Annotated in this window: 201 protein-coding genes, 7 tRNA genes and 1 pseudogene (2 of these 209 only partly in view); 115 read left to right on the forward strand and 94 right to left on the reverse strand. The window is 63.0% G+C overall.

What is annotated here, in order from left to right:
• The 3 genes in view from FVW59_RS00230 to FVW59_RS00240 are tightly spaced (each overlapping or abutting the next) and all read left to right on the forward strand, a layout consistent with a single transcriptional unit that may run on beyond the window.
• Positions 1-114 carry the 3' portion of a bile acid:sodium symporter family protein gene (locus tag FVW59_RS00230; protein WP_148062243.1) on the forward strand. It extends 819 nt beyond the left edge of the window, so the window shows 114 of its 933 coding nt (coding positions 820-933); its start codon lies beyond the left edge, outside the window; the stop codon is at positions 112-114.
• Positions 111-1,295, forward strand: a complete 1,185-nt coding sequence (locus tag FVW59_RS00235; RefSeq protein ID WP_246139585.1) for a PrnB family protein — start codon at positions 111-113, stop codon at positions 1,293-1,295. Before FVW59_RS00230 ends, FVW59_RS00235 begins: the two co-directional genes overlap by 4 nt.
• Complete coding sequence (locus FVW59_RS00240; protein ID WP_148062244.1) at positions 1,288-2,421, forward strand: aminotransferase class V-fold PLP-dependent enzyme; 1,134 nt, start codon at positions 1,288-1,290, stop codon at positions 2,419-2,421. Before FVW59_RS00235 ends, FVW59_RS00240 begins: the two co-directional genes overlap by 8 nt.
• A 17-nt stretch (positions 2,422-2,438) precedes the next feature.
• Here the strand turns inward: FVW59_RS00240 and FVW59_RS00245 are convergent, their stop codons facing one another.
• Complete coding sequence (locus FVW59_RS00245; RefSeq protein WP_187275689.1) at positions 2,439-3,053, reverse strand: TetR/AcrR family transcriptional regulator; 615 nt, start codon at positions 3,051-3,053, stop codon at positions 2,439-2,441.
• A 162-nt stretch (positions 3,054-3,215) separates the two neighbouring features.
• Between FVW59_RS00245 and FVW59_RS00250 the strand changes: the two genes are divergently transcribed.
• From FVW59_RS00250 to FVW59_RS00275, 6 genes are all read left to right on the forward strand, one after another.
• Positions 3,216-4,430 carry an amidohydrolase family protein gene (locus FVW59_RS00250; protein WP_148062246.1) on the forward strand — a complete coding sequence of 405 codons (1,215 nt, stop codon included), beginning with the start codon at positions 3,216-3,218 and terminating at the stop codon, positions 4,428-4,430.
• A 50-nt stretch (positions 4,431-4,480) separates the two neighbouring features.
• The gene (locus FVW59_RS00255) at positions 4,481-5,446 is read left to right on the forward strand and encodes a Rieske 2Fe-2S domain-containing protein (RefSeq protein WP_148062247.1); all 966 of its coding nucleotides are present in this window, start codon (positions 4,481-4,483) and stop codon (positions 5,444-5,446) included.
• Positions 5,446-6,327: an SDR family NAD(P)-dependent oxidoreductase gene (locus FVW59_RS00260; protein ID WP_148062248.1), complete on the forward strand. Its 882-nt coding sequence runs from the start codon at positions 5,446-5,448 to the stop codon at positions 6,325-6,327. The genes FVW59_RS00255 and FVW59_RS00260 overlap by 1 nt, the downstream gene beginning before the upstream one ends.
• Before the next feature lie 263 nt (positions 6,328-6,590).
• Positions 6,591-7,373 carry an acetoacetate decarboxylase family protein gene (locus FVW59_RS00265; protein WP_148062249.1) on the forward strand — a complete coding sequence of 261 codons (783 nt, stop codon included), beginning with the start codon at positions 6,591-6,593 and terminating at the stop codon, positions 7,371-7,373.
• Between the two features lie 144 nt (positions 7,374-7,517).
• Positions 7,518-8,693, forward strand: coding sequence for a GGDEF domain-containing protein (locus FVW59_RS00270; protein WP_148062250.1), 1,176 nt, complete (start codon positions 7,518-7,520; stop codon positions 8,691-8,693).
• A gap of 57 nt (positions 8,694-8,750) precedes the next feature.
• Positions 8,751-9,956 carry an iron-containing alcohol dehydrogenase gene (locus FVW59_RS00275; RefSeq protein WP_148062251.1) on the forward strand — a complete coding sequence of 402 codons (1,206 nt, stop codon included), beginning with the start codon at positions 8,751-8,753 and terminating at the stop codon, positions 9,954-9,956.
• 64 nt (positions 9,957-10,020) lie between these two features.
• Here FVW59_RS00275 and FVW59_RS00280 read toward each other — a convergent pair whose 3' ends face one another.
• The 5 genes from FVW59_RS00280 to FVW59_RS00300 all read right to left on the reverse strand — a co-directional run bounded on the left by FVW59_RS00280 (position 10,021) and on the right by FVW59_RS00300 (position 14,510).
• On the reverse strand, positions 10,021-11,244 hold the full coding sequence (locus FVW59_RS00280) for a TonB-dependent receptor (protein ID WP_148062252.1): 1,224 nt from the start codon (positions 11,242-11,244) through the stop codon (positions 10,021-10,023).
• Positions 11,241-12,077 carry a TonB-dependent receptor plug domain-containing protein gene (locus tag FVW59_RS00285; protein ID WP_148062253.1) on the reverse strand — a complete coding sequence of 279 codons (837 nt, stop codon included), beginning with the start codon at positions 12,075-12,077 and terminating at the stop codon, positions 11,241-11,243. The genes FVW59_RS00280 and FVW59_RS00285 overlap by 4 nt, the downstream gene beginning before the upstream one ends.
• 153 nt (positions 12,078-12,230) lie before the next feature.
• A complete protein-coding gene (locus FVW59_RS00290) occupies positions 12,231-13,868 on the reverse strand; it encodes a PepSY-associated TM helix domain-containing protein (RefSeq protein WP_148062254.1) in 1,638 nt (545 codons plus the stop codon).
• A gap of 73 nt (positions 13,869-13,941) precedes the next feature.
• On the reverse strand, positions 13,942-14,220 hold the full coding sequence (locus tag FVW59_RS00295; RefSeq protein ID WP_148062255.1) for a hypothetical protein: 279 nt from the start codon (positions 14,218-14,220) through the stop codon (positions 13,942-13,944).
• Positions 14,217-14,510, reverse strand: coding sequence for a hypothetical protein (locus FVW59_RS00300; protein WP_148062256.1), 294 nt, complete (start codon positions 14,508-14,510; stop codon positions 14,217-14,219). Before FVW59_RS00300 ends, FVW59_RS00295 begins: the two co-directional genes overlap by 4 nt.
• Positions 14,511-14,753: 243 nt before the next feature.
• Here FVW59_RS00300 and FVW59_RS00305 point away from each other — a divergent pair, with 243 nt between their 5' ends.
• The 6 genes from FVW59_RS00305 (at position 14,754) to FVW59_RS00330 (ending at position 21,028) form a co-directional block, all read left to right on the forward strand.
• Positions 14,754-16,835: a TonB-dependent receptor gene (locus FVW59_RS00305; RefSeq protein WP_148062257.1), complete on the forward strand. Its 2,082-nt coding sequence runs from the start codon at positions 14,754-14,756 to the stop codon at positions 16,833-16,835.
• A 187-nt stretch (positions 16,836-17,022) separates the two neighbouring features.
• Positions 17,023-17,175 carry a periplasmic nitrate reductase, NapE protein gene (gene napE, locus FVW59_RS00310; protein WP_148062258.1) on the forward strand — a complete coding sequence of 51 codons (153 nt, stop codon included), beginning with the start codon at positions 17,023-17,025 and terminating at the stop codon, positions 17,173-17,175.
• Position 17,176: 1 nt separating this feature from the next.
• A complete protein-coding gene (locus tag FVW59_RS00315; protein WP_187275690.1) occupies positions 17,177-17,479 on the forward strand; it encodes a chaperone NapD in 303 nt (100 codons plus the stop codon).
• Positions 17,472-19,970 carry a nitrate reductase catalytic subunit NapA gene (gene napA, locus FVW59_RS00320; RefSeq protein ID WP_148062260.1) on the forward strand — a complete coding sequence of 833 codons (2,499 nt, stop codon included), beginning with the start codon at positions 17,472-17,474 and terminating at the stop codon, positions 19,968-19,970. Before FVW59_RS00315 ends, napA begins: the two co-directional genes overlap by 8 nt.
• Positions 19,970-20,440: a nitrate reductase cytochrome c-type subunit gene (locus FVW59_RS00325; RefSeq protein WP_148062261.1), complete on the forward strand. Its 471-nt coding sequence runs from the start codon at positions 19,970-19,972 to the stop codon at positions 20,438-20,440. The genes napA and FVW59_RS00325 overlap by 1 nt, the downstream gene beginning before the upstream one ends.
• Before the next feature lie 9 nt (positions 20,441-20,449).
• Positions 20,450-21,028: a NapC/NirT family cytochrome c gene (locus FVW59_RS00330; protein ID WP_148062262.1), complete on the forward strand. Its 579-nt coding sequence runs from the start codon at positions 20,450-20,452 to the stop codon at positions 21,026-21,028.
• A 17-nt stretch (positions 21,029-21,045) separates the two neighbouring features.
• Here the strand turns inward: FVW59_RS00330 and edd are convergent, their stop codons facing one another.
• The 14 genes from edd to FVW59_RS00400 form a co-directional block, all read right to left on the reverse strand.
• Positions 21,046-22,854 carry a phosphogluconate dehydratase gene (gene edd / locus FVW59_RS00335; protein ID WP_148062263.1) on the reverse strand — a complete coding sequence of 603 codons (1,809 nt, stop codon included), beginning with the start codon at positions 22,852-22,854 and terminating at the stop codon, positions 21,046-21,048.
• Positions 22,851-23,561 (reverse strand): 6-phosphogluconolactonase, encoded by a 711-nt coding sequence (pgl, locus tag FVW59_RS00340; protein ID WP_222711385.1) that lies wholly within the window; start codon positions 23,559-23,561, stop codon positions 22,851-22,853. Before pgl ends, edd begins: the two co-directional genes overlap by 4 nt.
• Positions 23,554-25,008: a glucose-6-phosphate dehydrogenase gene (zwf, locus tag FVW59_RS00345; protein WP_148062264.1), complete on the reverse strand. Its 1,455-nt coding sequence runs from the start codon at positions 25,006-25,008 to the stop codon at positions 23,554-23,556. Before zwf ends, pgl begins: the two co-directional genes overlap by 8 nt.
• Positions 25,009-25,162: 154 nt before the next feature.
• Positions 25,163-27,259: a putative bifunctional diguanylate cyclase/phosphodiesterase gene (locus FVW59_RS00350; RefSeq protein ID WP_148062265.1), complete on the reverse strand. Its 2,097-nt coding sequence runs from the start codon at positions 27,257-27,259 to the stop codon at positions 25,163-25,165.
• 92 nt (positions 27,260-27,351) lie between these two features.
• Complete coding sequence (locus FVW59_RS00355; protein WP_148062266.1) at positions 27,352-27,897, reverse strand: YdeI/OmpD-associated family protein; 546 nt, start codon at positions 27,895-27,897, stop codon at positions 27,352-27,354.
• A gap of 36 nt (positions 27,898-27,933) precedes the next feature.
• Entirely contained in the window at positions 27,934-28,428 is a 495-nt protein-coding gene (locus FVW59_RS00360) for a thioesterase family protein (protein ID WP_187275691.1), read from the reverse strand.
• An 86-nt stretch (positions 28,429-28,514) separates the two neighbouring features.
• Positions 28,515-28,937 (reverse strand): GFA family protein, encoded by a 423-nt coding sequence (locus FVW59_RS00365; RefSeq protein ID WP_148062268.1) that lies wholly within the window; start codon positions 28,935-28,937, stop codon positions 28,515-28,517.
• 79 nt (positions 28,938-29,016) lie between these two features.
• Entirely contained in the window at positions 29,017-30,093 is a 1,077-nt protein-coding gene (locus FVW59_RS00370; protein ID WP_148062269.1) for an MBL fold metallo-hydrolase, read from the reverse strand.
• Positions 30,094-30,198: 105 nt separating this feature from the next.
• The gene (locus FVW59_RS00375) at positions 30,199-31,776 is read right to left on the reverse strand and encodes an AMP-binding protein (RefSeq protein WP_148062270.1); all 1,578 of its coding nucleotides are present in this window, start codon (positions 31,774-31,776) and stop codon (positions 30,199-30,201) included.
• 174 nt (positions 31,777-31,950) lie between these two features.
• Complete coding sequence (locus tag FVW59_RS00380) at positions 31,951-32,910, reverse strand: alpha/beta hydrolase (protein WP_148062271.1); 960 nt, start codon at positions 32,908-32,910, stop codon at positions 31,951-31,953.
• Between the two features lie 116 nt (positions 32,911-33,026).
• Positions 33,027-34,133, reverse strand: a complete 1,107-nt coding sequence (locus tag FVW59_RS00385; protein ID WP_187275692.1) for an ABC transporter permease — start codon at positions 34,131-34,133, stop codon at positions 33,027-33,029.
• Positions 34,130-35,047: an ABC transporter ATP-binding protein gene (locus tag FVW59_RS00390; RefSeq protein WP_148062273.1), complete on the reverse strand. Its 918-nt coding sequence runs from the start codon at positions 35,045-35,047 to the stop codon at positions 34,130-34,132. Before FVW59_RS00390 ends, FVW59_RS00385 begins: the two co-directional genes overlap by 4 nt.
• A complete protein-coding gene (locus FVW59_RS00395) occupies positions 35,044-36,036 on the reverse strand; it encodes an HlyD family secretion protein (protein WP_148062274.1) in 993 nt (330 codons plus the stop codon). Before FVW59_RS00395 ends, FVW59_RS00390 begins: the two co-directional genes overlap by 4 nt.
• Before the next feature lie 90 nt (positions 36,037-36,126).
• Positions 36,127-37,251, reverse strand: coding sequence for a citrate/2-methylcitrate synthase (locus FVW59_RS00400; RefSeq protein ID WP_148062275.1), 1,125 nt, complete (start codon positions 37,249-37,251; stop codon positions 36,127-36,129).
• A gap of 108 nt (positions 37,252-37,359) precedes the next feature.
• Between FVW59_RS00400 and FVW59_RS00405 the strand changes: the two genes are divergently transcribed.
• The gene (locus FVW59_RS00405) at positions 37,360-38,250 is read left to right on the forward strand and encodes a LysR family transcriptional regulator (protein WP_148062276.1); all 891 of its coding nucleotides are present in this window, start codon (positions 37,360-37,362) and stop codon (positions 38,248-38,250) included.
• 8 nt (positions 38,251-38,258) lie between these two features.
• Here the strand turns inward: FVW59_RS00405 and FVW59_RS00410 are convergent, their stop codons facing one another.
• Positions 38,259-38,702: a copper resistance protein NlpE gene (locus FVW59_RS00410; protein ID WP_148062277.1), complete on the reverse strand. Its 444-nt coding sequence runs from the start codon at positions 38,700-38,702 to the stop codon at positions 38,259-38,261.
• A gap of 56 nt (positions 38,703-38,758) precedes the next feature.
• Between FVW59_RS00410 and FVW59_RS00415 the strand changes: the two genes are divergently transcribed.
• From FVW59_RS00415 to FVW59_RS00510, 20 genes are all read left to right on the forward strand, one after another.
• Positions 38,759-39,145: an MmcQ/YjbR family DNA-binding protein gene (locus FVW59_RS00415; protein ID WP_246139586.1), complete on the forward strand. Its 387-nt coding sequence runs from the start codon at positions 38,759-38,761 to the stop codon at positions 39,143-39,145.
• 46 nt (positions 39,146-39,191) lie between these two features.
• Positions 39,192-39,803, forward strand: coding sequence for a DJ-1/PfpI family protein (locus tag FVW59_RS00420; RefSeq protein WP_148062278.1), 612 nt, complete (start codon positions 39,192-39,194; stop codon positions 39,801-39,803).
• A 23-nt stretch (positions 39,804-39,826) separates the two neighbouring features.
• On the forward strand, positions 39,827-41,434 hold the full coding sequence (locus tag FVW59_RS00425; RefSeq protein WP_148062279.1) for a glycerol-3-phosphate dehydrogenase/oxidase: 1,608 nt from the start codon (positions 39,827-39,829) through the stop codon (positions 41,432-41,434).
• Positions 41,435-41,629: 195 nt separating this feature from the next.
• A complete protein-coding gene (locus FVW59_RS00430; protein WP_222711387.1) occupies positions 41,630-42,181 on the forward strand; it encodes a sulfatase-like hydrolase/transferase in 552 nt (183 codons plus the stop codon).
• Between the two features lie 154 nt (positions 42,182-42,335).
• Positions 42,336-44,048, forward strand: a complete 1,713-nt coding sequence (locus FVW59_RS00435; protein WP_148062280.1) for a hypothetical protein — start codon at positions 42,336-42,338, stop codon at positions 44,046-44,048.
• A gap of 55 nt (positions 44,049-44,103) precedes the next feature.
• A complete protein-coding gene (locus tag FVW59_RS00440) occupies positions 44,104-45,081 on the forward strand; it encodes a glycosyltransferase family 2 protein (protein ID WP_246139587.1) in 978 nt (325 codons plus the stop codon).
• The gene (locus FVW59_RS00445) at positions 45,074-46,765 is read left to right on the forward strand and encodes a hypothetical protein (RefSeq protein ID WP_148062281.1); all 1,692 of its coding nucleotides are present in this window, start codon (positions 45,074-45,076) and stop codon (positions 46,763-46,765) included. The genes FVW59_RS00440 and FVW59_RS00445 overlap by 8 nt, the downstream gene beginning before the upstream one ends.
• Positions 46,766-46,798: 33 nt before the next feature.
• On the forward strand, positions 46,799-47,605 hold the full coding sequence (locus tag FVW59_RS00450; protein WP_148062282.1) for a formyl transferase: 807 nt from the start codon (positions 46,799-46,801) through the stop codon (positions 47,603-47,605).
• Entirely contained in the window at positions 47,605-49,272 is a 1,668-nt protein-coding gene (locus FVW59_RS00455; RefSeq protein ID WP_222711388.1) for an amidohydrolase, read from the forward strand. The genes FVW59_RS00450 and FVW59_RS00455 overlap by 1 nt, the downstream gene beginning before the upstream one ends.
• On the forward strand, positions 49,265-50,029 hold the full coding sequence (locus FVW59_RS00460) for a PP2C family protein-serine/threonine phosphatase (protein ID WP_187275693.1): 765 nt from the start codon (positions 49,265-49,267) through the stop codon (positions 50,027-50,029). Before FVW59_RS00455 ends, FVW59_RS00460 begins: the two co-directional genes overlap by 8 nt.
• An 87-nt stretch (positions 50,030-50,116) precedes the next feature.
• On the forward strand, positions 50,117-50,530 hold the full coding sequence (locus FVW59_RS00465) for an ATP-binding protein (RefSeq protein WP_148062284.1): 414 nt from the start codon (positions 50,117-50,119) through the stop codon (positions 50,528-50,530).
• Positions 50,523-50,822: an STAS domain-containing protein gene (locus tag FVW59_RS00470; protein WP_148062285.1), complete on the forward strand. Its 300-nt coding sequence runs from the start codon at positions 50,523-50,525 to the stop codon at positions 50,820-50,822. The genes FVW59_RS00465 and FVW59_RS00470 overlap by 8 nt, the downstream gene beginning before the upstream one ends.
• A 75-nt stretch (positions 50,823-50,897) precedes the next feature.
• On the forward strand, positions 50,898-51,452 hold the full coding sequence (locus FVW59_RS00475; protein WP_148062286.1) for an RNA polymerase sigma factor: 555 nt from the start codon (positions 50,898-50,900) through the stop codon (positions 51,450-51,452).
• Complete coding sequence (locus tag FVW59_RS00480) at positions 51,445-52,221, forward strand: DUF3379 domain-containing protein (protein WP_148062287.1); 777 nt, start codon at positions 51,445-51,447, stop codon at positions 52,219-52,221. The genes FVW59_RS00475 and FVW59_RS00480 overlap by 8 nt, the downstream gene beginning before the upstream one ends.
• A 96-nt stretch (positions 52,222-52,317) precedes the next feature.
• Complete coding sequence (locus FVW59_RS00485) at positions 52,318-53,346, forward strand: PrsW family glutamic-type intramembrane protease (protein WP_148062288.1); 1,029 nt, start codon at positions 52,318-52,320, stop codon at positions 53,344-53,346.
• Between the two features lie 40 nt (positions 53,347-53,386).
• Positions 53,387-53,463, forward strand: a tRNA-Val gene (locus FVW59_RS00490).
• Positions 53,464-54,024: 561 nt separating this feature from the next.
• On the forward strand, positions 54,025-57,486 hold the full coding sequence (locus tag FVW59_RS00495; protein ID WP_148062289.1) for an AAA family ATPase: 3,462 nt from the start codon (positions 54,025-54,027) through the stop codon (positions 57,484-57,486).
• A gap of 99 nt (positions 57,487-57,585) precedes the next feature.
• A complete protein-coding gene (locus FVW59_RS00500; protein WP_148062290.1) occupies positions 57,586-59,136 on the forward strand; it encodes a B12-binding domain-containing radical SAM protein in 1,551 nt (516 codons plus the stop codon).
• Positions 59,133-59,954: an acyl-CoA desaturase gene (locus tag FVW59_RS00505; RefSeq protein WP_148062291.1), complete on the forward strand. Its 822-nt coding sequence runs from the start codon at positions 59,133-59,135 to the stop codon at positions 59,952-59,954. Before FVW59_RS00500 ends, FVW59_RS00505 begins: the two co-directional genes overlap by 4 nt.
• Before the next feature lie 12 nt (positions 59,955-59,966).
• Positions 59,967-61,880, forward strand: coding sequence for a patatin-like phospholipase family protein (locus FVW59_RS00510; RefSeq protein ID WP_148062292.1), 1,914 nt, complete (start codon positions 59,967-59,969; stop codon positions 61,878-61,880).
• A gap of 7 nt (positions 61,881-61,887) precedes the next feature.
• On the opposite strand, the gene nhaA is transcribed toward FVW59_RS00510, so the two are convergent.
• The 4 genes from nhaA to FVW59_RS00530 all read right to left on the reverse strand — a co-directional run bounded on the left by nhaA (position 61,888) and on the right by FVW59_RS00530 (position 68,267).
• A complete protein-coding gene (gene nhaA / locus FVW59_RS00515) occupies positions 61,888-63,231 on the reverse strand; it encodes a Na+/H+ antiporter NhaA (protein WP_148062293.1) in 1,344 nt (447 codons plus the stop codon).
• Between the two features lie 115 nt (positions 63,232-63,346).
• Positions 63,347-64,966 (reverse strand): tRNA-dihydrouridine synthase, encoded by a 1,620-nt coding sequence (locus tag FVW59_RS00520; protein ID WP_148062294.1) that lies wholly within the window; start codon positions 64,964-64,966, stop codon positions 63,347-63,349.
• Positions 64,967-65,066: 100 nt separating this feature from the next.
• Entirely contained in the window at positions 65,067-66,671 is a 1,605-nt protein-coding gene (locus FVW59_RS00525) for an AMP-binding protein (protein WP_148062295.1), read from the reverse strand.
• Between the two features lie 120 nt (positions 66,672-66,791).
• Positions 66,792-68,267, reverse strand: coding sequence for a protein adenylyltransferase SelO (locus FVW59_RS00530; protein WP_148062296.1), 1,476 nt, complete (start codon positions 68,265-68,267; stop codon positions 66,792-66,794).
• Between FVW59_RS00530 and FVW59_RS00535 the strand changes: the two genes are divergently transcribed.
• From FVW59_RS00535 to FVW59_RS00560, 6 genes are all read left to right on the forward strand, one after another.
• On the forward strand, positions 68,266-68,445 hold the full coding sequence (locus FVW59_RS00535) for a hypothetical protein (RefSeq protein ID WP_148062297.1): 180 nt from the start codon (positions 68,266-68,268) through the stop codon (positions 68,443-68,445). The genes FVW59_RS00530 and FVW59_RS00535 overlap by 2 nt on opposite strands.
• A gap of 174 nt (positions 68,446-68,619) precedes the next feature.
• A complete protein-coding gene (locus FVW59_RS00540; protein ID WP_148062298.1) occupies positions 68,620-68,964 on the forward strand; it encodes a hypothetical protein in 345 nt (114 codons plus the stop codon).
• A gap of 105 nt (positions 68,965-69,069) precedes the next feature.
• On the forward strand, positions 69,070-70,395 hold the full coding sequence (locus tag FVW59_RS00545) for a TolC family protein (protein WP_148062299.1): 1,326 nt from the start codon (positions 69,070-69,072) through the stop codon (positions 70,393-70,395).
• The gene (locus tag FVW59_RS00550; RefSeq protein ID WP_425468386.1) at positions 70,392-71,768 is read left to right on the forward strand and encodes an efflux RND transporter periplasmic adaptor subunit; all 1,377 of its coding nucleotides are present in this window, start codon (positions 70,392-70,394) and stop codon (positions 71,766-71,768) included. Before FVW59_RS00545 ends, FVW59_RS00550 begins: the two co-directional genes overlap by 4 nt.
• Complete coding sequence (locus FVW59_RS00555; RefSeq protein ID WP_148062300.1) at positions 71,761-74,871, forward strand: efflux RND transporter permease subunit; 3,111 nt, start codon at positions 71,761-71,763, stop codon at positions 74,869-74,871. Before FVW59_RS00550 ends, FVW59_RS00555 begins: the two co-directional genes overlap by 8 nt.
• 53 nt (positions 74,872-74,924) lie before the next feature.
• Positions 74,925-75,446 (forward strand): DUF4269 domain-containing protein, encoded by a 522-nt coding sequence (locus FVW59_RS00560; RefSeq protein WP_187275694.1) that lies wholly within the window; start codon positions 74,925-74,927, stop codon positions 75,444-75,446.
• Between the two features lie 145 nt (positions 75,447-75,591).
• On the opposite strand, the gene FVW59_RS00565 is transcribed toward FVW59_RS00560, so the two are convergent.
• On the reverse strand, positions 75,592-77,625 hold the full coding sequence (locus FVW59_RS00565; RefSeq protein WP_148062302.1) for a DUF7933 domain-containing protein: 2,034 nt from the start codon (positions 77,623-77,625) through the stop codon (positions 75,592-75,594).
• 107 nt (positions 77,626-77,732) lie between these two features.
• On the reverse strand, positions 77,733-78,719 hold the full coding sequence (locus FVW59_RS00570; RefSeq protein ID WP_148062303.1) for a hypothetical protein: 987 nt from the start codon (positions 78,717-78,719) through the stop codon (positions 77,733-77,735).
• Positions 78,720-78,729: 10 nt separating this feature from the next.
• Here FVW59_RS00570 and FVW59_RS00575 point away from each other — a divergent pair.
• From FVW59_RS00575 to FVW59_RS00610, 9 genes and pseudogenes are all read left to right on the forward strand, one after another.
• Positions 78,730-79,511: pseudogene (locus FVW59_RS00575) on the forward strand (IS30 family transposase); the annotation flags it as partial.
• 68 nt (positions 79,512-79,579) lie between these two features.
• Positions 79,580-80,083 carry a GNAT family N-acetyltransferase gene (locus tag FVW59_RS00580; protein WP_148062304.1) on the forward strand — a complete coding sequence of 168 codons (504 nt, stop codon included), beginning with the start codon at positions 79,580-79,582 and terminating at the stop codon, positions 80,081-80,083.
• A gap of 145 nt (positions 80,084-80,228) precedes the next feature.
• Positions 80,229-80,390 carry a UBA domain-containing protein gene (locus FVW59_RS19535; RefSeq protein WP_187275695.1) on the forward strand — a complete coding sequence of 54 codons (162 nt, stop codon included), beginning with the start codon at positions 80,229-80,231 and terminating at the stop codon, positions 80,388-80,390.
• Positions 80,391-80,465: 75 nt separating this feature from the next.
• Positions 80,466-81,536, forward strand: coding sequence for an MBL fold metallo-hydrolase (locus tag FVW59_RS00585; RefSeq protein WP_148062305.1), 1,071 nt, complete (start codon positions 80,466-80,468; stop codon positions 81,534-81,536).
• A 111-nt stretch (positions 81,537-81,647) separates the two neighbouring features.
• Positions 81,648-81,986, forward strand: a complete 339-nt coding sequence (locus tag FVW59_RS00590) for a metalloregulator ArsR/SmtB family transcription factor (RefSeq protein ID WP_148062306.1) — start codon at positions 81,648-81,650, stop codon at positions 81,984-81,986.
• A gap of 10 nt (positions 81,987-81,996) precedes the next feature.
• The gene (locus tag FVW59_RS00595) at positions 81,997-82,467 is read left to right on the forward strand and encodes an arsenate reductase ArsC (protein WP_148062307.1); all 471 of its coding nucleotides are present in this window, start codon (positions 81,997-81,999) and stop codon (positions 82,465-82,467) included.
• Positions 82,467-83,186: an arsenical resistance protein ArsH gene (gene arsH, locus FVW59_RS00600; RefSeq protein ID WP_148062308.1), complete on the forward strand. Its 720-nt coding sequence runs from the start codon at positions 82,467-82,469 to the stop codon at positions 83,184-83,186. Before FVW59_RS00595 ends, arsH begins: the two co-directional genes overlap by 1 nt.
• 11 nt (positions 83,187-83,197) lie before the next feature.
• The gene (gene arsB / locus FVW59_RS00605; RefSeq protein ID WP_148062309.1) at positions 83,198-84,226 is read left to right on the forward strand and encodes an ACR3 family arsenite efflux transporter; all 1,029 of its coding nucleotides are present in this window, start codon (positions 83,198-83,200) and stop codon (positions 84,224-84,226) included.
• 64 nt (positions 84,227-84,290) lie between these two features.
• Positions 84,291-86,159 (forward strand): N-acyl-D-amino-acid deacylase family protein, encoded by a 1,869-nt coding sequence (locus FVW59_RS00610; RefSeq protein ID WP_148062310.1) that lies wholly within the window; start codon positions 84,291-84,293, stop codon positions 86,157-86,159.
• Between the two features lie 16 nt (positions 86,160-86,175).
• On the opposite strand, the gene FVW59_RS00615 is transcribed toward FVW59_RS00610, so the two are convergent.
• Positions 86,176-86,817 carry a TetR/AcrR family transcriptional regulator gene (locus FVW59_RS00615; protein ID WP_148062311.1) on the reverse strand — a complete coding sequence of 214 codons (642 nt, stop codon included), beginning with the start codon at positions 86,815-86,817 and terminating at the stop codon, positions 86,176-86,178.
• Positions 86,818-87,076: 259 nt separating this feature from the next.
• Between FVW59_RS00615 and FVW59_RS00620 the strand changes: the two genes are divergently transcribed.
• From FVW59_RS00620 to FVW59_RS00630, 3 genes are read left to right on the forward strand one after another with little or no spacing between them, the layout of a single operon-like run.
• On the forward strand, positions 87,077-88,186 hold the full coding sequence (locus tag FVW59_RS00620; RefSeq protein ID WP_246139588.1) for a sulfotransferase family protein: 1,110 nt from the start codon (positions 87,077-87,079) through the stop codon (positions 88,184-88,186).
• Positions 88,183-89,034: an SDR family NAD(P)-dependent oxidoreductase gene (locus FVW59_RS00625; RefSeq protein WP_148062313.1), complete on the forward strand. Its 852-nt coding sequence runs from the start codon at positions 88,183-88,185 to the stop codon at positions 89,032-89,034. Before FVW59_RS00620 ends, FVW59_RS00625 begins: the two co-directional genes overlap by 4 nt.
• Before the next feature lie 18 nt (positions 89,035-89,052).
• Positions 89,053-90,429: a hypothetical protein gene (locus FVW59_RS00630; RefSeq protein WP_148062314.1), complete on the forward strand. Its 1,377-nt coding sequence runs from the start codon at positions 89,053-89,055 to the stop codon at positions 90,427-90,429.
• A gap of 10 nt (positions 90,430-90,439) precedes the next feature.
• On the opposite strand, the gene FVW59_RS00635 is transcribed toward FVW59_RS00630, so the two are convergent.
• The 4 genes from FVW59_RS00635 to FVW59_RS00650 all read right to left on the reverse strand — a co-directional run bounded on the left by FVW59_RS00635 (position 90,440) and on the right by FVW59_RS00650 (position 95,582).
• Complete coding sequence (locus FVW59_RS00635) at positions 90,440-92,683, reverse strand: TonB-dependent receptor (RefSeq protein ID WP_148062315.1); 2,244 nt, start codon at positions 92,681-92,683, stop codon at positions 90,440-90,442.
• A 49-nt stretch (positions 92,684-92,732) separates the two neighbouring features.
• The gene (locus tag FVW59_RS00640) at positions 92,733-93,518 is read right to left on the reverse strand and encodes an alpha/beta fold hydrolase (RefSeq protein ID WP_148062316.1); all 786 of its coding nucleotides are present in this window, start codon (positions 93,516-93,518) and stop codon (positions 92,733-92,735) included.
• Between the two features lie 131 nt (positions 93,519-93,649).
• On the reverse strand, positions 93,650-94,282 hold the full coding sequence (locus tag FVW59_RS00645; protein ID WP_148062317.1) for a TetR family transcriptional regulator: 633 nt from the start codon (positions 94,280-94,282) through the stop codon (positions 93,650-93,652).
• Positions 94,283-94,430: 148 nt separating this feature from the next.
• Entirely contained in the window at positions 94,431-95,582 is a 1,152-nt protein-coding gene (locus FVW59_RS00650; protein ID WP_148062318.1) for a D-2-hydroxyacid dehydrogenase, read from the reverse strand.
• A 113-nt stretch (positions 95,583-95,695) separates the two neighbouring features.
• Here FVW59_RS00650 and FVW59_RS00655 point away from each other — a divergent pair, with 113 nt between their 5' ends.
• Complete coding sequence (locus FVW59_RS00655; RefSeq protein ID WP_148062319.1) at positions 95,696-97,336, forward strand: amidohydrolase family protein; 1,641 nt, start codon at positions 95,696-95,698, stop codon at positions 97,334-97,336.
• A 42-nt stretch (positions 97,337-97,378) separates the two neighbouring features.
• Here FVW59_RS00655 and FVW59_RS00660 read toward each other — a convergent pair whose 3' ends face one another.
• The 4 genes from FVW59_RS00660 to FVW59_RS00675 all read right to left on the reverse strand — a co-directional run bounded on the left by FVW59_RS00660 (position 97,379) and on the right by FVW59_RS00675 (position 104,045).
• Positions 97,379-98,227 (reverse strand): SDR family NAD(P)-dependent oxidoreductase, encoded by an 849-nt coding sequence (locus tag FVW59_RS00660; protein ID WP_148062320.1) that lies wholly within the window; start codon positions 98,225-98,227, stop codon positions 97,379-97,381.
• A gap of 11 nt (positions 98,228-98,238) precedes the next feature.
• Positions 98,239-100,734, reverse strand: a complete 2,496-nt coding sequence (locus tag FVW59_RS00665; RefSeq protein ID WP_148062321.1) for a TonB-dependent receptor — start codon at positions 100,732-100,734, stop codon at positions 98,239-98,241.
• A 124-nt stretch (positions 100,735-100,858) separates the two neighbouring features.
• Positions 100,859-102,058 carry a helix-turn-helix transcriptional regulator gene (locus FVW59_RS00670; RefSeq protein ID WP_148062322.1) on the reverse strand — a complete coding sequence of 400 codons (1,200 nt, stop codon included), beginning with the start codon at positions 102,056-102,058 and terminating at the stop codon, positions 100,859-100,861.
• 31 nt (positions 102,059-102,089) lie between these two features.
• The gene (locus FVW59_RS00675; protein ID WP_148062323.1) at positions 102,090-104,045 is read right to left on the reverse strand and encodes a flavin-containing monooxygenase; all 1,956 of its coding nucleotides are present in this window, start codon (positions 104,043-104,045) and stop codon (positions 102,090-102,092) included.
• Positions 104,046-104,234: 189 nt separating this feature from the next.
• On the opposite strand from FVW59_RS00675, the gene FVW59_RS00680 reads away from it, so the two are divergent.
• On the forward strand, positions 104,235-105,941 hold the full coding sequence (locus tag FVW59_RS00680; protein ID WP_148062324.1) for an acetolactate synthase large subunit: 1,707 nt from the start codon (positions 104,235-104,237) through the stop codon (positions 105,939-105,941).
• Positions 105,942-105,972: 31 nt separating this feature from the next.
• Here the strand turns inward: FVW59_RS00680 and FVW59_RS00685 are convergent, their stop codons facing one another.
• Together FVW59_RS00685 and FVW59_RS00690 are read right to left on the reverse strand one after the other, a co-directional pair.
• On the reverse strand, positions 105,973-107,457 hold the full coding sequence (locus FVW59_RS00685) for an autotransporter outer membrane beta-barrel domain-containing protein (RefSeq protein WP_187275696.1): 1,485 nt from the start codon (positions 107,455-107,457) through the stop codon (positions 105,973-105,975).
• A gap of 139 nt (positions 107,458-107,596) precedes the next feature.
• Positions 107,597-108,259 carry a Fe2+-dependent dioxygenase gene (locus FVW59_RS00690; protein WP_148062326.1) on the reverse strand — a complete coding sequence of 221 codons (663 nt, stop codon included), beginning with the start codon at positions 108,257-108,259 and terminating at the stop codon, positions 107,597-107,599.
• 120 nt (positions 108,260-108,379) lie between these two features.
• On the opposite strand from FVW59_RS00690, the gene FVW59_RS00695 reads away from it, so the two are divergent.
• Entirely contained in the window at positions 108,380-109,210 is an 831-nt protein-coding gene (locus tag FVW59_RS00695) for a hypothetical protein (protein ID WP_148062327.1), read from the forward strand.
• Positions 109,211-109,216: 6 nt separating this feature from the next.
• On the opposite strand, the gene FVW59_RS00700 is transcribed toward FVW59_RS00695, so the two are convergent.
• Positions 109,217-111,082: an AsmA family protein gene (locus tag FVW59_RS00700; protein ID WP_148062328.1), complete on the reverse strand. Its 1,866-nt coding sequence runs from the start codon at positions 111,080-111,082 to the stop codon at positions 109,217-109,219.
• Between the two features lie 157 nt (positions 111,083-111,239).
• On the opposite strand from FVW59_RS00700, the gene FVW59_RS00705 reads away from it, so the two are divergent.
• The 3 genes from FVW59_RS00705 (at position 111,240) to FVW59_RS00715 (ending at position 113,769) form a co-directional block, all read left to right on the forward strand.
• Positions 111,240-112,118, forward strand: coding sequence for a heme-dependent oxidative N-demethylase family protein (locus tag FVW59_RS00705; protein WP_148062329.1), 879 nt, complete (start codon positions 111,240-111,242; stop codon positions 112,116-112,118).
• Positions 112,111-112,884: a sulfite exporter TauE/SafE family protein gene (locus tag FVW59_RS00710; RefSeq protein WP_148062330.1), complete on the forward strand. Its 774-nt coding sequence runs from the start codon at positions 112,111-112,113 to the stop codon at positions 112,882-112,884. The genes FVW59_RS00705 and FVW59_RS00710 overlap by 8 nt, the downstream gene beginning before the upstream one ends.
• Before the next feature lie 105 nt (positions 112,885-112,989).
• Positions 112,990-113,769: a rhamnogalacturonan acetylesterase gene (locus FVW59_RS00715; protein ID WP_148062331.1), complete on the forward strand. Its 780-nt coding sequence runs from the start codon at positions 112,990-112,992 to the stop codon at positions 113,767-113,769.
• A gap of 7 nt (positions 113,770-113,776) precedes the next feature.
• On the opposite strand, the gene FVW59_RS00720 is transcribed toward FVW59_RS00715, so the two are convergent.
• Both FVW59_RS00720 and FVW59_RS00725 read right to left on the reverse strand, forming a co-directional pair.
• Entirely contained in the window at positions 113,777-115,813 is a 2,037-nt protein-coding gene (locus FVW59_RS00720) for a pectinesterase family protein (protein ID WP_148062332.1), read from the reverse strand.
• Positions 115,814-115,946: 133 nt separating this feature from the next.
• Positions 115,947-116,561 (reverse strand): TetR/AcrR family transcriptional regulator, encoded by a 615-nt coding sequence (locus FVW59_RS00725; protein WP_148062333.1) that lies wholly within the window; start codon positions 116,559-116,561, stop codon positions 115,947-115,949.
• Positions 116,562-116,793: 232 nt separating this feature from the next.
• Here FVW59_RS00725 and FVW59_RS00730 point away from each other — a divergent pair, with 232 nt between their 5' ends.
• The 3 genes from FVW59_RS00730 to FVW59_RS00740 all read left to right on the forward strand — a co-directional run bounded on the left by FVW59_RS00730 (position 116,794) and on the right by FVW59_RS00740 (position 121,416).
• Complete coding sequence (locus FVW59_RS00730) at positions 116,794-118,962, forward strand: TonB-dependent receptor (protein WP_148062334.1); 2,169 nt, start codon at positions 116,794-116,796, stop codon at positions 118,960-118,962.
• A 9-nt stretch (positions 118,963-118,971) separates the two neighbouring features.
• Positions 118,972-120,039 carry a metallophosphoesterase family protein gene (locus FVW59_RS00735; protein ID WP_148062335.1) on the forward strand — a complete coding sequence of 356 codons (1,068 nt, stop codon included), beginning with the start codon at positions 118,972-118,974 and terminating at the stop codon, positions 120,037-120,039.
• Between the two features lie 138 nt (positions 120,040-120,177).
• Positions 120,178-121,416 carry a TetR/AcrR family transcriptional regulator gene (locus FVW59_RS00740; protein ID WP_148062336.1) on the forward strand — a complete coding sequence of 413 codons (1,239 nt, stop codon included), beginning with the start codon at positions 120,178-120,180 and terminating at the stop codon, positions 121,414-121,416.
• A gap of 133 nt (positions 121,417-121,549) precedes the next feature.
• On the opposite strand, the gene FVW59_RS00745 is transcribed toward FVW59_RS00740, so the two are convergent.
• From FVW59_RS00745 to FVW59_RS00775, 7 genes are all read right to left on the reverse strand, one after another.
• Positions 121,550-124,492, reverse strand: coding sequence for a TonB-dependent receptor domain-containing protein (locus FVW59_RS00745; RefSeq protein WP_187275697.1), 2,943 nt, complete (start codon positions 124,490-124,492; stop codon positions 121,550-121,552).
• 145 nt (positions 124,493-124,637) lie between these two features.
• A complete protein-coding gene (locus FVW59_RS00750; RefSeq protein WP_222711389.1) occupies positions 124,638-125,897 on the reverse strand; it encodes an MFS transporter in 1,260 nt (419 codons plus the stop codon).
• Complete coding sequence (locus tag FVW59_RS00755) at positions 125,887-126,999, reverse strand: acyl-CoA dehydrogenase family protein (protein WP_148062338.1); 1,113 nt, start codon at positions 126,997-126,999, stop codon at positions 125,887-125,889. Before FVW59_RS00755 ends, FVW59_RS00750 begins: the two co-directional genes overlap by 11 nt.
• A gap of 4 nt (positions 127,000-127,003) precedes the next feature.
• On the reverse strand, positions 127,004-128,212 hold the full coding sequence (locus FVW59_RS00760) for an acyl-CoA dehydrogenase family protein (RefSeq protein ID WP_148062339.1): 1,209 nt from the start codon (positions 128,210-128,212) through the stop codon (positions 127,004-127,006).
• Positions 128,213-128,269: 57 nt separating this feature from the next.
• Entirely contained in the window at positions 128,270-129,733 is a 1,464-nt protein-coding gene (locus FVW59_RS00765) for an MFS transporter (RefSeq protein WP_148062340.1), read from the reverse strand.
• A 20-nt stretch (positions 129,734-129,753) separates the two neighbouring features.
• The gene (locus FVW59_RS00770; RefSeq protein WP_148062341.1) at positions 129,754-130,974 is read right to left on the reverse strand and encodes an acyl-CoA dehydrogenase family protein; all 1,221 of its coding nucleotides are present in this window, start codon (positions 130,972-130,974) and stop codon (positions 129,754-129,756) included.
• A gap of 13 nt (positions 130,975-130,987) precedes the next feature.
• A complete protein-coding gene (locus FVW59_RS00775) occupies positions 130,988-132,334 on the reverse strand; it encodes a 3-hydroxyacyl-CoA dehydrogenase (protein ID WP_148062342.1) in 1,347 nt (448 codons plus the stop codon).
• A gap of 180 nt (positions 132,335-132,514) precedes the next feature.
• Between FVW59_RS00775 and FVW59_RS00780 the strand changes: the two genes are divergently transcribed.
• Genes FVW59_RS00780 through FVW59_RS00795 form a run of 4 tightly spaced genes read left to right on the forward strand, consistent with a single transcriptional unit; the run spans position 132,515 to position 134,745 of the window.
• A complete protein-coding gene (locus FVW59_RS00780; protein WP_148062343.1) occupies positions 132,515-132,814 on the forward strand; it encodes a hypothetical protein in 300 nt (99 codons plus the stop codon).
• Positions 132,811-133,305: a hypothetical protein gene (locus FVW59_RS00785; RefSeq protein ID WP_148062344.1), complete on the forward strand. Its 495-nt coding sequence runs from the start codon at positions 132,811-132,813 to the stop codon at positions 133,303-133,305. Before FVW59_RS00780 ends, FVW59_RS00785 begins: the two co-directional genes overlap by 4 nt.
• Complete coding sequence (locus FVW59_RS00790) at positions 133,295-133,558, forward strand: hypothetical protein (RefSeq protein ID WP_148062345.1); 264 nt, start codon at positions 133,295-133,297, stop codon at positions 133,556-133,558. Before FVW59_RS00785 ends, FVW59_RS00790 begins: the two co-directional genes overlap by 11 nt.
• Entirely contained in the window at positions 133,555-134,745 is a 1,191-nt protein-coding gene (locus FVW59_RS00795) for an AI-2E family transporter (protein ID WP_246139589.1), read from the forward strand. The genes FVW59_RS00790 and FVW59_RS00795 overlap by 4 nt, the downstream gene beginning before the upstream one ends.
• Before the next feature lie 3 nt (positions 134,746-134,748).
• Here the strand turns inward: FVW59_RS00795 and FVW59_RS00800 are convergent, their stop codons facing one another.
• From FVW59_RS00800 to FVW59_RS00815, 4 genes are all read right to left on the reverse strand, one after another.
• Positions 134,749-136,290 (reverse strand): alpha/beta hydrolase, encoded by a 1,542-nt coding sequence (locus tag FVW59_RS00800; protein ID WP_148062346.1) that lies wholly within the window; start codon positions 136,288-136,290, stop codon positions 134,749-134,751.
• Positions 136,291-136,319: 29 nt separating this feature from the next.
• Positions 136,320-137,291 carry a 3-hydroxyacyl-CoA dehydrogenase NAD-binding domain-containing protein gene (locus FVW59_RS00805; RefSeq protein WP_148062347.1) on the reverse strand — a complete coding sequence of 324 codons (972 nt, stop codon included), beginning with the start codon at positions 137,289-137,291 and terminating at the stop codon, positions 136,320-136,322.
• Positions 137,292-137,304: 13 nt separating this feature from the next.
• Positions 137,305-138,186: a beta-keto acid cleavage family enzyme gene (locus tag FVW59_RS00810; protein WP_148062348.1), complete on the reverse strand. Its 882-nt coding sequence runs from the start codon at positions 138,184-138,186 to the stop codon at positions 137,305-137,307.
• A gap of 958 nt (positions 138,187-139,144) precedes the next feature.
• Complete coding sequence (locus FVW59_RS00815) at positions 139,145-140,113, reverse strand: GlxA family transcriptional regulator (RefSeq protein ID WP_148062349.1); 969 nt, start codon at positions 140,111-140,113, stop codon at positions 139,145-139,147.
• A 95-nt stretch (positions 140,114-140,208) separates the two neighbouring features.
• Between FVW59_RS00815 and FVW59_RS00820 the strand changes: the two genes are divergently transcribed.
• Positions 140,209-140,691: a thioesterase family protein gene (locus FVW59_RS00820; RefSeq protein WP_148062350.1), complete on the forward strand. Its 483-nt coding sequence runs from the start codon at positions 140,209-140,211 to the stop codon at positions 140,689-140,691.
• Here FVW59_RS00820 and FVW59_RS00825 read toward each other — a convergent pair.
• The 5 genes from FVW59_RS00825 to FVW59_RS00845 all read right to left on the reverse strand — a co-directional run bounded on the left by FVW59_RS00825 (position 140,688) and on the right by FVW59_RS00845 (position 147,673).
• A complete protein-coding gene (locus FVW59_RS00825; RefSeq protein WP_148062351.1) occupies positions 140,688-142,289 on the reverse strand; it encodes a BCCT family transporter in 1,602 nt (533 codons plus the stop codon). The genes FVW59_RS00820 and FVW59_RS00825 overlap by 4 nt on opposite strands.
• Before the next feature lie 4 nt (positions 142,290-142,293).
• Positions 142,294-144,426, reverse strand: coding sequence for a TonB-dependent receptor (locus FVW59_RS00830; protein ID WP_148062352.1), 2,133 nt, complete (start codon positions 144,424-144,426; stop codon positions 142,294-142,296).
• A gap of 259 nt (positions 144,427-144,685) precedes the next feature.
• Entirely contained in the window at positions 144,686-146,182 is a 1,497-nt protein-coding gene (locus FVW59_RS00835) for an MDR family MFS transporter (RefSeq protein WP_148062353.1), read from the reverse strand.
• On the reverse strand, positions 146,179-147,222 hold the full coding sequence (locus FVW59_RS00840) for an HlyD family secretion protein (protein WP_222711390.1): 1,044 nt from the start codon (positions 147,220-147,222) through the stop codon (positions 146,179-146,181). The genes FVW59_RS00835 and FVW59_RS00840 overlap by 4 nt, the downstream gene beginning before the upstream one ends.
• 10 nt (positions 147,223-147,232) lie before the next feature.
• The gene (locus tag FVW59_RS00845) at positions 147,233-147,673 is read right to left on the reverse strand and encodes a MarR family winged helix-turn-helix transcriptional regulator (RefSeq protein WP_148062355.1); all 441 of its coding nucleotides are present in this window, start codon (positions 147,671-147,673) and stop codon (positions 147,233-147,235) included.
• 615 nt (positions 147,674-148,288) lie between these two features.
• On the opposite strand from FVW59_RS00845, the gene FVW59_RS00850 reads away from it, so the two are divergent.
• Positions 148,289-149,320: a hypothetical protein gene (locus FVW59_RS00850; protein ID WP_148062356.1), complete on the forward strand. Its 1,032-nt coding sequence runs from the start codon at positions 148,289-148,291 to the stop codon at positions 149,318-149,320.
• Positions 149,321-149,467: 147 nt separating this feature from the next.
• Positions 149,468-150,205 (forward strand): hypothetical protein, encoded by a 738-nt coding sequence (locus FVW59_RS00855; protein ID WP_148062357.1) that lies wholly within the window; start codon positions 149,468-149,470, stop codon positions 150,203-150,205.
• Between the two features lie 709 nt (positions 150,206-150,914).
• Here the strand turns inward: FVW59_RS00855 and FVW59_RS00860 are convergent.
• The gene (locus FVW59_RS00860) at positions 150,915-151,682 is read right to left on the reverse strand and encodes a hypothetical protein (RefSeq protein WP_148062358.1); all 768 of its coding nucleotides are present in this window, start codon (positions 151,680-151,682) and stop codon (positions 150,915-150,917) included.
• A gap of 30 nt (positions 151,683-151,712) precedes the next feature.
• Complete coding sequence (locus FVW59_RS00865) at positions 151,713-151,991, reverse strand: Clp protease/crotonase-like domain-containing protein (protein ID WP_148062359.1); 279 nt, start codon at positions 151,989-151,991, stop codon at positions 151,713-151,715.
• A 79-nt stretch (positions 151,992-152,070) separates the two neighbouring features.
• Between FVW59_RS00865 and ppnN the strand changes: the two genes are divergently transcribed.
• Entirely contained in the window at positions 152,071-153,432 is a 1,362-nt protein-coding gene (gene ppnN / locus FVW59_RS00870) for a nucleotide 5'-monophosphate nucleosidase PpnN (protein ID WP_148062360.1), read from the forward strand.
• Between the two features lie 7 nt (positions 153,433-153,439).
• On the opposite strand, the gene norR is transcribed toward ppnN, so the two are convergent.
• Positions 153,440-154,978: a nitric oxide reductase transcriptional regulator NorR gene (norR, locus tag FVW59_RS00875; protein ID WP_148062361.1), complete on the reverse strand. Its 1,539-nt coding sequence runs from the start codon at positions 154,976-154,978 to the stop codon at positions 153,440-153,442.
• A gap of 167 nt (positions 154,979-155,145) precedes the next feature.
• On the opposite strand from norR, the gene hmpA reads away from it, so the two are divergent.
• A complete protein-coding gene (gene hmpA, locus FVW59_RS00880; RefSeq protein ID WP_148062362.1) occupies positions 155,146-156,324 on the forward strand; it encodes an NO-inducible flavohemoprotein in 1,179 nt (392 codons plus the stop codon).
• Between the two features lie 22 nt (positions 156,325-156,346).
• On the opposite strand, the gene FVW59_RS00885 is transcribed toward hmpA, so the two are convergent.
• From FVW59_RS00885 to nadN, 13 genes are all read right to left on the reverse strand, one after another.
• Positions 156,347-157,357 (reverse strand): HPP family protein, encoded by a 1,011-nt coding sequence (locus FVW59_RS00885; RefSeq protein ID WP_148062363.1) that lies wholly within the window; start codon positions 157,355-157,357, stop codon positions 156,347-156,349.
• Between the two features lie 113 nt (positions 157,358-157,470).
• Entirely contained in the window at positions 157,471-158,766 is a 1,296-nt protein-coding gene (locus FVW59_RS00890; protein ID WP_148062364.1) for an alkyl sulfatase dimerization domain-containing protein, read from the reverse strand.
• A gap of 22 nt (positions 158,767-158,788) precedes the next feature.
• On the reverse strand, positions 158,789-159,820 hold the full coding sequence (locus FVW59_RS00895; RefSeq protein WP_148062365.1) for a zinc-dependent alcohol dehydrogenase: 1,032 nt from the start codon (positions 159,818-159,820) through the stop codon (positions 158,789-158,791).
• Positions 159,821-159,964: 144 nt separating this feature from the next.
• On the reverse strand, positions 159,965-160,399 hold the full coding sequence (locus tag FVW59_RS00900; protein ID WP_148062366.1) for a SufE family protein: 435 nt from the start codon (positions 160,397-160,399) through the stop codon (positions 159,965-159,967).
• Positions 160,399-160,938: a putative Fe-S cluster assembly protein SufT gene (sufT, locus tag FVW59_RS00905; RefSeq protein WP_148062367.1), complete on the reverse strand. Its 540-nt coding sequence runs from the start codon at positions 160,936-160,938 to the stop codon at positions 160,399-160,401. Before sufT ends, FVW59_RS00900 begins: the two co-directional genes overlap by 1 nt.
• A 10-nt stretch (positions 160,939-160,948) precedes the next feature.
• Positions 160,949-161,305, reverse strand: coding sequence for a HesB/IscA family protein (locus FVW59_RS00910; protein ID WP_148062368.1), 357 nt, complete (start codon positions 161,303-161,305; stop codon positions 160,949-160,951).
• A 9-nt stretch (positions 161,306-161,314) separates the two neighbouring features.
• On the reverse strand, positions 161,315-162,562 hold the full coding sequence (locus tag FVW59_RS00915) for a cysteine desulfurase (protein ID WP_148062369.1): 1,248 nt from the start codon (positions 162,560-162,562) through the stop codon (positions 161,315-161,317).
• The gene (gene sufD / locus FVW59_RS00920; RefSeq protein ID WP_148062370.1) at positions 162,555-163,886 is read right to left on the reverse strand and encodes a Fe-S cluster assembly protein SufD; all 1,332 of its coding nucleotides are present in this window, start codon (positions 163,884-163,886) and stop codon (positions 162,555-162,557) included. Before sufD ends, FVW59_RS00915 begins: the two co-directional genes overlap by 8 nt.
• Positions 163,886-164,632, reverse strand: coding sequence for a Fe-S cluster assembly ATPase SufC (gene sufC / locus FVW59_RS00925; protein ID WP_148062969.1), 747 nt, complete (start codon positions 164,630-164,632; stop codon positions 163,886-163,888). Before sufC ends, sufD begins: the two co-directional genes overlap by 1 nt.
• 15 nt (positions 164,633-164,647) lie before the next feature.
• A complete protein-coding gene (gene sufB / locus FVW59_RS00930; RefSeq protein ID WP_148062371.1) occupies positions 164,648-166,087 on the reverse strand; it encodes a Fe-S cluster assembly protein SufB in 1,440 nt (479 codons plus the stop codon).
• Between the two features lie 42 nt (positions 166,088-166,129).
• The gene (locus tag FVW59_RS00935) at positions 166,130-166,621 is read right to left on the reverse strand and encodes an Rrf2 family transcriptional regulator (RefSeq protein ID WP_148062372.1); all 492 of its coding nucleotides are present in this window, start codon (positions 166,619-166,621) and stop codon (positions 166,130-166,132) included.
• A 113-nt stretch (positions 166,622-166,734) separates the two neighbouring features.
• Entirely contained in the window at positions 166,735-168,420 is a 1,686-nt protein-coding gene (locus FVW59_RS00940; protein WP_148062373.1) for a succinylglutamate desuccinylase/aspartoacylase family protein, read from the reverse strand.
• A gap of 173 nt (positions 168,421-168,593) precedes the next feature.
• A complete protein-coding gene (gene nadN, locus FVW59_RS00945; RefSeq protein ID WP_187275698.1) occupies positions 168,594-170,555 on the reverse strand; it encodes an NAD nucleotidase in 1,962 nt (653 codons plus the stop codon).
• 324 nt (positions 170,556-170,879) lie between these two features.
• Between nadN and FVW59_RS00950 the strand changes: the two genes are divergently transcribed.
• Complete coding sequence (locus tag FVW59_RS00950) at positions 170,880-173,672, forward strand: ExeM/NucH family extracellular endonuclease (protein ID WP_148062375.1); 2,793 nt, start codon at positions 170,880-170,882, stop codon at positions 173,670-173,672.
• Between the two features lie 57 nt (positions 173,673-173,729).
• On the opposite strand, the gene FVW59_RS00955 is transcribed toward FVW59_RS00950, so the two are convergent.
• On the reverse strand, positions 173,730-174,812 hold the full coding sequence (locus tag FVW59_RS00955; RefSeq protein ID WP_148062376.1) for an alpha/beta hydrolase: 1,083 nt from the start codon (positions 174,810-174,812) through the stop codon (positions 173,730-173,732).
• A 94-nt stretch (positions 174,813-174,906) separates the two neighbouring features.
• Complete coding sequence (gene acs / locus FVW59_RS00960; protein WP_148062377.1) at positions 174,907-176,838, reverse strand: acetate--CoA ligase; 1,932 nt, start codon at positions 176,836-176,838, stop codon at positions 174,907-174,909.
• A 175-nt stretch (positions 176,839-177,013) separates the two neighbouring features.
• Between acs and ribA the strand changes: the two genes are divergently transcribed.
• Positions 177,014-177,604: a GTP cyclohydrolase II gene (gene ribA, locus FVW59_RS00965; RefSeq protein WP_148062378.1), complete on the forward strand. Its 591-nt coding sequence runs from the start codon at positions 177,014-177,016 to the stop codon at positions 177,602-177,604.
• Here the strand turns inward: ribA and FVW59_RS00970 are convergent.
• Genes FVW59_RS00970 through xseB form a run of 3 tightly spaced genes read right to left on the reverse strand, consistent with a single transcriptional unit; the run spans position 177,601 to position 178,933 of the window.
• A complete protein-coding gene (locus FVW59_RS00970; protein WP_148062970.1) occupies positions 177,601-177,765 on the reverse strand; it encodes an addiction module protein in 165 nt (54 codons plus the stop codon). The two genes, ribA and FVW59_RS00970, sit on opposite strands and share 4 nt — an antisense overlap.
• 55 nt (positions 177,766-177,820) lie before the next feature.
• A complete protein-coding gene (locus tag FVW59_RS00975; protein WP_246139590.1) occupies positions 177,821-178,648 on the reverse strand; it encodes a polyprenyl synthetase family protein in 828 nt (275 codons plus the stop codon).
• Between the two features lie 57 nt (positions 178,649-178,705).
• On the reverse strand, positions 178,706-178,933 hold the full coding sequence (xseB, locus tag FVW59_RS00980) for an exodeoxyribonuclease VII small subunit (RefSeq protein WP_187275699.1): 228 nt from the start codon (positions 178,931-178,933) through the stop codon (positions 178,706-178,708).
• A 309-nt stretch (positions 178,934-179,242) separates the two neighbouring features.
• Between xseB and FVW59_RS00985 the strand changes: the two genes are divergently transcribed.
• The 8 genes from FVW59_RS00985 to FVW59_RS01020 all read left to right on the forward strand — a co-directional run bounded on the left by FVW59_RS00985 (position 179,243) and on the right by FVW59_RS01020 (position 187,916).
• Complete coding sequence (locus FVW59_RS00985; RefSeq protein ID WP_148062380.1) at positions 179,243-180,187, forward strand: Gfo/Idh/MocA family protein; 945 nt, start codon at positions 179,243-179,245, stop codon at positions 180,185-180,187.
• 14 nt (positions 180,188-180,201) lie between these two features.
• A complete protein-coding gene (locus tag FVW59_RS00990) occupies positions 180,202-180,786 on the forward strand; it encodes an acyltransferase (protein WP_148062381.1) in 585 nt (194 codons plus the stop codon).
• Positions 180,783-181,877: a DegT/DnrJ/EryC1/StrS family aminotransferase gene (locus FVW59_RS00995; protein WP_148062382.1), complete on the forward strand. Its 1,095-nt coding sequence runs from the start codon at positions 180,783-180,785 to the stop codon at positions 181,875-181,877. The genes FVW59_RS00990 and FVW59_RS00995 overlap by 4 nt, the downstream gene beginning before the upstream one ends.
• Positions 181,878-181,879: 2 nt before the next feature.
• Complete coding sequence (locus tag FVW59_RS01000) at positions 181,880-183,325, forward strand: lipopolysaccharide biosynthesis protein (RefSeq protein WP_148062383.1); 1,446 nt, start codon at positions 181,880-181,882, stop codon at positions 183,323-183,325.
• A 75-nt stretch (positions 183,326-183,400) separates the two neighbouring features.
• Positions 183,401-184,045 (forward strand): class I SAM-dependent methyltransferase, encoded by a 645-nt coding sequence (locus tag FVW59_RS01005; RefSeq protein ID WP_148062384.1) that lies wholly within the window; start codon positions 183,401-183,403, stop codon positions 184,043-184,045.
• A gap of 103 nt (positions 184,046-184,148) precedes the next feature.
• The gene (wecB, locus tag FVW59_RS01010; RefSeq protein WP_148062385.1) at positions 184,149-185,225 is read left to right on the forward strand and encodes a non-hydrolyzing UDP-N-acetylglucosamine 2-epimerase; all 1,077 of its coding nucleotides are present in this window, start codon (positions 184,149-184,151) and stop codon (positions 185,223-185,225) included.
• Positions 185,226-185,291: 66 nt separating this feature from the next.
• The gene (locus tag FVW59_RS01015; protein ID WP_148062386.1) at positions 185,292-186,452 is read left to right on the forward strand and encodes a glycosyltransferase family protein; all 1,161 of its coding nucleotides are present in this window, start codon (positions 185,292-185,294) and stop codon (positions 186,450-186,452) included.
• 192 nt (positions 186,453-186,644) lie between these two features.
• Positions 186,645-187,916, forward strand: coding sequence for a glycosyltransferase (locus tag FVW59_RS01020; RefSeq protein ID WP_148062387.1), 1,272 nt, complete (start codon positions 186,645-186,647; stop codon positions 187,914-187,916).
• 29 nt (positions 187,917-187,945) lie between these two features.
• Here FVW59_RS01020 and FVW59_RS01025 read toward each other — a convergent pair whose 3' ends face one another.
• From FVW59_RS01025 to FVW59_RS01045, 5 genes are all read right to left on the reverse strand, one after another.
• A complete protein-coding gene (locus tag FVW59_RS01025) occupies positions 187,946-189,019 on the reverse strand; it encodes a glycosyltransferase family 2 protein (RefSeq protein WP_148062388.1) in 1,074 nt (357 codons plus the stop codon).
• Positions 188,995-189,921, reverse strand: a complete 927-nt coding sequence (locus tag FVW59_RS01030) for an NAD-dependent epimerase/dehydratase family protein (RefSeq protein ID WP_148062389.1) — start codon at positions 189,919-189,921, stop codon at positions 188,995-188,997. Before FVW59_RS01030 ends, FVW59_RS01025 begins: the two co-directional genes overlap by 25 nt.
• Positions 189,914-191,029, reverse strand: coding sequence for a glycosyltransferase family 4 protein (locus tag FVW59_RS01035; RefSeq protein ID WP_148062390.1), 1,116 nt, complete (start codon positions 191,027-191,029; stop codon positions 189,914-189,916). Before FVW59_RS01035 ends, FVW59_RS01030 begins: the two co-directional genes overlap by 8 nt.
• A gap of 106 nt (positions 191,030-191,135) precedes the next feature.
• Positions 191,136-193,082: a 1-deoxy-D-xylulose-5-phosphate synthase gene (gene dxs / locus FVW59_RS01040; RefSeq protein WP_148062391.1), complete on the reverse strand. Its 1,947-nt coding sequence runs from the start codon at positions 193,080-193,082 to the stop codon at positions 191,136-191,138.
• A 77-nt stretch (positions 193,083-193,159) separates the two neighbouring features.
• Positions 193,160-193,888 carry an SGNH/GDSL hydrolase family protein gene (locus FVW59_RS01045; protein WP_148062392.1) on the reverse strand — a complete coding sequence of 243 codons (729 nt, stop codon included), beginning with the start codon at positions 193,886-193,888 and terminating at the stop codon, positions 193,160-193,162.
• A gap of 141 nt (positions 193,889-194,029) precedes the next feature.
• Between FVW59_RS01045 and FVW59_RS01050 the strand changes: the two genes are divergently transcribed.
• Positions 194,030-195,235, forward strand: coding sequence for a GGDEF domain-containing protein (locus FVW59_RS01050; RefSeq protein ID WP_148062393.1), 1,206 nt, complete (start codon positions 194,030-194,032; stop codon positions 195,233-195,235).
• A gap of 7 nt (positions 195,236-195,242) precedes the next feature.
• Here the strand turns inward: FVW59_RS01050 and FVW59_RS01055 are convergent, their stop codons facing one another.
• Together FVW59_RS01055 and yrfG are read right to left on the reverse strand one after the other, a co-directional pair.
• Positions 195,243-195,641, reverse strand: coding sequence for an RNA-binding S4 domain-containing protein (locus tag FVW59_RS01055; protein ID WP_148062394.1), 399 nt, complete (start codon positions 195,639-195,641; stop codon positions 195,243-195,245).
• Positions 195,638-196,306, reverse strand: a complete 669-nt coding sequence (gene yrfG / locus FVW59_RS01060; RefSeq protein ID WP_148062395.1) for a GMP/IMP nucleotidase — start codon at positions 196,304-196,306, stop codon at positions 195,638-195,640. Before yrfG ends, FVW59_RS01055 begins: the two co-directional genes overlap by 4 nt.
• A gap of 120 nt (positions 196,307-196,426) precedes the next feature.
• On the opposite strand from yrfG, the gene cysQ reads away from it, so the two are divergent.
• The 12 genes from cysQ (at position 196,427) to FVW59_RS01120 (ending at position 206,133) form a co-directional block, all read left to right on the forward strand.
• A complete protein-coding gene (gene cysQ, locus FVW59_RS01065; protein ID WP_148062396.1) occupies positions 196,427-197,272 on the forward strand; it encodes a 3'(2'),5'-bisphosphate nucleotidase CysQ in 846 nt (281 codons plus the stop codon).
• Positions 197,273-197,369: 97 nt separating this feature from the next.
• Positions 197,370-197,609, forward strand: a complete 240-nt coding sequence (locus FVW59_RS01070) for a YdcH family protein (RefSeq protein WP_148062397.1) — start codon at positions 197,370-197,372, stop codon at positions 197,607-197,609.
• Between the two features lie 73 nt (positions 197,610-197,682).
• Entirely contained in the window at positions 197,683-198,579 is an 897-nt protein-coding gene (locus tag FVW59_RS01075; protein WP_148062398.1) for an MBL fold metallo-hydrolase, read from the forward strand.
• 131 nt (positions 198,580-198,710) lie between these two features.
• Entirely contained in the window at positions 198,711-199,367 is a 657-nt protein-coding gene (locus FVW59_RS01080) for a thermostable hemolysin (RefSeq protein ID WP_281290162.1), read from the forward strand.
• Positions 199,364-200,848 (forward strand): AMP-binding protein, encoded by a 1,485-nt coding sequence (locus FVW59_RS01085; protein ID WP_187275701.1) that lies wholly within the window; start codon positions 199,364-199,366, stop codon positions 200,846-200,848. The genes FVW59_RS01080 and FVW59_RS01085 overlap by 4 nt, the downstream gene beginning before the upstream one ends.
• Entirely contained in the window at positions 200,845-201,516 is a 672-nt protein-coding gene (locus FVW59_RS01090) for an iron-containing redox enzyme family protein (protein ID WP_148062401.1), read from the forward strand. The genes FVW59_RS01085 and FVW59_RS01090 overlap by 4 nt, the downstream gene beginning before the upstream one ends.
• A gap of 9 nt (positions 201,517-201,525) precedes the next feature.
• Positions 201,526-202,344 (forward strand): SDR family oxidoreductase, encoded by an 819-nt coding sequence (locus tag FVW59_RS01095; RefSeq protein ID WP_148062402.1) that lies wholly within the window; start codon positions 201,526-201,528, stop codon positions 202,342-202,344.
• A complete protein-coding gene (locus FVW59_RS01100) occupies positions 202,344-203,003 on the forward strand; it encodes a response regulator (RefSeq protein WP_148062403.1) in 660 nt (219 codons plus the stop codon). The genes FVW59_RS01095 and FVW59_RS01100 overlap by 1 nt, the downstream gene beginning before the upstream one ends.
• Positions 203,000-204,316 carry an ATP-binding protein gene (locus FVW59_RS01105; RefSeq protein ID WP_148062404.1) on the forward strand — a complete coding sequence of 439 codons (1,317 nt, stop codon included), beginning with the start codon at positions 203,000-203,002 and terminating at the stop codon, positions 204,314-204,316. The genes FVW59_RS01100 and FVW59_RS01105 overlap by 4 nt, the downstream gene beginning before the upstream one ends.
• Positions 204,303-204,626: a cupredoxin domain-containing protein gene (locus tag FVW59_RS01110; RefSeq protein WP_148062405.1), complete on the forward strand. Its 324-nt coding sequence runs from the start codon at positions 204,303-204,305 to the stop codon at positions 204,624-204,626. The genes FVW59_RS01105 and FVW59_RS01110 overlap by 14 nt, the downstream gene beginning before the upstream one ends.
• Positions 204,627-204,631: 5 nt before the next feature.
• Positions 204,632-205,423, forward strand: coding sequence for an FTR1 family protein (locus FVW59_RS01115; protein ID WP_148062406.1), 792 nt, complete (start codon positions 204,632-204,634; stop codon positions 205,421-205,423).
• Entirely contained in the window at positions 205,420-206,133 is a 714-nt protein-coding gene (locus FVW59_RS01120) for a hypothetical protein (protein WP_148062407.1), read from the forward strand. Before FVW59_RS01115 ends, FVW59_RS01120 begins: the two co-directional genes overlap by 4 nt.
• Before the next feature lie 12 nt (positions 206,134-206,145).
• Here the strand turns inward: FVW59_RS01120 and FVW59_RS01125 are convergent, their stop codons facing one another.
• Both FVW59_RS01125 and FVW59_RS01130 read right to left on the reverse strand, forming a co-directional pair.
• A complete protein-coding gene (locus FVW59_RS01125; RefSeq protein WP_148062408.1) occupies positions 206,146-206,613 on the reverse strand; it encodes a methylated-DNA--[protein]-cysteine S-methyltransferase in 468 nt (155 codons plus the stop codon).
• Complete coding sequence (locus tag FVW59_RS01130) at positions 206,610-208,034, reverse strand: AlkA N-terminal domain-containing protein (protein ID WP_148062409.1); 1,425 nt, start codon at positions 208,032-208,034, stop codon at positions 206,610-206,612. The genes FVW59_RS01125 and FVW59_RS01130 overlap by 4 nt, the downstream gene beginning before the upstream one ends.
• A gap of 152 nt (positions 208,035-208,186) precedes the next feature.
• On the opposite strand from FVW59_RS01130, the gene FVW59_RS01135 reads away from it, so the two are divergent.
• Positions 208,187-209,452, forward strand: coding sequence for a sterol desaturase family protein (locus tag FVW59_RS01135; RefSeq protein ID WP_148062410.1), 1,266 nt, complete (start codon positions 208,187-208,189; stop codon positions 209,450-209,452).
• On the opposite strand, the gene FVW59_RS01140 is transcribed toward FVW59_RS01135, so the two are convergent.
• From FVW59_RS01140 to FVW59_RS01165, 6 genes are all read right to left on the reverse strand, one after another.
• Positions 209,392-209,931 (reverse strand): YaeQ family protein, encoded by a 540-nt coding sequence (locus FVW59_RS01140; protein ID WP_148062411.1) that lies wholly within the window; start codon positions 209,929-209,931, stop codon positions 209,392-209,394. The genes FVW59_RS01135 and FVW59_RS01140 overlap by 61 nt on opposite strands.
• Positions 209,932-210,031: 100 nt before the next feature.
• Positions 210,032-211,606 carry a cation:proton antiporter family protein gene (locus FVW59_RS01145; protein WP_148062412.1) on the reverse strand — a complete coding sequence of 525 codons (1,575 nt, stop codon included), beginning with the start codon at positions 211,604-211,606 and terminating at the stop codon, positions 210,032-210,034.
• 71 nt (positions 211,607-211,677) lie between these two features.
• Positions 211,678-212,013, reverse strand: a complete 336-nt coding sequence (locus FVW59_RS01150) for a hypothetical protein (RefSeq protein ID WP_148062413.1) — start codon at positions 212,011-212,013, stop codon at positions 211,678-211,680.
• 91 nt (positions 212,014-212,104) lie between these two features.
• A complete protein-coding gene (locus tag FVW59_RS01155) occupies positions 212,105-212,947 on the reverse strand; it encodes a sterol desaturase family protein (RefSeq protein ID WP_148062414.1) in 843 nt (280 codons plus the stop codon).
• A gap of 2 nt (positions 212,948-212,949) precedes the next feature.
• Positions 212,950-213,630: a TetR/AcrR family transcriptional regulator gene (locus FVW59_RS01160; RefSeq protein WP_148062415.1), complete on the reverse strand. Its 681-nt coding sequence runs from the start codon at positions 213,628-213,630 to the stop codon at positions 212,950-212,952.
• Between the two features lie 86 nt (positions 213,631-213,716).
• Positions 213,717-214,241: a nuclear transport factor 2 family protein gene (locus FVW59_RS01165; RefSeq protein WP_148062416.1), complete on the reverse strand. Its 525-nt coding sequence runs from the start codon at positions 214,239-214,241 to the stop codon at positions 213,717-213,719.
• Positions 214,242-214,384: 143 nt separating this feature from the next.
• Between FVW59_RS01165 and birA the strand changes: the two genes are divergently transcribed.
• From birA to FVW59_RS01180, 3 genes are all read left to right on the forward strand, one after another.
• Complete coding sequence (gene birA / locus FVW59_RS01170) at positions 214,385-215,362, forward strand: bifunctional biotin--[acetyl-CoA-carboxylase] ligase/biotin operon repressor BirA (RefSeq protein WP_148062417.1); 978 nt, start codon at positions 214,385-214,387, stop codon at positions 215,360-215,362.
• On the forward strand, positions 215,359-216,102 hold the full coding sequence (locus tag FVW59_RS01175) for a type III pantothenate kinase (protein ID WP_246139591.1): 744 nt from the start codon (positions 215,359-215,361) through the stop codon (positions 216,100-216,102). The genes birA and FVW59_RS01175 overlap by 4 nt, the downstream gene beginning before the upstream one ends.
• A gap of 53 nt (positions 216,103-216,155) precedes the next feature.
• A tRNA-Thr gene (locus tag FVW59_RS01180) sits at positions 216,156-216,231 on the forward strand.
• A gap of 33 nt (positions 216,232-216,264) precedes the next feature.
• On the opposite strand, the gene FVW59_RS01185 is transcribed toward FVW59_RS01180, so the two are convergent.
• Positions 216,265-217,053, reverse strand: a complete 789-nt coding sequence (locus FVW59_RS01185) for a Stf0 family sulfotransferase (protein ID WP_148062418.1) — start codon at positions 217,051-217,053, stop codon at positions 216,265-216,267.
• A gap of 191 nt (positions 217,054-217,244) precedes the next feature.
• Here FVW59_RS01185 and FVW59_RS01190 point away from each other — a divergent pair.
• The 16 genes from FVW59_RS01190 to rpoC form a co-directional block, all read left to right on the forward strand.
• Positions 217,245-217,320, forward strand: a tRNA-Thr gene (locus tag FVW59_RS01190).
• Between the two features lie 120 nt (positions 217,321-217,440).
• Positions 217,441-218,313, forward strand: a complete 873-nt coding sequence (locus tag FVW59_RS01195; RefSeq protein ID WP_246139592.1) for a phytanoyl-CoA dioxygenase family protein — start codon at positions 217,441-217,443, stop codon at positions 218,311-218,313.
• Positions 218,314-218,451: 138 nt separating this feature from the next.
• Complete coding sequence (locus FVW59_RS01200) at positions 218,452-219,246, forward strand: enoyl-CoA hydratase (RefSeq protein WP_148062419.1); 795 nt, start codon at positions 218,452-218,454, stop codon at positions 219,244-219,246.
• Positions 219,247-219,549: 303 nt separating this feature from the next.
• A tRNA-Tyr gene (locus tag FVW59_RS01205) sits at positions 219,550-219,633 on the forward strand.
• Positions 219,634-219,749: 116 nt separating this feature from the next.
• Positions 219,750-219,823 (forward strand) — tRNA-Gly (locus tag FVW59_RS01210).
• Between the two features lie 14 nt (positions 219,824-219,837).
• A tRNA-Thr gene (locus tag FVW59_RS01215) sits at positions 219,838-219,913 on the forward strand.
• A gap of 93 nt (positions 219,914-220,006) precedes the next feature.
• The gene (gene tuf, locus FVW59_RS01220; protein ID WP_148062420.1) at positions 220,007-221,230 is read left to right on the forward strand and encodes an elongation factor Tu; all 1,224 of its coding nucleotides are present in this window, start codon (positions 220,007-220,009) and stop codon (positions 221,228-221,230) included.
• Positions 221,231-221,356: 126 nt separating this feature from the next.
• Positions 221,357-221,432, forward strand: a tRNA-Trp gene (locus FVW59_RS01225).
• A gap of 52 nt (positions 221,433-221,484) precedes the next feature.
• Positions 221,485-221,847 (forward strand): preprotein translocase subunit SecE, encoded by a 363-nt coding sequence (gene secE, locus FVW59_RS01230; protein ID WP_148062421.1) that lies wholly within the window; start codon positions 221,485-221,487, stop codon positions 221,845-221,847.
• 21 nt (positions 221,848-221,868) lie between these two features.
• Positions 221,869-222,402 (forward strand): transcription termination/antitermination protein NusG, encoded by a 534-nt coding sequence (nusG, locus tag FVW59_RS01235; RefSeq protein WP_148062422.1) that lies wholly within the window; start codon positions 221,869-221,871, stop codon positions 222,400-222,402.
• 120 nt (positions 222,403-222,522) lie between these two features.
• The gene (rplK, locus tag FVW59_RS01240; protein ID WP_148062423.1) at positions 222,523-222,957 is read left to right on the forward strand and encodes a 50S ribosomal protein L11; all 435 of its coding nucleotides are present in this window, start codon (positions 222,523-222,525) and stop codon (positions 222,955-222,957) included.
• On the forward strand, positions 222,957-223,652 hold the full coding sequence (gene rplA / locus FVW59_RS01245; protein WP_148062424.1) for a 50S ribosomal protein L1: 696 nt from the start codon (positions 222,957-222,959) through the stop codon (positions 223,650-223,652). The genes rplK and rplA overlap by 1 nt, the downstream gene beginning before the upstream one ends.
• A gap of 377 nt (positions 223,653-224,029) precedes the next feature.
• The gene (gene rplJ, locus FVW59_RS01250) at positions 224,030-224,557 is read left to right on the forward strand and encodes a 50S ribosomal protein L10 (protein WP_148062425.1); all 528 of its coding nucleotides are present in this window, start codon (positions 224,030-224,032) and stop codon (positions 224,555-224,557) included.
• Positions 224,558-224,621: 64 nt separating this feature from the next.
• Positions 224,622-225,002, forward strand: a complete 381-nt coding sequence (gene rplL / locus FVW59_RS01255; RefSeq protein ID WP_148062426.1) for a 50S ribosomal protein L7/L12 — start codon at positions 224,622-224,624, stop codon at positions 225,000-225,002.
• Between the two features lie 237 nt (positions 225,003-225,239).
• Entirely contained in the window at positions 225,240-229,313 is a 4,074-nt protein-coding gene (rpoB, locus tag FVW59_RS01260) for a DNA-directed RNA polymerase subunit beta (RefSeq protein ID WP_148062427.1), read from the forward strand.
• Between the two features lie 185 nt (positions 229,314-229,498).
• Positions 229,499-230,686, forward strand: the 5' end (the start) of a protein-coding gene (gene rpoC, locus FVW59_RS01265; RefSeq protein ID WP_148062428.1) for a DNA-directed RNA polymerase subunit beta'. It continues 3,030 nt past the right edge of the window; only the first 1,188 of its 4,218 coding nucleotides appear in the window; the start codon lies at positions 229,499-229,501; its stop codon lies beyond the right edge, outside the window.

The raw sequence follows: 230,686 nt of genomic DNA on the forward strand, positions 1-230,686 counted from the left end.
CTGATCAATGCCGGCATCCTGGTGCGCCTGCTGAAACGGCGCCAGGCGCAGGCAGGTACTGAGGGCGATAGCGACAACACCCTGGCGTCGCCAAAGGAGGGCGCTGCACCGTGATTACACCCAATGCCGCCACCTTCGACCAGTGGATTCGCGGGCCCTTCCGCGACATCAACAGCGAGTTGGAGGCCCTGTATTTCGCCCAGCCCAATCGCGCCAACGTGGCTGGGGTGGGCGATGCCCTGAAGCAGGTGTTGCTGGCCGAGGGGCGTGAGCATATCGCCGCCCTGCTCGCCGAGGGCAATACCGACGAGGGCTTCGACGCCAACTTCGACCTGCTCGGCAATGTCGGCTTCTACATGGCCGCCTGCCGCCGCCACGAACTCACCGAACCCAGTCGCGAGACCCGTTCGCCGCTCACCGAGGCCTCGGCCCTGGCCATGCAGCTCGGTGCCTCCCTGGGCACGGTGCCGCGCTTTGCCTCCGCCCACCTGGAAACCCACAACCGCGCTGTAAACGGTGTGTTCAAGTCCTTTACCGATCTCGAGGACGAAATCACCTTTATCGCCTACAACACCCGCGGCGCCTTCGGCTATATCCGCGCCGCCGAGGCCCTGCTGCACCTGCTGCCGCTGGGGATTTCGCACCCGGTGGCGGCGGACCTGCTGCGCCAGGCGAAGGCCTCGCTGGAGGACGTGCACCGCTACAACGGCGAGCTGTTCGAGGCGCTGGATGTGGAGCGCTTCTTCTACTGTGTGCGCCCCTACTACAAACCCCACCGGGTCGGCCTGCGGGAGTACCGCGGCGCCAACGCCGGCGATTTCGCCGGCATCAATGTGATCGACCTGCTGCTCGGCCTTTGCCGGGCGGACGACCCCTACTACTCCCAGATCCTGGTGGACAAGTTCCTGTTCATGCGCCCCGACGATCAGCTGGTGCTGCGCGACTGCATGCGCCGACGCAGCCTGCTGGACGCCTTCCTGGATGAGCAGGGCAGCAGTGAATCACCCTGGTACCGGCACAACCTGCAGTTGTTCCTGGAAGTCTGCGAGGCCCACGGTCGCACCGCCCTGCAGCACCACGAGCAGTTGGTGGAGAAGTTCATCGTCAAGCCCGCCGACGAGGGAGACCTGGTGGAGGACAAGGGGCTCACCGCCAGCGGTCCGCCCCTGCCGGTCCTGCTCAAGGCCCTGAAAACGCTCTGCGACCTGCGCGCCGGTGCCGAACGCGATGATATTCCCTCCCGCTACCGCGAGCTGGCCACCCTGCGCAGTCTGCTGGCAGGTGGCCATGACTGAGGTGATCGACGGTTTGCTCGACCCCCAGTGGAAGGCCTGCTATGCCGCCACGCCGGGTATCTACCTGCTGTCCCACTCCGTGGGGCGGATGCCCGCCAGCAGCCTGGAAGCCCTGCGCCAGGGCTTTCTCGATCCCTGGGAGGCGGGGCGCAGCGAACCCTGGCCGCAGTGGATGGAAGCCCTGCAGCAGTTCCCCCAGGCCCTGGCACGGCTGCTGAATACCCGGCCCGAGGCCATCTGCCCCCAGGTCAACGTCTCCAGCGGCCTGACCAAGGTACTGGGCGCGCAGCGGCCGCAGTCCAGCCGGAATGTCATCCTGTTCAGCGAGCGCGATTTCCCCTCTCTGGGTTTTGTCGTGGAGCAGGCGCAGAAGCTGGGCTATCGCGGGCGCATGCTGCCGGCCTCCCTCGACCTGCAGGATCCACAGGTCTGGGCAGACGCCCTCGGTGAGGATGTGCACACGGTGCTGGTCACCCACGCCTGGTCCAATACCGGCCAGTTGGCGCCGGTGGCGTCCATTGTGGCCCTGGCCCGGCAGCGCGGTGTCTTTTCCGTGGTGGATGTGGCCCAGTCCCTGGGGGTCATTCCCATCGACCTGCAGCAGTGGGGCGCCGACGTGGTACTGGGTTCCTGCGTGAAGTGGTGCTGCGGCGGCCCGGGAGCGGGCTTTCTGTGGCTGTCGCCGGAGCACTTTGGCGGGTTGGAGCCGCTGGACGTGGGCTGGTTCTCCCACAGCAATCCCTTCGAATTTGATATCCACCACTTTGACTACGCCCCGGATGCCGGCCGTTTCATGGGCGGCACGCCGTCGGTGATGCCCTTTGTGCTGGCCGCCAACAGTATCGCCCTGGTCAACCGCATCGGCATCCAGCACATTCGCCACCACAACCTGGCCCTGGGGCAGCGCCTGATCGACGGCCTGGCGGAGGGCGAATTGCGCTCTCCCGCCGCGCCGGAGCAGCGCAGCGGTACCGTGGTGGTAAAGCCCGCGGATGGCGATGCCCCCGGCCGCCTGGAGGAGGTGGGGGTGGCCTTTGACGAGCGCGCGCAAGGGCTGCGCCTGTCGGCTCATGTCTACAACAGTGTCGAGGAAATCGATACCGTGGTGGCCTGTCTGCGCGGCTGAACCCGCGTCGCCGTTTTTTAATCCGCGCAGATCAGTGTTTCAAACATGCCCCGCGCCTCTTCCAGGCGGGCGAAGATCGGATAGTCCGGGTCGATGGCCCAACTCACCGTGAGAGAGTTGAGGGTGCCCACGATCATCGTGGCCAGGATTTCCGGCGAGTAGGTGGTGCTGGCATCGCCGGCCCGCTGTCCCGCGGCGATCAGGCTGGCGAAACTGTCCACGGCATTGCTGTTGATCTGGCGCTGCTGCTCCGGGTCGTTGGCAAAGGTGGCCGGGGCGGAAATCATCAGCTGTAGATCGATCTCCTTGTACTTGGCGAAGTTGGCCTCAATGTAATCGATCATCGCTTCCAGGCGCTGCCGGGTACTGTCGTATTTTTCCATCAACAGGCGCAGCATCGGCTCCGCCTGGCTGTACAGGCGCGACACGCCGAGGCCGCCCAGCAGGGCGTGCTTGTTGGGGAAGTGGCTGTAAAAGGTGCGCCGGGCCACGTCCGCCTCGCGGCAGATCATTTCGATGCTGGTGTCTTCGATGCCCTGGCGTTCGAACAGGGCGTAGGCCGCCTCCTCTATGCGGGCGCGGGTTTCCAGCTTGCGTTTTTCCCTGCGATCGAGGGGGGCTGATGTCTCCATGAATTTTCCGTAAGGCTCTTGCTTTCCTGAAAGCATTAAACTAGTTTGTATACATATGTGCAACCATGCGCATATGAGCATGGGCGTGCACGCGCGCAGGGAACCGGGTCCCCCTGTGCCGATCAATAAACAGAAAGCCCGCGAAAAACGAGAGTTGCTGTCATGTCAGAACGCCTGATCGTGGTGTCGTCCGATTGCCACGCCGGTCTGCGAATCGCCGACTATAAACCCTATGTCGAGTCCAAGTATCACGAAATGCTGGATATGGCCGTGCCGATCCAGATGGAAATGATGCAGAAGGCCGAACAAAGCTTCCTGATCAAGGAGATCAATGATGCCTGGCGTGCGCCCATCGAGCGCGAGCTGACCGGCGCCTGGGACTATAAAGAGCGCCTCAAGATGCTGGAAGGCGATGGCATCGCCGCCGAAATCGTCTTCCCCGACGGCATCACGGAAATGAACACACCGCCCTTCGGCGCCGGCCTCGGCCTGTCGCCGCGCAACGGCGTGGCCGAGTTGCAGTGGGCCGGGGCCATGGCCCACAACCGCTGGCTGGCGGAGTTCTGCGCCAACAATCCCGCGCGCCATATCGGCGTGGCTTCCATCCCCCTGTTGTGGGATGTGCAGCAGGCGGTGGATGCCGTGCGCTGGTGTGTGGACAACGGTCTGACCTCGGTCATGATCCCGACACTGTGGGAGGAGCACGCCCCCTACCACGACCGCAAGTACGACCCCTTCTGGCAAGTGTGCGAAGACCTCGGCGTCATCATTCACTTCCACTCCGGTCCCGCGCCGCACCCCGAATACTTCGGCGGCAACTGGCCGGAGGAAGACCGCAGTGCGGAGCTGCCCGGCGCCATGGGTATCTACGTGTCGGAAGTGATGTGGTGGCTGTACCGCCCCCTGACGTTCATGATCTGGGGCGGCGTGTTCGAGCGCTATCCGAAACTGAAAGCCGTACTCACCGAGGGCGGCACCGTGTTCATGCTCCCGCCGTGGTTGCGGCTGCTGGACCACAACTATCACGATGTGCAGTTTTCCGCCAAGCTGGGGGATTTCCGCAGCCACCTGTCCCTGTCCCCCAGCGAGTACTTTGCCCGCAATGTGGCGGTGGGCGCGTCCTGCGTACCCCGGCGCGATATCGAGCTGCGCAGTGTGATCGGTGTCGACAAACTCATGTGGGGCAGCGATTTTCCCCATCCGGAAGGCACCTGGCCCAACACCGCCGACTACTTCAAGGAAACCTTCTCCGGCCTGCCGGAGGAGGACGGGCGCAAAATCCTGGGCGACAACGCGGTGGCCTGGTACGGCCTCGACCGCGCCGCGCTCCAGGCGGTGGCGGACGACATCGGCCCCGAGGCCAGCATTTTCCATTGAGAGAGATGTACCACTAACAATCCTGGCGACAGCGCCAAGGGAGAACAACCATGACTCAGATCATCGCTGCCTGCGAATCCAAGACCAACACCACCCCGGACTTTCCCATGGGCTGGTACTCCGTGTCGCGCAGCCACGAACTCGCCGTGGGCGAGGTCAAGCGGGTACACGCCTTCGACCGCGAACTGGCCCTGTACCGCACCCGTACCGGCAAGGCGGTGTTGCAGGATGCCTTCTGCCCGCACCTCGGCGCCCACCTCGGCGTAGAGGGCAAGGTGGTGGGCGAATCCCTGCGCTGCCCCTTCCACGGCTGGCGCTTCGATACCAGCGGCAAGTGCGTGGAGATTCCCTACTGTGACGAAATCCCCGACCGCGCCCAGATTCGCATGTGGCCGGTGGAAGAGAAGAACGGCGAAATCTATATCTGGTTCCACCCGGAAAACTCAGCGCCGAAGTTCTCGCTGCCGGACCTGGTGGAACTGGGCGATGAAAACTGGACGCCGCCGCGCTACGCCGAATTCGAAGTGCCGGCGCACATCCAGGATATTGCCGAGAACTCCTGTGACCCGGTGCATTTCCAGTATGTGCACAAGCAGATGCACACGCCGAAGTCCACGGTCACGGTGGATGACGACGGGCGCATTCTGCACCTGAACTCGGACATGAGCGAGGCGGCCTTCCCCCACCAGTTGCACGCCGCTGTGTACCAGCCGGGCCTGGCGCTGGTGCGCACCAGCTACGCCCCCGAGGCGCAGATGATTGTCTACAACAGTTCCCAGCCCATCGATCGCAACACCACCCTGCTGCGCTGGACACTTACCGTGCGCCGGGAGATTGAAGACATGGCTGGCGATGAAGTCATGAACGGCATTATCGAGGGCATCAGCCAGGACTACCCGATCTGGGCCAACAAGGTGCACAAGCACAAGCCGGTGTTCTGTCGCGGTGACGAGACGCTGGTGCTGTTCCGCAAGTGGGTGCGCCAGTTTTACGTGGATGTGAGGGAGATTGCCTGATGCAGGATTTCACCGGCAAGGTTGCGGTAATTACCGGTGGCGCCAGCGGCGTCGGACGCTCGCTGGCCTTCGCCCTGGGCAGGCGCGGGGCGAAAATCGTGGTCGGCGATGTGGATACCGCCGCGATGGAACAGGTGGATGCGGATCTGCGCGAGGCGGGCATCGAGGCGGTGGTGTCGCACTGCGATGTGACCCAGCTCGACAGCAATATCGCCCTGGCGGAGACCGCCGAGGCGCATTTCGGTGGCGTCCAGCTGGTATTCGCCAATGCCGGTATCGGCGCCGGCGAGTCAGGTGCCCTGTGGGACTACTCGGAAAAGGACTGGCAGTGGTGCCTGAACGTGAACCTGTGGGGGGTGATCAACGCCATTCGCGCCTTTATGCCGCGCCTGGTAGCGCAGTCGGAAACCACCCACTTCGTGGTCACCGGCTCGGGCAACGGCGCATTGCTGGTCTACCCCGACCAGCCGATCTACACGGCCACCAAGGCGGCGGTGCACACGATTACCGAAAACCTGCACTACCAGGTGCAGGCCGGTGGCCTGCCGGTGAAGGTGAGCGCCCTGTTCCCGGGCCCGCACATTGTCGATACGGGGCTGTTCAACTCGGGCCGGGTGCGGCCGGAGGCACTGCAGAAGGAGTCCAGCGGGAATGAATCCGGTATCAATTCGGTGGACGATATGAAGCGCATGGCGGCGGAGTTTGGCATCGAGCTGCAGACGACCCACCCGGACGAGGTGGCCGAAATGGCGATGGAAGGGCTGGAAAAGGACGCGTTCTGGCTGCTGAAGACGACGCCGGAGACGGATGCGAAGATTCGGGCCCGCTGCGACATGATCATGAACCGGGAGACGCCGGTGCCGGATCAGGTGGGTGGGTGAAGACAATTCGCCAAGAGTCACCCCTGCGCAGGCAGGGGGCCATTGTAGAGAGATGTTTAGCGAAGTCCGGCTGCAAAGCCCTGATAGCCCTACGAAACACGCCGTGAACCCTTCCATGGGGGCTCGACGGCAGCATCCATGCTGCCGACGGTTTCTCCGGGCTACCAGCACTTTGCAACCTCAGTGCCAACGAACGGCCTGGGGTTAGTACTTTGAATAAGCAGAACCGTAAACCTTAAGAGCATAACTAAGAGGTAAGCACCATGAGCGAGCAAGCCACCAGCCCCCAGGGCAACACCGGTGATATCGTCAACTGGCCGATGCTGAAGATTGTCTATCGCACCGACCCGGACAAGATCGCGGCACTGCTGCCGCCGGGGATCACCCCGGGCAAGGACCCCCACGTCAACCTGACGATCTACAATTTCCCGGTGCCGGACGAGCCCGAGTTCGGCATCGTGACCACGGTGAACGCGGACTACAACGGCATCGAAGGGGAGTACACGCTGGGCTACGGCATTGACCAGGAGTCGGCGATTTTTATCAGCCAGGAGACCAACGGTCAGCCCAAGTATCCCTGCACCACGGAGTATTTCCGCCTCGGGCCGCAGGTGACGGCGCGCTGTACTCACCAGGGCTATACCTTTGTAGAGTTCAAGGGCCTTTCGCGCGGTGAGAATGTGGCGCAGGGCGAGTGGGTACAGAACGAGTGGTGGATCAAGGTGTCCCGCGCCACCGGGGTGATGCCGGATCCGGCTCGCGGCTACGATTTCCCGCCCCATGTGGTGCACGTTAAAAGTACCTATGGCACGGCATGGAAGGAGGCGGTGGACGGCGAACTGGTGCTGCGCGACAGCCCCTGGGATCCGCTGGCCTCGCGGCTGCCGATGCGCGAGCAGTTGTCGGCCCACCTGTGGTGGCCGATTTTCCTGAACCGGGAGATCTCCCTGGCCGGCAAGCTGGACCCGGAGGGCTTCATGCCCTTCGCCGACACGATCTCCGGCTCCCGCTGGCCGGGCAGCAACGGCGGTCCCCGCCGCGGCTGATTCGGGCGTCACCAGAGGCGGGGCAGTGTGAATTGCCCCGCAGCTTTCCCGCGTCAGTGCATTTGCCAGTTGATCGGCTCTCGCAGCTGGGTAATGATGCTAGCGATGATTCCTTTTACTGCTCGCTAATCCCCCGTGGGCGCGGTGATTGACTATTTGCTGGCCTCCCTGGTGGTGATCAGCATTGTCCTTGCGGGGGCCAACTATCTCGCGTATCGCCTGTTCGAGAGACCCCGTCACGCCCTGATGTGGGCGGTTGCCTTTTCCCTGACAGCCCTGCAATACCTGATAAACCTGGTGCGCGAGGAACTGCCGTCGGCGCAGTTCTACTGGCAGAGTGCCAACATGGTGTCCTTCGCGCTGGTGCTGTTCGCCCTGTGGGGCCACCGCGAGCGGCTCAACCTGCACACCGACTGGCGCTATCTGCTGGCCTGCTACACCGTGCTGTCGCTGCTGTCGGCCGTTTTTATTCACCTCTACCCACTGGATAGTGTCCGCACTGCACTGGCACCGGGATTTACCTTCCTGGCCATGACCCACATTGCCATGGTACTGCTGCGCTCCACCCGGGAACCGCGCCTGGCGCAGTGGGTGGCGGCAGTGATTCACCTGCTGTTTGGTCTCACGCAGGGGCTGTCGGCGGCCATCGCCCTCAACCTGGACAGTGATTCCAGGGAGGCCATGACCCAGCTCTACAACACGGTGAATTTCGGGCTGATGCCGACCCTGTTCATCGCCCTGGGGATTTCGGTGATCTTCCTGCTTGCCACTGACCTTGCCAGTCGCCTGAGTACCATGGCACTGGTCGATTCTCTCACCCAGCTCAACAACCGCCGCGGCTATCTGCTGGCAACCGAGAGCCTGTGGGCCCGCTGTCGACGCAATAACAAGCCGCTCTCGCTGATGATCGCGGACATCGACTATTTCAAACGCATCAACGACCGTTACGGCCACTCGATCGGCGATCGCGCGCTGCAGCATTTCGCCCGCATTCTGCGCGAGTCGGTTCGGGTCGAGGATGCCCTCGGCCGCATCGGTGGGGAGGAGTTCGCGGTCACTTTCGGCGAAAAGAACAGCGCCGAGGTGGAGGCCATCGCCACCCGTTTCCGCGCCGCACTGGCGCGGGAGCCGCTGTGTTACGGCAGCGTGGAGCTGGAATTGCGCGCCAGCTTCGGCATCGCCGAATGGCAGGACAAGGACGATCTGGCTTCCCTGCTCAAGCGCGCGGACATCGCCCTCTACGAGGCCAAGGCGGCGGGGCGCGACGCGGTGATGGTTTCCGGTGATCGCAGCCTGGTAGGTATGGCATCGAACGGCTGAACACGCTACCGTAAGTCCGCTTCACGACTTCATACTAATAATCCAACGGGTGCATCAATGTCCTCTGCTTTACGTCAGTTCAAACACCGCTTTCTGATCGGCCTGATGAAGATTTTTGCCGGCCTCGGCCCGGCCGCTGCCTATATGGCTTTTGCCGGCAGGGGCAGTTCCGCCCAGTTATGTCGCCACATTGCCCGCAGTGGCGTCCGGCGCGTGCTGGTGGTAACTGACAGGCCCCTGCGCGAACTGGGCATTGCCGACAAGGTGGTGCAGGAGCTGCAGGCTGCCGGTGTCGATCTCGCCTGGTACGACGGGGTGATGCCTGATCCTACCTTCGACCATGTGGCGGAAGGGGTGAAGGTGCTCAAGGCCCACGGCAGCGAGGCAGTGCTCGCCATCGGCGGCGGCTCTTCTATCGACGCCGCCAAAATTATTGCCGCCTCGGCTTGTAATGATGAGGACCCGCGGCAGTGGGTCGGGCTGGGCAAGGTGCGCTTCGAGGTGATGCCGATTTACGCGGTACCCACCACGTCCGGCACCGGTTCGGAAGCCACCATGGGCGCCGTAATTTCCGATCCGGTCAGCCACGAAAAAGGCATTATTTCCGGCTCTACTCTGCTGCCGAGCGCCACCGCCCTGGACTGTGAGCTTACCGAGGGGCTGCCGGCACACATTACCGCCGCCACCGGCATGGATGCCCTGACCCATGCCATCGAGGCCTACATCTGCACCTGGGATCGCGGCACCCGCCTGTCCCACTCCCGGGCCGCCATCAAGTTGATCTTCGAGCATCTGGAGACAGCGGTGAACGACGGCGCCAACAGCGAGGCGCGGGAGGCCATGTCCACCGCCGCCTACTACGCGGGTATCGCCATCAACCAGGTCAATGTCGGCAATGTGCACGCTATCGCCCACCAGCTCGGCGGCAAATATGGCATTCCACATGGCATGGCCAATGCGCTGGTACTACCGCATGTGCTGGAATTCTGTCGCGAGGAAACGCAGGACTCGCTGGCCCAGCTCGCCCTGTTGATTGGCGCCGGTCGCGAGGGCGAAGCGCCGGCCCAGTTGGCGGGGGCCTTTATCCAGGCAGTGCGTGAGTTGCGCAGCCGGGTCGGCATTCCCGATCGCTCCGGGAAGATTCGCGCCGAGGACTACGACTATCTCTGCAACCTGGCCATGGCCGAGTGCGAGAGCTACCCGGTGCCGCGCCTGCTGGACCGGGAAAGCACTCTGGCGATCCTGGCCAATATCACCGCCTGAGTGCTCCACCTGCCACAGGCAGCGATTACTGCAAGGGGTTGCCCGGACAGGTCGTTACACAATGTCAGAACGCCGCTGTTACCTCCACGCCCATGGCACGCGGGTCGCCGATGAAAGCCGAGTTGGCATTGCTGATGCCGGTCAGGTATTCCTCGTCGAACACGTTGTTGGCATAGGCACTGACGCGGAAGTGGCCGAAGTCGTAGCCGATCTTGGCATCCACGACAAAGCTGCTGTCGACTTCGAGATCGTCGGCGTTGTCGACACTCCTGTAGAAGCTGTCGGTGTAACTGGCAGCCAGACTGGCAAAGAAACCGGAATCGTGGCGGTATTCGCCGCCCAGTGAGGCGGTGACCTCGGGTGCTTCGGAGTACTGGTTGCCATCGCAGCTACCGTTGCTGCAGTCCTCTGCGGGGAAATCCCCCAACTCGGTTTCCAGCAGGCCCAGGGAGCCATAGATGCGCAGCCCGTTGTCGAAGGCGAGCTGGGCTTCAATCTCGGCGCCCCAGGATTCGGAATCACCGGCGTTCATGGTGTTCGTCAGGGGTGCGAAATCGGGGTTGGTCACGGTGATCTGCTGATCGGTGTAATCGTTGTAGAACACGTTTGCGCCCAGCAGCAGGCGATTGTTCAGCGCGGAAATGCGATAGGCGATTTCATAGGCCCAGACAAATTCCGGATCGACATCGACCAGCCCCGCTTCGCTTCCAAGGCGGCGCTCGGCAAAGCCCTGGCGGTAGCCGCGACTGGCGGTAGCGGCCACGGTCTGGTTGTCGGTGATATCCAGCGACAGTCCGGCCTTGGGCAGGAACATATCAAAGCCGGATTCCAGGTCGTACTGGCTGCCGCCGCTCAGTGCCGATTCGACATCGGCCTGGTTGCGTACGGTGTCATCCTGGTAGCGGCCGCCGAACAACAGCGACAGGGAATCCGTCAGTCGATAGCGGAAGTCGGCGTAAGCCGCCCAGGTTTCGGTGCTGTTGTCGAAGGTGCCATCCTGCACAGGGAAGGCCTGATAGTAGAGGATGTAGGATTCGGAATGCTGGTCAAAGTCGCCATAGAACAGGCTGGCAACGCCAGTGAGGCCGGCGATTTCCTCGTTCATCTCCAGCCGGAATTCCTGCATGAAGTCGCCGTCCATGCGGTTGTCCTGGCGGAAGAACACATCCGCGGCCGAGGGCACGCTGGTGATTTCCAGGTCGGTATCGTTGTAGCCGGTGATGGAGCGCAGGACCATGCCATTGCCCAGCGCGTAGCCGATGTCGAGGTTGTAGTTCTGCAGGTTCATCTCGCGCTTTTCTGCGAACTGGCGGCAAACTCGCGGTCGTAGAAGTCGGGGCCGGATACCGGCGACGAAGCGGGCGCATCGAACACGTCGCTGACGGTGAGCAGCACTTCCAGTCCATCCAGGCTTTTGGGGGTGTAGAGCAGTTTACCGCGGATGTTGTGGTACTCGTCTTCGGCGAAGATTTCATTGGCCGGGTCGGTAAAGTCGATGTCACTGGTTTTCTCGGCGTACTCACCGCTCACCCGGAAAGCCAGTTCGTCGTCAACGATAGGCATGGATACGGCGGCGGCGATTTCGTTGCGGTGCAATTCGCCGGAGAGCAGGCGGAATTTGTACTCCGGCTCGAAGGTTGGATCCTGGGTCTTGATGTTGACCGTGCCGGCCATCGCATTGCGCCCCTGGGTGGTGCCCTGAGGGCCGCGGTGCACCTCGAGCTGCTCCACGTCCCACAGGCCGCGCGAGCCACGCTTGAGACCTTCCGCGGACTGGGTCACGCCGTCGATGACCACAGAGATTAGCGCCGCCGAGTTGGAGGGCTGGGTGACGCCGTCAGCATTCAGGCCGCGGATGGCAATGCTCTTGCTGCCGGCGCCCTGGGTAAAGGCCCGCACGTTGGCGAGCCGCTTGTAGGCGTCGCTGGTATCGGCAATATCGTAGTCGTCCAGGTCTTCCTCGGTGACGATGCCGACGCTGCTGAAGGTTTCCAGGTAGGGGCGCTTGAGCTTTTCGCCGTAGACCAGGACGTGCTCCAGGGGTTCCCCCTCTTCTTCGCCGCTGGCACTGTCGGGCGACTGCGCCAGGGCGGCGCCGGACAGGCCCAGGGAACCGATCAGGGCGGGGAGTAGTTTGCGGCGTCAGCGGCGGCCTTGGGCGGTGTGGGGCATGGAGTAGCTCCTGCTGCTGGATTTTGTTGTTGGGGAAATAGCTTGTCGCCAAGTGTGGCGGGCTTAAAAGGTTATTGACAAGCGTTCTCAGTCCGTTTGGCATTATGTCCGTTCCAGCTTGCCAGGCTCGGCGGGAGCCAACGGTGCTGCCGGTGCGATGTACCACAGGCTGTCATGTGGGGCGCGCCGGATGCGTTGCGCCGTGCGTCGCCCCAGCAGGGCCAGGATGATCGCGCCAAGGGATGCCACCACATCCACGAGGCCTGAACCGTCGCTGTAATTCCACCCGAATCCGGGCGCCAGCAGGGCCGCCAGGCTGATCAGCGGTATCAGGCCGGTGGCGAGGGCGGCCGCACGCAGTAAATCGACCGCGCCGAGAGCGGTGCCGCGCAGGAAGGCCCAGCCGATAAAGGCGACAAACACCAGGTAGTAGATGCTGGTGTGCCAGTGTCCGATGTCGGCGACCAGCGCCGGCAGCACTTTGGCGGCGGCAATACTGACCGAGATGCCGGCGATGCAGCCCAGCGATACGCCGACCGTCAGCGGGCCCAGAATACGCGCGGAGCGTCGCTGCTCCACGGCCTGGGCTGCGGTCGATTTTTTCTGCTTTTTGCGCCGGGTTTCCAGCCACAGAAGATTGCCGGTGTAGAACAGCGCCGCGCCGCCAAGGCCGAGAAAGAAATAAGCCCAGCGCACCGTGTTGCCGCCGTAGGAGCCAAAATGAAGGGTAAAGAAGCTGGTGATGGTGGCGCCCCAGCCGCTCTGCATACCTGGCATGTAGTCGGTCGCCACGATGTCGCCGGTGTACGGGTCAAGCCCCACCACCCCGCCGTCCGGTGAGCGGTTGCCGTAGCGCGGGTTGCTGCCGAATACGACCAGGGAGGGGCCGCGCTGTGCGGCGTCGTTCACGATCATGCGGTGTGGCTCGAATTCGGGCTGCTGCTCCTGCAGGCGGGCCGCAATCAGTGCCGGGGAGAGTTTGTCGCCGCTGGCCGGGCTGGCACTGGCGTCCCGGGCGGTCTGGATAAAGGCGTTCTCGCCGCGGTACACCAGTGCCTCCTGGGCATCGTAGATCTGGTCGTGAAAGGCGAAAATGACCGACGTCAGTGCCATGACCAGGTGGAAGGGCAGACTGAAAACCCCCAGCAGGTTGTGGAAGTCGAGCCACAGGCGCTTCAGGTTCTTGCCCAGGCGAAAGGCGAACAAATCCTGCACCAGGGTGGGCAGCAGCACGATCACGCCGGATACCAGGGCCACGCCGTACAGCAGCGCAACGCTGCCCATGATGGGCATGGCGATCTCATGGGGCAGCATCAGGCCCACCTGCCGGTGCAGGTCGTCCACCAGTTGCGATACCGGCGACGCTTCACTGCCGGCAACGATCAGCTTGTTGTCGGCGGTGAGGTTGGCGTGCATAAACTCCGGCGGATCGTGATCGTGGGCCTCCGGGTTGGGAAGCTGCCAGCTCATCCGCGCGGGGAACTGGGCGCTGGGCTGGAACACAATCTGGTAGCCCCGGCGGGCGTCCGGGTAGTCGGCGAGCACCCGGTCGATCAGTTGCTGGCTGTCCTCCAGCGGCGTCAGCTCACCGAACGGGGCCGGTGGCGAGGCCCAGCGCTGCAGGGGCGCCTCGAACATGGTGATGGCACCGGCATAGAACGCGATGAACAGCAGCAGGCCGCTGACGATACCGGTCCAGGTATGCACATCCTTGTAGAGTTTGATGATGTCACTGCGCATGCGAAGTGCCTGTTGTGCAGGGGGCTGGCTGCGCGCAAAACCCCGATAGTGTGAAAAGCCTGATCATGTCGGATTAAAGCGCTAGCAATACCCAGGCAAAAACATTGGCGCCACCCAGCCACAGCCAGGCCTGGGCACTGGAGCGAAACAGAAAGCAGGCGCTGAGAATGATCACCAGCAAGGGGGACACCAGCCACATGGTGAGCTGGTGCTGGATGCTGAAGGGCGCCACGCCGCCAAGGCCGTAGCGGGCCAGCAGACCGCCGAGGGCGAGGGAAAGCAGGAAGCCGAGGAGCAGGCCGGCGCTGGCTTTGCCAAACCAGTCGCTGCTGGTGTAACGAAAGGGCTTCACGGGCGCGTACCCTGTGCTGTGGTGGGGCGGTGGCGCAGGCAGGCGATGGCCAGGGGCGGCAGCGACCACAACAGCATCAGCGCGGTCAGCAGGATGAAGGCCGAGGTGGCAGTCCCGAAGAATCTGCTCAACAGGTAGAGGCTCGCCACGATCAGGACAGCGCCGGCAGACGCCAGTACGCGAGCGGGCAGGGCACGGGCGATCAGCTTCTGGTGCGGGCTGGCCAGGTACAGGCTCAGTGCCGCTGCAATCAGGCAGGCGAGGGTGGCCAGTACCAGCAGGGTGTTCACAGTCATGTCTCCGTTGATGCAGCCCTGGGCCTGGCAGGCGCGAACTGGCCGGGCAAGCCACATTGGTCGCAAAGGCCGGGCAGTATCGCATTGCTGCTCACGTCATTGCAATTGCGTCTGATTATCATTTATATTCTCGCGCCATATCTTTAGCCATGCACCTGCTGCCAAAGGCACAAGGGGGGTGTCGGGTGCTGTGGCAAAGAGCGGTAACCCTCAACATATCGACAACGAGGCAAGTTCATGGAGAACTCACACCAACACGGCGAAGGGCGCCGGGCGCCATCCATCCTTTCACTGGCAGTGACAGCCGCGCTAGCGGTCAACAGTGCAGCGGCCCAGGAAGAGGGCGCCGACCCGTCTGAAAGGGCGGTGCTGGAACACATTCTGGTCATCGGGGAAAAGACCGAGCGTTCCCTGCGCGACACCACCTCGTCGGTGTCGGTCATCAGTGAGGAAGCGCTGAATACACTGCAGAACTACACGGTGAACGGCATTCTGTCGGAAGTGCCCAACGTGGTGGTGACCACCGGTACCGTGCCGAACATCCGCGGCGTGACCGGCAACGGCTCCGCCGGTGGCTTCAACTCCATTACCGGTGGCGCCAAGGCGCGGGTATCCACCCTGATCGACGGAGTGGCCGAACCCTTCGTCGCCGACCTCACCGGTGATTCCGGGATCTGGGATATCCAGCAGATCGAGGTCTACCGCGGCCCCCAGTCCACCAGCAACGGCCGCAACAGCATCGGTGGCATGGTTTACATCAAGACCAACGACCCCGACCTGAATGAGTGGGACGGCGCCGCGCGGGTCGGCTACCGCGACCAGGAGCGCTACCTGGACACTGCGGCCATGCTCAACGCGCCGCTGATCGACGACACCCTGGCCCTGCGGGTGAGCGCCGAGAGCCTGGATGCCCAGACCCTGACCGACACCTCCGGCTTTGAGAACAACCCGCCGGACTACGATCCCAACGAGATCGACAGCTGGCGCCTGAAGACCAAGCTGCTGTGGGCGCCCACCGATGATTTCAGCGCGCTGCTGACCTATTCCGCCAACAACGAGCAGGGCGATACCGGCCGGGTGTTCTACAGCGCGGCCGATCCCTATGAATACGAGCGCACCTTCTTCCGCAATATCGATACTGATTCGGATACCGTCAGCCTGCGGCTGGATTACCGCCTGAACGATTACATCTCTTTCGACATTCTCGCCGCTGCCATGGATTACCAGTGGGGCTTTGAGGGTTACGAAGCCGACCCCGCGCTGGAGCAGGACCTGATCTTCGACGAGACCAATACCACTCTCGATGCGAAAATGAACCTCGGCCAGTCAGGCGATGCCCTGACCGGCTTTGTCGGCCTGTTCTACTTCGAGCGCGACCAGGACTTCGACAGCACCGGGGGTGTGAGCTATTTCGGTAATGACGAAAGCGACTCCAGAGCGGTGTACGGCGAGTTGACCTACGCCCTGACCGAGCGCTGGCGCCTGACCGGCGGCCTGCGGGTGGAGCAGGAACAACAGGACCGCTATTTCAACTATACCTCCCAGGGTGTGGAAAGCGTGCTCGAGAACGACAAGACCCTGACGCTGCCCAAGCTGGTGGTGCAGTACGACGTCACCGACGACACCACCCTCGGCCTCAGCGCACGCAAGGGCTACAACGCGCCGGGCGGCGCGTTCGCGTTTATCTCAAACAACTATTACCTGTTTGACGAGGAAGAGGTCTACACCTACGAGGCGACCCTGCGCAGCGCCTTCCTCGACGGCAACGCGACCTTGAGCGCCAACCTCTTCTACAACGACTACGAGGGTTACCAGGCACTGAACTCCGCCCGGGAAATTACCAACATGGACGAGGTGGAAACCTACGGTCTGGAGCTGCAGGCGCGCGCCCTGCTGTGGGAGAACCTTGAGCTGACTGCGGGCCTGGGCCTGCTGGAGACCGAGATCACTGAACCGGGCGCCAGCTATGCCTTGGTTGCCGGCAACGAACTGAGCACGGCGCCCAACCTGACCGGCAACATCGGCCTTTACTACCACTTCACCGATACCTTCAGCGCCGGGCTGTTCGCCCAGTATGTGGATGAGTACTTCGGCGATCTGGAGAACACCGATGAGCGCATGGCCGGTGACTACACCCTGGCGCGCCTGAGCGCGAACTACAGCGGTAGCGCCTGGAAAGTCTCCGCCTACGTCAACAACCTGTTCGACGAAAAGGCCTTCACCGTGCGCGAACCTCCGGGGCGCAGCTCCCCCGACGGCCTGGTCGGTATCGTCACTCCGCGAACCGTGGGCTTTACAGTCACCTTCGACTTCCTCTGACCCGCTGACACTCCGCCCGCGGCAAGAGCGGGCGGAGCGTGTTCGCCCCCATCTGGCATCCCGTCGCAGTTCTCCGGTGGTGTCAGCGCCTACTTTCTCGCTGGCAAACTGGCGGAATCCCCGCCCTCGTATACACTGACTGGCAACTCCCGGCTCCGGTAGAGCCACCATCAGAAGGAGTGAGTTAGTGGAAGAAGCAGGCAAGAGCGAGGAGCGGCGCGTGTTCATCGCGCTTGCGGTGTTCCTGGCCCCGATCTTGGCAGTGGCCATCGTCGGCGGCTACGGCTTCGCGGTGTGGATGAGCCAACTGGTGTTTGGCCCGCCGGGCGGGGGACACTGACTTGAGCCTGCACCGCCGCAGTTTTCTGACCGGTCGGGCGGTACAGCGCCTGACCCATATCGCCAGCCTTATTGTGCACTGCCAGCCAGGCCATTTCGCCGTTGCCGAGGCCGCCCTGCAGGCCCTGCCCGATGTCGATGTGCCCGCCAGCGACCCCCGCGGCAAGTTGATTGTGCTGCTGGAGGTGCCGGACGACGCCACCATGATGGCGCGCATCGCCAGCATCGAAACCATTCCCGGCGTGATCAGCACTACCCTGGTGTTCCACCAGGCGGAAGCGCTGGAGGAGGCCCGCCTTGTCTAGCACGCGACGCGAGTTCATCCGGGCCAATGCCATCGCCACTGCAGCGGCCGCCGCAGGCATGTCTGTTCCTGCTTCCGCCAGCAATGTCATCACCACCGACACAAAATTGAAGTGGTCGAAGGCGCCCTGTCGCTTTTGCGGCACGGGCTGTGGCATCAACGTAGCGGTGCGCGACAACCGGGTGGTGGCCACCCACGGCGACATCAACGCCGAGGTCAACAAGGGCCTGGCCTGCGTCAAGGGCTACTTCCTGGCCAAGGTGATGTACGGCGAGGATCGCCTGACACAGCCCCTGCTGCGCATGCGCAATGGCCGCTATGACAAGGACGGCGACTTCACACCGGTAAGCTGGGATGCGGCCTTCGATATCATGGAGGAAAGGTTCAAGGCCGCCCTGAAGAGCAAGGGGCCGCAGGGCGTCGGTATGTTCGGTTCCGGGCAGTGGACGGTGTGGGAGGGCTATGCCGCCTCCAAGCTGTTCAAGGCCGGCTTCCTGTCCAACAACATCGACCCCAATGCGCGGCACTGCATGGCCTCGGCGGTGGTGGGTTTCATGCGCACCTTTGGCATCGACGAGCCGATGGGTTGCTACGACGACTTCGAGGCCGCCGATGCCTTTGTGCTGTGGGGCGCCAACATGGCTGAGATGCACCCCATCCTGTGGACACGCCTCACCGACCGGCGCCTGAGCAATCCTCATGTGCAGGTCTGTGTGCTGTCCACCTTCGAGAACCGTTCCTTTGAGCTGGCTGACCTGCCGCTGGTGTTCACGCCCCAGACCGACCTCGCCATCCTCAACTACATCGCCCGTTACATTATCAAGAACGACGCAGTGAACCGGGATTTTGTCGGCAAGCATGTGAACTTCCGCAAGGGCGCGGCAGATATCGGCTACGGCCTGCGCCCGGAAGTGCCCCTGCAGCAGCAGGCCGCGCACCCGAACGACGGTTCATCCGAGGCCATCGACTTCAAGGCCTTCGCCGATTTTGTCGAGGACTATGACGGCGAGTACGTGTCGGAGTTGAGCGGCATTCCCGAACACAAGCTCGAGGCTCTGGCCAAACTCTACGCAGACCCGGACACGAAGGTCATGTCCCTGTGGACCATGGGCGTCAACCAGCACACCCGCGGCGTGTGGGTGAACAACATGATCTACAACCTGCACCTGCTCACCGGCAAGATCGCCACACCCGGCAACAGCCCTTTTTCCCTCACCGGTCAACCCTCGGCCTGTGGCACTGCGCGGGAGGTGGGCACCTTCGCCCACCGCCTGCCGGCGGACATGGTGGTGACCAATCCCGAGCACCGCGCCATCGCCGAGGAAAAGTGGAAGCTGCCCGCCGGTCTGCTGCCGGACTGGGTCGGTTCCCACGCCGTACAGCAGAATCGCGACCTGAAAGACGGCAAGATCAACGCCTATTGGGTGCAGGTGAATAACAACGTGCAGGCGGCACCCAACCTCAACGAGGAAACCCTTCCGGGCTACCGCAACCCGGACAACTTCATTGTAGTGTCCGATGCCTATCCCACCGTCACCGCCCAGGCGGCCGACCTGATCCTGCCCACCGCCATGTGGGTGGAAAAAGAGGGCGCCTACGGCAATGCCGAGCGCCGCACCCAGTTCTGGCACCAGCTGGTGGATGCTCCCGGGGAGTCGCGCTCGGATCTGTGGCAGTTGGTGGAGTTTTCCAAGCGTTTCAAAACAGACGAGGTCTGGCCGGCGGAAATTCTGGACGCCAATCCAGGGTATCGCGGCAAAACGCTTTACGAGGTGCTTTACGCCAACGGCCAGGTCAATCGGTATCCCCGCGAGGACATCACGGCCGGTTACGCCAACGACGAGGCAGAGGCCTTCGGGTTTTATATCCAGAAGGGCCTGTTCGAGGAATACGCCAGCTTCGGCCGCGGCAAGGCCCACGACCTGGCGCCCTTCGACCGCTACCACGAAGCCCGCGGCCTGCGCTGGCCGGTAGTGGATGGCGAGGAAACCCGCTGGCGTTTCCGCGAGGGTAGCGACCCCTACGTGGAGGAGGGCAGTGGCTATCAGTTCTACGGCCACAAAGACAATCGCGCAGTGGTTTTTGCGCTGCCTTTTGAGCCAGCGCCAGAGGTGCCCGACAAGCACTACGACTTGTGGCTCTCTACCGGCCGCGTGTTGGAGCACTGGCATTCCGGTTCCATGACCCGGCGGGTACCGGAACTGCACAGCGCAGTGCCCAACGCCCTGGTGTACATGCACCCCCAGGATGCCCGCGACCGTGGCCTGCGGCGGGGCGACGAGGTGAAGGTGGTGTCCCGGCGCGGTGAAATTCGCACCCGGGTGGAAACCCGCGGCCGCAACAAACCGCCGCCGGGGCTGGTGTTTGTGCCCTGGTTCGACGCCAGCCAGCTGATCAACAAAGTGACTCTGGATGCGACGGATCCCCTGTCCAAGCAGACCGATTTCAAGAAGTGTGCGGTCAGGGTCGAGCGGGCCCAGGGAGGGCGGTGATGAAACGCATAGCAATCGTCGTCGTGGTTCTGCTCGGTGTTGTCGGCGCCTCGCTCGCTGTAGGTGCCGGCAATCAGATTGATACTCTGCGCAAGGCCGCCATCGATCGCGAGCCGGAGGCGCCAGCTATCGCCCAGGTGGAGAATAACGACATCCGCCGCAAACGCGCCTATCCTATGCAGCCGCCCACCATTCCCCACAAGATTGACGGCTACCAGGTGGATTTGAAGGTCAATCGCTGCATGGCCTGCCACAGCCGCCACCGCACCGAAGCCAGCCAGGCGCCGATGGTCAGCGTGACCCACTTCATGGACCGCGACGGCAATTTTCTTGCGGAGATCTCCGCCCGGCGCTATTTCTGCCAGCAGTGCCACGTACCGCAGACCAACGCCCGCCCCCTGCTGGCCAACGACTTCCACGATATCGATGATTTGCTGCGCGCATCGCAATCGCCGTCGCAACAGCATTGAGGGGGCGTCGTGAAGGCCTTTCTGCGCAAATACTGGCGTGTTATCACAAGCCCCAGCCGGTACTACAGCCTGGGGTTTCTCACCCTCGGCGGTTTCACCATGGGGATTATTTTCTGGGGCGGCTTTAATACCGCAATGGAGTTCACCAACACCGAGACCTTCTGCGTGAGCTGCCACGAGAATATTTACGATGAGCTGCAGCAGACCATCCACTTCACCAACCGTTCAGGCGTGCGTGCGATCTGCTCCTCCTGCCATGTGCCCCACGACTGGACTGACAAGATCGCCCGCAAAATGCAGGCCTCCAAGGAAGTCTGGGCCTGGGTGACCGGCAGCATCAGCACGCCGGAGAAGTTCGAAGCGCGACGCCTGGCCCTTGCCCAGCACGAGTGGGCCCGGCTCAAGGCCAACGATTCACTGGAGTGCCGCAACTGCCACGAGTTTTCCTACATGGACTTTACCCGCCAGAGCCCGCGGGCGGTGAACATGCACTCCACTGCCCTGGCCAGTGGCGACAAAACCTGTATCGACTGCCACAAGGGTATCGCCCACCGCCTGCCGGACATGAGTGACGTGCACGGCTTCTGAGGTCGTGCCGGGAATTTCTAGAACACCGTAGCGCCCGATTCGGCGTCATTCACCGCATCGCGCATAAAGCCGAACAGCTCCCGGCCGGTGCCGTAGTCGCTGTGATGGCTGGGGCGCGGCGCGTGCCGGCGCTGGGCCCACTCATCGGCGGGCACCAGGGCTTCCAGGGTGCCGGCGGCGGCGTCCAGGCGCACCACATCGCCATCGAGCAGCTTGCCGATGGGGCCGCCGGCCAGCGCTTCCGGGGTCAGGTGAATGGCCGCGGGGACCTTGCCCGACGCACCTGACATGCGCCCGTCGGTGACCAGCGCGACCTTGTGGCCGCGGTCCTGCAGGACGCCGAGGAAGGGAGTGAGTTTGTGCAACTCCGGCATGCCATTGGCCCGCGGGCCCTGGAAACGCACCACGGCGATGATATCGCGGTCCAGTTCGCCGGCCTCGAAGGCGATGCGCAGGTCGTCCTGTTCGGTAAAGATACGCACCGGGGCTTCCACCACGCGATGTTCTTCCTCGACCGCTGAGACCTTGATCACCGCGCGGCCGAGGTTGCCGTCCAGCAGGCGCAGGCCGCCCTCCGGCTGGAAGGGTTCGCTGGCGGGGCGCAGGACGTCGGGGTCGGCACTTTCCTGCACACCGTCCACATGGCTCAGGCGACCGTCCAGCAGGCGCGGTTCCCGGGTGTAGTGGCGCAGGCCCTTGCCCCACACAGTGTTCACGTCCTCGTGCATCAGGCCGGCGTCGAGCAGGGTGCGAATCACAAAGGCGCTGCCGCCGGCGGCGTGGAAGTGATTCACATCGGCGCTGCCGTTCGGGTAGACCCTGGCGATCAGCGGCACGATGGAGGACAGTTCACTGAAATCCTGCCAGTCGATGATGATGCCGGCGTTGCGCGCCACGGCGATCCAGTGGATGGCGTGGTTGGTGGAACCGCCGGTGGCGAGCAGGGCGGCGATGGCGTTGACGATGCACTTCTCGTCCACCACTTCGGCCATCGGCGTGTACTCGCTGCCGAGAGCGGTGATTTTGCACAGCCGTTCAGTGGCCGCGTTGGTCAGGTGCTCGCGCAGTTCGGTGCCGGGGTTTTCGAAGGCGGCGCCGGGTACGTGCAGGCCCATGGCCTCCAGCAACATCTGGTTGCTGTTGGCGGTGCCGTAGAAGGTGCAGGTGCCCTGGCCGTGGTAGGCCTGGCTTTCCGCTTCCAGCAGTTTGTCGCGCCCCACCTTGCCCTCGGCGAACAGCTGGCGCACCGCGGCTTTGTCCTTGTTTGACAGGCCCGAGGTCATGGGCCCGGCGGGGACGAAAATTACCGGCAGGTGACCGAAGGACAGGGCGCCGATCAGCAGTCCCGGCACGATTTTGTCGCACACGCCCAGGCACAGGGCGCCATCGAACATGTTGTGGGACAGGGCGATGGCGGTAGCGCCGGCGATAATGTCGCGGGAGAACAGGCTCAACTCCATGCCCGCAGTGCCCTGGGTGACGCCGTCGCACATGGCGGGAACGCCGCCGGCGACCTGGGCGGTGCAGCCCACCGCGTGGGCGGCGCGTTTGATCTGGTCAGGGAATTCCCCCAGCGGTTGGTGGGCCGAGAGCATGTCGTTGTAGGCGTTGACGATGCCGATATTGGCCGCCTCGGTCAGTTTGAGGCTCTGTTTGTCGCCCTCGCCGCAGGCGGCGAAGCCGTGGGCCAGGTTGGAGCAGGGCAGGCCGCCGCGCAGGGGGCCCTTGCCGCGCATCTCCGCCATGCGCGCCAGGTAGGCGCGGCGGGAGTTGGCACTGCGTTCGATGATGCGTGCGGTGATGTCCGCGAGTCGTGAATCTGTCATGGAGCCCACCAGATGGAAAGCGGTGTTGTGGATTGCCTGAGCACGGCGGCGACCGGGTAGCCCCGGGCAATGGCATTGCCAAGGACGGCCTTCTTGTCCTCGCCGGTGATGTGCAGGATGATTTCCGCGCTGTTGAGTACAGCCGGCAGTGTCAGTGTCATGCGGGTGTGGGGCGCGGTCACCGGCTCGGTGGCCGCCACCAGGTCGGTACCGGCCCGGTCCAGCAGGCGCGGCAGGTTGGCCGCCTGGGGAAACCAGGAGGCGGTGTGGCCGTCGCCGCCCATGCCCAGTACCAGGGCGCTGAAGGGACGGGCCAGGGCGGCAATGCGCGCGCTGGCCTCTCCCTCGCCCTCAATGGCGCGCTGGTGTGGGGTTTTCAGGCCGATCACCCGTGCTGCGGCGGCTGGACCGAGGTGCAGGTGCTCGCGCAGCAAACGCTCATTGGAGTCCGGGTGGTCTGTGTCCACCCAGCGTTCATCCACCAGGGTCAGGCTCACCGCAGGCCAGTCGAGCACCTGCTGTGCCAGGGCCTGAAACATCGGCACGGGCGTGCTGCCGCCGGACAGGGCCAGGCAGGCCGCGCCCCTGGTCTCGATATCGGCGCGCAGTCTCGCCGCGAGATACTGCGCCAGCGCCGCGGCCAGCCCGTCGCGGCTGTCGAAGTTATGCCACTGCTGGCCCATATCCGCTCCCGCCGACTCACTCATACCAGCTCCTGTCGTCGCGGGCGGTGAGGGCTGTGGAAGCATTCGGGCCCATGGTGCCGGAGTTGTAGGATTTCACCGGCATGGCGGTTTCGTCCCAGGCCTCGATGATGGTGTCGATCCAGCGCCAGGCGGTCTCCACCTCGTCGCGGCGCATGAACAGGGTCTGGTCGCCGTTGATGGCGTCCAGCAGCAGGCGCTCGTAGGCGTCGTAGCTGTCGTTCTTGTCGCTGCGGTCGTCGGTCAGGTGCAGTTCCACCGGCTGCAGGCGCAGGTTGCGGGTGAGGCCCGGCTTTTTGTTGAGGGTGTGCATGGTGATGGTTTCGTCCGGTTGCAGGCGAATCACCAGTTTGTTGGTCAGTTCGTTGGGGTCGTTGGCGAACAGCGAGAACGGCTGCTTCTTGAACTCGATCACGATCTCAGAGTAGCGGCGGCTGAGGCGTTTGCCGGTGCGCAGGTAGAAGGGCACACCCGCCCAGCGCCAGTTGTTTATGGTGGCCTTGAGCGCGACGAAGGTCTCCGTATTTTCCGCGTCCTTGTACTCGGCCTCTTCCAGAAAACCCTTTACCGGCTGGCCGGCCACGGCGCCGGCGTCGTAGCGGCCGCGCACCGTGCAGGCCTTCACATTGGCGGCGGTGATCGGCTGCAGGCAGCGCAGCACCTTCATTTTCTCGTCGCGGATGTCACTGGCGTCGAGGCTGGCGGGGGGTTCCATGGCGACGATGGACAACACCTGCAGCAGGTGGTTCTGCACCATGTCCCGCAGGGCGCCGGTCTTGGCATAGTAGCTGCCGCGTCCCTCCACCCCGATCTCCTCGGCCACGGTGATCTGTACATTGTCGACGAAGGTGTTTTTCCACACCGGATGCAGCAGGGGGTTGCCGAAGCGCACTGCCAGCAGGTTCTGCACGGTTTCCTTGCCGAGGTAGTGGTCGATGCGGAAGGTAGACTCTTCGCTGAAGACCTGTGCTACATCCTCGTTGATGGCGCGGCAGGAATCGAGGTCGTGGCCGAGGGGCTTTTCCAGCACCACGCGACTGTGGTCGTTCACCGCGCCGGCCGCGTCCAGGTGCTGGCAGATGGTGCCGTAGAGGGAGGGCAGGGTAGCGAGATAGTAGAGCCGGATGGGAGCGCCGTTCTCGTTCAGCAGCCCGGCGAGGTCGGCGTAGTCCTGGGCATCGCCGGCTTCCACCTGGACGTAGTGCAGGCTGTCGCGAAAGCGCGACCAGATAGCGTCGCTCCAGTGATTGTCCGCCATGAAGCGGCGCAGGTTGCCCTGGGCTTCTGTGCGGAAGGTCTCGGTATCCATCTCACCGCGGCCGGTGGCGATGATGCGCCCGATACGATCTGCCAGGCCGTGGCGATGCAACTGGTACAGCGCAGGCAGCAGTTTGCGGGTGGAGAGGTCTCCGGTGCCGCCAAAAATAACCAAATCAACCAACTGACTCATACACGTCATTCCTCAAAACGATGAGTTATGGGGTGTGTCGAACCCGTACTTACGGGGGCATTGGCGGTGATTCAGTCCGCGGCATTCTGTGTGCGCCGCTGGGGGTGGCCATGATAGCAGAGTGAATCGGGAAATGTGCGACGGCGAAAAAAATTCACATGGCGCCGGCCGAGCCAGCGCCGCGTTCGGCAGTAATCAGTCTGCCGATGTCAGCCGCCGGCAGGGGGCGGCTGTACAGGTAGCCCTGGTACTGCTGGCCCTTGAGCCGGCGGATGAAGTCCAGCTGTGCGTCGGTTTCCACCCCCTCTGCAACCACCTCCAGATCCAGCGAGTGGGCGAGCATGATCAGCGCCCGGACGATGGCGGCATCCTGGTGGTCGCTGGTGACACCGGCGGTGAACGAGCGGTCTACCTTGAGGCAGCGTATCGGGAAGCGCTTGAGCTGCGAAAGATTGGAATAGCCGGTGCCGAAGTCGTCAATGGACAGCGCAATGCCGAGGCTGTCGAGCTGGCGAAAAATGCGCAGCGCATTATCCGGGTCCTGCATGATCGCCGTTTCTGTGAGCTCGAATTCCAGCTGTTCGGGCGCCAGGCCGGTTTCCTCAAGGATGTGCCTTACCCGGGAGACAAAATCCTTTTCGTTCAGTTGCCGGGCCGAAAGATTGACGGCAACCGTCAGCTCCCCGAGGCCGGAGGTGCGCCAGCGCTCGAGCTGGCTACAGGCCTCGCGCAGCACCCATTCGCCGATGGGCACGATCAGGCCGGTGTCCTCGGCGATAGCGATGGCCTCCTCCGGGGGGACTTCACCCAGTTCCGTATCGGTCCAGCGCAACAGGGCTTCCACCCCGCGGGTGCGGCCGCTGTCGACATCCACTTTGGGCTGGTAGGCGAGCTTGAGGGAATTTTCCTCCAGCGCCAGTCGCAGGCGCTGCTCCAACTGGTTGCGACGATCCTGCATGGAGCGCATACCGTGTTCGTAGAATTGCAGCTTGTTGCGGCCGAGATCCTTGGCGCGGTACATGGCGGTATCGGCATGCACGATGAGCAGGTGTGCGCTGTCGCCGTGTTCGGGGTAGAGGCTGATACCGACGCTGCAGGAGGTGCGCACAATGTGCTGGTCTAATTGGAAAGGACTCTCCAGTGAACCGATGATGCGGCGCGCGAGCGTCGTGCTTTCCTCGCGGCTGGTGCCATTGCCGGTGACAATCAGGAATTCGTCGCCGCCCACCCGGGCGACGATGTCGTCATTGCGGGTGGAGGATTGCAGGCGTTTGCCGACCAGCTTGAGTAGCTGGTCGCCGGCGTGGTGTCCGAGGGAATCGTTGATGCTCTTGAAGCGATCCAGGTCGACAAACAGGACGGCAAACCCCGTATTCCTGTCGTCTGCCTGTACCAGGCCCGACTCGAGTCGCTGTTCCACGGCCAGTCGGTTGGGCATGCGGGTGAGTGGGTCCATCAGCGCCAGGCTGCGCAATTCCTGGTTGGCTTCCTGCAGGGAGTTGGCCAGTCGGGTCGTCTTGGAAACCAGGTGGCTGTCATAGACCGCCATCAGCATGGCGATCAGCAGGATGCCACTCGCGATACCGGCGATGGTGATGGCCATGTAATCGGGGGCGATGCCTGTTGTGCTGTGTGTCATGAACGGGGTGGTGTCGTAGATGGCGGCGGCCATCCCGGTGTAGTGCATGCCGGTAATGCCCACCGCCATCACCAGCGCGGCTATGCTGCGCAGCCACAGCGGGCTGCGCACACTGCCGTTCAGGTAGAAGGACAGCCACAGGGCCGCGGTGGAGGCGCCGATGGCAATGAGCACTGATACGCTGAACAGTGTGGGATCGTAGCCAGTGGGGGTGTGGCTGAGCATCGCCTCCATACCGAGGTAGTGCATCAGGCAGACGCCGGCGCCCATGGTGAGGCCGCCCACCGACAGGCGCCCCGTGGTCGGTGTCGGCGCGCAGACAATCAACAGGGCCAGCGCGGATGCCAGCATGGCTGCTAGCATCGATAGCAGGGTCAGCGACAGGTCGTACTGCATGTGGCCGCCGGTCTTCATTGCCAGCATGCCGATGAAGTGCATGGACCAGATACCGCCCCCCATGGCCAGTGCGCCGCCACACAGCCACACATAGCGCGCGGCTTTTTCCGCTGCGCGCAGTCGGCCCGCCAGGTCGAGGGCGGTGAGTGAGGTGAAGGCGGCCACAATGAAGGAAAGAGCCACCAGCCAGGGATCAAAACTCAGGAGAAACTGCATCGCGTTGTTTGGAAAGGCCAGTTTGCGGTGGGTGACAGGGGGTCATCCGCAGGGAAATCGGCCGTTCTGGCGATAACTTTAGGGTGGTGGTGCTATTTCGTTTCCGGGGCGCCGAGTGCCTTGCTGTAGAAACCCGATGTGTCGAAACAGCAGACCCGCTTTTTGCCCGAGGCCAGCATGTCGCAGGCATCGTGGACCCGTTTGGCCCGGGTGCTGGCCTGTTTCGCCGAGGTGATCCAGTGGATCCAGTCCACGCGGGCCAGGGTGGTCGTTGCGTCCCAGACGGCCTGCGCGGCGGGAGCTGCTAGCAGGGCCTGTTCAAGATCGGCGGGCAGTTCTGGCTCCGGCTCTTTCGGCACGGGCTGAATGGCGAGCGTCACTGTGTCCCCTGCCTGTGCTCCTGCGGCCTCGCGCAGGGCGTCGTCCACCAGCAGCCAGTGGCTCTTTTGGCCATCGGGCTCCAAGCGCGCCTGGAAGGGCTGCCCGTTCAGTGTACCCTCCACCGAGGTTCTTCCGCGCCGGGGCAGCGTGTCGCTGGCCGACTTGGGCAGGACAAGAAACGTCCAGCCGCCGGCGCCGGCCCTGGCCGGCCGCTGGAGTACCGCGGAGAAGCGGGATGGAGTTTTGGTCTTGGGCATGGTGTGACCTGTCAGGTGAGCGAGTGGTGTGGCTGTTCAGTGATTGTCACGCCAGAGATTGCCCGGTGGACGAATCCGGCTGCCCACACCCTGGGGTTGTGGCTGGGCCAGATGGTGGCTCACCACCGCCTGCAGCTGAGTATACATGGCCGGTGAAAACATGCAGGAGCGCCGCGCCGCCAGGTCGATGTGGATGTCCACCTGTTCAGCCGCCGCCGTGCGAAAGCCGCGGGTGAGATTGACCATCTCGTGGAAAAAATGCAGCCGCTTGGTATCTACTGCCAGCAGCCAGGAGCGGATTTCCAGTTCGTCATCGAGCGAGGCCTCGCGCTCATAGATCAAGTGACTTTCCAGTACTGCCTTGCCACAGCCCGTGGCCTGCACGTAGGCCTCACCCAGTCCCAGGGCTTCAGTGAAATTGACGTGTGCATCGTAGACGGCCAGGCCGTAGCGAGTGGCATTCATATGGCCGTTAATGTCGATCCATTCCGCGGGGACGCTGATCCGCAGGCCGATAAAGGGGGCTGCCATGGCAGGGTTGCGGTTGGCGGCGACGGCTGGGTTTTCCGTTTCAAGAGCTGTCTGGTTCATTGGCCTGGGCGTTATCAGCGTGAGTTCTATTCCTTGGCGAACTGGGCAAACACCTCTTCGCCGCTCAGGTTCCGGGTGTGCTGCGCAAAGTCATAATAGGCGGGCTTCTGGTCGATGAATATTTGCCCCGTCAGCTCCCAGTCTGCCTCGCTGTCCAGTAGACCGACTGGCAGTGCGTAGTGATCGCCTTCCTTCAGGCGGTAGAAGAGATGTGTCCCGCAATGACGGCAGAAACCACGTTCTGCCCATTCCGATGAACTGAATATGGAAATATGGTCATTGCCGTCGATGCTCACATCGCCCGCGCACTCCACCGCCAGCAGGGGGCCGCCGCCCCACTTGCGGCACATGTCGCAGTGGCAGGCCTCGATATGCTCGCTCTTGCTCGTGGCTGTTATGCTGACGGCGCCACAGAGGCAGCTGCCGCGATGCTGTAATGGATTTTGCATGACCTTCTCCCCGGTGGTGTTGGGTTTCAGCTTAGCCTAAATTTCCCCGGCTTGAAGCCGGGCGGGCTCGCCATACAGGCTAGTCGAACGCCGCGCCTTCCGGCAGCTGGCGATACCATTTCACCCCGTTTTCATCCATCTCGAAACTCGCCTGGCGCCGGTGTACCAGGCAGTTCAGGTTGGCCATGGTCTCGCCGGTGGCGAGGCCAAAGTTGTGGCCTTCCAGTTTGCGGTTGAACAGGGCGGGAAAGCAGTCGACGGCGCGGCGCGGCTCGCTCAGGTAGTCGTAGAGGGTGGCCAGGTCGCGCTTGTGCGATTCGATGATCTGGGTGAGGCGGGTGTGCAGGCCGTAGAAGGGCGCCTCGTGGGCCGGCAGCACCAGCAGGTCGTCGGGCAGCAGGGAACGGATGCGGTTGCAGGAGTCCAGCCACTCGGAGATCGGGTCGCCGTGGGGCTCGGTGGGAAAGACACTGACGTTGGGCGTGATCTTCGGCAGTACCTGGTCGCCGGAGATCAGCAGCTTCAGGCCCGGGCAGTAGAGGCAGGCGTGCTCGGGTGAGTGGCCGCTGCCGACGATCACCTGCCAGTAGCGGTCGCCGATGGTCAGGGTTTCGCGGTCGGTAAGGCGCCGGTAGCTGTCGGGCAGGGTGTATACGGCCTTGCCGAAACCGCCGAACTTTTCCCGGTAGCTCTGTAACTGCTCTTCGTTGTAACCGGCTTCGCGGTAGAAGCGAATGGCCACTTCCGGCGCCGGGCGGCCGGTGTCGCCGACCATGGCGCGGCACATCAGGAATTCGTCGCGGGTCATCCACAGTTCGCAGCCGAAGCGCTCCAGCAGCCAGCCGGCCAGGCCGATGTGGTCGGGGTGCATGTGGGTGACGATGACGCGGGTGACCGGCTTGCCGGCCATGAAGCCGCTGAACAGCTGCTCCCATATTTTCTGGCTGTCGGGCAGGTTGAGGCAGGTGTCCACCACCGTCCAGCCATCGCCGTCTTCCAGCAGCCAGATATTGATGTGATCCAGCGACATCGGCATGGGGAAGCGCGCCCAGTACACACCGGGGGCGATTTCCTCGGGCTGGCCGGGGGCGGGGTTGGCTTTGCGGCCGTAGGGGTAGGTCAGGCCGCGAAAGGTTTCGCTGGGGTCGTTGAGCATGGTGGGATCCGCTGGGTACAGAGGCGGATATGGTGGGGGCTGGGGCCGGAGCTGTCCAGTCCGGGGCCCCTCCGCGCCCTGTTTCCCCAGTGGTTGTGTACCTATTCAGCCCACGCCGCGGTCCGAACCCTGCCAGTAGCTGGCGCGCACCGCCTTCTTGTCGGGCTTGCCCACCGGGGTCAGGGGAATGCTGGCCACGTAGTCGATACTCTTGGGGGCCTGCACCGAACCCTTGGCATCTTTCACCAACCCGATCAGCGCCGCACTCAGTTCGTCGGAGGCCTGCTGGTCGGGTTTCAGCACCACTACGGCCTTCACCGCCTCGCCCCAGCGCTCGTCGGGCACGCCGATGACCACGACCTGGGCCACCGCCGCGTGGGTGCTGAGTACATCCTCCACTTCCCGCGGATAGACGTTGAAGCCGCCGGTGACAATCATGTCCTTGGTGCGGTCGACAATGTAGAGAAAACCGTCCTCGTCCAGGCGGCCGACATCACCGGTGTGCAGCCAGCCGCCGGCAAAGGCCTCGGCGGTCTGTTCCGGCATGTCCTTGTAGCCCTTCATCAGCAGGGGGCCGCGCACGCAGATTTCACCGGGCTCGCCCGGTGCGACGGCCTTGCCTTCGCCATCCAGCAGGGCCATGTGGACCCAGGGCGAGGGCCGGCCGCAGGAGGCCAGCCGCTCCGGTTTGGACAGGTCGTGCTCTGCCTTGCGCATGTTGGCGATCACCATCGGCGCCTCGGACTGGCCGAAGAACTGGTAGAACACCTGCCCCCATTTCTCGATGCCCTCTTTGAGCCGCGCTGGGCTCATCGGCGAGGCGCCGTAGAAGATGGTTTCCATGCTGCTCATGTCGGCCGTGGCGGAGCGCGGGGAATCCAGCAGGAAGTAGAGCATGACCGGCACCAGCATGGTGGCGGTGATGCGGTGCTGTTCCACCATGTTGAAGAATTCATCCGGGCTGAAGCCCTGCATCACGTAAAACGCGCCACCTTTCTGCAGGACCGGGATCAGGAAGGCCGCGGCGGCGTGGGACAGGGGGGTGGCGATCAGCATGCGCAGTTCCCCGGGGAACTCCCACTCCGCCATCTGGATCTGGGTCATGTAGGCAGTGGTGCGATAGGCGCTCATCACGCCCTTGGGTTTGCCGGTGGTGCCGCCGGTGAAGTTGACGGAGGCGGTGTCCTCCGGAGCGATATCCGGCACCACCAGTGGTTGCGGCTGGAAACTGGCGGCCAGGGCCAGGTAATCCTCGCCGGATTCCGAGGGGCCGAAGGACAGCAGTTTGAGCGCGGGAATGCGCGCTTTTAGTGCCGCGGCTACCTGCTCGAAGGCGCCGGGATCGAATATCAGGGCGTCAATTTCCGCCGCTTCCAGCACATAGGCGTGGTCGTCCAGGGAGCCCAGCGGGTGCAGGGGGGTGCCGATGCAGCCCGCCAGTTGCATGGCGGCGATATTGGACAGCACCTCGGGGCGGTTGGTGGAGATCACTGCGATGCGGCTGCCCTTGTCCAGCCCGCTGGCGCGCAGCGCCTGGATCAGCTGGCTGGTCTGTTCGCGCATTTCGCGATAGCTGGCCACCTTGTCGCCCAGAAACAGGCAGGGTTCGTCATTGTAGCGGTTCAGGCCTTCCACCAGCAGGTGGGGCATCAGTGGCGGGTGGTAGAGGGCATCTTGGCTCATGGTATCTCCCCGTTTTGTTATGACCGGTGTGGTGCCGGAGCGGCACGCAGGGCTTGTGGGATGATTCTAGGGCTGGGCGGTGGGCGCTGACAGGTACAAAAAGGCCAAGATTCAGTGGTCTATGGTCACACATCCGCCGCCTTGCCAGGGGGCGAGGCGGCGGATGTGTATGCGTCAGCCGCTCTGGTCGACACCCAGCCCCCTGCGCAGCACCGCCAGGGTATCGGCCAGTTCGCGCTGGTGAATGGCGGTGTGGGCGAACACGCTGGAGCCGTGGAAGGTGCCGGGGTAGTTGTGCAGTTCACAGGGCACCCCCGCCGCCAGCAGGCGCATACCGTACTGCAGGCCCTCGTCCCGCAGGGGGTCGAATTCCATGGTGGTGATGTAGGCGGGTGGCAGGCCGGCGAGGTCGCTGGCGCGGGCCGGGGCGGCGTAGGCCGGGACATTGTCAGCGCCTGCATTGAGGCTATCACCGAGGTAGAACTTCCAGCTCAGAGCCGCTTTGCCGCTGTCCCAGCAGGGGGTGTCAGAGAACTGCACCATGCTGGGCGTGTCCAGCCGGTCGTCCAGCACCGGAATGCCCAGGAACTGGAAGCACAGGGCCGGGCCTTTCTCGTCGCGGGCGCGCAGGGCACAGGCCGCGGCCAGGCAGCCGCCGGCACTCTGCCCGCCGATCCCCAGGCGCTGTGGGTCGATGCCCAGCCCGGCGGCGTTGGCGGCGGTCCACTGCAGGGCGGCGTAGCAGTCGTCCTGGGGGCCGGGGTAGGCGGTCTCCGGTGACAGGCGGTAGTCCACGGACACGACAACAATACCCAGTGCCCGGCACAGGTTCACGCAGATGCCGTGTTCGCTGTCGAGGTTGCCCAGCACGAAACCACCGCCGTGGATATAGACCAGGCCGGGAACCGGGCCGTCGGCAGCGGCCGGCCGGTACACGCGGACAGCCACCTCCGGGGCGCCGTTCAGGCCCGGCGCGGCGCGGTCCGAGATGTCCACGCCGCTGGTATCGAGGTCGGCGATCAGGGCCGCAGTGGCACCGGCGAAGGCGGCGCGGGCGGCGGCCGGATCGGCCACGTCGACCGGCGGCATGAATTCCAGCAGGGCGGCAATTTCGGGGTCGAAGTTGTAGCTCATAGTGTTGGCCTTGTTCTGGTCAGTTGCGCAGAGCGACAGCATATCCGCTGGAGGAGCGATACGCAGCGCCGCAGGTACAACAATGGATACCTGCCGTGGTGCAATTGCGGGGGCGGTCAGTCCAGGCGCTTGTTGAAGCGCGCGGTGGCCACCAGCAGGACGACGAGGGTAAAGGTACAGAGCCAGAGGATGTCCCCGCTGAGCTGGTGCAGCTCGGCGCCGCGCAGCACCACTGCGCGCACCAGTCGCACGTAGTGGGTGGCCGGCAGCGCCTCGGCAATCCACTGGGCCACTTCCGGCATGGCATCGTAGGGAAACATAAAGCCGCTGAGCAGGATCGAGGGCAGCAGGATGAATACCGTGAGCTGCATGGCCTGTAACTGGGTGCGGGCGATGGTGGACAGCAGCAGGCCCAGGGTCAGGCTGGCGGCGATAAAACTGAGGGTGGCGATCGCCAGGGTGCCGAGTCCGCCGGCGAAGGGGACGGCGAAGATGACATGGCCGAGGCCGAGGATGATCACCACCTGCACCAGGCCCACCAGGGTGTAGGGCACCAGTTTGCCCACCATCAGCTCCAGCGGGTGAATGGGGGTGGTGATCAGCAGCTCCATGTTGCCCAGCTCGCGCTCCCGCACCAGCGCCAGTGAGGTGAACAGGATCATGGTCATGGTCAGCACAATGGCGGTGAGCCCGGGTACGATATTGACGGCCGAGCGCCGTTCCGGGTTGAAGAACAGGCTCACTTCGAAGCTGGGTTCGCTGGCCTGGTAGGCGCCCGCGGGTGCCCCTGCATCCAGCCTCAGGGGCATGTTGCGCAATCCCAGCAGCACCTGGCTGACGGTGGTGTCCGAGCCATCCACCAGCCACTGGCCCACGGTAGCGCCGCTGGCGATACGGCGCGCCAGGTCGCGGGGGAAAATCAGCGCCGCCCGCACTTCGCCGGCGATTACCGCCGCTTCGGCCTGCTGGGGCGTGGGCAGGTAACTGACGATGTCCACCACCTGGTTCACCCGCACCTGCTCGATAATTACCCGCGCCGCCGCGCTGCCGCTGAGGTCGACCACAGCGATGGGGATATTGCGTACCATGGTGTTGATGGCGTAGCCAAACAGCAGTAACTGCACCAGCGGGATCATCACGATCATGCCGAAGGTCATGCGGTCCCGCGCCAGTTGCAGAAACTCCTTGTGCGCCACAGCGAGGATGCGTCCGAGGCTGTTCACCGGCGCTCTCCGGCCGTGGCCGCCATAAACACGTCCTCCAGGTTGGGCCGTGCCAGCTGGCATGTCTGGTGCTGTGCAGCGGCCTGCAATCGATCCAGCGGTGCCGTCGTCTCCTCGTCGAACAACACGCGCAGGCGGCTGCCCTGCTGGGCGGCCGAGACCACGTCGGGGCGCGCCATCAGCTGTTCGCGCAATGCGCGCAGACCGCTGCCGCTGACCTCTACCACCCGCCCTTCCAGTGCAGCCATCAGGGCCTGGGGGCTGTCGTCGCGACGCACTTTGCCGCGCTCCAGGATGGCCAGTCGATGGCAGCGCTCCGCCTCGTCCATGTAGTGGGTGGAGACCAGGATGGTGGTGCCCGCCTCGCTGAGGTCGAACAGCTTCTCCCAGAAATCGCGGCGGTTCTGCGGATCTACCGCGGAAGTGGGCTCATCCAGGAACAGCAGCGTGGGGCGGTGCAGGGTGGCGACTGCCAGCGCCACCCGCTGGCGCTGGCCACCGCTCATGGCATGCAGCTGGCGATCGCGCAGTTCAGTGAGGCCGAACTGTTGCAGCACCTCGTCAATCCGCTGCCGTCGCTGCCCGTGCGCCAGGCCGTAGACGCGGGCCATGAAGCGCAGGTTTTCCAGGGTAGTGAGATCGGTGTAGAGGGAGAATTTCTGCGTCATGTAGCCGATTTCCAGGCGCAGCTTTTCCGCCTCGGCGGGAATCGATCGGCCGAGTACCGCTACCTCGCCTTCACTTGGCGTGAGCAGTCCGCAGAGCATCCGGATGGCGGTGGTCTTGCCCGATCCGTTGGGGCCGAGAAAACCAAAGATTCTGCCCTTCTCCACGCTCAGGTCAATGTGATCGACGGCGGTGAGCTCGCCAAACCGGCGGGTCAGCCCGCGGGCCGTGATGGCGAGTTCCGTCACTGGCCGTTGCCGCCGTCGTCGAGCAGTACCTGCACCGGCACGCCGGTGGGCAATTCACTGCCGTCGATCAGGTCGAACTCGGCGAGGTACACCAGCCGTGAGCGGTCGCTGGCGTTGAGGGCGTAGTAGGGGGTGAAGGCGGGTTCGGTAGCGATCCAGCGCAAGCGACCCCTGAAGTCGCGATCGATACCGTCCACCCGTACCGTTAACTCGGTGCCGGCGCGCAGGCGGGCGCGGTGCTTTTCCGGCACGTAGACGCGGGCGAAGGGACTGTTATTGGCGAGCATGATAGCGAGGGTGGCGCCCGCCGGCACGCGTTCACCGACGTTCCAGGGCAGGCTGTCCAGCCAGGCGTCGCGGGTGGCGGTGACGCTGAGTTCCTCCAGGTGTCGCTCTTCCAGCGCCAGCTGTGCGAGGGCAGCCTCCAGCTCCGCCGCACCCTGTTCGAGTTGTTCCGGACGGGTGCCATTGGTGAGCCGCAGCAACTGTTCGCGGGCGGCGCTCAGCGCGGCCTCGGCGGCATCGCGGTTGGCCAGGGCGGAATCCAGGGTCGCCGTGGCGGCCAGTTTCTGCTGCACCAGCTTGCGGGCGCGCTGGTAGTTGGCCTCGGCGTCCACCAGGGTGGCGCGGGCGCCGGACACCTGGGCGCTGGCGGCGGCGATGTCTTCCTTGCGGGCGCCGTTGCGCAGTTCAGTCATGCGCGCCGCAGCGCGGCTGGCTTCGGCCCGGGAGCGTGCCACCACCGCCTGCTGGTTGCGCGTGTCGAGTTGCACCAGCAATTGCCCGGCGCGAACCGGCTGGCCTTCCCGCTGCGGCTGGTCGGTGATGATTTCGCTGGCGGTGGCGCGCAGGATGATACGGTCCCGCTCGAGGGTGCCCAGGGCCTGGCTCGGCTCGCCCTGGCCACAGGCGCCGAGCAGGAGAGTGAGCAGCGCCAGCGACAGCGGGGCAAAGCTCGGGCGCAGGCGAGCGCGAGGGTGGCGTTGCATGCGACAACTCCGGCGGAATGTCCCCGGAGTTATAACACCCCCTGTGCAGCGTGCAAGCCGGCCCGCACTTTGGGGGCGCGGGCTGGGCGCTTATTCCCCGGCGTGGCTGCCGGCCGCTACATAGCGCGCCCGCGGGCGGATCAGGCGGCTGTCGCGGCGGAACTCCAGGAAGTGGGCGATATAGCCGTAGACCCGGGCCATGGCGAACATGGCGGTGAAAAAGTGGCTGGGGATACCGAGGCTGTGGAACACGGCCCCTTTGTAGAACTCCACGTTGGCCCAGATTTCCTTGTCCCGTTTGGCGAACTCTGTCTGGCAGGCCTGCTCCACCGCGATCAGGGTATCCAGCAGCCTGCGGCTGTCGGGGTCGTGGCACAGCGCCATCGCCATCGGCTTGAGCAGTTTGGCGCGCGGATCCACGGTGCGGTACTCGCGGTGGCCCATGCCCATGATTTTGGTCTTCTCGGCCAGGCACCGGGCGACATAAGCCGCGGCCTTTTCCGGTGCGCCGATGGCCTGGGCCATTTCCAGCGCCGCCTGGTCGGCGCCACCGTGCAGGCGGCCGTAGAGAGTGCCGATGGACGCGGAAATCACACTCTGGATCGGGGCCAGGGTGCTGGCGCAGACGCGCCCGGCGAAGGTGCCTGCGTTAAAGCTGTGCTCCATCTGCAGAATCTGTGTGGCGTCCAGGATCTTCACGGCGTCGCCATCGGGCACCTGCCCGTGCAGGCGGGTGAGAAAGTTGGCGTGGAAGTTGTCGTCCGGGCCGCCGCCGAGGGGCGCCAGGCCCTGCTCGGCCCGGTACCAGGCGGCGATCAGGCCGGACAGCTTGGCCGCCAGTACCAGACCCTGCTCGGCCTCCAGGCCCAGGCCCAGCGTCTCTTCGGTGGGCAGTTCGATCAGCGGCACCATGCCCTGCAAGACCAGCATGGGGTGCAGGTGGCGCGGCAGGCGCTTGAGGATACCGCGCTCTTCCTGGGTCAGCGCGGCGTGCGCGCAGAGGAAACGGTTCAGCTGCAGCTGCCGGGCGGCATCGGCGTCGCTGCCGAACAGCACCAGCCAGGCGACGTTGGCAAAGGGCCGCTGCACCAGTTCATTGATGTCGACGCCGCGGTAGGACAGGCGACCGAGGTCGCCCTCCACATTGGAGATGGCGGTTTCTCCCACCACCACGCCGGCGAGGTCAAAGGATTCCAGGGGCTTGCTTGCGGTCATTGTTGTGTCTCCACTGTGGCCGGGACTGTGATTTGCGGCGGCCAGTATAAATTTCGCCTTTCAATCAGTAGAGTTAAACAATCTTATTTTCTGATAAGTGAGACTGATATGCGCCTGGAGAACAGTGAGCTCCGCGCCTTCCGTGCGGTGGTGGAACAGGGCGGCTTCCGTCGCGCCGCGGAGGCACTGCACCTGAGCCAGTCGGCGGTGAGCCAGGCGGTGGCCGGGCTGGAGGCGAAGCTGGGCCTGCCCCTGGTCCAGCGGGGTAAAAACCTGGGTCTCAGCGACGCCGGGCGCCGGGTGTTTGATCACGCGGTGGAGGTGCTGGGGCGGGAGCAGCAAACGCTGGAGGACATCGCGCGCCTGCGCAACGGCGCCCGCGAGCGCCTGAGCCTGGCGATCAGCGGCGCCATCAATTACTTCCACGCGCAGGAGTTAATAAGTGCTTACTATGCGCAAAACCCTGCCGTCACCATGCATGTTCAGGAGCTGCCCAGCCGGAGCATGATCTACGCCGTACTCGGCGGGCAGGTGGAACTGGGCCTGGGGCCCTTCCAGAAACAGATGTCGGCCTTTCACACCGTGCCGCTCTACGAAGACACCCGGCACCTGGTGGTCGGCCCCCGCCACCCGGCCTTCGAGGCCATGATTGCCGGTGACGCGGCGGCTATCCGGCGCACGCCCCTGATCGCCTCGGCCCTGGACAATCCGGAAATGCGCCCTTCCATCCAGCGTCTGCGCGACCAGTTCAGCGCGGTGTGGGAAGTCAGCAGCCTGTCCCTGCGCATCCACATGGTGGAACAGGGCATGGGGGTGACCTTCCTCGACCGCCGCCTGCTCAAGGAGCACCCGCGCTGTCGCGAGCTGCACATCATGGACGACCTGTCCTTCGGCCGCATCGACAAGCGGGTGGGCCTCTACTATCGCGCCAATCTCGCCCTCAGTTCCGCTGCGCGTGATTTCATTGCATTGTGCGAGGCGCACTGGCGGGCAGGATGAAGCGGCTGTCAGCGCTGCCCGGTCGCAGCGTCGGCGACTTTGGCCAGCACGTAGTGCGGCGCGAGATCCCCGGTAATACGGGAGCCGTCCCGGGCCAGGTGGATGAGCTGGTTTTCACCCACGAAGTACTGCACTGGCGACGGACCTTCGAGCGTGATGGTGTTTCCCGCCTCGTTCCAGGTGAAGTTTCCCTGCTCCGAGAAAGGCGCATTGCTTTTGCCCAGGTACTTCGAGCTGCTGCTGTAGGTTCCGTCGTCCAACAGAACAATCACGGTCTCTATGCCCTCGCAGTCGGCGCAGGGCAGGACTCCGCGATAGGTGCCGGCCCAGTCGAGGGCGTTACGGGCGTTGTGCGCGGGGTCGGGATTGGCGGTGATTGTAGCGGCAGGGGGCGTCGAACACCCGGCAATGGCCAGGGCTGCGACCAGAATGAAAACGCGATGTGCTCTCATGACGTGTGATCCTTTCCATTTACACCCGGGTATTCTAGCCTGTAGCGGCACTTTTTATGGATAAGCCGGACCATGGCGTGACCTACGACGCGTTCAACGCCTTTTGTGGCAACCTGCCGGCCACAACCTACACGGTGCAATGGGGGCATTCCCATGTGTGGAAAGTCGGTGGGAAAGTTTTCGCCATCGGCGGCTGGAGCAAGCTGCAAAGGCCGGCCTTTACTTTCAAGACCTCGGAGCTCAACTACGACATCCTGAAGGACGAACCGGGCTACCGCCCGGCGCCTTACCTGGCCTCTCGCGGCATGAAATGGATACAGCAGTACGACACCACGGCGGGGGGCGACGAAGCGCTCAGGTACTACCTGGCGGAGTCCCACCGCATCGTATCGCTGGGCCTCTCCAGGAAGCGGCAGCGGGAGCTGGGCCTTAACCAGGGATAGGCCTCACGTCACAGGCGCGGTTGGCAAATACAGGAGTGACAGCGCATTGAATATCGGTATTTTCATCTACGAGCACGCGGAGGTGCTGGATTTTTCCGGGCCATTTGAAGTCTTCGCCACCGCCAACCGGCTGCGCGGTGGCGAAGGCCGCTTCAATTGCTTTCTGGTCGCGGAGACGACGGCGGCGGTGAGTGCCCGGGCCGGGTACAGTGTCAACCCGCACTTCGGCTTTGCCGATCACCCGGCCCTCGATGTGCTGATCGTGTCGGGCGGCATTCACAGCGCGGAGCTGCACAAGCGGCCGGTCATCGACTGGATCACCACCGTGGCCGACCGTGCCACCATTGTCGCGTCGGTGTGTACGGGCGCCTTCCTGATCGCCGAAGCGGGGCTGTTGTCCGGCCGGCAGGCAACCACGCACTGGGAGGATATCGCGGACCTGCGCAGCAGCTACCCGGATGTCGAGGTGTTGGAGGAGAGGCGCTGGGTGGACGAGGGCGGTGTGGTCAGCTCGGGCGGTATCTCCGCGGGCATCGATATGAGCCTGCACCTGGTTGAGCGCCTTGCTGGCCGGGATCTTGCAGAGAGAACCGCAAGGCAGATGGAGTTCGACTGGCGCGACAACCGCCAGGTAAGCAGCCAGGTGGCCGCAAAGTAGCAGTCCGGCATCGGAGGGATGGAGTGGCAGTCAGTCTTCGCAACAGCAATGTAGCCAGGCTCAAGGCGCAGGAATTCGACGTGCTGATTGTCGGCGGGGGCATTAACGGCGCTGTCTCTGCCGCGGCGCTCGCGGGCCGCGGGGTGAAGGTGGCCCTGATCGATCGCGGCGATTTTGCCGGCGGGGTCAGCTCCAATTCCTCCAACCTCGCCTGGGGCGGCATCAAATACCTGGAGAGCCACGAGTACCTGCTGGTCAACAAGCTGTGCAGGTCGCGCAATAAACTGATGCGGGCCTACCCCTCCACGGTGAAGGAGATCCGCTTCTTTACCACCATCCAGAAGGGCTTCCGCTTCTGGTCCTTCTTCGTCTTTCTCGGCAGCGTACTGTACTGGCTGATGGGGCGCTGCGTGACTAAGGCCCCGCGCTACCTTACCGCCCGCTATATTGAGGAGCAGGAGCCGGAAATCAATACCGAAAACGCGGCCGGCGGGCTGGAGTACAGCGACTGCTACCTCTACGACAACGATTCGCGCTTTGTTTTCAATTTCATTCGCAAGAGCCTGAATTACGGCTGCGTGGTGGCCAATTACGTTTCCGCCGACAGCTCTGTCTTTGCGGGCGGCGAGTGGAGCACCCAGGCGTGCGACCAGGAAAGTGGCGAGGCCTTCACCATTCGATCGAAGGTACTGATCAACGCCGGCGGCCCCTGGGTGGACGAAAACAACCGGCGCGACGGTATCAGCACCCGCCACAGCCACCTGTTCTCCAAGGGCATTCACCTGATTGTCGATCGCATCACCGACAACCAGCGGGTGCTGACCTTCTTCGCCAGCGATGGCCGGCTGTTTTTTCTCATTCCAATGGGCCCGAAAACCTGCATCGGGACAACAGACACGCAGGTCGATAGCCCGGAGGTGGAAGTCACCGACGAAGACCGCGACTTTGTGCTGGCCAATGCCAACGCCCTGCTGGATTTGCCGCGTCCGTTGACGCGCAGCGACATCATCGCCGAGCGGGTCGGCGTGCGGCCGCTGGCAGTCGAGGGCGGTGATGGCAAGGCGGACTGGGTGCAGCTGTCGCGCAAACACGAGATTGAGTGTGACAAGAGCCGGCGCCACCTCAGCATCTTTGGCGGCAAACTCACCGACTGCCTCAATGTCGGCGACGAGGTCACGGAGTGGGTGGCGTCCCTCGGTGTGCATGTGCCCAGCCCCGGGCATCGCTGGTACGGCGAACCCGGCAAAGAACTGCGCGATGAGTTCATGTTGCAGGCGCAATTGATGGAACTCGATGCCCTCACTGACCCCAGTTCGCCGGAACCTCTGTCCGAGCGCTTCTGGCGCCGCTACGGCGAAGCGGCTTTCGGCCTGCTGGAGGATATTCGCGAAGACCCGTCCCGGGCGAAGCTGCTGATTCGGCGGGCGGAGTACACCCGCTGCGAAATCGAGCTGGCGGCACGGCGCGAGATGATCGTCAAACTGGAGGATTTCATGCGCCGGCGCTCCAAGATAGAACTGGTGGTGCGGCGGGAAGAGATCCTCGACGCGCCGGGCCTGCATGAGGCCTGCGCCATCCTGTTCGGAGAGCGCGGTGAGGAAAAGCTGGCGGAGTATCTGTCCAGCCTGTGAGTGACAGGCAGGGCCGTACTTCCTGTTACGGGGGCGAATGCGCTTGTGGGCGACGCGCAACGTGTGATAATTTATGTAAACGTTTACATGTCGGTGTAGTGGTGTGTAAACGAATGGCGGTTTTCCCGGGCCGAAAGGCCCGGGAGTTTTTTCTATCCCGGCGATTGCGCCGCAATAATAACGACAGGTACTACAGTGCAAAAACTTGTGCGGACCTTTATCTGCCTGCTGTTGATGCCGGTGTTCCCGGCCCTCGCCCAGGTCGCGGCTACGCCACCGAATATCGTCTTCATCTTCGCCGATGACCTCGGCTACGGCGATCTCAGCAGCTTTGGCTCCACCACGATAGACACGCCGCGTATCGATTCGCTGGCGCAGGACGGTATTCGCCTCACCGATTTCTACGCCGCCTCGCCAGTGTGCTCGCCCTCCCGGGCCAGCCTGCTGACCGGGCGCTACGCTTCCCGCATGGGTATCAGGCACGTGTTTATGGATGATTCACCGGACGGCATGCCGCCTTCGGAAATCACCCTTGCGGAGCACCTGCAGGCAGCGGGTTACCGGACCGGACTGGTGGGGAAGTGGCACCTGGGCCACCGCGAACCCTTCATGCCCTGGAACCAGGGTTTCGACGAGTTTCACGGTGTGCCCTACAGCAACGACATGGGGAACTTCTTTTTCTACCACAACCGTGAAATGGACCGGACTGGCGCAATCCCTGGATGGCCCCTTCTTACCCTGTTTTAAGATTATTTTGTGTTAAAAAGCACATTGCTTAGACAAGTCCTGCTTTTGATGCCCTGTCGCGGCGCTGCCGGAGCTCTCTTCGCCGGCGGCCCGCCGGTTTCATTGCGATCCCCGCTGGGGGATACTTTGACAGGATCGACGGGGGCTCTGGGTGATGGATGCGGACATACGGCGCGAGTGGAGGCTCCCGCTGGCCTTGCTACTGTGTATTTTCCTGCTGGGCCTGCTGCCCAGGCTCTACAGTGCTGCGCTACTTGGCTGGGGCTGGGACGGCCCGGGCACCTTCAACCTGGTGAATTTCGACGAGGGCGGATCCTGCCGGGCAGCGCTGGGGGGATTCAAGTATTCCACCTTCATTGGCCGCCAGACCATTGCTATCGCCGGGCTACTGGGCGCCGGCCCTCCCCCCGGCATTGCCGGCGATGCGGCTGCGGTCGCCGCCTATTGCCACGGCGCCGAACATATCCGGGGGGCGCGTATCTTCTCTGCCGTCACCGGTGCGCTGACGCCGGTGGTGCTGGCCCTGCTGGCTTTCTGCTTGCTGCCAGCGCAGCCGGCGGTTGGCCTGACCGCAGGAGCGCTACTGGCCCTGTCCGGCTTTCATATCAGTGAGTCCCACAGCGGCACCGTGGATGCACCCTCTGTCTTCTTTATTTACTTCCTGTTGCTGGGCGCCGTGGCCGCCAGTACACGCTGGCGCAGGGCCCTGTGGGCGCTGCCGCCGCTGCTCACGGCGGCCGTCTGGGCCAAGTACTGGGTATTCGCCCTGTTGACTCTGGCGGCAGCGCTGCCTGCGACTGTGGGGGAGTTTGTCGCCCGTGGCTGGAGCCGGTGGCGTTTCTGCCTTGCGGTGCTCACAGTGGTCATCGCCTTTGGCTGTCTCAGCAACAGCGACTTTCCCCTCGGCGCGTGGCCGCTGCTGGCGCTTGGCTATCTGGCCGTGCCCTGGCGACGCATTGCCCCCGGTATGATTCCCCTGTGGCTGGCTGCTCCTTTCCTCGGTTTCGCACTGCTACAGATCGAAGTGGTCGCCAGTTACACCATGGGCGCAATGGAGGGCCGCTTCGGCAGCAGCTACGCGGCCATCGGCTGGCACAAGTGGCTGCGCAACGCGCTCAACATCCCCCTGGTATTGACGGTAGGGCTGGGGCTGCCGGCGGCGCTGTGCATTCCCCTCGGGGTGCGCTCCCTGCTGCGCTCCGGTCCGCCCTGGCGTCCCTGGCTGTGCCTGCTGCCACTGGTCGTGTTCCTGCTGTTCATGCTGGTGCCGGCGCCGGTGACCTATTACCGCCACTACCTGGCCCTGATACCGGCCGCAGCCCTGCTGGCGGCCATGGGTTTCTGGACCCTGCCCCGGCGCTGGGCTCGCGTCGGCCTGCCCCTGTTTCTCGCCTGGCCCGCGTTGCTGGCCTGGGATTTGGTAGCCGACTACCATCGCGACCCGCGTATCGAACTGCGCCACTGGTACCAGCAGGCGCGCCCGGAGCGGCTGTTATTCAGCTACTATGTGCAGCCTCCGCGGTTGCCGGAGGTGGCTCAGGGTCTGTTCCGCGAAAGTTTTGCCCGGGATGGCGGTGCCGTGTTGCGCCAGGGCCAGTACCTGCTGCTCAGCGAGAACTGGTACGACACCGCTTTCGCCAATGAATTGAACGGGCCGCTGATTGGCGACCTGCAACGGCTGGTCAAGACCACGCCGTTCAACGCACAGTTTTACCGGCAGGCGCTGGCGGGCGAGGTCGATTACCTGCGGCAGGAGCGGGTGATCGCGGTGAACAACTTCATGCCGGAACTGGTGCTGCACAAGCACTGGTACGGCACTTTCCAGCTGTTTGTGGGGGATATCCACATCTTCCGGATTCTGCAGTGAGCTTTATTGCATTAACCGAAAAGCGGGAATAGATAAACAGGGCAGGGGGCAATCTTTGACTACAGCAGCTGACGCAGCGGCAGCGTCGATTACAGTGACGGTGCTGATTCCCGTCTACAACGAAGTGGACGGGCTGGCCGAGTGCTACCGCCGCCTCGATGCAGTGGCCGGGAACTGCGCGGAGAACTTTGAGTTTCTCTTTGTCGACGACGGCTCCAGCGATGGCAGCGCCCAGTGGTTGCTGGAACTGCGCCAGCGCGACGCCCGCGTCGGCCTCATCGAACTCAGCCGCAACTTCGGCAAGGAGATCGCCGTGTCGGCGGGGCTGGATCACGCCAGCGGCGACGTGGTGATGCTGCTGGACGCCGACCTGCAGGATCCGCCGGAGCTGATTCCCGAATTTATCGCCGCCTGGCGCGAGGGCTACGACATCGTCTACGGCCAGCGCCTCAGCCGCGAGGGAGAGACCTGGCTCAAAATCCAGACCTCACACTGGTACTACCGGGTGATCAATGTGCTCAGCGATGTGCCGATCCCCGCCGATGCCGGTGATTTTCGCCTGCTCAGCCGGCGCGCGGTGGAGGCGGTCAGGGCCCTGCGCGAGAAGCACCGCTACATGGCGGGTCTTTACGCCTGGATCGGCTTTCCACAGAAGGCCCTGCCCTACCATCGCCACCCGCGCCACACCGGGCAGAGCAAGTGGAACTACCTGCGGCTGTGGGGGCTGGCGCTGGAGGGCATCACGTCTTTTTCTACCGTGCCGCTGAAACTGGCGACCCTGCTGGGGGTAGTGACCGCCAGTGCCGCCTTTCTTTACGGCGTCTACTTCCTGCTGCGCACTCTGCTGTTCGGCAACCCGGTGCCGGGTTATCCCTCGCTGATCGTGGTGATGCTGTTCCTGGGCGGTGTGCAACTCATCTGCCTCGGCATCATTGGCGAATACCTGGGGCGTACCTATGTCGAAAGCAAGCAGCGCCAGCTCTATTATCTGAGGGGCCTGCACCCGAGCCGGGAACGGCAACACGATGACTGAAAGCGGGCGGCCTTCCTGGCAGAGCGCCTGCTGGTACCTGGTAGGCGCACTCCTTTTCCTCGGCTTCGGCTTCACCGAAATGGCGGGCTCGGATCTGTGGTGGCACCTGGCCGGGGGCCGGGAAATTCTGGAGCAGGGCACCCTGTGGCTGCGCGATACCTGGTCCTACAGCGCCGCTGGAGAGCGCTGGCGCAATCACGAGTGGCTGTCGGACCTGGTGTTCTACGGCTGGTACCAGCTGTTTGGCCTGCACTCGCTGGTGTACTGGAAGTGGTTGCTGGTGATCGCCTGTTTCGGACTGCTGCAGGCACTGCTGGTGCGGCTTTCCGGGGCGCAGCCCGCGGCACTGCTGCTCAGCGTCCTGGCCCTCGCCGTCGCCGCGCCCTTTATCGACATGCGCCCCCACCTGTACAGCCTGCTGGCCTTTGTTGTGCTGCTCCACCTCGGGGTGCGCAGGGCGCCATTCTGGCAGTTTGCCCTGCTGTTCCTGCTCTGGGTCAACCTGCACGGCGGTTTCATGCTGGGGCTGCTGGTGCTGCCCTTCCTGCTGTTCCCCTTTCGGCAGTCGAGCTGGGCGGCGGTGTGGCGAGTGGCGCTGTGGGAGCTGGGCTGTATCGCGGTGTGTATGCTCAACCCGGATGGCGCCAAGGTGGTGATCTATCCGCTTACCTACGCCCTGCAGGCGGAATCCCCTTTTCGCCAGATTGCCGAGTGGCTGCCGCCCTGGATGCCTGGGGGCATCCAATCGCCGTTGTTTTTCTGGTGCCTGCCGCTGCTGCCGCTGGCGCTGCTGGGTTACTGTCTGCCGTTGCTCCGGCGGCAGGTGCACCTGCCCTGGTGGTCCCTGGGAGTTGCCCTGCTAACCCTGGCCATGGCCCTGACCAGCCGGCGTTTTATTCCCCTGTTCGCCATTGCCCTGGCAGTGTTTGCGGCGCCCTTGCTGGGTGTGCTCCTCGGCCGCCTGCGCGCGGGACTGCAGTGGACCCTGCTGGGTGCCCTGTTGCTGGTGGCGCTGCTGCGCCTGGCGCCATACCCCCTGCAGGCGGCGCCGGCCTTCCACTACCTGACGGCGGAGTACAGCTATCCCCACCTGACGGTCGATGTCCTGCAGCGCAACCGGGTACAGGGCAGGGTGTTTGCCTACTACAACTGGGGCGGATTCCTGCACTGGCGCAGCGACGGTGCGCTGTCGGTATACATCGATGGCCGCGCCAATACCCTCTACGGCGATGCTGTCTACCTCAACTACGTCAGTGTGCTGCGCGGTGATCCGGGCTGGATAGACATTGTCGAGCAGTCGGGGGCGGAGTATTTCCTGTGGCCCGCCAGGCTGGCCGGCGGCGCGCACAAGGCGAAGGAGTTGCTGGCCAGCGGGCGCTGGAAGCGGGTATACAGTTCTTCCAGCGCCATCCTGCTGGCGCGACAGGAAGTGCCGGTGCAACTCTCCGTTGGGGTGCCCGCGGATTCGCCCTGGTGGCAGTTGAGCGAGGGCTGGCGTTTCCTCCTGCAGGGCGATGCGGACAGGGCGCAGCGCAATGCTCGCGCCGTGCTGGAAAAATACTCCTATCATCAGGGCGCCTGCAATCTGCTGGGTGCCACGCTGCGCGAAGTGGGTGACGAGGCGGGCGCGGCGCGCAACCTGGCCGACTGCCGCGCGCAGTTCCCGTCGGTCTTTTTGCGTTGACCGGCAGCAGCGCACTGACTCAAGAGTATTCGCATGAACATCACCCTTCTCAGCAATCGCGATCTCGCCAGTAGCCTGGCGCTCAACCAGATGCTGCCGGCGCTGGCGGCAGAACACCGGGTGCAGGTGTTCCTGTCGGGCCAGGTCGGCGGGGGTGGCCCTGCCCACCCCGACCTGGCCATGCTGCGCTTTCTGGAGCAGACCCTGTTCACCGATCTGCTGTTTCCAGCCCTCGGCTCTTCACCGGGCGGGGCCGGGCTAAAGAGCTTCGAAAACCTCTGTGCAGAATACGGTGTCGGCCTCGCCGGCCTCAGCCGCATCAATACCCCGGAGGGGTTGTCAACGCTGGCCGGGAGTCAGCCGGATCTGGTGCTGAGCATTCGCTATGGCGGTATCCTGCGCGAAGACGCCATCGCCGTTCCGCCCCTGGGTGTGTTAAACCTGCACTCCGGACTGCTGCCCGACTATCGCGGGGTGATGGCGACCTTCCGCGCCATGTGCGATGGCAGGGATAGCATCGGCACTACCCTGCATTACATTCGCGATGCCGGCATCGATACCGGCGATATCGTCGCTACCCACCGCCGCCCGGTGGACTACAGCAGCAGTTACCTGGCCAATGTGCTGGACCTCTATCCGGCCGGCTGTGCGTCGATGCTGGAGGCAGTGGCCAGCCTGGCGCGCGGCGAAACCCTGAATACGACAGCGCAGCCTGTGGGCGGCAATTACTACAGCTTTCCGGATGACGAAGCCCTGCAGCGCTTTTACGGCCGCGGATGCAGGCTTTATGATGTCGGGGAAATCACCGCCGTGGCGCGCCGTTTCCTGGAGTCCCAATAATGATGAGAACACTACGCTGTGCCGCCCTGGTATTCGGCCTTGCCGCCAGCGCTGCTCACGCCGCCACCCTGGTGCACAATATTCGCGGCTATAGCCTGGACGGCGATCAGGTGCAGACCTTCTCGGCGCTGGAATTCGACAAGGGCGTCATTACCCACCTGTACCGGGATGTCGCCTCCGCCGATGCCAGCCGGGCCGCTACCCGGATTGACGGTTTCGGAGCCACCCTGCTCCCGGGCCTGATCGATGCCCACGGCCATGTCAGCTCCTTCGGCCGCGCCCTGGCCACGGTGGACCTGGTGGGCAGCAGCAGCGAAGCCGAGGCCGCCCGGCGCGTCGCCCACTATATTGATGCCCACCCCGACCGCGACTGGGTCGAGGGCCGTGGCTGGAACCAGGTGCTGTGGCCGGACAAGGCCTTCCCCGCCAGGGCCGCTCTGGATGCGATCAGCGGCGAGCGCGCGGTGGTGCTGGGGCGGGTGGATGGCCACGCCCTGTGGGTGAACTCCCGGGCACTGGCCCTGGCCGGTATTGGCGCCGGCACACCCGACCCGGACGGCGGCCAGATTCTGCGCGACGAACAGGGGCAGCCGACCGGTGTACTGATCGACAATGCCATGGATCTGGTGACCGCTGTAATGCCAGGGCCAGATGTGGAGGCGCTGGCAGCGCTGCAGTACAGCGCCCTGGAAAAGCTGGCTAGCTACGGCCTGACCGCGGTGCACGATGCCGGTATTCCGGCCCGTGAGGTGGAGGCCTACCAGCAATTGCTGGCCGAGGACCGCCTGCCGATCCGGGTCTACGCCATGCTCGATGTGCGCGATCCCGACAATGATCGCTACCTGGAGCAGGGGCCTCTCGTCGATGCACAGCACCGCCTGGATATCCGCAGCGTGAAAATTTCCGCCGACGGCGCCCTCGGCTCCCGCGGCGCGGCCCTGTTTGACGATTACAGCGACAGCAGCGGCAACCGGGGCCTGCTGCTGCATAGTCGCAAAGAGCTGGCGCACCACATGCACCGCGCGGTTGCCGCGGGTTACCAGGTCAATACCCACGCCATTGGCGACCGCGCCAACGCCCTGGTGCTCGATTTGCTGGAAGCGGTGAACAGCAACTCGCGCAGCGCCGCCCTGCGCCACCGGGTAGAGCACGCCCAGATCCTGCGACCGGCGGATATCTCCCGCTTTCCCGCCCTCAATGTGATTGCCTCGGTGCAACCGGTACACGCCACCAGCGATATGAACATGGCCGGCGACCGCCTGGGCGAAACGCGCCTGCGCGGCGCCTATGCCTGGGAATCCCTGCTCGAGAGCGGTGCCCGCATGGCCGGCGGCTCTGATTTTCCAGTGGAGTCCCCCAATCCTTTCCACGGTCTCTACGCCGCCGTAACCCGCCAGGACCAGGCGGGTCGTCCGCCCGGTGGCTGGTTGCCGAAAGAGAAAATGAGTCGCGAGGCGGCGCTCGCCCTGTTTACCAGTGGCGCCGCCTACGCCGCGCACCAGGAGGGTGTGCTGGGCCACTTGCAGCCGGGGTACTACGCCGACTTCATCCTGGTCGACGGCGATTACTTCACCCTGCCGGAAAACGATCTGTGGCAACTGCAGGTCAAGGCCACATATGTGGCGGGCGAGCAGGTGTTCCCCGCCCGGAGTGATGCTGATGGCTGATACGCCGCTGACGGTGGCCGGGGGACTGCGCGCGGACGATATCGCCGCTGCCCGCGACATCCAGATGAGCATTCTGCCGCCGCAGATGCCGCAGGTGGCCGGCTACGATTTTTTCGGCTGTCTGCGCCCCGCCGCGGAAACCGGCGGCGATATGTTCGACCTGGTGGAACTGGAGCAGGGGGTGTTCGTACTGCTGGGGGACGCCACCGGCCACGGCTTCGGCCCGGCCCTGTGCGCCACCCAGATGCAAGCCATGTTCCGGGTGGCCTTCCGCGTCGGCGCGGAACTCGGGGAGGCCTATATCCATGTCAACAACCAGCTCGACGAGGATCTGCCGGACGACCGCTTCGTTACGGCTTTCGCCGGTTTCCTCGATCCGCAGCGACACCAGGTCGACTACTTTTCCGCCGGGCAGGGGCCTATCCTGCACTACCGGGCGGCTACTCGCGACTGCGAATGGTTCGGCCCCACCACCTTTCCCCTCGGCACCATGGCAGTGGACCGCGCGGCGCCCATCCGCAGCCTGGCCCTGGCGCCGGGGGATATCCTGGCGGTGCTGTCGGATGGCGTCTATGAGTGCGAGGGGGATGCGGGCCTGTTCGGGCGCGAGCGGGTTGCAGACATGCTGCGCGAGTATTGCGAGGCCACCACCGCCGAAATGGCGGCGCGGCTGATGCAGTCGCTGGAGACCTTTGCCGGCCACCGGGAGCAGCAGGATGATCTCACGATTGTGCTGGTCAAGCGCCCGGCGCCCTGAGCCCGCTTGCCTTTTGCTTTGCCGGGGGCTGTTTTACACTCGGCGGGTGGTCGTTGGCGGGGTGCGGCGGAACGTTTCGGGAGCGCCATGAAACTGTCTCTGCGCAGGGAGTTGGGCGAGATCGAGCGCATTGTGGCGGCGCGTCGAAGCCTGTTTGCTGCCAGTGACCTGCCCGATGCCCTGATTTATCCCGTCGATCTGGCTACCGAAGAGCTGTTCGTCAATATGCTGCGACATAATCAGCAGGGGCAGGGGCCGATCACACTCGAACTGGAGGTGGTTGCCGGCGGTGTGAGGGTCAGCCTTGCTGACCACGATGCCGAGCCCTTTGATCCCGCCTCGGTGCCGCCGGTGGATATCTCGCGGCCATTGAACGAGCGCCAGATTGGCGGCCTCGGCCTGCACCTGGTTCGCCAGCTGGTGGGAAGCGTCCACTATCACTATCACAATCGCTGTAACACGCTGTCCTTTATGGCCCGGGAGGAGCCAACCGATGTTTGAAGTCCATCCCGATAGCAACGGCCTGCGGCTGGCCGGCCGCCTCGATGCCGCCGCTGCGCCGCTGGCGGAACCCCACTTTGAGGCGCTGTCCGGCGCCGCGGAAGTGGATCTGGCCAACCTCGAGTACATTTCCAGTGCCGGCCTCGGCGTATTGCTCAAGGCCCACAAGCGGCTGAGTGCCGGCGGCGCCGGCCTGCGCCTGGTTCAGGTCAGTCCCCACATCGTGGAAATCCTGCATTTTTCCGGTTTCGACATGCTGTTCGAGGTGGTTCCGGCCAGCGATCCCGCATGAGTCCGGGTCGCTACCCGGTGCCGGTGAAAACTTTTTTCACTTTTTTTCCAACTTTTTGTCCGCCCCGGAGTAATTATGGATAAGGAGCTGGACGCGGCCAGGGATGGCCAACTGGTCCTGCGGGGCCAGCGAGGTGACAGGCAGGCGCTGGGTGAACTGGTTGACCTCTATCACGGCGCCATTTACAGGCTGGCTTTCCGCCTGTTGGGAAGCAGCGAGGATGCGGCAGATGTTACACAGTCAACTTTTCTCAGCGCCTTCGAAAGCCTGCACACCTTTCGCCCGGAACACAGATTTTTTAGCTGGATCTACCGCATTGCCCTCAACGAGGCACTCGACTTCCGGCGGCGGAGACGGGGCGGTGAATGTCTGGACGAGTCGCTACCAGATCAAGGCCCTGGTCCGGAGCTGGTTGCCCGGCACGGTCAGCTACAGGCACAAATCCAGGCTGCAATGACGGGCCTGAGTGATGAACAGAGGGCAGTGGTGGTGCTGCGGCATTATTCAGAATGCAGCTACAGCGAGATTGGCGAAATTCTGGCACTGCCGGAGAAAACCGTGAAATCCCGGTTGTTTGAGGCCCGCCGCACACTGCGAAATTTGCTGGAACAAGAGTCCGACCATGCTTAGCGATTTTGACAAACAGCGTCTGCAGGCGGGTTTCGACGGAGAACTGACGTCGACGGAGTGGCGTCAATTGCAGGACGAGTTCAGGGACAGCGCCGAGGCCCGGGAATGGCTGGCGGAACTGGAGAGCCTGCGCAGTGCCCTTGCAGGGGCGCCTGAAGTGCCGGTGCCAAAGGATTTGGCAGCGGCCATCAAGGCCCGTATCCCGGCCAGCGAGGGGAATGTACGGCGAGTGGATTTCGCCGCCCCGCGCAACACCGCCCGCCCCCTGTGGGGCGGCCTGGCGCTCGCCGCCAGCCTGGTGGTGGCGGTTGGGGTGGGGATGCAGTTTTGGGGTGTTGCAGAGCTGGGTACGGATAGCCAGCTTCGGTCACGGATGACCGGCACCCTTCTTGACGCGGCTGCGATGGAAGCGCAGCGCCACTGGCAGTGGCAGGGTATGGATGCCCGCGCCCTGCTGGTACGCGACAACACCGGCCTGGTGCTGGAACTGGAACTGGATGCGCAGCCCGCTGCCGATCTGGTGCTCAGCCTGGACGGTGAACAATGGCGCTGGCGGCAGGACGTCGCTGGGCGCCGGCAGTCAGATGCCAAGCGCCCAGCCGCTGAAATGCGGCTGGCCGTTGCAGGAGAAGAGCGCTACCGGCTCGAGATCGAGCCGGACACCAGGGACGGTGTAGCAGCGCAGGGAACATTGCCTGCACCGCGCATCCATGTGCGTATGGAGCGTGATGGTCACAGCCTCGACCGGGGCACCATAGAGCCTGACTGACGGGACGGTTCGTCAGGCGTACCCCTTGGCGGCCTTCGGGCCGCTTTCTTTTACCTTATGGCACAATGCCCCGTTCCTGCGGTCGCGGATTGAGGCATGGCGGATACACCTGTGAGCTTTCTGCTGGGCGTTGTCCCGGTGCTGCTGTTACTGGCGGCGCTGCACCTGCTGGACGCCTATCGCCTGGTGTCGCGCTGGCGGGTGCTACGGGTGATCGCGGCCGGCGGGCTCGCTGCACTGCTGTGCCTCTGGCTCAGTCGCCATCTGTGGTGGCTGGCCAGGGAAAGCAGCCTTTCCACCTACTGGTTGCTGCCCCTGGTGGAGGAAGTGGCTAAATCGCTGGTGATTCTGCTGCTGTTTCGCCTGCACCGCATTGGCTTTCTGGTGGATGCCGCGATTCTAGGCTTTGCCGTTGGGGCCGGCTTCGCCATCGTGGAAAACCTGTACTACGCCGCCGTACTGGAACCCTTGCCGGCCGCTGTATGGCTGGTGCGGGGTTTTGGCACGGCGCTGATGCACGGCGGTGTCAGCGCCATTTTCTCCCTGCTCACCCAGTTGCTCACCGAGCGCAACCGCCGGGGCTTGCACTACTGCCTGCCCGGGCTGGCGCTGGCCGTGGGTCTGCACTGGCTGTTCAATCGCTTTTACCTGTCGCCCCTGATCCACACCCTGCTGGTGGTGAGTGTATTGCCGGCCCTGCTGCTGCTGGTATTCCAGCGCAGCGCGCTGGCCATGCAGCGCTGGCTGCGCCAGGGCCTGGATGGCGACATGGAACTGCTGCAACTGATTCGCAGCGGTGAGTTCGGCAATTCCCGCCTCGGCGGTTTCCTCAGCGACCTCATCGAGCGATTCGATGCCATCGCCGTGGTGGATATGCTCTGCTATCTGCGCCTTTATACCGAACTCAGCCTGAGGGCCAAGGGCGTGTTGATGATGCGCGAGCAGGGCTTCGACGTCCCGGGAGGCGCGGGCCTGGAGGGCCATTTGCGGGAACTGGCCTACCTTGAACGCAGCATCGGCCCTGTCGGCATGCTCGCCCTGAGACCCCTGCTGGCCCGCGACCGTCGCGACCGCTGGCAAATCCGCCTGGTCAGCGAGTTGGGGAAGGGTAAAAATCCCGGTTGAGGATTGTCCCCGACCTCCTTATAATCGCCACCCTCTTTACAGGACTATAGCTCAGTTGGTTAGAGCGCTACCTTGACATGGTAGAGGTCCCCAGTTCGAATCTGGGTAGTCCTACCAAACAAGAAAACCCCGGTCAGCCGCAGGCAGACCGGGGTTTTTTGTTTGGAGGGGTACTCCCCCGATTCAAACTAGCCTTCGACAAATCGCGACCCCGGAGCGATTTGCAACGAGGCGCGTCAGCGCCGAAGCCCCGCAGGGGTCGTTGCAGCCCAAAGGCTGCAACGATTCATCTGCCGCGCATACCGCCTTTCCCGTTGAATCCCCCAGGCAGACCGGGGTTTTTTTGTTTGGAGGGGTACTCCCCCGATTCAAACTAGCCTTCGACAAATCGCGACCCCGGAGCGATTTGCAACGAGGCGCGCCGCGCCGAAGCCCCGCAGGGGTCGTTGCAGCCCAAAGGCTGCAACGATTCATCTGCCGCGCATACCGCCTTTGCGGTTGAATCCCCCAGGCAGACCGGGGTTTTTTTGTTTGGAGGGGTACTCCCCGGATTCAAACTAGCCTTCGACAAATCGCGACCCCGGAGCGATTTGCAACGAAGCGCGTTGTACCCCACCTCTGCTACACTCCCCGCCTATAACAAAACAAGCCCAATCGGGCGGGGAAGGGACATCGGGCATGGCAGACCCGCAACAGGCTGAGCCGGCCGCGGGGACGTGGCGGCGGGAGTTGCGCAACCATCCGGTTATTCGGGTGGGGGGCGCCTATTGCGTCGCGGCCTGGCTGCTCATGCAAATTGGGGAGATCGTACTGCCCAGCTTTGATGCGCCCGCCTGGATCATGCAGACCCTGATCGGGGTACTGGTGGCAGCTCTGCCGGTGGTTCTGATTCTCGCCCGCTTTACCCGCCTGCCGAGCCTGGTGGGGCTGGCGAAGCCGGTGCCGAGCCCCGTGCAGTTCCAGGCGCGTCCCGATCCCGTCCAGGAGGCTGGCGACATTCTGCGTTTGAAGTCCGCCAGCCTGGCGGTGCCGATGGATCTGTCGGAGTCCCGCCAGGTCACCACCCTGGTGGTATCGCTGCAGGGCCTGCTGCGGGGGCGTGAAGACCCGGAGATCCTGCTCGGCTTTGTGGCAGGCATAGAGCAGGATATCGCCCAGGCGGTGGCCGGATACGAAGGCACCCGCATGCCCAGCGGGCGCAATGAGATCGTGGTCGCCTTCGGCTTTCCCCTGGCTCACGAAGACGACGCCCGGCGGGCGGCGCGCCTGTCGCGGGAGCTGCTGGACCTGGTGCGCGCCCACGATATCGCCGATGGCCCCGATACCCGGGTGATCAGCCGCGCGGGCCTCCACTCCGCCACCATCATTATCGACGAAGGCGCCGGCGATGCCGATGTCATGTCCCTGTTGGGCGACACGGTGAGTGTGGCGGGCTTTCTGCAGGCCTCGGCGGCAGAGGGCGAAACCGCCGTCAGTGAAGATACCCGGACCCTGCTGCGCTCTGGTTTTTTCCTGGAAGAAGTGGCGCGGCAGTCCCATCCGCGGCTGGGGCAGGCGGTGGCGGTGTACCAGCTCGGCCGCGAGCTGAGCGCCGATCTCGCCAATGTCATGGCCGACCACGGCGAGCTGTTCGGGCGCGAACACGAGCGCTCGCTGGTGATGCAGCAGTGGCGCACCGTGCTGGAAGGCGAATCTGAATACGTCCTGATCAAGGGCGAGCCGGGCATGGGTAAAACCAGCCTGCTGTTCGACGTGGTCCGGGAACTGGTGGCGCAGGACAAGGCGCAGCTGATGCTGCTCACCTGTGAACCCTACTACCGCGAATCGCCCTTCCGTCCCCTGCTGAACTTCTTTGAAAGCAACGTGTTCCTGGGCGAGCGCCTGAGCCCCGCCCAGCGATTGGAACGCCTGCAGGAGTTTGTCGGCAACGTGCTGCAGGAGGGTGACGAAGAAGCTGTACCCCTGCTCGCCGCCCTGCTGTCCAACAGTGACGAGGACATGCGCCTTGCCAACGACAACAGCAGCAAGCGGGTGCGGGAGAAAACGCTGGCCCTGCTGGTCTCGCTGATGGAGCGCTTTTCTGCGCGCAAGCCGCTGATTCTGGCGGTGGAGGATTTGCACTGGGCCGACCCGTCCACCCGCGACCTGATCGAAAGCCTGCTGGCCTACGATCCCTCCACACCCATCCTGGGGCTGTTTACCGCCCGCCCGGAATTTGAGCCGGCCTGGGCCAACCTGCCGGATGTGATTGAACTCAATCTCAATAAATTGCCGGCGCGTGTCGCGACGGAGCTGGTGCAGCGGCAGGTGGGTGAAGAGAAGCTGCCGGAACGGCTGGTGCAGCAGATTATCGATCATGCCGGCGGGATTCCGCTGTACCTGGAACAGCTTACCCACAGCCTGCTGGAGAGCCGCCAGACGGGCGTCGCCGGGGAAGGGCTGGCCATTCCCGCCACCCTGAAGGCTTCACTGGCGGCGCGTATCGATCACCTGGGAGCGGCCAAGCCCCTGTTGCAGCTGTGTTCGGTGATCGGCTTCGAGTTCAGTTATGAATTGCTGCGAGCGGTGTGTGCCGACAGCGAGGAAAAGCTGCTGCGTCGGGTGATGAGCTCCATCGTCAACGCCGGCCTGATCTTCCAGAAGGGCGCTTTTCCTGAGGCCACCTTCAAGTTCAAACACCGCCTGATTATGGAAGTGGCAAGTCAGTCGTTGCTGCGGCGCACGCGTCAGCGCCTGCACCAGGCCATCGCCGACAAGCTGGAAGCCGATTTCCCGGAAATCTGCCAGCAGCAGCCCATGCTGGTGGCCCATCACTGCAGCCGTGCCGGCAATGCGGACTGCGCCATCAGCTACTGGATACGCGCGGCGCAGCTCTCCCAGGCGAAATTCGCCAATGAGGAAGCGGTGGCACAGGTGCAGCGGGGTCTGGCTGCTCTCAAGGATGTGTCCGATACCGAGCGGCGCAATCAATACGAAATCACCCTGCAAAACCTGATGGGCATGATCCGCCTGGCGACCCAGGGCTACACCAACCCCGAGGTGCGGGTCGCCTTCGAGCGGGCGCTGGAACTCAGCGACAAGGTGGAGCAGACCCCGACGCTGTTCAAAATGATTGTCGGCCTGTGGATGTACTACCTGATTCGGGGCGAGTACGACCGGGCCCTGGAGCTGGCGGACCAGTTACTGCGGCTCGCCGCGGCGATCGATGAACCACCCGAGTGGCTGCAGGCCAACTACTGTGCCGGGTACTCCCACTACTATCGGGGGGAAATTCCCACCACCCTGGAATACTTCCAGCGCGCACTCTCCTACATCGATGCCGAGGCGGACTTTACTCGTCAAACGCCGAGTCGGGACGATACACGTCCCCACCTGTTTTGCATGCATGCGCTGGCGCTGTGGTCCCACGGCGATCCGCGAGCCGCCGACGACTCCCTGGCCCGGGCGCTGTCCTGGGCCAGGGAGCATGGCCAGCCCTACTGCCTGGTCTGGGTGCTGTTCTTCTCCACCTGGCTGCAACACATGCGCGGCAGGAAGGACGAAGCGGCCCTGTATGCCGGTGAAATGATCGATATCTGTCAGGCGCGCGGCTTTTCCTTTTTTATCCCGCTCGGCTTGTTCTTCCGCGCTGATGTGCTGGAAGACCCGGTGCAGCGCCTGGCATCCATGCGCGAGTACCTGGGTGTGACGCTGGCGGTGGGGGCGCGATCCGGTTCTGCCTATTTGCGTGCCGTGATCGTGGGTGAGTTGATTGACCAGGGGCTGCTGGATGAGGCCGATGCGCTGGCCAGCGAGAACGCCGCCTATATCGACGCCCAGGGTGAGTGGCTCTACAGCAGTGAAAACCAGCGTATGCAGGCCCGTATCGCCGTGTTGCTGGATGGTGACACGCGGCGCAGCGAAGCCCTTCTGATCGATGCGATCAACCAGGCGCGAGAGGTGAACAACCTGCCCTTCGCGCTGACCTGTGCCCTGAGCCTGTACGACCTGCCAGATAGCCGGCCGGCCGCCCGCTGTCTTCTTGAGGCGTTGCTGGCCCGCTATGTCAGCGAGGACAATAGCGAAGATTACCGCCGGGCGCTGGCAATTGTGAACGAGGACACTAAACACGGTCTGTCGGTGGAGGAAGTTTCCCGCTAAGCTTTCCGGCTTGTCCTGTCACCAGCCCGACTGGCGGCAGGGTCAGGGATGACAGCGCCGGCGCCATTTCACACCGGCTACAGAGAGGTTACGTGCAGCATGGAGCAGCGCAAGAAGGTTCTGATCGTCAATGTTTTTTTCCCCGATGAGCGCATGGCGATCAAACGCTCCAATCAGGTGCCGAATGCCGTGGCTCCGGCCTTGCTGGCGGGTTATTTCAACCCGGATACCTGTGAGGTGCGCCTCTACAACGAAGTGAACAGTGGCTTTCTCGAGGTATTCCAGCCGGAGTTGATCGGCTGGCCCGACCTGCTGGTGCTCACCGGACTCACTGCGGCCTTTGACCGACTGCTGCATCTTACCGCCTACGCCAGAACCGCCAATCCCGCGGTGATTGTTGCGGCGGGCGGTCACGGGGTGCGCGCGCTTCCCACCTATTCGCGGGCCTTTTTCGACTACACCTGCGTCGGCGATGTCGATGAAATTGCCGCGGTAGCGCGCGAGGCACTGGGCCCCCGCTATGTGGCTGAGCAGTTCCGACCGCGCTACGACCTGGCCTACTGGATTCACCGTCTCGGCTACGCTGAATCCTCGCGCAACTGCAATTTCAAATGTGGTTTCTGCAGCCTCACCGGGGTCGGGCTGAAGTACGAAGTACCGCCGATGGACTACCTGGAGGCGCAGATGGATGCGCTGGGGAAGCGCCCCATTTTCTTCTTTCAGGACAACCAGATCATGGGCTCCGGCCCGGAGAGCTTTCGCGAACGGGTGCAGCGCTTCCAGGTGCGACGCCAGGCCGGCCAGTTCAAGTACTGGAGTGGTTTTGTAACCGACACCTTCTTCTGGGAAGACGCCAATATCGATTTCGCCCGAGAAACCGGCTGTATCTCGGTGTTCGTCGGGGTGGAGTCATTCGACGACGAGCAGTGGCTGGATGAGCAGAACAAGAAGCAGAACAGCCGCTACAACCAGGCGGAGTTGTTGCGCCGGGCCTGCGACGGCGGGGTGCTGGTGCAGTACGGGCTGGTGTATGACCCCACCCGGCACAGCCTGGCGCAGATGCGCAAGGAGCTGGAGATTATCTGCGACAACCCGGAAATTCCCCCGCCCAATTTTATCTTTACCGCCATCCCCTTTCCGGGCACTCCCTTCTTCAGGGACAACCTGGAGCAGGGCCTGTTGCTACCCAATACCCACATGCGACACATGGAGGGCTCCACCCTCAGTCTCAAGCCAACCCTGGATCCGCAGCCCGAGGTCGTGGACTTTATCCGCAGCGGGCGTCGCTTCGCCGGCTATCGCGCGCGCTTTTTGCGACACCAGGCGAAGTTCCTGAAACGCTACCACCGCAGCTTGAATCGCGACCAGATGCTGTTGTCGAGTCTCGCTACGGCCGCCATCATGGCGCCCACCGCAGTGCTCGGTCCCGGCGCTATCTTCCGGCGCAAGGTGCAGCGCAGCCACGTTTCCACCACCGAGGTGCTCGATGGCGTCTATACGCCGTGCCTGCCGGTGGCCGAGCAGTATCGCCACTACTTCCTGCCCACCAACCTGGTGGACTGGGGCGGCGAGCTCAACGCCGCAGTAGCGGATGATGTGCTGCCGCCGGCCGAGCGCAGTGTGAGCGCGGAAGTGGTACAGCTGCGATGAAGCGGGCACAACAGGTCTATCGGGCAGGCGGCATTGCGCTGTTGCACCTGCTGGTTCTGGTAGCGCTGCTGCGCGGCACCAGTCGGCCCGACTGGCTGGCTTTCGCCCTGGTCTACCCGCTGGCGGCCATTGGCGTCGGTGTCGCCATGCACCGTTATTTTGCCCACCGGGCCTTTGCCACCAGCCGCGCTTTCCAGTTCCTGCTGGCGCTGATGGCGGCCTTGTCTTTTGGCAATGCGGTACATTTTGCCGGCAAGCACCGCCTGCATCACCGTCACTCCGACAGCGAGGGCGATGTGCATGCACCGCACCAGGGCTGGTGGCAGTGCTGGTTCGGCAGCCTGATCGACTGCGGTTACAGCGACGATGTCGTTCGCCGCGAGGCCAGCCACTGGCTGCAATGGCCCGAGCTGGCCTTTCTCTATCGCCATGGCAGCCTGCCGGCGCTGGTGGTGTGCGCTGTACTGTTCGCCACGGGCGGGTTTTCGATGATGGTGATCGGCGGGTGCCTGCCCGCCGTGCTGTTGCTGCACCAGAGCTCCGCGGTGAACTATTTCTGCCATTGCCGCGGCAGCCGGGACTTCGCCACCCGCGATACCTCGACCAACCATGTGATCGTCGCGCTGCTCACCTATGGTGAGGGCTGGCACAACAATCACCATCGCTTTCCCCGCTCCGCGCGGGCCGGTCTGCGCTGGTGGCAACTGGACCTTTTTTACGGCGTTATCTGTATTTTCGAATGGCTGGGACTGGTGTGGGAGGTGCGGCGTGTTGACGCCCGGCACCTGCGTCGCGCAAGCCTGGCACTGCAATCATGACGGAGGCTGAATATGGAAGTTCACGACCACGTACACGGGCATCACGCCGAACACGGGGATGACTGCTGCGACGACCCCAATGACGCGAAGCTGCTCTCCCATATAGCGATTTCGCTGTCCGGCGGCGGGCTGCGCGCCACCGGTTTTCATCTCGGTGCGCTGGACCTGCTGGACCGGGTCGACCTGCTGCGCAATATCCACATCCTGTCATCGGTCTCGGGCGGCAGCCTCACTGGCACCAGCTACGCGCTGTGCCAGGCGGAAGGCAAAGGCTACCAGGAGTGCTTCGATAACCTCTACGAGTTCCTGCCCGGGCTCAATACCATGGAGGAAATCTTCCGCAAGGTGAAACGCAACCGGCGGGAGCTGTTCCCCTCGGGGCGTCGTGATCTCATCACCGCCATGGCAAATGTTCTGCACGAGCAGTACTTCACCCGCTTTTATCAGTCCCACACCTTCGGCCAATTCTGGGACAGCACCGACGCCCACCTGACCGAGGTAATGTTCAACGCCACCGAGTTCAAGACCGGCATCGCCTTCCGTTTCCAGAAGAGTCAGTTTCCCTGCAAGATCGGCAATGGCAACGTCAGTATCAGCGAGGAGCACGCCCGCGCCATGCGCATGGCCGATGTCATGGCGGCCTCGGCCTGTATTCCGGCGGGTATGGAACCGCTGTTTTTCCCGGAGGATTTCCACTGGCCGCGTGACGATGAACCCGGGCGCCCGGTTTGTACCGCAGTGGCCGATGCCCTCGAGCGGCAGACCAATGGCGAGAACCGCAACATCGCCCTGATGGACGGCGGCGTCTATGACAACCAGGGCGTTACCAGCATCCTGCTGGCGATGATGCGACGCGACCGTGCACGCCAGCAGCGCAACGGCTGTCTGGAGGATGAGCCGGAATGTGTTGTCGAGCCTACGGCGGTGGAAGGCTGGAGCAACTGGCTGGAGCGCTTTTCACGGGCATCTTCCACTCGACTGGACGTAGAGGACTGTGACAGCGGTATCGACCTCAGCCATTTGCGCCTCTTTATCATCTCCGATACGCCGGTGCGCAGCGAGACCTTCTACCCCAGCAAGCCGCTGGCGGCGGGTGAGTCCAACTTCCTCACCCGTCGTACCCTGGGGCAGTACGACGCCTTCACCTGGGTGCTGACCGCCCTCATGGTGTTCAGTGCCGGCGACAGCCTGGTGGATCTCTGGTCCTATCGCGACCAGATCGCAGCGCATGAATGGTCCACCTGGCGGAAGTTCCTGTCCTTTGTGTTTCCCGCGGCGGTGATGGCCCTGCTGGCGGCGCTGGTGATCAAGGTGCGGCTCACCATCGTGCAGTTGAACAAGGAAATGGAAAAGGTCATGCCGCCTTTCCGCAACAAGCCCTGGCACTACCTGAAACGGCTGCGTTTGGGCGAGGCCATCGCCATGATCAATCTACGGGTCGGCTCCTCCGTGGCCCTGACCTCGAAGATCTTCATGAACCGCATTCGCCAGCTCAGCTACAGTACGGTGTTTTCCACCAGCCTTGACGAGCACTCCCTGGGCGACAGGGTAATGACCAACGAGATTTTCACCCTGCTGGATGACTGCAAGCGCCTGCCGGATGTGGCGCCGCCCACTGACGAAATGTGCACCATTATCCAGATGGCGAGCAATACCAAGACCGCACTGTGGCTGAACCCCTCGGTGGAGTACCGCGGTTATGGTGAGCTGGATGTGCTGGTCAGCGCGGGGCAAATGACCACCTGTTTCAACCTGATGCGCCATTTGCGCCAGCGCTACGGTGCCGGGGGCAGCGGGCAAATACCTCCGGGCAGCCGGGCCGACGCGCTCTACCAGCGCGCACTGGCCCTCTGGGAGGAGCTGCGCGACGACCCGATGGCCCTGGTGGAACAGCGCAGGGAGAGCGGCCGCCTGGCCCAGGGCTGATCCCGCCTCAGTCCCGCTTGCCGATGGCGCGCAGCAGGAAGAAGCCGCTCAGGCCCGCCAGCAGGGAAGCCAGCAGAATGCCGGTTTTGGCCATCAGCAGGTGCTCGGCATTGTCGGCAAAGCCCAGGTCGGCGATAAAAATCGACATGGTAAAGCCGATGCCGCCGAGCAGGCCGACGCCAACCACGTGCGTCATGGTGAGCCCGGGGGGGAGGCTGGCCCACTTGAGTTTCAACGCCAGCCAGGTAAAGCCGGCAATCCCGAGGGGTTTGCCGAGCAGCAGCCCGCATATCACCCCGAGCGTAATGGGGTTGCCGAGGGTGTCGCCGACCTCGCTGAAATTGACGGGAATACCGGCATTGGCCAGGGCGAAGATGGGGATCACGATGTAGGCCACCGGCAGGTGCAGGGCGTGTTCCGCGCGCTGGGCCGGCGCCTGCACCAGGTGCACTCCGTTCTCCAGCGAGCTGACCAGGGCGCGGAAGCGGTTGTTGTGGATGATGTCCGGCTTGTCCCACACCGCCTTGCGCATTTTCTTCGAAGAGTCCTCCACCTTGTCGATGAAGACCTCCGGTTCGAATTTGGGCCGGATGGGCACGGTGAAGGCGATGATCACGCCGGCGATGGTGGCGTGAATACCGCTGGCCAGCATGGCCATCCACAGCAGGGCGCCGGCGATGGCGTAGGGCAGGGTACGGCGAATACCGACGGCGTTCAGCAGCACCAGCAGGCCGGTGCAGGCGGCCACGTAGAGGAGGGCGGTAATGTCCAGTTTGTTGGTGTAGAACAGGGCGATTACCAGCACCGCGCCGAGGTCGTCGACGATAGCCAGGGCGATGAGGAAGGTCACCAGGGCTTTTGGCACCTGCGCCCCCAGCAGGCTGAGGGCGCCGATGGCAAAGGCGATGTCGGTGGCCATCGGGATGCCCCAGCCGGCCGCACCTGGCCCGGAGCTGTTGAATATCCAGTAACCCAGTGCCGGCACCAGCATGCCGCCAATCGCCGCCATAATCGGCAGCATGGCCTGGCTGGGAGAGGACAGCTCGCCCACGAGTAATTCCCGCTTCAGTTCCAGTCCAATCACCAGGAAGAAGAAGGCCATCAGCAGTTCGTTGATCCAGTAGTGGATCGACAGGGAGAACTGGCGCTCGCCGAAGCCGAGGCTGATGTGGGTGTGCAGGAAGTGCTCGTAGGTGTCGCGCAGGGGGCTGTTGGCTACCGCCAGCGCCACTACCGCGCAGATCATCAGCAACACGCCGCTGGTGGTCTGGCGGTGGATAAACTCCTCCAGCGGCGTCATCAGCCGCTCGAAGGCGCGTTCCCAGGGGGCGTGGTGGATTCCGTCTGACATGTCTCTGCTTCCGTTAACCGGGGCCGCTAGGATAGCAGTCCGGGCGGTATCTGTGGGGTGAACCGCACGGGGCAATAGCCCACACCTGCACGGGGGTGAACCGGTGCGGGGTGACCTACACCGTCGCCAGGAACGGCCCGTCGACGCACAGACGGCGACCGTCGGGGGTCGCGCAGGCACCGCAGATGCCCACGCCGCACTTGGTCAGGTAATCGATGGAGCTGAAGATCTGCTCGTCGCCGCAGAATTCCCGCTGCACCTTTACCGCCGCGTGCACCATCGGCGCCGGGCCGCAGTTGTAAAACACCAGCTTCGCCAGTTCGTCGGCGGGCATGGTCTGCAGGTGTTCCCGTAGCAATTCAGTGACGACACCGTGATAGCCGGCGCTGCCGTCGTCAGTGGCGATGTGAACATCGGCGATCTGCGCGCACTCATCGACGAAGTAGAGACGCTCCGCGCTGCGGGCGCCGGTGAAGACGGTCGCGTCGCCAAAATCGCGGGCGATCTGGTAGACCGCCGCCAGTCCGGTACCGCCGGCCACCGCTACGATCCTGCCGTCCTCCGGTGGCGCCACCGGGATGCCGTGGGGACCGCGCACATAGGCCTGGGTGCCGGCGGGCAGTTCCATCAGGGCGTGGGTGAATTCCCCGACATCGATCACCGCGAGGGAAAAAGGGTCGTCGGTCAGGGCGGAGAAGGGCTTTTCGCCGAGCCCCGGAATCCACAGGAAGATGAATTCACCGGCCTGCACATTGACCTTGCGGTCGAAGGTCAGGACGCAGATGTCCTCGCAGACCCGCTGGTTGTGTACCAGGGTGACCGGGCGGAAGTTCATGTCGATGTCGTAGCGCACCTGGCCCTCGGCGCGGTTGTTCCCGCTCTCCAGATCGGCCGCCAGGGTGCGGAAGTAGTCGGCAATTTCGTCGGTGGTGAGGCCGATCAGGGCAGAGCCGACGCCGACTACGGTGGCGCCGGCGTCGAAGAAGGCGCGCACGTCATCGGCGCTGCTGACCCCGCCGCAGCCGATAATCGGCAGGCCGGTGGCGGCCGCCACTTCGCGCACACATTTGAGCCCGATGGGCAGCACGCCCTTGCCGGACATGCCGCCCGCGCCATTGCTCAGCACCGGGTGGCCGTGGGCGGAGGTATAGCCCGGCCCCACGGTGTTGATGGCACAGAAACCGTCGGCGCCGCCCTCGGCGGCGGCCCGGGCGATCTCGCCGATATTGGGGGCGTTGGGGGTGAGCTTGGGAATGACGGGAATATCGACCACCGCTTTTACGGCGCTGACAATCTCCCGCACCATGTCCGGGTCCTGGCCCATGGCCATGCCGTAGCCCTTGGCGTGGGGACAGGACAGGTTGAGTTCGAGACCGTCGGAGACCGGGGCGAGAATTTTCGCCACCTCGACGAACTCCGCCACGCTGCCACCGAAGATGGAGGTCAGCAGGAAGCGGTCGGCCGGTACCTTCAGCTCCGCCATCAGCTCTGCGGACTTGTGGGCACCGGGGTTGGTCAGTCCCACCGCGTTGACGAAGCAGCCCGGCGCGTACTGGCTCAGCACGGGTTCGCGGTAACCCAGGCGCGGCTCCAGGCCGATGCTCTTGGTGGTCACCACGCCGACCTCGGGCATGTGGTCGAAGACGTACTGGATGATGGGCACGGCGGTGGTCACGATGCCGGAGGGCACGGTGAAGGGGCCGGACAGGGTCTTGCCGAAGAATTCGATAGTCAAAGCGCGCTCGGTCGGGGTCAGGTTGGACGGGGCGCCCCGGGCGAGGCCGGGGCCGGCGGCAATTATACTGCCTGGCCCCGGGTGAGTCTAAGTGAAGGAATTACCCCAGCGGCTGGCAGGCCCCGTCCCGCCACAGTTCGCGCAGCTTGAACTTCTGGATCTTGCCGGAGCCGGTAAGGGGGAAGGCGTCGACCTCGAACCACAGGCGCGGGGTTTTCTGCGGTGAGAGGTTTTCCCGCAGGTAGCTGAACAGGGCCTCCTGGTTCAGGCTTTCTCCCGGCGCCGGGCGCAGGAAGCAGCCGATTTCCTCGCCCCAGCGGTCGTGGGGCAGGCCCACCACGGCCACTTCGCCCACGCTGGGGTGGCGGAACAGGGCCTCCTCGATCTCCCGCGGGTAGATGTTCTCGCCGCCGCGGATGATCATGTCTTTCAGGCGTCCTTCCACCGTGCAGTAGCCGCGCTCGTCCATGGTGCAGAGGTCGCCGGTGTGCAGCCAGCCCTCGGCGTCGATGGTTTTTTCGGTGGCTTCCGGCATATCGAAATATTCGAGCATGACGTGATAGCCGCGGGTGCAGAATTCCCCGAGTGTGCCCACCGGTACCGTTTCGCCGGTTTCCGGGTCGACGATCCTGGCCTCGGTGTGGGGCATGGGCGGCCCCACGGTGTTGGCCTTGTCCTCAATGCTGTCATCGGGGCAGGTGTGCGTGGCGGTGGGGGAGCACTCGGTCTGGCCGAAGGCGATCATAAAGGGCGCATTCAGCTCGCTTTCCAGGCGTTTCACCAGGGCCTGCGGCACCGTGGAGGCGCCGGAGCCGATGAACTCCACTGACGAGAGGTCGCGTTCGGGATAGTCCGGGTGCTCCAGAATGGCCACCAGCATGGTGGGCACGCCCACCAGGTTGCGGGCACCGTAGGTCTCGATCAACTCCAGCATCAGTCCCGGGTCGAACAGCTCCGGCAGCACCAACGTGGCCTGTGCGCCCACGCTTCCGAGCACCCCAAGGGCGCAGCCGCTGGTGTGGAACAGGGGCATGGGGTTGACGATGACCCCGCCGGGGCTGGCGCCCTGGCGGTGGGTGCTGAACAGGGCGACATTAATGAGGCCGCGATGGTGCAACAGCGCGCCCTTGGGAAAGCCGGTGGTGCCGGAGGTGTACTGGATCATCACCGGGTCGCCGGGGCGCACCGAGGGCAATTCCACCGAGCTCGCCCGGCCATGGGCCAGCAAACTGTCGTAGTCGTCCAGGCAGGTCAGCACGCGCAGCTCGGGGCATTCGCTACGCACGCTTTCGGCAATCGCCAGCAGGGGATTGCCGCGGCAATTGCGCTGCACCAGCAGGCCGCTGGTGCGGGACTGGGTCAGTACGTACTGTAGTTCTTTTGCCTGGAACGAGGGATTGACGGTCACCAGCACCACTCCGGCCAGGGCAGCGCCGAATTCAATCACGACCCATTCGGGGATATTGCCGGCCCACAGTGCGACGCGCTCGCCCTGTTCGAAGTCCTCGCTCAGCGCACGGGCCACGGCCTGGGCATCGGCATAGAGTTCTGCATAGGTCCACTGGCGGCGAGCGGCCGGGTCGTGGACGCCGGCAATCAATGCCGGTTTGTCGGGGCAGGCCCGCGCAGCTTCCGCCAGCAGTTCGCCCATGGTGATATCGCGGATGGCGGGCTCGGTGGGCCCAACGGCATGGGATAGCTTCATGACAACCTTACCTTGTTATTGCTTTGCAGCAGTATGGCCCGAGCGTAGAAGGCCGTGCCACTGGCGACAAGCTCGCAGTTGCGACAGGGTGCCGTGGCGTAGCAATACAGTGCCCGCGTGTCAGGTGCCGCAGAAGGTTTGCTGTACCACCTGTTCCGGCCGCGGGGGCAGGGCGTAGCGGCTGTCTGCAGCATCGTAGTCGAAGGGCTTTTCCAGGCGCGCCAGCAGGGCGTGGAAAGGGGCGTGGTCATCACTGTTAACAGCTGCGGCGATGGCATCCTCCACCAGGTGATTGCGAGGGATGAAGGCGGGGTTGGCGCGGTACATGGCCTGCTGACGCTCGGTGGCGGGGCGGCCGTCCTGTTCGCAGCGGGCCTGCCAGCGCTGCATCCAGGGCAGGAAGCGGGCCGGCATGGCAAACAGGTCGTCAACTTTCACTGCCGGGCTGGCCGGGTCGGCGAAATCCGCCAGGCTGCGGAAGAAGAGAGTGAAGTCGACCCGCTCCTCGGCCATCAGTGCAAACAGTTCCTCGATCAGTTCGGCGTCGCCTTGCGCCGAGCCCTGCCAGCCGAGTTTCCGCTGGATACCGGCCTGGTGGACCGCAAGGAAGCGCTCAGGGAAGGTGTCTACCGCTGCCTGTGCCAGCTTCACCGCTTCTTCCTGGTCCCCGTGCAGTAGGGGCAGGAGGCACTGGGCCAGCACCGACAGGTTCCAGTGCGCAATACTCGGCTGGTTGCACCAGGCATAGCGGCCGTTGTGGTCGATGGAGCTGAATACCGTTTCCGGGTGGAAATCGTCCATAAAGGCGCAGGGGCCGTAATCGATGGTCTCTCCGGACATCAGCATATTGTCGGTATTCATCACACCGTGGATAAAGCCCAGCAATTGCCAGCGAGACACCAGCTCCGCCTGACGCTGAATGACCCCTTCCAGCAGAGCCAGCATCGGGTTGTCACTGTGCGCGGCAGCGGGATAGTGGCGGGCGATGACATGGTCCGCCAGCAGGCGCAGGGACTCGCTGTCCCGGCGCGCGGTGAAATACTCGAAGCTGCCGATGCGGATGTGGCTGCGCGCCACGCGGGTCAGCACGGCACCGGGCAGTGCGCGGTCGCGGTACACCGTCTCGCCGGTGGTGACCGCCGCCAGTGCCCGGCTGGTCGGTACGCCCAGTACATGCATGGCCTCGCTGACTACGTATTCGCGCAGCACCGGCCCCAGTGGCGCGCGGCCATCACCACCCCGCGACCAGGGCGTGCGCCCGGCGCCCTTGAGCTGGATGTCAAAGCGCTCGCCGTTCCTGTCCAGCACCTCCCCCAACAGGATGGCGCGGCCGTCCCCGAGCTGCGGGTTAAAGCCACCGAACTGGTGCCCGGCGTAGGCCGCCGCCAGCGGTTCGGCACCCTCCGGCACAGTATTGCCCGCCAGTACCTGGGTACCTTCCGGGGAGGCCAGCCATTCGCCGTCCAGCCCCAGTTGCTCCGCCAGCGCCTGGTTGACGCGAATGGGGCCGGGGTTTGCTACCGGGCCTGGTTGCAGGCGGGCGTAGAACTGCTCGGGCAGGGCGGCGTAGGTGTTGTCGAAGGGCCAGGTGGGCATGGGCAAGCAATTTGGTTGTGATGTGAGCGATGACTGTATCACTTCAGCGGACTCGCTACAGGCGGCGTCAGTCCTCCCGGGGTGGAAACAGGAGGAACTCGATCAGTGTTCCAACCAGTACCAGAACCAGAACCGCTTCGACCGGGGCGCCAATGTAATAGCCGGCGGCCGCCAGTAGAATTGAGGCGGCGAGCCCGATATGTCTTGATGGTTGCCTGTTTTTCAATGGGCTGGCTCCGGTGTCACTGTGTCAAGCTTGGCGGCGACGGTGGAATCTTGCAGCACCCCTGGCCATATATGACTAAAAATAGAGACTTTATCCTTGTCAGCAGCCTCTCTATAATCCCGGCCCATGTCATCCCGTATCTCCACACTGCTGACCGCTGTTTTCTTCGCCCTGAGCCTGCTGGCCCAGAGCGGGGCCGCCAGTGCCTGTGAGGAAGAGCGCGGTGCCGACATGAATCATCACGCGGCACACGCAGGGATGATGGAGGCCGAACCGGCCGCTCCTGCCGGTGACGACTGTTGTGACGACAGCGAGCACTGCCCCATGCAGGCCTGTTTCACCGGTGCGGCTCTGCCCTGCCAGGCAGAACTGCTGCAGTTACCCCCCCTGGCAGCCCTGCTGCCGCTGGCCCCGGTGCGTCATACCACCCCCGCCTGTTCCCGTTTCGAACGTCCCCCCATTTTCGCCTGACACAGGACAGCTGCGCCTGTCCTACACGTAATTAACCCTGCGGTGTAGACCACCCCAGGATTGTGTCAGCGCTGGTTCGCCAGCTCCCGGAATGGGGAAATCACCATGTTCGCCGAACCTTTTGTCCGCGCCAGTTGCCTGGCGTTGACTCTCTTTAGTCTCAGTGCGCCGCTGTTCGCCCAGCAGCCTTTGTCACTGTCTGACGCCGTCGCACTCGCGCGCGAGCAGGACCCGTGGCTGGAGGGCAGCCGACTGCGCCAGCAGGCGCTGGCCGCCAGCGAGGTCGCCGCCGGCACCCTGCCGGACCCGATGGTCAGTATGGGCGCCGCCAACCTGCCCACCGACACCTTCAACTTCAACCAGGAGCCCATGACCCAGTTCATGGTCGGGGTCAGTCAGGCGTTGCCCCGGGGCGACAGCCTGGAGCTCAGCCAGTCGCGCTACGCCCTGCTGGGGGAGCAGCAGACTCACCTGCGGGCGGATCGCCGCGAACAGGTCGCCGTGACCGTGGCCGGGCTGTGGCTGGATGCCTGGCAGGCGCAGGAGAGCGCGCGCCTGATCGAGAATGACCGGGCCCTGTTCGAGTACCTGGTGGAGGTGGCCCAGAACAGTTACGCCAACACGCTGGGCCAGACCCGGCAGCAGGATGTGATTCGCGCCCAGCTTGAACTCACCCGGCTGGACGACCGCATAGCCAGCCTGCGTCAGCAGCGCGATACCGCCCTCGGCCAACTGGGGGAGTGGCTGGGGGAGGGCTATGGCGTTGACGTGGGTGTGGGACAGAGCCTGCCCGAGCTCGAGCTGCGGGCAGCTGACCGGGTGCGAACAGAGGCAGCAGTAGACAGCACCTGGCTCGGTCAGGTGCTGTCAGCCCACCCCATGGTAAGCGGCGTTGAGCAGACCATTGCCGCCAGTGATGTCGGCGTGGAGCTGGCGCGGCAGAAGTACCGGCCCCAGTGGGGCCTGAGCGCCAGTTACGGTTACCGCGAGGATGCACCGGACGGCATGGATCGGGCGGACTTTTTCTCGGTCGGGCTGAGCTTCGACCTGCCGCTGTTCACCGGCAATCGCCAGGACCAGGAGCTGCAGTCCGCAGCGGCCGAGGCCGAGGCGAGCCGCACCGACCGGGCCCTCGCCCTGCGCCGCCTGCGGGCCGGTTTTGAAGCTGAACGCGCCCGCCTGGCTCAGCTGGACGCGCGTAACTCGCTGTACAGCGATCGCCTGCTCGGCCAGATGCGGGATCAGTACGAGGCGGCCCTCAGTGCCTACACCAGTGTCGAAGGCGACTTCGCCGAGGTGGTACGGGCCCGCATAGACGAACTCAACGCCCGGGTGGAAGCCCTGGGTATCCGGGTAGAGCGCCAGCGCGCCATCGCCCGACTCAATTATTACCTGGCTGGCCTCAGTGCCGCTGAGGAGACTGCATCGTGAAAACCCTGTGGATTGTTATGTTGAGCGCCCTGGCTGGCGCCGGGGCCGCGGCATTGCTCCTGCCGGCCTCGGATGGTGAAACCGCCAGTACGGCGTCTGGAGAGCCTAAGCCCCTGTACTGGGTGGCCCCCATGGACCCCAACTACCGCCGCGACCAGCCCGGCAAGTCGCCCATGGGCATGGACCTTATTCCCGTTTTTCCCGAAGACAGTGCCGGTGACGGCGCTGACGCCGGACCCGGTACGGTGAAAATAGCCCCCGAGGTGGTCAACAACCTGGGCGTGCGCATCGCCACTGCCCGCCGCCAGCCCTGGCAGACCGATATCCAGACCGTGGGCTATGTGAACTACGACGAGGACCGCCTGATTCACATCCACCCCCGCGTGTCGGGCTGGATTGAACGGCTGTACGTGAAGGCCGCCGGTGATCCCGTTGAGCAGGGCCAGCCCCTGTATGAGCTGTATTCGCCGGAACTGGTGAATGCCCAGGAGGAACTGCTGATTGCCCTCAAGCGCAACAACAGTGCGCTGGTCGAGGCCGCCTCCGCGCGGCTGCGGGCCCTGCACCTGAGCGAGGAGTTCATCCAGCAATTGCGGCGCCGCGGGAAGGCCGTGCAGACGGTTACCTTCTACGCCGTACAGGGCGGGGTGGTGGACGAACTGGCCATTCGCGAGGGCTTCTACGTGCAGCCCGGCACCACCATGCTGTCGATCGGACAGCTGGACGAGGTGTGGGTGGAAGCTGAAGTCTTCGAGCGCCAGGTGGCGGGCTTGCGCGCGGGCCTGCCGGTGACCATGCGCCTGGACTACCTGCCCGGCCGCGAGTGGCAGGGGAAGGTTGACTATGTCTACCCGGCCCTGGACCCCGAGCTGCGCACCGTGCGCGCCCGGCTGCGCTTTGCCAATGAAGACGGTTTGTTACGGCCGAACATGTTCACCCAGGTGAGCATTCACGGTGAGGCCGGCGGCGACACCCTGGTGGTGCCCAGAGAGGCACTCATTCGTACCGGCCGCCAGGATCGCGTGGTACTGGCCCTGGGCGAGGGGCGTTTCAAATCGGTGGCGGTACGCCCGGGGCGCTTCGACGAGCGCTCGGTAGAAATCCTTGAGGGGCTCGAGGAGGGCGACAGCATCGTGGTGTCGGCCCAGTTCCTGCTCGACTCGGAATCCAGCAAGAGCTCGGACTTCCAGCGTATGCAGGCCCCGGAGCCCATGGATCACTCCGGCATGAATCACTCGACGATGGATCACTCGGCCATGGGTGACCCGCAGCAGGAAGATGCCCCAATGGATCACTCCGGCGTGGATCACTCGACGATGAACCACGGCGACATGCAGCACGACGCCGGCGCTGGAGTGTCTGACCATGATTGAATCGGTGATTCGCTGGTCGGTGGGCAACCGTTTCTTCGTGTTGCTGGCCACCGCCATCCTGGTCGGGGTGGGCGTGTATTCCGTGCGCAACACGCCGATAGACGCCATACCGGATCTGTCTGACGTGCAGGTCATTATCAAGACCAGCTACCCGGGGCAGGCGCCCCAGGTGGTGCAGGACCAGGTCACCTATCCGCTCACCACCGCCATGTTGTCGGTGCCGGGCGCGGTGACCGTGCGCGGCTACTCCTTCTTTGGCGACTCCTACGTCTATGTGATTTTCGACGAGAGCACCGACCTCTACTGGGCCCGCAGCCGGGTGCTGGAGTATCTCAGCCAGGTGGCGCCCACCCTGCCCGAGGGCGCCCGGCCGCAGCTCGGTCCGGATGCCACCGGGGTGGGCTGGGTCTACCTCTACGCCCTGGTGGATCGCACTGGCCAGCACGACATCAGTGAGCTGCGCAGCCTGCAGGACTGGTTTCTGCGCTATGAATTGCAAACCGTTCCCGGCGTGTCCGAGGTGGCGTCGGTAGGCGGTATGGTGCGCCAGTACCAGGTGCAGGTGAATCCCGACAAGCTGCGCGCCTTCGGCATCCCGCTGTCACTGATCCAGACCGCGATCCGCGAGGCCAACCAGGAAGTGGGCGCCTCGGTGATCGAGATGGCCGAGGCGGAGTACATGGTGCGCGCCTCCGGCTATCTGCAGAGCGCGGAAGATATTGGCAACGTGCCCCTGGGTACCAACGCCAACGGTACACCGCTGTTGCTGAAGGATGTGGCCGATATCGTGGTCGGGCCACAGATGCGTCGCGGTATCGCCGAGCTGAACGGCGAAGGCGAGGTGGCCGGCGGGATTGTGGTGATGCGCTTTGGCGAAAATGCCCGCAGTACCATCGATGGCGTAAAGGCCAAACTGGAAAGCCTCAAGGGCAGCCTGCCGGAGGGCGTGGAGGTGGTCACCGTATACGACCGCTCCGGCCTGATCGACCGCGCAGTGGAGAACCTCTGGTACAAGCTGGGGGAAGAGCTGCTGATGGTGGCCCTGGTCTGCGCCCTGTTCCTGTTCCACCTGCGCTCCTCGCTGGTGGCGGTAATCAGCCTGCCGGTGGGAATTCTGGCCGCCTTTATCGTGATGTACCTGCAGGGTCTCAACGCCAACATCATGTCGCTGGGGGGCATCGCCATTGCCATCGGCGCCATGATCGACGGCGCCATTGTCATGATCGAGAACATGCACAAGCACATGGAGCGGCGCCCGCTCACGGATAAAAACCGCTGGCAGGTGGTGACCGAGAGTGCTGTGGAGGTTGGGCCCGCGCTGTTTTTCAGCCTGCTGATTATCACCGTGAGCTTCATCCCGGTATTTACCCTGGAAGCCCAGGAGGGGCGCATGTTCTCGCCGCTGGCCTTCACCAAGACTTACGCCATGGGGGCCGCGGCGGCGCTGGCGATCACCCTGGTGCCGGTACTGATGGGCTATTTCATCCGCGGCAAGGTCATGCCGGAGGCGAAGAATCCGGTGAACCGGGCGTTGATGCAGGCCTACCTGCCGGCGCTGAAGGCCACGTTAAAACGGCCGAAAACGGCACTGGTGATGGCCGGGCTGCTGACGCTCAGCGCCCTGTGGCCGCTGCAGCACATCGGCAGCGAGTTCATCCCGCCGCTGGACGAGGGCGACCTGATGTACATGCCCACGACCTACCCCGGCATCTCCATCGGCGAGGCCCGGCGCTTGCTGCAGCACACCGACAAGCTGATTCGCACCGTACCCGAAGTGGCCACCGTGTTCGGCAAGATCGGCCGCGCTGAAACTGCAACCGATCCGGCACCGTTGACCATGATCGAGACCTTTATCCAGTTGCGGCCCCGCGATGAGTGGCGCGAGGGCATGACTACCGAGAAACTGAAGCAGGAACTGGACGCACTGGTGAAACTGCCCGGGGTCACCAACGCCTGGGTGATGCCGATCAAGACCCGCATCGACATGCTCGCCACTGGCATCAAGACACCGGTGGGCGTCAAAGTCGCCGGGCCCGACCTGGGCACCATCCAGGAACTCGGCAAGCAACTGGAAGAGATCCTTGCAGACGTGCCGGGCACCGCCTCGGTGTATTCCGAGCGGGTTGCTGGCGGGCGCTATATCAATGTGGACATCGACCGCGAGCAGGCCGCCCGCTACGGCCTGGGTATTGCCCAGGTGCAGCAGGTGATTGCCACCGCGGTGGGCGGCATGAACGTGACCCTCACGGTGGAGGGCCTGGAGCGCTATCCGGTGAACCTGCGCTATCCACAGGCCTTTCGCAACTCGCCCGAGCAACTCGCCCTGTTGCCCATCGTCACACCCGCCGGGCAGCGCATCGCCCTGGCGGACGTGGCCACCGTCAAGATCGAAGACGGTCCACCCGGCATTAAAAGCGAGAACGCCCGGTTGAACGGCTGGACCTTCGTCGACATTGATGGCGTGGATATCGGCAGCTACGTGGACGAGGCACGGGAAGTGGTCGCTGCGCAACTGGACCTGCCCCCCGGCTACTCCGTCACCTGGGCAGGGCAGTACGAGTACATGGAACGCGCCAAGGCGCGGTTGATGTACGTTGTCCCGCTGACGCTGGCGATTATCGTCGTGCTGCTCTACATGAGCTTTCGCAACTTCACCCAGGTGGCGATTCTCATGGGAACCCTGCCCCTGGCGCTGGTAGGCAGCGTGTGGCTGATGTACTTGCTCGGCTTCAACTTCTCCGTTGCCGTGGGGGTGGGTGTGATCGCGCTGGCCGGCATCGCGGTGGAAACCGGGGTGCTTATGCTGGTTTACCTCGATCAAGCCTGGGGGACCCTGCAAGAGGACAACGCCGACCACACGCGTGCAGAACTCCAGGAGGCCGTGCTGCAGGGCGCCGTACGGCGGGTGCGGCCGGTGGTGATGACGGCCGCCGCAACCATCGTCGGTCTGCTGCCTATCCTGTACGGCAGTGGCACCGGGTCGGAAGTCATGAGCCGGCTGGCCGCACCGATGGTGGGAGGGATGATCAGTTCTGTTGTACTGACGCTGCTGATCCTGCCGGTGGTCTACCTGCTGTGGCGCGGTCGATCATTGGGCAGGTAATGCTTTGAAAGGGTATTCTGCCTGACCGACTGGCTATAAAAGGTAGGGGAAGGGTGGAAACCCGGTTGGTTTTGGCTAAGGAGGCCGTCGCTGATTGCCAGGTTCTGGCGATTCTGGCGGCCTTTTCTCCCGAGATTGTGAGCACGATATACGTTGGCTTTGACACACCCGACAGTGACATAGATATCGTCTGCTCCTGTTCCGACGCCGGCGCATTCGAGCGCGTGTTCAGTCGGGCGTACGCCTCATGCGATGGTTATGTTTTCACTCAGCGGGACGACTATGCGGTGGGGCGATTCCGATGGCGTGATTTCATGTTCGAAGTGTTCGTTGCGGGCACACCGGTAACAGAGCAGCTGGGCTATCGGCATTTCAAGTTGATGCAGCGACTCTCCCGCATTGGCGGTGAGCGTTTCAGGCAGCGGGTTCGCGCCTTGAAATTGTCCGGGCTGAAAACCGAGCCTGCACTTTGTGCACTGCTCGGCTTGCCGGGAGATCCCTATCAGGCCGTGCTGGTGGTAGAGACATGGTCGGATCGGGAGATTCTGGACATGATTGATGCACACCTTGTCTGAGTTTGAGAGGTTGGCTGAAAGGTGTCTAGCAAACTGGTGGTGATTCAGTAGCACAGCTTGCGCAAAGTCTTAGTGGGACGGTGAGGGCTGGGTGTAAAAGCAGGCACCCGCGCGAGAGTAGCAACGGGTGCCCCGAAGAGATGGTTTAGTTGAGCGCCTTCAGGCGTTTACGGCCGATGCCGAACAGGGCCAGGGCACCAAGGACCAGGCCCCAGAGGGGGACCGCAGGCACTGCAGTCGGCCGTGTGGCACCGGGCGTGGAAGCTGGAATGAAGATCGCAAAGGGGTCGTTAATCTGACCATTCACGGTGCCGTCGGCATCCAGCGGGCCACCATCGATCACCCTGAACGATACCGTGGAACCGGAGATGGTCGCCGACACTAGCTGCCTCCAGCTGCCATTGGATTTCCAGGTCTCGGCGCCAGCAGGGATTGCTGTTCCGAAGTCCATCACGACGTCAACGTAACCACCGCAACTGTTAGCTATGAAGGACACCGCGCCCCTGAAGTCCTGGTAACCATCCGGTAACCCGGCAGCTGGAGTAAAAGAGGCATTGGTGATGGTGCAGGCCTCATCCTCACCGGTGATCTGCAGTGAGCCCGTGCCACCACCCGGTAGGTTGTCGGTGTGGGTTGTGACCGGCTCTACATCACTTTCTTCCACAGTCACCGTGCGGGTCACCTGGACGGCATGGTTGCCGGCATTATCCCGTGCGTTGTAGAACAGGGTATAGGTACCAATTTGATTGGTGTTCACCGAACCGCTCTTCTGCACAGTCACTGCGCTGTCCCTGTCGTCCGTTACGTCAACGCCGGGGTCAGTGAACACCCCACCCTTGGTCAGGGTCATGACCGCATTGCCACGCAGTGTGATGACCGGGGGCGTATTATCCGGAGCTAAGGTTCTAATCGGTGTGGCTGCAGAAGCATCTCCCGCGCCGCCCGCATTGATAGCGCGAATACTGATCTCATAGTTGGTGTCAGGAGTCAGGCCATCAATCACTACAGGACCGCCGGTAATCGCCGGGCTGAATGGCTGGTAGTTGGTGCAATCGTTGAGTCGATATTCGTAGTTGGTGATCGCGTACCCGTTGTCTCCGGCCGGGTCAAAGGTCAACGTAACTGAGGTAACACCGACGGTGATGCCGGTGATGTCTGGAGCGCTGGGCGTCGGGATCGGATTAACCGTCAGCGTTGCTGTGGCGGTGCCGCTGTTCCCACTAATAGAATTCAGATCTCCGGTGCTATTGGACAGGTTTCCAGCCGTGCTGGACTGGATGTCTACAGAGATCGTACAGATTCCCCCGGCGCTGACCGTTCCGCCTGTATAGTAGACGCTGGTGGCTCCAGTGGAGCCTGACAGAATTCCTCCGGTGCAGGTGGTGCTCAGATTTGAGGGCAGGGCAACCTTGAGTGAGGCCGGAAGATGATGAGTGAAATCAAGGCCGGTAGCCGCACTGATTTTGGCGCTATTGTCGATGGTATAGGTCAGGGTTGTGATACCGCCAACAATTACGGTAGAGGGAGAAAACGACGCAGTGAATGTCGGCGCAGGATTGGGGACCGTTAAAAGGGGTGAAACTGCTAGAACAGGGAACTGGCTGTCATTTGGGGCGTCAGAAATATAAAGAATGCCAAAGGCCTGATTGCACGCAGCGGCCGCCGGGTTTGGGCTACCTAAAGGGGAGCCCAGGTCGCCAGTATTGGTAAGACCCGTCCAGAATGCCCCAGAGCAAGAACTCATCCCATACTGGTCAAAGATGCCAGCTTCGATCGGGATATTAATAGAGTTGAACAGAGCCGCTTCATTGGCCGCAATACGTTGCCCCAAGATGTTGTAAATTGGGATATCTGAGTTAAACAGGCCCGTCGACTGAGGACCGTCATTCTGCGTTCCCACCAAGGCTCTCCAGGTAATGCTGGGGTCATCAGTGCCATATGTAGACGCAATGTCTGCTTCTGCATTGACGAAATCGTCATAGGTGCTGCGATTCGCCGAGGTTCCATCAATAATGTCCTCCGTATTAAAAATCACATAGAAGGTGTCGCCGGAGTTGAGTCCGGAGGGGACCATTTCCTGTGGTGCATAAATTACGGGATCACCGTCAGCAATCGCTGCCACTGATATCAGGCTCGATAGCAGATATCCGAGCAAAAAACGAGCAAATCGAGGCGCCATGAGCAGGCATTCCTTGTTGGGTTTAGAAAGGAGCTGGGATTGTAACCGGCCATGCGGAATTTCAAAGTTTCCGCAAGGCCGAGGGGCCGAAAGTGTGAACTGGTCCCTTATGCGGGTTCAGCGAGCCCTGCGAGAAGATCCCTGACCAGGTGGAGGGTGTCGTCGTGCGGGCGGATGAATCCGGTAGCGATATCGGCTGCCTGGTCGATGGACTTAAGGGCTTTGTGCACCGATGTCGGATTCGAACCGTGGTTCAGTGTTTCGAGGGCTGATGCCAGGAGCCGGTACTGGCGCAAAGAATCAGGCTCGCCTGAGCCAGAGTTCGTTTTGCGGGAAAATATCAAGCAGAGGAGCAAATAAGCGCAGAGGTACGTCGGCTGGTTGATGAATACCAGGAGGCCCGCAGGGATGGCACCCAGCATCCAGCAGAGGGGCTTGTACAACGTGCGCTTGGCCGTCGCGCCGGGAGAGGCTGTTAGGGCCAGCAGTGTTTCGCCCGCGAGCCGGCTGTTCAGGTTCGCGCGAGCCAGACGCCAGGCAATGGCCATGGAGCCGGAGTGGTCGGAATGCCAGCTAAGATAATGGTTGGTGGTGTCGTGCAAGCCCATGCTGATTGGCCAGATGTTTTCGTTCGTCTTTCCAGGGTTCTCGATGTCCGATGGGCGTAGCGGTGGAGAGAAACCACGGGTATAGCGAGGTTTACGATTCAGCCGCAACTCTGTCTGTTCGTCTTCGACAGTGAGCGAGTTGCGGCACTGGAGGACCGTCGACGCCAGGTCTTCGATCACCACATCCCAGCGATCGGGCTTGAGGTGGCTGGCGACTGCGGACTGCCGGGCGGAAGCCGGCATCTCCTTGATGGCCCATATCTCGTCCTCAGGCCACTGCACTGGATCTGCCTCATCGACATGGATGCGTTTGAGGAAAGCCGGCGCGTCCTGGGTCTCGTCTACCTGGGCATCGAACAGGACGCCCCGGCGGAGTGCCGCCAGGTCGGCGGAGGAGGGCAGCTGTTGACCGGTGACAAATCCAATGTCCAGTTCCGACAGCAGGACGGCATCATCGTCTTGATTTCCGCTGTCATTCGGGGCCATTCCCAGCATCAGCCGGAGGCCGGCCCCAACGCGGATTTCCTCGACGATCTCCCAGAAGCTCAGTATTCTATGGTCACCCGAGCAGATTGCTGGATGGTTGAAGCGGCGCTATCCCAATGACGAGTACTATCACGTGTCTCTGAGACTATCTACAAGTGCTTGTATATTCAGGCCCGAGGTGTACTGAAACGGGAATTGCTTGCCGACCTCAGAAGTGAGCGAGTCTTCAGACGGCCTAGAAAGGCCACGTTGAAAGGGAAAGGCCTGGGTTCGATTGCAGATGCTATCCCAACCAGTGAGCGGCCGCCGACAGCGGAAGATCGAGCTGTTCCAGGCCATTGGGAAGGTGACTTGATCGCCGGTAGTGGGGGCAGTCACATTGACACTCTTGTCGAGCAAAAGACTCGGTATGTGATGCTGGCCAAGATCGAGGACAAGAACACGTCGACCGTTATAAGTGCTTTGATCAGACAAGCACGGTTGCTCCCCACAGAACTCTATAAGTCATTAACGTGGGATCGTGGCTCTGAAATGACTGGCCACCAGAAATTTACACTCGCAACTGACATTCAGGTGTACTTCTGTGATCCGAGAAGTCCCTGGCAGCGCGGATCAAATGAAAATACTAATCGCCTGCTAAGACAGTATTTTCCAAAAGAAACTGATCTTTCCATGTATTCTCAGGCGAAGCTCAACCTGATGACAAGATTACTGAACGAGCGACCCAGAAAGACGCTAGAATTTGAAACACCGGCAGATCGCTTTGCCGCCTGTGTTTCATCCGCCGATTGAGCCCGCAGGACCAGTAGGTCAGATTGAAAGTAAAGAATGGGATAGAGTTTTTTTTGTTAGAGTAGTTTATGGATTCTAAACAGTACAAGACAACATATCTGGAGATGTTTTCCGTCAACGACCTCCAGAAAAAAGCACTGCCTGACGTGCTCGAAGTTATTGAATGTAGAGAGCCGCAGTATCAGTTCAATAAGTTTCTATATGAGCTTGTCGGCTCAGAGTGGGAATGGGGTGATTTGGACGAGTGGAACGATGATCAGTGGCGTGACATTGTAGAGAGCGACTCTCTTAGAACGTGGGTTGCATACTACAGAGGCAGCATCGCTGGATACTATGAGCTATATAAAGATAATGAGAATACTGAAATTCGGTATTTTGGTTTAGCACCTAGCTATATCGGAAGAGGTTTCGGTGGGCCACTTTTAAGTCATGCAATTCATTCTGCCTGGGAATGGCCGGGTACCAGTCGAGTATGGGTGCACACTTGTACATTTGACCACCCTGGCGCACTGTCAAATTATCTTGCTCGCGGTATGAAAATATACAGAGAAGAGTTAACTCCTTTGGAGTGATATGCATGCCCTCCAGACGAATGGGCTTTGGGTACGAATGACCTCCAATTAAGCTAAAGTCCGCAATGAGGACCTCTACGACACGAACAACGCGACTGGCGGTCAATAGGCTATTCGTCAGGATTGGTGCAAAGCTAAGCAAGATATGGAAGAAAGGCTTAAAGAGCTTCGCACCTTGACAGGGGCAGGCCTCTTAGAATGCAAAAAGGCTTTGATCGCCTCGGAAGGTAATGTGCAAATTGCTCTGATCAAGCTGCGGGGAGAAGACGATGAACCTCCTGATCCAGAGCCGGAAGCCTTCGACTAAACCTTCGAGAATGACAGCTTCGCGGACACTCGCGACAACCTGTACCCCAGATTCGCTCCCTTCAAGGAGTAAACGATGAAAAGATCCCTTGTCCTTCTCGTCGCCCTGGCAGCAATCGGTCTGATCGCCTACAGCCAGCGCGCCGGCATCGCTGCCCGCCTGATGGAGAGAGGACTGGAATCACGCCTGGCGGCGGATCGTGTGGCGGAGCTAGGCGACGGGCTCCATCTGGCACTGTGCGGTGCCGGCGGTCCGCTACCGGCGCCAAAAGCATCCGGGCCCTGCGTTGCGGTGGTCGCCGGGCAGCGCCTTTTCATTGTCGATGTCGGCACCGACAGCCCCCGCAACCTGGGCCGCATGGGCTACCAGGTGGGTAGCGTTGAAGGCGTATTCCTCACCCACTTTCATTCCGACCATATCGACGGCCTGGGCGAACTGGCGACGCTACGCTGGGCTGGCGGAGATAATGACAAACCGCTGCCGGTTCACGGCCCGGAAGGGGTAGGGCAGGTGGTAGATGGCTTCAATAGGGCCTATGGCCAGGATGTCACCTATCGCCACGCGCATCACGGCGATACGGTGGCGCCGCTTGGCGGCGCCGGGATGAAGGCAGTGCCTTTCAGCAAACCTGCGTTGGGTGAACTGGCCACATTGATCGATGACGGTGATCTGGTGGTGGAAGCCCTGGCTGTCGATCACGCGCCGGTGGATCCGGCAGTGGGCTACCGCTTCAGCTACAAGGGGCGCTCGCTGCTGATTACCGGTGATACCGTGAAATCACCCAACATCGAGGCCTTCGCCCGGGGTGTCGACCTGCTGGTACACGAGGCGCTGGCGCCCAATCTGGTAGGCATGATGCACGATGCCGCAAAGAAAACCGGTGACCCGATTCTCGCCAAAATCACCCACGATATTCCCGACTATCACGCGAGCCCGATGGACGCTGCCGAAACCGCACGCGATGCCGGTGTGGGCCATCTGCTCTACTACCACATCGTGCCGCCCCTGGTTATTCCCGGGCAGAAAGCCCTGTACCTGAACGGTGCCGGTGACGTCTTCCCTGAGTACACCATCGGTGAAGACGGCGTTGAATTTTCGCTCCCCGCCCACTCGAAGGAGATTATCAAGGTCAGAGACGGTCTCTAGGGGCGCGCTCGAGCTATTGGGAGTGTTACAGGCTCCCACGGTAAAATTTCTATTGCATTCGATTGCTCATATATATGAACATCCATATGTGTTTGGCGCAGAGTGCAATACATGTCCCCCCTTACCTTCTTCAAATGCCTCTCGGATGAGACCCGGCTGAAGAGTCTTCTGCTGCTGACCGACAGGCAGCCGCTGTGTGTTTGCGAGCTGATGCTGGCCCTCGACCTCAGCCAGCCCAAGGTCTCCCGCCATCTCGCCGAACTGCGGGAATGCGGCCTGGTGGAGGGCGAGCGCCGTGGACGCTGGGTGTACTACCGCCTGCACGTGGGCCTGCCGGACTGGGCGCGCAAAGTGCTCGAGGATACCGCCCGGGCCTCAGCTGACTTCCTGCTGGAACCGCGCGCCCGCCTCGCCGGGGAGGCTCGCGCCACCGCCTGTAGTGCGTCATGAGAGATCAGCCATGAAAATCCTGTTTGTGTGCACCCATAACCGCTGCCGCAGCATTCTCTCGGAGGCCATCGCGCGGCACCGGGCTGGCGCGGTGCTCGATGTGCGCAGCGCCGGCAGCCAGCCCGCTGGCGAAGTACACCCGCTGAGCCTGCACTACCTGGCGCAGGCGGGCTATCCCACGGAGGGGTTGCAGAGCCAGTCCTGGGATGAGTTCGCGGATTTCGCGCCGGATCTGGTGATTACTGTGTGCGACGCTGCCGCCGGTGAGGCCTGCCCGCTGTACCTCGGCAACTCGATGAAAGTGCACTGGGGCCTGTCGGATCCCTCGAAAATTGAAGGCAATACTGCAGAGCAGGCCGCGGCCTTCTCGGCCTGTATCGCGGAAGTAGAGCGCCGGGTGGATGTGCTGGCGCAATTGGCCTGCGGCGGGCTGCAGGGCGATGCCCTGCGCACGGCGCTGGCAGAGCAAGGAGCAAAATAATGAGTGCACTCGATACCACACTGCCCAATATCGATCCGGCGCAGTTTCAGCGTCCCGCTGCCGGTGGCTTTGCCGCCCCCGACGACAGCCACCCGCCGCGCATCCTGCTGCTTTACGGCTCGCTGCGCGAGGTGTCCTATAGCCGCAAGGTGGTGGAAGAGGCGTCCCGGCTGTTAATTGCCCTGGGCGCCGAGCCGCGTATTTTTGACCCCCGCGGTCTGCCGCAACCGGACAGCGGCGAGGACCAGCACCCCAAGGTGCAGGAACTGCGTGAACTGATGGTGTGGTCGGAGGGGCAGGTGTGGTGCTCCCCCGAGCGCCACGGCGCCATGACCGGCATTCTCAAGAGCCAGATCGACTGGGTGCCGCTCAATATCGGCGGGGTGCGGCCTACCCAGGGTAAAACGCTGGCGGTGATGCAGGTCAGTGGCGGCTCGCAATCCTTCAATGCGGTCAACCAGATGCGCGTGCTGGGGCGCTGGATGCGCATGTTCACCATCCCCAATCAATCCTCCGTGGCCAAAGCCTTCATGGAATTCGAGGAGGGTGGCCGCATGAAACCCTCGCCCTACTACAACCGCATTGTCGATGTGCTGGAGGAGCTGGTGAAGTTCACCCTGCTCCTGCGCGGGAACAAAGAATACCTCGTCGACCGCTATTCCGAGCGGGTGGAAAGCGCGGAGCAGCTCAGCCAGCGCGTTAACCAGCGCTCGATTTAGGGAGTATCACAATGGGTGTGTTCGAACGATATCTCAGTGTCTGGGTAGGACTGGCAATCATAGCCGGCATTCTGGCGGGCCTGGCAATACCCGGGGCATTCGCGGTCATCGCGAGCTGGGAGTATGCCCACGTGAATATTGCGGTGGGGCTGCTTATCTGGCTGATGATCTACCCGATGATGGTGCAGGTGGACTTCGGCTCCATCCGCGATGTGGGGCGCAATCCCCGGGGGCTGGTACTGACCCTGGTTATCAACTGGCTGATCAAGCCCTTCACCATGGCCTTGCTGGGCTGGCTGTTCTTCCGGGTCATTTTCGTCGACTGGGTGGACCCGCAGACGGCCGGCGAATACATCGCTGGCATGATCCTGCTCGGCGTGGCACCCTGCACCGCGATGGTGTTTGTGTGGAGCCAGCTGACGAAGGGCGACGCCAACTACACCCTGGTGCAGGTGTCGATCAACGACGTGATCATGATCTTTGCCTTCGCCCCGATTGCCGGACTGCTGCTGGGTATCAGCGATATCCACGTGCCCTGGGATACCCTGCTGCTGTCAGTCGTGCTCTATGTGCTGGTGCCTTTGCTGGCAGGCGTCTGGACCCGTCACCGGCTCGATCGCGCCGACGATCACAGCCGGCTCAATGCCTTCCTGGCGCGTATGAAGCCCTGGTCCATCCTCGGCCTGCTGGCCACGGTGGTGCTGTTGTTCGGTTTCCAGGCCGAGACCATTCTGGCCAGGCCCCTGGCCATCGTGCTGATCGCGATTCCCCTGCTGATCCAGACCTACGGCATTTTCGCTATCACCTATGTCATGGCATTAAAGCTGCAGTTGCCGCATAACGTGGCGGCCCCTGCCTGCCTGATCGGCACCTCCAACTTCTTCGAGCTGGCGGTGGCGGTGGCCATCTCGCTGTTCGGGCTTCATTCGGGGGCGGCGCTGGCCACCGTGGTAGGCGTTCTGGTGGAAGTGCCGGTGATGCTGTCACTGGTGTGGTTTGCCAACCGCACCCGGGACCGGTTTAACAAGGCGGCGGCCTGACGCTTTCACAGCGCTGTCCACTGTCCTACACTCGGCGTCACCCATAAGCATAAGAGGACAGCCAATGAGCACAGCCTGGGACACCCTGATCACCGGCGCCACGGTTTTCGACGGCAGTGGCAGCCCGCCGCGGCAGGAAGATATAGCCATTGCCAATGGCCGGATCGCAGCACGGGGCATTGGCCTGCCGCCATCACAGGCGGCCCAGGTGATCGACGCCAGCGGCCAGTGGCTGATGCCCGGGCTGCTGGATATTCACACCCACCTCGACCTGGAAGTGGACCTGGAGCCGGCACTGCCGGAAGTGGTGCGCCACGGTACCACCACGGTGCTGTTCGGGAATTGCAGCCTCGGCAATTGTTTCGGCAAGCAGATCGAGGGCGACCAGAACCCCATCGTCGATTGCTTTACCCGGGTGGAAAACATCCCCAAGAAGGTGCTGGCCAAAAGCGTGGAGGCGGTCACCTGGGACAATACCGGCGACTACCTCGACCACTTCGGCGAGATTCCCCTCGGCCCCAACGTGGCGGCTTTTGTGCCCCACTCCATGCTGCGGGTGGAAGTGATGGGGCTGGAGGCCAGTGTCACCCGGGAGCCGACCGAGGCGGAGCTGGGCGAGATGGAGCGCCTGCTGGAGCAGGCCCTGCAGCAGGGTTACCTGGGCCTGTCCACCGACGGCCTGCCCTTTCACTACCTGGCCAACGCGCCCAATACGGATAAACGCATTCCCACCCAGTTCGCCTCCTTCAAGGAAATGAAGCGCTTGCTGGCGGTGGTGCGCAAGTACGACCGGGTGTGGCAGACCACGCCGATTATCGAAAACCGGCTCAAGGCCTTTGGCTATTTCGCCCTGACCAGCGGGCGACTGTTTGGCAAGACCCTGAAAACCTCGGCCCTGTCGGTGATGGAGTTCGTGCTGGCGCCCAAGGCCTCCAATGCCTTTCTCGGCTTTGCCAGGCTGATGAACAGTCGGCTGTTCAAGGGCAATATCCACTTCCAGGCCCTGGGTACCAATTTCCGCGTGTGGTCCGACGGCATCGTCAGCCCGCTGTTTGAAGAGCTGGACTCCACCTGCGAGCTTATCGCCCTGGAATACGACGACCTGGAGGGGCGGCGCGCCCTGCTGAATAACCCGGCCTGGGTCGAGCGTTTCCGTGCCGACTGGCATCACGGCCGCCGCGGGCGCAACTGGGCCCACTTCAAGGCGAAGCTGGGCATGCCGGACAATCTGGTAGTGCGCGATCTCGAGCGGATGGTCTTCGATGGCGCGCCGGTGGCCGACTGGGAGGGCGAGACCCTGCAGTCAGTCAGTGAGCGCCTGCAGCGTTTCCAGGACGGCGCCGCTGATGCCGCCCGTTCCGATGCCGAGCGCGAAGCCTTCAGCAGTTTTTCCCTGCAGGTGCGTGACGACGCCGATTTCATGCTCGGCATGCTGCGCGAGTACGACCGGAACTTCCGCTACTGGATCGACGTGAGTAACGACGGCAACCGCGCCACCCTGGATTTTCTGCTGCACCCCCAGGCCATGCCCGGTTTTAACGATTCCGGTGCCCACATCACCAATATGGCCTTCTACGATTCCAACCTGATGTCCCTCAAGCTCGCCCAGCAAAAGGGAGAAACGACTGTCGCCACCATCGTGCGGCGGCTGACCCGCGAACCGGCGGCATTCTTCAATCTCGATGTGGGTAGCATTGAGCCCGGCGCCCAGGCGGATATCACCCTGGTCGACCCGGAGAAACTGGCCGGTTGGGATACCAACGATACGCGGGAGTTCATCTACCGCGACCTGTTCGAGCACCAGCAGATGGTCAATCGACCGGAAGGAATCGTGCCGCTCGTACTGATCAACGGCCAGGTGGTGTGGCGCGACGGCGCCTTCGACGAGGCGCTGGGCAGCGCGGTGCTGGGGCGCGCGTTGCGGGCGGCCTGAAGCCCGTCCCGCTGCCTCAGTTGCTATCGAGATAGCGCAGTAGCAGTTGCAGCAACTCCTCGCGATAGTTGGCGTCTGCCAGTAGTTCCGGCTGTTCCTGCATGGCCTGGCTGAGGTTGCCCCGAAGCGTCTGGCGCAGTAGCAGGGCACGGTAGCGGGGATTGCCGCCGGCGTCCTTGTCGGCCAGCCACTGTGCCAGCCAGGCTTCCCAGGACGGGTTGTTGAGGGACTCGGTCAACTCCTCAACCCGCCGGTGGATGTCGAAACTGCCCCGGTACTTGCGGAAGAAGTCCGGCTCCAGTTGCTGCAGGGCCAGCCATTGCTCACATTCCTGGGCGATGATGGCGGCCAGGGTTTCCGGCACCGAGCGGTCCGCCAGCTTCTGGATCTGCTGAAAGTGCCGCTGGGCCTTCAGCAGCAACTGCTCCATGCGGTTCTCGTAGACGTCCGAGAGTATGGCCTCCTTGTTGGGGAAGTACTGGTAGAGCGAGGCGATATTGACCCCGGCGACCTCGGCTATTCGCGCCGTGGTCAGTTTGTCGGCGCCCTCGTTATCGAGAATTTTCAGGCAGGCTTCCTGGATGGCGCGCATGGTGTGCCGGGCGCGGCTCTGGCGCGGGCGCTTGCGGGCGCGGGGTGGTTGTTGCTCGTCGTTCATGGCCGGTGCCGGGCGGTAAAAATGTAAGTGGCCTGCAGTGTGCCCCGAGTAGTTGGTGAAAACCAGTGTACTTTCAACGGCTTGGGTGTCAGGGGCTGGTGCTGGAATGTGAATTGTCACCCCTGAGGCGGCGCTCTAGTCTGGCCCCTTCAAAGCCGGGCAGACAACGGGGTGGGGCAGGGTGTACTTCGATGGACAATACTATTGGCGGGTACTGGCCCACGTCTGGTCGCTGAAGGATTGGCCGGGGCGGCCGCGCATGCTGTTGCGCCTGCTGGTGCTGGTGCCCCTGGCGACTCTATTTCACAGTCTCTGTTTCCTGCTGGATTACCTCCTGTTCCCGCGGCTGTGGCGGCAGACGGTGGAGCGCCCGGTGTTTATCGTCGGCCACGCCCGCTCCGGCACCACCCTGGCTCACCGCCTGCTGGCGGCGGACGGTGATACCTTCAGTTACTTCCTCTACTGGGAGCTGTTTTTCCCCTCGCTGCTGCAAAAGAAAGTGATTCGCGGCCTCGGCCGTATCGACGCCTGGCTGGGCGGCCCCTGCATGAAAAAGCTCAAGGCCTGGGACGACAGGACCTTCGGCCGCTATCGCCATATCCACAACATGAGCCTGTGGAACGCCGAGGAAGACCAGTTCGTTATGCGCGCTGCCTTCGTCACCCAGCAGTGGGCCCTGGATGTGCCGTTGATGCACAGGATTGACCAGTTCCATGTTGACCAGATGCCTGAAAGGAAGCGCCGCCGCTGGCTGCACCACTATCGCGAGTGTGTGAAGCGGCAACTGCTGCTCAATGGCGGCGATCGCATCCACCTGTCGAAAAATCCGGTGATGTGCGGTTGGGTGGGGGCCTTGATCGAGGCCTTCCCCGACGCCCGCATTGCGGTGATGGTGCGCAACCCCCACCAGTGTATTCCCAGCACCCTCAAGTTGCTGGAGGTCAGCTGGCGCGGCAAGGGCTGGAGCCGGGAGCAGTACGCCGCGTCGCTGCGGGTGATGACGGAGATTTCCTTCGAGTCTTTCCACCACCCGCGACAGGTGTTGGCGGCTCACCCGGATACGCCGCATATCTTCGTTGACTATCGCGATATCACCAACAGTCCACGGCAGACCGTACACGCCATGTACGAAGCACTGGGTTTGCCGATGACACCGGCCTTTGATGCCTGGCTGCAGGCGCGGGAAGAGCACGAGCGTGGCCACAAAGGTACCTTCGAATACAGTATCGACGACTACGAGCTGTCGCCAGCGCGTATCGAAGAGGAGCTGGACGACCTGTTCGACGCGTACCAGTGGCCGCGCCAGACAGCAGTCGACACGGCAGCAAACCCGACATCCAAAGCAATAACATCAGGAGTACCCGCATGAATCAGTTACAGGGAAGAACGGCCCTGATTACCGGCGCCAGCCGGGGTATCGGCCTGGCCATGGCCCAGCGTTTTGCTGCAGAGGGCGCCGCGGTCGCCATGGTGGCATCGCGACTGGGCGCCCACGGCAATTTGCCGGGCACCCTGGATGAGGCGGTTGCCGCCATCAACGACAGCGGCGGCCGGGCAGTGGCCCTGGCCTGCGACCTGACCGATGCCCGCGCGCGGGCCGATCTGGTGGCGCGGGCAGAGGCGGAGCTGGGGCCTCTGGACATCCTGGTGAACAACGCCGCCGGGGCGAAGATGGGCCTGCCCAGTCAGGTGAGCGCGGCCGAGCGCAGCTGGATGTACGAAATCAATTTGAACGCGCCGATTGATCTTGCACAGCAGGTGCTGCCCGGCATGCGCGAGCGGGGCCGCGGCTGGATTCTGAATATATCTTCAGCCAGTTGCGAGCAACCCGCTGTGCCTTACCGCGACAGCAAGATGGCCGCCCATGCCATCACTGCCTACGGCGCTACCAAGGCGGCCCTCAATCGCTATACCGAAGGGCTGGCGCACGAGGTAGAGGAAGATGGCGTATTCGTGAATTCACTGGCGCCGGTCAGCATTGTGCTCACGCCGGGTGCGGAGTACGTGCGGGCGATTGCCGAACGCAACCCTGACATGGCGGAGCCTCTGGAAACCATGGCGGAAGCGGCCCTGTCCCTGTGCACTGGGCGCCATGTCGGCCAGGTGGCCTACAGTCGCCACTGGCTGCACGCGACCGGGCAGGACGTTTACAGCCTGGATGGCAAAACCCGTCTGGGAGACGCTTTTATCGCTGCGCAACTGGCGGCCAGGGCATAGCGAAAGGAGGTGACACAGATGACCACTGAGCAAGCACGGGAAGAGCTTAAAGCCGCCTGGGACGACCTGATCGAAAATTTACAGGCCGCCCGGAATGCCATTGATGACCCGGCCTGTTTCCCGCCGCCGGCGAGCGACCGCAACCTGGCGGAAGGATACCGCTACCTGTCGGGCTTTATTCATCACGCCGTCGAACGCGCCTTCCACGAGGATCCGGACTTTCCCGCCTTCCGCAACGCCCTGTCGGTGTACAACAAGTCCACCATCGACAACGCTGATGCCATCTACTTCTACGCACCGCTGGACGGCCGCAAGCACTACCGGGTCACTGCCCGCTTGCCGGATTGGCGCCACTGGCGCGGTGAAGCGCGCGCAGTTGACGGCCCGCTGGCGCCCCAGTACCTGATCTTCGAGGTGGCAGCGGGCCCCATGGCCGGCGATACCGGCGACCTGCGCGAACTGATGCCAGGCGGGCGCACCGGCTTTGGCACCCTCGACACTTCACAGCTCGAGGTGGGGCCGGACGGGGTGCTGGAACTGCACCTGGGGCCAGAGCGGCCGGCAGGCTACGAGGGTAACTTCATCTGCACCCGCAAACCGCCGTCGAAGCAGGCGCCGGAGGCGGGGGAGCGCTACGCCACTACCATCAGCGGGCGGCAACTGTTCTATGACTGGGAGCGGGAGGAGCCCCTGCACCTGTCCATCGCCTGCCTGGACAGTGAAGGCAGCCATCCCCCGGCGCTGAACAGTGCCCACACCGCCGGACAGCTACGCAAGCTGGGTGCCATCGTGCGCGGACAGATGCATTTCTGGCTGGCCTTCTACGATCGCATTCTCAACTGCAACGGCAGCCACGAGGGGGACGGGCGCTACTTTATGCCGGTGAATGCCTACAACCGGCCCAATGCCGCTTCCGGCGACACTGGCGGGGGCATGAGTACTAACATTTACGCCGGTGGCATTTTCGATCTGGCCGAGGACGAGGCACTGTTTATCGAGGCCCGTTTTCACGGTGAGCCGGTGTACACCAGCATGCACCTGGGCAATCTGTGGGGCGAGTCGCCGGACTACGCCAACCACCAGAGCAGTCTCAATGCCTTCCAGATGCACATGGGCGCGGACGGCGTGCAGCGCTGGGTGGTGGCCCATCGTGACCCGGGGGTGCCGAACTGGGTGGATACCACGGGCCTGCCCCGGGGTTACCTGTCCCACCGCTGGGCCTACAGCACCCTGCCGCCGGAGGATCAGTGGCCGACCATCGCGGCGCGAGTCGTTCCTTTCGACGCCATCCGCGATTGCTTCCCGCCGGACACGCCCCCGATGACCCCGGAGCAGCGGCGGCGGGATATCGCCGTTCGCCAGCGCCATGTGCAGAAGCGTTTTCGGGTGTTCTAGTCGAGGCGGCTCAGAAACGGTAGTCGAGCTGCAGCGACACGGTGCGCGGTGCGCCGTAGTAACCGATCACCTCGCCTTCGCCGGTGGTCGGAAAGTTGTAGCCCGCCACCCGGTACTCCTGGTCGCCCAGGTTGCGGCCATGCACACCGACCGACCACTGTTCATCTGCGGAGTACCACAGCAAACTGGCATTCCACAGTGTGTAGCCGTCTTCGTCGATGGCCGACGGAGTTTCGAACATCTGCACCGCGGAGCGGTAGGCCAGTGACAGTGAGCCGGTCAACAGGCCGTAGCTGCCCAGTTCGAAATCGCGGTTGAGGCCGACTTGGCCGGTCCAGCGCGGGGTGTTCTGGATGTCGCGCTGGTCGGCCACGTCGACAATCTGGCCGGAGGGATCGGCGCTCAACCACTCATCTATGTCGGTATCGATATAGCCGATATTCGCTGACAGCCGAAGGCTGTCGCCGAGCTGCGCTTCGGACTCCAGCTCTACGCCCCGCAGCGTGGCTTCACCGACGTTTTCCACGTTCTGCACCGGCACCGGGAAGCCCAGCGCGTTGTTGGCAAAGCCCACCGCCGTCACTACCTGCATATCTTTGTAGCTGGCGTAAAACGCTGCGGCATTGAGGCGCAGGCGCCGCTCGAGGAACTCGCCTTTCATCCCGACTTCCCAGCTATCTACCGTCTCGGGTTCAAATCCTTCCACGGTATCCGGGTTGGCAGCCTGGTTGCCGCGCATGTCGAAGCCACCGCTCTTGAAGCCTTCACTGTAGCTGGCGTAAAGCATGGTGCCGCTATCGAAACTGTAGCGAACACTGGTACGCGGCGAAAATTCAGAAAAGGTTCTGCTGTTCTCGTAGTCTGACAGCACTGCAACCGGAATGCGGAAGGGGTCATCCGGATCGCCGCTGAAGTTGCCGTACTGTTCCGAGAATACCACTGCCTCCTTGCGGTCCTCGGTGTAGCGACCACCAAGGGTCATCGACCAGTGTTCACCGAAGCTGTAGTCAGCATCCACGAAGGCGGAGTAGCTCTCGGTGTCGGCGTCACCGTAGGTGGTCTGGATCAGGGGAATCCAGGGAATGGGCAGGCCGATCAGCGCGCCTGGCACGGTCTGCCCGAGAATGGCGTCGAAACGGCCACCGGAACCGCCGGTAAAGTAGTAGAGCCCGGATACCATCTGCAGGTTGTCACCGCTGTACAGCAGCTGGACTTCCTGGCTGAACTGGTGATCGTTCACGCTGGCGGGCACGTCGAAGTCGTTGACCTCGAGATTGTCGAAATCGATGGGGCCAACGCTGTCCCCCTCCCGGTAGGCGGTGATGGATTTCACCGTCCACGCATCGCTGGCACTGAAGTCGGCAGTGAGGGCCGCCCCTTCGGTATTGACCTCTGTGGCCGGGTTCAGCCCGGCCCGCGAATCGTACACGTCATCCAGTATCGGCGCGCCGCTAATGGCGCCGACGGTCATGCGATGGCCGCCCTTGGCATTGGACTTGTCATTGCTGCGGTCGTACTGCAGGCGCAAAAAGAGCGCGTCGGAGGGCTGCCATTCCAGGCTCAGGCGTCCGCTGAGGACTTCCTTGTCGTAGTTGGGCGCATCGAAGGTCAGCAGTTCGCCGTAACCGTCGCCCTTGAAGGAGGCGAGGGCGGCACCGATAAACAGTGTGTCGGTCAGGGCGATATCACCCGAGCCCAGCAGGTCGCGTTGCTGGTAGGAGCCGACGCGGGCGCTCAGGTTCAGGTCGGTCTCACCGTCCAGGCGCCGCGTTACGTACTTGACCGCGCCGCCGATGGTGTTCTTGCCGTACAGGGTGCCCTGCGGGCCGCGCAGTATTTCCACCCGTTCGACGTCGTACACATCCAGCACCGCGCCCTGGGGGCGGGCGATGTAGACGTCGTCCAGGTAGAGCCCGACCCCGGGTTCGAAGCCCCAGAGCGGATCCTGCTGGCCGACGCCGCGAATAAAAGCAGTGAGCGTGGAATTGGTGCCGCGGCTGGGCGCCAGGGTGACATTGGGCGCGCTTTGCTGCAGGTCTACGATGGTGGTGGTGCCGGTCTGCGTCAGCTGCTCGGCGCTGAAGGCGCTGACAGAGAGTGGCACGTCCTGCAGCGACTGGTCGCGGCGCTGTGCGGTGACAATCACTTCTTCCAGCATTGCCGGCGCCGCAGCGGATGGGGTCTGGGCGGTACTTGTGGACGATACGGCCAGCGCCAGAGCGGCCAGGGCGAAGGGTCTAGCGGGTGTGTGCATGGCGTTTTCCTTCCATTGGGTTTGTTATTGTGAGCAGGGTCCGCAGCGTCTATTGCTGTCGGTCGATAAATTCCAGGAGCAGGCGATTGACGGCGTCGGGTTGGTCCATCGGCGCTGCGTGCCCCGAGTTGGTCACCACAGCCAGCTCGGCCTGCGGCATGCGGGCGGCGTAGGTTCGCTTGACCGACACCGGGGTGTAGTCCCTGTCACTGGCGATAATCAGGGTCGGCGCGCTGATGTCGGGCAGGCGCGCGCTGATGTCCCAGCGGCGCAGGGCCTGGAGAGCGGCCAGATAGGCGGCCCTCGGCATCTCGCCCATCTGGCGGCGGAAGCGCCGGGCGAGGCCGGCCTGTTCCGGGTGGGGGAACAAGCGGGCAGCCAGCACCGCGGCCAGGCGTTCCATCCCCAGCAGCCTGACCACTGCGGTACGCAGGGTCAGCTCCCCGTAGCGACGCAGTCGTCCGGGCAGGGCGAAGGGACCTGAGTTGATCAGGCACATACTCAGGAGCCGGGATGGCGCAATCAGCGCCATCTGCTGGGCAACCATGCCGCCGAGGGAGAAGCCCACCACGTGGGCGGACGGCAGTTGCAGGTGATCCAGCAGGGCAACCATGTCTGCCGCCATGGCCGGGATGGTGAGCGGGGGTGGCCCCGCTTCGCTGGCGCCGTGGCCGCGCAGATCGACGGCGATGACCCGGTAGTGCCGACTGAGGGCGGGAACCTGCAGGTGCCAGTCATCGCCCCTCGAGCCGAGGCCGTGAATTAACAGCAGCGGCGTGCCCGACCCGTAGCACTGGAAGTGGATCTGCAACTGCTGGTAGTCAAAATGCGGCATGTAAGGCGACGAGTCTGAAGTTCAGTAGTCGCGATAATATGGAATCAGAATTCCGATTACAATAAAAAACTGAAGCTCCCGGCAATCGCTGCTAGCGGGGTCAATGGCGCAGGCAATGCGCCCGATGAGCGCTACTTCAGGCTCAGGTAGGAGAGAAAGACACGGCCCAGCTCGTCCGTCAGTTCGCGCTGGCTGGTAGTGCCGAAGTTGCCGGTAATGGTGTGCTGGTTGAGTGCGCCCAGCACCATGTGGGAAATGAAACGCGCGGCTTTGTCGGGCTTCGGATGATTGATTTCATCGCGATGCAGGCGCAGCACTGCCGCGGTTTTCTGTGAGACAAAATCATTGGTAACGTGAATCCGGTCGCGTACCTTGGGGTCGCGGGAGCCCTGCAGGATCAGCGCGCGCAGCACACCGCGGCGATCCTTGTAGAGTTGAACGAAAAAACCGACCAGCCCACGGGAGACCTCTTCGAGAGACTTGTCCGCCCAGGCCTCGGGGTCGAATCTCTCATCGACGATCTTCTCGACATTCATCAGAAAGCGCTGTAATAGCAGCAGGAGAAGGCGCTCCTTGTCTTCGAGCAGGCGATAGAACGTCCCCACCGATGAACGGGCCTCGCGAGCAATTTCGGCAACGCCGGCTTCCTCGAAGCGGTTGGCGGCAAGCAGCCCCTCGCCTGCGGCGAGAAAGCGCTCCAGTGCCTGTTGGCTGCGAGCCTGGGCAGGCATGGGCACGCTCACCAGTGGTTTGAATACATCCATAAATCAGAGCCCCTGAATTCAGTGCCGGATCATAGCACGGTGATCACCGCACGAATGAGAACCATGGGCGGGGAAGGGGGCTGTCTATCGGTACTGCGATTCCGATACTTCCGCTGCTCAGATGCTGCCCGGCTGGGCGGGGGCCGCTTCAATACCCTTTCACCATATCCACCGGGTTGAGTAGCGCCTCCCCGGCCACATAGCGGCGCAAATTCTCCACCGCGATCAGGGCAGAGCGGTAACGCGCGTCACCGCCGCTGGCGGCGACGTGGGGCGTGATGATGACCCGCTCCATCTGCCACAGGGGATGATCGGCGGGTAGGGGTTCCGGGTCGGTCACATCCAGCCCGGCGCCGTAGAGCTGGCCGGATCGCAGTGCCGCCACCAGGTCGTCCGTCACTGTGCTGCCACCGCGGCCGACGCTGATGAAAATGGCGCCGGGGCGGGCGCCGGCGAAGAATGCCTTGTCGAACAGGCCGCGGGTGTCGTCGGTCAGGGGCAGGGCGTTGACGATGACGTGGGCCTGCTTCGACAGCTCGCCCAGTTCATCGGCCAGGCCTACGTAGTCGACAAAATCGGGCCCTTCCCGGGACGAGTTGCGGGTGGCGATGACGCGCATGCCCAGGCCGTGGGCGCGTTGCGCCACTTCCGTGCCGATACCGCCGAGGCCGACCACCAGCAGGGTCTTGCCGGCCAGTTCGCCAAAGCGCTCCTGACCGGTGATGTTGGGGTCCCAGTCACTGGCAAGCTGGGCTTTCTGGTAGGCGGGCAGGGCGCGGGCAATGCTCATCAGCATGGCGATGCTGTGTTCCGCGATCGTCGGCCCGGACAGGCGCTTGCTGTTGCTGAATACGCGGTTCTTGAACAGGGCCTCGTCGGCGCCCGAGCAGCGATCCACGCCCACCGTGTAGCTGTGCAGCCAGAACAGTTCCTCAGCGGCCTGCAGGGTCGCGGCGGTGCAGAAGCCGATCACAGCGTCGGCGCCCTCCAGCAGGGCCGTGTCCACCTGCCAGCCGCCGGAGCGGTCCAGCACCAGTTCCACATCGCCCGCGGCCTCCCGCAGGCGCTGTTCCATATTGGGCAGGGCGTCGGCAAAGAACGACGGCAGTGCCACAACGACCTTCCCGGGTTGCCAGCCTGCCATTTCGCGCAGCGGCTGTGCAGCGGTCGTCAGCCCCTGGGTCGCAATCACTTTCGCGACTTCGTCTTCGGCGGTGCTGGCGGCCGCAGGGACGGCGAGATTGACGTACAGGGCGAGCAGGGCGCTGACACCCGGCAACAGGCGGTGAACGTGGCGCATCGTGAAAACTCCGTAATTTCGGGCAGTGCGGAGCCACAAGCATAGGCGCACATTGCCGCTTCTGCGAGGGGCGGTGCTATAGTCAGTCCCCAGAAGCCCGCGGGAAAATCACTATGAAATACCACTTTGCCCCTCTACTTGCCGTTGCCTTTGCCGGCCTCATGCCTTTTGCAGTCCAGGCGGATGCTGTAACGCCGGGCGAGGAGGCCATCAGTACCGTGCTGTCCCGGGGCATGGCGCCGCCGCGCATGGCACCCCCGCGAGGGGATGAAAGCGAAGGGCCCTTCGAGCGACTGGTTATTGCCAATGCCTTCCTGGTGGACGGCACCGGTGCGCCGCCGCGCGGCCCGGTCAGCATTGTGATCGAGAACGACCGCATCGCCGATATTCGCGGTGGCGGCACCGCCGGCATCCACGGCAGCGACAACCCCTGGGGGCCGGGCACCCGGGTGATCGACGCCAGCGGCCAGTATGTGCTGCCGGGCCTGATCGACGCTCACGCCCACCTCGGCACACCCTCCCACGCGGCGGCCGGCTCCCTGACCGACCCGGAGTACGTACTCAAGCTGTGGCTGGCCCACGGAGTGACCACGGTGCGCGATGTCGGCGCCATGATGGGCCTGGGCTGGACGGTGGAGCACAAGCAGCGCAGCGCGAAGGGGGAGATCAGCGCCCCGCGCATGGTGGTGCACTCCATGTTCCCGGAGAGCATGCCGTCGCCGGATGCGGCGCGTAAATGGGTGCGCGCGGTGAACAAGCGCGGCGCAGACGGGGTGAAATTCCTCGGCGCATCTCCGGCCCTGATCGAGGCGGCCATGGACGAGGCGCAAAAGCTGGACATGAAAACCGCCTATCACCATGCCCAGCTGTCGGTGACCGGCACCAATGTGCTCGACAGCGCGCGCATGGGTCTGGACAGCATGGAACACTGGTACGGCCTGCCCGAGGCGATGTTCGAGGATCGCGTCATCCAGGACTACCCCTACGACTACAACTACAGCAATGAGCAGGATCGCTTCGGTGAGGCGGGCCGGCTGTGGCTGCAGGCGGCGCCTCCCGGCTCGGAGCGCTGGCAGGCGACTATCGACGAGCTGATCTCCCTCGACTTCACTCTCGATCCCACCTTCACCATTTACGAGGCCGCCCGGGATGTGATGCGCGCGCGCAATGCGCCCTGGCATGGCGACTACACCATGCCCTACATCATGCGCGCCTTCGAACCCAGCCCCGAAGTGCACGGCTCCTTCTTCTTCGACTGGACCACCGCCGATGAAGTGGCCTGGAAGCGCAACTACCAGCGCTGGATGCAGTTCGTGAACGACTACAAGAACGCCGGTGGCCGGGTAACAGTGGGTTCAGACGCGGGCTTTATCTACAAGATCTACGGTTTTGCCTACGTGCGGGAACTGGAACTGTTGCAGGAGGCAGGCTTCCACCCGCTGGAAGTGCTGAAGTCCGCGACCCTGAATGGCGCCGAGCTGCTGGGCATGGCCGACGAGATCGGCAGCGTGGAGATCGGCAAGAAGGCGGACCTGGTGATCGTCAATGAGAACCCCGTCGCCAACTTCAAGGTGCTCTACGGCACCGGCCACCTGAAACTCGATCAGGACAGCCACACCCTCAAGCGCACGGAAGGCATCCGCTATGTGATTCGCGACGGCATTGTGTTCGACAAGGACAAGTTGCTGGAAGACGTACGCGAACTGGTTGCCGCGCAAAAAGCCGCGGAAAAGACGGCGGGTACCGGCCCCTGAGCCTGGGCTCAGGGCCGGCCCGCCGAAAGAGGGAAGGGTTTCTCAGGCGGGAAAGGGTTTGCCCGCCGTGATTGCCGCCAGGGCATCCTCGCCGAAGGCGGCCGCCAGTGCCTCGGTCATGTCAGGGTGGCGGCGCAGGCCCTGGCCGCCATCGATGTTGTAGCACTGCCCGGTCACCCAACTGGACTCTGGTCCGGCCAGGTAGCGCACGCCCTCGGCGATATCCTCGCCCTCGCCAGTGCGCCCCAGGGGTATTTGCTCATTAAAGGCTGCCATGGTGCCCGCGCTGGCGAACATGGGGCCGGTGGCCTCGCTGCGGGTCAGCCCCGGGCGCACCGCGTTGATGCGGATGCCGGCGCTGGCCAGTTCGTCCGCCGCGGAGCGGATCAGGCCTTCCAGCCCGGCCTTGCCGGCGCAGTAGGCCGACAGCCAGGGGAAGGGCATGGCCGCGGTAGTGGACGAGATACAGACGATGGAACCGCCCCGGTCCATCAGCGGCGCGCAGTGGCGGATGGCCAGGAATGCCGAGCCGATGTTGAGCTCTAGCTCCCGCATCAGGCCCTCCAGCGATTGCATCATTAACGGCATGAAGCCGCCGCCGCCAACCGTGGGCACCACGATGTCCAGACGCTGGCGCAGGTCGAAGGCCTGTTGCGCCGCGCGCACAGTGTCCGCTTCCTGCAGGGCATCGCCGACACAGAGGGCGACCTCGGCCTCGGGGTATCTGTCCAGAATGGCCGCCCGGGCCTGTTCCAGCTTGTCCTGGCGCCGGCCCATCAGGGTTACGGCCGCGCCGTCCTCCGCCAGGCGCGCGGCACAGGCGGCGCCGATGCCGCCGGCGCCCCCCGTAACCAGGGCCGACTGGCCCTTCAGTGCTTGCAGGTCTGCCATGAGCAGGCTCCTCAGAAGCGGTAGTCGAGATCGAAACCGTACATCCGCGGCGGGTTATAGACCACACCGGCAAAGCCCACTGACTCAAATGCGCCGATACCACTCTGGCGATAGAACTCGTCGGTCAGGTTCTTGCCCCAGAGGGTGGCGGTGAGATTGCCGGCTTCACCCAGGCTGATGTCGGACAGGATCATCCGCGCGTTGACCAGGGTGAAGGGGTCGTTCTCAACAAAGTCATTGAAGCGGTTTTCAATCGTGCCGTAGGTGTAGCTGTCGCTGTAGGCCACATCCACCCGGGCACTGAGCTGGCCGAAACCGAAGTAGGGGAAATCGTACTGTACGCCGGCGGAAGCAGTGTTTTCCGGGGCGTTGGCGAAGACACCGCGGTCGCTGACGTCGCAGGTGGTGCCCGGCGCGCCGCAGAACTGGCCGGTGGGATCAAAGAAGGAGTACTCGTCGTACTCCGGATCCAGGTAGCCGTAGCTGACGTTCAGGGTCAGGCCTTCCATCGGGATGGCAATCAGCTCGAGTTCCAGGCCCTGGTAGCTGGCCGCCGCCGCGTTCTGCACCGTACTTTCAGCACCGGTGGCAGTGGGCACGAACTGGGTCACCTGCTTGTCGTCGTACTCGCTGTAGAACACCGCGCCATTCAGGCGCAGGCGGTTTTCCAGCCACTGGGACTTGATCCCCAGTTCATAGGAGGTCAGGGTTTCCGCATCGAAGGGCCGCTGGTTGGCGATGGAGGTGCGCGACAGGAAGCCGCCCGCCTTGTAGCCAGTGGCGATACGGAAGTAGCCGGTCATGTCCATGTTGAAGGCGTAGTCGAAGGTCAGGCTGCCGCTGGTGTTGTCGAAGTTCTCGTCGAAACTCTGGGAGGCGGCAATACCGTTCACGCTCTCGTCGATAGTGATTTCGCGTTCGTCCTCGGTGTAGCGCAGGCCAACGGTGACGTCGAGCCGGTCGTCCAGGGCCGCCGGGGTCCAGGTGAGCTGGCCGAAAGCCGCCCACGCCGAGTTGTCGGTGTCGTAGCTGCGGGCGGTGCCGAAGCTGCCGAACAGGAAAGCGGTCTGCTCGCGGGTGACCTCGGTGGCCTCTTCGTTGAAGTAGTACAGGCCCGCCAGGTACTGGAACTGGCCCACGTCGCCGAGGAACTGGATTTCCTGGGAGAACTGCTCGTGGGACTTGCGGTTGGGCGCGCCCGCGGCGAACAGCGTAACCACACCACCGCCGCTGGCGCTCAGGTCCAGGAAGCCGCCGCCGGACAGGCCGGTGCGGTGACGCAATTCCATCTCGCGGTAGCCGGTGAGGGACTTCACGGTGAGGAAGTCGGTGATATCCCAGGCGGCGGTCAGGCTATGGCCCTGGATATCCATGTCTTCCTGGCCGGCGTAGGGAATGTTCAGGGCGTCCTTGCGGTCCTCGTCCGCTGCGGCCGCGGCATTGCCATACACGCCGAGGAAGGTGCCGAGCTGGGCCTGGGCCGGGCTGGCGCCGCCGAAGGCGGGGTTGGCCGTATTGGCGAAGGCCACGCAGGAGGGGTCGGTCGAGCAGGCGCCGGACACGGGCTGGTTGCCGAAGGCGGCGTAGGTGCCCAGCAGTACCGAGTCGGCGATGCCGCCGTCGTTGGCGCCGGGGCCGAAGCTCAGGCTGGGGTCAAAATTCGCGCCAAACACAGAGGCTGGTACCGCCTCTGCGCGGGTCAGCTGGAAAGCTGCCGGGGTGCCGGTGCCCTTGGTGCCGTCGTAGCTGTAGTCAAAGCTCAGGGTGTCTGTGGGGGTCCAGTTCAGGGCTACGTGCCAGGCGTCGTTGTCCTGCTCGCCGAAGTCATCGGCTTTGCCCTGCTGGAAGTTGGTGGTTTCGTTGTCGACCCAGCCGCCCCGGGTGTCGTAGAGGTAGGACAGCTTGGCGGAAATACCGGCAAATTCCGGCAGGTCGACAATGGTGTGGGCTTTGAGGCGGTCGTAGTTGCCCAGGCTCAGGTTTTGCTGGAACTCGAATTCGCCGCTGGGCTTGGCGGTGACGATGTTGATGGCGCCGCCGGTGCTGTTGCGGCCGTACAGGGTGCCCTGGGGGCCGCGCAGTACTTCGATGCGCTCCAGGTCCACCACGTCAAAGGCCAGGCCGTTGTTGCGGGCCATGTAGATGCCGTCCATGTACACGCCGACGGCGGGGTCCACACTCATCGAGGGCTCCGGTTCGGTGATGCCGCGGATGGAGAAGTTCACTGTAGCGTTGGAGGCGGACTGGCGGTGCATGGACATATTGGGGGTGAAGTGGGTGACGTCGGTCACCTGCTCGATGCCCATGCTTTCGATGGCGGCCGGGGAAAAGGCGGAAATGGCGATGGGCGCATCCTGCAGGGATTCCTCGCGCTTCTGTGCGGTGACGACGACCTCTTCCAGGGCGGTGGCGCGGTTGCCGTCCTGGGCCAGTGCGGGCGCGCTGGCCAGCGCCACGGCCAGGGCCAGGGTGGATGGAGCAAAAACGGGTTTGGCGGAATGAATCATGGCTTACCTCTGAGTATTGTTATCGTGCGGCGGCAGAGGCTAGGTGGTGGGGTGGGGCGACCTCATCACTCAAATGGATGATATGGAGATGTCCCGAGGGCGAGAGGGCTGTGCGGTTGAATAGTTAGCCCAGCCCGGCGACGCTGCGCAGCACCAGACTGACCAGGGCCGACTGCTGGTTGACGCCGCTTTTCTGGAAGGCGCCGCGCAAATGGGTGCGCAGGGTATTGCGGCTGACGCAGCGTTCCTCGGCGATCTGCTCCAGACTCATACCGTTGGCCAGGGAGATGGCGAGCTGGGCTTCGCTGGGAGTGAAGTCGAAGAGCTGCTGCAGGATGCCCTGTTGTTCGGGGCTGAGAATTTCCGGCGTGCTGATGTACACCGCGATGCGCGGGCCATCGGCACTGGCTTCCGCCGGTATCAGGTCTGGCGGCAGCAGCCCGGCTTCGGCGCCCGCGGGCAGTGGTTTGAGCAGCAGGTAGAGACCGCTGTTGGGGCTCTCGGTTTCCATGCGCAGGGCCGGCGCCAGGGTTGGGCTGTTTTCCGGCGTGCCGGCGCACTCGGCAAGCAGCGCCTGCAGGCGCTGCTGATCGCCGCTGCGTCGGGCCGCGAGCCGGCCCTGGCGCTCAGCGATCAGTTCGCTGCTGGACAGCAGGGCCCGGGCTACCGGGTTGCAGTGAAGGATGCGGCCGCCGGCATCCAGCAGAATGGTCGCTATTTCCAGCCGGCTGGCGATGCCGTCATAAATGCCGAGTTCAAAGCCCTGCTGCCGGGTCTGGTCGAGCCAGCTCTGCAGCTGTCGCAGGTGGGGGGCCAGCAGGTTGAACAGCGCTTTTTCCTGCTCTCCGAAGGGCGCGGCCCGCTCGCTGCGGATCGCCCGCAAAAACAGCGCCGGCCTGCCGTCGCGGGGAATATCGATACCGAGAATCTGCACCAGGTCTGTCGGTTGCATGAACTCGCGGTAGAACGCGGTCTGGCGCAGCTGCTCCGGTGACAGCACTTCCGACAGGGTAATGGCCTCGCCGTCCGGCAGATTGACGAAGGGGTCGAGGGCGGAGAAGTCATTGGCGTACTGCAGGCGGTGCTCACGGTCGAAGTCTGCTCCGCCGATGAACACCACGCCCGGATCCCCCGGGCGGGGACGGGCCAGGTTCAGTACGGTGAGCCGGGAACCGGTGAGCTCGCACAGCTGGTTGAGGAAGAGCGCCCAGGGGGCGTCTTCCCGCGCTCCGTTATAGAGCGCTTCCAGCAGGGTGTTGTAGGTATCCAGCGACAGGGTCATGGCAAAGGGTGGCTTCCACAGGGGGCGCGCCAACGCTACCACGATCCGCCGCTGGCTTCACGAGGGGCAGGCCTCAGCTAAAGCGGTAGTCTTCCGCCTTGGGCTGCTTGGTCATCTGCCAGTAGTCGATGATGCGGAAGGGCAGGTTGGCGGTGACCCGGCCGGCTTCGTTCTTGTACCAGTTGTTGACCCCTTCCCAGCCCCAGGCGGTGTCGGCGTTGATCCGGTCCACCTCGTCGTTGTAGCTGTCGTGTACTTCCTGGCGCACGTCCATGCTCTGGTGGCCGCCTTCCAGCAGGAAGCGGATGCTGCGCAGGATGTAATTGACCTGCGACTCGGCGTTGTGGGCAATGCTGCCCGCCACCACCAGGTTGGTGTTGGGGCCGTAAATGCAGAACAGGTTGGGGAAGTTGGGCACCGTGATGCCGAGGTAGGCGCGGCCGTTGGTATCGCCCCACTGCTCGTTCAGGCTCACGCCGTCGCGGCCGGTAACCTGCATCGGAAACAGGAAGCGGTCGGCGTAAAAGCCGGTGGCGCAGGCGATGGCGTCCACCTCGTGCAACACGCCGTCGGCGGTGCGCACGCCAGTCGGCTCGATGGCGGTGATGCCCTCGGTGACCAGTTCCACGTTGTCCTTTTGCAGGGCGGCCAGGTAGGTGCCGTTATCCTGCAGGATGCGCTTGCCGAAGGGCGGGTAAGTGGGCAGCACTTTTTCCAGCAGTGCCGGGTCCTGTACCTGGGATTCGATCCAGGCGGTCAGTGCCTGGCGCATTTCGTCGTTGGCGGCGCTGACCGAGCGGCTGTCGTTCCAGGCCGGGTCCACCAGGGTCTTGTCGTACACGCCCTCGATGGAGGTGTAGAACAGCCAGAAGCGGTACCACTTGCTGTAGTAGGGCAGCTTCTTCAGCGCCCACTTCTGACCGTCGCCCACCGCCATGTGGTAGCCGGGATTGGGAAACATCCAGGCCGGGGAGCGCTGGAACACGGTCAGTTCACTGGCGGTTTCGGCCAGTTCCGGGATGATCTGGAAGGCGCTGGCGCCGGAACCGATTACCGCGACCTTTTTGCCGGCGAGATCGAGCCCTTTGGGCCAGGCGCCGGAGTGGAACAGGGGGCCGTTGAAGGTATCGATACCGTCGATTTCCGGCAGCTTCGGCCGGTTGAGCTGGCCGACGGCGCTGATCACGGCGCGGGCGGTCAGGGTGTCGCGCTCTCCGTTGCCGTCCACCACCGTGACCTGCCAGGTGGCGCTGTCTTCGTCCCAGCGCGCGGCCTCCACTTCGGTGTTGAAGCGGGTATGCTCTTTCACGCCGTAGTCCGCGGCACAGCGGTCGAAGTAGGCGCGGATTTCGTCCGCCAGGGGGAAGTGGCAGCTCCATTCGTGGTTGGGTTCGAAGGAATAGCTGTAGCTGTGGCCCGGCACATCCACCCGGCAGCCGGGGTAGTGGTTCTCGAACCAGGTGCCGCCGAGGCCGGAGTTTTTCTCGATCAGTGTGTAGGGGATGCCGGCCTCGCCGAGACGGATACCGGCCAGTACCCCGCCCATGCCGCCGCCGATGATCACTACCGGGAAGTTGCGCCCGGCCGCCTTCAGGGCCTCGGTCTCCAGGTTCAGGCCGCGCTGGTCGACGCCGTCGAGGGCGATTTCCTCGCGGATGAAATTCTCGTAGCGCTGGTCCAGTTCGTGGCCGCACATAAAGGTGTAGAGCTCGCTGACCACGTTGTCGTCCAGTTCCGGCAGGCTGCCGCCGCGCTGTCGGTAGGCGGCGATGGCGGTGAGCACCTCCTCGTGAATCTGCGCCGCCTGCGCGCGGGTATAGCCGCCCTCCAGTAATTGCTCGCCGCCGGCCCCGGCCTCCACCACGTTCATCATGCGCGGCGCCGGGTAGCGCGACAGCACGCTGGTATCGCCACTCATGTGCACGATGCTCATCAACAGGGACGGCACATTCAGTTCCCACAGCATTTCGCGGATGGCTGCGTCGTCCTCGGTGATCGCTTCCACCGAGGCTTTGAGGTGTTCGAGCATGGCTGCTTCTCCGTGTTCTCTTGTTATGGCAGTACTTATCCCACAGGCCGTGGTCAACTGCGAGCGGGGGGATAGTGTCGGGGTGGGCGCCGGCTCACATCCTCCAAATAGATGAACCGGACGTAAGGCGTGTCATTTTTTCAGCCTGTGCTAGCATCCTTGAACTATCCATGGAATCAGGAGTTGGACGTGACCAAAGCATCGGACCTGTTTGTACAGGCACTGGAACAAGAGGGTGTGCGCTACGTGTTTGGTATTCCGGGGGAGGAGAATCTGGATTTTCTCGATTCCCTGTCGCGCTCGGAACAGATTCAACTCATTCTGACCCGCCACGAACAGGCGGCAGGATTCATGGCGGCCACCTATGGTCGCCTCACCGGTAAAACGGGGGTCTGTCTGTCCACCCTGGGCCCCGGCGCCACCAATTTCACCACCGCGGCGGCCTACGCCCAGCTCGGGGGAATGCCGATGATGATGATCACCGGCCAGAAGCCGGTGAAAAAGTCCAAGCAGGGGCGCTTCCAGATTCTCGATGTGGTGGAGATGATGAACCCCATCACCAAGTACGCCCACCAGCTGGTGTCGGCGGACAACATCCCCAGCCGGGTGCGCGAGGCCCTGCGCCTGGCGGAGGAAGAAAAGCCCGGCGCGGTCCACCTGGAATTGCCCGAGGACATCGCCGACGAGGAGACTGAACAGTATCCCATCCCGGCCTCCATCGTGCGCCGTCCGGTGGCCGAGGAGAAGGCTATCCGCTTTGCGGTGGATCGCATTGTGGCGGCCAAATCACCCATCCTGGTGATCGGCGCCGGTGCCAACCGCAAGCTGACCAGCAAAATGCTGACGCAAATGGTCAATGACTACGGTATCCCCTTTGTCACCACCCAGCTCGGCAAGGGCGTGATCGACGAGCGTCACCCGCTCTATCTCGGTTGCGCCGCCCTGTCTGCCGGCGACTTCGTGCACCGCGCCATCGAGGCGGCGGACCTCATCATCAATGTCGGCCACGATGTGATCGAGAAGCCGCCCTTCTTCATGCAGCACGGACGGCTGAACGAGGGCTCCGACCATCACGAGACCAACCCGGTGGAAGTGTCCGCCGGCACCCAGGTTATCCATGTGTCGTTCCGCTCGGCGGAGGTGGACCCGGTCTACTTCCCGCAGCTGGAAGTGATCGGCGATATCGCCAATGCCATCTGGCAGATGAACAACGGTCTCGCCGAACGGGAGCTGCCAGGCTGGGATTTCTCCCGCATGATGGAGGTCAAGGAGCACCACGACGCCAACATCGCCGAGGGCAGCGACGACGACCGCTTCCCCATCTACCCCCAGCGCCTGGTGGCAGAGGTGCGCAAGGCCATGCCGGATGACGGCACCATTTGCCTCGACAACGGCGTGTACAAAATCTGGTTCGCCCGCAACTACCGGGCCTACGGTTCCAACACGGTCCTGCTGGACAACGCACTCGCCACCATGGGCGCCGGCCTGCCTTCGGCCATGGCGGTGCATCTGGTCAATTCCGGGCGCAAGGTGATGGCCATCTGCGGCGATGGCGGGTTCATGATGAACAGCCAGGAGCTGGAAACGGCCGTGCGCCTGAACATGAACCTGGTGTGCCTGATTCTCAACGACTCCTCCTACGGCATGATCCGCTGGAAGCAGGCCAACATGGGCTTCAGCGACTGGGGGCTGGAGTACGGCAACCCGGACTTCGTCAAGTACGCCGAGGCCTACGGCGCCAACGGGCACCGGGTGGAGAGCAGCGCCGGGCTGGCGCCGCTGCTGGAGCAGTGCCTGAACACCGGCGGTGTGCATTTGATCGACTGCCCGGTGGATTACTCCGAGAACGACGAGATCCTCAACCGTACCATCCGCAAGCTGAGCGCGGCCATCTGAATGCCCGGGGCCTCTGGCCCCGGTCAATCAACTAGAACTCGTAGCGCAGTCCGGCGCTGATGATGTCGTGGCTGTAGTATTGCAGGCCCTGAATCGAGCGATAGCTGATGAAGCCCTGCAGGCCGCCGTGAATCTCGCCATCCAGACTGCGCTGGCGCCCACCGCGCAGTACCGCTGAAAGGCCTGCCGAAAACACCGCATAGTTCTGGTCCAGGGGGTCGGTGGCGACACGAAAGCGGGCCTCCGGCCCGAGGTCGACGGCGTTATAGACAGCGGTGATGTCCCGCGATTCGTCCTCGAACTGGTGGTGGTATTCGGCGCTGGCGAAGGGGATCAGCACGCCGAAGGATGGCGTTGCGGTGTACTGCAGGCTGAGACCGGCGACGGCTTCCAGCGAACGGAAATCCTGCCGCTCGACACGCAACTGGAAGGCATCGTTGTTGATGTCCCGCTCGCTGAAGCCGTCGATACGGGTATCGGCGAAATCCAGGCGGCCGTAGGGCTCCAGGTTCAGCGCCGGGCCCAGTGCAATGTTGTAGCCAGCCGCCGCATTGACCGACCAGGTGTCGCCGCTGGTATCGCTCAGGGTGCGGGTGTCCACGCTCTCCACCGCCGGATTGAAGGAGGGGTATTCGATGGCCCGATCGAGGTCAAAATCCATGCGCTGGAAGCCTGCACCGACACTGGCGTACCACTGGTCGTGGTAATACAGGGCAAAGGCCATCAGGCTGTAGCCCTCGGTCTCGATGTCGCCGTCCACCACCAGTTCGCCCTCCTGCTGGAAGTCGATCTCGCGCTGGGTGATGCCGGCCAGCAGTCCGCCGACCCAGTTGGCATTGAAACGGTAGTCGGCCCCGGCATTGAATTCGTAGCCATCGAAGTCGAAACCGTCTTCATTACCGGTAGCGTCTTTGTCGCCCTTGCCGTAGCTGCCGTTGACAAAGCCGCCCCAGGGACTGTATCGCTCGCCGGCAGCGCTGTCGGCGCTGGCGCCCAGCCCCAGCGGCGTGTCGGCGGGGGTGCCGGCCAGGAAAAAACCGGTGGCGCCGCCGCGCAGGGCGGATATGCGGCTCGCCAGGGTAGACAGCTGACCGCTGACAAACTCGGTGGTCAGTGATTCCTGGGCGGCAAATTCTTCACCCGCAGTCCAGCGCAGGGAGGTGCCAAGGCCGGCGAGATCGGTGCCCAGGCTGAAATCGGTGGGACCCTGGCCCGTAAGCTCGTTGGCGGTGTGCACCAGCTCGCGGGCATTTTCGAACAGCAGAAAGGTCTGCCCGCCACAGTCGGCACTGGCCTGTCGCTGCAGCGCGGCGCAAGGGCCGCCGTTGCCCTGCAGGAGGGTGTCGTAGGTCGCCTGATTGGCTGCGGCCGCAGACTCTTCGACAGCGTTCGCATACTGTCCCGTCAGATCCAGCAGCGACGCACTGGCCTGCTGACACAGTAAAATACCCAGCGGCAATACAGCCAGGCCGCACACCCTTCCGTGGCGGTTGCCCCGTTTCCATTCCCCAGACATCGTCAGTCCCCTGCAGCGCCCCCGGGTGCGGCGGATAGTGGCCGCCTGGAATGCCCGGGAGTCTTGGTGGTCGGATTTTTGTTCAGGGAGCATAGCCCCGCCTGTCAAAGGGCGCCAGCGGCGGAAGTATTTTGCCGCACTAATCCATCCACATACGCTGCAGATTGGCGCGCACGTTGGCCAGTTCGTCCAGGGCGCCGGGGTCGCCGGGATGTTCCTGCAGTCTGGCCAGGGCGCTGTCGAGGGCGAACAGCAGCTTGCGCTGCTCGCTGGAGCGCACCTCGCTCTGCAGCCAGCCAACCGCCACCAGCCGCGAGCCACTGCGCACCGCTTCCACCCGGTGCAGGTAGCTGGAGGGATAGCACACCACCGCCCCGGCCGGGAGTTTGACGGCATCCTCGCCGGCGCCGGATTCGATCACCAGTTCGCCGCCCTCGTACTCACCCGGTTCGCTGAGGAAGAGGGTAAAGGAGACATCGGTGCGTACACCGTCGATGGCGGGGGCGTCGATATGGGTACCGTAGCCCATGCCCCTGTCGTAGCGGCTGATCAGCAGGCGGGCGAACTGGCGCGGGCGGGTGGCGGCGCGGAACACCGGGTGCGCCAGCAGTTGTTTCTCCAGCAGGCGGGTCACCCCGCGAATGGTGGCGTCGGCGCCGATGCCCTGCAGATTGTGCTTCACCGCCCGGGCGCGCCCGGCGGCCGTCGCCTCGCCGGGAGCGAAGCTGTCGCTGGTGGCCAGCTGTTCCCGTACGGCATCGAGGGTGGGGGCGTCGAGCAGGCCCTCGATGCAGGTCAGCATGGCCCGGTGACCGCGCCGGAATACGTTTGATCTGCAAGTATCTTAATAAGAATCATTTTCAAGAAGCCTCCGCTTTGCTATAACTGGCCGGCCAAATGATGACACAAGGAATTCGACAACATGCACAAGCGCACCAAATTGTGGTCCAGCCTGAGTCTGGCCGCCCTGGTTGGCGGCACCTCGCTGGCTGTGGCCGCCGCCGATGAACTGCAGGCTGCCGCCGCAATGGATACCGCCGCGGCGGACACCGGTCAGGCGGCCGCCGCCGGCGGCGAGGGCGAAGGTGAGGGCCTGGCCCAGAACGTCGACCCGGCCACCAATGATGTCGCCTACCTGTCGCAACTCGGGCTGATGCGCGGTCACCTGCTGGTCGGCCTCGAGCTCTACCGTGCCGGCCACATCGAGCACGCGCGTATGCACATGAAGCACCCCAAAAGCGAGTTGTACGCGGATATGGAGCCGGCGTTCAAGGCCCGCGGCAGCGCCGGCTTCGCCGACCAGCTGACCGCCCTGGCCAATGCCGTGGAAAGCGATGACAGCAGCGCTGAAGAGGTCGAGGCAGCCTACGCCGCTGTGCTCGAGGGCATCAGCGCCTCCGAGGCGCGGGTGGGTTCCCTGTCACCGGCCACCCGCCTGGGTGTGGTGGTGAAGCTGGTTCGCACCGCAGCGGATGAATACGCCCTCGGCGTAGTGGACGGCAAGGTGGTCAATGGCCACGAGTACCAGGATGCCTACGGCTTCACCCGCACCGCCCAGAGCCTGGTGGCCAACATGGACGTGGGGGATGACGCTGACCTGGCGGCAACCCGGGACGGCGTGAAGGCCCTGATCCAGGGGCTGTTCGACGCCAATCTGTGGCTCGGCATCATGCCGCCCGAGGCAGTGGACGGCAATGCTTCCCAGCTCTATGGCGCCGCCGCGCGGATAGAAATCGCCGCACTGAGTCTGTAGGGGCTCCTAGTCTTTCTTTAGCAGGCGTTCGAAGAGGCGCCCCGCCTCTTCCTGCACCTTGCGCTGGACCTCGTTCTTGCCGAGGTCCTCGATGATTTCCCCGCTGTCCACGCGGCACCAGTCTCCCGCGTCGCCGTTCAGGTTGCCCTCGCATTCCAGCGGCCAGTCGATGGCGGTGTAGCGCTCGTTGACCCGGCAGGCCGGGTCCACCTCGGCCAGCCCCGGGTCGAGGCGGGCGGCAAAATCGGCCTTGAAGTCGAGGCTGTCGAGTTGGGCCGCACCCTTGCCGGTCAACTGGATGTTGGCCAGTTCGGCGTGCAGGGGCGAGAGCCGGGCCTTGCCCTCTGCCAGTTGCAGGTCCACGGTCAGGGCCTCGAAGGCGCTGTCGGTGGGCAGTTCGGCGGCGAGTTTTTCCCGGTTCACCAGTGCCACGGTCTGGCACAGCATGCGTTCGATGCCGAGGCCTTTCAGCACCAGCTCGCGGGTGTGAATCTTGACTGGCCCGCTGAGGGAGTCGCGCAGGGCATTGCGGCTGCGTCCCTCGGCTGCAAGCTGCCAGTTCAATGAGGCCTGCCCGCTGAGCTTCGGCTCCGCTTCCAGCGCTGCCAGCAGTTGCGGCAGATCCACATTCTCCAGCTTGCCGCTGGTGTTGAGGCGGGCGCGGTTGTGGGCGGCGTTCAGCGTGGCGCTGGCCGACAGTGTGCCGCCGTGGACGCTTCCGGACAGACGATTAAGCGTGACGACACCGTCTACCGCACGCAGTTGTGCACGCAAATCGCGGATCTCGTGATTGCCGAAGCGGGCGCTGTCGATGGCCAGTTTGGCGCGGGTATCGATGCTGCGCAGTGGCGCCAGGGGCAGTGGGGCATCGCCGTCATCCACGGTATTGCCGTCGCTTTCGTCGTTGCTGCCTGCCGCGGCTTCCGGGCCGGCCAGGGCCAGCAGGGCGGGGGTGAATTCATTGAGGTGCAGGTCTGCATCGATCTGCGGGCTTTCGAAGCTGGCGAAGCGCAACTTGCCCTCGCCACGGGCGCTGCCCAGGCTCAGGGTGAGCTTGAGGTCGGCCACCACGCGCTCCAGGTCAACACCGCCACTGGCGCTGAGCTGCAGTGGCTCGGCAGTGGCGCCCTGCAGCTCAGCCTCGAGCTGATCGAGGCTGAGCTGCTGGCTGGCCTGATCCAGGCGCAGGGTGGTATCCAGTTGCAGTGTTACCGCTTCGCCGCCCGGCTCTGTCGCGGGTACCGAGAGGGCCAGAGACAGGGGAACCGGGCGGCCGGCCAGGTTCAGGTCAGTGGCGCGGAGGGATTCGATCTCGACAATCCGGTCGGGCTTTCCGGCGCCCTCCATCAGTACCAGGCGCGAGTCGTCCATGCTGAGTTCCGCCACTTCCAGTGCCATCGGTGCTGCCAGTGCCAGGCCGGCATCCTCACCTGTCTCCTTGAGAACCTTGCGCCGCTCGCGGTAGAAAGCGTCCAGTTCGGCATCGCTCAGGTCGCTGCTATCGATACTGGGCTGTTCCGGGCCGGCTGGCACGGTAACCAGCAGCCCGTTCAGCGCCAGGCGCTGAATCTGCACTTCACCGGACAGCAGCGGCAGGGGCTTGACGCCGATATCCAGGCGGCCGGCGCTGAGGTCCGGCTGACCTTCGCCGGGCAGTGTCAGTTCCACCTGCTCCACGCTCAGCGCGATGCGCGGCAACAGGCGCAGCCTGGTGTCTCCGCTGACCGCCAGCGTCGCGCCGGTTTTCTCCTTGAGCGCCTCGGCGGCGATGGCCAGCAGACGTTCCTCATCCAGCAACAGCGGCAGCAGGAGGGTGGCCGCCACTATCAATAGAAGCGGTGTAAGCAGGAGAAAAAGCAGAATACGACGCATGAAAGCTCCCTGGTTGGCAGGTTGTGGCCTATAGGTTAGCAGAGCGCAGGAGGCGCAGTGGCGCACTGCGTTCGGGCAGCGGGGCCAGTGCCGGCCGACATTTGCCCCGTCGCCGCTTTCCGGTAAGGTGAGCGGCCCGTCACCCGAATGCCCTGTGATGCTTTTCGACAACTGTCAGCCGCGATATCTCCCTCACCTGAGCCACAGTGAACTGTTGCAGATGGGGCTGGTGCCCATGGCACCGGAACTCTGGATCGAGCCCGATGGCGAAGCCGGGCGCTATCACCTGAACAAACTTGCCCAGCGCAGCCGCCTTGGCGACCGGGTGTATCGGGAGCTGCCGGAGTCCCGGCCGGCACAGGAAGAGCTGTCCACGGTGCTGCTCAAGCATCTATTGCAATGCCATGCGGACTGCTATCGGCGCGAGGGCCAATACCTTTACTGCCTGCCCGGTGGATTCCGCGCACCGCTGGAACACGGGGAAGCGCTGTGGAATGCCTCCCTGTGGGTGGCCGATGACCTGGTGATCATGGAGCCCCGGGGCGATAGCTACACTCTGACCGCCGCCAGCCTCTGTGCCGCCAGCCAGTGGCGACTGGAAGACAAGGTGGGCGGCTCCCTGGCGGATATTCACGCGGTGATCCCCGGTTTTGACAGCGTTTTGCTGCCGAAAGTGGAACGCTTTTTCCAGCACCTGAAGGTGGAGCGCCCGGTGGTGCGCTACAACTGGAGCCTGCAGCACGGCCACACACTGAACCGCAGGCCAGGCAGCGAGGGGGGCGAAGACGAGCCGCTGTTCTACCGGGTGGAGCGCCAGTCCCTGCGCCGTCTGCCGGCAAGCGGCGCGGTGGTGTTTACCATTCGTGTATACCTGCACCCGCTGTCGCAGCTGGTGGAAATGGGGAATGCACTACCGGCGCTGCTGCGCGCTATCGATAGCAACCCGCCGGGTATGCAACAGTACAAGGGCTTTGACCGTATGGCCGCGGCGCTGGCGCCGTATCGCCGCCTGGCGGGAGAATCCGAGAATGGCTGATTTACACACCTGGCAATACCTCGCCATCGCCCTGCTGTTTGTATGGAGCGGCTTTGTGCGCTCGGGGCTGGGCTTTGGCGGCGCGGTGCTGACCCTGCCCTTCCTGCTGATGGTCTATAACGCACCGCTGGTGTTCCTGCCCGTCATCGCCATGCACCTGCTGTTCTTTTCCTTCCTGACCATTGCCACCGCGCATTTTCGCGCCCGTGAAGGGCGCGCCGAGAACACGGTGAACTGGCCCTTCCTGCGCTACGCCTTCGCGCTGATGATCGTGCCCAAGCTGATCGGTGTCGCCGGTGTACTGACCCTGCCCACCAATGTGGTGAGCGGGTTTATCTTTGTGGTGGTATCGGTCTACGCCGTGAGCTACCTGCTGCAACGGCCATTCAAGAGCAACAGTCGCACCGTGGACACCCTGTTCATGTTGCTGGGCGGCTATGTCAGCGGTACATCCCTGGTGGCGGCGCCGCTGGTGGTGCCGGTAGCGGCCAGCCGGGTACAGAAGCACGAGCTGCGCGACACCCTGTTTGTGCTGTGGTTTGTGCTGGTGGCCATCAAGCTGGCGGCCTTTGCCTGGACCGGGGTCGACCTGCAGTGGCGCGCGACCCTGTTGTTGCTGCCCTGTGCCGCCATCGGCCACATGCTCGGCCTGCGCTTCCACCGCTATACCCTGCGCTCCGATACCGGCGTGTTCTTCCGGGTGCTGGGCGGCGGCCTGCTGGTGGTAAGCCTGGCGGGGCTGCTGCGGATGATCTTCGGCGGCTGATTGTTCGTGGATTTCTCGCTGCCCGCCCTTGCAATGGCTGTCGGCCCCTTTTAATCTGCCACCGGTGGCAGTGATGCCGGGACTATCGGGTAGCAGGAGCAAGTCGTGACGACGTTTAAACAGTACATCCCTTTCGGCGCACTTGCCTGCGCCATACTGCTGTTACTGGCGCCGCTGGCGGCGCGGGCCGAACCGATCACCCTGTTTCTCGCCGGGGATTCCACCATCGCCGCCAAACGGCCTTCAACCCGGCCGGAAACCGGTTGGGGCGAGGCCCTGCAGGGCTGGTTCGACCCCTCTGCGGTGACCGTCGACAATCACGCCCGCAACGGGCGCAGCACCCGCACCTTTATCGAGGAGGGCCGCTGGCAGGCCATTGTCGATGCCCTGAGCCCGGGTGATTACGTGTTTATCCAGTTCGGGCACAACGATGGCAGCGAGGAAAAGCTGGACCGCTACACGCCACCTGCGGACTACCGCAGCAATCTTGCCCGTTTTGTTGCCGATGTGCGGCAGCATCAGGCCCACCCGGTACTGATGACGCCGGTGATGCGCCGCCGATTTGATGAGCGCGGCAGCTTCTTTGATACCCACGGACCCTATCCTGGCCTGGTGCGCGAACTCGCCAGGGAGCAGGCGGTACCGCTGCTGGATATGCATCGGGACAGCGGCGCACTGCTACTGGAGCTGGGGGCGCAGGGCTCAAAGCCCCTGTTTCTTATTTTACCTGCCGGGGAGTGGCCCAATTACCCCGAAGGGCTGGACGACAATACCCATTTTTCTCCGCAGGGGGCGAAAGTCATGGCGGCCATCGTTACCCGGGAAATTCGCGAGGCGCTGCCCGCCCTGGCGCACCAGCTGCGCGATACGCCTGCTGCCGACTGACGTTCTCTCAGTCGGCGGGTGGCATCGCCGCGTCCAGGAATCGCGCAATCTCGTCACTGGCGCTGTCCAGCCAGCGCTCGAACAGCCAGAAGGTGTGGGGCGTATCGGCCAATTCCACTGCCCGGGTCTCAACACCCGCGGCCGCCAGCTTCTCCATGTAGGCATCCCGCCCGGCCCGGAAACGGGGCCGGGCGCTGTTCACGAACAGGGTTGGGGGGGTGGATGCCCCGGCGTAGCGTAGCGGCGATGCCTGCGCCCACAGTTCGGGAAATTCCGCGTAGCGCCCGCCTATCCACAGGCCAAAAGCCGAGGGTTTGGCGGGTGAGTCTTCGTAGTACCGCGCCGCCTCTGAGGTGAGATCCACCACGCCATCGAGGTCGACAATCGCCTGTACGCCAGGGGCGCTTCGATCCAGTTGCGATGGCTGTAGCACCTCCGGTGTGCCTGCGGCGCCCGCCAGCGCCGCCAGGTGACCGCCGGCAGAGGCGCCCAGCAGGGCGATTCGACCACTATCAACGGGCACCAGTGATTGCTCGCGCAGCCACTGCACGGCGCGGCGGATATCCAGTACCGCGGCGGGGTAGAGGGCCTCGCCCGACAGCCGGTAATCCACCGCGGCCGCGGCGTAGCCACGGGCTGCCAGTCGCGCTGCCAGTGGCGCCAGGTGACTGCGGCTGCCACTGCGCCAGCCGCCGCCGTGAACCAGTATCACGCCGGGCAAGGGGGAAGCAGCGGGGGCTGGAGTGTAAAGGTCGGCCGCGAGTTCCCGGGTACCGGTTTGTGCATAGGCCACATTCCGGACGGCCTGAATACCGGCAATGCCATCGGTGCCGGCAAGGGACAGCCCCGGCCATTGCTGCGCGTATTTCTCAAGCTCGGCCTGTGGCGTGTAGGGGGCATTCTCCCGGGGCAGCGGATAGGGGAAGCGCAGATGCCAGGGGGCGATGATACGGCGGGCATCGTATGCCTGTGCCTGCTGGTCATCCAGCTGGCGCCGGTCGGCGTTGGCCACCGCTCCCGGCCCGCGGCTGCGGTACTCGAAAAAGCGGGCGTCCTGCGGCGGGAAACGGATGCGACGGCCGTTCTTTGCCGTGCCTCCCATATCCGACCAGCCCTGGGGCTGGATGTGGCGGTCCATCCAGGTATCGATGAATACCGCCGAGCCAATCGCATCCGGGTCGGCGTAGCGGCCATCGGCAAAGGTCGTGGTGGGGTGCCAGGGGCGGCCCAGGCTGGTGCTGTGGTCGGGCACGCCGGGCTCGCGGGTCAGGCGGCAGCGCAGGAAGACCAGGCCGTAGTCAGAGTCGATGTCGGTACTGGGAGCGGTCAGGTAGCCCCAGGTCTGCTGTGTGCTGGCGCGAGTGCGCATGCGAATCTCGCTGTCGATAAACAGCCCGGTGCCGGCGCCGAAGATAAAGTCTACATTGCCGCTGACCAGGCTGTTGCGAATCAGGCTGCGGCCGGCGAGCAGAAACAGGGTGTCCTGGTAGCCGTGGATGGCGACATCCTCGAACGCGGCGCGGTCGCTGCCGACATCGGTCATCACCGCGACCGCCTGGCTGTGGCGGATACGCTGCGCTTTGGGCAGGGCGTCGTTGGCCAGGTAGTCGAAGCGGTTCTCTATCGTCAGATGGGCGGCGCGGAAATCCGGCGCGCGGATGATCAGGGTGGCGGAACCCCAGGTGGTCCAGGTGTCGTTGGGGCCGGTCGCGCCCGGGCGCAACTGCCCGGCGTAGGCATCGTAGTGGATCACACTGCGTTCGCGGCCGGCGCCAATCAGCTGCACGCCCGGGTAGTCCACGACCAGTTTTTCCCGGTATTCACCCGGGGCGATGTGGATGCGCCAGGGACGGGTATTCGCCTCGCGGCCCGCCGCCAGCGCGGCATCGATGCTGGCGTAGTGCCTGGCGCCGCCGGGCGACTGGCTGACGCAGGCTTCCCATTGGCAGGACTCGGGTTCCGAGCCCTGGCTGCTGCCCGGTAGCGAAAGTATGACCGCGATACTGACAGACAGGGGCAGAGAAAGTAGAGGTGTCAGCCGCATGGATTCTCCAGCAGTCGGTGTCCTGGTCAGCCAGTAAATACCCTTGAGTGGTTTCCAGCTGCGTTGTGAAACACAGTGTGCCAGAAATTGCTACCGGTGGCAGCATGGAGGGGTGGTGGTCGGGCGTTGGCGGTCAGGGCGAGCTGAGGAGGGAGCGGGCGCTGCGATGCATCAGGTTGCGGAAGGCTTCCAACTGCCCGCTGTCCGCCGGGTCGTAGTTGCGCTCTTCGCCCAGCAACTGGCCTGTTGCGGTGTAGTAGATGGTACCGGCCCCCAGCAGGTGCAGCAGGTGGGCGGGACTGGCGGGGGGGAATTCGCCGCTGGCCTGGCCGCGTCGGATGATGTCTTCCCAGGCGCCGAGGGCGACGAAAGAATTGCGCACCGGGGCGCTGCTGTCACTGTAGCTGTTGGCGCTGATACGCAGCAGAATGCGGGCCGCCGTGGGCCGCCCCACCAGAAAGTCCAGCCAGCCGTCCAGCAGGGCTAGCAGCTGATCCATGGCGGGGGCGTCGGGGCGCTCGGCGCGCCGGGTGTGGGCCATCATGGCGCTGAAGATGCGCTGTTCCACCGCTTCGTAAAGCTCCTGCTTGCCGGCAAAGTAGTAGACGATAGACGCGCGTTTAATGCCCACCGCCAGTGCCACATCCTCCAGCCGCGCAGCGGAGTAGTCCTTCTCGGCGAACAGTTCCTCGGCGGCATCGAGGATACGCTGGCGGGTCTTTTCACCCCGGCTGGCCTTGTTTTCCATGGAAAATCCCGTTGTTTTGATCGATTGCGCGCACTCAAGTCCGCCAACTGGACAGAACTGTAACGCTTGTCGGCTTGTTTTCCTACCTGCATGCAGGTAGTTTTTTGCCTACCTGCGCGAAGGTAGATAAATTGCCGGCGCAGACACAGATAACAGAAACGGTTCCGCCCCCGGGGTCAGGGCTGCGCAGTGCCTGCGCGCCACTCCCCGACGCCACAAGTGAGGAATAACCATGAATACAGCCCGCAAGCTGCCCGTTATCGCGCGTCTGAAACCACTGGCCTGGGCCTGCCTGGTGGCCGCCCCTGGTGCGCTGGCCCAGCCCATGCTCGAGGAAGTTGTTGTCACCGCCCAGAAGCGGGTGGAATCCCTGCAGGATACGCCCATCTCCCTGGCTGCCCTGGGCAGCAATGAACTGGAAATGCGCGGCATCGAGGACATCACCGACCTGCGCAGCGTGGTGCCCAACCTGCAGCTGACGCCCCACCCTAACAGCGCCGCCACCGCGCGTATCTACGTGCGCGGTATCGGCAACAGCGACGACCAGATCACCCAGGATCCGAGCGTGGCGGTGTACCTGGACGGCGTCTACCTGGCGCGTACCCAGGGCCTCGCCATGGAGGCGGCTGACATCTCCCGCATCGAAGTCCTGCGCGGCCCCCAGGGCACCCTCTACGGCCGCAACGCCACTGGCGGCGCGATCAATTACATCACCACGGATCCGGCAATCGGCGAGTGGGAATTCAGGCAGCAGTTCACCGTCGGCAACCGCGATCTGTTCCGCAGCAAGACCACGGCCAATCTGCCGCTGGGCGACAACCTGGCCGCCCGCATCGGCTATGTCACCGCGCAGCAGCACGGTTTTGTCGACAACCTGGGTACCGGCGAAGACCGCTTCGGTGACCGCGACCGCGACGCCTGGCGCGCGGACCTGCTGTGGCAGCCCAGCGACAGCATCGAGGTGCGCTATGCCTATGACCGGTCCGACATCAACGATACTCCGGTGTACTCCGCGGCAGTGCCGCTGTTTCCGCAAACCGCCGACCGGCCCAGCGCGGGAAGCCCGGATGTGCGCAATGTCGAGGCCAACGATGTGGTTTCCGACGGCCACAGCCTGATTGCAAGCTGGGAGCTCTCGCCCCTGGTGACCCTGAAGTCGATCACGGCCTACCGCTCGCTGGATAACTACCAGAACATGGATTACCACACCGGCGTTTACGGCCCCTTCCCGATCTTCCGCACCAGCGGCGATATCGAGCAGGAGCAGTGGAGCCAGGAACTGCAACTGTTGGGTGAAAGCGACGACGGCAGCCTGCAGTACATCGCCGGCCTGTACTATTTCGACGAGGACGGCAGCTATTTCAGCGATACCCTGGTGCCATCCAGCGGCATCAACAGCCTGAACGAGGGCGACATCAGCAACGAGGCGATCGCCGCCTTCGGCCAGGTCACCTGGACGCCCGATGTGCTGGAGCAGCGCCTGCACCTGACCCTGGGTCTGCGCTGGTCCGAGGATCAGCGCCAGGCCTCGAAGGCCGAGAGCATCTCCCCGATTGGCACCGACCTGGTGATCCCCCGCGGCGCCGGTGCCGGCGACAACACCTACACCAATACCAGCCCGTCCTTCATCGTCGGCTATGACCTGACCGACGACATCAACCTCTACGCCAAGATTGTCGACGGCTACAAGACCGGCGGTTACAACACCCGCTCCAGCAGCATCGAATCCTTCGAGCGCGGCTTTGGCGAGGAGACCCTGGTGTCCTACGAGGTGGGGGCGAAGATGGAGCTGTGGGACCGTCGCCTGCGGGTCAATGCCGCGGCCTTCCAGGCGGACTACGACGATATCCAGATCAACGTGCAGTCCGACCCGAACGACATCTCGGTCACCGACGTATTGAACGCCGGCCAGGCCACCATCAGCGGCTTCGAGCTGGACACCACCGCCCTGCTGTTTGAGGGCTTCAGCGCGAGCCTGCGCTATGGCTACCTGGATGCGAAATACGACGAGATCGTCGATGCCACCGGCAACGACATCAAAGACATCTTCCGCTTTACCCAGAGTCCTCGCCACACGGTGACCGCCGACCTTGACTATACTTTGCCGGCGCTGCCCTTCGGTACCCTGCAGGCGAACGTGAACTACAGCTGGCAGGATGACAAGTTCACCGGCTCCACGGCGGAATCCGGCGAGTTCATCGTGGGTGACTACGGCCTGCTGAACGCGCGTCTGGGCCTGTCGGAGATACCGTTCATCACCACCGGTGATCTGCGTGTTGCGCTGTGGGCGAAAAACCTCGAGGACAAGGAGTACTACATTGCGCACTTCAACGGCGGTGTACCTACGGCCATGTTCGGCGAACCGCGCACCTACGGTATCGACGTAATCTACGAGTACTGAGGAGTTATCATGACCGCTCGCTGGCGACACTGCATTGCGGCTGCGCTGCTGGCGGTCGGTCTCGGTGCCTGTAGTGGTACCTCCAGCCAGGTGCCGCCGCTGGCGGCGCCTGCCGATTCCTCCGACCTGCGCGCCCGCGGAGTGGCGGTCAGCCAGAAGGCCTTCGCCAACCGCCCCGAACACTTCCAGTTCGCCGTGGTGGGCGACCGCACCGGCGGTCACCGCCCCGGCGTGTTCGCCCGCGCCATGGCGCAACTCAACCTGCTGCAGCCCGAGTTCGTGCTCAGCGTCGGTGACCACATCGAAGGTTACAGCGAGGACCGGGATGAGGTCGCCGCCCGCTGGAGCGAGGTCGAGGGTCACATCGACAGCCTGCAGATGCCCTATTTCTTTGTGCCGGGCAATCACGACATTTCCAATCCGGTCATGCTCGACGAATGGCGTTCGCGCCACGGGCGCGCCTATTACCACTTCCGCTACCGCGATGTGCTGTTCCTGGTGCTGTCTACCGAGGATCCGCCCACCGCCAGCAACAAGAAGCGCCTGATGCAGGAACTCGGGGTGAGTGCGCAGGAGTACCGCCAGGCGGTGCAGACCCTGCAGGGCAACCCGGCCGAGGTCGCGGCCGCGGTGGCCGCCGACCCGCGCCTGGCCAGCATTGCCGCGGCCCTGGCCGGCGGCGACAGCGCTACCCTGAGCGAGGCCCAGGTGGCGTACATGAGCGAGGCCGTGGCTGCGAACCGGGATGTGCGCTGGACCTTCGTGCTGATGCACAAGCCGGCCTGGAAATACGACGCTCCCGGATTTTTACGCATCGAGGAGCAATTGCAGTCGCGCCCCTACACAGTGCTGGCCGGGCACTTTCACTACTACAGCCGCGAGCAGCGCTTCGGCCGCGACTATATCCAGATGGGAACCACCGGCGGCAACCAGCGCACCCATCCGGCCGGTCCCGGTACGCTGGATCACCTGATGTGGGTGACGGTGGGCGAGGATGGACCCGAAATCGCCAATATCGCACTGGATGGACTGTTCGACCGCGAGGGCCCGCGGCAGGCGCGCACGCCGCTGGAGTAAGCGCGCCCCGCAGCGCTCCGCGCGGTGCCTCCAGCTTGAGCGAAGCCTGGCATTCACGTTATTCTGCAGCGTCAGCAAGGTGCCCGTACCTTTCTGAACGCTGCTCCGCAGCGCCAATAATTCCAACCGGTACCTGCAGTGGCCACAGCCGAAAAGCCTGAAAACGCCGATAAGCGCACCCGCCGCTTTGAAGAAAAACGCGACCGCATCCTCGACGCCGCCACTGTGCTGATCAATCGCCATGGCCTGAAGGGCATGACCTTTGTCGGCGTGGCCGAGATCGTCGGCCTCAATACCACCAGCGTTACCTACTACTTCAAGCGCAAAGAGCAGTTGGCTGCAGCGGTGCTGGAGCGTTCCATCGAGCGTCTGGAAGCCATGGTGGACGAGTCTGCGAGGCAGCCTTCGGCGCGGCTGCGAGTGCGCCACTACCTCGAGTTGCACTTCCGTCATTTTGCCGCAAGACGCCAGGGGGAAGAGGTGCCGCTGGCCTCCCTGTCCGATATCCGCGCCCTGGCGGACCCCTACCGGGAGGCGCTGATCGAGCGCTACAACAATCTGTTCCGTTCCATTCGTAATTTCTTCGGCAAGCCGCGCTCCACGCGGGAAAAACTGCGCCAGACCGCCCAGACCCACGTGCTGGCAGAGAGCCTGTTCTGGCTGCCAGTGTGGTTGCGGCAGTATTCAGTGGGCGATTATGAGCGCGTTGGCAATCGCCTGTGGGAAGTCCTGGATCAGGGACTCGCCCCCGCGTCGACCCCCTGGCAGCCAAAACCGCTGGCGCTGGATGCCAATGCCCTGGGCAGTGATGGCGAGGGTATGCCGGACAACTTCATGCGTGTAGCCACCCGGCTGATCAACCAGCTCGGTTATCGCGGCGTGTCGGTGGAGCGCATCGCCGCCGAGCTCAATGTCACCAAGGGCAGTTTCTACCACCACCTGGAAGCGAAGGACGACCTGGTTCTGGAGTGTTTCAGTCGCAGCTATGGCCGCGTGTCACTGCTGCAGCGCGCAGCCCGGGATGCCGGCGGCGACCACTGGCAGCAGCTGCAATCGACCATGGCGGCGCTGTTGCGCGATCAGTTGCGCGGCGAGGATCCGCTGTTGCGAACCACCGCCCTGCAGGCGCTGCCCAACGAGGTGCGTGGCGATGTGCTGGCGCGTTCCGACCGTATGGCGCGACGTTTTGCCGGGATGCTGATCGACGGTATCAGCGAGGGCAGTGTGCGCGCGGTGGACCCACTGATTGCCAGCCAGGTGCTGATGTGCATGCTCAACGCTGCCTTCGAGCTGCGCAACTGGGCGGCGCGGCAGGACCTGGAGGACGCGGTGGAGCTCTACGCCTCTACCGTTTGCCAGGGCTTTTTCCGCGACTGATTCATATTTTTCTCCTGCGGGTTTGCCGGCAATAAGGCTCCTCGCGGATGAGTGGGAAAATAAAGCAGTAAAAAACCCCGCCAGATGGCGGGGCAAAGGCGCAGTGCCCCGGTGACACTGCGCGGGAAAACGCCTAGAAGCGACTGGTGATGCCGAGCTTGAACTGGCGTCCAGCCGGCGACCCGGTGAAGGGATCGTAGTTGTAATCCAGGCGGGCGAAGCTCGGATCGCGATCAGTCAGGTTAAATACCGAGAAACTCAGGTTGATATCCGACGGCAGCGACACCAGCAGACTGAAATCCAGTGTGGTGTAGGAGTCGATCTTCGCGCCCTGGTCCAGGACCGGATTGCCCGGCAGGTCAGTTCGCGGGGCGAATGGCCCCTCGTTTTTGTCGGCGCGCTGGTCGCGGTAGCTGTCGATGTAGTTCAGGGTCAGGCGGGCATTGGTGTCGGCACCGAACAGCGGCCGCCCCCACTCCACGAAACCCTTGGTCTTCCACTCCGGTACCGGGTAGCTGGTGGTCTGGAAGTTGAGGCTGCCCACGGCGTCGAAGCTGTCCTGTACCTTCACGCCCTCAACCACTTCCGCCCCCACTTCGTAATCCATGACATAGGTGGCGGTGAGGCCGCTGCCGAGGCGGCCGCCGGCGAAGTCGTCGTTCTCCCAGTTGAACATGAAGTCGAGGCCGGCGCTGGTCTGGTCGCCGCCGTTTACCCAGCGCGTTTCCACCCGCGAGATATTGCTGACTGCGCAGGTACCTGCGCCGGCCACGCCGTTGCCGTCCTGGAACTGGAAGCGCTGGCGCAGTGCCTGGTAGGCCGGGTCGTCGCAGCGGGCGGGATCATCGAACAGGGTGCCGACCATGCCGGACAGGGGTTCGGCGGTAATGGTGTCCTCCAGCTCGTAGCGGAAATAATCCACGCTGCCGCTGAAGCCGCCCGCCTCGAACATCAGCCCGGCGGAGAAGTTCAGGGCCGACTCCGGCTCCAGGTCCGGGCTGCCGAAGACGTCTACCGGGCGGAAACTGTTGGCGATGACCTGCAGGGATGTCACGCTGCGATCGGTGAGCTGCTGGGCCGGCGGGCCGCGGAAGGTGGTGCCGATCGAGCTGCGCAGGGCGAAGGTGTCGTTCACTTGCCAGCGCGCGGTCAGCTTCGGGTCGAAGGTGGAGCCGGTGGCGCCGCCGTAATCCTCGTAGCGCGCGGCGGCCTGCAGGTTGAAGTCGTCGGTGAAGGGCAGGAACACCTCGACGAAGGCAGCCCACACATCGGACTCCAGGTCCGCGTCCTGGTTGGTGCCGAGGAAGGCGAGGGCACCCAGGGCCGGGTCGCAGCTGGTGTTGCCGGTGACCGGCGTGTCCAGGCAGGGTGTCACCGCAAGGTTGTTGTTGTCACCGTACTCGGCCTCAAAGCCGTTGTCGCGGTACTGCAGGCCGACGCCGAACAGGACTTCGCCACCGCCGAGGCTGAGGCCGGTGGAGCCGCTGAGGTTGAGGTCCGCCACGAACAGGTCAGTGGTAACCTCGGTGGAAGCGGGTACGAAGAACCAGTCGATCATCTCCCGGTTGTTGTTGTCGGGCCCGGTGCCGGTCAGGGCGTTGCCGAAGGGATTGAGCCATGAGCAGCCATTCGCCCCCGGGGTGCCGGCGGACGGATCGCAATTGGGGCCGCCGTAGCCGGCCAGGGCCAGTTGCACGCGGTCGCCAAAGGAGTCGTAGCCGTCGTAGTAGCGGCGATACTCCTGCCAGGTGACAGCGGCCTGGTATTCCAGCGTGTCGTTGATACGCCCGGAAAGATCGGCGGTCAGGCGCAGGGTTTCCGATTCGCGGTGGCCGGTAGAGGCGCCGAGACCGTCGGGGTCGCCCTCGAAAGCCGGGTTGCCACCGGTCAGGAAGGGGCGGAACAGCAAGGTGGGAAACAGGGCTGCCACGCTGCCGGCGGGTACCCGGTCAGGGTGATCCTGCAGCAGCTGCTGGTAGCCGGGGTTGCTCGCCGGCACGATGAAACCGCTGCTGGAGCCGCCCACCACGGCCGAGGGCGAGCGCGTCAGCAGGTAGGAAGGGGAGCTGCGGTAGTGGGGGTTTTCGGTCTGTCCCCACAGCGCGCTGAAGTCCAGTGTGGTGTCTTTTCCGAGGTCTATACCCAGTTCGCCGTAGGCGCGGTAGCGATCTTCTTCTTCAATGAGCGCATCGAAGGGGGTGTACTGTGTGCGACAGCGGCCCTCTGCGCTGCGGAAGCCGCCCAGGGTTTCGCAATCGGGGTCGCCCAGCAGGGCGGAGTTGGGGCCGACACTCACGCCGTTGGGACCGGGAATCAGTCCCAGGGTAAGGAAGGTGGCCGGGTTGCCGCCGCCGGTCCAACCGCCCTCGGGGTTGGTCAGGTAATCGCTGACCGCGAAGTCGCGGTCCTTCGCCAGCAGTTCCGAGCGGTGCTGGTAGTCGGCGGCGACAAACACCCGCAGCTTGTCCCCCTGGAAACCGTAGCTGCCGGCCACGTTGTAGTCGCCGTCGGAATCCTCCAGCCCCTTGTAGTCGCCGGAGACCTGGAAGCCCTCCTGATCAGAGCGGGTGATGAAGTTGACCACCCCGCTGATGGCATCGGAGCCGTAGGTGGCGCTGGCGCCGTCCTTGAGAATCTCCACCCGGCGAATGGCCGACAGCGGCAGCAGGTTGACATCGACAAAGGGCACGCCGGTGCCAGCCTGTACCAGGCGCTTGCTGTTCAGCAGCACCAGGGTGCGCTGGGGGCTGAGGCCGCGCAGGTTGATGGAGGCCATGCCTTCGGTAGCCTGGGAACGGCTGTCGAACTGGTTGGTATCGCCAATGACGCCGCTGGAGGTGGGCAGCGATTTGATCAGTTCCACTGCCGTGGGTGAACCGAGCCGCTGTAATTCCTCGCCGTCGATAACGTCCACCGGCATGGCGGCGTTCTCCGACAGGCCGCGAATCATCGAGCCGGTGACGATGACTTCTTCCAGTAGCTGGTCGCCGGGCGCTTGCGCCTGGCCGGGCTGGCTGTGCGCCAGAGTGAGTACCGCGAGAGAGCAGGCGAGCCGAAGCCGCGCAGATGCTTTCATGTCGTCCTCCCGTTCAAGGAACATTATGTTTTTAGACTTACGACATACCGCACATTCGATTTAAGCAGTGACATACCCTACAGTCAAATTAATTGATGGCGAGGGGTTTGGAGCCTTATGTACGCAATAAACTGCAGAGAATAATTCAGGCTGTGTGGCGAGGGTCGCGTACCCATAACAGGATTATAAGAAGAGACAGGGAGAGCCCCGCGAGGGAAAAAAGGAACAGCGGACGCAGGCCCACGGCGCTGGCGACAGCGCCTGCCAGCAGCGGGGCAAGCACGGCCATGCTGGTTTCCGCGGTAGTGGACAGCGCGAGACGCATGGGTACTTCACTGGCATCGCCAAATTCCAGCACCATGGTGGTGGCGCTCATCATATAGCCGGACAGGGCCGCTCCGAGCAGCAGGAACACCAACTGAAACTGCCACAGGGTGTAGGCGTTCAGCACCAGCAGCATTGCCGCCATCCACAGCAGCAGGGCCAGTAAAAACACCAGGCGAAAGCCCCAGCGGTCCCCCAGCGGACCCCACAGCAGATTGGATACGGTGTCGGCACCGATAAAGCACAGGGTCAGCAGGCCGATGGTGCCGCCATCGAGGGCCAGGTGCTGGCCGGCGTACAGAATGCAGAAGGGCAGGGCGCAACGGCCTGCCGTTGCCAGCAGTTGCGCTACCAGAAACAGGCGGTAGTCGCGCTGCTCCAGCAGCCGGCGGAAATCCCGCAGACGATCGCGCAGGCCCAGCGGTGGGCGGATGCCCGCAGCGGCCGGCTCTTGAATCAGAAGATAGAGTACGCTCAGGCCGATGCTGGTCAGCACAAAGCTGAGCATGAAGGTGGTGGCGTAGCCATTGCCGAGCCAGTTGTTCTCGATCAGGTAGGCGCCCGCCCACCAGGAAAGGGCGGCCGCCACCATGCCGCCAAAGAAGTTGCGCCAGGCCTGCAGGCGCCCGCGCCGGTGGATGGGAATCACTTTGGCCAGCAGGGCCTGGAACACCACCCGCTGGGCGCCGGTGTAGTAACCCAGAAACAGCAAAAAGAAGAGGGTGGCAAGCACCAGGGCCTGCCCCTGCAGCAGCCATCCGGCCAATGCCAGGCCGAGGATCTGCAGGCGCATCAGGCTGCCGTAGCGTACCGCGTCCGGCAGGATGTGGTGCCGCTGCTCGATACGTGCCGCGCCGCGAATCGGCGAGGCGAGGGCGCCTGCCTGCAGCAGTGCCTGCCCCAGACCCACCAGCGCCGGTGAGCCTGTCAGCAGGTGCAGGTAACTGGGCAGGAAGGTGGGGGCGTAGATGATGCGAAAGCCGGTCAGCCCCAGCATGCCGTGAATGAAATGCGCCGCGTAATTGCGGCGCAGATGGTTGCCGCTGGTGTTGCTCTGCCCCGGTGGCGCCTCAGTAGCCACAGAGGCGGGCGTAGCGGTCGCGGTGGAAGCTGGCGTTGCCCCAGCTGTTCTCCAGTACCCGGGCGCGCTTCAGGTAGAAGCCGGCGTCGTGCTCGTCGGTCATGCCGATACCGCCGTGGAGCTGGATCATCTCCCGGCTCATCAGGTGCAGGGTGTCGTTGGCGGTGGCCTTGGCCAGACTGGCGAGCTGGGGAAGTTCCGGGTCGTCCCTGTCAATCGCCGCCAGTGCCTCCTCCACTGTTGAGCGCAGCAGTTCTATCTCGGTAAACAACCTGGCCATGCGGTGCTGCAGGGCCTGGAAGCGGGCGATGATCTCGTCAAACTGCACCCGGGTTTTCAAATAGTCGAGGGTCAGGTTGAAGGACTGCACCGCCATGCCCAGCATTTCCGCGGCGGCGCCAATGCGTGCTCGGTCGAGCACGGCATCCAGCAGTTTGCGGTCCCCTGCCGCGCCCAGCAGGGCGGCTTCCGGCAGTACCACCGCGTCCAGTTGCAGGGCGCAGTGATCGCGGGCATCGGCGAGATGGCGCGCAGCGCGTTCCAGGCCGGGCGTATCCACCTCTACCAGAAACAGGGCCGGCCCGCTGTCGGTCTCGGCGGCCACCACCAGCAGTTGCGCCTGGCCGCCTTCAGCGACAAAGGCCTTGCTGCCGTGGAGCACCCAGCCGTCATCGCTGCGACTGGCGCGGGTGCTGAATGACTGTGGTTGATGGCGCGGACCGTCGTCGATAGCGAGGCAGGCAATCAGCTCGCCACTGGCGATACCCGGCAGGTAGCGTGCCTGTTGCTCGGGGTTGCCGCCCAGCACCAGGGCGCTGGCGGCGCCCAGCGCCGAGGCCGCCAGGGGGCTGGCGGTCAGGGTGCGCGCGCTCTCTTCCAGTACCAGGCCGAGCCCGAGGTAGCCGAAGTTGCTGCCGCCGTGGGCTTCCGGGATGACGATGCCGGCCCAGCCCATGTTCGCCATGCTCTGCCAGGTCGCCGGGTCGACACCGGGTGTGCCGCTGTCGCGCAGGCGCCGGAAGGCGCTCACCGGAGACTGTTGGTCGGCCCAGTCCCGGGCCATGTCGCGCAGCAGGCGCTGCTCTTCGTTCAGTACGGCCATGCCCCTATTCCCCCTGCATGCCAAGAATGCGCTTGGCGATCACGTTGTTCTGGATTTCCGCGGTGCCGCCGTAGATCGACACCGCCTTGCCCCACAGCCAGCCGCGGGTCGCCATCAGCTCCTGCGGCGTAAAGCCGTCGCCCTCCCAGCCGAGGCCGTTCAGCCCCATCATTTCCAGGGTGAGCTCAGCCCGTTCCTGGGTCAGTTCGGCGCCGACATTCTTCAGGATGGAGCTGGCGGCGGCGGGTGCGCCGCTGCGGGCTTCGGCCAGCACCCGCTGGGCGGTGAGCCGGAAAGCGCGCTGGCGCATTTCGAAGCGGGCAATACGGGTGCGCAGGTCGGCGTCCGGTAGTTGGCCGGCGTCGTTCTTGCCCAGGTAGTACTCGCCGATTTTGGCCAGCGAGCCGCCGCCGCGGCCACCGCGGCCGGCGGCGCCCCCGGAAAGGTTGGTGCGCTCGTGTTGCAGCAGCCGCTTGCCGATGGTCCAGCCGCCGTTTTCTTCGCCCACGAGGTTTTCTTTCGGTACCCGCACATCGGTAAAGAAAGTTTCGCAGAAGGGCGAGGTGCCGGAAATAAGCTGGATCGGCCGCACTTCCACGCCGGGGCTTTGCATGTCGATCAGTAGAAAGCTGATGCCGTCGTGCTTGCGCTGTTTGTCAGTGCGTACCAGGGCGAAGCACCAGTCGGCCCACTGCCCGCCGGAGGTCCAGGTCTTCTGGCCGTTGATCAGGTAGTGGTCGCCGCAATCTTCCGCGCGGGTCTGCAGTGCTGCCAGGTCAGAGCCGGCGCCCGGTTCCGAATAGCCCTGGCACCAGCGGATTTCGCTGCGGCAGATGGGGGGGATATGGCGCCGCTTCTGTTCTTCGCTGGCGAACTCCAGCAGGGTGGGGCCGAGCATCATCACGCCCATGCCGCCGATGGGGTTCCAGGCGCCCACGGCGGCCATTTCCTCGTTGAGAATTTTCGCCTGGCGGTGATCCAGCCCGCCGCCGCCGTATTCCCGTGGCCAGGTCGGTGTACCCCAGCCGCGGCTGCCGATGGCGGCCTTCCACGCCTGGGCGGCGGGCGAGGCGGGGGCATTGCCCTCGATGGCAGCCAGCGGGTTGTCCTGCCCCGCCAGTTCCTGCGGGAAGTTTTCCTGCAGCCAGGCCTGGACGTCCCGGCGAAATACCTCCAGTGCGTCCCCTCCCGGGGCGGCTTCCTGTGCAGTCATATTGATCTCCATGTTGTCGTTATGGGCCAGTTGGGTGAGGGGTTGTCCGACCCCGTGTCAGGAGCCGCTCCCGACCTGCAATGGCGGTTCGGCGCCGGCGCGCAGGCGGGCCACGTTGGCCTCGTGGCTGGCGCGATCGATGCGGTAGAACCACAGCAGGCTGGCGCCGACGATGTAGAGCGCGGCAATGGTGGGGATGTAGGCGAGTGCCAGGTTGTCCACCACGCCGGCGGGCAGTTCTCCGGGCCTGGCGCCCTCGGGCATGCCCACCGCCGACAGCAGCAGGCCCGCCATTAACACGCCGAGGCCGGACACGCATTTCTGCATGAAACTGTTGGCGGCGTAGAACAGCCCCTCGGCGCGGCGCCCTGTGCTGAGGGCGCTCTCGTCGACCACATCGCCGATCATGGCGTGAACGAGAATGGCAGAGGCGATACCGCAGGTGGCGTAGACCGCCTGCATCAGGAACAGGGTGGGCACCAGTGCGGGCGAATCGTTGTCCAGGAACAGGCCCTGCAGGCGCAGGGCGTAGGGGGTGATGGTGACCAGCACGGCGATGACCGCCAGGGCGAAGGCGGCGTTGCGCTTGCCGAAGCGGGCGGAAGCCCGGGGCGCCAGCACCAGTGCCAGGGTGGCGCCCACGACGCCGTCGAGTGCCAGCAGGGCCAGCTGCCGGGATTCCAGCTCCCAGAAATAAGTGCCGAAGTAGAGGGTCAGGGCACCGGTCATGCCGATGGCGGTGTACTTGAGGATGCCGAAGGCGAGAATGGCGAGGAAGCCGCGATGGCTGAAACAGCGGCGCATATGGCGCAGGGTTTCCGGCACGCTGAGGCGCTGCGCCTCGGGCTGGCGCAGATAGGGAATGCGGTGGTGAGTGCCGAGGGTCGACAACAGCACCGTGCCGATCATGACGGCCGCGCCAGTGACGCCGAACAGCCAGTAGCCGTGGGGGTTGAGCTGCCCCACCGGGTAGTCGTCGGTGGGCGCCAGGAACAGGTAGAGTGTGGCGAAGGCCATGCCCAGCCCGCCGATATAGCCGAAGAAATAGCGGTAGCTGGCGATAGCGGTGCGTTCGTTGTAGTCCGTGGTCAGTTCCGGCGCCAGGGCGGAACTGGGAATCTCATAGAGGGTGATGCAGGTGCGCACCAGTGAGGCCACCAGCACCAGGTAGATGAACAGGCCGGTATTGGAGAGTCCCTCTGGCGGCATCCACAGGAGCAGGAAGCTGGCCGCCGCCGGGAGCGCAGAGGCATACATCAGCGGATGGCGGCGGCCCCAGCGGCTGCGCAGGTTGTCCGAAAACTGCCCCACCAGCGGGTCGGAGATGGCGTCCACTACCAGCGCCACCATGATCGCCGCCGACACCAGTGAGGCGGGCATGCCGACGACCTGGTTGTAGTAGATCAACAGGAAGCTGCGGAAGGCAGTGTCCTTGATGCCGTAGCCCACTGAGCCGACGCCGTAGAGCAGGCGCACGGGCGTGGAGAGGGGCGGGGTTTCTGACGATTGTGCGCTGTGCATGGGCGCGTCCCTCGCAGGATTCAGATTGGCAGGTTGCCGACGCCGGCGTTGACCGTGCCGGTGTCGTTGTAGGCCTTCATCAATAGTTCGGCAGTGCGCATCTGGTGCACCTCGTCGGCGCCGTCCGCCAGCCGCGCCCAGCGCGCCTGCTGCAACATGCCCGCCAGCGGCGTATCGGTGGAGTAGCCCAGCGCGCCGTGCACCTGCATGGCGCGGTCGGTCACTCGCCACAGGGTATTGGCCACATGGTGCTTGGCCATGGACACTTCCTGCTTGAAGTCCAGCCCCTGCTCGATGCGGTAGGCGCAGTGCAGCACCATCAGCTTGGCGGCGTAGAGCTCGCGGGCGCTGTCCGCCATCAGCCACTGGATACCTTGCTTTTCCGACAGCAGGGAGCCGTGGGCGAAGCGGTTCTGTGCGCGTTCCACCAGCATTTCCAGGGCCGTCTCGATCTGCCCCAGCCAGCGCATGCAGTGAGCCAGTCGCGCCGGCCCCAGCCGCACCTGGCCGAGTTTGTGGCCACCGCCGAGCTCGCCGAGTATGGCGTCGCCGCCAACGCGCACGTCGCGATAGCGAATTTCGCAGTGGTTGTGGCCGCCGGCCATGGTTTCCACATCGCGCACCAACTCGAAGCCCTCGCTGTCGGTGTCGACGATGAAGGCAGTGTTGCGGGCCTGGGGAATGGCGGCGTCGGGGTCGGTGCAGGCGATGACGATGGCGAAGTGGGCGCCGCGGGCACCGGAGGTAAACCACTTGTGGCCGTTGATCACCCAGTCGTCGCCGTCGCGCTCGGCGCGGGTCTGGATCAGGGTCGGGTCCGAGCCGGCGACTTCCGGCTCGGTCATGGAAAAGCAGGAGCGCTTGCGGCCCTCACACAGGGGGCGCAGATATTGCTCCTTCTGGGTTTCGGTGCCGAAGTGCAGCAGGGTGTGCATGTTGCCCTCATCCGGCGCCTGGCAGTTGAGCACCCAGGGGCCGATGCGCACTTTGGCGGCCTCGGCGGAGACCGCTGCCAGCGCGGTCGGCCCGAGGCCCATGCCGCCCCACTCCGCCGGCATGTGGGGCATCCACAGGCCCGCCGCGTGGGCGTCCCGACGCAGGGCGACGATGGCTTGTATCCAGGCATCGCGGTCGCTTTCGTCTACCGCAGCGGCGCGGGGGGCCACTTCCTGCTGCATGAAATCGCGCACCTGCAGGCGGACGGCTTCCACTTCCGGGCTAAAACTGAAATCGATGGCCATACTGCTGCCCCTGTTATTGGTCGCCCTGTGCAGGCGGCTGATAGTCGGCGATGCTGGCGCCGCGGGCGGCGAGCTCGGATAGCAGCGGTGCCGGGCGCCAGAAGTCGCTGCCGGTGGCTCGCTGGTAGTGCTCCAGGCCGGCGATAACCTGCTCCAGGCCGAGCTGGTCGGCGTAGTACATCGGGCCGCCGCGGAAGCGCGGCCAGCCGTAGCCGTAGACCCAGATTACGTCGATGTCGCTGCCGCGCCGGGCGACGCCCTCCTGCAGGATTTTGGCCCCCTCGTTGATCATCGGCAGCAGGCAGCGCGCCAGGATTTCCCCGGCATCGATGCTGCGCGGCGGGTGGCCGCTGGCGGCGATAAATTCATCGATGAGGGCGGCGACTTCGGCCGAGGGGCGGGGGCGCCGCTGCTCGTCGTAGTCGTAGAAGCCGGCGCCGCTTTTCTGGCCGCGGCGGCCGGCTTCACAAAGGCGGTCGCGCAGGGTTTCCCCTTTCGACGTCTCTGCATTCCAGCCGATGTCGAGGCCCGCCAGGTCCGACATCTGGAACGGGCCCATGGGCAGCCCGAAGTCGCGCAGTGGGGTGTCCACCTGCTCCGGGCGAGCGCCCTCCAGCAGCAAGCGCTGCGCCTGGGCCTGGCGCTGGAACAGGATGCGGTTGCCGACAAAGCCCGGGCATACGCCGACTACGGCAGACACTTTGCCGATGGCGCCGGCAAAGGCGAGACTGGCACTGATGACCTGCGGTGCGGTGTGATCGCCGCGCACAATTTCCAGCAGTTTCATGACGTTGGCCGGGGAGAAGAAGTGCAGGCCGATGACCGATTCCGGCCGGCTGGTGACTGCGGCGATGTCGTTGATGTCCAGCGCCGAGGTATTGGAGGCGAGAATGGCGCCGGGGGCGGCGATGGCATCAAGGCGGCGGAAAATGTCCTGCTTTACGGCCATGTTTTCGAACACCGCTTCGATGATCAGTTCGCAGTCCGCCAGGTCCTCCAGCGCCAGGCGCGGACGAATCAGGCTGCAGCGCCGCTCCACCTCCTCTGCGCTGATGCGCCCGCGGGCGGCGGAGCGCTCGTAGTTGCGGCGGATGGTGGCCATGCCGCGCTCCAGCGCTTCGCCAGAGGTGTCGATCAGGGTGACTGGCAGGCCGATGTTGGCGCCGTTCATGGCGATGCCGCCGCCCATGGTGCCGGTACCGATCACACCGAGATGGCGTACCGGGTTTTCTGACAGGGCAAAGGAGCCGGTAGGTGGGCGGACCGCGTCGCGCTCGGCCTGTAACAGGTAGGCGAGAGCTTCTTGCTGTTTATCCTCACTGGGAAGATCCTGCGATATGCTGATCTGGGGCTGGCTCATGTGGCTGCCTCCTGCGCCGTGCCTGGCGCGTTGTTAGTGTTATGGCGGTGAGCATACCCAAACATTGAAAAAATGCAAAGTGCGCAGATGGCCGGGTTTGGCGCTGGCAATGTGTTTGGTTCACACGGCAACTTGAACTAGGCTGCATGCAGTGGGCCGTTTTGCGTCAGGAGGTAGACGATGACCGCAGCAACACAATCGGAAGGGAAAAAGCGCGAAGAAGAGCTGGCAGCCAGCAAGGAGGCTGCCCTTGCAGCCTATGAGAAGTTGCTGGAGGCCCGGGAGCACTTTCGCCAGGCGGCGGAGGCGGCGGGCATGGATCTGAAGGACGAGGCCATGCAACAGCTGGAACACGGCAAGGCGCGCGCCACCGAACTGGCCGACGAGGCCACCCGTTACACCCGGGAAAAGCCCCTGGCCAGCCTCGGCATGGCGTTTCTGGCGGGATACATTCTGGCGGTGGTATTCGGGCGACGATGAATCCACAAGCCAGTTCGAACCCGGCGCCGGACGGCGCTGCTTCGGGAGCCGCTGCTTCGGGAGCCGCTGCTTCGGGAGCCGCCGCTTCGGGAGCCACGCCTGCCGCTGCTTCACAACCGCGGGACAGTTCGCCGCAGCAGCTTTTGCAGTTGCTGGTGGATACCGGCGCCGACCTCGGCCAGCTGACCCTGCTGGAGTTGCGTCTGGCCATCAAGAACCTGGGGCGCATGGTGGTGCTGGCCCTGCTGTTTCTGCCGCTGGTGCTGCTGATCTGGCTGGGTCTCAGCCTGCTGCCGGCCCTGGCCCTGTATCAGGCGACCGCTTCGCTGGTGCAGGCAGCGGCGATGTTTCTGCTCATTCAGGTGCTGGCCCTGGCCGCGCTGTGCATGCTGTGGCTGCGCTATCGCCGCAGCCTCAGCCTGCCGCGCACCCGGGAGCAGGTGCGGGCACTGGATCCGGACTATAACGGGGAGGCGAACCGTGAGCCGTAGCGAACTGCAGAGGGATATGCTGGAGCTGGAAGCGAAGCTGCGCGCCCGCCGTCCGGCGGTGCATCGCGGCCGGCGCCAGCTTGCCAGGCAGATGGCGGCGCTACCGCCCCTGACCTGGCCGGCCCTGGGGCTTGCAAGCGGCTTTCTCGCCGGTCGCAGTGGTGGCTTTGCAAGCCTGCGCGCCGCGCGTCGCAGCCTGACCGTGCTGACCCTGCTGAGAGGGTTGCTGGAATCACAGGTGCCCGAGCTTTGAGCGCCCCGCCTTCCGGCCGCAGTGAAGCGCCAGCGCCCGAGGTGCGCCCCCCCGGAACGCTGGCGCTGTGGGTGCTGGCCGCGCTGGCTGTGCTCTACACCCTGTACTTCGCCAGCAGCCTGCTGATCCCGGTGGTGGTGGCGCTGTTGTTTTCGCTGCTCCTGAGTCCGCTGGTCAATGCCCTCAAGCGCTTCCATATTCCGCGCAGTATCTCGGCTATCGTGCTGCTGGCCTGTATCGGCGGCCCCATTGCGCTGCTGGGCATGGAGTTGGCAGAGCCGGCCGAGAAGTGGGCCAAGCGCCTGCCGGAGATCGGCAGGGAGCTCACCGACGAGCTGGATTCGCTGACCGAATCCCTGTCTCCAACACAGCAGCAGGCCGAGCCGGCGCCCGCTCCCGAGCCGGCACCTGTTGAGCGCAGCGGCTTTAACTGGTTTGGCTGGTTCGACGACGACGAGGAGGCGGCGCCGGCCACTCCGGCGCCTGCCGTCCAGGAGGAGCAAAAATCCCAGGGGGCGGTGACCGAGCGCCTGCTGCAGGGCGGGCTGGAACTGATGATCTCCTTTGTCAGTGCGGCACCCTTTGTGCTGGTGCAACTGCTCACTTTTGTCATCCTGGTGCTGTTCCAGCTCAGCTTCGGGCCGCGCCTGTGGCAGAGCGCCATCGAGATTTTCCCCCGGGTGCGCGACAAGCGTCAGGCCGTGCTGGTTGTGGCCCGGGTACAGCGCGAGTTGTCGCGCTACATCGTGACCGTCAGCCTGATCAACATCGGGCTCGGTATCACTACGGCGGCAGTACTGTGGCTGCTGGGAGTTGAGGACGCCCTGCTGTGGGGCGCCCTGGTGGGGCTGTTGAACTTCGCACCCTATGTCGGCCCGCTGGTTGCGGTGTGCATACTGGCGCTGGCCGGAGCGGTGCAGTACGGGCTGGTGGCGGCGGCACTGATCCCCGCGCTCGCCTACTTCTCGATCAACCTGCTTGAGGCACAGTTTGTCACACCGCTGGTGCTGGGGCGCAATATGCGCCTCAACCCGCTGCTGCTGGTGCTGTGGCTGATTGTCTGGGGCTGGCTGTGGGGCGCTGCCGGCGTGCTGCTGGCAGTGCCCCTTCTGGTGTGCCTGAAACTGGCGGCCCAGCAGCTCGGGGTGATGGAGTACTGGGTCAAGCTGATTGAAACCCGGGCCTGAGAGCTACTGACCGAAGCCCTGCATTTGCATTGACGTACCGTGCTTCGCCCAGGGGTTGGCCCTGAGCTGATCCAGGCCGCTGCTGCGTCCGCGCAGGGTCAGGTCGAAGAAGGCAGCGGCCATCTCCGCCTGTATGCGGTGGGCGGTGTCGGCTGCCAGCAGGGTGTAGCTGCTGTCCGGGTCAAAGAATCGGGGGAAGGTGTCTGGCTTCAGCTGCGGCCACCAGAAAGGGCCGGAAACGCCGAAGCTGCCGTGGTTGGTGTCCTTTACCACGGCGAGAGCCGCAGGTACGGGGGCGTCGCTCACCGCGCTGGCCAGCAGCGGGTAGGGGCTTTCTGCACTGGGCGTGGTGGCGCCGGCGGCCTTTGCCAGTTGTGCCCCGAGTCCCAGAATCAGCCTGTCTTCCCCGCCACTCAGGATAAAGGTCGGTTTGTGCAGGCTGTTGAGGGCGAAGGGGCCTTCGGCGCCGAGGATGGCCGATTCCGCTGGCGCAGGCACCAGCATCCCGGCGGGCAGGCTGGCGCGCAAGTCCGGCATCGACGGTGGCACCACTGCAAAACCCGCCGCAAAACGGTCTTCCAGCATCAGTCCGGCCAGGGTGGTGGCGCCGCCGAAGGAGCGGCCCATCAGGCCGATGCGGGACAGGTCCAGGCGCCCCGCAAAACGCCCCGCGCGGTTGAGTTCGTCCAGCCTGTCGAGTACCGCGCGCAGGTCTCCCACCCGTTGCAGCAGGGACTGGTCGAGCTGGCCGAAGCCGGCCGGGGAGAATCCCCCAGCCAGCGGGGTGTAACTCTGGCCGTAGGTCTCGGCACTGCCGTACACGCCGTGATCATCCAGCAGGGGCAGCACGTCCTTCATCTTTTCCCGCAACGCCGGGTCGCCGCTCTGGGCATCCAGCGCCGGGTCGCGGCCGATCATGGCATAGGGTGAGTTGCCGGTGTGGTCGGCGGCGATGACGAAGTAACCGCGGCTGGCCAGGTAGGTGGCCGTGGTAGCCATGTTGTAGCGGCTACCGGCATCGCCGTGGGACATCACCACTACCGGCCAGGGGGTGTTGCCGCCCGCCGGCTTCGCATCGCGGTAGCTGGGGCGCTTGCGTTCGAACAGCTCGTTGATGGCGGCGTCGATCTGCGCCTGGTCCACGCCGGTGCGCACCGATTCTGGCGTCAGGTGAAAGAAGGTGGTTTGCGTCATCATCCGCCGGTGCACCTGGCGGTCGCCGAAGACGTAGTCGCCCCAGGTCGGGTGACGGCTGTGCTCATCCAGCGAGTCGGCGTTCACCGGGTACCAGACTTCGGTGACCAGCGTGCGCACGCCGGTGTCCACGCCGGCCACCGCATCGAAGGGCCGGCTGTCATCGTGGATGAAGAACGTACTGGATCCCACCGCGTAGTCCTCTGCCTCCGCGCCGGCTTTACTGGTCGCGGCCTCTTCCTTGCCGGGCCCGGTTGCGGCAGTGCCGGCGGGCGGTGCTTCCCGCTGGCAGGCGCCCAGACCCAGCAGCAGGCAGGCGAGGAGGGGAATAATGGAGCGGGGGTAGCGCATGGTTACGTCCTTTCTCTGATTATGAGTGCCTAGCGTTCGATGCCGTGGCTGTCGCGGTATTCCCGCAGCACCTGCTGGATGCGGATCAGGCAGTCGTCCAGCTCCTCGGCGAGCTGCGCCATGCTGCGGCCGCCGGTAGAGGCATTGAAGCCGTCGACCATGTCGCGGTACAGCGACTCGGTCAGCTCCGGCGCTTCCAGGCGGGTCCAGGGTTCCTTCAGCGAGGGCCCGAAATGGTCGAGCATGCGCTGCATGCCGCCCTCGCCGCCGCACAGGGCCATGTTGGCACAGGGACCCATGATGGCCCAGCGCAATCCCGGGCCGTAGGCGATGGCCTTGTCGATGTCCGCCACACTGCACTCGCCGTTGTCCACCATGTGCAGCGCCTCGCGCCATATAGCGTCCTGCAGGCGGTTGCCGATAAAGCCGGGCAGTTCCCGCTCCATGCGCGCCACCTGCTTGCCGTTGAGCTGGAAGAACTCCGCCGCCCAGTCGACTGCCGCATCGTCCGACTGCTCGCCCCCCACCACTTCGCAGAAGGGAATCATGTAGGGCGGATTGAAGGGGTGGCAGACTACAGTGCGGCCGGGATTGGCGCAGTCCTGCTGGATATCGGTCATCAGCAGGCCGGAGGTGCTGGAGGAAATCACCACGTGGTCCGGGGTGAGTGCGTCCAGCTGGGCGAACAGGGCCTGTTTTTCCGGCAGGTGTTCGGGGGTGCTTTCCTGGATGATGTCTACATTCTGACAGAAGCTTTCCAGCGATGCGGCAAAGCGCAGGCGTGCGGGGTCCGCGCCTTCGCGCAGTCCGAGCTGTTCCAGCACAGACCACTTTTCCGCGACCTTTTCGCGCAGGCGCTGCTCGGCGCCGGGGGCGCTGTCCCAGACCAGCACGTCTTTACCCATGCGCAGAAAGTGCAGGGCCCAGGCGCCGCCGATCACGCCGGTGCCCAGGATGCCAACGGTTTGTACGTCCTCAGGATGGGGTCGTTGTGTTGTCATGTCGCCAATCTCCTTACTGGGTGCCGCGCAGGCCGAGAATTTCACGGGCGCGTTCGGGGCTGGCGATGCTGCCACCCATGGCGCAGATGATGCCGGCGGCCTTTTCCACCAGCTCGCCGTTGCTGGCAAACACTCCGCGCTCCAGGTAGAGGTTGTCCTCCAGCCCGACACGCACATTGCCGCCCAGTAGCGTAGCCTGGGCCACCATCGGCATCTGCAGCCGGCCGATACCGAAACCGGCCCAGTTGCAGCCCGCCGGCAGCATGTCGACCATGGCCTTCATCGCAGTGGTATTGGCGGGCGCCCCCCAGGGAATGCCCAGGCACAACTGGTACAGGGCGGGCGCTTCCAGCAAACCGTCTTTGTGCATCTGGTTGGCGAAGGCAAGGTGGCCCAGCTCGAAGACTTCCAGCTCGGGTTTCACACCCACGGCTTTTACCCGCTCGGCCATCTCGCGCAGGATGGGCGGGGTGGAGATGTAGACGTAGTCGTCGCCAAAATTGATGCTGCCGCAGTCGAGGGTGCAGATTTCCGGCTTGAGTTCCTCGATGTGGGCGATGCGTTCGGCGGCGCCGATCATGTCGGTGCCTTCGCCGCCCACGCCAGGGTTGTCTTGGCCCGGCACAAAATCGCCACCCATGCCGGCGGTGATGTTGATGATGATGTCGGAATCACTGTCGCGGATGCGCTCCACGACTTCGCGGTACAGGGCGAGGTCGCGGGAGGGGGCGGCGCTGTCGGGGTCGCGCACATGCACGTGAGCCACGGCGGCGCCGGCGCGGCCGGCTTCGATGGCGGATTCGGCGATCTGCCGGGGGGTGACGGGGAAGTCGGGGTGTTTGCCGGGGTTGCCGGCGCCGGTTACGGCGCAGGTGATGATGGTGTCTTTGTTCATGGGTTCTCCTTTGATTCTGCGGCACACGGTACCGAAGCCCGGGAAAAGGTTTTGAGCTTATGCGAAGAGTGTTTGTCGGAATGCGACAGGTGGACGGCCCTTTAGGTGGCTGCGTCGCCAACGATCAGGGGAACTTCTTTCCGGGCGTCTTTGCGGCCGCTGCGTTACTGGGGATAATTCGCGCGGCCTTGCGGCCTTGCGGCCTTGCGGCCGCTGCGTCGCCGGCGATCAGGGGAGCTTCTTTTACTCCATTCCGGGACGATCGGCTGTGTTTTCCTTCTGCTCTCTTTACCTCGTTAGTTGCTGCCGGCTTGAGAATGGCCATCGAGTGCACAGGATCTTGGGCACGTTGATCGTTCTGAAGTTCGGCAGTGCCCTTCGCGAGGGCTGGTGACGCTGTAAGGGCAGACCGCACTCACAGCCGCCGCCCTCCAAGTCCGTAAAAGAACTCCCCTGCTCACCGTCAACGCGGGTGGAAAACCACACCATGGGTGCTTTGATATGATGATTGCTGAACTTGCTGAACTTGCTGAACCGCTGAACCGCTGAACCGCTGAACCCGCTAATTCAGCCAGTTTCGCCAAGCCCTGCCATCTCTCCATCCAAAGCCCCCAGCCTCCCGCTGGCACCCGCATTGACGTCGGCGGGGGAAAGCCTTTTGCGGACTTGGAGGGCGGCGGCTGTGAGCTCGGTCCACACTTACGAAGTCACCCGGCCTCGCGAAGGGCACTGCCGAACTTCAGAACGATCAGCGTGCCAAGAATTCTGTGCACACAGCGGTCACAACGAAGCCGGCAGCAACTAACGAGGAAAAAATCACCCAGGGAAGGCACAGCCGATCGTCCCGGAATGGAGCAAAAGACTTTCACCGGCCGGCGGCGATGCAGCGGCCCACAGGGCCGCCAGGAACAGAGCAAAAGACTTTCACCAGCCGGCAGCGACGCAGCAGCCACAGACATCACACCAGCCGGCGTCGCTCCTCCCGCGGCGGATAGCCAAACTGCCCGTGATAACTGCGGGAAAAATGCGAAGTGGAACCGAAGCCGCAGCGCAGCGCGATATTCGTAATACTGAAACTCGTCTGCTGAAGCAGCAACTGCGCCTTCTCCAGCCGCAGGCGGCGGTAGAACGACAACGGCGTCGTGTTCATGTGGCTGCGGAACAGGCGCTCCAGCTCGCGTTCCGACACATGCACCCGGCGCGCCAGTTCCGGTATCGGCAGCGGATGCTCGAAATGGCGCTGCATATTCTCGATCGTTTCCAGCAGCTTCGCGTTGGACACCCCGTAGCGGGCCTGCAGCGACATGCGTTGCGGATCGCTGCCCTCGCGCACCTGGTGGTAGATCAGCTGGTCCGAAATCGCCGCCGCCAGATCCGCGCCGTGCTGCCGCTGCACCAGGTAGAGCATCATATCCAGGCCAGACAGGCCGCCAGAGCAGGAAAAGCGGTTGCGGTCGATCTCGAACAGCTCCGGCACCACCCGCACATTGCGAAAGGCCTCGCGGTAGCTGTCGTGATTTTCCCAGTGGATCGTCGCGCTGTAGCCTTCCAGCAAACCCGCCGCCGCCAGAATATAGCTGCCGGTGTCCTGCCCGCCCAGGTCCACCCCTAGTGTGGCCAGCCGGCGCAGGGCGCTGGCCAGCTTATTGCCGAGCTGCTGCTGTGGGTGGAAGCCGGCGCAGACAATCAGGGTGTCGATGCCCTCCACCGTTTCCACCGCTTGATCCGCCATCAGGCTGATGTCGTTGCTGGAGCGCACCGGGCGGCCGCCGAGGGACAGCATCTGCCAGTGGTAGAGGGATTTCCGCGTCAGGGTATTGGCCCAGCGCAGGGGGTCGACCATGGCGGACAGGCCGATCATGGAGAAGCCCGGCAGGATCAGGAAGCCGATACGCTGGGGCGTTGTTGAGGGGGTGTCTCCAAACATCTGGCGAAAATGCGCACTTTCCCGTCGGAAATCTGCATAAGTCTACACGCTTCTCGCCTAGTATGATCCAGCATCACTATTTGCAGGATTTTGTCATGGATATCAGCAACGCATTCCCCGCCTACCGCAGCCCGGTGCGGGAAGAGTGGATCGATTACAACGGCCATATGAGCGAGGCCTACTACGTGCTGGTGTTTGGCTTTGCCACCGACGCGCTGATGGATGCCATTGGCGTGGATGAAACCTGCCGCGCGCGGCACGACTGCTCGCTCTATACGCTGGAGGCCCATGTTCGCTACCTGCGCGAGGTCGCTGAAGGTGTGCCGCTGCAGGTGCACTCCTGCGTGGTGGACTCGGACCACAAGCGCCTGCACGTGTACCACGCCATGCAGCGGGAGGATACCGGAGAGCTACTGGCGACCAGCGAACTGATGCTGATGTTCGTGGATACCGCCAGCGGCCGCTCGGCGGATTTCCCCGCGGCCATCGGCGCCGAGATCGCCCGCTTCAAGACGCGCTGGCAGGCGCGCCCCGAAGAGGGTGAACTGGGGCGGCGGATCGCCATTCCCCGGCGCTAGCGGCGTCCGGTCTCTCCGCCCTGGTTGTCGGCGGGCAGGGTCAGGACGGGCTTGCGCACCGCCGCACCAAAGTCCTGCTTGAGCCAGCGCAGCAGTGCCACACACAGCAACAGCAGCACTGGAATCAGCGGCAGGGCGGTGATGATGGTGAGTGACTGCACAGTCTTCAGACCGCCCACAATCAGCAGGCCCACCGCGATAAAGGCCAGCGCAAAGGCCCAGGTGAGGCGATTGCGGCGGGCCGGTTCCTGGTCGCCGCGCAGTTCGTGGCTGCTGATGCTGGCCAGCACATAGGCGGCGGAATCCAGGGTGGTGGCGAGGAAGATGAAGCTGAGGAAGGTGTAAACGGCGATCATCAGACCGCCCAGCGGCAACTGGCGCACGATCTCCACTACCGTGGCGGGGATGCCCTGCGACGCCAGCAGGTCGACCGTCGGGAGGGCGCCGGTCAACTGCAGGTCCAGTGCGTAGGCGCCGCAGATGGCGAGGAAGGAGCCGCAGCCGAGGCTGCCCCAGCCGATGACTCCCAGTACCAGGTGGCGGATGGTGCGCCCGCGGGAGATGCGGCCGAAGAACAGGCCCATCATCGGCGCGTAGGACACCCACCAGGCCCAGTAGAACAGGGTCCAGGCCTCGGGGAAGCCGCCGCGGTCCACCGGGTCCAGCCAGAAGGACATGCGGGTAAAGTTGTCCAGCATCAGGCCCAGGCTGTTGGCGCTGAGTGACAGGATGAACACCGTGGGCCCGGCAAACAGGATGAACACCAGGATGATCATCGCCAGGCCGATGTTGATATCGCTGAGAATGCTGATGCCCTTGTGCAGGCCGCGGTAGACGCTGGCGCCGAACAGCAGGGTCCAGAAGGCCAGCACGCCGAGCCGGGTCACCAGACTGTCGGGAATGCCGAACAGCTCGCCGACAAAGGCGGACACCAGCGGCACCCCGAGCCCCAGCGAGGTGCCGGCGCCGCCGATCAGGCCGATGATCACCAGGGTGTCGATAACCGGCTTCCAGCGCTGTCGCCCCGGCGTGTTGAGCACGCTCTCGCAGGCCTCGGAAATACGCAGGACGGGGCGATCCTTGACATAGAGCATGTAGGCTACCGGCACCGCCGGAATGGCGTACAGGGCCCAGGGGATAAAACTCCAGTGGAACTGCCCGTACATGTGCGCCCACTCCACCGCTGCGCTGGAGTGGGGTTCAACCCCCAGCGGCGGTGTGGACAGGTAGTACAGCGGCTCGACAAAGGCCCAGCTCACCAGGCCGATGCCGATGCCGGCGCTGAACATCATCGCCGCCCATGGGATCTCGCTGAACTCGGGTCTGTCGTCGGGCTTGCCCAGCTTGACCTGGCCATAGCGCCCGAAGGCCAGCCACAGGGCGAACACGAAGGCGCCGAAGCCCACCAGCACGAACAGCCAGCCAAAGCGGCTGGTGACGAAGTTCATGGCGGCGCGGGCGCTGCTCTCGGCCTGCTCCGGGAACAGGCTCAGGTAGCCGCCGGCCAGCAGCACCACCACCAGCGAGGGCAGGAACACTGCCCAGTCGATGCGGGGCGCGGCGGCCGGCGATTGCGAATGGGATGGGGAGTCAGCCATCCGCTTAGAAGGCATAGGAGGCGGTCAGGCCCCACATGGCGGGGTTGCCGTAGATCGGGTGGCCGTCACCGGCGCCGGCGCTGAAGCTGTGCACCACGTAGTCCTCGTCGGTGAGGTTTTTACCCCACAGGGCGAATTCCCAGCCGTTGTACATGCGCAGTGCGGCGCGGGCGTTCACCAGCGAGTAGCTCTCGGCACCGCTGTTGAGGTCGTTGGCGGTGTTGAAGTACATCTCGTCGGTGTAGGTCACGTCGGTGCGCAGCAGCAGGTCGCCCCAGTCGGCAACCGGCTGCACGTACTGGATACCCAGCGAACCGCTGGTGTCGGGGGCGCGCATCAGCTGGTTGCCCTCCACCGCCGGGTTGGCCGGGAACTTGGTGTACTCGGTGTCCATCACGCTGCCGGCCAGGAAGATGTCCAGGCGTTCCAGCGGGGTCCACCAGATTTCCAGTTCCAGACCCTGCATCTCGGCGTCAGCGGTGGCGGTGATGACCTCCGAGGTCGCCACATCCACGAAGAAGTTCTGCAGGTCCTGGTAGTCGCTGTAGAACACGTTGGCGTTGATGCGCAGGGTCTTGTCCAGCAGGTCGGATTTGAAACCCGCCTCGTAGCTGGACACGATTTCCTGGTCAAAAGGCTTCTGCGCTTCGGCCAGGGTGGCGGCCAGGCCGTTGTAGCCGCCCGCCTTGTAACCCTCGGCCCAGGTGGCGTATAGCATGATGTCGTCGTTCAACTGGTATTCCACGCCCAGCTTCGGCGTGAAGCGGCTCCAGCTTTCTTCTTCGTCCACGCTGTAGGCTTCCAGCAGGTAGCCGAGCACGTCGGGATTGCTGGTGACGTTGCTGAACTGCTTTTCATCCCAGGTGTAACGGCCGCCGGCGATCAGGCTGAGCTTGCCGGTGAGGTACCAGGTCGCTTCGCCGAACAGCGAGGCGCTGGTGCTGTCCATGTTGGCGTCCCACAGGGGGCGTGAAGCACCGGGAATACCGACGGTGCCAGAGGAGTCGAAGGACTCGAGCCGGTCCACTTCCTCGTCGAAGTAGTAGGCGCCCACGGTGTAGCCAAAGCGCTCCATCTCTGCGGCGTAGCGCACTTCCTGGGAGAACTGGGAGGAGTCTTCCTCGGCGTCGTTGGTCAGGGAGAGCACCGGCCAGGTGCCGGTGAGGTCGTCCAGGAAGGCGTACTCGTTGGCGCGGTAGGCGGTGATGGAGGTCAGGGTGCCCGGGCCGAGATCCCAGTTCAGGGTGGCGGAGGTGCCCCACAGCTCGCGTTCGGCGAAGCCGTCGAAGTCCAGTGACACCTTGTCGTTGGGCTCCCCGGGGAAGGGCGGCAGCAGGTTGATGGTGCTGCGGGCGGCGGGGCCGCGCAGGTCGTCGTCCTTGCTGTAGTCGGCGGACAGCAGCAGCTCGGCGCTGCTGCCGAGATCGAAGGCCAGCTTGGCGCGGCCGCCGATGTTGTCTTCGTTTTTCAGTTCGTTGCCGGTGTTGACGTTATCCACCCAGCCGTCGCGCTCGCGGCTGGACACGGCGATGCGGCCGCGCACGCCGCCGTCATCGCTCAGGGGGCCGCTGAGCATGGCGTTGATGCCCAGCAGGTTGTAGTTGCCCACGGTGACCTCGGCGCGGCCTTCCAGCACATTGCTGGGGTTGTTGGTGATGATATTCATGGCACCACCGGCGACATTGCGGCCGTACAGTGTGCCCTGGGGGCCGCGCAGCACTTCGATGCGCTGCACGTCGAACATGTCGGCGCTGTAGCCGCCGGCGCGGCCGGCGTAGACCTCGTCGACAAACACACCGACAGAGGCGTCATCGCCGACGCTGCTGGAATTGGTACCCACGCCGCGCACGTAGGGCGCCGGGGTGGTGGGGTTGTAGTTGGAGATGGAGAAGCTGGGCGTCTGTGCGGTGACGTCGCCGATATCGAGAATGCCGGTATTGCGGATGGTGTCTTCGCTGAAGGCCGATACCGCAACCGCGACCTGCTGCAGGTTTTCGGATTTTTTCTGCGCGGTGACGATGACTTCTTCCAGCGCAGCGGCGGCGGGCAGGGCGCTCAGGCCCAGCAGGCCGGCGGTGCCCCAGAGGGCGAGCGGGTGAAAGCGGGTGTGACTGGCGAGCGGATTGCGGCGACGCATATTGATCTCCTGGCGTAGTCTGTACGACGAAAATAGAAAGAGCACAAAATGAATGCCGCGTATGATAAGGGTCTTGTGGGTAGTTTTTTGCCTAATTCCGATGGATAGTTGTCTTAAACCGATAGGTAAAAGGTGTTGAGGACGAAGAATTATAATGGGTTGATGCGTCGTTTGCGGGGTGGCCGCAGCGCTTGACCACTGCTGGCGGAGTTGCAGCCGGGGAGGGCTGGGCCCCGAAGGGAGTGCCGGGCGCGCCCGATCAGGCAGCCCCGGCGGTCTTTTTGAATTCCGGGTTGCTGAGTAGCAGCACCAGCGGCATGGCGGCGATATTGATCAGCATCAGCAGATGGAAGTCATTCACGTAGGCGATCTCTGCCGCCTGGCGACTGATTTCCTGTATCAGGGCCGACGGCATCGCCATCATGCTGCCGCTGTTGTGCAGGGCGCCGGCCAGGTCCGGCGACAGTTGTATCCGCGCGCCGATTTCCTGCTGGTTGATCCACAGGCTGCGCGACAGCACCGCCATCACGATGGACACCCCGATACTCGACCCCAGGTTGCGCGACAGGCTGAACAGGCCGGTGGCTTCGTCGCGCAGGTTTGGCGCCAGGGTGGCGTAGGCCAGGGTAGAGGTCGGCACCATCACCAGGCCGAGTCCGAGCCCTTGCAGCACGCCGCTAATGACCAGTTGCCGCTGCCCCACCTCCATGTTGAAGCCCGCCATCATGTGTAGCGACAGAGTCACCAGGGCCATACCGGCCAGTATCGCGGTGCGCGCGTCAATGAACTTCATCAGGCGCCCCACCAGCAGCATGGAAACCATGGTGCCGACGCCCCGCGGCATCAGCACCAGGCCGGTAGTGACCGCGGGGTAGCCCTTCCACTGCTGCAGGAAAGGCGGCAGCAGGGCCATGGTCGCCAGCAGCACAATGCCGACGATGAAAATGAACAGGGTGCCCGCCACGAAGTTGCGGTCGCGAAACAGGGCCGGGGAAAAGAACTTGTCTTCCCGCCCCAGGGAGTGGTTGATGAACAGGTACAGCCCGAGCACACCGATCACCGCATAGAGCTGAATTTCCAGGGCCTCGAACCACTCCACGTGCTCGCCGCGATCCAGCAGCAGCTGCAGGCAGGCCACCGCGATGGCGATAAAGGCGAAGCCCCAGCTGTCGAAGCGCTGCTTGCGCAGGGGCGTGTCGGGCAGGTAGAGGTAGATGCCGATCAGCGAGGCAATCCCCAGAGGCACGTTGATATAGAACACCCAGCGCCAGGAGTAGTTATCGGTCAGCCAGCCGCCCAGGGAGGGGCCGAGAATGGGGCCGAGCATCACCCCCATGCCCCAGATGCTCATCGCCGAGGCGAGTTTCTCCCGCGGGAAGGTATCCAGCAGAGTGGCCTGGGAGAGCGGCACCAGCGAGGCGCCGAACATGCCCTGCAGCATGCGCCAGACCACCATCTCCGGCAGGGAGCTGGCCTGGCCGCAGAGCATGGAGGTGATGGTGAAGCCGGCCACGGACCACAGGAAGATATTGCGGCGGCCGAAACGCTGGGACAGGTAACCCACCGGCAGGGTCATGATGGCGGTGGCGACAATATAGGACGTCAACACCCAGGTGATCTGGTCACCGCCCGCGCCGAGGCTGCCCTGCATGTGGGGCAGGGCCACGTTGGCGATGGTGGTGTCCAGTACCTGGATGATGGTGGCCAGCATGGTGCTGGCCGTGATCATCAGGATGTTGCCGCCGCGCTGGGTCATTGTGGGTTGGCGGCAACCACGGTTTCAGTCGTTGCCGGGGCGATAGCGGTATCGATGCGTACTTCGGCGCTCATGCCAGCACGCAGCACTGGCAGGTCCTGGCCGGTGGCGGTGAGGTGCAGGCGCACCGGCACCCGTTGCACTACCTTGACCCAGTTGCCGCTGGCGTTCTGGGCCGGGATCAGTGCGAACTCTGAGCCGCTGGCGGGGCTCAGGCTGTCGACCACCGCGTCCCATTCCACGCCTGGATAGGCATCCACCACTACCCTGGCATGCTGGCCGGTGCGCACATCGGCGAGCTGGGTTTCCTTGAGGTTCACTTCCACCCAGGTATCTTCGCTGCTGAGCATGGAGACCAGGGTGAGGCCGGAGGGCACCATCTCGCCCACCTGCGGCACCTCGTTGGCGACGATGCCGTCCACCGGGGCATACACCGCGGTGCGTGAGAGCTGGTAGCGGGCGCGATCCAGCTGGGCCTGGGCGACCTTGATATCGGCGTGCTGTTCCAGCGGGGTGTCCACACCGCCGCCCAGTTCCGCGGCCAGGCTGGACAGCTTCTGGCGGTTGATGGCGATCTGGGAGCGGGCGCGGCTGAGAGCCTGGCGCGCTTCGTCGAGCTGGGATTCGGAGATGGCCACCGGCCCCATCTTCTCGTTGCGCTGTAACTGGCGCTGGTAGTAATCGGCGTCGCGACCGGCCTGTTCCAGCGCGGCTTCCGCTTCGGCGTAGTCGGCGATGCGGGACTGCAGCTGGTTGCGCACCTGGCCAAGGTGGGCTTCGGCCTCTTCCACCGCCAGGCGGAAGGGCGTGTCGTCCAGGCGCACCAGTAACTGGCCGCGCTCGACACGCTCATTGGCGCGCACCCGCACCTCAGCGACGATGCCGCCGACATCGGTGGCCAGGGCCAGTTTGTCCGCTTTTACATAGGCGTTGTCGCTGTGCACGCTGCCCTGGCCGCCGTAGACCAGCCACGCCACCACAGCGGCAGCGGTGAGTATGCCGGCGCCGAATCCGAGCCGGCGCCTTGTTCCATGGGTCATCATTACCACCTTACTTCTCGTCGCGGCTCAGGTTCTGGCGAACCCGGCCCAACAGCTTTTGCAATTGATCAACTTCCCGGGCGGACAGCCCTTCCAGGGCCTGTTCCCGCGTCGCCTGGGCCAGCTCCCGCAACACCGTCAGGGCCGGCTGGGCGGCCTCGGTGAGGTAGATGCGAAAGCAGCGCCGGTCACTGTCGTCGCGGCGGCGCTCCACCAGCCCTTCCTGCTCCAGATTGTCCAGCTGGCGGGTCAGGCTGATGGGGGCGACGTCCATGTTCTCTGCCAGTTCCGCCTGTTTCAGCCCCTCCTGCCGCGCCAGGTGCCACAGCACCTGCCAGCGCGAGCGGGTCAGGCCGTGCTCGCGGGCGCGGCGGTCAAAGTTGCGGCGCAACAGACGGGCGGCCGAGTGCAACTCGAAGCTCATCTGCGCTTCGCTATCGCTCTTGGACATAGAAAGTTTCCGTAATTTGTGCTGGCGTATTATAAGTATGCTTATGAAATGGTCAAGGTGGAATTTTGCCGTGATGGCGGGTGAGATTGTGGTGAGAGTCAGTGAATGAGAGAACAGCGCGTTTGGTTCTCAACAAAGTTGAGAACGAGGTGTAAGTAACCCCTGATTAGCTCCATTTCACTTTGGTGTGTGTAATGCGCTGGCGACCATTTTCTATGGGGCAGCCGGCGCTCAGTCAAGCCTGCCTGTGTGTCAAAATCAGTTATGCGTGCCGCCCATCTCATGGGACAATAATCAAAGGCTGATTATTATCGCGGAAGTAGCCCGCCTTGATGTCGTTTTCGTTATTCTGCGCTCTAATAATGACCGCTTATCGAGCCCGCCAGGAATATTCTCAAGTGTATTGAATTTTACAGGAACGTTCTCAAGTGCATTGACCGGGAATGGTGCCGACCCGTTCTCAACTATGCCTTCCAGCCCAGATTCTGCCTACCCCCCATTCTCTCATTCAATGATGCTCTCCATGTGGATAGAATGCACGATTTGCCTTGTAAAAAATACTTTCTGGTAGCGATGCATTACCTCAAGGCTAAAGATGAGTAAGGAACTCTACGTATGAAAAGTAGCCACCTGTTTGCGGTCGCGTTACTACTATCTCTTAGCGCATGCAAAATTGTCGTTAACGTACCGCCCGGGGCAGGAGGGTACGTCAGGTTCAATGAGAACGGATACGGAGACGCTTGTTCGGAAAATTGCGAGTACGATGTTGTCGATATCTACTTTGACAGAACCTTCGTTGCTGTACCGAAAAGAGGCTATTCCTTCTCGGGTTGGAAGCAAGGCGACCGGCAACTTTGTGGAGGAAGTAAAGAAGACTGCCATATTTCTACCGCTGGTTTTGAAGGTAATGATTCGCTGCTTGCCTGGTTACGTACTGATGAGGAGTTCTATCTTGAGCCGGTTTTCGTTAATGAGTACCGGTCAGAAGGGAGTGCTGAAGCATGCTTCATAGAAACTGCCTGGGGTGAGGGGCAAGGTTATGACATGTACTTGCATCTTGAGGACAACCCTGTAGAAGTGCGCGATGGCTTTATGCGCCGATCTATGCGCGATGAATTTTCATCCGGTGATAACAGATTAATCCCGGTACTCGAGACTCTGCAGGTTGCAGGAGACGATGAATACCATCATTTCATTGAGCGTTTGATAAGCGTTGATTCAGATGTGCCGATGGTAAGAATCTACGATGAGGATATTTCGATTTACAAGCCCGATCGGCGTAAGGTTCAAATTACCTATGACCCACCCCGGAATATACGCTTTGATCTCGAACTCGGTGCTTCGATCACTGAAACCCGTACAGAAACACTTCGTCACTTTGAAGGTGGCGTATTCAAGGAAGAGTCTGTACGCAACGTGTCAGAAACTCAGACCTATGTGGGTCGAGAGATAGTTAAGCCGGCGCTGGTGCCGTTTTTCTACCCTGTTTGTCGATTTGAGTTCCGTAGAGAAATTCAAGACAGAGATGGTCAGTACACTGAGATCGAGAATTTGTGGTTCGATACAGAGTACGGGATTCCCCTGCGGCAGATAATCAATGGGCGGCAGTATATAACGGGCTCATTTACCCCCCCTCACCCGTACTAAGGCGATGAAAAATCCTGACGGGGCTACTGTTGGATTTCGGCCTTATCGAGATTCTGCATTCGCCGGACATATCAGCCTGAAAATGCCGATTCTACCCCGCTACCGCTCTGCTAAACTGCCTGCTAGAAGACTTGGAGTGTCTATCAGATGGACTGGCGTGTCGCTTTCGGGCTGGGAGTTTCAGCCACCTGGATTACTGCGGGCCTCCTTTACCTGTTAGGCATTGTCGGCTGGGATCGCTTCCTGCACCTGCCGACGGCCGACATAGGCAGCTTCCTTGAGGGCGCCTTCGCGCCGCTGGCGTTCCTCTGGCTGGTTATTGGCCACTTCATGCAGCAGAAGGAAATCACCGCCAATACCAAGGCCATCAACCTGCAGGAAATGAGCGCTCGCCGCCTCGAACTGCACTCCCGCCGCGACAGCTATTTCAAGCTACTCAGCCTAGTGCAGGACCAACTCGGGGCGATCGCCGCCTTTCACTATATGTCGGTCTGTGGCCCCACAGGTACCGGCGAGATCAGCCAGGAGGAGTTTGCCGAACAGCGCTCCCACGCTACCGCCGGCGACCACGCCTGGTTTATCCGCAAGATGATTACCCTGGCGATGGGGCATCGCGATGACCCGGAGCAGTTGTCAGAGATATTTTTCGGTACCGAGGTGCGGCGCCGCCACTCCGACAACTTCTCTAATACCTTTGCCAAGTTGCTGAACGCGGCCCGTCAGGTGGATACGGAAGAGATGGTCACCCACGCCCTGCTGTACGGCTCGGCCTCGGGGATGTTCTATCGCATTATTCGCCACGCCAGCGGTGACGAGGCGATGGACCCGATTACCGGCCTGTCCACCGCGCCGCAGATGATGGCACAGCCTGAAGTGCAGAGTTAACTGGGTAACTCCGGTGGTTTGGCCCGCACAGTCGGGCGGGCACGTTAAAGATTCAACGATCTGCGCAATTCATCCGACATGGGTATTCCGAGGCGTTCCCCTCATTGGTGGAGAAGGAAAAAGGCGCCACATTGGCGCGATAGCCTATCGTGATGTGGCCTTTGCCAAGCACTGAAGCCAGTGATGCCTCATTGGCGCTGATCAGGTTGCTGCAAAAAACTGTAACAGCTAACAAAAGCACATTCGTCATTCGCATCACCAATCCCCCCCAAACCTGTTTTTTGCACGCTCGGACGTATCACTGCGACTGAGTAGAATGGCCAGCCAGGCCCGATGGTTACAACTATTCGCTGTATCTATGGATGCAGTCAACCGAAAGCTGGACTTGGGGGTAAGCAATTTTGTGTCGCTTCGGCGGGCTGGGCAATTGCGCTTCAACGGCTACTTTTTCTTTCTTTTTACCTGCAGGGCACCCAGTAACAATATCGCCAGCGAGCTGGTCAGTAGCATCCACAGGCTGTCCACGGGTATGGCCTGCAGTGGGGCTGTGATACGCCCCCAGAGAAACGCCCCCCAGGGTTCGCCCCAGTTGCCGGCGAGTGCCGGCCGGGAGAGTAATATGGTTCCCGGTGCAGCCAGAATTGCCAGTGATTTCGGCTGAATTAACGAGCGTCGCGGAGGGGGCCGGCACGACGTCCTTGATCGACGATTACTGTACATTCAGCGTCTCCACCTTGATGGCCGTGAGAGAAGCGTTCTGGATGGTAGCATCACCGCTTGCACTACTTTGCGCCATTTGGCATATCAACTTCACATTGGTGTCGGCCGCCAAATCCACGGCGGCGGTCATGGGTAGCGTTGAAGATACGAGGCCGTCCACGGTGAAAAACGCCTGTGAAAAGTCGAGCGTGTCTTCCGGTTCAGGTTGGCTGGTAAGGCTGAGATAGCAAGCGACGGCGTTTAGCTCTTCGGTGTCATTAAAATAGATGAACACCGCCTTCCCCGAAATGATGTGGTTGCCCGCCGGCAGATCCAGCGAAATGATCTCGGTTTCCAGGCCCGGTTCGCCGGGCGCGTCTTCTCCCAGGGGAACCGAGGCGTCGACGGGTAACAAGCGCTTTGCGTAGCCGTCAGACGGCCCTATTGGGCCTTCGGGCCCGGCTGCCCCTGCAGGACCTGCAGGGCCGACCGGACCTGCAGGTCCCGCCGGCCCGATTGCGCCTGACGGTCCAGCTGGCCCTTCCGGTCCGGCTGGCAGACTATCGATGGCATCTGCCAGTGCTTTAAAGTTCTCGTTGACTTCATCAGCATTTGCCGTCGTCCCGTTGACAAACACATTGGGGATGGTTGTCTGTGCTGTCGCCATGGTCGACCAGGTCGACACAATTGCAACACCCGCTAACGCTGCAAAATTTTTCATAGAAACGACCTTCTTGCACTTGTTGTATGCCGCATGGGTTGATGCTTTCTTAACCATAAACCATCCCTACTTTTTTTCACGTTTTTTTTACGTTTGGCGTGCAGTTGTGAATGTTGCAGCGTTTTCCGGCAAACCGGTAATCATCTGGCGGTATGTCGGCACAGTGCCGCCGGGGTCGATGTTATTGCGCCTGCACGGGGCGCCCATCGCGCCGAGATTCGTCCCGGCGCCGAAATGGCCACCGTCGCCGCACAGGATGGCGACCAGCAGGGTGTCGTCTTGCTCGAAGGTCTTGCAGGCGGTGCGCAAAGCGGTGGCGGTTAACTCGCTTATGGTTGTTCCCTGAATTTGGTCGGGGTTCGACATGATGCCATCGGGCGCAGCGAAACACCTCCCATCGGTGCTATGGTGCGCATAGCGCAATTCAGTTCAGTGGACGCCGACCATGCAAAAAATCCCCCACGCCGTTATCAATCCCATCAAATCCCTCAACCTGCTGTCGCGGGCCGAGATCGAGGGGGTCACGGCCAGCCGCGGCGAACTCTATGAGCTTTTCCGCAGTTGTGCCCTGGCCATTCTTAATACCGACAGCAACAAGGACGATGCCGCACAAATCTATGCCGACTACTCCGATTTTGATATCAGGGTGGTGCCCCAGCCACGGGGACTGCGGCTGGAATTGACCAACGCGCCTGCCCAGGCTTTTGTGGATGGCCACATGATTCGTGGTATACAGGAGCACCTGTTCTCGGCCCTGCGCGATATTGTCTACACAGATTTCAAGCTGCTGACTGCCAACCAGTGCAGCACGGCGCCTGCTGACACCACCAATATGGTGTTCCGGATGCTGCGCAATGCGCGGATCGTGCAGCCCGACGTGCCACCGCAACTGGTGGTGTGCTGGGGTGGCCACGCCATCCCCCGGGAGGAATACGACTTCGCCAAGCAGGTGGGCTATGAACTGGGTCTGCGCGGACTGGATATCGTCACCGGTTGCGGTATCGGCGCCATGAAAGGGCCGATGAAGGGCGCGGCGGTGGGGCATGCCAAGCAGCAGGTAAAAAGCGGGCGCTATATCGGTATCAGCGAGCCGGGCATTATCGCCTCGGAGTCCCCCAACGCCATCGTCAACGAACTGGTGATCATGCCGGACATCGAAAAGCGGCTGGAGGCTTTCGTGCGCCTGGCGCACACCATCATCGTCTTTCCCGGCGGGGTGGGCACGGTGGAAGAGGTGCTCTACCTGCTAAGTATTTTGATGCACGAAGATAACCGCGGTGCCATTCCGCTGGTCTTTGCCGGTCCGGAGCAGTGTCGCGGTTACTTCGAAGAGCTGGAGCGCTTCCTGGTCGCCTGCCTTGGGGAGGGGGTGCGGGACTACTACCAGACTATTGTCGGCGATCCCGCCAGTGTCGGGCGCGAAGTCAAAGCCGCCGTGGCCGGCGTACACGGCCGGCGGCGAGAGCGGGGCCAGGCGTACTACTACAACTGGGACCTGGTAATCGACCCTTCACTGCAGCAGCCCTTCGTGCCCACCCACGACAACATGGCGGCCCTCGATCTCGATCCGGCGCTACCGCCTGCAGCCCTGGCAAGCCAGCTGCGCCGGGCCTTTTCCGGGATGGTGGCGGGCAATGTGAAGGCCTTTGGTATCGAGCAGGTGCGCCGCCACGGGCCCTACCGTATTCACGGCGACCCGAAGTTGCTGCGGTCCATGGATGCCCTGCTGCGCATGATGGTGCGGGAGCAGCGCATGAAGCTGGGTGAGTGCGAGGGGGAGTACAAACCCTGCTACCAGTTGGCCTGAAGGGCGTTTAGCTGAGGCCCAGCCGCCGCATGCTGCGGGCAAGGTTGCTGCGGTCGACCTGCAGGGCGCGGGCGGTGGCGGCCAGGTTGCCCTGCTGGCGCAGCAGTTCGTGCTCGATCAACTGGCGCTGGAAGTGATCGGTGCGCTCGCGCAGGCCCGGGCCATCGATGTCGGCAACGGCCGGTTCGGGGGCGGGTGAAGTCGCGGCGGCAGTTGTCTGTGGCAGTTCCAGTTGCGCCGGGCTGATGGTAACGGCGCTGGCGTTACCGCCCTCGCGGCGGGCCTTCAGGGCCGCCCGGCTCAACAGGTGTTCCAGTTCCCGCACATTGCCCGGCCAGTCGTAGGCCTGTAATTGTGCCGTGGCCGCCGGATTGAGGCGCAGACGCTGGATGCCCAGCCGGTGCTGTAACTGCTCCAGAAAGTGACCGGCGAGGATTTCCACATCGCGCTGTCGTTCGCGCAGTGGTGGTACCGGCAGGGGGTAGACGCTGAGGCGGTGGTAGAGGTCGGCGCGGAAGCGTCCCGCCTGTACTTCCTTCTCCAGGTCGCGGTTGGTGGCCGCAATGATACGCACATCCACCGACAGTGTGTTGTCGCTGCCCACGCGCTGTATCTCGCCACTTTGCAGGGCGCGCAGTAGCTTGGCCTGCACCCCGAGTGGCAGTTCGCCGATTTCATCCAGGTAGAGGCTGCCGCCGTCGGCCAGTTCAAAGCGCCCGCTGCGGTCGCGGCTGGCGCCGGTAAAGGCACCGCGCAGGTGGCCGAACAGTTCGCTTTCCACTACCGACTCCGGCAGCGCTGCGCAATTCACCTGCACCAGGGCCTGGCCGGCGCGACGGGAGTTGTAGTGAATCGCCCGGGCCACCAGGTCTTTGCCGACACCGGTTTCACCGGTGATCAGCACTGACAGGTCGCTGGGAGCCACGGTGCGAATCTCCTCCTGCATGGCGTGCATGGCGGGGCTGCGGCCGAGCAGTTCCGGGGCGCTGTCGGTTTCCATCAGGCGCTGGGCGATGGCGGCACTCTGCTCGGCGCGCTGGCGCAGGGCATTGATGTGCAGGCTGGTTTTGATGGTGGCCGCGGCGGCGGCGATAAAGCCGCGCAGCTCGGTCCAGGGCAGGTCATCGAAGGTGCCGGGCTGTAGTGCATCCAGAGTGAGTGCGCCCCACAGTTCGCCGTCGATATAAATCGGGCTGCCCAGGCAGTCGTGTACTTCCAGCTGATGCTGCTCCGCTTCCACCAGTCCGTCGTAGGGGTCGGGCAGGGGGCTGTCGGCCTCGAAGCGGGTGGGCTCCTCGCTGCGCAGGATGGCGGCCAGGCGGGGGTGGTGGTGCAGGTCGAAGTGGCGGCCGATGGCTTCGTGGCGCAATCCGATTACAGCCAGTGGGTGCAGGGCATTCTGTTCCAGTTGCAGCAGGGCCACCGCGTCACAGGGGATGGCGTGGTGGATGGCCTGCACCACCCGCTGGTAGCGCTGCTGGGTGGTGAGGTCCCGGTTGAGATCCTCGATGAGATCGATAATGGGCTGGATATGCATGGCGGTCATATTAACCTGTTGAGGTCAGAATGACACAAATAAAGCTTGTGTCATTTTGACCTTGTCCGACCCATAAACCACTAGCCGTGCGGGTTTCCGGAGTTGGCACGAAACCTGACTAGGAGAAGTGTCGGGGCATCGGGCCCCGAAGCTGACAGACCAGAAGAGGTAACGCCATGCTAGACGCGCCCACCATCAACATTATCAAGGCCACCGTACCCGCCGTGCAGCAGCACGCCGAGCAGATCACCCAGTGCTTCTACCCGCTGATGTTCGAGCGCTATCCCGAAGTGATTCCTTACTTCAACCAGAGCCACCAGGGTAGCGGCAGTCAGCCGCGGGCGCTGGCCAATGCGGTGGTGGCCTACGCCGCCAATATCGACAATCTCGGCGTGCTGGACGAGGCCGTCGGCCGCATCGTGCAGAAGCACTGTGCGCTCGGCATCCAGCCGGACCAGTATCCCATCGTAGGCGAGTGCCTGCTGGCCGCCATCGCCCAGGTATTGGGTGAAGCCGCTACTCCCGAAATTCTGGCGGCCTGGGGCGCGGCCTACGGGCAGTTGGCGGATCTGCTGATCGCCGCCGAGGAATCGGTTTATCGTAGCAACGAGCAGAAGCCCGGCGGCTGGCGCGGCACCCGCGACTTCGAGCTGGTGCGCCGCGAAGCCGAGAGCGAAGTTATTACATCTTTCTACTTCAGGCCCTGTGACGGTGGTGCCCTGCCGGACTACGCTCCCGGCCAGTTCATCACTGTGCTGCTGGATATCGGCGGCCAGAGTGTGCGCCGCAACTACAGCCTGTCGGACGCACCGGGCAGCGATACCTTCCGCATCAGCGTCAAGCGCGAGCCGCAGGGGGTGGTATCGGGCTTCCTCCACGACCAGCTGCAAAGCGGTGACCGGGTGCAATTACTGCCGCCCTGCGGCGACTTTGTGCTGCGCGACAGCGAGCGTCCGCTGGTTCTGCTCACCGGCGGTGTCGGCATCACCCCCGCCATCAGCATGCTGAACAGCGCCATTGGCAGCGGTCGCCGTATTCACTTCATTCACGCCGCCCTGAACAGCGGTGCCCACGCCTTCCGCGGTCATGTGGATGCCCTGGCGGCGGCCAACGACAACCTGCGCACCTGCTATGTCTACAATGAACCGCGGCCCGAGTGCCAGCCCCATGTGGAAGGGCTGGTGAGTGCCGAACTGGTGGCCGGGCAACTCGGGGAGGAGCGGGATGTGGACTATTACTTCCTTGGTCCCAAACCCTTCATGGTACAGGCCCGGCGCATCGCGGAAGAACTGGGTGTGCCGGCCGGCCAGGTGCACTTCGAATTCTTCGGCCCCGCCGAGGAACTGGTTGCCTGATGCCGGTGCGGGCCGGGCGCGCCTAGCGCCCGGCCGCCTCTCTGATCCAGTGCCCCTGTTCCCGGCGCACCCGCACGCGGGCGTGCTGGCGAAAGTCCTTCAGCGGCAGCGAGCTGTGTTCGCCGAGGGAGGGGCCATGTACTACCTGGAAGTACACCCGCGCGCGGCGCTCGTTGCCGGCGTCGGCGATTTCCTCTACCCGCAATACCTGCCACTGGAAGCCGGTGAGGCCGTTGCTGTAGTAGGCATCCGGCACGATGGCGACCTCGGCGGCGGTGCTGTCGCGGGCGTGTTCGCCCGCCAGTTCAAACAGTTCGCACAGGTCCTCTGGCGATACGTCCACATAGAGATCCATTTGCTGTAGCGCCCAGGCCATGTCTTCGTGGGTGACCTGCTGGCCGGTGCCGGCGGCGCCCGCTTTGGTGGCGACGGGCGTGCGGGTACCGATGTGGGACAGGTGGGTGGGGTAGCGGCGGTGGCGAAACCAGATGTTGAAGGCCACTGCGACCGCCACCATCAGCAGGGCATTGTAGAGAATGGGGCTCAGCAGGTAGTCGTAGCCGAGCGCGCGCACCTGTTCGCCGCCCACCACGGCGGCCAGTGCGGCGGCCCCGCCCGGAGGATGCAGGCAGCGCAGGTAGTGCATGGCAAGCACGGCACCGCCAACCGCGCAGGCCGCGGCCAGTGCCGGGTCGGGGATAAAACGGGCGCAGCTCACACCGATAGCGGCGGACACGCTGTAGCCCAGCAACACCGGCCAGGGCTGGGACAGGGGGCCGTGGGGAATGGCGAACAGCAGTACCGTGGAGGCGCCGATAGAAGTGGCGATCAGCATGCCGGCCTCGCCCCACAATTGCGGCGCCGCCAGGTTCAGGCAGAGGATGCCGATAAAGGCGCCGATGGCCGACAGCAGTTTCTCCCGGTGCGACGTATTGCCGGGGCCAATGCCGAGGAAGCTGGCGGTTGCCCGCCTGAGCCGGATAGTGAGTGAGACCTGTTCGGGCGATTCCAGAGGCTGTAGCGGTGTGGGCATTGGCGGGCTGTGTGCGGCAAAAAAGGCGCTACTCTAGCGCCCTGCCGCCATGAGTAAAAGTGGATAGTACCGCTATCCCTTATCGCTAAAGCCGATGCGATGGGCCGCCGCGCTCAGACATTCTCCAGCGCGGGTGTACTGCCGCCCCGCAGCAACTTGATCTGGTTTTCCAGCCAGCCCACAAACCAGAAGTTGCCGGTGGTTTTGAAATCGCGGGCCGCCTGCAGCAGGCTTTCATGCACGCGGATGGTGAGGTCGATCGCTTCGGGGTTGTCCGGCTGAGCGCCCAGCACGATGTCCAGCAGGTGCAGGGCGGCTTCCGGTTCATTGGCATCGAGGCGTTCCTGGGCCCGTTCCACCAGCGCGGCGGCGCCGGCCAGCGCCACCAGGTCGGCGTTCACTTCAGAGCGCGGCACACTGTAGAGCTCGGTGGTGGAGTCGTGCTTGAACCAGCCCGCGTAGTTTTCCCAGATGGCGCGCACGCCCCAGTTCACCTTGCCGTAGCCTTCGCCGACCTCGCATTCGGCGGGCAGCGTGATCTCCTGCTGCAACTGGTGCAGGGGCTTGCCGGCATTCATGCCGGCCACCACTGCGTCGTGTACGTGGTGAATGGCGTCGCGGTAGGCCGTCAGTTCGGCGCGGATCAGCGCCTCTCCCTGCACCGGGTCGTGGTGGCCGTAGAGCAGCAGCTCGGGCTGCAGGTCGCGCACCACCTCTGCTGCTGCGGCGCAGACCAGGGCGTCCCGGTAGCGATCGCCGCGGATGGTGGACAGGTTGGGGAAGTGGCCGAAGGGGCAGCCGAACAGGTTGCCGGTGAGCACAATGCGCTGTTCGGGCAGCCAGATCACCAGCGAATCATTGGTCTCGGCGCCGGGCACGGCGATCAGTTCCAGGGTCAGTCCGCCCAGCTCCAGCGTTTGCCGCTCGGTAAAGGTCTGGTCCGGCGTGGGGTGGTCCTGCAGGTTGATATCGGTGTAGCCGGCGGCGGCATAGCCCTTGAACACCTCGGCGAAATCCGCCTGGAACCTGAAGGCAGAGCGGGCGGCGCGAAAGGGCTGCAGGCGCGCGTCGTAGGCCTGGTGCTCGGGGTTGCCGGCCTGGGCGATGTAAACCAGGCCCGGGTGGCGGTCGCGGAAGTACTGTACCCCGCCGAGGTGATCCACATGCCCCTGGGTGGTGACCAGGTACTTGATGTCGCCCTGGCTGTGCTGCTTGAGGTTGTGGTCAATCACCGGCGCTTCGAAGCCCATGCCGCTGTTGACAAGAATGTTGCCGGCGGGCGTTTCGAGCAGGTAGACGTTGGAGCAGGCCTCGGCCAGTACGATGAAGTCATTGATGCGCCGGCAGCGCTGGTTGAAGGTGGCGGCAGAGGGAGCTACCGGGCGGGTTTTGTAGATGGGTTCGCGCATGAAGATTCCTCGGTTGGCGGGGTCAGGCCTGGCAGTCCACCAGGACTTTCACCGCTTCGTCGGGGCGCTGGGCCTGGGCGAAGGCGGTGTCGAAGTCGGACAGGGGGAAGTGGTGGCTCACCAGCGGCCGCACATCGACGCTGCCGTTGCACAGCATGTCGATGACCTGGGGGAATTCCACCGGGTACTCCATGGCGGCGGTGATCTGCAGTTCCCGCATCAACAGGTTGACCATGTCCAGCTCTACCGGCGCGAAGTGAACGCCCACTACCACGATGCGCCCACCCTTGCGGGCAGTGGCGCAAATCTGCTGGAACACCGGGCCGGCGCCGGTGGCTTCGATGTAGACATCGGTGGCCGGCTGTTCGCCGAGGCGAGGGTCGTTTTGCACCGTACCGTGGAGGGCCTTGAGGCCTTCCGCCAGTGCGGCCGGGTTGCCGTCGGCGGCCAGCGAATTCAATCCCAGTTGTCGTGCAACGCCCAGTCGGTGCTCGGACCGGTCCACCACGCAGACTGATGCGGCGCCGAGGTGGCGCGCGCCGATGGCCGCTGCCAGCCCCACGGGGCCGGCCCCCATCACCACGACCCTGTCGCCGGCGCCGATCCTGCCCTGGTTGGCGGCGTGCATGCCCACTGACAGGGGTTCCACCAGGGCGCCAATTTCAAAGTCCAGATGGTCCGGCAATTTGAAGACGGAACCCGAGTCCGGGGTGACATTGCGCACCTGCACCAGCGGGGCGAAGGCACCGCGCAGCCCGTCGCTGCCAATGCCGTTGCCGCCGGCCTCCGGGTTCACTACCACCCGGTCGCCCACCTGCAGATGTGTGACCTGCTCGCCGAGGGCTTCAATGGTGCCGGAAAACTCGTGGCCAAAGGCGAAGGGCAGGTGGGCGCCGGGGATACCGCCGATCTTCGAATAGCTGAGGTCGGACCCGCAAATGCCGCAGTGCACCACGCGCACAAGTACATCCCGGGGGCCGATCCGGGGAATGTCGACCGTGTCGAGGCGGATATCCTGTGGCGCATGTATGCGCGCGGCGGTCATGGTGGGCATGATTCTGCTCTTATTTAATGTGGTCGCATTAATGCTAGTCGCCCCGGTGGGCAGGCGTCAATGGGGGGCGCCACTGCCCGTACGGGGGCAGCGGGAGGCTGGCAGAAGGAGATTGCTGGGTGTTGCGGGAAGTGGCGCTAAAACTCAGGCTGCTTCAGCGGCCGCCGCAATCTCGCGGATGCGCGCCACCATGGCGCGCAGGCCGTTGCCGCGGGTCGGGGAGAGGTGGTTCAGCAGGTCCAGCTCATTGAAGTAGCTGTCGATATCGAAGGCCAGCACATCGGCGGGAGCTTTGTTGTTGTAGGCGGCCAGCACTACGCCCAGCAGGCCCTTGACAATGAAGGCGTCGGAATCCACATCCATCTGCAGGCGACCGTTTTCCACCTGGGTATCGATCCACACCTGGCTCTGGCAGCCGCGAATCTTGCGCTCGTCGGTGCGCTTGGCCTCGCTCATCGGCGGCAGTTCCTTGCCGAGGTCGATGATGTACTTGTAGCGCTCTTCCCAGTCGTCGAAGAAGGACAGGGTGTCGACGATATCTTCCGCAGTGATGCTGTTGCCGAAGGGGTTGTCGCTCATCAGAACATCCCCGTTTCCAGCTGGGCTTCCTCGGACATCATCTCCCGGCTCCAGGGTGGGTCGAACACCAGTTCCACCTGCACGTCTTGCACATGGGGTACCTGGGCCACCCGGTATTCCACGTCGCCCACCAGCACCGGGCCCATGCCACAGCCCGGCGCGGTCAGGGTCATGTGGATGGTCACTGTGCCGCTGTCCTGGTCGATGGCCAGCTTGTAGATCAGGCCCAGATTGACCAGGTCCACCGGCACTTCCGGGTCGTAGACGGTATGCAGGGCGTCCCACACCTGGTCTTCGCTGATCTGGCCGTCGGCGGGAGCGTCATAGGCCAGCTTCAGGGGCTCCAGGCCCAGGGCATCGGCATCGGTGCCGTCCACCCGCACCATGTTGCCGTGGTGGATGACGGTGTAATTGCCGCCCAGCGACTGGGTCAGGGTGACGAAGGTGTGGGCGGGGATGGTCACCGGGGTGCCCACGGGCACCAGTCGACCGGGGCAGTCCCGGGTGGTGGTGAGCAGGGTGCGTTCCTGGGCGCTCATGAATCGGGTCTCAGTTGACGCTGAAGCTTTCGCCACAGCCGCAGGCGGCAGTGACGTTGGGATTGTGGAACTTGATGGTGCGGTTGATGCCCTCTTTCTCATAGGCGATCTCGGTGCCTTTCAGCACCGGCAGCGAGGCGCGGTCGATGTAGAGTTGCAGGCCATTGTCCAGGTTCATCACCAGGTCGCCGTCCTCGCTGGCCTCCACCTCGTCCATCACGTACATGAAGCCGGTGCAGCCGCTTTCTTTCACGCTGATACGCACGCCGTTGCCGCCGTGTTTTTCCAGCTGTTGCTTGAGGTGCCTGGCCGCCGCCTCTGACACGGAGATGGCGTCGCGGCTGACGTCAAAACTTTCTACCGACATGACAAACTCCTAGCGAAAAAGCCGTACGGCTTTGTGAATGCCTTCAAACAAGCGCTCCACGTCCTGCGCGGTGTTGTACAGGGCATAGGAGGCGCGCACGGTGCCGGGCACCTGGTAGTAATCCATCAGCGGCTGGGTGCAGTGGTGGCCGGTGCGCACGGCAATGCCCTGCTGGTCCAGCAGCATGCCGAGATCCGAGGGGTGAACCCCGTCCAGCACGAAGCTGAAGATACCCACCGCTTCGTTCGGCGCGCCAATCCGGCGCAGCCCCTCTACCTGTTTCGCCAGCTCCAGTGACTGCGCCAGCAGCGCCCGCTCGTGGGCCGCGGCGGCGGACAGGTCGATGCCGTCGAGGTAGTCGATGGCGGCGGCGAGGCCGATGGCATCGGCGATATTGGGGGTGCCGGCCTCGAATTTAAAGGGCAGGGTGTTGAAGGTGGTGCCGGCGAAGCTCACTGTCTCGATCATTTCGCCGCCGCCGAGGAAGGGCGGCATGGCCTCCAGCAGGGTTTCGCGCCCCCACAGGGCGCCGATGCCGGTGGGGCCGTAGAGCTTGTGCCCGGAGATGGCGTAGAAGTCACAGTCCAGCGCCTGCACATCCACCATGCCGTGGGCGGCCGCCTGGGCGCCGTCCACCAGGATTTTTGCGCCCACCGCGTGGGCTTTGGCCGCAATGTCTTTCACCGGATTGACAGTGCCAAGGGCGTTGGACACGTGGTTGACCGCCACCAGCTTCACGCGCTCGTCGAGCAACTCGTCCAGCGCCGCCATATCGATATCGCCGGACTCGAGAATCGGAATGGCTACCACTTCCGCACCGGTGGCGGCGCAGACCAGTTGCCAGGGCACGATGTCCGAGTGGTGCTCCAGGTAGGACACCAGCACTTTGTCGCCGGGGCCCAGTTCACTGCGGCCCCAGCTGTGGGCGACAAGATTGATGGCTTCGGTGGTGCCGCGCACCCAGATTACCTGCCGCGCGGTGGGGCTGTTGATAAAGCGGGCCACGGTGTCCCGCGCCCGCTCGAAGGCCGCGGTGGCGCGATCCGACAGGGCGTGGGCGCCGCGGTGGACGTTGGCATTGTCGCGGCGGTAGTAGTTGGCGATGGCCTCGATCACCACTTCAGGCTTCTGGGTGGTGGCGGCATTGTCCAGGTAGACCAGCGGGTGCCCGTTCACTTCCTGCTGCAGGATGGGGAAGTCGGCGCGCAGGCGTTCGGCGTCAAAGGCCGGCAATTTGAGAGACTCGGCGCTACGCATTGCTGCCGTCCAGGCTCTTCTCTTCCAGGATATGGCGAGTGAGCTTTTCGTTGCGGGCGAAGCGCCGGGCCAGTAGCGGCTTGAGGAAGTCGCGCAAGGGCTCGCAGCGCACGCCGTCCACCAGTTCGTTGATAAAGCCGTAGCTGATCATCACCTCGGCCTCGTCCTTCGGTACGCCACGGGTGCGCAGGTAGTGCAGGGTGAGCGGATCCATCTGCGCCACGGTGGCGCCGTGGGCGCACTGCACGTCGTCGGCGTAGATTTCCAGTTCCGGCTTGGTGTTCACCTCGGCGCGGTTGCTGGTGAGCAGGTTCTTGTTGGACAGCTCGGCGCAGGTTTTCTGGGCATCCGGGTGGATGTGGATACGGCCGTTGAAGATGGCGGTTGCCTCGTCGCCGATGATGCCGCGGAAGGTCTCGCTGCTGGTGCAGTGGGGCACCGCGTGCTCGATGCAGGTGTGGTAGTCCACCTGCTCTTCGCCCCGCGGCAGGTAGATGCCGTTGAGTTCGCAGTGGGCACCCTGGCCCCGGTGTTCCGCCACCAGGTCGATACGTTTGAGGCGACTGCCGAGGGCCAGGTGGAAACTGTTCAAGGTGCTGTTGCCGGCCAGCGCCGCGTGCACGCCGCCGATGTGGGCCGCCTCGCCCTGTTCCAGGTGCAGGCGGTAGTGATCCAGGCGCGCGCCGTCACCCAGCAGCAGTTCGCTGATGCCGTTGGTGAAGGCGGTGCCACCCGTGTTGGCATTGCAGAAAGTTTCCACCACGCTGGCTTGGCTGTTGGCGCCGAGTTGCACCAGCAGGCGCTGGTTGACGGACACAGCCTCTCCCTGGCCGCTGGTCAGCCACACCAGGTGCACGGGCTGTTCCAGCACGGTATTGGCGTCCACCTGCAGGAATACGCCGTCGGTGAGCGTGGCCTCGTTCAGGGCGGCGAAGCGGTGCCGGGCCTGATTGACGGCAGTGCCGAGCAGGTTGGTAATCTGGCTGGCGGTGGCTTCATCGGCCTCGCTGAAGCGCTGCAGGCGGGCACCGGCGGGCAGGTCGATATGCGACAGCTCCTCCCGGTACAGGCCGTCGGCAAACACCAGCGTGCTGCCGGGCAGTTCCGGGTAGCTGATATTGCCGAGCCTGGGCGCCGCATGGCGGTCCACGGCGGTAAAGGACTGCTGCAGGGCCTGCAGGTTGTTGTACTTCCAGGCCTCGGTCTTGCGATTGGGCAGGGAGGACGCCCGCCACTGCTCGCGGCCGCGCTCCAGCACCTGGGCCAGCCAGGGCGGCGCGGTCTCCGCGGCGGCCGTCAGCGGCTGTTGCATGAAGTCGCTCATCAGGCGGCGTCCTCCAGCCAGGCGTAACCTTTTGCCTCGAGTTCCAGGGCCAGGGACTTGTCGCCGGACTTGATAATGCGCCCGCCGGCCAGTACGTGGACGTAATCCGGTTCGATGTAGTTCAGCAGACGCTGGTAATGGGTGACCAGCACAAAGGAGCGCTCTTCATTGCGCATGGCGTTGACGCCCTTGGCCACCACCTGCAGGGCGTCGATGTCGAGGCCCGAGTCGGTCTCGTCCATGATGCACAGCTTCGGTTCCAGCAGCATCATCTGCATCAGTTCGTTGCGCTTTTTCTCGCCGCCGGAGAACCCTTCGTTGACGCCGCGCTTGAGGAAGGCCGGGTCGAGGTCCACTTCCCTGCTGATTTCCCGCGCCCGCTTCATGAAGCTGACACTGTCGATGGCTTCCTGGCCGCGGGCTTCACGCACCGCGTCGACCGAGGCCTTGAGGAATTCCATGTTGGACACGCCGGGAATTTCCACCGGGTACTGGTAGGCCAGGAACAGGCCGAGGTGGGCGCGCTCCTCGGTATCCATGTCGAGAATGTCCTGCCCCAGCAGGGTGGCGCTGCCGGCGGTCACCTGGTAGCCGGGGCGCCCCGCCAGCACGTGGCCGAGGGTGCTCTTGCCGGAGCCGTTGGGGCCCATGATGGCGTGCACTTCGCCGGGCTTTATCGCCAGGTTGAGACCTTTGAGGATGTCCTTGTCGTCCACCCGGGCGTGGAGGTTGTCGATTTTCAGCATGTTCATCTCTCTCAATTATCCTACGGAGCCTTCCAGGCTCACTTCCAGCAGCTTGCCGGCCTCCATGGCGAACTCCATGGGCAGCTCGCGGAACACTTCCTTGCAGAAGCCGTTGACGATCATCGACACGGCCTTCTCCGCATCCAGGCCGCGCTGCTGGCACAGGTAGAGCTGGTCGTCGCTGACCTTGGAGGTGGTGGCCTCGTGCTCCACCACCGCACTGGGGTTGCGGCTTTCGATGTAGGGAAAGGTGTGGGCGGCGCACTTGTCACCAATCAGCAGGGAGTCGCACTGGGTGTAGTTGCGCGCTCCCTCGGCCCGCGGACTCATGCGCACCAGCCCGCGGTAGGCATTGGAGCTTTTGCCGGCGGAAATGCCCTTGGAAATGATGGTGGAGCGGGTGTTCTTGCCCAGGTGGATCATCTTGGTGCCGGTATCCGCCTGCTGGGCGTTGTTGGTCAGCGCCACCGAGTAGAATTCGCCCACGCTGTTGTCGCCGCGCAGGATGCAGCTGGGGTACTTCCAGGTGATGGCAGAGCCGGTTTCCACCTGGGTCCAGGAGATCTTGGCGTCGCGATGGGCCACGCCGCGCTTGGTCACGAAGTTGTAGATGCCGCCCTTGCCCTCGGCGTCGCCGGGATACCAGTTCTGCACGGTGGAGTACTTGATCTCGGCGCCGTCCAGGGCCACCAGTTCCACCACTGCCGCGTGCAGCTGGTTCTCATCGCGCATGGGTGCAGTGCAACCTTCCAGGTAGCTCACATGGCTGCCCTCGTCGGCGACGATCAGGGTGCGCTCGAACTGGCCGGTGTTCTGCTCGTTGATGCGGAAGTAGGTGGACAGCTCCATCGGGCAGCGCACGCCCTTGGGGATGTAGACAAAGGAGCCGTCGCTGTACACCGCGCTGTTCAGGGCGGCGTAGTAGTTGTCCTTGCGCGGCACCACGCTGCCCAGGTACTTGCGCACCAGCTCCGGGTACTCCTTCACTGCCTCGGAAATGGAGCAGAAGATCACCCCGGCTTCGGCCAGTTTGGCGCGGAAGGTAGTGGTGACTGACACTGAGTCGAACACCGCGTCCACCGCCACGCCCGCCAGTGCCTCCTGTTCGTGCAGGGGAATGCCGAGCTTGTTGTAGGTGTCGATCAGCTCCGGATCGACTTCATCCAGGCTCTTGGGGCGGTCTTTCAGGCCCTTGGGAGAGGAGAAGTAGGAGATCTCATTGAATTTTACTGGCGGGTAGTTCACATGGGCCCAGCTCGGCTCCGTCATTTTCAGCCAGTCGCGGTAGGCCTCAAGGCGCCATTCGAGCAGCCATTCGGGCTCGTCCTTGCGCTGGGAAATGAAGCGGATCACGTCCTCGTTGAGGCCGGGCGGAAGGGTGTCCGACTCAATATTGGTCGTGAAGCCCGCGGCATACTCTTTCGAGATAGCGCGATCAATCTGTTGCTGCGACATAGTGGTTGACCTGTCTGTGTACTGCCAGCCCGCGGGAGCGGACTAGACCTGTCCCAATTCGGCGATGATGTCCGCTTGGTGGGTGTCGGAGGCCGTCACCCGCGCCTCCTGTTCCAGGGCGATGACCCTGATTTCCTGCCGTTCCACCAGGTCCTTGAGGGAAATGCCCTGCAAAAATGCGTGGATCTGGTCACTGAGGTTCATCCACAGGTGGTGGGTGAGGCAGGTGCTGCCCTTCTGGCAGTCGCCCTTGCCCTGGCAGCGGGTGGCGTCAGTGCTCTCGTTGACCGCCTCGATCACCTCCGCCACGCTGATCTCGCCGGCGGATTTGCCCAGGTGATAGCCGCCACCGGGGCCGCGCACGCTGCGCACCAGGCCGCCGCGACGCAACTGGGAAAACAGCTGCTCCAGGTAGGACAGGGAGATGTCCTGGCGCGCGGAGATGCCGGCCAGGGGAATGGGCCCCTCGCCCTGGTGCAGCGCCAGGTCCAGCATGGACGTTACCGCATAGCGGCCGCGAGTCGTCAGGCGCACGAAAAAAACGCGCCTGTAAGCGCGGGCTGTGATTCGAGGTGTGTCATACCCGACTATTTTAGTCGACTATAAAACCCCGGGCAATAGTCAGGTATTGCCCGGCCTGAATTGACCTACTCGGAGCGGTCGTCCTCATCCTCGTCCAGCGGCCTGGGTTGGGCTTCGTAGTCCTCGTCCTCGGCGTTGTCCAGGGGCACGGCGGCCGTATCGCCGGCATCGCTGGCGGGATCAGGCTCGGGGTTGCCCTGGGTTTCGACCGCGGGAGCGGCCGCAGCGGCATCGGACGGTGGTTCCACATCTTCGCTGACAACAGCAGCATCCGCAGCGGCGTCGGGATTGTTTGCATCGACCGCGCTGTCCCCGGCCAGCGGCTGGTTCGGGTCCGGCGCCGCGCTGGCCAACGCTACATCCTCGGCGGGGCTGATCTGCTCCTCCGGTGCCTGAATGCCAATGTGGTGGGTGGCGAAGCCCGGCTGTACCACCTGATTCAGGGCCATGCCGAGAATGCGGCCGTCATAGCTGGAGCGGATCTCGGTGCGCACATTGGTGATGGGGTTGGTCACCGTGCCCAGCAGGTCGCCCTTGCGCACCACCTGGCCCAGGCTGACCTTGCTGAACACCACGCCGCCCTCGGGGGCCCGCTGCCAGGTGGAGTTGTAATAGACCGGCTCCGGGTCGCCCCACAGCCGGAACTTGCTCACCATGCCCAGGTGATTGAGCAGGGTGCGAATGCCTTTGACGCTGTGGCTGACATCGTCTTCGCTCAGCACCATGGGCGCCCCGGCTTCCAGGGTGACGGCCGGAATACCGGCCTCCACCGCCGCCCGCCGCAGCGTGCCCTCGGCGCCGTCGCTGTGCAGCACCACGGTGGAGCCGAAGCTCTCGGTAATTTTCACTACCTGGGGGTTGGTCAGGTCGCCGCGCAGCTGGGGCAGGTTGGTGCGGTAGAAGGAGCCGGTGTGCAGGTCCACCACCGCGCTGCAGTGCTGGATGATTTCGTGAAAGAAGGAATAGGCGATGCGCGAGGCGGAGCTGCCCCCGGGGTCGCCGGGGAAATAGCGGTTCAGGTCGCGGCGGTCGCTGAGATAGCGGGAACTGCGATGGAAACCCTGCAGGTTGACGATGGGCACCCCGACCACGGTGCCGCTGAGTTTGCCGGCATCGAGGTTGTAGAGTACCCGGCGCACCGTCTCCACGCCGTTCAGTTCGTCACCGTGTACGGCGGCGGTCAGGCACAGCACCGGCCCCGGTTCGGCGCCGTTGACCACCAGCACCGGGGTGGCGCTGTAGATACCTTCGAAGGACTGGCTGGGCGCCCAGGACAGGCGGGTCGAGGTGCCCCGCGGCACTTCGGTACCCAGCAGGATGAAAGGAGCAGGAGACGCCGCTTCCTCTACGCCCACGGCAGCAGCTACCGAATTGGGGTCGGCCGGTGTGCCCGGTTCGCCCTCTGGCGGCGGCTCCTGCGGTGCCGGCGCAACCGCTGCCACAGGCGCCTTCAGTTCGGTGGTCGCAATGACGGGGGCGGCGGTTGGCTCGATCTCCTCAAGTGCCGGGGGTGGACTGCTCTCCTCGGGGGTGACCGGCTCGTTCAGGTCGACGTTTTCCGCGCGGGGTATGGATTGGTTGCTGTCCTCGCTGCCGGCTGGCGTTGTGCTATCGCCTTCTTCGTTGTCCGGGGGCGGGGCCTGTACGGTTGCAGAGTCGGTGGCCCTGGCTTCGTCGGCGGCGTGGCCGGGGCCCGCCACCCAAAACAGTGCCAGCACGGCGGCCAGCACGATGGGGCGAAGTTGTACCATTTCGGTGTCGGGGTCTCCTCTTCGCCGCCGTCGGGGCTGGCGAAATATCCGTTGCAGGGCCTAGCTTAACGCCCGGGGCCTCCGCCGGCCAACCGCTGGTTGCCGGTACAGCCTGGAATTGTGAGGAAGTTGGGGAAATACCCGCCGCTCCTGGGGGCGGCGGGGGCGGGACGTCAGAAGCCCTGGCAGTCGCTGGCGGTGCTGTGGTCGCAACCGTCGCTGCCGATGTAGGACTGGGTGGAGTACTCCTCGACGGGCAGTTTCGACAGGGGCAGGCCCATCTCGGTCAGCTGCTCCACGTAGTCGATAAAGCCCTGGGCGTACTCGGTGAAGGTATCCTCGAAATTGCCGGCGTCGAAGATGGGGCCGAAGGTGTCGTAGCCGTCCTGGCCGGAGGCGATGAAGTCGTTGGTGACCACGGTATACACCGCGGCGACATCAATCGGCATCCAGTCGCCCGCCACCCGCGGGTTCACCTCGACATTGCTGACCCTTGAGCCGAAGGGCTGCGAGGCGTCCACCGCGTAGCGCAGGCCGGAGGCATAGGGGTAGGAGCCGGTGGAGCCGCCGTCATCCAGGGCGTTGGCGAGGGCGTCTTCCAGCACGTCGATCACTTCCTGCCCGGTCATCTCCAGGGTCACCAGCGTGTTGGAGAAGGGCAGCAGGGTAAAGGCGTCGGCGATTGTGAAGTCGCCGGCGGCCACATCCACCCGCACGCCGCCGCCGTTCTGGATACCGATGTCGGCGGTGGGGGTCACCGTCATGAAGGCCTTGGCCACGATGTTGGAGATATCACTGCCCATGTTGTAGGTGGCGGAGATGTCGCACAGGGAAGAGCGCCCCTCATTGGGGAAGCGCTCCAGGCAGATGTCCTCGGCCACGCTGCCGATGATGGTCTGCTCCAGCACCGCCACCTCCTCATTGAAGCCCGCCAGCAGTTGCACCGTGGTGGCGTCTTCCATGGTGATGGCGATTTCGTCCTCGGCTTCCAGGGCGTTGCGCACCGCCAGGGCGTCGTTGCCGCCGAGGGTGCGGGTCTCGTCGTCATTGAACTCGAAGCTGAAGCTGTCGGCGACGGGCATCACTGGCATGCCGTTGCAGCTGGTGACCACCCCTTCGGCGTCGAAGCTGACCTCCAACTGGCCCAGCAGGTGGGCGTATTCCCAGGCCTGCACCACACACACGGTATTGCCATCGGTATCGGTGGTGAGGGTGGGGTATTCACCCACCGGGTTGAAGCCGAGGCTGGCGAAGGTGTCGTCCCCCAGCAGGGAGTGGGAGTCACCGCCCACGATCACGTCCACACCGGTCAGGTTCTGCGCCAGGGCGAGGTCGTTCTGGTAGCCGTAGTGGGTCAGCAGCACGATCTTGTTCACGCCCATATCCGTCAGCTCGTCGATGAACTGCTGGGCGGTCTCGGTTTCGTCGAGAAACTCAGTGCCCTCGTCGGGCCGTGAGGAGTTTTTGGTCTTGCCGGCGATATCGATGCCGATAATGCCGATTTGCTCACCGCCGCGCTCGACGATGGTATAGGGCTCGATATAGCCCTCGGCGATGGCGGAGTCCGGCCCCGGCACCACATTGGCGGCCAGGGTCGGCGTTTCGCAGGCGCCGCTGTTGAGGAAGTCCAGGAAATTGGCCAGCCCGGCATCGCCATCGTCAAACTCGTGGTTGCCCAGGGCAAAGGCGTCAAAGCAGATCTGGTTCATCACCTCGGCGTCGGCGCGGCCGTTGAACAGGCTGTAGTAGAGGGTGCCAGTAACGGCATCACCGGCGTGCAGCTTGATGACGTGCTCTGCGTTGGCGGCCAGTTCGTTGAACAGGGTCACCAGCATGGGGAAGCCGCCGTAGCTGACGTCCACTTCCTGTACCGGCTCGCCGGCCTCGGTGGTGGTGGCCAGGTTGAGGCCGGTGGCGTCGAAGCCGAAGCTTTCCGCCGCAATGTGGGAGTGGTGGTCGTTGAGGTGCAGCAGGGTCAGGTCAATCGCTTGGCCGCTGGGTTCAGGCTCGACCGGGACCTCCGGTACTTCGGGTTCAGCCGGTGTGTTATCGCGGTCGCTGCTGTCTGAGCAGCCCGCAATCAATAACAGGCTTCCCAGCGTGGCCGTGGTGACGGCCCGTGACAGACGGTGCATCATCTCTTCCCTCGTTGTGTTGTAGTGTTTCGCAATTCTCTGCCCGGTTCCGGCATATGCCGGAAGTCATCCACTTACGGGAGTCAGGGCACGCCACAGCGAGTCTGGAACCTGAATATGTTGATTGTGTGACCGGGGTATGACGTTGAGATGACTTTTTGGCGAACCGGCTCTGTAAAAAAACCGTCGCGCCACCGACACAAAACCGGCACAGGCCTGTCATCGAGATCTGTTGCACTTGGCATTCCAATGGTAATGCCGCCCTGCGGCGTTGCGCCCGGCGCGCGCGAGCGCGCTCAACCTGAATGGATATGCCTGCTGCTTATGAAACCATTGATGTTTGCCGGATCCCTGCTGGGCCTGACTGCCTGCGGCGCCGAGGCCGGAATGATGATTACCGCCGTTTTCGATGGCCCCCTCAGTGGCGGTGTACCCAAGGGGGTGGAGATCTTTGTTACCGAAGACATCGCCGACCTGAGTGTCTATGGCCTGGGTTCGGCCAACAACGGCGGTGGCAGCGACGGCGAGGAGTTCACCTTTCCCGCGGTGAGCGCCGCAGCGGGCGATTACCTCTACGTGGCCTCGGAAGAGACCGGGTTCACCGCTTTCTTCGGTTTTGCGCCGGACTACACTTCGAGCGCGATGTCGATCAACGGCGACGACGCCATCGAGCTGTTCCACAACGGTCAGGTGATTGACCTGTTCGGCGACATCAATGTGGATGGGTCCGGGCAGCCCTGGGACCATGTCGACGGCTGGGCGGCACGCATCAGCCGCACCGGCCCCTCCGCCAGCTTTGATCTCGGCGACTGGCTGTTCAGCGGTATCGATGCGCTCGACAACGCAGCGGACAATCTCACCGCGGCCACGCCGGTGCCCCTGTCAGGTAGCACCGGCGATGGTGGTAGCGGCGAGCCGCTGCCCCACGAACTGCAGCTGATTTCGGCGATACAGGGCACCCCGGCCACCCAGGGCAGCAATCAGTTTGGCGAAACTGATGTCAGCCCGCTGATAGACCGCCAGGTCATTGTGGAAGCGATCGTGACCGGTGACTTCCAGGACGGCGACGCCGACGATGCGCGCAACCTCTCGGGCTTTTTCCTGCAGGAAGAGGCCGCCGATGAAGACGGTGACCCGGCCTCGTCCGAGGGGCTGTTCGTGTACGACGATGGCTTCGGCGTGGATGTGAACCCGGGTGACCGGGTGCGTGTGTACGGCACCGTGAGCCAGTATTTCGGTGAAACGCAACTGAACACTGTCGTGGCGGTGGAAGTGCTGGCGACCGACCAGCTCGACCAGGTCGCGGTGGCGGATATCAGCCTGCCGGCGGCCGCCGTCAGCCGCGCCCAGAATGGCAGCTACCAGCCAGATCTGGAGGCCTGGGAGGGTATGCTGGTGCGTATCAACGGCGACCTGACCGTCACCGAGCAATACCAGCTCGACCGCTTCAACGAGATCCGCCTGGTGGCTGGCGAACGACCCTACCAGTTCACCCAGCTGTCGAGCCCCGATGTGGCCGGACTGGACGCCCACCTGCAGGCGCTGGGTGCGCGGCAGGTGGTCTATGACGATGGCCTCAACGTGCAGAATGCCGCCATCGACAATCTGGACGGCATGGCCGGTTACCGCGAACTGACAGCGCCGCGGATGGGCGACATGGTGGCGTCGCCGACCGGCGTGCTTGATTACAAGTGGGCGGGTAATTCAGCGTCCGGAGCGACCTGGCGCCTGCGCAGTCACCGGGACGGCAGCAATACCTTCACCAGCGTCAATCCGCGCCCGCTGCAGGCGCCAGGTGTCGGTGGCAACCTCTCGCTGGCCTCGCTCAATGTCCTGAACTTCTTCACCACACTGGATGACGGCAGCCAGAATACCGCGCTGGGCCTGGAACCGCGCGGCGCCAACACCGCGCAGGAGCTGGAGCGGCAGTTGGCGAAAACGGTCAACGCCATTCTCGCACTGGACGCCGATGTGCTCGGCCTGGTTGAAATCGAAAATCACTTCGACAGCAGCAACGACGGTTCCACCGCCGTCGAGGTGCTGGTCAATGCCCTCAACGAGGGCCTGGGTGAGGCCGTGTACGACTACGTTTACCCCGGCACCGCCTTCGCCGGCAGTGACGCCATCGCGACCGCGCTGGTTTACAAGCCGTCTGTACTGCGCCTGGCACCCGGCTCGGCCCCGGCGCTGCTGACCGATACCGCGGCGGCGCAGCTGGAAGCCTTTGCCGATCACGACTTTGCCGCTGACCCGATCTTCGAGGGCGAGGCCACCAACCGGGTGCCGCTGGCCGCAAGCTTCGAACATATCGAATCCGGCGAGGTGCTGACTGTGGCGGTGAACCACTTCAAATCCAAGGGCAGTTCCGGGCTGGAAGACAGCGCCAGCCCCAACTACGACCAGGCCGATGGCGCCGGCTTCTGGAACGCGCGCCGCGAGCTGGCCGCGCGCGCCCTGAGTGCCTGGCTGGACACGGCCCCCACCGGCGTTGCCAGCGAGCATGTGGCCCTGCTGGGTGACTTCAATGCCTATGCCATGGAGTCGCCGCTGCAGTACCTGTTGCAGCAGGGCTACGTCAATGTCGAGTCGCCGCAGGATTACTCCTATGTCTTTGACGGCCAGCTGGGCACCCTGGATTACGTCCTGCTGAGCGATGCCCTGGCACAGGCAATGACCGGCGCGCAGATCTGGCATATCAATGCCGACGAGGCCGATGCGCTGGATTACAACCTGGACTTCGGGCGCCTGCCGAGCTATTTCGATGCCGGCACGGCAACGCGCAACTCCGATCACGACCCGCTGCTGGTCGGCCTGCAGTTCAACGCGGTAGTACCCACGGTGGCGGGGGTGCTGGAGAGCCTTGCCAGCGCTATTGATGCCGGTGGTATCGATAACGCCAGGCTGGTCGATCGCATCCGTCTCGTTCTCTTCGTTGCCGGCCTCAAGGTGGCGGAACAACTGGAGCAGCGCGACCACGGGGCAGCCCTGTGCCGCAAGCTCGACTGGGCAGACCGGCTCAGCGATGGCGAACGCCGGCCCAGTGACTGGGTATCCGGCGCTGCAGTGCCCGACCTGAACGCGCAGTTGCGCGCCGTGAGCGCCGCCCGCGGCTGCTGAGCAGGGAGCAGGCCATCCTCCCGGGCCGGCTGACGGCCCGGGATTCCCGCAGCGGCGCTACAGCCGGTACAGGTTGCGGTCGGCGTGGTAGGTGAGGCTGGTTTCCGCGTTGCCGCCCTCGAACATGCGCTGGAACAGGCGCTTGAGACCGGCATTACCGCTCACCGGCTTGCCGCGGAAATAGCTGTGATCTGAACCGACGCCGCGACTGTCGGTGACATCCACGTAGTTGGCATTGCGTGCCAGCAGGTTGCGGGTGTGCTGGCCCAGCCGCTCGCGCTGTTCGCCGCCGGGTTTGCGCCGCGACCATTTCAGGGCGTAGTCGTTCTCGTTGATCACCACGTACAGCCGGTTGCGGCACTGCAGGCGCGGCACCCACAGCTCGTGCCCCGGGTTGTTGGCATCCGCGGCGATCAGGGCGATATTGTCGAACACCAGCTGGCGCAGGCTGCTGTCGCCGGGCATCGATGCGTATTTGACCAGGTAGTTGCCCATGCTGTGGCACAGCAGGTTCAGGGTTGTGCAGCACTCCTTTTCCAGCAGCCGGGAGAACAGGGCCTGGGCCTGCTCCGGGTTGGCCGGGTGCTTGCGCCGGGCCTGTTCCATCAGGTCGCTCTGGATGCCGGCGGTGAGCAGGGCGTGGTAGCGGTGCAGCAGGCCTACGGCGCGGTGCAGTGCGGTGGCGGAAGAGCGGGCGTCGTCCTTGTCGTTTTTGTAGGCCAGCGTGCCGCTGACGGCGCCGCCGCCGTTGGCGGGCCAGGAGAAGGGCACTACCAGCACGTTGTACAGCGCTTCCAGTTCCACTGCGGCGGTAAACACATCGCGCAGGTCATTGTTGTAGCCGTGCACCAGCAGCAGGATGTGCTTACCCTCGCGACGCGCCTGGTCGTAAACCGCGCAGGCCACTCGCAGGCTGGCGTACCAGGGGCTGTGGGTGTCGATGGGCAGGTTGTGCCGCCTGGCCAGCGATTCCACTTCGTCCCGGGAGAGGCGGTCGGCGAGAACGGCGGTGGTGAAGCGGGTTTTGCCGCTGACTTCCACCAGCCGCAACTCATTGGGGCCGCAGGGGTTCGGCTCGTGGCCGAACACATCCAGCCCGCCGCGCTCCTCGTGCAGAACCCGGTTGGTGATAACGAACATGGTGGCGCCCTCCCTGGTAGCTACTTTCCAAGGTAGGCCAGGGTCGGCCGGGGCGCCAGTGGGCGATCAGCTCGCCCCGACCCCCGGTTGCAGGCTAGCCGGCGCGGTTCTCGATCAGGCTGTCCACCACACTCGGGTCCGCCAGGGTCGAGGTATCCCCCAGGCTGCCCAGCTCGTTCTCGGCGATCTTGCGCAGGATGCGACGCATGATCTTGCCGGAGCGGGTTTTCGGCAGTCCCGGCGCCCACTGGATCACATCGGGCTTGGCGATGGGGCCAATCTCCTGCACGCAGAGCTTTACCAGTTCCTGCTTCAACGCGTCTGAGGGTTCCTCACCGTCCATCAGCGTGACGTAGCAGTAAATGCCCTGCCCCTTGATGTCGTGGGGGAAGCCCACCACCGCGGCTTCCGCCACCTTGTCGTGCAGCACCAGGGCGCTCTCCACCTCGGCGGTGCCCATGCGGTGGCCGGACACGTTCAATACATCGTCCACCCGGCCGGTGATCCAGTAGTAGCCGTCCTCGTCGCGGGTAGCGCCGTCACCGGTGAAGTAGTAACCGGGGTAGGTGCTGAAGTAGGTGTCGATCAGGCGCTGGTGATCACCGTACACGGTGCGGATCTGGGCCGGCCAGGAGGATTTCACCACCAGGTAGCCGGCCCCGGCGCCCTCGATCTCCGAGCCGTCCTCGTTCAGCAGCGCCAGGTCCACCCCGAACATGGGGAAAGAGGCGGAGCCGGGCTTGAGGTCGGTGGCGCCGGGCAGGGGGGTGATCATCTGGGCGCCGGTCTCGGTCTGCCACCAGGTGTCCACAATCGGGCAGCGGGAATCGCCCACTACCCGGTAATACCACTCCCAGGCCTCCGGGTTAATCGGTTCGCCGACACTGCCCAGCAGGCGCAGGCTGGCGCGGGAGGAGCGTTTGACCGGCTCGTCGCCCACCGCGTGCAGGGCGCGGATGGCGGTGGGGGCCGTGTAGAAGGTGGCCACCTGGTGCTTGTCGATCACCTCCCAGCAGCGGCCGGCATCGGGGTAGGTGGGCACGCCCTCGAACATCAGCGAGATGGCGCCATTGGCCAGGGGGCCGTACACGATGTAGGTGTGGCCGGTGACCCAGCCGACATCGGCGGTGCACCAGTAGACCTCGCCCTCGCGGTAGTCGAAGGTGTACTTGAAGGTCATGGCCGCCTGCAGCAGGTAGCCGGCGGTGCTGTGCAGCACGCCCTTGGGTTTGCCGGTGGAGCCGGAGGTGTAGAGGATGAACAGGGGGTCCTCCGCGTCCATGCTCTCGGGCTCGCAGTCGCCGGCGGCCGCGGCGGTGGCCTCGTGGTACCAGAGGTCGCGCCCTTCGCTCCAGGCTACGTCGCCGCCGGTACGCTGCACCACAATGCAGCTGTGCACATTGGGGCAGGCTGCGAGGGCGGCATCGGCATTGGCTTTCAGCGCTACTTTCTTGCCGCCGCGCAGGCCCTCGTCGGCGGTGATGAGGGTCTGGCAGTCGGAATCCAGAATGCGGTCCTTCAGGGCTTCCGGCGAGAAACCGCCGAACACCACCGAGTGGATGGCGCCGATGCGGGCGCAGGCCAGCATGGCGTAGGCCGCCTCGGGGATCATGGGCATGTAGATGCACACCCGGTCGCCTTTCTTGACCCCGCGCTCACGCAGCACATTGGCGAGCCGGCACACGGCTTCGTGCAGCTCGGCGTAGGTAATGTGCTTGCTGTCGGCGGGGTTGTCGCCCTCCCAGATGAAGGCGGTCTGGCCGGCGCGAGCGGGCAGGTGGCGGTCGATACAGTTGACGCTCACGTTCAGTTTGGCCCCGGCGAACCATTCCGCCTTGCCGATGGTGAGGTCGGCATTGACCACGCTGTCCCAGGGCTTGTCCCAGCTCAGGAACTGCTCGGCCTGTTCGCCCCAGAACCCGGCCGGGTCGTCAATCGACTGCCGGTACATCTCGCGGTAGCGGGCTGCGTTGATATGGGCGTCGCTGAAGCTGGCGGGGACCGGGTATACGCGGGATTCAGACATGGTTTTACTATCCGTGGTTATCATTTAGGGACTGATTGAGGGGTAGAGATGATACTCCTCAGGGAGTGTGTCGCAAGCGAGGGCTGTGCGCGACAGCGGCCAAACTACCGGCCCTCGCGCCCGCGCGTCAAAGTGGTAGAATGTCGGCCCTTTTTCAGACCCTCTAGGCCCGCTAGTGCCCACACGCTACGTAGAATCCGCCCGCCTGCCCACTGACTGGGGCGTGTTTGATATGCACGGATTTGAAGATGCCTCGGACAACAAGGAGCACGTGGTGCTGACCATGGGCGATGTGTCCGATGGCGAGCCGGTGCTGGCCCGGGTTCACTCCGAGTGCCTGACCGGCGACGCCCTGTTCAGCCTGCGCTGCGATTGCGGCAACCAGCTGGAAGCGGGTTTGAAGGCCATCTCCGAAGCCGGCCGCGGCGCCCTGTTCTACCTGCGCCAGGAAGGGCGCGGCATCGGCCTGCTGAACAAAATCCGGGCCTACAAACTGCAGGACGCCGGCGCCGACACCGTGGAAGCCAATGAGCAGCTCGGCTTCGGCGCCGACATGCGGGATTACTCCATCCTCGGCCCCATGCTGGAGCACCTCAACATCCAGCAGGTGCGCCTGATGACCAACAACCCCCGCAAGGTCGCCGCCCTGGAAGCTGCCGGCGTCAACGTGGTGGAGCGCATCCCCGTGCACACCGACCACAACCCCCACAACGAGAAGTACCTGAAAACCAAGGGCGCCAAGCTGGGGCATTTGTTTAACGATTAATTGCGCTGATCCTGCTCGAAAGCAGCAATTCTCCGGTCCAACTCTGCTGCCTGCTCGGAAGTGAGGGGAACTTCCGACTGTTCCTTCGCAAAACTGTCCCACAGGTCCTCGACCAGGCGGATGCGTTCTTCCACAGGCAGTTGACTAAATTGTGTGTCCATGGCTCGAATCATGCTCGTGGGCGGCATGGTGTCCAGCATGCCAGCAAATCAAAAACTAACGATCCCGCTCCACAATAAACCGCCCCAACTCCCGCAACATATCCGCCGACTCGCCAAACTCCGCCAGCGCCGCCAGCGCCTCATCCAGCAACCGCTGCGCCTCTGCCTTGGCTCCCTCCAGCCCCAGCAGCTTCACATAGGTCGCCTTGTCCGCCGCCTCGTCCTTGCCCTGGGTCTTGCCCAGTGTGGCCGTGTCGCCCTCCACATCCAGCACATCATCCACCACCTGAAACGCCAGCCCGATCCGTTCGGCATAGGTGTCCAGCGCAGCCAGTTGGGCGTCTGTTGCCCCGGCCGCAATCCCCCCCAGCGCCACCGAGGCGCGAATCAGCGCCCCGGTCTTCATGGCGTGCATGGCCTTCAGCTCGTCCAGCGTCAGCGCCTTGCCGGTGGACTGGATGTCCACATACTGGCCGCCCACCATGCCATTGAAGCCCGATGCCTCGGCCAGCACCTTGATCATCCGCACCTTCTGTTCCGCCGTCAGGTCCGGAGCGTCCGCGAGCAGCTCAAAGGCCCGCGCCTGCAGGCCATCGCCCACCAGAATGGCCGTGGCCTCGTCGAAGGCCTTGTGCAGGGTCGGCCTGCCCCGGCGCAGGTCGTCGTCATCCATGGCCGGCAGGTCGTCGTGGATGAGGGAGTAGGTGTGGATGAGTTCGAGGGCAGGGGCTGCCGAGTCGGCGGGTTCGTCACCGCCAATGGCGCGCGCCGCGCTGTAGCACAGGATCGGGCGAATGAGCTTGCCGCCGGAGGCGAGGGCGTATTCCAGGGGGGCTGCAAGGGATGGTGGCAGGTCTGTACTCTGTTTCGATAGGTCAGACAATACATTGATGCAGTTGGCACGCCTCTGCGCCATAAATTGGCTAAAGGTGATTTCCACTTATTCGGTCGCCTTGCCGTTTTCCTTACCGCTGGATGCCAGCAACTCCTGCACCTTCTGCTCTGTCTTGGACAGTTCCTCCTGTGCGGAGCGTACGAGATTAACTCCCTGTTCAAATTCCGCTATGGAGGTCTCCAGCGAGGTACTGGTATCTTCCAGAGTCGCGACTATTTGTTCGAGCGAGGTCAGTTTTTGGGCAAAGGTAGGAGTATTCTTTTTGGTCGCCATAGGGGGGCTCCTGAGTTGTGGCAGGATTATACCAACCATTGTCGAAAGATTGACCGTACGGGCAGATTTTCAAAGATTGGAAGTAGGCGCGGTGCTAGTATGCAGCGGGACAACCTGGTTTGACGTGGATGAAGTAATCGCTGGTGCAGTGGGTGATCGTTGCATTCTTCACAGTGCTATTGACGCTACGAGTTGGATTTTAAACCAGATCGTCACCTGGCTCTGGAGGACAAGGGGCAGGCATAATTCGAGCGACGCTATGCAGATGCTATACAAGTGGCCAATCGGGAAAGGTCTAAGGGAAAAAACATGAAGAACTTTGCCCTCATCGGGGCCGCCGGCTATGTCGCCCCGCGTCATATGAAGGCGATCAAGGACACCGGGAACCGTCTGGTTGCTGCGTTGGACAAGAGTGATTCTGTCGGGGTTATCGATAGTTACTTTCCCAATGCTGAATTTTTCACTGAGTTCGAACGTTTCGATCGACATCTGGACAAATTGAGGCGCTCGAACAATAGCAAGCAGGTCGATTGTGTGGCGATTGCCTCACCAAACTACCTACATGATGCACATGTGCGATTTGCTCTTCGTTCGCATGCCGATGCCATTTGTGAAAAGCCTCTTGTATTAAACCCCTGGAATATCGATGGGCTCCAAGATATCGAGCGGGATTCCGGCAGGCGGGTCAGCACGATCCTGCAGCTCAGGTTGCATCCAGCGGTCATCGAACTGAAAGAGATGGTAGCGGCGACAAAGGGAGACCATAAATTTGATGTTGACCTGACCTATATCACGGCCAGAGGCAATTGGTACTTCCGTAGCTGGAAAGGAGAGGAGAAGAAGTCCGGGGGTATTGCCACAAACATAGGGGTGCACTTTTATGACATGTTGCACTATGTGTTTGGTGATGTGCGACAAAATATTGTGCACCTGAACACGCCGGGGAAAGCCGCGGGCTATCTAGAGTACGAGAATGCCCGTGTCAGGTGGTTCCTGTCGGTGGATATCGATGATGTTCCTGAGGGGAAGCGCGCAGTAGGACAGCGTACCTATCGATCAATCACTGTTGACGGCAGTGAACTCGATCTTTCCACTGGCTTCACAGACCTGCATACCCGAAGTTATGAGGAGATTCTGGCAGGGAGGGGGTTCGGTCTGGACGAGAGCCGGGTAGCCATCGAAACCGTCGCGTACATCAGGAATGCCTCGGTCGCAAGCCCGAGCGGGGATTATCATCCCTTCCTGCAGTTATGAGTGGCGGCTCGGGTATGAAACCTTTCTTCCACGAAACTGCGGTCATTGACGAAGGTGCAAAGGTTGGTGAGCACTCTCGAATCTGGCATTTTGTTCATGTGTCAAGCGGTGCCCGGATCGGTAGACATGTGACTATAGGCCAGAACGTGTTCGTTGCCGGCACAGCGGTGATTGGGGACCATTGCAAAGTGCAGAACAATGTCTCCATTTATGACAATGTCACTCTGGAAGACTATGTGTTCTGTGGGCCAAGCGCGGTCTTTACCAATGTGCACAACCCCCGCGCGCACGTCGAGCGCAAGCATGAATATCGGGAGACACTGATAAAACGCGGTGCCACCTTGGGGGCAAACTGTACGATTGTGTGTGGCACTGTGGTGGGGTGCTATGCCTTCATTGGCGCTGGAGCTGTTGTCACCTCGGATGTTCAGGACTTCGCCCTGGTTGTGGGTGTTCCAGCCAGGCAGACTGCCTGGATAAGTCGCAATGGCGATAAGATTCCCATTCCATTGAAAGGCAAGGGAGAATATTGCTGCCCCCATACTGGCGATGTGTATTGCCTCGACGGTGACTCCTTAACCCTGGTTGATCCATCATGAAAATGCCTTTCGTTGATCTAAAAGCACAGTACGAGACGCTACGACCGCAGATTCAGGCACGCATCAACTCCGTTCTGGAGCATGGACAGTACATCATGGGGCCGGAAGTCGCTGAGTTGGAAGCACGCCTGGCTGACTTTACAGGGGCAAAGCATTGTATTTCAGTGAGCAGTGGAACAGATGCCCTGCTGATAAGCCTGATGGCGCTAGGCATTGGGGCTGGAGATGAGGTCATTACAACCTGTTTTAGCTTTGTCGCCACCGCAGAAGTTATCGTGCTGGCGGGTGCTACCCCGGTGTTTGTAGATATCGAAGCGGATACCTGCAACATTGACACGCACCAGATCGAATGCGCCATCACTGACAGAACCAAGGCGATAATTCCTGTCAGCCTGTATGGACAGCCAGCGGACATGCGGGAGATAAACGAAATTGCCGCAAGGCACGGCAACATACCTGTGATTGAGGATGCGGCGCAAAGCTTCGGAGCAATGTATGAGGATAGAAAGAGTTGTAATTTGTCTACCGTGGGTTGCACCAGCTTTTTTCCAAGTAAACCTCTCGGGTGTTTTGGTGATGGTGGAGCTGTTTTTACCTCCGATGACTCTATAGCGGAAGCTTGCAGGGAAATTCGCATTCATGGTCAAAGCGAAAGGTATTTGCATTCGAGGCTTGGGCTTGGAGGGCGAATGGATACTCTCCAGTGCGCAATAGTGCTTGCCAAACTCGATGAATTTGACAGGGAAATTCAGCTGCGTCAGGAAAAAGCCGAGTTATATAATCATTTGCTAGACGATGCAGCAGTCAGCCGGGTGCGACTAAAAGACGGTAGATCCTCGGTATATGGCCAGTACACGATATTTTCTACTAAGAGAGATGAGCTGCGCGCCGCACTATCGGGGGCAGGTATTCCCTCAGCCGTACATTATCCGACGCCAATACATTGCCAACCGGTTTTTCGCGATACCTTGGCCTTCAAGGAGTTAAATGTGGCTGAAGAAGTATGTGAATTAGTGCTAAGCCTGCCGATGAGCGCCTACATCTCTGAACAGCAACAGCGGTCGGTGGTGGATGCGCTACTAATGGCGTAAACATGGATGTTCAATCCATTTTTCGCATGCTGTTGCCGAAAAGTAGCTTTCTTCGGGGGGTAACTTACCTGATGGGAGGGAGTATCGGCGCCCACCTTCTTGTATTTCTTGTCTCGCCTCTTCTCACTCGAATCTATTCTCCGGCCGAACTTGGAAGTTTTGCGCTCCTCGCGGGCATAATTGCAGTGCCGGCACTCATCGCCAGTTTTAGATATGAACTTGCAATACCACTGCCTGAAAGCAACTCAGATGCACTGAGCTTGGCTCTCTTGAGTACATTGCTGGTCGGGGTCACCGGCATGCTGGCAACCTTGGTTATTGCGGTTTGTTTTGCTCTTGACCTTCATTCGAACTGGCCGCTGCCACTGCAGGAGTATGTTTGGCTTGTGCCAATTGGTGTATGCCTCGGAGGTTTGTTAAATGTAGTAAGTAATTACTCCGTGAGGCACAAGCTGTATAGCAGAGTCGCGTCTTCGCAGATCAAGCAAACTCTTGCTTCGATTTTTGTTCAATTCGCTGGATATTCCCTTGGTACGCTCGCGCTAATGGCCGCACAGTTCGCTAACCAAGTTGTTGGGTTGCTGTTTCTGGGTAGAGAGTTCATCGCTCGACTCTATGAAGAGAGGCCCACCTTCGTTGATATAAAGCGAGTCGCGGTGAGGTATAGCGCTTTTCCCTTTCATGCCACGATTGCCAGTATGTTGAACGTATTGAGCCAGCATTTACCTGCGTTCATCCTGTCCATGAATTTTGGCATAGCGGCTGCTGGCTTATATGCTCTGGTGTACAGGGTGCTGGCGGTGCCATCTTCAATGCTAAGTTCTGCTGTAAGCAGGGTGTTCCTGTCGCAGTTGCCGGAAGCTTCAAGAGAGGGCCGTTCTGCCGCCTTTGTATTGCACGGATCTGATTTCCTACTCAACTTTTCATTGCCACCGGTCATTCTCATGGCGATTCTCGCGCCAGATATTTTCGGCATAATTTTTGGGCATGAGTGGGAAGAATCAGGTCGGTTGGCACAATGGCTTCTATTATCTGTACTTTTCAGCTTTAACGTTTCTCCCGTCAGCACAGTTTTATATGTAGAAGATAGGCAGCGTCTGAACACTGTCCTACAAGGATTTCTGTTCACTGTTCGTCTTGCTGGCTTGCTGGCTGGTTCGATCATTGGTGATGCAGTCACAGCGATTGCACTTTACTCAATTGCCAGTGCGCTAGGTTATGGTATGTATCTTGTAGCTATCTTTCGCTTGAGTGCAGTGAGATTGGGGGATTATTTCGAGAAAGCATCGGTTGTATGTCTTTGGACCCTTTTCCTGCTCAGTCCATTATTGATGGCAAAATACTTAGGTGCAGATGATTTTTCGATGGCGCTGTTTGCATTGCTGGCATGCTTTTCTATATCCGCCCGGCTACTGGTAGTTCTCAAGCGCTTTTCAAGTATGCATTGACGCACAGTTCTATGCGCCTTTTTCTTTGTGGCTTTGGGGTTAATAAGATGGTCTTTGAGTTTTCTAGGGGTTGGAATGAATCAAAAAGGTGAGGACAGAGAGCGACAGCTAAATCTTGATTGCTATTTTAATGAAAACTATTTTGAGCTGGCCCAGCTCTGCTCCTATGCTCATCAGATAAGTGATATTTATCAAACCGGAGCTAGAGAAATCCTGGAAATAGGTGTTGGAAGTGGGTTGACATCCAGCTTTCTTAGGAAGTCCGGGCGCAAGGTAACAACGGCGGATATCAATCCCAATTTATCACCAGATATATGCGCACCTCTTTCCGAGTTAGGGAGGTATGTGGGTGAACTAAAGTATGACCTTGTGGTTTGCTGTGAGGTGCTCGAACATATGCCGTTTGAACAATTTGAGGAAAGTGTTGAGCTGTTGCGATCGTTCAGTAAGAATCTCTATTTGACTCTTCCTGCATATCGAAGAACTCTAGGATTTGGCGGTATGTTCCGTTTTCCAAGATTGGGGATGTTGCCTTTCAATTTTCACTTGGAGCTTCCTAACCGGAAGCCGATTTCACCGTCTCATTTCTGGGAAGTAGATTCAGAAAGTTTTAGCCGGAAATCCAATATAGTAGGTGTTCTTCGGAAATACTACAGCACCGTGAGCTGGGCGCGCTATGAACTTAATCCAAAGCATATTAAATTCGTGGCTGCAGCGTGAGTAAAGTCAATCTTACATTTGCCACTCTTCGTGCAAACTCTTTGGAGTTAAAACAATTAAATTGTATGGGTATGTTTAGGATGCAAGGAGTGTTAAAGAATTTATGAAGGTGTGTACTGTTATTGGTGCGCGACCTCAGTTTGTTAAGGCATCAGTGGTAACTGAGCAGTTTATGCATGCGGGTGTTGAGGAATATATTGTCCACACAGGGCAGCATTTTGATAAAAATATGTCAAATATTTTCTTCTCTGAACTTGGGCTTCGGAAGCCATGGCGTCATCTTGCGATAGGTGGCGGATCTCACGGGCAGAATACGGGCAGAATGATAGAAGGGATAGAGTCGGCTCTTCTGGACATCATGCCTGATTGGGTATTGGTTTACGGTGACACAGATAGTACGCTCGCAGGAACGATAGCCGCGGTAAAGCTACATATACCGGTCGCGCATGTGGAGGCTGGCCTGCGCAGCTATAACAGAAGCATGCCGGAGGAAATCAACAGAGTACTTACCGATCATGCGAGTGCTTTATTGTTTTCTCCAACCCTGGCTGCCGTAGAAAACCTGCAAAGAGAGGGCATTTCTGGGGAAAGTGTACTGCGGGTAGGTGATGTTATGTACGACGTTGCCCTTAAATATGGCAGCCAAGCCGGAGAATCCAGTCGGATATTGCAACATTTGAAGCTCCTTCCTGCGCATTATATTCTGGCGACTATTCATCGGCAGGAAAATACTGATGATCTATCGCGCCTGAAATGCATCTTAGAGGCCTTATCATCGAGCAGCGAAAAGATCGTGCTTCCTTTGCATCCCCGAACCAAATCCAGAATCCAGGAGTTCCAGCTTTCACTACCAGATAATGTGATGTGTATTGAACCTGTAGGTTATCTCGACATGGTCATGTTGGAGAAAAATGCGGCTGTTATTGTGACCGATTCTGGCGGGGTACAAAAAGAAGCATTTTTTTATCGCGTCCCTTGCATAACATTAAGAGCCGAAACGGAATGGCGGGAGCTCGTCGAGCTCGGATGGAACACTGTCGTTGAGCCAAAAAGCGTAGAACCAATTACCAAGGCTATTGAAGAAGCCAAGTCGCGGCCAGGGAACCTCACGGCAAGGCCGTTTGGTGACGGAAATGCGGCATCTCTGATTGCGAAAAGGCTAGCATGCTCATGCAACTAGTATTCGCTGGTTTGGTCTGGAGAGTTCAAAAAGTAGGGTTTGCCTTGCATGAAAGGAGCGGCGACGTTGTCTGATCGTTCTGCGTTGGTAATGTGTCTTGCAGATCCGGCAAGTAGTGGTCGTCCCAACAGATTTGTATGTTTGCTGCAGCGAGCGGGTTTTGTAGTAGACACTTTGAGTTATCAGGGTGTACGACGGCTTCCAGTGAGACACGGGTATAAACTTATACCCCCCGGCAAGGGGCGGGGAGCACGCTTCCTACGCATACTGAATTCTATAGCCGAGCAGGCATTTTGTAGGCTCGGCCTTGGCAGTCTTGCTCTGCAGCATTTGAATGACTTGCGCTATGGCCTTACCCGTATAGATGCAGGGCTCGCTAACCAGTCTTGGGACATGATTGTCGTTCAGGATTTGCAGCTATTGCCTCTTGCATTAAGGCTGAAGCGAGGTGCAAAAATAATTTTCGATGCTCGGGAATACTACCCGAAACAAAATGAGGAAAAATGGTCCTTTCGTTGGTTTGAGGCTCCGCAGCGAACTTGGATGTGCCGGAGGTATTTGCCGCAGTGCGATAAGTTACTCACGGTGTCACCGGGTCTTGCCAATGCATATCGACAAGAGTTTGGCGTGGAAATGCAATTATTCAGAAGTGTTTCTCCCTACGTAAATATCGAGCCAAGCACTGGTGATGGGGCGCGACTGCGTATGGTGCACCATGGCATTGCAAACTCAAATCGCGGCTTGGAAAAGATGATAGAAGTTGTCGAGCGGCTGGATGAGCGTTTCTGTCTGGATTTCTACCTCGTTGGGCCAGAAAGGAATATCGATGCGTTGAAAGCGCGAGCTGCGAGTTGCGATAGGATTCGGTTTCTCAAGCCTGTGCCATTTCAGCACATAGTTTCAATGTTGAATGAATACGATCTCGGGTTTTACTACTTGGAGCCTTCTGGGTTTAACGTCACCTACAACCTACCAAACAAATTTTTTGAGTTTATTCAGGCTAGGTTGGCTGTCGCTATCGGGCCCTCGCCCGATATGAAGAAGATCGTGGAAGAGCAAAAATTGGGTTTTGTTGCTAATAATTTCTCGATTGATGCAATGGTGGATCGGCTAAATGCACTCTCGTTGACAGATGTTAGAAATGCTAAAAGCAATTGTCACCAAGCTGCGAGAATCCTGTGCCTTGAGGAGGAGTCCCAGTCATTGTTGGCGTATATTTTGCGTTAGGATGGTATTGTCAATCCCATGGTAGCGAAACACCAAGAATCAATTTTACTATTGAAATGTGGCCACATTTTTTTATTGGAATAACGGCAATGCCGTGGGGAAGATAAGTGCTGAGGCAAAATCTATTATTTTGGTGGAGCTTCCGAGCCTGAGCCAAGTCTTTCAGAATTACTTAATCGGTGAGCTTTTCCAATGGGTAAACAGCTTTCATTAACTTTGGTGGTGGTGGCGGCACATCATAATACTAATAACGTTGCATCGCAGAGATTTAGGGAGCTTCTCAAGTATTTGGACACTCGGGATTTGAGAACATTTGTCGTCAGCCGACAAGTGCCTGGTGGCGAGTCAAATGGGACATACCAAAACATTCCAGTCGTTGGAAATGTGTACACACGATCAGCCGGACTGCCACATCTCTTGATTTTGTTGCTATGCGCACTCTACTCAAAGTTGCCATTGCTAATCCAGCGCTTTACCAGATGGAATTGGGCTATCAATGCATCTTCGGTCGCAGCGGATATTGTTTCTTCGGAACTTTCGCAAGGACGGCGCTGTATCGTGCTCGGCACTTTCTGTCCCCTGGACAGCCTTGTTGCGGCTCGGTGTGCAGCCGGACAGCGCGGGGCTTTGCTTATTCAGGATTTTAGGGATGGCCTGGGCTTCGAGCCGATTGGCCATCAAGGGTGGGGGCATATGATGATCAAGCGTCTCTTCGAATGGTCGACCTCCCGCAGTGCGAATGCGTTGATAACAGTCAGTGAACCGATTGCCGCGCATTTGCGCACACGGTTTCCACATAAGCGCGTCCAGATTATACCGAACGGTTATGATCGCGAAATCTTTGACGCTGAGCCAGCGGCCGTATCGCAGGCTGCTGACCGGTTTGTCAGGCGGTATGTCACACCGAACGCGATCCTTCTGGGGCACTTTGGCAGGGTTCGTTTGAGTGATCCGACCAGCCAGCCCAGCCTCACTCGACTGCTGAGCGCCCTCAGCGAACTGCCGCGTGACATCTCTGGAAAAGTCCATTTACTGTTCATGGGCGAGCTTTCCCGTGATGAAGAAGTCGCGGTGTGCGAGTCTGGTTTGCATTTTTCACTGCTGAAACCTCGCTCCCGCCATATGGCCATCGCGTTTATGCGGAAGATGGATGGACTTCTTCTATTGACTGGCACCAGACGCAGTGTGGTAACCGGGAAGGTATTCGATTATCTCGCTGTACGACGTAGCATCTTGCAGTTCACGTGCGTTCGCAATGAGGCCTCCCGAATCATCCTGGCACATTCGAACATGCACCTCATCTGTGTAGGTCCCAATGAGCCAGTTCCATCTGTACTGCAGCGATGGGTTGCAAGCCTTGGCGATGTCACTTTGGATTACGAGGTAGACAAATCCTTCGATAAATTAGAGCAAGCGAGAGCATTCAAAAGCCTGCTGAGAGAGGTAGCAGTTCAAATGTCATGAGCTGTTTCAGGTTGACGATTTCTGTTTTGCTACAGCTTGTTCTCCCGCCGGTCAGGCCCAGACGAAACTGAGGGGATCCCGTACTTTAGAAGCATGGCCAGTTTTCGGGGTTTCCAGCTAAAGGCACTGAAGTACTCGAGTGCACTTGTACGTCGGGTAGATTGCACTTGTTGGCGGTGTGCCAGCAGGAAACGGAATTTCTGTCCGAGTGCCCTTATCGCAGCGAAGTAGATGTCGGCGAATACCTCGGGCCTGCGTTTCAGTGTGCTGAGCAGGAGGCCCTCCATTAAAAGGGTCAGTATACTGATGAGCAAACTGGGCCAGACAAGGATTGTTGGTGTGCAGGTGAGCAGCACCGACAGTTTGTTTCGCTCACTCATAAACCGGCGTTCTATGGTGCTCGCAAGCCGTCCATTATGGTCCGGCCTGTTGCCGCCGAAGCTGTGCCCCTGGCGATGGCGGTAGCCGCTACCACCTAGAGCGATGACCTTGAGGCCAGCTAGCCTGGTACGGCAGCAGAGATAGAGGTCTTCTCCAATGGAGCCCATCCACTCCGGGAACCCGCCCATATCACGCCAATGTGACCCACTAATCCAAAGGCAGGCCCCGATAGTCATTGCGACTTCGGAAATACGCTCGTCCCGGTTCGGTATCGGGTTGTAGAACGGGTCGATCGAACAGCCCCGGTCCACCAACTCGCCTGAAGCCCAGTCAAACTGGGGCAAGGTGAAAACGTTATCTCCGTGGTCCCTCTGGCCTTGCATCAGCGTGTCGAGGGCATCTGGAAGTAGAGCTGCATCGTTGTTGAGAATCAGTAGGAACTGGCCCTTCGCCTCCTCAACCATACGATTATTGGCAATACAAAACCCCACATTGCTGTCGCTGGCGATGACCTTTACCTGGGGGTAACGGGTGGCAAGAAATTGCAGGGATTCCGGGTCCGAGGCATCGTCGTGCACGATGATTTCCGCGCGTACATTGCCGGTCTGGTTGAGTACCGAATCGATGCAATCGGCAAGCAGGTCTATGCCCCGGTAGTGCGCAATGCACACCGACACCTGCGGGCGCCCGCTCGGTTCTAGCCGGCCGATTTGCTGATCCATTCCCAGGTGGCCTTCAGGCCCGTGGCAAGGTCGTATTGAGGCTGCCAGTCAAACTGGCGCCGGGCTTTTGCACTGTCGAAGCGCACCTCACTGGCATCGACGGCCCTGGCGGGGGTGAATTGCAGGTCTATGGGCCGGCCCGCTGTTGTCGAAATTCTCTCCAGTAGCTGCTTCACGCTGACGTTTTCACCGCTCGATGCGTTGTAGGTGTGTGTGCCAGGGCTGCCACCGTCATCAATGGCTTTTGCCAGCAGGGTCACCAGATCATCGATGTAAAGGTAATCCCGTGTGGCGCTGCCGTCCCCCCAGATTTCCAGCGGCTCACTGTGTTTCAGTGCCAGCAGCGCCGCCGGAATAATGCCAAAGCCCGCGCGCGCCTGCTGGCCCGGGCCATACACGTTGGATGGCCGAAAGATACTCGCTGAACCGCCGAACTGGTTCGCCCAGGCAGTAATCAGCATTTCCGCCGCCACCTTGGTGGCGCCGTGGTAGGAGGCGGGGCGCAGCAGGTCGGCTTCGGTAAAAGGACGTTCGCTGCTGCTGCCGTAGGTGGCCCCGGCGGATGAAAGATAGATGAGGTGTGCGTGGGTATTCGTTTGCAGCTTTTCCAGCAGTACTCCCAGGGGGCGAAGGTGCCTGTCGACTTCGTCAACAGGCTTGCCGGCGCTGCTGCCGGGGGTGCTGGAGGATGCGGCGTAAACGATACAGGCGCATTCTCCCAACAGGCTGTCCAGTTCCGGCGCTGATTCCAGCCCGCCGGTGATGTAGTGAACACCGGGGACCGGGTCGTCGGGTTGGCGCCGCACCAGCGCCTGAATGGGTCGTGCGCCCCGGCTGAGGTGCGTACACAGGGCCCGCCCTATGAAGCCACCGGCGCCTATCACCAGTACGCTGTCAGTCATGGTGGGGCTCGCTCAGCTTTCGATAGAGTGCGACGTAGCGTCCGGCGCAGTCCGCCCAAGTGCCAATCTCGCTGGCCACCCACTCGCGGGCGGCGATGCCAAGTTGCTGGTTGCTCGCCGGGCTTTCCGTGGCTTGCAGCGCTGCCGCATAGTCACCGGGCATTGAACAGAGCGAGCCGGTAATGCCTTGTTCCACCAGATTCCGGTGCGCCGGCAGGTCGGAGGCAATGATCGGCAGGGTGGCAGCCATCGCCTCAAGCATTACCTGGGGGCGCCCTTCGGCATGCTGGCTCAGGGTGATGAGCCCTGCCGCCTTTGGGAACCAGTCCCGGGCCAGAACCTCGGGTGACGCGGCGCCGTGGTAGTGAACCCAGTCGGGCAGGGTAATGGTTTCCTGCATCGGGCCGATCAGGTGCAGTTCGCGCTGCTGGTTGCGGAACAGTGGCTCGGACCATTCCAGAAGATGGCCGAGCTTGTTTTTGGTCAGCCGGGTGACGGCGAGCCATTGGGGGCGTTCCAGGTCGGGTTGCCGGTCAATGGCGAACCAGATGGGGTCAATGCCGAAGGGCACGGGCTGGATGATGGCCAGGTCGCCAAAGGCTTTGCTCAATGGCTCTGCCATCCATTCCGCATTGGGGCAGATGGCCACCGGCCGCCTGCGCATCACGCGGCGCAATGCGGTCTTTACCAGCGGCAGTGAAAGTAGCTTGAGGTCGGTGCCCAGCACCGTCATCAGTACCGGCGCGCCGGAGCGGGGCAGGGGCAGGGCGGTTTGCAGCCAGTTCAGGTGGTAGATGTCGGGGCGCTGCTCCCGGCGATAGAGGCTGCGCAGGTAGGCCAGCAAGCGCAGCGGTGAGGACAGTGCAGCCAAACCGCCAGAGCGCATGAGGTGGGCGATGCCGCCCTTGTCCATCAGGCCTTTCAGCCAGGCGGATTCCGCAGGGGTGGAAACGGCCTGCGCTGTGGCGGGCAGCGGACCGGGCGGGGTCCACATGGAAAGCGAGATGTCGTCCCGCTCCGCCAATGCATGGGCCAGGTGGCGAATGAACACGCCGCGCCAGTCGGTGTCATCGGTGGGGTAGGAGGTGGCGACGAACAGTAGCTTCATTGGGTATGCCACTGGGCTACGTCTGGATGGCAGTGGATCGTATCCCCGCCTGCGCAGGGAGGACGCGGTAGAGAACCTGGCAGCGTACCCATCAAACCGGGGCGGGCTATTTCAGGGAGCTCTTGACGGCGTCTTCCACGGTAAACAGTTGGGTGGCGCCAGAGGCGTTGGCGATGCGCACGATGCTCTCGGCGGTCATGCCCGAGGCTGCCCGCTGCTGCTCCTGCCCGCCGTGCTCGTGAAACTCGTCACTCAGCCCCAGTGTCCTGATGGTCCCGTGGAAATCAACTTGCATCAGATACTCCGTCACTGCCGAACCGGCGCCGCCGGCGATGGCGTTGTCTTCCAGGGTGATGATCAGGGCGCAATCCGCTGCCAGTTGCTGCAGCAGGGCTTCGTCCAGCGGTTTGACCCAGCGCATGTCCACTACAGTTGCATTCAACTCTTGCCCGGCCTTGATCGCCTCCGGCAGCAGCGCGCCAAAACTGAGAATGGCCACGCGCTCGCCTTTGCGAACCGTCACCGCCTTGCCAATCTCCATCCCGACCATTTCCTCGGCCACCAGCGCGCCCGGCCCGGTGCCGCGCGGGTAGCGCACCGCGCTCGGCCCCTCGTGCCGGTAGGCCGCCGTCAGCATCTGCCGGCACTCGTTCTCGTCGGAGGGCGCGCCGATCACCATGTTGGGAATGCAGCGCAGAAAGCTGAGGTCGAAGGCGCCGTGGTGGGTGGGGCCGTCCTGGCCGACCAGGCCGGCGCGGTCGATGGCGAAGGTCACGTCAAGGTTCTGCAGGGCCACGTCGTGGATGAGCTGGTCGTAGCCGCGCTGCAGGAAGGTAGAGTAGATGGCCACAACCGGCTTCAGGCCGTCACAGGCCATGCCGGCGGCCAGGGTGACCGAGTGCTGCTCGGCGATGGCTACGTCGTAATAGCGGTCGGGGAAGCGTTTGGCGAAGTCCACCATGCCGCTGCCTTCGCACATGGCGGGGGTAATGCCTACCAGGCGGGGTTCTTTCGCCGCCATGTCGCACAGCCAGCGGCCGAACACGTCCTGGTATTTGATTTTCTTCGGTGCCGAGTGCGTGGTCCCGGCGTCCGGCAGTGCGGGCTGGGGACCCTTTGGCTTGGCCTCGATCTTGTTGATGGCGTGGTAGCCCACCGGATCGCGCTCGGCCGGGGCGAAGCCCTTGCCCTTCATGGTGCGGATGTGCAGGAACTGGGGGCCCTCCAGGTCCTTCATGTTTTCCAGGGTCTGGATCAGGCCGGGCAGGTCGTGGCCGTCGAGGGGGCCGATATAGTGCCAGCCCAGTTCCTCGAACAGGGTACCGGGGGCCACCATGCCCTTCATGTGCTCTTCGGTGCGCTTGGCCAGTTCCCAGGCGGGGCGGATTTTCTCCAGCACGCGCTTGGAGCCTTCGCGCAGGGCGATATAGGTCTTGCTGGCCCAGATCTTGGCGAAGTATGTGGCCAGGCCGCCGGTGTTGTAGCCGATGGACATCTGGTTGTCGTTGAGGATCACCAGCATATCGGGGCGCTCGTGGCCGCCGTGGGCCAGGGCCTCGATGGCCATGCCGCCGGTGATGGCGCCGTCGCCGATCACGGCGATGACTTTGCGATCAATGCCCTGCTGTCGCGCGGCCAGGGCCATGCCCATGGCAGCGGAGATGCTGGTGGAGGAGTGCCCCACGCCAAAGGTGTCGTACTCGCTTTCACTGCGCTTGGGAAAGCCCGCCAATCCGCCGGCCTGGCGCATGGTGTGCATCTGCTGCATGCGGCCGGTGAGGATTTTGTGGGGGTAGGTCTGGTGGCCCACGTCCCACACGATGCGGTCGTCAGGCGTGTTGAACACGCGGTGCAGGGCAATGGTCAGTTCCACCACGCCCAGGCCCGCGCCGAAATGGCCGCCGGTCTGGCCGACGGTGTACAGCAGGAAGGCGCGCAGTTCCTCCGCCAGGGCCTCGAGCTGGGCCGAGCTGAGCTCGCGCAGTTGGCGGCCCTGGTCGACAGCGTCCAGCAAGGGGGTAGTGGGGCGGATAATGGGGATGTCCTGCAACATTCGGCGATTCTAGCGCATTTTGGGGCCGAATGAATGACCGGCGGCGGGCAATATTCACTGCCTGATGACGGCCTTCGCTAGGGGAATTTGGCCGGGAAGTCCTCCCTCAGTGCCTGTCGCAGCAGCAGGTCCAGCCGCAGGTAGCCGGCCGGGTTCAGGTGCACGCCCCCGGAGCGGAAGAAAGTGGAGTCCGGTTTGCCGTCGGCGCCGGCGAGCAGGGGGTTGGGGTCGATCAGCTCGAAGGACGGGTGGTCCATGCCCCAGTCGGAGAGTTGCGTGATAACGGCGTTGATGGTGGGCCAGTCCCCGGTCTGCAGGGGGCTGCGGATGGGCGCGAATACATAAAAGCGGCTGCGGCTGCTGAGACGGGTGTCCAGTGTGACCAGGCGCTGGATGGAGGTGCTCAACTGCTCGGCGTTATGACTGGCACGAAGGTGGAATTCGCTGGGGCCGGGTAGCAGCACCACCGCGGCGGGGCGGTAAAAGCTCACCAGCCGCTCGTGATAGTGGATAAAGTCGTCCACTGTGGCGTTGCCGACTGAGCGCACCAGCACCGGCATGGGGCTCACGGTCGCTTCGAGGTGGGGCCACAGGGAGGCGCGGCGGCCGCCGATGACCACAATGGGTTTGGCCGGCAGTGAGGAGCGGTCATCCTCGCGGATATAGCGATCCACCTCACTCTGCCATGCCAGCGGGGAGGCGTTGCTGGTAGCCAGGCTCTCGCGCGTCACCAGGATGGCCAGGTGGATAAGCGGCAATAGCAGCAGCATCGCGCAGAACGCGCGGATTGTTTTCCAGGAGTACATACTCCGGGCCCCTGAGTTTTTTCGGAGTGTGTCGGAATTCAGCGGGGCAGGCAATCGGCGGCAGGGTTCCCCTGTGACCGGGTTCTCAGCTTTGTTGTTTGCCGCTAAAGGCGCCGGGCGGGGGCGATGTAGCATGCAGCCATGATCTATCAGCGCAGCATTCCCGCCGAAGAGCTGTTCTCCGCACAGTTGGAGATGCTCATGCACAGCGGCCGCATCGCCACCGTCACCGCCAACATGCTCGGCGTGCTGGCGACGATGGTGCTGTTCTGGCAGTTCGTGGAAGTCAGCTGGTTGCTGGTTTGGGCCTGCGCGGTACTCGTCATGTTGCTGGCCCGCTCCCTGTATATGAGCAACGCGCTGGTGGAGCGGCGCTATCTGGAGCGCCCGCGGCGCGCTTACTGGCAGCTCCTGGTGGGGGCGGCGATCACTGGTGCGGTGTGGTCATCGACCTATATTGCCGCCACCTTCCTGGTGCCGGAACCGGTCCAGCTGGTATTTCTACTGCTTATTTTCATGGTCATCACCCTGTCCATGGGGGTGACTCTGGCGCTGCGTGAATACTTTATCGTCCATCTTTTTACCTCACTCTGGCCCATTGCCTGGTGGTGCATGGCGCACTACTGGGAGCAGGGCAACAATCTGCTGGTCGGGTTGTTCACCCTCGGTGTGTGCGCGGTACTGCTGGTGGTGAGCAACCGGGTGTATTTATCCTTTCGCAACATGATTGCCCTGAACTGGGAGCGCGAGACGATGTCGCGGGAGCTGGGAGACCTGACCCACTCCCTGCGCGAGCGCAACCGCCAGTTGCTGGACGCCCGCGCACAATTGACGGATCTGGCCAATGTCGATGAGCTGACCGGCCTCGGCAATCGCCGGGTGGTGAACCAGGTGCTGCGGGAAGAGATCAACCGCGCCCGGCGCAGTGGTGGCGAGCTGTCGGTGATCATGCTGGATGTGGATTACTTCAAGAACTACAACGATACCTACGGCCACCCCGCGGGCGACGTGGTGTTGCAGCGCCTGGCGGACCTGATGCAGCGGGCCACGGCCCGCGCCGGGGAAGTGGTGGCCCGCTACGGCGGCGAGGAGTTCATGCTGATCCTGCCGGGCGCCGGGGAGCACTCGGCGCTGCGTACCGCCGGGCGCCTGAAGGAACTGGTACTGGCGGAGTGCATCCACCACGGGCAATCCCTGGTGTCGCCGTACATAACGGTCAGCCAGGGCGTGGTCAGCATCCGCCCGGGGGCCAGCCTGGAGCCGGCGGACCTGGTCAAGGTCGCCGATCGAGCCTTATACGAAGCCAAGGATTCAGGCCGCAACGCCATCGCGTTTGCTGAGGTTTGAGCCTTACCTACTCGTCCATTGAGTCCCGGAACCGGTGAATCTGGCGGCGCTGCTTTTTGGTGGGCCGGTGCGCCGGGCGGTCGATCATGCCGCCGGCGGCCTTGCGGGCGGCGGCCTCTGCTTCGCGGCGGGCCACGGAATCTTCGGTTTCCCGGTAAAGCTGCTGCGCCTCTGGTGCGCCGCGCCGCTGGTCTGACAGCGCCTCCACCACCACGTCCCTGACATCCCAGCCCTGGCGAATCTGCAGGCGGTCGCCCACGTTGATTTCTCGCGACACCTTGACGCGGTTTCCATCCAGCTGGACTTTGCCGCCCTCGATGGCGGCCTTGGCCAGGCTGCGGGTTTTAAAAAAGCGCGCCGCCCACAGCCACTTGTCGATGCGCACTCTGGTGGGAGCCTCGCTCATGAGGTGCGGGCCGCGCCGGGCATGATTTCGTCGAAGTGGTGAATGCCGGGGAAGCGGGTATCAATGCGTTTCTGCCGCTGGCTGTCGGGTTGCAGCAGGGTCAGCAGGTGGGCGATACCGTAGGTCTGGGCCGCGTCCAGCACGGTTTCGGTATCGTCTATCAGCAGCGTGCGCGCCGGATCGAAGGGATGGTGATCCTGCAGGGCGTGCCAGAAGGCCTGGTCTTCCTTGGCGGCAGCCAGTTCGTGCGACACCACAATGCGGTGGAACCAGGGCGTGATATCCACCTGCTCCATCTTGATGTCCAGGGTCTTGCGGTGGGCGTTGGTCACCAGTACCACTTCCTGCGCGCCGGCCCGCAGGGTGTCCAGGAATTCGGGCACATGGGGGCGCAGTTTCACCATGTGCTTCAATTCCCGCTTCAAGGCGGGAATGTCCAGGTCGAGCTGCTCGCTCCAGTAGTCCACACAGTACCACTCCAGCGTACCGCGGTTCTGGCTGATACGCGCCAGCAGGGCGTCGCTGGCTTCCTGCTCCGGCAGGTTGTTGCGGCGGGCGTACTCGCGGGGGATGTGCTCGGTCCAGAAGAAGTTGTCGAAGTGCAGGTCCAGCAGGGTGCCGTCCATATCCAGCAGTACGGTGTCGATGCTGTCCCAGTCGATCATGGTGAGGTTCCGCTCGCGTCTGTGGGTGGAAAGGGCTGCGTATTATGCCGATTTTTGCCCTTGAACGCAGTGTGTGTGCCGGCGATGGTATAGTGGCGATATTGCCATCTGGAACCTGCCGTGAACGACCTGTCCGCCCTGATTCCCCCATTACTCACGCTCAGCCAACAGGCGGGCGAGGCCATCTGCCTCCACTATCATGCGCCGGGGGATGTGGAGGTGGAGTCCAAGCACGATGACTCGCCCCTGACCCGGGCCGACCTGGACTCCCACGTTATCCTGCGCGAGGGGCTCAGGACCCTGGCGGGCGGCCTGCCGGTGCTGTCGGAGGAGTCGTCGCCACAGACCAAGTCACTGCGCCGCGACTGGCCCCGCTACTGGCTGGTGGACCCGTTGGACGGAACCAAGGAGTTCGTCGCCGGTACCGGCGAGTTCACCGTCAATATAGCCCTGATCGATGAACACCGCCCGGTGCTGGGGGTGCTCTACCAACCCCTGGCGCGACTGGCCTATGTGGGCATCCCCGGTACCGGCGCCTGGCGCTATGCGCCGACGGGCAGCGCGCACTGGCAGGGTGAGGCCATCCATACCCGCCACCTGCGCGAGGGCCGGCCGCTCTCGGTACTGGCCAGCCGCCGCCACCGGGGCGAGCGTTTGCGCAACGCGCTGGCCTGGCTGGAGCAGGCCTGGGGGCCACTGGAGCGCCATAACAGTGGCAGCGCGCTCAAGTTCTGCCACCTGGCGGAGGGTGAGGGCGATTTCTACCCCCGCTATTCGCCCTGCTGTGAATGGGACGTCGCCGCTGGCCAGGCGCTGGTGGAGGGCGCCGGTGGCGCGGTGTTGGGGCTGGACGGCGACCCGCTGCGATACAACCTGCGCGACACCTTGCTGAGTGCGCCCTTCCTGGCCATCGCCGCGCCCGGCCACGCTCTGTGGCGGCGCTACCAGGCGGAATTGGCGGAATAGTGCTGGCTGCAGGGGCGCTCGCTTGTCACCGCAATCGAAGTGGGTATAGAGTGAGCGACTGTCCTGAGCGGCTTTGTTGTGGAGCGGTGCAATGAACATGAGAGAGCCCCCTGAAGGTAACGACCGCGGGGAGGCAGCCAACGAATTGATTACCCCGGCCATGCGGCTACAGGACCTGATGGCTCGCCACCGGGCGCTCGACCTTCGCATTGATGCGATGTACAACTATCCCTCCCAGAACCAGATTCTCCTGCAGCGACTTAAAAAAGAAAAATTGCGCCTGAAAGACGCCATCGAGCGCCTGAAAGACGAACTGATCCCCGACCTCAACGCCTGAGCATACGGCCTCTGCAAGAGGATTGCGGCGGCTTTGAGCCGGGTTTCGCCCACTGATAGAAAAGGGGACAACCATGCGTTCACTGACTTTACTGCTGCTGTGCACCACTACCCTGGTCGCCAGCCTGCCCCTGGGGGCCCAGGAAGAGGAACTGAAAGTCTCCGTTAGCACCCTGCCCGCGCCGCTGCACCTGTTGCAGGGGCGTGGCGGCAACGTGATTGCCTCGGTGGGGGACGACGGGGTGCTGATCATCGACGACGATTACACCAACTACGCCCCCGCCTATGCCGGGGTACTGGACGGCCTGGCCGGGGCCGGCGAAGGCACCCCGCGCTTTGTACTTAACACCCACTGGCACTTTGACCACACCGGTGGCAACGCCTACTGGGGCGAGCGCGGAGCGGTCATCGTGGCCCATGACAATGTGTATCAGCGCATGTCCACCCGCCAGGAAATGAAGGCCATGGACCGCGTGGTGGAGCCCAGCCCGAGGCCGGCCCTGCCGGTGGTGACCTATGCCGACGCCGTCGCCCTGCGTTTCAATGGCGGCACCATTGAGGCGCAGCACTACCCCCGCGGCCATACTGATGGCGATTCCGTGGTGTACTTTGTGGAACAGAACGTGGTGCACATGGGGGACCATTTCTTCAAGGACAACTTCCCCTTCGTGGACCTCGGTTCCGGCGGCAGCGTGCAGGGCTACCTGGCCAACGTGAAGGCGGTGCTGGAGCGCATCGATGGCAATACCGTGATTGTGCCGGGCCATGGCAGCCTGGCGAAAAAGGCGGACCTGCAGCGCTATGCCGACATGCTGGAGTCCACCATCGACATCGTCAGTGAGCGCCTGGAAGAGGGCGCCGACGTTGAGGAGATTGTCACCCAGGGCCTGGGGCAGAAGTGGGAAAGCTGGGGTGGGGGTTTTATCGACGAGGCGCGCTGGATCAAGACGATTGAGGCAAGTCTGAATTAATCCGCGACAGGTTTTTCCTTAAGTTTTCACTAAGGACTCAGCGCTAGTCTGCCCCTGTAGCTTCAGGGAGAGCAGGCAAAGTGCACACATCCATAGCGTTATCAGCGCCAGCCCCCGGCGCATCGCCCGCCGTGTTGGAGACGAACCACGGACTCCCGGAACTCCGGGTTTTCGATCGGGCCGGGGCGGGGCGGGATCAGTTGGAACACTATATCGGCGGCGTATTTGCCGCCGCTTACGGCGCCGCGGTGAGTGGTTTCATGCCGCTACTGGCGGGCCTGTACGGGGGCGCTGAACCCGAGGCCGCTCTGGGCCTTCGCAGCGCCGCCCGCCAGAGCCTGTTCTGCGAGCAATACCTTGAGCGACCGGTAGAGCATTTCACCCGCAGCCTGTACGGGGTGACAGTGCGTCGCTCCCAGGTGATGGAACTCGGTAACCTGGCGGTCTCCCGCGGCGGCCACAGCGGCATCCTCTATTTGCTGGTCGCTTGCGCCCTGCGCGCGGCGGACGTGGATTTTCTGCTATTTGCCGGCAACAAGGCTGTGCGCCGTTCGATTGCCCGCTGCGGTTTCTCGCCGCGTCCGATTCAGGCTGCGCGGCCGGAATGCCTGCCTGATGGCGGGCGTTGCTGGGGAAGCTACTACGCGTCCGAGCCCGTTGTCATGCTGGCGGATATCCGCAGAATTGTACGCCAGGCGGGCACCCAGCCAGGCATGGTGGCGCTGATGGCACACTATGCCGGAGCGATCGACAGCCTGGCTGCCGCAGTGGCCCGGGAGGCGGCGTGAACGCCCTGCTGGCGTCCCTGCGGGAGCGGGCGCAGCGCGATCCGGAAGCGATAGTGCTGACCGGCTCCACGGTTACCTACACCGCAGCGGCGCTGCAAGGCGAAGTACAGGGGTTGGCCAACTTGTTCCGTGAGCAGGAAGTGCAGCGCCTGGCTCTGCATGCTGACAACAGCCCGGGCTGGATCATCATCGACCTGGCGGCGCAGTTGGCGGGGGTGGTACTGGTGCCCGTCCCCACCTTTTTTACTGCCGACCAGGTGCGCTGGCTGCTCGATGCCGCTGGCGTGGATGCGGTGGCATCGACGTCGGAAGCGGTCTTGGTAGCAGCTTTCTGCACAGAATCCCGTGTCACGTTGCTCGACGGGCTGTCGATGGCGTTCCGGCCGGCGGTGGCCGCGACACCTCTGCCCGAGCGCACCGCCAAGATTACCTTCACCTCCGGGTCTACCGGCCAGCCGAAGGGCGTGTGTCTGTCCACAGAGCAGTGCCTGGTGGTGGCGCGCTCACTGCTGCAGCGTACTGCACTCACGAAGGTGCGCCACCTGGCTTTGCTGCCCCTGCCGACACTGCTGGAAAACATCGCCGGGGTGTACCTGCCTTTGCTGGCTGGTGGGCAGGTCTGTGTGCCGGGCAGTGCCGACACCGGTCTGGCGGGAAGCAGCGGCCTGGATGCGCAGCGCTTTCTGGCTTTGCTGGCCCGGGAGCGGCCCGAGAGCCTGATCCTGGTGCCGGAGTTGCTGCGGGTGCTGGTCGGCGCCACGGCGGCGGGCTGGGTTGCGCCGGACTCCCTGCGTTTCGTGGCGGTGGGCGGCGCCCGGGTGGCGCCCGCTCTGGTGAGCCGTGCCCGCGCAGCGGGTTTACCGGTTTACGAGGGTTACGGCCTGTCCGAGTGCGCCTCGGTAGTAGCGCTGAATGGCCCCGGAAATGACCGCCCCGGCACCTGCGGTCAGGTACTTCCGCATCTGGTAGTGCATGTGAATGACGGTGAATTACAGATCGAGGGCAATGCCTTTCTCGGCTATCTCGGGGATCCGGAGTCCTGGTATCCCGAGCGGGTGGCCAGCGGTGATCTGGGCAGGCTGGAGGAAGGCTTCCTGGTAGTTGCAGGACGCCGCAAACACCTGCTGATTACTGCCTACGGCCGCAATGTGAGCCCGGAGTGGGTGGAGAGTGAACTGCTCGCTAGCGGTGCTCTGCTGCAGGCTGTGGTGCTTGGCGATGCAAGGGCCAGTTGCTGCGCGCTGCTCTACCCCCGCGATGCCGCGATGTCCGATGCCAATCTTCAGGCGCTGGTGGACGCCGCCAATGAACGCCTGCCTGACTACGCCCGAATCGGTGCCTGGCAGCGGTTGTCCGCGCCCCTGTCTGCCCGCGATGGCCTGCTGACTCCGAATGGCAAACCCCGCAGGCAGGTGATTGCCGCTCGCTTTCAAGGTGCTATCGATTCCCTCTATCAACCCGAGGAGTTACCTCAGCTATGAGCTTTTACCAACACTTGCTGGATACCACCACCGCGGGCCGGGAGGCCCTGCAGGGCACATCCCTGGTGCGCGATGCCCTCGAGGGCCGGCTCACCCGCGAGCGCTACGCGGCCTTTCTCTGCCAGGCCTTCCACCACGTGCGGCACACCGTGCCCCTGCTGATGGCCACCGGCAGCCGTCTGCGCCCCGACCAGGAGTGGCTGCGGGTGGCCATTGCCGAGTACATCGACGAGGAAACCGGGCACCAGGAGTGGGTGCTGAACGATATCGCCGCCTGTGGCTATGACCGTGACCTTGCGGAGCACAGCGCCCCCAATGCGGCCACTGAACTGATGGTCGCCTATGCCTACCACCTGATCGATCGCGGTAACCCGCTGGGATTCTTTGGCATGGTTCACGTGCTGGAGGGCACCAGTATCGCGGTGGCCGATGCCGCGGCGTCCAGCATCATGGTCTCCACGGGCCTGCCGCCTGCCGCATTTACCTACCTGCGCTCCCACGGTGCGCTGGATATTGACCACGTGGATTTTTTCCGCGGGCTCATGGATCGCATTGAATCGCCGCAAGATCAGCAGGTCATCCTGCATGCGGCGAACATGTTCTACCGACTCTATGCCGATGTCTTTCGCAGTGTAGAGAGTGAACAGGCGGCCGCGCTGGCGGCCTGAGGATGGCGTATGAAAATTGACGGGAAACGCATGGTGTTGACCGGCGCCTGTGGTGGCCTGGGTCGCGCCGTGGCTCAGCGCCTGGCGGAGCGGGGCGCGCGCCTGTTGCTGGTGGGTCGGAATGACGAAGTCTTGCAGGCGCTTTGCGATGGCCTGCCGGGTGGTGAACACGGAGTAGTCGTGGCCGATCTGGGTAGTAGCGCCGGGGTGAGCGCGGTGGTCGCGGTGGCCGGCGAAGCGGTGGACGGTCTGATCAACTGCGCTGGCGTCAATACCTTCGGGCTGTTCAGCGAGCAGGGTTCTGGTGAGCTGCGGCAGATGTTGGCTGTGAATGTCGAGGCACCGGCGGCATTGATTCGCGGTCTTCTGCCGGTATTACGTGAACACAATTCGGTAATTGTGAATGTGGGCTCGACCTTCGGCGCTATTGGCTATCCGGGGTTCTCGGCGTATTGTGCCAGCAAGTTCGCGCTGCGCGGTTTGACCGAAGCGCTGGCGCGGGAACTGGCGGATACGCCTGTCTCGGTGCGCTATTTCGCGCCCCGGGCCATTCGTACCGCCATGAACTCAGAGCGGGTGGAGGCCATGAACGCGGAACTGGGAAATGCCATGGACCCGCCGGAAGTGGTGGCCGAGGATCTGGTCCGGTTTGTCGAGAGCGACGAGCGGCGCCGCGATAGCGGTTGGCCGGAACGCCTGTTTGTGCGCATTAACGCCCTGCTGCCGCGACTGGTGGACAAATCGCTGGCCAGTACCTTGCCGGTCATAACCCGTTACGCCCGGCGTGCGGACGCCGTTGTCGATGCGGCGCGGGAGCCCGCTGCCTGATGCGCATCCTGCTGGTGGAAGATGACCTTTCACTGGCCAGTGGCCTGCAGGCGGCCCTGGGCCGGGAGGGCTTTGTGGTCAATCATGTGGCCTGTGGTCGCGAGGCCCTGGCCGCCATTCGCGCCGAGGCGCACGACATGGTGGTACTGGACCTGGGGTTGCCGGACATGGACGGGCTGCAGGTACTGTCGGAATTGCGCGGGCGCAAGGACCAGACGCCGGTCCTGTTGCTGACGGCTCGCGGCGAGGCGGAAGACAAAGTGGCCGGGCTGGATCGGGGCGCTGACGACTATCTTGCCAAACCCTTTGATATGCAGGAACTGGCGGCGCGACTGCGGGTGTTCGCGCGGCGCTTGTCGACGGCTGCCAGTAGCCAGGTCAGCATTGGCCCGGTGGTGCTGGATGCCGCCGCCCACACTGTTACGGTGGATGGTGAGACACTGAACCTGCCGCGCAGGGAGTACATGTTGCTCAAAGCCCTGATGGAAAGTGCCGGAAAGGTCCTGACCCGCTCTGTCCTTGAAAATCACCTCTACAGCTGGGGCGAGGAAGTCGCCAGTAACGCGCTGGAGGTCCACGTGCACCATCTGCGCCGCAAATTGCCGGATGACTTTATCCGCACTGTGCGCGGCATTGGCTATACCATCGCGGCGGTATGACGTCCATTCGCATTGCGCTGGTTGCCATGTTGATCGCCGCGTTTACGCTGGTGTCATTCCTGGCGGCGCTGCTGGGTTATCGCGCCAGCATGGACAAAGCCGAAGAATTGCTGGATACCCAGCTGCGCTACGCGGTGGAAATCCTGCGCTACAGTGAAGCGGATGATGTATTGCAAGCAGAACAGCCGTCCAGCGATGGCCTGGCATTTCAGGTATGGCGCGATGGTCGCTTGCTGCATCGGGCAGGTATCAGCGGCGAGCAAGCCATGGCGCGCTTCGCGCCGGGTTATGACTACGCGAACTTTGACGGTTTTCGCTGGCGCACGCTCACTGTCGCCGGGGCGGACGATACCTGGTATCAAGTGGCCGAGCGCGCCGATCTGCGTTACACCCTGGCCGAGCGGGTCGTACTGGCATCGATTCTGCCGCTGCTCACCTGGCTTCCTGTGGCCGCCATCCTGATCTGGTTTCTCGTGGGCTGGGGCCTGGCGCCACTGCGTGCCCTGTCGCAGCAGATCAACCGCAAGGCCAGCGACGACCTGGAGCCGCTGGTGTTCCCCGCACCGCCCGCGGAATTACAGCAGCTGGTGCACTCCACCAACGCCCTGCTGGCGCGTCTTTCGTCGGCGCTGCAGCGGGAGCGCGACTTTGCTTCCCATGCCGCCCACGAACTGCGCACACCCATCAGTGGCCTGAAAATCCATCTTCACAACCTGTCGCAGGACTTGCCGGCGAACCATCCCTCGCTGGCGCATACACGCGCTGATGTCAGCCGTATGCAGCATCTGGTGGAGCAGGTACTGGACCTCTCCCGTACCCAGCCGGAGTTGATGCGCGGCCAGTTCGACAGTGTGGATTTGCACTCACTGGCTGAGCGAGTGTCCGCGTCACTGTGGCCGGTGTTTACCGAAGCCGGCCTGTCATTGTCGCTGGGTGGAGGTTCCTGCGTGGTGGCAGGGGACGAGGGCATGCTGGATACCCTGTTGCGCAACCTGCTGGACAACGCCCGGAAATACGCCGGTCGCGGCAGCGAGGTGGAGGTGAGCACCGGGCGGCGGGACGGGCAGGCCTGTCTGGTGGTTGCCGACAATGGCCCGGGGATTCCCGCCGCCGAGCGTGAGCAGGTTTTCCGGCGTTTCTACCGGGTGGATGGCGGCAGCGGCGCCGGCGGCGCCGGCCTGGGCCTGGCGATTGTCTGGCAGATTGCCCAGCTGCACGGTGCTGAAGTGGCCCTGGAAGCGCCAGCTACGGGCAGCGGCCTGGTCGTCGTCGTGCGCTTTCCGCATACGGACGGTCCACGTGAGCTGGCGTAGCATTGTTTTCTGCTTGCTTGTTCCTGTGGCGGGAACGGTCTCGGCGGCACCGGAGTTTGAGCTGGTGATACGCGATCACCTGTTTGAGCCTTCGGAGCTGACTGTCCCGGCCAACACCCGGGTCAAGCTGGTAGTGCGCAACGAGGACCCAACGCCGGAGGAATTCGAAAGCTACGAGCTCAATCGCGAGAAGGTCATCCTGGGCGGGCGCAAGGCGGTGATTTTTATCGGGCCGCTGACTCCCGGCACCTATCCCTTCTTCGGTGAATTCAACCCCCTGACCGCCCAGGGGCGGGTGATTGCGGAGTAGCGGTGATGCTGATCAATTCCGTCATTCTGGTGCTGCGCGAAGTGCTCGAGGCCGCCATTCTGGTCACTGCGCTGCTGGCGCTGGCCCGCATTACCCGCCTCGGCTTTGCCTGGCTGTGGCCGGCCGTGGTGGTATCGCTGCTGGGGGTATTTACTCTGGCTGCGGTGCTGGGTGCTGTGACCGACATGCTGGATGGCACCGGGCAGGAGGTGACGAATGCTGCACTGCAGTTTGGCGTATTTCTGCTGGTGTGCGCCGTGATCGTGGATGTCCGTGAGCGCGAGGATGGCCGGCGCTACTCGCATTCTACCGGCTACCTGATGGCGCTGGCGGTTGCCCTGGCGGCGACCCGGGAAGGATCTGAGATTTTGCTCTATGTGCAGGGCTTTGCGGGTATCGACCAGTATCGCCAGAGTGTGCTGCTTGGCAGTGCCCTCGGGGCGGGTATCGGCGTGAGTGCCGGTACGCTGTGTTATTGGGCGCTGGTGTCCCGGCCGGGCCGGCGGGCCTTCGTATTCTGTCTGGCAAGCCTGTGCCTGCTGGCGGCTGGCATGGTGATGCAGGCTGCGATGTTGCTGGACCAGGCCGGATGGATTGTCAGCCCGAGCCCGGTGTGGGACAGCAACTGGCTGCTCAGCGAGGACTCTATCACCGGAGAGCTGCTGAACGCTGTGCTGGGCTATGAAGCCACGCCCAACGCGGTGGAACTCGGTCTTTACCTGGGCAGTCTCGCGCTGGTCACGATCGCGAGTGTTTACGCGGCGCGCCCGTGGGTTTCGGGGGAGAAAGGATTATGAAGGTCACATCAACCGGAGCGGCTGCGGTGCTGCTTGTCCTCAGCCTGCCGGCGCTGGCCGATGGGCTTGCCGTGGACAAGGTCTACCATCCCTACGTGGACCCGCTGGTCTGGGAGTTGGAATGGCGGGCGATAGTCGCCGATGACAACCCGGCCACGGGGGAGGGCCGCAGTCAGTTGCACCGCTTCAGCGTGGGTCGCGCGGTAGCGCCCAACGTGATGCTGGAGGCCTATCTCCTTGGCTCGGACAGTGAAGAAAGTGGATTCGCCATTGAGGCCTACGAGCTGGAGACCCTTTGGCAGATCACCGAACAGGGTGAATATGCGCTGGATTACGGCCTGTTGTTCGAGCTTGAAAAAGAGCGCGGTGAAGACAGCTGGGAGAGCGCCGTGTCGCTGCTACTGGAGCGCGAACTGGGGCGCTTTAGTGTGGCGGCCAACCTGGAGGCGGCCTACGAGTGGGGTGATGATATCCGCGATGAGTGGGAGACGGGGCTGGCCCTGCAGGGGCGCTACCGTTACCGCCCGGAATTTGAACCGGCGGTAGAGTTCTACAAAGGTGAAGACACCGCCGGCCTGGGACCTGCCGGCCTCGGTAATTTTCGCCTTGGCCCCGGTCGCAGCCTGCACTGGGAGGCGGCGGTGATCGTCGGTCTGGACAGCGCTACCCCGGACTACACCCTGCGAACCCTGCTCGAATACGAATTCTGAGCGTGCGCCCGCTCAGGCGAACCCGGCGATACCTTCCAGCGCCAGCAACTGGCGCTTGATCGTCAACCCTCCGGCATAGCCGGTCAGCGAGCCGTCGCTGCCAATCACCCGGTGGCAGGGCACCACGATGGGCAGCGGATTGCGGCCGTTGGCGGCGCCCACTGCACGCACCGCTGTTTCCCGGCCAATGGCGCTGGCGATATCGCGATAGCTGCGCAGCTCACCGTGGGGGATGGCATGCAGGGCCTTCCACACAGCTTGTTGGAACGGCGTGCCATTTCCCGCCAGGGGCAGGGCGAACGCCCTGCGTTGCCCCGCGAAATATTCAGCCAACTGGGTGGCAGCGCTTGTCAGTACCGAGTCGTTGTGGGCCGGGTGGGCTTGCCGGTGGTCGCCGGGGAAGTGAATGGCGACCAGTGCCTGGCCGTCGGAAACCAGCTGCAGCTCGCCAATCGGGCTGCTGATTTTCAGGGTGTTCACAGGCTTCTCCAAAGAAGGTTGGCCGCATAGGCACCAAAGGGCCGCCAGCGGCTGGCGGCGGTGTTCAGTGGCACACCGCCGTGGTCGAGCGCCTCCCAGGCGCGGATCAGGCCCAGGTCTTTCGGCGGAAAGCAGTCCGGGTCACCGAGGCCGCGCATGGCGACCATGGCCAGGGTCCAGGGGCCGATGCCAGGCAGGGCCTCCAGGCGCTCTAGCAAATCGGTGGCGGTGCCCCCGGCATTGCGCTCACAGAGCATGGCGCAGGCCGCCCGCAAACTGTCCCGGCGGCGCGACGGCATGGCGAAGGCCTCATTGGGCAGGGCGGCGATGCCCGCGGGGCTGGGAAAATCGCCGGTGTCAGTGGCGGTGGCCAGCCGGGCGCCAACCGTTCTGGCCGCGCCGATGCTGACCTGCTGTCCGACGATGGCCCGCACCGTGGCCTCTGCCGGGGACCACACCACCGGTGAACGAATGCCGGGGTAGCGTTGCAGCAGCGGGCGCAGGGCCGCGTCGCGTGCGAGTACTTCGGTGACTGCGGCGGGGTTGGCGTCCAGATCAAACATGCGTCGCACCCGCGCCACCAGCGGCATCAGGGCAATGGCCCCGTCGCTGTGTACCCGCAGTGTCAGCGCTGCCCGACCGGGCATTGGCGCCACTGAAAAGCGCAGCGGAACGCCGTCCAGTATGGCCCGGCGTTCGTAGTGCCCGGCGCTGACCGTCTCGATACCCTCGATGGCGTGGCGGGCGAAGAAGTCGATCACGCCGTCCCAGTCATAGGGCTCCCGGTATTGCATTTGCAGCTGGATTCCCTCTTCATCGCTAGCGGCCCGGCGCCGCAGGGCGGTGGGCGCAACGCCGTAGCTGGCCTGGATGGCGCTGTTGAAGCGCCGCACGCTGCCGAAGCCGGCGGCAAAGGCGATGTCGGTCATGGACAGGGACGATTCCACCAGTAACTGCCGGGCGAACAGCAGCCGCCGGTGCTGGGCGACCGCCTGGGGCGAAACGCCCAGTTCGCGTCGGAACAGCTTGCGCAGGTAGCGCTCGCCCACACCGAGCCGGTTTGCCAACTGTTCCAGCGAGCCCTCGTTCAGGGCGCCGGCATTGATCAGGCTCAGCGCGCGATTTACGGTAGTGCTGCTGCCCTGCCAGGCGGGGCTGCCTGGCGCGGCTTCCGGCCGGCAGCGCAGGCAGGGCCTGAATCCCGCCGCCGCGGCCTGGCTGGCCTCGCGGAAGTAGCGCACGTTTTTTTCCGCAGGCAATTTCGCGGGGCAGATCGGGCGACAATAGATACCGGTTGAGCGTACGCCGAGGAAGAACTCGCCGTCGAAGCGCGGATCCCGCGACAGACGCGCGCGGCGGCAGGTCTCCGGGTCGGGCAGGCCGCTGGCGTATTGCAATGCTGGGGTGGTTGGCGTTTCCATGGCTGCACTATAGCCCCGGTGTGTCGCGGTCACTAGCCAGAATCGGCCCTGTATGCGGTGCGTGGTTGCCGGATACCGCGGGGTCTTTCACTTTGCTTTCAGCCCCGTCAGCCACGATACTGCGATCAGGTAAAACTACGCCGCCAACCCTTATGAACCTCGTCATCTATGCCGTCCCCTTCTTTATCCTGGCCATGCTGCTGGAGCTGGGCTACGGCATACGCCAGCAGCGCAATACCTACCGCCTGAACGACAGTGTGAGCAGCCTGTTCCTGGGCACCCTGAGCCAGGCCCAGCGTTTTGTGACGCTGGGGGTGGGCGGCTATATTTACTACCTGATCACCGAGTACTTCTCGCTGCCACTGATGGATGCCGGCCATTGGTTTACCTGGGTGCTGGCCTTTGTGCTCTACGACTTCTGCTACTACTGGCTGCACCGCCTCGGTCACGAACGCACCATCCTGTGGGCGGCCCATGTGGCTCACCACCAGAGTGAGGATTACAACCTCTCCACCGCCCTGCGCCAGACCAGCACCGGCTTCCTGTTGAGCTGGCTGTTCTATATCCCGATGTACCTGCTGGGCATTCCCGCCGAGGTGGTGGTGACGGTCGGCTCGCTGAACCTGATCTACCAGTTCTGGGTGCACACCGAGCATGTGCCAAAGCTGGGTTGGTACGAGTGGGTCTTCGTCACTCCCTCCAACCACCGGGTGCATCACGCCCAGAACGACCGCTACATGGACCGCAATTACGGCGGTGTGTTTATTCTCTGGGATCGCCTGTTCGGCACCTTTCAGGAAGAGCTGGAGGACGACCCGCCGATCTACGGCATCCGCGGCCCCCTGGGCAGTTTCAGCCCGGTGAAGGCCCTGACCCATATCTACGTGGACATGGCCCGCGACAGCTGGCGCGCCGCGCGCTGGCGCGACAAGGTCCGGGTGTGGGTGGCGCGCACTGGCTGGCGGCCGGAAGATGTAGAGGCGCGCTATCCCCGGGTCAAGAGCGATCTCTCCCGGTTCCGGAAATACGATCCGCCACTCAGTCGCGCGCTCGGCTGGTACGCCTTCTTTCAACTGATTGCGGTGGTGCTGTTGTTGAACGCCATGCAGGCGGGCGAACCGGGCTATTACCTCGGCGTCTGCCTGTGGGCGGTGATGCTGGCGACCACCGTGACAACAGCGCGCTGGCTGGACGGCCGCCCGGGACTGGCCTGGGACTCGATACGCCTGCTGGCCGTCGTCGCTGTGCTGGGGTTTGCCTGGGCCTCGACAGAGGCGACCCTGCCTCTAGTGGGTGGGCTGAGCTATGTACTGCTTAACAGCCTGTTCCTGCTCTGGCTGGGGGCGCGCGAGCATCCTCATTCCGACTGCAAAACCACTGGCTCCAGCGTTACCTGCCGGTTGCCGGTGTCCAGGTAGAGCACCCCGCCGGCGATAGCCAGTGACAGCCTGCAATTTCGTTCAATCAGTTCAGCCGCCACCTGCACCTGCTGCCAGGGCAGTTGCAAGACGTTGAGACGCGGCAGGCCAGTCATGTCCTCGCAATTCAGTTTCCACCAGGTGTCGCTGCTTTTGCCGTAACTCACCACGCTGACTTTGCGGGCGACGCCGCAGGCTTTGCGCAGGCGCGCTGGCTCCGGCTGGCCCAGCTCGATCCAGTGCTCGATCTCACCGCTGTCACTGTGCTGCCACAAATCCGGCTCGTCATTGGTCGACAGCCCCTTGGTAAACCCGAGGCCGGGTGCCTTGAACAGTCCGTAGGCCAGAATTCGCGCGCACAGGCGTTCAATGGTTTCCGAAGGATGGCGAGCCAGCGTCAGGCTCTCGCTTTCATAGATATTGCGATCGCTGTCGGCAAGATCGAGTTGAATCTTGTAAATGGTGGGCTTGAGGGCCATGGGAGTTTCCTGATTCGTGGGCGGGCGATTGTAGCGGACTTTGCCGGGAGGGGGCCGCTTGTATCGATTGCGGCCGTGGGCCCGCTGCCAGAGGCTGAAACTAGCCGCTGGCGTCCTGCCGGCCTGCGCCCAGATGTGCGGCTGCATGCGCGGCAAAACCGGAGCCGGCCTGGGCGTAGAGGTTGAAGGCGGATATGCCGCAGTTTTCCAGTTCCTCTGCCTCTTCGGCGAAGCGCACCACCGCGGCGATGCGGCCCCGGTAGCCCAGGTCCTCCAGCAGGCGCCCTACCAGTTTGTTCTCCTCGTGATTGGTCAGCGCCAGCATCACCAGTTCTACCCGCTCCAGATCCACCCGGTGCCAGAAGTCCGGATCGGAGGCATCCGCGGCCACTACCCGGCGGTTGGCGGCGCGGTGGGCTGCCAGCTTGCGGTCGTTGTCATCCACCCCCAGGACTTCCGGGCCGTACTGCTCGGCGATGGCCTCGTAGGCGCCAGTGCCGATGTTGCCCATGCCGAGGACGATCACCCGGGTGCCCTTGGTGTCGGGCCAGGTGGCGCGCACCTGTTCGGTTTCAAAGGTTTGCAGGCGCTGGCACCAGCGGCGATAGAGCTGGTGTGAAAAACGGTTCAGCGGAGAGGCGATCAGAAAACTGACGGCGATAGCCAGGGAAATGGCGCCTGACCACTGGGGTTCCATCCAGCCGGCACTGGCGGCCACGGCCACCACAATCAGCCCGAATTCACTGTAGTTAGCCAGCGACATGGAGGCCAGCAAGGCGGTGCGCGGCGGCGTGTGCAGGCGGGTCATGAGCAGGAAATACAGGGGCGGCTTGGCCACTGCCAGCAGGCCAATCACTACCGCCAGCAGCATCATCTCCCGCTGCGGCCAGCCGTCCAGCCCGATGGAGAGGAAGAAACAGACCAGGAACAGATCCTTGAATTGCAGCAGGTTGCGCGACAGTTCCTTGGCTTTCTGGTGCCCGGCGAGCACCGCCCCGATGACCAGTGCGCCGAGGTCGCCCTTGATGCCGGTCAGTTCAAATACCTCGGCGCCGCCGAGGGCCAGGGTCAGGCCGAACAGCGTAAACAGTTCGCCGTGGCCGCTGAGGGTGAGCAGGCGCAGGATGACGCCGCGCAGGGGAAAAAGCAGCAACAGCAGCAGCGCTTCCGGCCCTGGCACTTTGCCGGCGGATAAACCGAGGAAGACCACCGCCGCGAGGTCCTGGATGATCAGGATGCCCACCGCCAGGCCGGCGTGACGGGAGGCCATTTCGCCGCGCTCCTGCATCACCTGAATGACAAAGACCGTGCTGGAAAAGGTGAGGGCGAAGGCGCCGACGAGACTGGCGCTGAAGCTCAGTTCCAGCGCCGGGAACAAGTGACCGGCGAGGTAGAACACGGCGAGGAAAAATACCTGCATCAGGGCCATGTGGGCCAGGGTGGTGCCCCAGATGCGGGTCAGCAGCAGGTCCTTTGGTTGCAGCTTCAGGCCGATGGTGAACAGCAGCAGGGTAATGCCGACTTCCGACAGGATGTGCAGGATGTCGCCGCCTCCCACCTGCAACTCGTGCAACAGGAAACCGGCCAGCAGGTAGCCAATCAGGGCCGGCAGGCCGACGGCCCGGCTGGCCATGCCACAGGCGAGGGCGACGAGGATGATCAGAGGGTCAAGCATGGTATCGGGGCCGCGGGTGAATGCAGGGCGGGATTATACCGATAGACCGCGGCAGGTCATGGACGGGGCGGTTACACACTGGGCTGGTGGCGCAGGGCCCAGAAGACACGGGCACACAGCAGGATCACGGCAAGGTCGATTGCGGCCGGCAGACTCGCCAGGCCCTCGCCAAGACGCATCAGGAACCACAGGTGAAGGGCGGGAACCACCATGGCCAGGAACAGGCTGAAGCGGGACTGGCCGAACAGCCCGATGCTCAGCAGCAGGTAGGCCGCGCCGATCAGCGCAATCAGGAGATGGGCTTCATTGAGTGGGTTGAACCAGAGGCCGGCGACCTGCCAGGCGCCGCTGGCGGCAACCAGCAGGGCGGCAAGCTGACGCATATGGAGCAGGGTTCGGGTGAGCATGGTGCCTCCGCACAGTTTCCGCGAATGTACCACAGCAGGAAGGTACTTGATGACGCCGGGGTTGTAGCCGGCGGCGGCCGGCCGCCGCGGTTCAGGCGGCGTCTGACGGACTGGCGGAGGCCGGCTTCGGCAATAGCGGTTTGCGCACCACTGGCCACAGCAGCTCCTCGGCCCAGTGCAGGCGCGGGGATATCGGCAGACCGTAGTGCTGCTGGCGGGCATTGGGAATCTTTGCAGTGCCAAACATCACGTCAAACAGGAAGAAAGTCACCGCGTAGTTGCCGTTCGGATGGGCGCTGCGGCCGTAGGCGTGGTGGGCGTGGTGAGTATCCGGCAGGGTAATGACCCGCTCGATGACCCACCACAGGCCCTGCAGGGGCTGTGGTGTCCGCTCGCGCAACCACAGATCCCAGCGGAAGCTGGAGTGGGTGGCGAGATTGACGAAGAAGGTGATCAACACCGCGGTGAAGTAGGCGGTGGTCTGGCCAAAGTACACGGCAAAGGCGCCCATCCAGGTCTGTGGCAGCAGGAAGACCCAGAAGAAATTGTAGCGGTAGACCACGCTCACATTCAGGTGCTGGGCGCTGTGGTGGGTGCGGTGAATCTTCCACAACCAGCGCCACTGGTGGGAGGCCCGGTGCAGCCAGTAGTGGGCGGCTTCCTCAATCAGGAAGATCAGCGGGAACGCGATCCAGAACGAGACACCGGCCAGGCTGCCCGCGTGATTGGGCCAAAGCTGGATGACCAGCCAGCCTGCAAAGGCGCCTATCAGGGTGCCCGCCACTACCAGGTTGGAGAACAGGCCGAATACCATGAACAGGAAATCCCGCGCAGGGCGGGGTGACAGGCCCAGGCGGCCGGTCAGCAGTTCCAGGGCGAACAGCAGCAGGAAACTGCCGAAGACTACCAGCCCCACCGTTTGAAATATGTCCATTGTTATTGACTCCCGGGAGCCGGCGCGCACAGGCCGGCCAGTGAATAGCGAATGAAATCGTCGAGGCGCCAGGTGAGCTCGGCGGGCGAACTGTCGCGTTCGCCGCTACGGCGCTGGGTATCCCACTCGGCCACCACCTGGACGATATGGCCCCCCAGCAGGCGCAGGCGCTCCTGGCGGATGTGGCGCGGGAGGTGCTGCAACTGGGCCTCCGCCAGAGCGGAGACTTCACGCAGCGCCCCGGAGCGGGCGCGATTGCGCATGAACAGTTCGCGCCAGGGAGGGCGCGGCAGCAGTTGGGCCAGCAGGCTGAGGTAGTGGGTATGGCCAGCGGGTTGTAACAACTCTTCCGCCAGCGGGCGAATCATCAGGTCTACCAGGTCGCGCAGGTCGGGCGTGTTGCCCTCAGCCTGCAAACGCGCCAGTTGCTGTTCGCGGCGCCGGTTTACAGGGCCCACCCGGTAGTGAATCAGCGCTTCCACCAGGCCTTCAAAAGAGCCGAAGTTATAGTTCACCGCCGAGTGGTTTTTCTGCCCGGCGCGGCGGGCGATCTCGCGACTGGAGACGCCGTCGATGCCCTGTTCGGCGATGAGTTGCTCCGCCGTGTGCAGCAGCGTCAGCGCCGACGCACTGAACTCGACAGCTTCCGGCGTGGTGGTGTGGTATTCGGCAGGAGATTCCATGGGGTGCAATCTAAGACGGTCGACTTAATAAGTCAACCGTCTTAATTGCGGGCGGCAATGGCTGCCAGCAGACGCGCCCCCCCGGGCTAGCGGTGCCGGGCCAGCTGGGTTTCCAGGCGTGACTTCATCGGCAGCACCCAGCTCTCTTTGAGCTGGGGCGACAGCAGGCCGGCGTCTTCCAGTTCATCGCACAGGTGCATCTGGTGGGCCAGGTCGAACATGTCGAACTGGCGGGCGATGCGGGCGTCGTCATTGAGGGTGATAAAGGAGATGCCGGGGGTCTGGTAGTGGCTGCCATCCGGGCGTTGGCCCGGGCCGCGGTTGAGCCAGTGGGTAACCAGGCGGTTGTCGCTGCCGACATAGACTCCTTCATAGGGAAAGGTCCACCCCTCCCAGCCGACCTGCATGTCCCGTCCGTAGTGGGTGGCCTTGATTTCGTCGATTCCGCGGGCGGTGACTTCCATTACACCGGCATACTCGCAGGTGTAGATGCAGTCCTGCGCGTAGAGTGCGTCGACAAAAAACGTCCACTCATTGCTGCGTGATGCCTCTGCGTGGGCGTTAATCAGTTTCTGCGCTGTGGCGCGCAGGGTTTCGTCACTCAGTGCCATGGATTTTCCCCGTCATTATTGCTGTTGGCCCGTCCGGGCAGTGTAGGGCGGGTACCGAAGTGTGGCCACGGGTGCTGTCTGGCAGGTTGAACTGCCTGTGCTTTTGCTATCATCGGCCCCAACGACCTTGAGAGTGCCAGTTCATGCCCAAAACCGTGATCCTTCCCATGCTGGCCGACGGCGAGTTTCACTCCGGACAGGCCCTGGCCGAGGCGCTGGGTGTCAGTCGGACGGCGGTGTGGAAGCAGTTGAACCGGCTGGAAGAGCTGGGACTGGAGCTTGAGTCCGTCCGCGGGCTGGGTTATCGCATCCCGGGTGGCCTGGAACTGCTGGACGACGCGGTAATTCGCAGTGCCCTGTCCGTACCCGCGCAATCGCTGCTGGGCGAATTGCGGCTGCAGGATAGTCTGGATTCCACCAATGCCGAGGCACTGCGGCGTATCGAGGCCGGCGCTGCCCGCGGCCTGGTTTGCTCGGCGGAACAGCAAACCGCGGGTCGAGGCCGTCGAGGTCGCGCCTGGGTCAGTCCGTATGCGCGCAATATCTACCTCTCCGTTACCTGGGAATTCAGCCAGGGCGCAGCCGCTCTGGAGGGTTTGAGTCTCGCCGTGGGCGTGGCCGCTGCCCGCGCTCTGGAAAAGCTGGGGGTGCCTGCGGTGCAGCTGAAATGGCCCAATGACCTGCTCGCCAACCGCGCCAAGCTCGGGGGCATCCTGCTGGAAATGGCAGGCGACGTCGCCGGGGCCTGCCAGGTGGTGGTGGGCGTGGGACTGAATGTGCGGATGCCGGACATCGCCGCCAGCGCCATCGACCAGGCCTGGACGGATATCGCGACGCTGTGCGGAGATAGTCCGCCGGGCCGCAACGCCCTGCTGAGCGCCCTGCTGAATGAACTGTTGCCGCTGCTGGCTGAATTTGAAGGCACAGGTTTCGCCGCCTGGCGGGAAGCGTGGATGCAGCGCGACGCCTACGCCGATACCCCGGTAGTGGTGCGCAGCGCCGATCGCCAGGTGGCGGGGGTCGCCCGTGGTGTTGATGAGCGGGGCGCCCTGCAACTGGAAACCACCGTCGGGGTCCAGTCGCTGTTTGGCGGTGAACTCTCGCTGAGGCCGCAAGCGTGACAGCCCCCTGGAGCTGCCTGCAATTTGACGTGGGTAACAGCAGCGCCAAGTGGCGCCTGCTGGTGGCTGGCGAAGTGGTTGAGCGCGGTCGTTACCAGGCCGACGATGCGGCGAGCCGATCGGCGCTGCTGGACTGTGCCCCGGCACCACAGGCAATCTGGATTTCCAGTGTGGCGGATGAAAAGAGCAATCAGGCGCTGGCGGCGATGCTCCGGGAGCGCTGGGGCATCGAGCCCTGGTTTGCCGTGTCTGAGGCCGAGACCCTGGGGCTGCATAACAGTTATGCCCAACCGGAGCGCATGGGGGTCGATCGCTGGCTGGCGATGCTGGGCGCGCGTGCCAGCCATGCCGGGCGCCTGTGTGTGGTAGATGCGGGATCGGCCCTCACCATTGATCTGGTTGGCGCCGATGGCGTGCACGAGGGCGGCTACATTATCCCCGGCCCCGGATTGATGGAGCGGGCGCTGTTACTGGACACCGATCGCGTGCGCTTCTCGGAAGCGGCAGACTATCGCCTGCAGCCTGGCCGCTCCACCGCCGAGGCAGTGCGTCACGGTATTGCTCTGGCCCAGGCTGCAGCAGTGCGCCAGGCGTTGGAAGTGGCAGGCGAGGGGGTGAGTCTGTTTCTCACCGGCGGGGGCGGCTCCTGGCTCCACGAGCAACTGGGTGGGCATGGGGAACTGGTTCCCGACCTGGTGCTGGATGGCTTGCAGTTGATGGCGGAAATTCGGGCTAACTGAAGCGCTTGCATCCGGAGCTCCGTGGATTAGAATGGCGCGCTTTCCGAAAGACCGCCGGTGTAGCTCAGTTGGTAGAGCAGCGCATTCGTAATGCGAAGGTCGTAGGTTCGACTCCTATCTCCGGCACCATCTTTTCCCGGTCTGTTGCGGTTTGTCAGTGATCTAGAGATAGGCCTGGGTGAGCGGATTCGCCGCCAGCTCGGCGTAGTTGCTGATCGCCTCACGCAAGTCATTGGCACCGATCTTCTCCAGGGCTGGGCGAATGCTCCCGCTACCGATGTCTACCCCGAGAAACTCCGTGACGCGACGGATTTCACTGTCGAAGTCTTGCGCCAGATTTTCGTAGTCGACCTCAAGGGTGGGCTGCGAGCTGCACAATGCGCTTACCTTTTTTGCCTGTTGTTCAATGGTCGACTCGCTCCGCTGGAATGCCTGCACGTCGATGTGCAGCTTGTTGCGCTTGAACCTGTTGGCGCCACCGCCCAGGCCCGAATGGGTCGCCCCCGTCGTCTTCATTACCTGTTCTGACAGGTAGCGCCGCAGCCGGTTGCGACGCCGCAGATGAATGATCTTGAGCCTGCTGCCAGCCAGCAGGCTGTCGACAGTTTCCCGCCAGCGCGGGTGCAGGATGGCGCCATACAGCAGCTTCAGGCCGGCCACGGAATCAGCCTTCAGGGCAGCATCCAGGAATCCCTCAGGATCACTGTCCCGCCATCGGGTCAGGCGCTCCCTGTGCGCTTTTCGTTCCGTTTCGCTGGCATTGATGGTGTCAAAGTCGTCAACGTAGCCAACCACCTTGCCTGCATTCAGCAGTTCGCCGTGGCAACAAATTCCCGGGATGCTGTTGAGCGTGCGTACAAGCAGGGTACTGCCAGTGCGCGGGGCGCCTACGATGATGAAGCTGTTACCGCTGAGTTCGGGCTGTGATCGGTTGTCCTGAGGGGCGGGCATGAATGTCAGGCTTAATCTGCAGATTGGGTCGAGGGCAGCATAGCGACCGTTAACGGACGAAGTCCAGTCAGGCGCAAATTCGTTGCATCCCGACGGCGCTTTGCTTAGAATCCCGGCCCTCCTGTTGGGCAGTCAGGGCGGGCTTGCCACGGCAATACGTCCATCGGGAAGGCTCGGAAATGGTCGCCCAGGCTGGCGTAGCTCAGTAGGTAGAGCAGCTGATTTGTAATCAGCCGGTCGGGGGTTCGATTCCTCTCGCCAGCTCCATTTTCCCGAAGCCAAAATCCGGACTGCCGGTAAACATTCGAAAGCAATAATAAACCGCTGCAGGGTTACCGCCCGGGTGCCCCGGGGTCGTCCTTCTGCAGCACGCAAAGGTACGCCGAGTTGGCACAGCTCGAAGCGCGGGCATTGGTTCGCAGACCCTATACGATTTCAGATCCCCTTGAGCCGCTGGATGCGCTGCGTGAGCGCTTTCAGGCGCTTGGCTACCTCTACTTCCCGCAAGCGGTGGATGCCGGGCTGTGCCGCTCCCTGCTGGACACCATCCTCGACCAGTTGTATCCGCATATCACGCGTACGCCCGCCGGGGCGCCGGTGTTGGCGCGGGAGCCCTTTTTCGAAACCGACGCGGTGTGGGATGAGGTCTATCCGAAAATACAGCGGCTGGAGGCGTTCCACACCTTTTTCCATCGTCCGGAACTGGCGCGCCTGATGACCCTGGTGGCGGGCGAGGATCACTTCGTCTACCCGATGAAAATGGCGCGCATCGCCACGCCGCGGAAGATCGGCTACGAGACGCCGCCCCACCAGGATGCCTATTCCCACCACGCAGGCCCGAGCATGGCGGGCATCTGGGTGGCCCTGCACGATGTCGATGATTCCATGGGGCGGGTGACGGTGCTTCCGCGCTCACACCTCGGCGGTGTGCGGCCGGTGTTCAAGGCCGAGGGGGTGGGCGGGGTGCAGTGCGAAATCCATGCGCACGAGACCGAGTGGCACGTGTCGGATTATCGCTGTGGCGATGTGCTCATCTTTCACTCCGCCACGGTGCACCGGGCGGAGCCCAACATCGCGGCCGACAAGGTGCGTATCAGCGTTGATACCCGCTTCTGCGACTTCGGGGCGCCGGTGTTCTCCACCAACCTCGAACCGCATCACGGCTGGCGTATTCCGGGGCTGGACTGGGACAGTATTTACCGCGGCTGGCAGAGCCGCGAGTACCAGTACTACTGGCAAGGCTACCCCAACCTGTTTTGAGCCGACCTGCCAGTTGTGAGAGTTGGCTGGCCCGCATTGCCCGCGTAGCATGCCGGAGGGGGGAAATTGCCTTCATTCCCGGCTTTGGCCAGAATCTGGCCTTCCTTTTAATGCAATAACAACGGCGGAGCAGTACCTATGACGGCAGAAGTATCGACGGACAACCTGGTGTTGGTAGAGGTCAACGACAAGGTCGCCCTGGTGACCCTGAATCGGCCGGAGGCCTACAACGCCCTGTCCCGCGGTATGACGGCGGCCATCATCGACGCCTTTCGTGCGCTTTCCGCCAATGACGGGGTGCGTGCCATCGTCCTCACCGGCAAGGGCAAGGCCTTTACCGCTGGAGTCGATCTCAAGGAAATGGGTGCCGACGGCGGCAAGTCGATGAGTGCCGACAACCTCGGTACCGACGCGCCGCTGGTGCGGGCTTTGTCGGACTGCAGCAAGCCGATCATCGGCGCCATCAATGGTTTTGCGGTGACCGGGGGCTTCGAGTTGGCGTTGGCCTGTGACTACCTCTATGCCGCCGAGTCCGCCCGCTTCGCCGATACCCATGCCCGGGTCGGCCTGGTGCCCGGCTGGGGGCTGTCCCAGAAGTTGCCGCGCTTGGTCGGTATCAACCGGGCGCGGGAGATCAGTTTTACCGGCAATTATTTCAGCGCCCGGCAGGCCATGGACTGGGGGCTGGTGAACTGCGTGTGCAAGGACGATGAGTTGATCGAGACGGCGCTGGCCTCCGCGCGGGATATTGCCGATACCCAGCCGGAGGCCCTGCGCCGTATCCGGGACCTCATGAATGAGGGCTGGGAGATGGATTTGGGCAGTGCGCTGGAAGTCGAGGGCGAGCGCTCCGGTGCCTACAATTCCACCATCAGCTTTGCCGAGATGGAGCAGCGGCTGGCGGAACTGCGGGCCCGGGGGCGTCGGCAATAGTACGCTCCTGGCGGCGGGGGGCTTGGGTCTCGGACCCGATTCAGTTACTTGTCTAAGGGCAGATTGCCGTGAAGTTGTAGCAAATCACGCCCAAACAGCGAAATTCCACCCGGTAGATACGATTATAGGTTGACGCACCCCGGTGCTGGTGTGAATAATGCGCGCCCGCGTCGCCTGCCCCCTGTGCAGTTGCCTGCTGGTGCCTGTTTTTACGGGATTTTTCCGTTGCCGGCCCGCCGCAAAATCAGGGGGATTAATTGGTTGACAAGGCTGGGTGGCGTCTGGACAATATGCCGCCTTCTGGGAGGGGTTCCCGAGTGGCCAAAGGGATCAGACTGTAAATCTGACGCGAAAGCTTCGGTGGTTCGAATCCACCCCCCTCCACCAAGATTTTGTATTGAAATCAATCAAGAGCGCCTGTTGGCTTGAGTGGTTTCAGTGTGGCTTGGAAGTCCGCGCAAGGCGCGGCAGGGCTGGCTTTGGCCGGTCCGTTGGGAAGTGTGGCGGGTATAGTTCAATGGTAGAACCTCAGCCTTCCAAGCTGATGATGCGGGTTCGATTCCCGCTACCCGCTCCAGTTGGTTGTGAAAGGCTCATATAGCTCAGTCGGTAGAGCACTTCCTTGGTAAGGAAGAGGTCACCGGTTCAAATCCGGTTATGAGCTCCACACCCCTTTATGGTTCAGGGTGTGCAGCCAGAAAGTTTTAAGTGGTGCGTTTCAACTGCGTGGCATAGGCCGCTGTGATAGGAGACCGTCGTAATGGCAAAGGAAAAGTTTGAACGTAGTAAACCCCACGTCAACGTGGGCACCATTGGTCACGTAGACCATGGTAAAACTACCCTGACCGCGGCCCTGACCCGCGTGTGCTCCGAGACCTGGGGCGGCTCAGCCGTTGCCTTTGACGGTATCGACAATGCACCGGAAGAGAAAGAGCGCGGCATCACCATCGCGACCTCGCACGTGGAGTACGACTCCCCGAACCGTCACTACGCGCACGTTGACTGCCCCGGGCACGCCGACTACGTGAAGAACATGATCACCGGTGCGGCGCAGATGGACGGCGCGATCCTGGTGTGTGGCGCGACTGACGGCCCGATGCCGCAGACCCGCGAGCACATCCTGCTGTCCCGTCAGGTTGGTGTTCCCTACATCGTGGTATTCCTGAACAAGGCCGACCTGCTGGCAGAAGACTGCGGCGGTGCGGACTCCGAGGAATACGAAGAGATGAAAGAGCTGGTTGAAATGGAGCTGCGCGAGCTGCTGGACCAGTACGAATTCCCGGGCGACGACACCCCGATCATCTGTGGCTCTGCCCTGATGGCGCTGAACGGTGAAGACGAGAACGGTCTGGGCACCACTGCCGTGAAGACCCTGGTTGAGACCCTGGACAGCTACATTCCGGAGCCGGAGCGTGCGATTGACCAGTCTTTCCTGATGCCGGTGGAAGACGTGTTCTCCATCTCCGGTCGCGGTACTGTGGTAACCGGTCGTGTCGAGCGCGGCATCATCAAGGTGGGCGACGAGATCGAGATCGTGGGTATCCGCGACACCACCAAGACCACCTGTACCGGTGTTGAGATGTTCCGCAAGCTGCTGGACGAAGGCCGTGCGGGCGAGAACGTGGGTATCCTGTTGCGTGGCACCAAGCGTGAAGACGTGGAGCGTGGCCAGGTGCTGGCGATTCCGGGTTCTGTGACTCCGCACACCAAGTTCGAGGCAGAGGTGTACGTGCTGTCGAAGGACGAAGGTGGTCGTCACACGCCGTTCTTCAAGGGCTACCGTCCGCAGTTTTACTTCCGCACCACTGACGTGACGGGCTCCTGTGAGCTGCCGGAAGGTGTTGAGATGGTCATGCCGGGCGACAACATCCAGATGGTTGTGACCCTGATTGCACCGATCGCCATGGAAGATGGCCTGCGCTTCGCGATTCGCGAAGGTGGTCGTACTGTTGGCGCCGGCGTCGTCGCCAAAGTCATCGAGTGATGAAAGCGCCCGCGTGAGCGGGCGTTTGAGTCATCCCGGCCATGGCCGGGGTGGCCAAGCAACCAAGCCGAACCGCTGAGCAGGCAGTTCGGCTTCGTTGTCTCAAGTTGAAGAAGGTTCAGATTTAGGCCAGTAGCTCAATTGGCAGAGCAGCGGTCTCCAAAACCGCAGGTTGGGGGTTCGATTCCCTCCTGGCCTGCCATTATGGCAGGGGGCGTCGCCGCAGTGCGACAGCCCGCAGATAGGATTGTTTGATGAGTGTGGAAACCACCGGAAGCCGCTTTGATACGCTGAAGTGGGTTGTCGTCTTCGCCCTGCTGGCAGTGGGCGTGGTCGGCAACAGCTATTTCTCTGGCGAGTCGCTGCTGTACCGGGTGCTGGCGCTGGTTGCCCTGGCGGCAGTGGCTGGCTTTGTGGCCCTGCAAACCGCCAAGGGTGCGGCCTTCTGGTCACTGGTCAAAGGTTCGCGAACCGAAATTCGCAAAGTCGTCTGGCCCACCCGCCAGGAGACAGTGCAGACCACCATGATTGTGGTCATTTTTGTCGTTGTAGTGGCACTCATGCTCTGGGGGCTCGATTCCCTGCTGGGCTGGCTGGTGTCGCTGGCGATTGGATAGCGAGACGGGAAGGCTTAGCCGATGGCAATGCGTTGGTACGTGGTTCACGCCTATTCAGGCTACGAGAAGAAGGTGGCGTCTGCGCTGAAGGAGCGAATTGAGCTCCACGGCATGCAGGATCGCTTCGGCGAAGTGCTGGTGCCCACCGAAGAAGTGGTGGAAATGCGCGCCGGCCAGAAGCGCAAGAGCGAGCGCAAGTTCTTTCCCGGTTACGTGCTGGTGCAGATGGAACTGGACGATGCGACCTGGCACCTGGTGAAGGAAACGCCCCGGGTGATGGGTTTCATCGGCGGCAAGGCGGATGCGCCGGCGCCCATCACCGAGAAAGAGGCGGAGGCCATTCTGCAGCGGGTTGAGCAGGGTGTAGAAGCCCCGCGTCCCAAGACGCTGTTCGAGCCGGGCGAGATGGTCCGTGTTGTCGATGGCCCCTTCAACGACTTCAATGGCGTCGTGGAAGAGGTCAACTACGAGAAAAACCGCCTCAATGTGGCGGTGCTGATCTTCGGTCGTTCCACACCGGTGGAGCTGGAGTTCAGCCAGGTCGAGAAGGCCTGATTATTAAAAGGGGTCAGAGCCCTTTTTGGAAAGAGGTAAAAAGGGCTCTGACCCCTTTTTCGACAATGGGGAGCCCGCGTACCTCACGGTACAACGGCGTTAGCACCCGGGAGAGTCAACATGGCAAAGAAAGTAGAAGCTTATATCAAGCTGCAAGTGCCTGCTGGCCAGGCCAACCCGAGCCCGCCTGTGGGTCCGGCGTTGGGTCAGCACGGCGTGAACATCATGGAATTCTGCAAGGCGTTCAACGCCGAGACCCAGGGCCTGGAGCCCGGTCTGCCGATTCCGGTAGTGATCACCGTTTACAGCGACCGTTCCTTCACCTTCATCAAGAAGACCCCGCCGGCAGCCGTTCTGCTGCGCAAGGTCGCCAAGATCAAGAAAGGCTCGGGTACCCCCAACACCCACAAAGTGGGCAAGGTCAACCGCGCCCAGCTGGAAGAGGTCGCCACCCAGAAGTGGCCTGACCTGACCGCCGCCGACATGGACGCCGCCGTGCGTACCATCGCCGGTAGCGCGCGTTCCGCCGGTATCGAAGTAGAGGGGGTTAACTGATGGCCAAGCTGTCCAAGCGCGTACGCGCATTCAAGGAAAAAGTCGATCCGCGCAAGGCTTATTCTCTGGAAGAGGCGGTAAGCCTGCTGAAGGAATTCGCCACTGCCAAGTTCAGCGAAACTGTTGAAGTGGCTGTGAACCTTGGCGTCGACGCCCGTAAATCCGACCAGGCTGTCCGCGGCGCTACCACACTGCCCTTCGGCACCGGTTCCGATGTACGCGTTGCCGTGTTCGCCCAGGGCGAAAATGCTGACAAAGCACAGGCCGCTGGCGCTGACTTCGTCGGCATGGAAGACCTCGCCGAGCAGATCAAAGGCGGCATGATGGACTTCGACGTGGTTGTGGCTTCTCCGGACGCCATGCGCGTTGTCGGTCAGCTGGGCCAGATCCTGGGCCCCCGCGGCCTGATGCCGAACCCGAAAACCGGCACCGTGACCCCGGACGTTGAGACTGCGGTCAAGAACGCCAAGGCGGGTCAAATGCGCTACCGTACCGACAAGAACGGCATCATCCACGGCGGTATTGGCAAGATCAGCTTCGAGCTGGATGCCATCAAGGGCAACCTTGAAGCCGTGCTGGCTGACCTGAAAAAGGCCAAGCCCGCCGCCGCCAAGGGCGTTTACCTGAAGAAAATCACCCTGTCCACCACCATGGGGCCGGGTGTTAGCGTCGACACCGCTTCCGTCGACGCCTAAGCAGTAATGATCGGGCGGCCCTCACAAGGGGCCGCTCCTCAGGCTTTCCAGGGAGGGGAAGTCGGTGGATCGGCAGGGGCCTATCGGCGCCAACCGGTCAACTTTGAGGTCTTTGGAACAGGCTGTGGCTGGCCTGCTTGCAGTAGCGAGTAGCGCGAGCCCAATTAGCTGAGAACCCTAGGCCATCAAAGACCGTAGGTGGTGTTGCGAGCACGCTGTTCACAGCTTAACGCAGCGCCTTAATTGCGATCAAGACGGGGAGGCAGTTTGTCTCTGTGGCGATCAAAACCTACGCAGATGGTGGATACGTTCACCACGCAAAGCGGTAGGGTCATAGATTTGGCACTACTTAACTTAGTCATCCAGGAGTAATACCAGTGGCAATTGGACTCGAAGACAAGAAAGCGATCGTAGCTGAAGTTAACGAGACTGCCACCAGTGCACTGTCCCTGGTCATCGCCGATGCACGTGGCGTGACTGTGGACGGGATGACAGCCCTGCGTGCCAGCGCGCGCGAAAATGCAGTGACCCTCCGTGTAGTGCGGAACACACTGGCCAAGCGCGCTCTGGAAGGTACTGACTACGAGTGTGTCAACGACGCACTGGTGGGTCCGTCCCTGTTCGGTTTCTCTATGGAGGATCCGGGTGCAGCGGCTCGACTCTTTAAGGATTTCGCCAAGACGAACGACAAGTTCGAGGTGAAAGCACTGGCGGTGAGCGGCCAAATGCTGGGTGCAGAACAATTGGATGTTCTGGCTAAGTTGCCAACGCGTGATCAGGCACTCTCTATGCTGATGAGTGTAATGAAGGCGCCGGTAACCAAGCTGGTACAGACAATGAACGAAGTACCTGGAAAATTGGTTCGCACGCTGGCAGCAGTACGCGATCAGAAAGAGGCGGCGTAAATCGCTGTCGAGTGAATTTCACTCAGCTAATTTTTTTATTCACAGCTAAATGGAGAAATGAGTCATGGCTCTGTCTAAAGACGACATTTTGAATGCAATCGCTGAAATGAGCGTAATGGAAATCGTTGAGCTCATCGAGGCGATGGAAGAGAAGTTCGGTGTAACTGCGGCAGCTGCCGTAGCTGCTGCTCCGGCTGCTGCTGGCGGTGACGCCGGCGCTGCTGCCGAAGAGCAAACCGAGTTCGACGTTGTTCTGGCTTCTGCCGGCGACAAGAAAGTCAACGTCATCAAGGTTGTTCGCGCAGTAACCGGCCTGGGCCTGAAAGAAGCCAAGGCACTGGTCGACGGCGCTCCTTCCCCGATCAAGGAAGGTGCTTCCAAGGAAGAAGCCGAAGACATCAAGAAGCAGCTGGAAGAAGCCGGCGGCACCGTCGAGCTCAAGTAAGCTCGACATTGGTTTGGCAACTGCCAAACAAGGACAAGGCTGGTGGGCGTTTTGCCCGCCGGCCTTTTCCCGCTTCGGTTTTAAGGGGTCAGAGCCCTTATTTAAAAGGGCTCTGACCCCTTAAAACCGTATTCAGATTCTGGGTTGGCAGCTGCGCTGCGCGACCTGACTGCAGCCCGCAACGGGGCTGTTGACCCGCCCGATGTGGCGGATGGCTAATCACGCTGGGGAGTACTGATGGCTTACTCGTACACTGAGAAAAAACGTATTCGCAAGGACTTCGGCATGCTGTCGAAGGTGATGGATGTTCCCTACCTGCTTGCGATCCAACTGGATTCCTACCGGAAGTTCACCCAGCAGGGCACGCCCCTGGATCAGCGCGGCGACTACGGTCTGCACGCCGCCTTCAAATCCGTGTTCCCGATCGTCAGCTATAGCGGCAACGCAGCGCTGGAATACGTGGATTACGCCCTGGGTACGCCCGTCTTTGACGTCAATGAGTGCCAGCTGCGCGGTGTCACCTATTCCTGCGCCCTGCGCGTCAAAGTCCGCCTGATCATCTACGACAAAGAGTCCTCCAACAAGACCATCAAGGACATCAAGGAGCAGGAAGTCTACATGGGGGAAATCCCCCTGATGACCGAGAACGGTACCTTCGTCATCAACGGTACCGAGCGCGTAATCGTGTCCCAGCTGCACCGTTCCCCGGGTGTGTTCTTCGATCACGACAAGGGCAAGACCCACTCGTCCGGCAAGCTGCTGTACTCCGCACGGGTGATTCCCTACCGTGGCTCCTGGCTGGACTTCGAGTTCGACCCCAAGGACATGGTCTTCGTGCGCATCGACCGTCGCCGCAAACTGCCGGCGACCATTCTGCTGCGCGCGCTGGGCTACCAGTCCGAAGAAATCCTCGACATGTTCTACGACGTGAATACCTTCAGCGTCGACAAGGATGGCAACTTCACCATGGCGCTGATCCCTGAGCGTCTGCGCGGCGACGTTGCGGCCTTCGATATCAAGGTCGGCAAGAAGGTCGTGGTTGAGCAGGGGCGCCGGATTACTGCCCGCCACATTCGCGAGCTGGAAAAGGCCGAGGTCACCGAGCTGGAAGTGCCGGGGGAATACCTCTACGGCCGCGCCCTGGCCAAGAACCTGGTGGACGAGAAAACCGGCGAAGTGCTGGTGGAGTGCAACTCGGAACTGAACGCGGAGATCCTCGCCAAACTGCGCGAAGCCGGTGTCGACAGCGTCGAGACGCTCTACACCAACGAGCTGGACTGCGGTCCCTTTATCTCCGACACCCTGCGTCTGGACAGCACCCGCAACGAGCTGGAAGCGCTGGTGGAAATCTACCGCATGATGCGCCCCGGCGAGCCGCCGACCAAGGAGTCTGCCGAGAACCTGTTCCAGAACCTGTTCTTCTCCTCCGACCGCTACGACCTGTCCAATGTCGGCCGCATGAAGTTCAACCGCCGCCTGGGTCGCGAGGAAATCACCGGCTCCGGTGTGCTGGATCGCGAGGACATCGTCGCGGTACTGAAAACCCTGGTCGACATCCGCAACGGTCGCGGCATGGTGGACGACATCGACCACCTCGGTAACCGCCGTGTACGCTCCGTGGGCGAGATGGCCGAAAACCAGTTCCGCGTGGGCCTGGTGCGCGTTGAACGCGCTGTGAAAGAGCGTCTGTCCATGGCCGAGAGCGAAGGCCTGATGCCGCAGGACCTGATCAACGCCAAGCCGGTTTCGGCGGCGGTGAAGGAGTTCTTCGGTTCCAGCCAGCTGTCCCAGTTCATGGACCAGAACAACCCGCTGTCGGAAGTGACGCACAAGCGCCGTGTATCCGCGCTCGGCCCGGGTGGTCTGACCCGTGAGCGCGCGGGCTTCGAGGTGCGCGACGTACACCCGACCCACTACGGTCGCGTATGTCCGATCGAGACCCCTGAAGGTCCGAACATCGGCCTGATCAACTCGCTGGCGACCTACGCCCGCACCAACGACTACGGCTTCCTGGAGTCGCCCTACCGCAAGGTGGTGGACGGCCAGGTGACCGACGATATCGAGTACCTGTCGGCCATCAACGAAGCCGGTTTCGTCATCGCCCAGGCCTCTGCGACCCTGGATGACAAGGGCCGCTTCGTCGACGAGCTGATCAACGTGCGCTACATGAACGAGTTCACCGTCAAGCCGGCGGTGGAAGTGGCCTACATGGACGTGTCACCGAAGCAGGTGGTATCCGTGGCCGCGGCGCTGATCCCCTTCCTCGAGCACGATGACGCCAACCGCGCCCTGATGGGTTCGAACATGCAGCGTCAGGCTGTGCCGACCCTGCGCAGCGACAAGCCGCTGGTGGGTACCGGTATGGAGCGCTACGTGGCGGCAGACTCCGGTGTCTGCGCCGTGGCCCGTCGCCCCGGTGTGATCGATTCCGTAGACGCCAGCCGCATTGTGGTGCGCGTCAACGACCAGGACGTGGGCAAGGACGAGGCGCCGGTTGATATCTACAACCTGACCAAGTACACCCGCTCCAACCAGAACACCTGTATCAACCAGCGCCCGATCGTCAAGCAGGGCGATGTGGTGGATCGCGGTGACATCCTCGCCGACGGCCCCTCCATTGACATGGGTGAACTGGCCCTGGGCCAGAACATGCGCATCGCTTTCATGCCCTGGAATGGCTACAACTTCGAGGACTCCATCCTGGTGTCCGAGAAAGTGGTGAAGGAAGATCGCTTTACCACCATTCACATCCAGGAGCTGACCTGTATCGCTCGCGACACCAAGCTGGGGCCGGAGGAAATTTCCGCCGACATTCCCAACGTGGGCGAGAGTGCGTTGGCCAAGCTGGATGAGTCCGGCATCGTTTACATCGGTGCGGAAGTGGACGCCGGCGATATCCTGGTAGGCAAGGTGACGCCGAAAGGCGAAACCCAGCTGACCCCGGAAGAGAAGCTGCTGCGCGCCATCTTCGGCGAGAAAGCCTCCGACGTGAAAGACACCTCCCTGCGCGTGCCCTCCAGCACCAAGGGCACGGTGATCGACGTGCAGGTCTTTACCCGCGACGGTCTGGAAAAGGACGCCCGCGCCCAGCAGATCGAGAAACACCAGCTGGACCAGTTCCGCAAGGACCTGAAAGAAGAGTACCGCATCTTCGAGGAGGCGACCTTTGCGCGCCTCGCCAACCTGATCAAGGGGCAGAAGACGGTCTCTGGCGCCGGCCTGACCAAGGGCACCAGCCTCACCGAGAAAGTGTTGTCGGAACTGGATCGCGACCAGTGGTTCAAGCTGAAGCTGTCGGACACTGACCTGAACGAGGCCCTGGCCTCGGCCAAGCGCCAGCTGGACGAGCAGAACAAACTGCTGGAAGAGCGCTTCGAAGACAAGAAACGCAAGCTGCAGTCCGGCGACGATCTCGCCCCGGGTGTGCTGAAAATCGTCAAGGTCTACCTGGCCATCAAGCGTCGCATCCAGCCGGGCGACAAGATGGCGGGCCGTCACGGTAACAAGGGTGTGATCTCCGTGATCATGCCGGTGGAGGACATGCCCTACGACGAGAACGGCGAGCCGGTGGACATCGTGCTCAACCCGCTGGGTGTACCCTCGCGGATGAACGTGGGCCAGATTCTGGAAACCCACCTGGGCATGGCGGCCAAGGGCCTGGGCGTGAAGATCGACCAGATGATTGCCGAGCAGCGCAAGGTAGCCGAGGTGCGCAAGTTCCTCGAGGCCATTTACAACAACGGCGCCGGCCGGGTGGAGGACCTGAAGTCACTGTCCGATACCGAGGTGCTGGAACTGGCCAACAACCTGCGCGGCGGTGTGCCGATGGCAACGCCGGTATTCGACGGTGCCGCGGAAGAGTCCATCAAGGAGCTGCTGGCCCTGGCCGACCTGCCGGAGTCGGGCCAGTTCACCCTGCACGACGGTCGTACTGGCGAAGCCTTCGATCGCCCGGTGACCGTGGGCTACATGTACATGCTGAAGCTGAACCACCTGGTGGACGACAAGATGCACGCCCGTTCCACCGGTTCCTACAGCCTCGTTACCCAGCAGCCGCTGGGTGGTAAGGCCCAGTTCGGTGGCCAGCGCTTCGGTGAGATGGAAGTGTGGGCCCTGGAAGCCTACGGCGCCGCCTACACCCTGCAGGAAATGCTGACGGTGAAATCGGACGACGTGGCCGGCCGGACCAAGATGTACAAGAACATTGTCGATGGTGACCATCGTATGGAGCCGGGCATGCCCGAGTCCTTCAATGTGTTGGTTAAGGAAATCCGCTCACTCGGTATTGATATCGAGCTGGAGCACGAGTGATCGAGCAGTGACGTCGCCCCTGCGAAGGCGGTGGTCCGCCACTGCGGGGCCCATTTTGACAATGGACCCCGCTACGGCGCACCACTGCCCGCGCGGGGACGACGCGACAGAAACCAACAAATTTGGACTTAACGGCAGGGTGGCCCAGCCATTCGCCCGAAGGAAAACCTCGCGGAGGAAAGACCTTGAAAGACTTACTTAATCTGCTGAAGTCCCAGGGACAGTCAGACGAATTCGATGCCATCCGTATTGGCCTGGCGTCCCCGGAGATGATTCGCTCCTGGTCATTCGGTGAAGTGAAAAAGCCGGAAACCATTAACTACCGTACCTTCAAGCCGGAGCGGGACGGCCTGTTCTGTGCCAAGATTTTTGGCCCGGTAAAAGACTACGAGTGCCTGTGCGGCAAGTACAAGCGCCTCAAGCACCGCGGTGTGATCTGTGAAAAGTGCGGCGTGGAAGTGGCGCTGGCCAAGGTGCGCCGCGAGCGCATGGGCCACATTGAGCTGGCTTCCCCGGTCGCCCACATCTGGTTCCTGAAGTCGCTGCCCTCCCGCATCGGCCTGCTGCTGGATATGACCCTGCGCGACATCGAGCGCGTGCTGTACTTTGAAAGCTACGTGGTCACCGACCCGGGCATGACCACCCTGGAACTCGGCCAGCTGCTCTCCGACGAGCAGTACTACGAGTCCATGGAAGAGTTTGGCGACGAGTTCACCGCCAAGATGGGTGCCGAGGCCGTGCAGGACCTGATGAGCCAGCTCGACCTGCCGCAGGAGATCGCCCGCCTGCGCGAGGAGATCCCGGCTACCAATTCAGAGACCAAGATCAAGAAGCTGTCCAAGCGCCTGAAACTGATGGAGGCCTTCGCCAGCTCCGGCAACAAGCCCGAGTGGATGGTGATGAACGCCCTGCCGGTACTGCCGCCGGACCTGCGTCCGCTGGTACCGCTGGACGGCGGCCGTTTCGCGACCTCCGATCTGAACGATCTGTACCGCCGCGTAATCAACCGTAACAACCGCCTCAAGCGTCTGTTGGACCTGAACGCCCCGGACATCATCGTGCGCAACGAAAAGCGCATGCTGCAGGAGTCCGTGGATGCGCTGCTGGACAACGGCCGTCGCGGTCGCGCCATCACCGGCTCCAACAAGCGCCCACTGAAATCCCTGGCCGACATGATCAAGGGCAAGCAGGGTCGCTTCCGCCAGAACCTGCTGGGCAAGCGGGTCGACTACTCCGGTCGTTCCGTGATCGTGGTGGGTCCGACCCTGCGCCTGCACCAGTGTGGTCTGCCCAAGAAGATGGCCCTGGAGCTGTTCAAGCCCTTCATCTTCGGCAAACTGGAAGCGCGTGGCCTGGCGACCACGATCAAGGCC

The sequence above is a fragment of the Parahaliea aestuarii genome (genome assembly GCF_008064635.1).
GTDB classification, from domain to species: Bacteria; Pseudomonadota; Gammaproteobacteria; order Pseudomonadales; family Halieaceae; genus Parahaliea; species Parahaliea aestuarii.

Bases quoted from the DNA above. Each gene is read 5' to 3' on its own strand.
- FVW59_RS00350 (WP_148062265.1), bottom strand. From the start codon at position 27,259: ATGCAGTTTCTCCTGAGTTTTGATCCCTGGCTGGTGGCTCTTTCCTTC.
- FVW59_RS01035 (WP_148062390.1), bottom strand. From the start codon at position 191,029: ATGAAGCTACTGTTCGTCGCCACCTCCTACCCCACCGATGACACCGAC.
- FVW59_RS19535 (WP_187275695.1), top strand. From the start codon at position 80,229: ATGGAAGAAAGGCTTAAAGAGCTTCGCACCTTGACAGGGGCAGGCCTC.
- FVW59_RS00765 (WP_148062340.1), bottom strand. From the start codon at position 129,733: ATGCACAGCGCACAATCGTCAGAAACCCCGCCCCTCTCCACGCCCGTG.
- FVW59_RS01020 (WP_148062387.1), top strand. From the start codon at position 186,645: ATGGGTAAACAGCTTTCATTAACTTTGGTGGTGGTGGCGGCACATCAT.
- FVW59_RS01030 (WP_148062389.1), bottom strand. From the start codon at position 189,921: ATGACTGACAGCGTACTGGTGATAGGCGCCGGTGGCTTCATAGGGCGG.
- ppnN (WP_148062360.1), top strand. From the start codon at position 152,071: ATGCAAAAAATCCCCCACGCCGTTATCAATCCCATCAAATCCCTCAAC.
- sufC (WP_148062969.1), bottom strand. From the start codon at position 164,632: ATGCTGAAAATCGACAACCTCCACGCCCGGGTGGACGACAAGGACATC.
- FVW59_RS01045 (WP_148062392.1), bottom strand. From the start codon at position 193,888: ATGTACTCCTGGAAAACAATCCGCGCGTTCTGCGCGATGCTGCTGCTA.
- FVW59_RS01140 (WP_148062411.1), bottom strand. From the start codon at position 209,931: ATGGCCCTCAAGCCCACCATTTACAAGATTCAACTCGATCTTGCCGAC.
- FVW59_RS01075 (WP_148062398.1), top strand. From the start codon at position 197,683: ATGCGTTCACTGACTTTACTGCTGCTGTGCACCACTACCCTGGTCGCC.
- FVW59_RS01120 (WP_148062407.1), top strand. From the start codon at position 205,420: ATGAAGGTCACATCAACCGGAGCGGCTGCGGTGCTGCTTGTCCTCAGC.
- FVW59_RS00830 (WP_148062352.1), bottom strand. From the start codon at position 144,426: ATGCGTCGCCGCAATCCGCTCGCCAGTCACACCCGCTTTCACCCGCTC.
- FVW59_RS00505 (WP_148062291.1), top strand. From the start codon at position 59,133: ATGAAGCGGGCACAACAGGTCTATCGGGCAGGCGGCATTGCGCTGTTG.
- FVW59_RS00500 (WP_148062290.1), top strand. From the start codon at position 57,586: ATGGAGCAGCGCAAGAAGGTTCTGATCGTCAATGTTTTTTTCCCCGAT.
- FVW59_RS00800 (WP_148062346.1), bottom strand. From the start codon at position 136,290: ATGCGCTACCCCCGCTCCATTATTCCCCTCCTCGCCTGCCTGCTGCTG.
- FVW59_RS00555 (WP_148062300.1), top strand. From the start codon at position 71,761: ATGATTGAATCGGTGATTCGCTGGTCGGTGGGCAACCGTTTCTTCGTG.
- arsB (WP_148062309.1), top strand. From the start codon at position 83,198: ATGGGTGTGTTCGAACGATATCTCAGTGTCTGGGTAGGACTGGCAATC.
- rplK (WP_148062423.1), top strand. From the start codon at position 222,523: ATGGCAAAGAAAGTAGAAGCTTATATCAAGCTGCAAGTGCCTGCTGGC.
- FVW59_RS00395 (WP_148062274.1), bottom strand. From the start codon at position 36,036: ATGCAACGCCACCCTCGCGCTCGCCTGCGCCCGAGCTTTGCCCCGCTG.
- pgl (WP_222711385.1), bottom strand. From the start codon at position 23,561: ATGAGTGAGTCGGCGGGAGCGGATATGGGCCAGCAGTGGCATAACTTC.
- FVW59_RS00805 (WP_148062347.1), bottom strand. From the start codon at position 137,291: ATGACAACACAACGACCCCATCCTGAGGACGTACAAACCGTTGGCATC.
- FVW59_RS01025 (WP_148062388.1), bottom strand. From the start codon at position 189,019: ATGGATCAGCAAATCGGCCGGCTAGAACCGAGCGGGCGCCCGCAGGTG.
- FVW59_RS00690 (WP_148062326.1), bottom strand. From the start codon at position 108,259: ATGCTGACCTGCATCGAGGGCCTGCTCGACGCCCCCACCCTCGATGCC.
- FVW59_RS01135 (WP_148062410.1), top strand. From the start codon at position 208,187: ATGAACCTCGTCATCTATGCCGTCCCCTTCTTTATCCTGGCCATGCTG.
- FVW59_RS00260 (WP_148062248.1), top strand. From the start codon at position 5,446: ATGCAGGATTTCACCGGCAAGGTTGCGGTAATTACCGGTGGCGCCAGC.
- dxs (WP_148062391.1), bottom strand. From the start codon at position 193,082: ATGTTGCAGGACATCCCCATTATCCGCCCCACTACCCCCTTGCTGGAC.
- FVW59_RS00475 (WP_148062286.1), top strand. From the start codon at position 50,898: ATGGATAAGGAGCTGGACGCGGCCAGGGATGGCCAACTGGTCCTGCGG.
- FVW59_RS01200 (WP_148062419.1), top strand. From the start codon at position 218,452: ATGACGGCAGAAGTATCGACGGACAACCTGGTGTTGGTAGAGGTCAAC.
- FVW59_RS00770 (WP_148062341.1), bottom strand. From the start codon at position 130,974: ATGGCCATCGATTTCAGTTTTAGCCCGGAAGTGGAAGCCGTCCGCCTG.
- FVW59_RS00845 (WP_148062355.1), bottom strand. From the start codon at position 147,673: ATGTCCAAGAGCGATAGCGAAGCGCAGATGAGCTTCGAGTTGCACTCG.
- FVW59_RS00255 (WP_148062247.1), top strand. From the start codon at position 4,481: ATGACTCAGATCATCGCTGCCTGCGAATCCAAGACCAACACCACCCCG.
- FVW59_RS00365 (WP_148062268.1), bottom strand. From the start codon at position 28,937: ATGCAAAATCCATTACAGCATCGCGGCAGCTGCCTCTGTGGCGCCGTC.
- FVW59_RS00565 (WP_148062302.1), bottom strand. From the start codon at position 77,625: ATGGCGCCTCGATTTGCTCGTTTTTTGCTCGGATATCTGCTATCGAGC.
- FVW59_RS00860 (WP_148062358.1), bottom strand. From the start codon at position 151,682: ATGGTTAAGAAAGCATCAACCCATGCGGCATACAACAAGTGCAAGAAG.
- FVW59_RS00660 (WP_148062320.1), bottom strand. From the start codon at position 98,227: ATGGCAGACCTGCAAGCACTGAAGGGCCAGTCGGCCCTGGTTACGGGG.
- FVW59_RS01105 (WP_148062404.1), top strand. From the start codon at position 203,000: ATGACGTCCATTCGCATTGCGCTGGTTGCCATGTTGATCGCCGCGTTT.
- FVW59_RS01160 (WP_148062415.1), bottom strand. From the start codon at position 213,630: ATGGAATCTCCTGCCGAATACCACACCACCACGCCGGAAGCTGTCGAG.
- FVW59_RS00865 (WP_148062359.1), bottom strand. From the start codon at position 151,991: ATGTCGAACCCCGACCAAATTCAGGGAACAACCATAAGCGAGTTAACC.
- FVW59_RS00815 (WP_148062349.1), bottom strand. From the start codon at position 140,113: ATGTTTGGAGACACCCCCTCAACAACGCCCCAGCGTATCGGCTTCCTG.
- FVW59_RS00635 (WP_148062315.1), bottom strand. From the start codon at position 92,683: ATGCACACACCCGCTAGACCCTTCGCCCTGGCCGCTCTGGCGCTGGCC.
- FVW59_RS00725 (WP_148062333.1), bottom strand. From the start codon at position 116,561: ATGGAAAACAAGGCCAGCCGGGGTGAAAAGACCCGCCAGCGTATCCTC.
- FVW59_RS00995 (WP_148062382.1), top strand. From the start codon at position 180,783: ATGAAAATGCCTTTCGTTGATCTAAAAGCACAGTACGAGACGCTACGA.
- FVW59_RS00710 (WP_148062330.1), top strand. From the start codon at position 112,111: ATGGCTGATTTACACACCTGGCAATACCTCGCCATCGCCCTGCTGTTT.
- FVW59_RS01090 (WP_148062401.1), top strand. From the start codon at position 200,845: ATGAGCTTTTACCAACACTTGCTGGATACCACCACCGCGGGCCGGGAG.
- FVW59_RS00405 (WP_148062276.1), top strand. From the start codon at position 37,360: ATGCGCCTGGAGAACAGTGAGCTCCGCGCCTTCCGTGCGGTGGTGGAA.
- FVW59_RS00305 (WP_148062257.1), top strand. From the start codon at position 14,754: ATGGAGAACTCACACCAACACGGCGAAGGGCGCCGGGCGCCATCCATC.
- FVW59_RS00580 (WP_148062304.1), top strand. From the start codon at position 79,580: ATGGATTCTAAACAGTACAAGACAACATATCTGGAGATGTTTTCCGTC.
- xseB (WP_187275699.1), bottom strand. From the start codon at position 178,933: ATGGCGACCAAAAAGAATACTCCTACCTTTGCCCAAAAACTGACCTCG.
- FVW59_RS00275 (WP_148062251.1), top strand. From the start codon at position 8,751: ATGTCCTCTGCTTTACGTCAGTTCAAACACCGCTTTCTGATCGGCCTG.
- FVW59_RS01185 (WP_148062418.1), bottom strand. From the start codon at position 217,053: ATGCCCGCCCCTCAGGACAACCGATCACAGCCCGAACTCAGCGGTAAC.
- FVW59_RS00530 (WP_148062296.1), bottom strand. From the start codon at position 68,267: ATGCCCACCTGGCCCTTCGACAACACCTACGCCGCCCTGCCCGAGCAG.
- FVW59_RS01095 (WP_148062402.1), top strand. From the start codon at position 201,526: ATGAAAATTGACGGGAAACGCATGGTGTTGACCGGCGCCTGTGGTGGC.
- edd (WP_148062263.1), bottom strand. From the start codon at position 22,854: ATGACAGATTCACGACTCGCGGACATCACCGCACGCATCATCGAACGC.
- rplA (WP_148062424.1), top strand. From the start codon at position 222,957: ATGGCCAAGCTGTCCAAGCGCGTACGCGCATTCAAGGAAAAAGTCGAT.
- FVW59_RS01000 (WP_148062383.1), top strand. From the start codon at position 181,880: ATGGATGTTCAATCCATTTTTCGCATGCTGTTGCCGAAAAGTAGCTTT.
- FVW59_RS00360 (WP_187275691.1), bottom strand. From the start codon at position 28,428: ATGGCAGCCCCCTTTATCGGCCTGCGGATCAGCGTCCCCGCGGAATGG.
- FVW59_RS00435 (WP_148062280.1), top strand. From the start codon at position 42,336: ATGGATGCGGACATACGGCGCGAGTGGAGGCTCCCGCTGGCCTTGCTA.
- FVW59_RS00760 (WP_148062339.1), bottom strand. From the start codon at position 128,212: ATGACTGCACAGGAAGCCGCCCCGGGAGGGGACGCACTGGAGGTATTT.
- FVW59_RS00955 (WP_148062376.1), bottom strand. From the start codon at position 174,812: ATGTTCGTTATCACCAACCGGGTTCTGCACGAGGAGCGCGGCGGGCTG.
- FVW59_RS00410 (WP_148062277.1), bottom strand. From the start codon at position 38,702: ATGAGAGCACATCGCGTTTTCATTCTGGTCGCAGCCCTGGCCATTGCC.
- FVW59_RS00380 (WP_148062271.1), bottom strand. From the start codon at position 32,910: ATGAGCTACAACTTCGACCCCGAAATTGCCGCCCTGCTGGAATTCATG.
- FVW59_RS00630 (WP_148062314.1), top strand. From the start codon at position 89,053: ATGACCACTGAGCAAGCACGGGAAGAGCTTAAAGCCGCCTGGGACGAC.
- nadN (WP_187275698.1), bottom strand. From the start codon at position 170,555: ATGCACCGTCTGTCACGGGCCGTCACCACGGCCACGCTGGGAAGCCTG.
- FVW59_RS01155 (WP_148062414.1), bottom strand. From the start codon at position 212,947: ATGGACATATTTCAAACGGTGGGGCTGGTAGTCTTCGGCAGTTTCCTG.
- zwf (WP_148062264.1), bottom strand. From the start codon at position 25,008: ATGAGTCAGTTGGTTGATTTGGTTATTTTTGGCGGCACCGGAGACCTC.
- FVW59_RS00895 (WP_148062365.1), bottom strand. From the start codon at position 159,820: ATGCCCACCATGACCGCCGCGCGCATACATGCGCCACAGGATATCCGC.
- FVW59_RS00665 (WP_148062321.1), bottom strand. From the start codon at position 100,734: ATGATTCATTCCGCCAAACCCGTTTTTGCTCCATCCACCCTGGCCCTG.
- FVW59_RS00415 (WP_246139586.1), top strand. From the start codon at position 38,759: ATGGATAAGCCGGACCATGGCGTGACCTACGACGCGTTCAACGCCTTT.
- FVW59_RS00910 (WP_148062368.1), bottom strand. From the start codon at position 161,305: ATGTCGGTAGAAAGTTTTGACGTCAGCCGCGACGCCATCTCCGTGTCA.
- FVW59_RS00745 (WP_187275697.1), bottom strand. From the start codon at position 124,492: ATGAAAGCATCTGCGCGGCTTCGGCTCGCCTGCTCTCTCGCGGTACTC.
- FVW59_RS00735 (WP_148062335.1), top strand. From the start codon at position 118,972: ATGACCGCTCGCTGGCGACACTGCATTGCGGCTGCGCTGCTGGCGGTC.
- FVW59_RS00455 (WP_222711388.1), top strand. From the start codon at position 47,605: ATGATGAGAACACTACGCTGTGCCGCCCTGGTATTCGGCCTTGCCGCC.
- FVW59_RS00625 (WP_148062313.1), top strand. From the start codon at position 88,183: ATGAATCAGTTACAGGGAAGAACGGCCCTGATTACCGGCGCCAGCCGG.
- FVW59_RS00990 (WP_148062381.1), top strand. From the start codon at position 180,202: ATGAAACCTTTCTTCCACGAAACTGCGGTCATTGACGAAGGTGCAAAG.
- FVW59_RS00640 (WP_148062316.1), bottom strand. From the start codon at position 93,518: ATGCCGCATTTTGACTACCAGCAGTTGCAGATCCACTTCCAGTGCTAC.
- FVW59_RS01055 (WP_148062394.1), bottom strand. From the start codon at position 195,641: ATGAGCGAGGCTCCCACCAGAGTGCGCATCGACAAGTGGCTGTGGGCG.
- FVW59_RS00465 (WP_148062284.1), top strand. From the start codon at position 50,117: ATGAAACTGTCTCTGCGCAGGGAGTTGGGCGAGATCGAGCGCATTGTG.
- FVW59_RS00290 (WP_148062254.1), bottom strand. From the start codon at position 13,868: ATGCGCAGTGACATCATCAAACTCTACAAGGATGTGCATACCTGGACC.
- acs (WP_148062377.1), bottom strand. From the start codon at position 176,838: ATGTCTGAATCCCGCGTATACCCGGTCCCCGCCAGCTTCAGCGACGCC.
- FVW59_RS00820 (WP_148062350.1), top strand. From the start codon at position 140,209: ATGGATATCAGCAACGCATTCCCCGCCTACCGCAGCCCGGTGCGGGAA.
- sufD (WP_148062370.1), bottom strand. From the start codon at position 163,886: ATGAGCGACTTCATGCAACAGCCGCTGACGGCCGCCGCGGAGACCGCG.
- FVW59_RS00620 (WP_246139588.1), top strand. From the start codon at position 87,077: ATGCTGTTGCGCCTGCTGGTGCTGGTGCCCCTGGCGACTCTATTTCAC.
- secE (WP_148062421.1), top strand. From the start codon at position 221,485: ATGAGTGTGGAAACCACCGGAAGCCGCTTTGATACGCTGAAGTGGGTT.
- FVW59_RS00900 (WP_148062366.1), bottom strand. From the start codon at position 160,399: ATGAGCGACAACCCCTTCGGCAACAGCATCACTGCGGAAGATATCGTC.
- FVW59_RS01005 (WP_148062384.1), top strand. From the start codon at position 183,401: ATGAATCAAAAAGGTGAGGACAGAGAGCGACAGCTAAATCTTGATTGC.
- FVW59_RS00985 (WP_148062380.1), top strand. From the start codon at position 179,243: ATGAAGAACTTTGCCCTCATCGGGGCCGCCGGCTATGTCGCCCCGCGT.
- FVW59_RS00250 (WP_148062246.1), top strand. From the start codon at position 3,216: ATGTCAGAACGCCTGATCGTGGTGTCGTCCGATTGCCACGCCGGTCTG.
- FVW59_RS00775 (WP_148062342.1), bottom strand. From the start codon at position 132,334: ATGAGCCAGCCCCAGATCAGCATATCGCAGGATCTTCCCAGTGAGGAT.
- FVW59_RS00570 (WP_148062303.1), bottom strand. From the start codon at position 78,719: ATGGCCCCGAATGACAGCGGAAATCAAGACGATGATGCCGTCCTGCTG.
- FVW59_RS01130 (WP_148062409.1), bottom strand. From the start codon at position 208,034: ATGGAAACGCCAACCACCCCAGCATTGCAATACGCCAGCGGCCTGCCC.
- FVW59_RS00370 (WP_148062269.1), bottom strand. From the start codon at position 30,093: ATGCTCAACGACCCCAGCGAAACCTTTCGCGGCCTGACCTACCCCTAC.
- FVW59_RS00480 (WP_148062287.1), top strand. From the start codon at position 51,445: ATGCTTAGCGATTTTGACAAACAGCGTCTGCAGGCGGGTTTCGACGGA.
- FVW59_RS00595 (WP_148062307.1), top strand. From the start codon at position 81,997: ATGAAAATCCTGTTTGTGTGCACCCATAACCGCTGCCGCAGCATTCTC.
- FVW59_RS00265 (WP_148062249.1), top strand. From the start codon at position 6,591: ATGAGCGAGCAAGCCACCAGCCCCCAGGGCAACACCGGTGATATCGTC.
- FVW59_RS00950 (WP_148062375.1), top strand. From the start codon at position 170,880: ATGAAACCATTGATGTTTGCCGGATCCCTGCTGGGCCTGACTGCCTGC.
- FVW59_RS00720 (WP_148062332.1), bottom strand. From the start codon at position 115,813: ATGCGGCTGACACCTCTACTTTCTCTGCCCCTGTCTGTCAGTATCGCG.
- sufB (WP_148062371.1), bottom strand. From the start codon at position 166,087: ATGTCGCAGCAACAGATTGATCGCGCTATCTCGAAAGAGTATGCCGCG.
- tuf (WP_148062420.1), top strand. From the start codon at position 220,007: ATGGCAAAGGAAAAGTTTGAACGTAGTAAACCCCACGTCAACGTGGGC.
- FVW59_RS00970 (WP_148062970.1), bottom strand. From the start codon at position 177,765: ATGGACACACAATTTAGTCAACTGCCTGTGGAAGAACGCATCCGCCTG.
- FVW59_RS00400 (WP_148062275.1), bottom strand. From the start codon at position 37,251: ATGACCGCAAGCAAGCCCCTGGAATCCTTTGACCTCGCCGGCGTGGTG.
- rplL (WP_148062426.1), top strand. From the start codon at position 224,622: ATGGCTCTGTCTAAAGACGACATTTTGAATGCAATCGCTGAAATGAGC.
- wecB (WP_148062385.1), top strand. From the start codon at position 184,149: ATGAAGGTGTGTACTGTTATTGGTGCGCGACCTCAGTTTGTTAAGGCA.
- FVW59_RS00590 (WP_148062306.1), top strand. From the start codon at position 81,648: ATGTCCCCCCTTACCTTCTTCAAATGCCTCTCGGATGAGACCCGGCTG.
- FVW59_RS00525 (WP_148062295.1), bottom strand. From the start codon at position 66,671: ATGAAGCTATCCCATGCCGTTGGGCCCACCGAGCCCGCCATCCGCGAT.
- FVW59_RS00705 (WP_148062329.1), top strand. From the start codon at position 111,240: ATGCTTTTCGACAACTGTCAGCCGCGATATCTCCCTCACCTGAGCCAC.
- FVW59_RS00540 (WP_148062298.1), top strand. From the start codon at position 68,620: ATGTCATCCCGTATCTCCACACTGCTGACCGCTGTTTTCTTCGCCCTG.
- FVW59_RS01070 (WP_148062397.1), top strand. From the start codon at position 197,370: ATGAGAGAGCCCCCTGAAGGTAACGACCGCGGGGAGGCAGCCAACGAA.
- arsH (WP_148062308.1), top strand. From the start codon at position 82,467: ATGAGTGCACTCGATACCACACTGCCCAATATCGATCCGGCGCAGTTT.
- FVW59_RS00495 (WP_148062289.1), top strand. From the start codon at position 54,025: ATGGCAGACCCGCAACAGGCTGAGCCGGCCGCGGGGACGTGGCGGCGG.
- FVW59_RS01150 (WP_148062413.1), bottom strand. From the start codon at position 212,013: ATGCTCACCCGAACCCTGCTCCATATGCGTCAGCTTGCCGCCCTGCTG.
- FVW59_RS00890 (WP_148062364.1), bottom strand. From the start codon at position 158,766: ATGCGCGAACCCATCTACAAAACCCGCCCGGTAGCTCCCTCTGCCGCC.
- FVW59_RS00650 (WP_148062318.1), bottom strand. From the start codon at position 95,582: ATGCGCCACGTTCACCGCCTGTTGCCGGGTGTCAGCGCCCTGCTCGCC.
- FVW59_RS00240 (WP_148062244.1), top strand. From the start codon at position 1,288: ATGACTGAGGTGATCGACGGTTTGCTCGACCCCCAGTGGAAGGCCTGC.
- FVW59_RS00730 (WP_148062334.1), top strand. From the start codon at position 116,794: ATGAATACAGCCCGCAAGCTGCCCGTTATCGCGCGTCTGAAACCACTG.
- FVW59_RS00485 (WP_148062288.1), top strand. From the start codon at position 52,318: ATGGCGGATACACCTGTGAGCTTTCTGCTGGGCGTTGTCCCGGTGCTG.
- FVW59_RS00780 (WP_148062343.1), top strand. From the start codon at position 132,515: ATGACCGCAGCAACACAATCGGAAGGGAAAAAGCGCGAAGAAGAGCTG.
- FVW59_RS00470 (WP_148062285.1), top strand. From the start codon at position 50,523: ATGTTTGAAGTCCATCCCGATAGCAACGGCCTGCGGCTGGCCGGCCGC.
- FVW59_RS00855 (WP_148062357.1), top strand. From the start codon at position 149,468: ATGGACTGGCGTGTCGCTTTCGGGCTGGGAGTTTCAGCCACCTGGATT.
- FVW59_RS00810 (WP_148062348.1), bottom strand. From the start codon at position 138,186: ATGAACAAAGACACCATCATCACCTGCGCCGTAACCGGCGCCGGCAAC.
- FVW59_RS00835 (WP_148062353.1), bottom strand. From the start codon at position 146,182: ATGACCCAGCGCGGCGGCAACATCCTGATGATCACGGCCAGCACCATG.
- yrfG (WP_148062395.1), bottom strand. From the start codon at position 196,306: ATGATCGACTGGGACAGCATCGACACCGTACTGCTGGATATGGACGGC.
- FVW59_RS00510 (WP_148062292.1), top strand. From the start codon at position 59,967: ATGGAAGTTCACGACCACGTACACGGGCATCACGCCGAACACGGGGAT.
- FVW59_RS00610 (WP_148062310.1), top strand. From the start codon at position 84,291: ATGAGCACAGCCTGGGACACCCTGATCACCGGCGCCACGGTTTTCGAC.
- FVW59_RS00840 (WP_222711390.1), bottom strand. From the start codon at position 147,222: ATGACCCATGGAACAAGGCGCCGGCTCGGATTCGGCGCCGGCATACTC.
- FVW59_RS01100 (WP_148062403.1), top strand. From the start codon at position 202,344: ATGCGCATCCTGCTGGTGGAAGATGACCTTTCACTGGCCAGTGGCCTG.
- FVW59_RS00460 (WP_187275693.1), top strand. From the start codon at position 49,265: ATGGCTGATACGCCGCTGACGGTGGCCGGGGGACTGCGCGCGGACGAT.
- FVW59_RS01115 (WP_148062406.1), top strand. From the start codon at position 204,632: ATGCTGATCAATTCCGTCATTCTGGTGCTGCGCGAAGTGCTCGAGGCC.
- FVW59_RS00535 (WP_148062297.1), top strand. From the start codon at position 68,266: ATGGGCAAGCAATTTGGTTGTGATGTGAGCGATGACTGTATCACTTCA.
- FVW59_RS00685 (WP_187275696.1), bottom strand. From the start codon at position 107,457: ATGTCTGGGGAATGGAAACGGGGCAACCGCCACGGAAGGGTGTGCGGC.
- FVW59_RS00445 (WP_148062281.1), top strand. From the start codon at position 45,074: ATGACTGAAAGCGGGCGGCCTTCCTGGCAGAGCGCCTGCTGGTACCTG.
- norR (WP_148062361.1), bottom strand. From the start codon at position 154,978: ATGACCGCCATGCATATCCAGCCCATTATCGATCTCATCGAGGATCTC.
- FVW59_RS00450 (WP_148062282.1), top strand. From the start codon at position 46,799: ATGAACATCACCCTTCTCAGCAATCGCGATCTCGCCAGTAGCCTGGCG.
- FVW59_RS00885 (WP_148062363.1), bottom strand. From the start codon at position 157,357: ATGCCCACACCGCTACAGCCTCTGGAATCGCCCGAACAGGTCTCACTC.
- FVW59_RS00280 (WP_148062252.1), bottom strand. From the start codon at position 11,244: ATGAACCTGCAGAACTACAACCTCGACATCGGCTACGCGCTGGGCAAT.
- FVW59_RS00785 (WP_148062344.1), top strand. From the start codon at position 132,811: ATGAATCCACAAGCCAGTTCGAACCCGGCGCCGGACGGCGCTGCTTCG.
- FVW59_RS00645 (WP_148062317.1), bottom strand. From the start codon at position 94,282: ATGGATGTATTCAAACCACTGGTGAGCGTGCCCATGCCTGCCCAGGCT.
- FVW59_RS00850 (WP_148062356.1), top strand. From the start codon at position 148,289: ATGAAAAGTAGCCACCTGTTTGCGGTCGCGTTACTACTATCTCTTAGC.
- FVW59_RS01165 (WP_148062416.1), bottom strand. From the start codon at position 214,241: ATGGCACTGAGTGACGAAACCCTGCGCGCCACAGCGCAGAAACTGATT.
- birA (WP_148062417.1), top strand. From the start codon at position 214,385: ATGCCCAAAACCGTGATCCTTCCCATGCTGGCCGACGGCGAGTTTCAC.
- FVW59_RS00700 (WP_148062328.1), bottom strand. From the start codon at position 111,082: ATGCGTCGTATTCTGCTTTTTCTCCTGCTTACACCGCTTCTATTGATA.
- rpoB (WP_148062427.1), top strand. From the start codon at position 225,240: ATGGCTTACTCGTACACTGAGAAAAAACGTATTCGCAAGGACTTCGGC.
- FVW59_RS01050 (WP_148062393.1), top strand. From the start codon at position 194,030: ATGATCTATCAGCGCAGCATTCCCGCCGAAGAGCTGTTCTCCGCACAG.
- FVW59_RS00695 (WP_148062327.1), top strand. From the start codon at position 108,380: ATGCACAAGCGCACCAAATTGTGGTCCAGCCTGAGTCTGGCCGCCCTG.
- sufT (WP_148062367.1), bottom strand. From the start codon at position 160,938: ATGAGCGCCCAGGAACGCACCCTGCTCACCACCACCCGGGACTGCCCC.
- FVW59_RS00545 (WP_148062299.1), top strand. From the start codon at position 69,070: ATGTTCGCCGAACCTTTTGTCCGCGCCAGTTGCCTGGCGTTGACTCTC.
- nhaA (WP_148062293.1), bottom strand. From the start codon at position 63,231: ATGTCAGACGGAATCCACCACGCCCCCTGGGAACGCGCCTTCGAGCGG.
- FVW59_RS01145 (WP_148062412.1), bottom strand. From the start codon at position 211,606: ATGCTTGACCCTCTGATCATCCTCGTCGCCCTCGCCTGTGGCATGGCC.
- FVW59_RS00655 (WP_148062319.1), top strand. From the start codon at position 95,696: ATGAAATACCACTTTGCCCCTCTACTTGCCGTTGCCTTTGCCGGCCTC.
- FVW59_RS00245 (WP_187275689.1), bottom strand. From the start codon at position 3,053: ATGGAGACATCAGCCCCCCTCGATCGCAGGGAAAAACGCAAGCTGGAA.
- hmpA (WP_148062362.1), top strand. From the start codon at position 155,146: ATGCTAGACGCGCCCACCATCAACATTATCAAGGCCACCGTACCCGCC.
- nusG (WP_148062422.1), top strand. From the start codon at position 221,869: ATGGCAATGCGTTGGTACGTGGTTCACGCCTATTCAGGCTACGAGAAG.
- FVW59_RS00585 (WP_148062305.1), top strand. From the start codon at position 80,466: ATGAAAAGATCCCTTGTCCTTCTCGTCGCCCTGGCAGCAATCGGTCTG.
- FVW59_RS00915 (WP_148062369.1), bottom strand. From the start codon at position 162,562: ATGCGTAGCGCCGAGTCTCTCAAATTGCCGGCCTTTGACGCCGAACGC.
- FVW59_RS00375 (WP_148062270.1), bottom strand. From the start codon at position 31,776: ATGAGCCAAGATGCCCTCTACCACCCGCCACTGATGCCCCACCTGCTG.
- FVW59_RS00325 (WP_148062261.1), top strand. From the start codon at position 19,970: ATGAAACGCATAGCAATCGTCGTCGTGGTTCTGCTCGGTGTTGTCGGC.
- FVW59_RS00675 (WP_148062323.1), bottom strand. From the start codon at position 104,045: ATGCTCGAACACCTCAAAGCCTCGGTGGAAGCGATCACCGAGGACGAC.
- FVW59_RS00825 (WP_148062351.1), bottom strand. From the start codon at position 142,289: ATGGCTGACTCCCCATCCCATTCGCAATCGCCGGCCGCCGCGCCCCGC.
- FVW59_RS00615 (WP_148062311.1), bottom strand. From the start codon at position 86,817: ATGAACGACGAGCAACAACCACCCCGCGCCCGCAAGCGCCCGCGCCAG.
- FVW59_RS00355 (WP_148062266.1), bottom strand. From the start codon at position 27,897: ATGCCCAAGACCAAAACTCCATCCCGCTTCTCCGCGGTACTCCAGCGG.
- FVW59_RS00755 (WP_148062338.1), bottom strand. From the start codon at position 126,999: ATGGCCGTACTGAACGAAGAGCAGCGCCTGCTGCGCGACATGGCCCGG.
- FVW59_RS00940 (WP_148062373.1), bottom strand. From the start codon at position 168,420: ATGGTACAACTTCGCCCCATCGTGCTGGCCGCCGTGCTGGCACTGTTT.